Origin of the sequence: Burkholderia thailandensis E264, from assembly GCF_000012365.1 — a bacterium.
GTDB classification, from domain to species: domain Bacteria; phylum Pseudomonadota; class Gammaproteobacteria; order Burkholderiales; family Burkholderiaceae; genus Burkholderia; species Burkholderia thailandensis.
The window spans coordinates 508,849-739,534 of sequence record NC_007651.1 but is presented as its reverse complement, the minus strand read 5'-3'; the positions used below and the strand labels follow the sequence as shown (position 1 = coordinate 739,534).

182 protein-coding genes, 2 tRNA genes, 5 pseudogenes and 1 riboswitch (1 of these 190 cut by a window edge) are annotated in these 230,686 nt (G+C 68.2%); of the genes and pseudogenes, 104 read left to right on the top strand and 85 right to left on the bottom strand.

Features of this window, described 5'->3' with window-relative positions; translation table 11 throughout:
* The 4 genes from BTH_RS15465 to BTH_RS31130 form a co-directional block, all read left to right on the top strand.
* On the top strand, positions 1 to 1,190 hold the 3' portion of the coding sequence (locus tag BTH_RS15465) for a sensor histidine kinase (protein ID WP_009892804.1). It extends 364 nt beyond the left edge of the window; 1,190 of the gene's 1,554 nt are visible here — the last part of the coding sequence; its start codon lies off the left edge, out of view; the stop codon is at positions 1,188 to 1,190.
* A 222-nt stretch (positions 1,191 to 1,412) separates the two neighbouring features.
* Entirely contained in the window at positions 1,413 to 3,071 is a 1,659-nt protein-coding gene (locus BTH_RS15460) for an MFS transporter (RefSeq protein ID WP_009892806.1), read from the top strand.
* Between the two features lie 253 nt (positions 3,072 to 3,324).
* Positions 3,325 to 3,401, top strand: a tRNA-Met gene (locus BTH_RS15455).
* Positions 3,402 to 3,501: 100 nt separating this feature from the next.
* The gene (locus BTH_RS31130) at positions 3,502 to 5,565 is read left to right on the top strand and encodes a DUF6538 domain-containing protein (protein ID WP_009892808.1); all 2,064 of its coding nucleotides are present in this window, start codon (positions 3,502 to 3,504) and stop codon (positions 5,563 to 5,565) included.
* On the opposite strand, the pseudogene BTH_RS15440 reads toward BTH_RS31130, so the two are convergent.
* Both BTH_RS15440 and BTH_RS34800 read right to left on the bottom strand, forming a co-directional pair.
* Positions 5,519 to 5,833: pseudogene (locus BTH_RS15440) on the bottom strand (hypothetical protein); the annotation flags it as partial. The gene BTH_RS31130 and the pseudogene BTH_RS15440 sit on opposite strands and share 47 nt — an antisense overlap.
* Positions 5,834 to 5,986: 153 nt before the next feature.
* Positions 5,987 to 6,563, bottom strand: a pseudogene (locus tag BTH_RS34800) (sel1 repeat family protein).
* A 388-nt stretch (positions 6,564 to 6,951) separates the two neighbouring features.
* On the opposite strand from BTH_RS34800, the gene BTH_RS15425 reads away from it, so the two are divergent.
* The 3 genes from BTH_RS15425 to atsR are packed head-to-tail and all read left to right on the top strand — an operon-like array spanning position 6,952 to position 10,157.
* Positions 6,952 to 7,827, top strand: a complete 876-nt coding sequence (locus BTH_RS15425; RefSeq protein ID WP_009892813.1) for a helix-turn-helix domain-containing protein — start codon at positions 6,952 to 6,954, stop codon at positions 7,825 to 7,827.
* Positions 7,828 to 7,851: 24 nt separating this feature from the next.
* Positions 7,852 to 8,352 (top strand): molybdopterin-dependent oxidoreductase, encoded by a 501-nt coding sequence (locus BTH_RS15420; RefSeq protein ID WP_009908504.1) that lies wholly within the window; start codon positions 7,852 to 7,854, stop codon positions 8,350 to 8,352.
* Positions 8,349 to 10,157, top strand: a complete 1,809-nt coding sequence (atsR, locus tag BTH_RS15415) for a hybrid sensor histidine kinase/response regulator AtsR (protein WP_011401822.1) — start codon at positions 8,349 to 8,351, stop codon at positions 10,155 to 10,157. The genes BTH_RS15420 and atsR overlap by 4 nt, the downstream gene beginning before the upstream one ends.
* A 116-nt stretch (positions 10,158 to 10,273) precedes the next feature.
* Here the strand turns inward: atsR and BTH_RS15410 are convergent, their stop codons facing one another.
* The 3 genes from BTH_RS15410 to BTH_RS15400 all read right to left on the bottom strand — a co-directional run bounded on the left by BTH_RS15410 (position 10,274) and on the right by BTH_RS15400 (position 13,916).
* Positions 10,274 to 11,248, bottom strand: coding sequence for a LysR family transcriptional regulator (locus BTH_RS15410; RefSeq protein ID WP_009892817.1), 975 nt, complete (start codon positions 11,246 to 11,248; stop codon positions 10,274 to 10,276).
* A 71-nt stretch (positions 11,249 to 11,319) separates the two neighbouring features.
* Positions 11,320 to 11,526 (bottom strand): hypothetical protein, encoded by a 207-nt coding sequence (locus tag BTH_RS33635; protein WP_144411080.1) that lies wholly within the window; start codon positions 11,524 to 11,526, stop codon positions 11,320 to 11,322.
* Positions 11,523 to 13,916: a penicillin acylase family protein gene (locus BTH_RS15400; RefSeq protein ID WP_011401821.1), complete on the bottom strand. Its 2,394-nt coding sequence runs from the start codon at positions 13,914 to 13,916 to the stop codon at positions 11,523 to 11,525. The genes BTH_RS33635 and BTH_RS15400 overlap by 4 nt, the downstream gene beginning before the upstream one ends.
* A 982-nt stretch (positions 13,917 to 14,898) precedes the next feature.
* On the opposite strand from BTH_RS15400, the gene tssF reads away from it, so the two are divergent.
* Both tssF and BTH_RS15390 read left to right on the top strand, forming a co-directional pair.
* Positions 14,899 to 16,713, top strand: coding sequence for a type VI secretion system baseplate subunit TssF (gene tssF / locus BTH_RS15395; protein WP_025369591.1), 1,815 nt, complete (start codon positions 14,899 to 14,901; stop codon positions 16,711 to 16,713).
* A 576-nt stretch (positions 16,714 to 17,289) separates the two neighbouring features.
* Positions 17,290 to 20,382, top strand: a complete 3,093-nt coding sequence (locus tag BTH_RS15390) for a transglycosylase domain-containing protein (protein ID WP_009892830.1) — start codon at positions 17,290 to 17,292, stop codon at positions 20,380 to 20,382.
* A gap of 54 nt (positions 20,383 to 20,436) precedes the next feature.
* On the opposite strand, the gene BTH_RS15385 is transcribed toward BTH_RS15390, so the two are convergent.
* The 4 genes from BTH_RS15385 to BTH_RS15370 form a co-directional block, all read right to left on the bottom strand.
* Positions 20,437 to 21,135 carry a phosphoribosyltransferase gene (locus tag BTH_RS15385; protein WP_009892831.1) on the bottom strand — a complete coding sequence of 233 codons (699 nt, stop codon included), beginning with the start codon at positions 21,133 to 21,135 and terminating at the stop codon, positions 20,437 to 20,439.
* A 126-nt stretch (positions 21,136 to 21,261) separates the two neighbouring features.
* Positions 21,262 to 22,623, bottom strand: coding sequence for a nicotinate phosphoribosyltransferase (locus BTH_RS15380; protein ID WP_009892832.1), 1,362 nt, complete (start codon positions 22,621 to 22,623; stop codon positions 21,262 to 21,264).
* The gene (locus BTH_RS15375) at positions 22,620 to 23,297 is read right to left on the bottom strand and encodes a dienelactone hydrolase family protein (protein ID WP_009892834.1); all 678 of its coding nucleotides are present in this window, start codon (positions 23,295 to 23,297) and stop codon (positions 22,620 to 22,622) included. Before BTH_RS15375 ends, BTH_RS15380 begins: the two co-directional genes overlap by 4 nt.
* Before the next feature lie 25 nt (positions 23,298 to 23,322).
* Entirely contained in the window at positions 23,323 to 24,651 is a 1,329-nt protein-coding gene (locus tag BTH_RS15370; protein ID WP_009892835.1) for an erythromycin esterase family protein, read from the bottom strand.
* Between the two features lie 372 nt (positions 24,652 to 25,023).
* On the opposite strand from BTH_RS15370, the gene BTH_RS15365 reads away from it, so the two are divergent.
* The 3 genes from BTH_RS15365 to BTH_RS15355 all read left to right on the top strand — a co-directional run bounded on the left by BTH_RS15365 (position 25,024) and on the right by BTH_RS15355 (position 28,716).
* Complete coding sequence (locus tag BTH_RS15365; RefSeq protein ID WP_009892836.1) at positions 25,024 to 26,757, top strand: ABC transporter permease; 1,734 nt, start codon at positions 25,024 to 25,026, stop codon at positions 26,755 to 26,757.
* Between the two features lie 8 nt (positions 26,758 to 26,765).
* Positions 26,766 to 28,130 carry an ABC transporter ATP-binding protein gene (locus tag BTH_RS15360; protein WP_009892837.1) on the top strand — a complete coding sequence of 455 codons (1,365 nt, stop codon included), beginning with the start codon at positions 26,766 to 26,768 and terminating at the stop codon, positions 28,128 to 28,130.
* Positions 28,131 to 28,521: 391 nt separating this feature from the next.
* Complete coding sequence (locus BTH_RS15355; protein ID WP_009908497.1) at positions 28,522 to 28,716, top strand: hypothetical protein; 195 nt, start codon at positions 28,522 to 28,524, stop codon at positions 28,714 to 28,716.
* A gap of 297 nt (positions 28,717 to 29,013) precedes the next feature.
* Here the strand turns inward: BTH_RS15355 and mnmH are convergent, their stop codons facing one another.
* A complete protein-coding gene (gene mnmH, locus BTH_RS15350; RefSeq protein ID WP_009892839.1) occupies positions 29,014 to 30,093 on the bottom strand; it encodes a tRNA 2-selenouridine(34) synthase MnmH in 1,080 nt (359 codons plus the stop codon).
* Positions 30,094 to 30,642: 549 nt separating this feature from the next.
* Here mnmH and BTH_RS15340 point away from each other — a divergent pair.
* Both BTH_RS15340 and BTH_RS15335 read left to right on the top strand, forming a co-directional pair.
* Positions 30,643 to 32,403, top strand: coding sequence for a cholesterol oxidase substrate-binding domain-containing protein (locus BTH_RS15340; RefSeq protein WP_009892840.1), 1,761 nt, complete (start codon positions 30,643 to 30,645; stop codon positions 32,401 to 32,403).
* A 613-nt stretch (positions 32,404 to 33,016) separates the two neighbouring features.
* A complete protein-coding gene (locus BTH_RS15335; RefSeq protein WP_009892841.1) occupies positions 33,017 to 34,768 on the top strand; it encodes a methyl-accepting chemotaxis protein in 1,752 nt (583 codons plus the stop codon).
* A 168-nt stretch (positions 34,769 to 34,936) separates the two neighbouring features.
* On the opposite strand, the gene BTH_RS15330 is transcribed toward BTH_RS15335, so the two are convergent.
* Positions 34,937 to 35,530 (bottom strand): DUF4142 domain-containing protein, encoded by a 594-nt coding sequence (locus BTH_RS15330; RefSeq protein ID WP_009892842.1) that lies wholly within the window; start codon positions 35,528 to 35,530, stop codon positions 34,937 to 34,939.
* 225 nt (positions 35,531 to 35,755) lie between these two features.
* Between BTH_RS15330 and BTH_RS34510 the strand changes: the two genes are divergently transcribed.
* Genes BTH_RS34510 through BTH_RS15320 form a run of 3 tightly spaced genes read left to right on the top strand, consistent with a single transcriptional unit; the run spans position 35,756 to position 39,408 of the window.
* A complete protein-coding gene (locus BTH_RS34510) occupies positions 35,756 to 36,022 on the top strand; it encodes a hypothetical protein (RefSeq protein WP_223297022.1) in 267 nt (88 codons plus the stop codon).
* Positions 36,023 to 36,044: 22 nt separating this feature from the next.
* Positions 36,045 to 37,499: an HD domain-containing phosphohydrolase gene (locus tag BTH_RS15325; protein ID WP_009892844.1), complete on the top strand. Its 1,455-nt coding sequence runs from the start codon at positions 36,045 to 36,047 to the stop codon at positions 37,497 to 37,499.
* Between the two features lie 28 nt (positions 37,500 to 37,527).
* Positions 37,528 to 39,408 carry a histidine kinase gene (locus BTH_RS15320; protein ID WP_009892845.1) on the top strand — a complete coding sequence of 627 codons (1,881 nt, stop codon included), beginning with the start codon at positions 37,528 to 37,530 and terminating at the stop codon, positions 39,406 to 39,408.
* On the opposite strand, the gene BTH_RS15315 is transcribed toward BTH_RS15320, so the two are convergent.
* Both BTH_RS15315 and BTH_RS15310 read right to left on the bottom strand, forming a co-directional pair.
* Entirely contained in the window at positions 39,386 to 41,068 is a 1,683-nt protein-coding gene (locus tag BTH_RS15315; RefSeq protein ID WP_009892847.1) for a purple acid phosphatase family protein, read from the bottom strand. The genes BTH_RS15320 and BTH_RS15315 overlap by 23 nt on opposite strands.
* 127 nt (positions 41,069 to 41,195) lie before the next feature.
* Positions 41,196 to 41,542 (bottom strand): annotated as a pseudogene (locus tag BTH_RS15310) (GFA family protein).
* Positions 41,543 to 41,912: 370 nt separating this feature from the next.
* Here BTH_RS15310 and dgoD point away from each other — a divergent pair.
* Complete coding sequence (dgoD, locus tag BTH_RS15305; RefSeq protein ID WP_009892851.1) at positions 41,913 to 43,061, top strand: galactonate dehydratase; 1,149 nt, start codon at positions 41,913 to 41,915, stop codon at positions 43,059 to 43,061.
* A gap of 329 nt (positions 43,062 to 43,390) precedes the next feature.
* On the opposite strand, the gene BTH_RS15300 is transcribed toward dgoD, so the two are convergent.
* Positions 43,391 to 44,317, bottom strand: a complete 927-nt coding sequence (locus BTH_RS15300) for a CopD family protein (RefSeq protein ID WP_009892852.1) — start codon at positions 44,315 to 44,317, stop codon at positions 43,391 to 43,393.
* Between the two features lie 75 nt (positions 44,318 to 44,392).
* On the opposite strand from BTH_RS15300, the gene BTH_RS31105 reads away from it, so the two are divergent.
* From BTH_RS31105 to BTH_RS15280, 4 genes are all read left to right on the top strand, one after another.
* The gene (locus BTH_RS31105; RefSeq protein WP_223297023.1) at positions 44,393 to 44,641 is read left to right on the top strand and encodes a hypothetical protein; all 249 of its coding nucleotides are present in this window, start codon (positions 44,393 to 44,395) and stop codon (positions 44,639 to 44,641) included.
* Between the two features lie 99 nt (positions 44,642 to 44,740).
* Positions 44,741 to 45,502, top strand: a complete 762-nt coding sequence (locus tag BTH_RS15290) for a c-type cytochrome (protein WP_009892854.1) — start codon at positions 44,741 to 44,743, stop codon at positions 45,500 to 45,502.
* Between the two features lie 19 nt (positions 45,503 to 45,521).
* Positions 45,522 to 46,820, top strand: coding sequence for a c-type cytochrome (locus BTH_RS15285; RefSeq protein WP_009903018.1), 1,299 nt, complete (start codon positions 45,522 to 45,524; stop codon positions 46,818 to 46,820).
* Positions 46,821 to 46,946: 126 nt separating this feature from the next.
* Positions 46,947 to 48,395, top strand: coding sequence for a DEAD/DEAH box helicase (locus BTH_RS15280; RefSeq protein ID WP_009892858.1), 1,449 nt, complete (start codon positions 46,947 to 46,949; stop codon positions 48,393 to 48,395).
* 104 nt (positions 48,396 to 48,499) lie between these two features.
* On the opposite strand, the gene BTH_RS15275 is transcribed toward BTH_RS15280, so the two are convergent.
* From BTH_RS15275 to BTH_RS15265, 3 genes are all read right to left on the bottom strand, one after another.
* Positions 48,500 to 49,000, bottom strand: a complete 501-nt coding sequence (locus tag BTH_RS15275; protein ID WP_009892860.1) for a hypothetical protein — start codon at positions 48,998 to 49,000, stop codon at positions 48,500 to 48,502.
* A 69-nt stretch (positions 49,001 to 49,069) separates the two neighbouring features.
* Entirely contained in the window at positions 49,070 to 49,903 is an 834-nt protein-coding gene (locus BTH_RS15270) for a ferritin-like domain-containing protein (RefSeq protein WP_009892862.1), read from the bottom strand.
* Positions 49,904 to 50,208: 305 nt separating this feature from the next.
* On the bottom strand, positions 50,209 to 51,873 hold the full coding sequence (locus tag BTH_RS15265) for a gamma-glutamyltransferase family protein (protein ID WP_025404068.1): 1,665 nt from the start codon (positions 51,871 to 51,873) through the stop codon (positions 50,209 to 50,211).
* Positions 51,874 to 52,111: 238 nt separating this feature from the next.
* Here BTH_RS15265 and BTH_RS15260 point away from each other — a divergent pair, with 238 nt between their 5' ends.
* Entirely contained in the window at positions 52,112 to 52,891 is a 780-nt protein-coding gene (locus BTH_RS15260; protein WP_009892864.1) for a DeoR/GlpR family DNA-binding transcription regulator, read from the top strand.
* A 319-nt stretch (positions 52,892 to 53,210) separates the two neighbouring features.
* Positions 53,211 to 53,408, top strand: a complete 198-nt coding sequence (locus BTH_RS15255) for a phage tail assembly chaperone (protein ID WP_004189182.1) — start codon at positions 53,211 to 53,213, stop codon at positions 53,406 to 53,408.
* Between the two features lie 66 nt (positions 53,409 to 53,474).
* Here BTH_RS15255 and BTH_RS15250 read toward each other — a convergent pair whose 3' ends face one another.
* Positions 53,475 to 53,846: a hypothetical protein gene (locus BTH_RS15250; protein ID WP_009892870.1), complete on the bottom strand. Its 372-nt coding sequence runs from the start codon at positions 53,844 to 53,846 to the stop codon at positions 53,475 to 53,477.
* A gap of 167 nt (positions 53,847 to 54,013) precedes the next feature.
* Here BTH_RS15250 and glpD point away from each other — a divergent pair, with 167 nt between their 5' ends.
* From glpD to BTH_RS15225, 4 genes are all read left to right on the top strand, one after another.
* Positions 54,014 to 55,546: a glycerol-3-phosphate dehydrogenase gene (gene glpD / locus BTH_RS15245; protein WP_009892876.1), complete on the top strand. Its 1,533-nt coding sequence runs from the start codon at positions 54,014 to 54,016 to the stop codon at positions 55,544 to 55,546.
* A 51-nt stretch (positions 55,547 to 55,597) separates the two neighbouring features.
* Complete coding sequence (gene glpK / locus BTH_RS15240; RefSeq protein WP_009908484.1) at positions 55,598 to 57,154, top strand: glycerol kinase GlpK; 1,557 nt, start codon at positions 55,598 to 55,600, stop codon at positions 57,152 to 57,154.
* A gap of 113 nt (positions 57,155 to 57,267) precedes the next feature.
* Positions 57,268 to 57,984 (top strand): MIP/aquaporin family protein, encoded by a 717-nt coding sequence (locus BTH_RS15235; RefSeq protein WP_009892878.1) that lies wholly within the window; start codon positions 57,268 to 57,270, stop codon positions 57,982 to 57,984.
* Between the two features lie 428 nt (positions 57,985 to 58,412).
* Positions 58,413 to 59,099: an HAD family hydrolase gene (locus BTH_RS15225; protein ID WP_009892880.1), complete on the top strand. Its 687-nt coding sequence runs from the start codon at positions 58,413 to 58,415 to the stop codon at positions 59,097 to 59,099.
* 70 nt (positions 59,100 to 59,169) lie between these two features.
* Here the strand turns inward: BTH_RS15225 and ribB are convergent, their stop codons facing one another.
* From ribB to BTH_RS15210, 3 genes are all read right to left on the bottom strand, one after another.
* Complete coding sequence (gene ribB / locus BTH_RS15220) at positions 59,170 to 59,892, bottom strand: 3,4-dihydroxy-2-butanone-4-phosphate synthase (RefSeq protein WP_009892881.1); 723 nt, start codon at positions 59,890 to 59,892, stop codon at positions 59,170 to 59,172.
* A gap of 136 nt (positions 59,893 to 60,028) precedes the next feature.
* Positions 60,029 to 60,177, bottom strand: a riboswitch (FMN riboswitch).
* A gap of 123 nt (positions 60,178 to 60,300) precedes the next feature.
* Positions 60,301 to 60,960, bottom strand: coding sequence for a helix-turn-helix domain-containing protein (locus BTH_RS15215; protein ID WP_009892882.1), 660 nt, complete (start codon positions 60,958 to 60,960; stop codon positions 60,301 to 60,303).
* A gap of 133 nt (positions 60,961 to 61,093) precedes the next feature.
* Positions 61,094 to 62,266: an MFS transporter gene (locus tag BTH_RS15210; protein WP_009892883.1), complete on the bottom strand. Its 1,173-nt coding sequence runs from the start codon at positions 62,264 to 62,266 to the stop codon at positions 61,094 to 61,096.
* 145 nt (positions 62,267 to 62,411) lie between these two features.
* On the opposite strand from BTH_RS15210, the gene BTH_RS15205 reads away from it, so the two are divergent.
* The 12 genes from BTH_RS15205 to BTH_RS15150 all read left to right on the top strand — a co-directional run bounded on the left by BTH_RS15205 (position 62,412) and on the right by BTH_RS15150 (position 76,887).
* Complete coding sequence (locus BTH_RS15205; protein WP_009892885.1) at positions 62,412 to 63,344, top strand: LysR family transcriptional regulator; 933 nt, start codon at positions 62,412 to 62,414, stop codon at positions 63,342 to 63,344.
* 177 nt (positions 63,345 to 63,521) lie between these two features.
* Positions 63,522 to 64,895: a tRNA (N6-isopentenyl adenosine(37)-C2)-methylthiotransferase MiaB gene (gene miaB, locus BTH_RS15200; RefSeq protein WP_009892886.1), complete on the top strand. Its 1,374-nt coding sequence runs from the start codon at positions 63,522 to 63,524 to the stop codon at positions 64,893 to 64,895.
* A 23-nt stretch (positions 64,896 to 64,918) separates the two neighbouring features.
* On the top strand, positions 64,919 to 65,995 hold the full coding sequence (locus tag BTH_RS15195; RefSeq protein WP_009892887.1) for a PhoH family protein: 1,077 nt from the start codon (positions 64,919 to 64,921) through the stop codon (positions 65,993 to 65,995).
* Between the two features lie 581 nt (positions 65,996 to 66,576).
* On the top strand, positions 66,577 to 67,374 hold the full coding sequence (gene ybeY, locus BTH_RS15190; protein WP_009892889.1) for an rRNA maturation RNase YbeY: 798 nt from the start codon (positions 66,577 to 66,579) through the stop codon (positions 67,372 to 67,374).
* 38 nt (positions 67,375 to 67,412) lie between these two features.
* Positions 67,413 to 68,045 (top strand): gamma-glutamylcyclotransferase, encoded by a 633-nt coding sequence (locus BTH_RS15185; RefSeq protein WP_009892890.1) that lies wholly within the window; start codon positions 67,413 to 67,415, stop codon positions 68,043 to 68,045.
* A gap of 440 nt (positions 68,046 to 68,485) precedes the next feature.
* Positions 68,486 to 69,373: an HlyC/CorC family transporter gene (locus BTH_RS15180; RefSeq protein ID WP_009892892.1), complete on the top strand. Its 888-nt coding sequence runs from the start codon at positions 68,486 to 68,488 to the stop codon at positions 69,371 to 69,373.
* 41 nt (positions 69,374 to 69,414) lie between these two features.
* The gene (gene lnt / locus BTH_RS15175; protein WP_009892894.1) at positions 69,415 to 71,130 is read left to right on the top strand and encodes an apolipoprotein N-acyltransferase; all 1,716 of its coding nucleotides are present in this window, start codon (positions 69,415 to 69,417) and stop codon (positions 71,128 to 71,130) included.
* Between the two features lie 295 nt (positions 71,131 to 71,425).
* The gene (gene glyQ, locus BTH_RS15170) at positions 71,426 to 72,433 is read left to right on the top strand and encodes a glycine--tRNA ligase subunit alpha (protein ID WP_009892896.1); all 1,008 of its coding nucleotides are present in this window, start codon (positions 71,426 to 71,428) and stop codon (positions 72,431 to 72,433) included.
* Between the two features lie 16 nt (positions 72,434 to 72,449).
* The gene (glyS, locus tag BTH_RS15165) at positions 72,450 to 74,549 is read left to right on the top strand and encodes a glycine--tRNA ligase subunit beta (RefSeq protein WP_009892898.1); all 2,100 of its coding nucleotides are present in this window, start codon (positions 72,450 to 72,452) and stop codon (positions 74,547 to 74,549) included.
* Between the two features lie 17 nt (positions 74,550 to 74,566).
* Positions 74,567 to 75,130, top strand: coding sequence for a D-glycero-beta-D-manno-heptose 1,7-bisphosphate 7-phosphatase (gmhB, locus tag BTH_RS15160; protein WP_009892900.1), 564 nt, complete (start codon positions 74,567 to 74,569; stop codon positions 75,128 to 75,130).
* 42 nt (positions 75,131 to 75,172) lie between these two features.
* On the top strand, positions 75,173 to 75,952 hold the full coding sequence (locus tag BTH_RS15155; protein WP_009892901.1) for a lysophospholipid acyltransferase family protein: 780 nt from the start codon (positions 75,173 to 75,175) through the stop codon (positions 75,950 to 75,952).
* Between the two features lie 47 nt (positions 75,953 to 75,999).
* Positions 76,000 to 76,887, top strand: a complete 888-nt coding sequence (locus tag BTH_RS15150; RefSeq protein WP_009892903.1) for a M48 family metallopeptidase — start codon at positions 76,000 to 76,002, stop codon at positions 76,885 to 76,887.
* 169 nt (positions 76,888 to 77,056) lie between these two features.
* On the opposite strand, the gene gloA is transcribed toward BTH_RS15150, so the two are convergent.
* Positions 77,057 to 77,446 carry a lactoylglutathione lyase gene (gene gloA, locus BTH_RS15145; RefSeq protein WP_009892905.1) on the bottom strand — a complete coding sequence of 130 codons (390 nt, stop codon included), beginning with the start codon at positions 77,444 to 77,446 and terminating at the stop codon, positions 77,057 to 77,059.
* A gap of 354 nt (positions 77,447 to 77,800) precedes the next feature.
* On the opposite strand from gloA, the gene BTH_RS15140 reads away from it, so the two are divergent.
* Positions 77,801 to 78,739, top strand: coding sequence for a DMT family transporter (locus BTH_RS15140; RefSeq protein WP_009892907.1), 939 nt, complete (start codon positions 77,801 to 77,803; stop codon positions 78,737 to 78,739).
* 255 nt (positions 78,740 to 78,994) lie between these two features.
* Here BTH_RS15140 and rsmA read toward each other — a convergent pair whose 3' ends face one another.
* From rsmA to BTH_RS15120, 4 genes are all read right to left on the bottom strand, one after another.
* On the bottom strand, positions 78,995 to 79,822 hold the full coding sequence (gene rsmA / locus BTH_RS15135; RefSeq protein ID WP_009892908.1) for a 16S rRNA (adenine(1518)-N(6)/adenine(1519)-N(6))-dimethyltransferase RsmA: 828 nt from the start codon (positions 79,820 to 79,822) through the stop codon (positions 78,995 to 78,997).
* A gap of 31 nt (positions 79,823 to 79,853) precedes the next feature.
* The gene (pdxA, locus tag BTH_RS15130; RefSeq protein ID WP_009892909.1) at positions 79,854 to 80,903 is read right to left on the bottom strand and encodes a 4-hydroxythreonine-4-phosphate dehydrogenase PdxA; all 1,050 of its coding nucleotides are present in this window, start codon (positions 80,901 to 80,903) and stop codon (positions 79,854 to 79,856) included.
* 22 nt (positions 80,904 to 80,925) lie between these two features.
* Positions 80,926 to 82,272: a peptidylprolyl isomerase gene (locus BTH_RS15125; RefSeq protein WP_009892911.1), complete on the bottom strand. Its 1,347-nt coding sequence runs from the start codon at positions 82,270 to 82,272 to the stop codon at positions 80,926 to 80,928.
* Between the two features lie 66 nt (positions 82,273 to 82,338).
* Positions 82,339 to 84,702 (bottom strand): LPS-assembly protein LptD, encoded by a 2,364-nt coding sequence (locus BTH_RS15120; protein WP_009892916.1) that lies wholly within the window; start codon positions 84,700 to 84,702, stop codon positions 82,339 to 82,341.
* A gap of 212 nt (positions 84,703 to 84,914) precedes the next feature.
* On the opposite strand from BTH_RS15120, the gene BTH_RS15115 reads away from it, so the two are divergent.
* Together BTH_RS15115 and murU are read left to right on the top strand one after the other, a co-directional pair.
* Positions 84,915 to 85,949 carry an aminoglycoside phosphotransferase family protein gene (locus tag BTH_RS15115; protein ID WP_009892917.1) on the top strand — a complete coding sequence of 345 codons (1,035 nt, stop codon included), beginning with the start codon at positions 84,915 to 84,917 and terminating at the stop codon, positions 85,947 to 85,949.
* 9 nt (positions 85,950 to 85,958) lie between these two features.
* Positions 85,959 to 86,678 carry an N-acetylmuramate alpha-1-phosphate uridylyltransferase MurU gene (gene murU, locus BTH_RS15110; protein ID WP_009892918.1) on the top strand — a complete coding sequence of 240 codons (720 nt, stop codon included), beginning with the start codon at positions 85,959 to 85,961 and terminating at the stop codon, positions 86,676 to 86,678.
* A gap of 249 nt (positions 86,679 to 86,927) precedes the next feature.
* On the opposite strand, the gene BTH_RS15105 is transcribed toward murU, so the two are convergent.
* The gene (locus BTH_RS15105; RefSeq protein ID WP_009892920.1) at positions 86,928 to 88,799 is read right to left on the bottom strand and encodes an ABCB family ABC transporter ATP-binding protein/permease; all 1,872 of its coding nucleotides are present in this window, start codon (positions 88,797 to 88,799) and stop codon (positions 86,928 to 86,930) included.
* Between the two features lie 323 nt (positions 88,800 to 89,122).
* On the opposite strand from BTH_RS15105, the gene BTH_RS15100 reads away from it, so the two are divergent.
* On the top strand, positions 89,123 to 89,521 hold the full coding sequence (locus tag BTH_RS15100) for an acyl-CoA thioesterase (protein WP_009892921.1): 399 nt from the start codon (positions 89,123 to 89,125) through the stop codon (positions 89,519 to 89,521).
* A 78-nt stretch (positions 89,522 to 89,599) separates the two neighbouring features.
* On the opposite strand, the gene BTH_RS15095 is transcribed toward BTH_RS15100, so the two are convergent.
* Positions 89,600 to 90,079 (bottom strand): nitrate reductase associated protein, encoded by a 480-nt coding sequence (locus BTH_RS15095; protein ID WP_009892924.1) that lies wholly within the window; start codon positions 90,077 to 90,079, stop codon positions 89,600 to 89,602.
* A gap of 125 nt (positions 90,080 to 90,204) precedes the next feature.
* Here BTH_RS15095 and fdhD point away from each other — a divergent pair, with 125 nt between their 5' ends.
* Positions 90,205 to 91,029 carry a formate dehydrogenase accessory sulfurtransferase FdhD gene (fdhD, locus tag BTH_RS15090; RefSeq protein WP_009892925.1) on the top strand — a complete coding sequence of 275 codons (825 nt, stop codon included), beginning with the start codon at positions 90,205 to 90,207 and terminating at the stop codon, positions 91,027 to 91,029.
* A gap of 116 nt (positions 91,030 to 91,145) precedes the next feature.
* Here the strand turns inward: fdhD and BTH_RS15085 are convergent, their stop codons facing one another.
* The 18 genes from BTH_RS15085 to BTH_RS15000 form a co-directional block, all read right to left on the bottom strand.
* The gene (locus BTH_RS15085) at positions 91,146 to 91,910 is read right to left on the bottom strand and encodes an enoyl-CoA hydratase (protein ID WP_009892928.1); all 765 of its coding nucleotides are present in this window, start codon (positions 91,908 to 91,910) and stop codon (positions 91,146 to 91,148) included.
* A gap of 93 nt (positions 91,911 to 92,003) precedes the next feature.
* Positions 92,004 to 93,203 carry an acetyl-CoA C-acyltransferase gene (locus BTH_RS15080; RefSeq protein WP_009892929.1) on the bottom strand — a complete coding sequence of 400 codons (1,200 nt, stop codon included), beginning with the start codon at positions 93,201 to 93,203 and terminating at the stop codon, positions 92,004 to 92,006.
* A 127-nt stretch (positions 93,204 to 93,330) separates the two neighbouring features.
* Complete coding sequence (locus tag BTH_RS15075) at positions 93,331 to 95,766, bottom strand: 3-hydroxyacyl-CoA dehydrogenase/enoyl-CoA hydratase family protein (RefSeq protein ID WP_009892930.1); 2,436 nt, start codon at positions 95,764 to 95,766, stop codon at positions 93,331 to 93,333.
* Between the two features lie 113 nt (positions 95,767 to 95,879).
* The gene (locus BTH_RS15070) at positions 95,880 to 97,667 is read right to left on the bottom strand and encodes an acyl-CoA dehydrogenase C-terminal domain-containing protein (RefSeq protein WP_009892931.1); all 1,788 of its coding nucleotides are present in this window, start codon (positions 97,665 to 97,667) and stop codon (positions 95,880 to 95,882) included.
* A gap of 57 nt (positions 97,668 to 97,724) precedes the next feature.
* Positions 97,725 to 98,324: a TetR/AcrR family transcriptional regulator gene (locus BTH_RS15065; protein ID WP_004189774.1), complete on the bottom strand. Its 600-nt coding sequence runs from the start codon at positions 98,322 to 98,324 to the stop codon at positions 97,725 to 97,727.
* Positions 98,325 to 98,512: 188 nt separating this feature from the next.
* Positions 98,513 to 99,787 carry a cardiolipin synthase ClsB gene (clsB, locus tag BTH_RS15060; RefSeq protein ID WP_009892934.1) on the bottom strand — a complete coding sequence of 425 codons (1,275 nt, stop codon included), beginning with the start codon at positions 99,785 to 99,787 and terminating at the stop codon, positions 98,513 to 98,515.
* Entirely contained in the window at positions 99,784 to 100,260 is a 477-nt protein-coding gene (nudB, locus tag BTH_RS15055; protein ID WP_009892936.1) for a dihydroneopterin triphosphate diphosphatase, read from the bottom strand. Before nudB ends, clsB begins: the two co-directional genes overlap by 4 nt.
* A 208-nt stretch (positions 100,261 to 100,468) precedes the next feature.
* Positions 100,469 to 102,271, bottom strand: coding sequence for an aspartate--tRNA ligase (gene aspS / locus BTH_RS15050; RefSeq protein ID WP_009892937.1), 1,803 nt, complete (start codon positions 102,269 to 102,271; stop codon positions 100,469 to 100,471).
* 56 nt (positions 102,272 to 102,327) lie between these two features.
* Positions 102,328 to 102,978, bottom strand: a complete 651-nt coding sequence (locus tag BTH_RS15045; RefSeq protein WP_009892939.1) for a DUF502 domain-containing protein — start codon at positions 102,976 to 102,978, stop codon at positions 102,328 to 102,330.
* Between the two features lie 67 nt (positions 102,979 to 103,045).
* Positions 103,046 to 103,384, bottom strand: coding sequence for an FmdB family zinc ribbon protein (locus tag BTH_RS15040; protein WP_009892940.1), 339 nt, complete (start codon positions 103,382 to 103,384; stop codon positions 103,046 to 103,048).
* A 90-nt stretch (positions 103,385 to 103,474) separates the two neighbouring features.
* On the bottom strand, positions 103,475 to 104,245 hold the full coding sequence (locus BTH_RS15035) for a methyltransferase domain-containing protein (RefSeq protein WP_025404067.1): 771 nt from the start codon (positions 104,243 to 104,245) through the stop codon (positions 103,475 to 103,477).
* Between the two features lie 107 nt (positions 104,246 to 104,352).
* On the bottom strand, positions 104,353 to 105,930 hold the full coding sequence (gene ubiB / locus BTH_RS15030) for a ubiquinone biosynthesis regulatory protein kinase UbiB (protein ID WP_009892942.1): 1,578 nt from the start codon (positions 105,928 to 105,930) through the stop codon (positions 104,353 to 104,355).
* A 12-nt stretch (positions 105,931 to 105,942) separates the two neighbouring features.
* Positions 105,943 to 106,590, bottom strand: a complete 648-nt coding sequence (locus tag BTH_RS15025) for a ubiquinone biosynthesis accessory factor UbiJ (protein WP_009892943.1) — start codon at positions 106,588 to 106,590, stop codon at positions 105,943 to 105,945.
* A 107-nt stretch (positions 106,591 to 106,697) separates the two neighbouring features.
* Complete coding sequence (locus BTH_RS15020) at positions 106,698 to 107,672, bottom strand: Tim44 domain-containing protein (protein WP_009892944.1); 975 nt, start codon at positions 107,670 to 107,672, stop codon at positions 106,698 to 106,700.
* A gap of 90 nt (positions 107,673 to 107,762) precedes the next feature.
* Positions 107,763 to 108,494, bottom strand: coding sequence for a bifunctional demethylmenaquinone methyltransferase/2-methoxy-6-polyprenyl-1,4-benzoquinol methylase UbiE (ubiE, locus tag BTH_RS15015; protein ID WP_004189973.1), 732 nt, complete (start codon positions 108,492 to 108,494; stop codon positions 107,763 to 107,765).
* Between the two features lie 48 nt (positions 108,495 to 108,542).
* Positions 108,543 to 108,956 carry a gamma-butyrobetaine hydroxylase-like domain-containing protein gene (locus BTH_RS15010; RefSeq protein ID WP_009892946.1) on the bottom strand — a complete coding sequence of 138 codons (414 nt, stop codon included), beginning with the start codon at positions 108,954 to 108,956 and terminating at the stop codon, positions 108,543 to 108,545.
* Positions 108,953 to 109,396 (bottom strand): HIT family protein, encoded by a 444-nt coding sequence (locus tag BTH_RS15005; protein WP_009892947.1) that lies wholly within the window; start codon positions 109,394 to 109,396, stop codon positions 108,953 to 108,955. The genes BTH_RS15010 and BTH_RS15005 overlap by 4 nt, the downstream gene beginning before the upstream one ends.
* A 34-nt stretch (positions 109,397 to 109,430) precedes the next feature.
* Positions 109,431 to 113,459 carry a DUF3683 domain-containing protein gene (locus BTH_RS15000; protein ID WP_009892948.1) on the bottom strand — a complete coding sequence of 1,343 codons (4,029 nt, stop codon included), beginning with the start codon at positions 113,457 to 113,459 and terminating at the stop codon, positions 109,431 to 109,433.
* On the opposite strand from BTH_RS15000, the pseudogene BTH_RS35690 reads away from it, so the two are divergent.
* The 3 genes and pseudogenes from BTH_RS35690 to queF all read left to right on the top strand — a co-directional run bounded on the left by BTH_RS35690 (position 113,430) and on the right by queF (position 116,333).
* Positions 113,430 to 113,733: pseudogene (locus BTH_RS35690) on the top strand (hypothetical protein). The gene BTH_RS15000 and the pseudogene BTH_RS35690 overlap by 30 nt on opposite strands.
* A gap of 232 nt (positions 113,734 to 113,965) precedes the next feature.
* On the top strand, positions 113,966 to 115,489 hold the full coding sequence (gene ilvA / locus BTH_RS14995; RefSeq protein ID WP_009892949.1) for a threonine ammonia-lyase, biosynthetic: 1,524 nt from the start codon (positions 113,966 to 113,968) through the stop codon (positions 115,487 to 115,489).
* Positions 115,490 to 115,508: 19 nt separating this feature from the next.
* Positions 115,509 to 116,333: an NADPH-dependent 7-cyano-7-deazaguanine reductase QueF gene (gene queF, locus BTH_RS14990; protein WP_009892951.1), complete on the top strand. Its 825-nt coding sequence runs from the start codon at positions 115,509 to 115,511 to the stop codon at positions 116,331 to 116,333.
* A gap of 195 nt (positions 116,334 to 116,528) precedes the next feature.
* Here the strand turns inward: queF and BTH_RS14985 are convergent, their stop codons facing one another.
* The 3 genes from BTH_RS14985 to BTH_RS14975 all read right to left on the bottom strand — a co-directional run bounded on the left by BTH_RS14985 (position 116,529) and on the right by BTH_RS14975 (position 119,410).
* Entirely contained in the window at positions 116,529 to 116,915 is a 387-nt protein-coding gene (locus BTH_RS14985) for a RidA family protein (protein WP_004189219.1), read from the bottom strand.
* Between the two features lie 118 nt (positions 116,916 to 117,033).
* Complete coding sequence (locus BTH_RS14980) at positions 117,034 to 118,515, bottom strand: N-acyl-D-amino-acid deacylase family protein (protein ID WP_009892955.1); 1,482 nt, start codon at positions 118,513 to 118,515, stop codon at positions 117,034 to 117,036.
* A 1-nt stretch (position 118,516) separates the two neighbouring features.
* Positions 118,517 to 119,410 (bottom strand): MurR/RpiR family transcriptional regulator, encoded by an 894-nt coding sequence (locus BTH_RS14975; protein WP_009892957.1) that lies wholly within the window; start codon positions 119,408 to 119,410, stop codon positions 118,517 to 118,519.
* 137 nt (positions 119,411 to 119,547) lie between these two features.
* On the opposite strand from BTH_RS14975, the gene BTH_RS14970 reads away from it, so the two are divergent.
* Both BTH_RS14970 and BTH_RS14965 read left to right on the top strand, forming a co-directional pair.
* Positions 119,548 to 120,828: an amino acid deaminase gene (locus tag BTH_RS14970; RefSeq protein WP_009892958.1), complete on the top strand. Its 1,281-nt coding sequence runs from the start codon at positions 119,548 to 119,550 to the stop codon at positions 120,826 to 120,828.
* Between the two features lie 436 nt (positions 120,829 to 121,264).
* Complete coding sequence (locus BTH_RS14965) at positions 121,265 to 121,846, top strand: DJ-1/PfpI family protein (RefSeq protein WP_009892960.1); 582 nt, start codon at positions 121,265 to 121,267, stop codon at positions 121,844 to 121,846.
* An 85-nt stretch (positions 121,847 to 121,931) separates the two neighbouring features.
* On the opposite strand, the gene BTH_RS14960 is transcribed toward BTH_RS14965, so the two are convergent.
* Positions 121,932 to 122,366 carry a MarR family winged helix-turn-helix transcriptional regulator gene (locus tag BTH_RS14960; protein ID WP_009892961.1) on the bottom strand — a complete coding sequence of 145 codons (435 nt, stop codon included), beginning with the start codon at positions 122,364 to 122,366 and terminating at the stop codon, positions 121,932 to 121,934.
* 49 nt (positions 122,367 to 122,415) lie between these two features.
* The gene (locus tag BTH_RS14955; RefSeq protein WP_009892963.1) at positions 122,416 to 124,011 is read right to left on the bottom strand and encodes an MDR family MFS transporter; all 1,596 of its coding nucleotides are present in this window, start codon (positions 124,009 to 124,011) and stop codon (positions 122,416 to 122,418) included.
* A 106-nt stretch (positions 124,012 to 124,117) separates the two neighbouring features.
* Here BTH_RS14955 and BTH_RS14950 point away from each other — a divergent pair, with 106 nt between their 5' ends.
* A complete protein-coding gene (locus BTH_RS14950; RefSeq protein ID WP_009892964.1) occupies positions 124,118 to 125,056 on the top strand; it encodes an EcsC family protein in 939 nt (312 codons plus the stop codon).
* Here the strand turns inward: BTH_RS14950 and BTH_RS14945 are convergent.
* The 6 genes from BTH_RS14945 to BTH_RS14915 all read right to left on the bottom strand — a co-directional run bounded on the left by BTH_RS14945 (position 125,026) and on the right by BTH_RS14915 (position 132,541).
* Positions 125,026 to 125,991 carry an alpha/beta hydrolase gene (locus BTH_RS14945; RefSeq protein WP_009892965.1) on the bottom strand — a complete coding sequence of 322 codons (966 nt, stop codon included), beginning with the start codon at positions 125,989 to 125,991 and terminating at the stop codon, positions 125,026 to 125,028. The genes BTH_RS14950 and BTH_RS14945 overlap by 31 nt on opposite strands.
* A gap of 90 nt (positions 125,992 to 126,081) precedes the next feature.
* Positions 126,082 to 126,516, bottom strand: coding sequence for a CHRD domain-containing protein (locus BTH_RS14940; RefSeq protein ID WP_009892966.1), 435 nt, complete (start codon positions 126,514 to 126,516; stop codon positions 126,082 to 126,084).
* A 1,015-nt stretch (positions 126,517 to 127,531) separates the two neighbouring features.
* Positions 127,532 to 128,782 (bottom strand): glycosyltransferase family 4 protein, encoded by a 1,251-nt coding sequence (locus BTH_RS14930; RefSeq protein WP_009892968.1) that lies wholly within the window; start codon positions 128,780 to 128,782, stop codon positions 127,532 to 127,534.
* 170 nt (positions 128,783 to 128,952) lie between these two features.
* A complete protein-coding gene (locus BTH_RS14925; protein ID WP_009892972.1) occupies positions 128,953 to 130,242 on the bottom strand; it encodes a polysaccharide biosynthesis/export family protein in 1,290 nt (429 codons plus the stop codon).
* 71 nt (positions 130,243 to 130,313) lie between these two features.
* Positions 130,314 to 131,699, bottom strand: coding sequence for an undecaprenyl-phosphate glucose phosphotransferase (locus BTH_RS14920; protein WP_009892974.1), 1,386 nt, complete (start codon positions 131,697 to 131,699; stop codon positions 130,314 to 130,316).
* Positions 131,700 to 131,731: 32 nt separating this feature from the next.
* Positions 131,732 to 132,541, bottom strand: a complete 810-nt coding sequence (locus tag BTH_RS14915; protein WP_009892975.1) for a Crp/Fnr family transcriptional regulator — start codon at positions 132,539 to 132,541, stop codon at positions 131,732 to 131,734.
* Between the two features lie 920 nt (positions 132,542 to 133,461).
* Here BTH_RS14915 and BTH_RS14910 point away from each other — a divergent pair.
* From BTH_RS14910 to BTH_RS14880, 7 genes are all read left to right on the top strand, one after another.
* Positions 133,462 to 134,256, top strand: coding sequence for a Crp/Fnr family transcriptional regulator (locus BTH_RS14910; protein ID WP_009892978.1), 795 nt, complete (start codon positions 133,462 to 133,464; stop codon positions 134,254 to 134,256).
* A gap of 230 nt (positions 134,257 to 134,486) precedes the next feature.
* On the top strand, positions 134,487 to 134,738 hold the full coding sequence (locus BTH_RS14905; protein WP_009892980.1) for an acyl carrier protein: 252 nt from the start codon (positions 134,487 to 134,489) through the stop codon (positions 134,736 to 134,738).
* Positions 134,735 to 135,958 carry an acyl-CoA dehydrogenase family protein gene (locus BTH_RS14900; protein ID WP_009892981.1) on the top strand — a complete coding sequence of 408 codons (1,224 nt, stop codon included), beginning with the start codon at positions 134,735 to 134,737 and terminating at the stop codon, positions 135,956 to 135,958. The genes BTH_RS14905 and BTH_RS14900 overlap by 4 nt, the downstream gene beginning before the upstream one ends.
* A complete protein-coding gene (locus BTH_RS14895; RefSeq protein ID WP_009892982.1) occupies positions 135,955 to 136,929 on the top strand; it encodes an amino acid--[acyl-carrier-protein] ligase in 975 nt (324 codons plus the stop codon). The genes BTH_RS14900 and BTH_RS14895 overlap by 4 nt, the downstream gene beginning before the upstream one ends.
* A complete protein-coding gene (locus BTH_RS14890) occupies positions 136,926 to 138,014 on the top strand; it encodes a DUF1839 family protein (RefSeq protein WP_009892983.1) in 1,089 nt (362 codons plus the stop codon). Before BTH_RS14895 ends, BTH_RS14890 begins: the two co-directional genes overlap by 4 nt.
* Positions 138,011 to 140,530, top strand: a complete 2,520-nt coding sequence (locus tag BTH_RS14885) for a glycoside hydrolase family 2 protein (protein WP_009892984.1) — start codon at positions 138,011 to 138,013, stop codon at positions 140,528 to 140,530. Before BTH_RS14890 ends, BTH_RS14885 begins: the two co-directional genes overlap by 4 nt.
* Entirely contained in the window at positions 140,527 to 142,449 is a 1,923-nt protein-coding gene (locus BTH_RS14880; protein ID WP_009892985.1) for an alpha/beta hydrolase, read from the top strand. Before BTH_RS14885 ends, BTH_RS14880 begins: the two co-directional genes overlap by 4 nt.
* 49 nt (positions 142,450 to 142,498) lie before the next feature.
* Here the strand turns inward: BTH_RS14880 and BTH_RS14875 are convergent, their stop codons facing one another.
* The 3 genes from BTH_RS14875 to BTH_RS14865 form a co-directional block, all read right to left on the bottom strand.
* Complete coding sequence (locus BTH_RS14875; protein WP_009902884.1) at positions 142,499 to 143,887, bottom strand: sigma-54 dependent transcriptional regulator; 1,389 nt, start codon at positions 143,885 to 143,887, stop codon at positions 142,499 to 142,501.
* A gap of 757 nt (positions 143,888 to 144,644) precedes the next feature.
* Complete coding sequence (locus BTH_RS14870; RefSeq protein WP_011401799.1) at positions 144,645 to 145,358, bottom strand: phosphatase PAP2 family protein; 714 nt, start codon at positions 145,356 to 145,358, stop codon at positions 144,645 to 144,647.
* 27 nt (positions 145,359 to 145,385) lie between these two features.
* Positions 145,386 to 146,630, bottom strand: coding sequence for a glycosyltransferase family 4 protein (locus BTH_RS14865; protein ID WP_009892991.1), 1,245 nt, complete (start codon positions 146,628 to 146,630; stop codon positions 145,386 to 145,388).
* A 27-nt stretch (positions 146,631 to 146,657) separates the two neighbouring features.
* Between BTH_RS14865 and BTH_RS31060 the strand changes: the two are divergent.
* From BTH_RS31060 to BTH_RS14845, 5 genes and pseudogenes are all read left to right on the top strand, one after another.
* Positions 146,658 to 147,042: pseudogene (locus BTH_RS31060) on the top strand (hypothetical protein); the annotation flags it as partial.
* On the top strand, positions 147,009 to 147,647 hold the full coding sequence (locus tag BTH_RS14860) for a GNAT family N-acetyltransferase (RefSeq protein WP_009892992.1): 639 nt from the start codon (positions 147,009 to 147,011) through the stop codon (positions 147,645 to 147,647). The pseudogene BTH_RS31060 and the gene BTH_RS14860, both read left to right, overlap by 34 nt.
* Entirely contained in the window at positions 147,644 to 149,236 is a 1,593-nt protein-coding gene (locus BTH_RS14855; RefSeq protein WP_009892993.1) for a mannose-1-phosphate guanylyltransferase/mannose-6-phosphate isomerase, read from the top strand. The genes BTH_RS14860 and BTH_RS14855 overlap by 4 nt, the downstream gene beginning before the upstream one ends.
* Positions 149,237 to 149,269: 33 nt before the next feature.
* Positions 149,270 to 150,466, top strand: coding sequence for a glycosyltransferase (locus tag BTH_RS14850; protein ID WP_009892994.1), 1,197 nt, complete (start codon positions 149,270 to 149,272; stop codon positions 150,464 to 150,466).
* A gap of 76 nt (positions 150,467 to 150,542) precedes the next feature.
* Complete coding sequence (locus BTH_RS14845; protein WP_009892996.1) at positions 150,543 to 151,811, top strand: oligosaccharide flippase family protein; 1,269 nt, start codon at positions 150,543 to 150,545, stop codon at positions 151,809 to 151,811.
* Between the two features lie 84 nt (positions 151,812 to 151,895).
* Here the strand turns inward: BTH_RS14845 and BTH_RS14840 are convergent, their stop codons facing one another.
* From BTH_RS14840 to BTH_RS14805, 7 genes are all read right to left on the bottom strand, one after another.
* Positions 151,896 to 154,013, bottom strand: coding sequence for a putative bifunctional diguanylate cyclase/phosphodiesterase (locus BTH_RS14840; RefSeq protein ID WP_009892997.1), 2,118 nt, complete (start codon positions 154,011 to 154,013; stop codon positions 151,896 to 151,898).
* A 605-nt stretch (positions 154,014 to 154,618) separates the two neighbouring features.
* Positions 154,619 to 155,395 (bottom strand): class II aldolase/adducin family protein, encoded by a 777-nt coding sequence (locus tag BTH_RS14830; RefSeq protein ID WP_009893000.1) that lies wholly within the window; start codon positions 155,393 to 155,395, stop codon positions 154,619 to 154,621.
* Positions 155,396 to 155,478: 83 nt separating this feature from the next.
* A complete protein-coding gene (locus tag BTH_RS14825) occupies positions 155,479 to 157,749 on the bottom strand; it encodes a TOMM precursor leader peptide-binding protein (protein ID WP_009893001.1) in 2,271 nt (756 codons plus the stop codon).
* Positions 157,750 to 157,837: 88 nt separating this feature from the next.
* The gene (locus BTH_RS14820) at positions 157,838 to 158,200 is read right to left on the bottom strand and encodes a BMA_0021/BMA_0022 family TOMM bacteriocin (protein ID WP_009893002.1); all 363 of its coding nucleotides are present in this window, start codon (positions 158,198 to 158,200) and stop codon (positions 157,838 to 157,840) included.
* Position 158,201: 1 nt separating this feature from the next.
* Positions 158,202 to 158,564: a BMA_0021/BMA_0022 family TOMM bacteriocin gene (locus tag BTH_RS14815; protein ID WP_009893003.1), complete on the bottom strand. Its 363-nt coding sequence runs from the start codon at positions 158,562 to 158,564 to the stop codon at positions 158,202 to 158,204.
* Positions 158,561 to 162,622 carry a TOMM system kinase/cyclase fusion protein gene (locus BTH_RS14810; protein ID WP_011401796.1) on the bottom strand — a complete coding sequence of 1,354 codons (4,062 nt, stop codon included), beginning with the start codon at positions 162,620 to 162,622 and terminating at the stop codon, positions 158,561 to 158,563. The genes BTH_RS14815 and BTH_RS14810 overlap by 4 nt, the downstream gene beginning before the upstream one ends.
* A gap of 10 nt (positions 162,623 to 162,632) precedes the next feature.
* Positions 162,633 to 163,631: an FHA domain-containing protein gene (locus BTH_RS14805; protein ID WP_009893005.1), complete on the bottom strand. Its 999-nt coding sequence runs from the start codon at positions 163,629 to 163,631 to the stop codon at positions 162,633 to 162,635.
* Between the two features lie 268 nt (positions 163,632 to 163,899).
* Here BTH_RS14805 and BTH_RS14800 point away from each other — a divergent pair, with 268 nt between their 5' ends.
* The 10 genes from BTH_RS14800 to BTH_RS31035 all read left to right on the top strand — a co-directional run bounded on the left by BTH_RS14800 (position 163,900) and on the right by BTH_RS31035 (position 179,982).
* The gene (locus BTH_RS14800) at positions 163,900 to 164,253 is read left to right on the top strand and encodes a hypothetical protein (RefSeq protein ID WP_009893006.1); all 354 of its coding nucleotides are present in this window, start codon (positions 163,900 to 163,902) and stop codon (positions 164,251 to 164,253) included.
* A 469-nt stretch (positions 164,254 to 164,722) separates the two neighbouring features.
* Complete coding sequence (locus BTH_RS14795; RefSeq protein WP_011401794.1) at positions 164,723 to 165,097, top strand: hypothetical protein; 375 nt, start codon at positions 164,723 to 164,725, stop codon at positions 165,095 to 165,097.
* 290 nt (positions 165,098 to 165,387) lie between these two features.
* Positions 165,388 to 165,765: a hypothetical protein gene (locus tag BTH_RS14790; RefSeq protein ID WP_009893009.1), complete on the top strand. Its 378-nt coding sequence runs from the start codon at positions 165,388 to 165,390 to the stop codon at positions 165,763 to 165,765.
* A gap of 56 nt (positions 165,766 to 165,821) precedes the next feature.
* A complete protein-coding gene (locus BTH_RS14785; protein ID WP_009893010.1) occupies positions 165,822 to 166,163 on the top strand; it encodes a hypothetical protein in 342 nt (113 codons plus the stop codon).
* Between the two features lie 801 nt (positions 166,164 to 166,964).
* A complete protein-coding gene (locus tag BTH_RS35685) occupies positions 166,965 to 167,180 on the top strand; it encodes a hypothetical protein (protein WP_009902837.1) in 216 nt (71 codons plus the stop codon).
* Complete coding sequence (locus BTH_RS14780; protein WP_025404066.1) at positions 167,153 to 170,434, top strand: hypothetical protein; 3,282 nt, start codon at positions 167,153 to 167,155, stop codon at positions 170,432 to 170,434. Before BTH_RS35685 ends, BTH_RS14780 begins: the two co-directional genes overlap by 28 nt.
* Before the next feature lie 21 nt (positions 170,435 to 170,455).
* Positions 170,456 to 176,554 (top strand): toxin TcdB middle/N-terminal domain-containing protein, encoded by a 6,099-nt coding sequence (locus BTH_RS14775; protein ID WP_009893020.1) that lies wholly within the window; start codon positions 170,456 to 170,458, stop codon positions 176,552 to 176,554.
* Positions 176,555 to 176,818: 264 nt separating this feature from the next.
* Entirely contained in the window at positions 176,819 to 177,169 is a 351-nt protein-coding gene (locus BTH_RS14770) for a carboxymuconolactone decarboxylase family protein (protein ID WP_009893022.1), read from the top strand.
* A gap of 199 nt (positions 177,170 to 177,368) precedes the next feature.
* On the top strand, positions 177,369 to 178,139 hold the full coding sequence (locus tag BTH_RS33615; RefSeq protein WP_127446432.1) for a hypothetical protein: 771 nt from the start codon (positions 177,369 to 177,371) through the stop codon (positions 178,137 to 178,139).
* Between the two features lie 598 nt (positions 178,140 to 178,737).
* Entirely contained in the window at positions 178,738 to 179,982 is a 1,245-nt protein-coding gene (locus BTH_RS31035) for an IS256 family transposase (protein ID WP_025369608.1), read from the top strand.
* A gap of 15 nt (positions 179,983 to 179,997) precedes the next feature.
* Here the strand turns inward: BTH_RS31035 and BTH_RS33610 are convergent, their stop codons facing one another.
* Positions 179,998 to 180,465, bottom strand: coding sequence for a hypothetical protein (locus tag BTH_RS33610; protein ID WP_144245583.1), 468 nt, complete (start codon positions 180,463 to 180,465; stop codon positions 179,998 to 180,000).
* A gap of 157 nt (positions 180,466 to 180,622) precedes the next feature.
* Here BTH_RS33610 and BTH_RS14750 point away from each other — a divergent pair, with 157 nt between their 5' ends.
* The gene (locus BTH_RS14750; RefSeq protein WP_004522844.1) at positions 180,623 to 180,940 is read left to right on the top strand and encodes a hypothetical protein; all 318 of its coding nucleotides are present in this window, start codon (positions 180,623 to 180,625) and stop codon (positions 180,938 to 180,940) included.
* 172 nt (positions 180,941 to 181,112) lie between these two features.
* Complete coding sequence (locus BTH_RS14745) at positions 181,113 to 181,364, top strand: hypothetical protein (protein WP_009893028.1); 252 nt, start codon at positions 181,113 to 181,115, stop codon at positions 181,362 to 181,364.
* Between the two features lie 162 nt (positions 181,365 to 181,526).
* Here the strand turns inward: BTH_RS14745 and BTH_RS14740 are convergent, their stop codons facing one another.
* Complete coding sequence (locus BTH_RS14740) at positions 181,527 to 183,107, bottom strand: hypothetical protein (protein ID WP_009893029.1); 1,581 nt, start codon at positions 183,105 to 183,107, stop codon at positions 181,527 to 181,529.
* 312 nt (positions 183,108 to 183,419) lie between these two features.
* Between BTH_RS14740 and BTH_RS14735 the strand changes: the two genes are divergently transcribed.
* Complete coding sequence (locus BTH_RS14735) at positions 183,420 to 184,148, top strand: dienelactone hydrolase family protein (protein ID WP_009893030.1); 729 nt, start codon at positions 183,420 to 183,422, stop codon at positions 184,146 to 184,148.
* A 111-nt stretch (positions 184,149 to 184,259) separates the two neighbouring features.
* Here BTH_RS14735 and BTH_RS14730 read toward each other — a convergent pair whose 3' ends face one another.
* Positions 184,260 to 184,820, bottom strand: a complete 561-nt coding sequence (locus tag BTH_RS14730) for a single-stranded DNA-binding protein (protein ID WP_009893031.1) — start codon at positions 184,818 to 184,820, stop codon at positions 184,260 to 184,262.
* Positions 184,821 to 184,933: 113 nt separating this feature from the next.
* Entirely contained in the window at positions 184,934 to 186,121 is a 1,188-nt protein-coding gene (locus BTH_RS14725) for an MFS transporter (protein WP_025988549.1), read from the bottom strand.
* 211 nt (positions 186,122 to 186,332) lie between these two features.
* Here BTH_RS14725 and uvrA point away from each other — a divergent pair, with 211 nt between their 5' ends.
* Both uvrA and BTH_RS14715 read left to right on the top strand, forming a co-directional pair.
* Positions 186,333 to 189,200, top strand: coding sequence for an excinuclease ABC subunit UvrA (gene uvrA / locus BTH_RS14720; RefSeq protein WP_009893033.1), 2,868 nt, complete (start codon positions 186,333 to 186,335; stop codon positions 189,198 to 189,200).
* A gap of 178 nt (positions 189,201 to 189,378) precedes the next feature.
* A complete protein-coding gene (locus BTH_RS14715) occupies positions 189,379 to 190,464 on the top strand; it encodes an AI-2E family transporter (RefSeq protein ID WP_009893034.1) in 1,086 nt (361 codons plus the stop codon).
* A 239-nt stretch (positions 190,465 to 190,703) separates the two neighbouring features.
* Here BTH_RS14715 and purU read toward each other — a convergent pair whose 3' ends face one another.
* The 5 genes from purU to BTH_RS14690 all read right to left on the bottom strand — a co-directional run bounded on the left by purU (position 190,704) and on the right by BTH_RS14690 (position 195,888).
* Positions 190,704 to 191,585: a formyltetrahydrofolate deformylase gene (gene purU, locus BTH_RS14710; protein ID WP_009893035.1), complete on the bottom strand. Its 882-nt coding sequence runs from the start codon at positions 191,583 to 191,585 to the stop codon at positions 190,704 to 190,706.
* A 54-nt stretch (positions 191,586 to 191,639) separates the two neighbouring features.
* A complete protein-coding gene (locus BTH_RS14705; RefSeq protein WP_009893037.1) occupies positions 191,640 to 192,491 on the bottom strand; it encodes an NUDIX hydrolase in 852 nt (283 codons plus the stop codon).
* A gap of 10 nt (positions 192,492 to 192,501) precedes the next feature.
* Positions 192,502 to 193,116 carry a LysE family translocator gene (locus BTH_RS14700; protein ID WP_009893038.1) on the bottom strand — a complete coding sequence of 205 codons (615 nt, stop codon included), beginning with the start codon at positions 193,114 to 193,116 and terminating at the stop codon, positions 192,502 to 192,504.
* A gap of 111 nt (positions 193,117 to 193,227) precedes the next feature.
* Positions 193,228 to 193,794 (bottom strand): adenine phosphoribosyltransferase, encoded by a 567-nt coding sequence (locus BTH_RS14695; RefSeq protein ID WP_009893039.1) that lies wholly within the window; start codon positions 193,792 to 193,794, stop codon positions 193,228 to 193,230.
* 84 nt (positions 193,795 to 193,878) lie between these two features.
* Positions 193,879 to 195,888 (bottom strand): monovalent cation:proton antiporter family protein, encoded by a 2,010-nt coding sequence (locus BTH_RS14690; protein WP_009902790.1) that lies wholly within the window; start codon positions 195,886 to 195,888, stop codon positions 193,879 to 193,881.
* A 127-nt stretch (positions 195,889 to 196,015) separates the two neighbouring features.
* Between BTH_RS14690 and kdsD the strand changes: the two genes are divergently transcribed.
* From kdsD to BTH_RS14635, 11 genes are all read left to right on the top strand, one after another.
* A complete protein-coding gene (gene kdsD, locus BTH_RS14685; protein WP_009893041.1) occupies positions 196,016 to 196,999 on the top strand; it encodes an arabinose 5-phosphate isomerase KdsD in 984 nt (327 codons plus the stop codon).
* On the top strand, positions 196,999 to 197,538 hold the full coding sequence (locus tag BTH_RS14680) for a KdsC family phosphatase (RefSeq protein WP_009893042.1): 540 nt from the start codon (positions 196,999 to 197,001) through the stop codon (positions 197,536 to 197,538). The genes kdsD and BTH_RS14680 overlap by 1 nt, the downstream gene beginning before the upstream one ends.
* A 4-nt stretch (positions 197,539 to 197,542) precedes the next feature.
* Complete coding sequence (lptC, locus tag BTH_RS14675) at positions 197,543 to 198,157, top strand: LPS export ABC transporter periplasmic protein LptC (RefSeq protein ID WP_009893044.1); 615 nt, start codon at positions 197,543 to 197,545, stop codon at positions 198,155 to 198,157.
* Between the two features lie 18 nt (positions 198,158 to 198,175).
* Complete coding sequence (gene lptA / locus BTH_RS14670) at positions 198,176 to 198,841, top strand: lipopolysaccharide transport periplasmic protein LptA (protein ID WP_009893045.1); 666 nt, start codon at positions 198,176 to 198,178, stop codon at positions 198,839 to 198,841.
* On the top strand, positions 198,838 to 199,614 hold the full coding sequence (gene lptB, locus BTH_RS14665; protein ID WP_009893047.1) for an LPS export ABC transporter ATP-binding protein: 777 nt from the start codon (positions 198,838 to 198,840) through the stop codon (positions 199,612 to 199,614). The genes lptA and lptB overlap by 4 nt, the downstream gene beginning before the upstream one ends.
* A 170-nt stretch (positions 199,615 to 199,784) precedes the next feature.
* The gene (locus BTH_RS14660) at positions 199,785 to 201,293 is read left to right on the top strand and encodes an RNA polymerase factor sigma-54 (RefSeq protein ID WP_009893048.1); all 1,509 of its coding nucleotides are present in this window, start codon (positions 199,785 to 199,787) and stop codon (positions 201,291 to 201,293) included.
* Between the two features lie 149 nt (positions 201,294 to 201,442).
* Positions 201,443 to 201,802, top strand: coding sequence for a ribosome hibernation-promoting factor, HPF/YfiA family (gene hpf, locus BTH_RS14655; RefSeq protein WP_009893049.1), 360 nt, complete (start codon positions 201,443 to 201,445; stop codon positions 201,800 to 201,802).
* 232 nt (positions 201,803 to 202,034) lie between these two features.
* On the top strand, positions 202,035 to 202,544 hold the full coding sequence (locus BTH_RS14650; RefSeq protein ID WP_161654448.1) for a PTS sugar transporter subunit IIA: 510 nt from the start codon (positions 202,035 to 202,037) through the stop codon (positions 202,542 to 202,544).
* Between the two features lie 128 nt (positions 202,545 to 202,672).
* Positions 202,673 to 203,641 carry an HPr(Ser) kinase/phosphatase gene (gene hprK / locus BTH_RS14645; RefSeq protein ID WP_004195225.1) on the top strand — a complete coding sequence of 323 codons (969 nt, stop codon included), beginning with the start codon at positions 202,673 to 202,675 and terminating at the stop codon, positions 203,639 to 203,641.
* Positions 203,642 to 203,717: 76 nt separating this feature from the next.
* Positions 203,718 to 204,611: an RNase adapter RapZ gene (rapZ, locus tag BTH_RS14640; RefSeq protein ID WP_009893058.1), complete on the top strand. Its 894-nt coding sequence runs from the start codon at positions 203,718 to 203,720 to the stop codon at positions 204,609 to 204,611.
* 26 nt (positions 204,612 to 204,637) lie between these two features.
* Positions 204,638 to 205,270 (top strand): LON peptidase substrate-binding domain-containing protein, encoded by a 633-nt coding sequence (locus BTH_RS14635; RefSeq protein WP_009893059.1) that lies wholly within the window; start codon positions 204,638 to 204,640, stop codon positions 205,268 to 205,270.
* 358 nt (positions 205,271 to 205,628) lie between these two features.
* Here BTH_RS14635 and mutY read toward each other — a convergent pair whose 3' ends face one another.
* Together mutY and mutM are read right to left on the bottom strand one after the other, a co-directional pair.
* Positions 205,629 to 206,735: an A/G-specific adenine glycosylase gene (gene mutY / locus BTH_RS14630; RefSeq protein ID WP_009893061.1), complete on the bottom strand. Its 1,107-nt coding sequence runs from the start codon at positions 206,733 to 206,735 to the stop codon at positions 205,629 to 205,631.
* Positions 206,736 to 206,739: 4 nt separating this feature from the next.
* Positions 206,740 to 207,570, bottom strand: a complete 831-nt coding sequence (gene mutM / locus BTH_RS14625; RefSeq protein ID WP_009893062.1) for a bifunctional DNA-formamidopyrimidine glycosylase/DNA-(apurinic or apyrimidinic site) lyase — start codon at positions 207,568 to 207,570, stop codon at positions 206,740 to 206,742.
* Between the two features lie 88 nt (positions 207,571 to 207,658).
* On the opposite strand from mutM, the gene BTH_RS14620 reads away from it, so the two are divergent.
* From BTH_RS14620 to hisC, 8 genes are all read left to right on the top strand, one after another.
* Positions 207,659 to 209,479, top strand: coding sequence for a tetratricopeptide repeat protein (locus BTH_RS14620; RefSeq protein ID WP_011401785.1), 1,821 nt, complete (start codon positions 207,659 to 207,661; stop codon positions 209,477 to 209,479).
* Positions 209,476 to 210,108: a lipoprotein insertase outer membrane protein LolB gene (lolB, locus tag BTH_RS14615; protein ID WP_025369611.1), complete on the top strand. Its 633-nt coding sequence runs from the start codon at positions 209,476 to 209,478 to the stop codon at positions 210,106 to 210,108. Before BTH_RS14620 ends, lolB begins: the two co-directional genes overlap by 4 nt.
* Before the next feature lie 33 nt (positions 210,109 to 210,141).
* Entirely contained in the window at positions 210,142 to 211,023 is an 882-nt protein-coding gene (gene ispE / locus BTH_RS14610; protein WP_009908438.1) for a 4-(cytidine 5'-diphospho)-2-C-methyl-D-erythritol kinase, read from the top strand.
* A 53-nt stretch (positions 211,024 to 211,076) separates the two neighbouring features.
* A tRNA-Gln gene (locus BTH_RS14605) sits at positions 211,077 to 211,153 on the top strand.
* A gap of 46 nt (positions 211,154 to 211,199) precedes the next feature.
* Positions 211,200 to 212,156, top strand: a complete 957-nt coding sequence (locus BTH_RS14600) for a ribose-phosphate pyrophosphokinase (protein ID WP_009893070.1) — start codon at positions 211,200 to 211,202, stop codon at positions 212,154 to 212,156.
* Positions 212,157 to 212,319: 163 nt separating this feature from the next.
* Entirely contained in the window at positions 212,320 to 212,934 is a 615-nt protein-coding gene (locus tag BTH_RS14595) for a 50S ribosomal protein L25/general stress protein Ctc (protein WP_025369612.1), read from the top strand.
* A 113-nt stretch (positions 212,935 to 213,047) separates the two neighbouring features.
* Positions 213,048 to 213,653 (top strand): aminoacyl-tRNA hydrolase, encoded by a 606-nt coding sequence (gene pth, locus BTH_RS14590; RefSeq protein ID WP_009893073.1) that lies wholly within the window; start codon positions 213,048 to 213,050, stop codon positions 213,651 to 213,653.
* A gap of 73 nt (positions 213,654 to 213,726) precedes the next feature.
* Positions 213,727 to 214,794: a histidinol-phosphate transaminase gene (gene hisC, locus BTH_RS14585; protein WP_011401783.1), complete on the top strand. Its 1,068-nt coding sequence runs from the start codon at positions 213,727 to 213,729 to the stop codon at positions 214,792 to 214,794.
* Between the two features lie 133 nt (positions 214,795 to 214,927).
* On the opposite strand, the gene BTH_RS14580 is transcribed toward hisC, so the two are convergent.
* The 3 genes from BTH_RS14580 to rsmD all read right to left on the bottom strand — a co-directional run bounded on the left by BTH_RS14580 (position 214,928) and on the right by rsmD (position 216,491).
* The gene (locus tag BTH_RS14580; protein ID WP_009893077.1) at positions 214,928 to 215,191 is read right to left on the bottom strand and encodes a YfhL family 4Fe-4S dicluster ferredoxin; all 264 of its coding nucleotides are present in this window, start codon (positions 215,189 to 215,191) and stop codon (positions 214,928 to 214,930) included.
* Between the two features lie 64 nt (positions 215,192 to 215,255).
* A complete protein-coding gene (coaD, locus tag BTH_RS14575; protein ID WP_004195249.1) occupies positions 215,256 to 215,756 on the bottom strand; it encodes a pantetheine-phosphate adenylyltransferase in 501 nt (166 codons plus the stop codon).
* Positions 215,757 to 215,864: 108 nt separating this feature from the next.
* Positions 215,865 to 216,491 carry a 16S rRNA (guanine(966)-N(2))-methyltransferase RsmD gene (rsmD, locus tag BTH_RS14570; protein WP_019255510.1) on the bottom strand — a complete coding sequence of 209 codons (627 nt, stop codon included), beginning with the start codon at positions 216,489 to 216,491 and terminating at the stop codon, positions 215,865 to 215,867.
* 257 nt (positions 216,492 to 216,748) lie between these two features.
* On the opposite strand from rsmD, the gene ftsY reads away from it, so the two are divergent.
* Positions 216,749 to 218,050 (top strand): signal recognition particle-docking protein FtsY, encoded by a 1,302-nt coding sequence (ftsY, locus tag BTH_RS14560; protein ID WP_009893082.1) that lies wholly within the window; start codon positions 216,749 to 216,751, stop codon positions 218,048 to 218,050.
* 157 nt (positions 218,051 to 218,207) lie between these two features.
* Here the strand turns inward: ftsY and maiA are convergent, their stop codons facing one another.
* Complete coding sequence (gene maiA / locus BTH_RS14555; protein WP_009893084.1) at positions 218,208 to 218,852, bottom strand: maleylacetoacetate isomerase; 645 nt, start codon at positions 218,850 to 218,852, stop codon at positions 218,208 to 218,210.
* Positions 218,853 to 219,244: 392 nt separating this feature from the next.
* On the opposite strand from maiA, the gene nirB reads away from it, so the two are divergent.
* The 5 genes from nirB (at position 219,245) to BTH_RS14530 (ending at position 227,366) form a co-directional block, all read left to right on the top strand.
* Positions 219,245 to 221,689: a nitrite reductase large subunit NirB gene (nirB, locus tag BTH_RS14550; RefSeq protein WP_009893095.1), complete on the top strand. Its 2,445-nt coding sequence runs from the start codon at positions 219,245 to 219,247 to the stop codon at positions 221,687 to 221,689.
* A 75-nt stretch (positions 221,690 to 221,764) separates the two neighbouring features.
* On the top strand, positions 221,765 to 222,160 hold the full coding sequence (gene nirD, locus BTH_RS14545) for a nitrite reductase small subunit NirD (protein ID WP_009893098.1): 396 nt from the start codon (positions 221,765 to 221,767) through the stop codon (positions 222,158 to 222,160).
* Complete coding sequence (locus BTH_RS14540) at positions 222,157 to 225,012, top strand: nitrate reductase (protein ID WP_009893100.1); 2,856 nt, start codon at positions 222,157 to 222,159, stop codon at positions 225,010 to 225,012. Before nirD ends, BTH_RS14540 begins: the two co-directional genes overlap by 4 nt.
* Positions 225,009 to 225,989, top strand: a complete 981-nt coding sequence (gene ybiB, locus BTH_RS14535) for a DNA-binding protein YbiB (RefSeq protein WP_009893101.1) — start codon at positions 225,009 to 225,011, stop codon at positions 225,987 to 225,989. Before BTH_RS14540 ends, ybiB begins: the two co-directional genes overlap by 4 nt.
* A 561-nt stretch (positions 225,990 to 226,550) precedes the next feature.
* Positions 226,551 to 227,366 carry a GNAT family N-acetyltransferase gene (locus tag BTH_RS14530; RefSeq protein WP_009893103.1) on the top strand — a complete coding sequence of 272 codons (816 nt, stop codon included), beginning with the start codon at positions 226,551 to 226,553 and terminating at the stop codon, positions 227,364 to 227,366.
* A 293-nt stretch (positions 227,367 to 227,659) separates the two neighbouring features.
* On the opposite strand, the gene BTH_RS31010 is transcribed toward BTH_RS14530, so the two are convergent.
* A complete protein-coding gene (locus BTH_RS31010; protein WP_080511589.1) occupies positions 227,660 to 227,893 on the bottom strand; it encodes a hypothetical protein in 234 nt (77 codons plus the stop codon).
* On the opposite strand from BTH_RS31010, the gene leuA reads away from it, so the two are divergent.
* Complete coding sequence (leuA, locus tag BTH_RS14525; RefSeq protein WP_009893104.1) at positions 227,787 to 229,427, top strand: 2-isopropylmalate synthase; 1,641 nt, start codon at positions 227,787 to 227,789, stop codon at positions 229,425 to 229,427. The two genes, BTH_RS31010 and leuA, sit on opposite strands and share 107 nt — an antisense overlap.
* Before the next feature lie 252 nt (positions 229,428 to 229,679).
* Here leuA and BTH_RS14520 read toward each other — a convergent pair whose 3' ends face one another.
* Both BTH_RS14520 and BTH_RS14515 read right to left on the bottom strand, forming a co-directional pair.
* On the bottom strand, positions 229,680 to 230,066 hold the full coding sequence (locus BTH_RS14520) for a nuclear transport factor 2 family protein (RefSeq protein WP_009893106.1): 387 nt from the start codon (positions 230,064 to 230,066) through the stop codon (positions 229,680 to 229,682).
* A 41-nt stretch (positions 230,067 to 230,107) separates the two neighbouring features.
* Positions 230,108 to 230,677, bottom strand: coding sequence for an acyloxyacyl hydrolase (locus BTH_RS14515; protein ID WP_011401777.1), 570 nt, complete (start codon positions 230,675 to 230,677; stop codon positions 230,108 to 230,110).
* Positions 230,678 to 230,686: the final 9 nt, after the last annotated feature.

Sequence of the window (230,686 nt, the reverse complement as noted above, 5' to 3'; positions counted from 1 at the left end):
TCGACAACCTCTACTTCCAAGTGCTCGGCACGCGCGGCGAGCTCGTCGCGGGCGAAGCGGATCTGCCGCTGCCGCGCGACGACGACCGGCCGCCGCCCGGCGTCGTCGTATTCCGCGACGATCTGCTGCGCGGCAACGACGTGCGCGTCGCGTACACGAGCGTCGCGCTGCCGGGCGCGACGGGCTCGCAACCCGTTCTCGTGCAGGTCGGCGAGACGCTCGACAAGCGCAACGCGCTCGCCAACGACATCATCAAGGGCGTGATCCTGCCGCAGTTCGTGATCCTGCCGCTCGCGATCCTGCTCGTCTGGTTCGGGCTGTCGCGCGGGCTCGCGCCGCTCACCGCGCTGCAGGCGCATATCCGCGGCCGGCGCCCGGACGACCTGTCGCCCGTCGAGGCGCGCCGCGCGCCGCCCGAGATCGAGCCGCTCGTCACGTCGTTCAACGATCTGCTCGCGCGCCTCGAGCAGAACATCACGCTGCAAAAGCGCTTCATCGCCGACGCCGCACACCAGATGAAGACGCCGCTCGCCGGCTTGCGCACGCAGGCCGAATTCGCGCTGCGCCACGAGGTGCCGGACGACGTCGCGCGCTCGCTCGAGCAGATCGCGACGAGCTCCGGGCAGGCGGCGCGGCTCGTCACGCAACTGCTCGCGCTCGCGCGCGCGGAAAACCGCGCGACAGGGCTCACGTTCGAGCCCGTCGAGATCGCGTCGCTCGCGCGGCAGGCCGTGCGCGACTGGGTGCAGGCCGCGCTCGCGAAACAGATGGACCTCGGCTACGAAGGCCCGGACGCCGACGCCGCGCCGCTGCGCATCGACGGACATCCGGTGATGCTGCGCGAGATGCTCGGCAACCTGATCGACAACGCGATCCGCTACACACCGACGGGCGGCCGCATCACCGTGCGCGTGCGCGCCGATCACGCGGCGGGCGTCGTGCATCTCGAAGTCGAGGACACCGGCCCCGGCATTCCGGCGAACGAACGCGAGCGCGTCGTCGAGCGCTTCTACCGCATCCTCGGCCGCGAAGGCGACGGCAGCGGGCTCGGTCTTGCAATCGTTCGCGAGATCGTCGCGCAGCACGGCGGCACGCTGACGATCGACGACAACGTGTATCAGACGTCGCCGCGCCTCGCGGGCACGCTCGTGCGCGTGAGCGTCGGCTTACGGGAAGGGGCCCCGGAATAACCCTAGGCGAAGCCGCCGCCCGCCCCTCCCCATAGGCGCAAAACAGAAAATTGCCATCAAATTAAAAGACAAAGAAAGACGAAGATCGACATAACGCGCAAATTGACGATGCGCGATTTTGACGCGGCGAGTCAGTGCGCCGTAAGTTTGCCCTCCAATAATCGACTCGGAGCCGCCCTCCCGAGAGGGCGCGCGACCTCTATATCAAAATTGGAGACATTCATGGCAACGGTTGGCGGACAAATTGCGCACGCGCCGATGACGGGCGACGAAAAGCGCGTGATCTTCGCATCGTCGCTCGGCACCGTGTTCGAGTGGTACGACTTCTATCTGGCCGGCTCGCTGGCGGCCTACATCAGCAAGAGCTTCTTTTCCGGCGTCAATCCGACCGCGGCGTTCATCTTCACGCTGCTCGGCTTCGCGGCGGGCTTCGCGGTCCGGCCCTTCGGCGCGATCGTGTTCGGCCGCCTCGGCGACCTCGTCGGCCGCAAGCACACATTCCTCATCACGATCGTGATCATGGGGATCTCGACCTTCGTCGTGGGCTTCCTGCCGGGCTACGCATCGATCGGCATCGCCGCGCCCGTGATCTTCATCGCGATGCGGCTGATGCAGGGCCTCGCGCTCGGCGGCGAGTACGGCGGCGCGGCGACCTACGTCGCCGAGCACGCGCCCGCGCATCGCCGCGGCTTCTATACGTCGTGGATCCAGACGACCGCGACGCTCGGCCTGTTCCTGTCGCTGCTCGTGATCCTCGGCGTGCGCACCGCGATCGGCGAGGAAGCGTTCGGCAACTGGGGCTGGCGCGTGCCGTTCGTCGCGTCGATCCTGCTGCTCGCCGTGTCCGTGTGGATCCGCCTGCAACTGAACGAGTCGCCGGTGTTCCTGCGGATCAAGGCCGAGGGCAAGACGTCGAAGGCGCCGCTCACGGAAGCGTTCGGCCAATGGAAGAACCTGAAGATCGTGATCCTCGCGCTGATCGGGCTGACGGCCGGCCAGGCGGTTGTCTGGTACACGGGCCAGTTCTATGCGCTCTTCTTCCTCACGCAAACGCTGAAGGTCGACGGAGGAAGCGCGAACATCCTGATCGCGCTCGCCCTTTTGATCGGCACGCCGTTCTTCGTGTTCTTCGGCTCGCTGTCGGACAAGATCGGCCGCAAGCCGATCATCCTCGCCGGCTGCCTGATCGCCGCGCTCACCTACTTCCCGCTCTTCAAGGCGCTCACGCACTTCGCGAATCCGGCGCTCGAGGCGGCGACGCAAAAGGCGCCGATCACCGTGGTCGCCAATCCCGGCGAATGCTCGTTCCAGTTCAACCCGGTGGGCACGGCGAAATTCACGTCGTCCTGCGACATCGCGAAGAGCGCGCTCGCGAAATCGGGCCTCAATTACGAGAACGTCGCCGCGCCGGCGGGCACGCTCGCGCAGATCAAGATCGGCGACACGGTGATCGACACGTATGACGGCAAGGCGGCCGACGCGAAGGACAAGGCGAAGGCATTCGACAAGACGCTCGCGTCGACGCTGAAGACGGCCGGCTACCCGACCAAGGCCGATCCGGCGCAGCTCAACTGGCCGATGACGACGGCGATCCTCGCGATTCTCGTGATCTACGTGACGATGGTGTACGGGCCGATCGCGGCGATGCTGGTCGAGATGTTCCCGACGCGGATACGCTACACGTCGATGTCGCTGCCGTATCACATCGGCAACGGCTGGTTCGGCGGCTTCCTGCCGGCAACCGCGTTCGCGATCGTCGCGGCCAACGGCGACATCTACTCGGGGCTCTGGTATCCGATCGGCGTCGCGCTCATCACGTTCGTGATCGGGCTGCTGTTCGTGAAGGAAACCAAGGATTCGAATATTTACGCGCAGGATTGAGGACGGGCGGGGCGCGGCGGGCTGCGGCGCGAGTGATGCCTCGGAGGGAGGGACGTCTAGCCCGTCGACCGTTGGGCGACGGCCGGCGCCGGTTGGCGTCGGTTGGCCAAGCGGCTCGTCGATCGACAGCCGGCGCTTCGGGCGATGACTGGAGACGCACCCGCCCTCGCCGCGACGCCCTCCACTTTCTTGAAGGAATCGACAAAAAGGGCTTGACACATCCAGGATCGATCTCCATAATTCCCCTTCTGTTGGCGAATTAGCTCAGTCGGTTAGAGCGACGGAATCATAATCCGCAGGTCCGGGGTTCGAGTCCCTGATTCGCCACCAAATGCAAAAAGCCCTGTAAGTCCCTGGACTTGCAGGGCTTTTTCTATTCCCGGCTGGCGAAGCGACTTCAAAACTCGACTTCACGGGTTATTCGCCACCAATGCCGACCCCGCGCCTGGCCTCCCGGCTGCATCGCAGCCGCTATGGCGTCTTTCACTTCCGCTTTATCCTTCCCCCTGCTTTCGCCGCTATCTGCAACCGGCGCGAAATCTGGCACTCATTGCGGACACGCGACCCTGACAAAGCTAAACTTCTTGCCTACGTGCTGAATGCAAAAGTGAGTGCCCTGCTGATGAGCAAGCCCGATCCCGAACTGGTTAGGAAACTGCTGAACACCCCGGCAAGCGAGATCAAGAAGAACGCCCTTGACTTCACGCTCCACGGCGTGAAAGTCGGCGGCGTGCAAATCGAACGGATCGAACTCGATAACTCCACGCCCGAAGCGTTGGAACGGGATCAGGCTGCATTGAACGCGTTCATCGCAACGCACTCACCTACTCCCATTGCAGTCATCGACCCGGAAGAGGTCTCACGCCAAGCCGCCGAAGCCGCAAATCTTCGCCCGACATACTTGGCGTCGAAATCCCCTGAACTGGCCGAATGCGTCAGGCAGTATCTGACCGCCCACGTTGGACTTTCGCCCGCGAGCAGGAAAGACTACACAAACTGCCTGAACCGCTTTGCGGCTTGGGCCAGCGAAGTAACGCCGATCCAGATGCTGGACCGCAACGACCTGCGGCAATACTTTGAATACCTGTCCTGGCTGCCGACGAACTACGAAAAGCGCAAAGCCAAGGACTTCGGCGGAATGGATGCAAAGGAGTTCGTCAGGCGCGCGATAGATAGCGGCATTCGCCCCAGGGACGCCATCAGTGCTACGACGCAGAAGGTTCAGCAGGTAACGTTGAACGGCTTCTTTCAGTGGCTGATTGATACCGGGATTTACAAAGGCGACAACCCGGCCCGCGCCCTCGTCAAACTGACCAAACAGCAGCGCGAAAAGGAAGCGGCAGGCAGCGGCTATGAGCAGTTCACGCCGGAAGAGCTCGGGAAGATTTTCGATCCGGCCAACTTCCTGCCATTCGCCACGCGCCCAGAGGATTACTACTGCACCCAGTTGGGGCTATACACCGGGGCTCGGCTGGAAGAACTCTGCCAGTTGAGAGTTGACGACATTTTCAAGGAAGGCGGATTTACCTTCCTTCGCATTCGCCCCGATCATACGGGCGATGACGCGACTGAAACCCGCGTTAAGAACACCAACAGTGTGCGGAATATCCCACTCGCTAAGGCCGTGCTTGCGACATCTTTCTTGGAATGGGTTGAAGCGAGAAAATCAGTAGGGAAAATACGCCTTTTTGATCTGAACCGGGATCATATCGGCAAACATTCAAAGAACATATCCCGCAGGTTCGGCGAATATGGTCCCAGCGGATTTCCTCACTGGAGTTCCGCATTCAATTTGCGTTTATTCGCGCCGGCGACAAGACAGCGTGTCGCTCGACACTCATTCGGAAGATGTCGCACGGGAACAGCATCGCCGGACGCGGCCTTCATCACAGATGCGCCGTGGAAAACCGGCCGTCGACGACCCATCACATCGCGCGCCGAACCGGAATCGTTGCGTCAGGCATTCACCCTACCGACTCCTGCTCCCCAAAAATCAAAGCCCCTGGAATCGACCGATCACCAGGGGCTTCTCTCTTCACTACCCAGCCAGCCACTTGGCGCACCATCACCGCGCACAAGTCACCACCACCCAGCCGCCATCCATCGAAACGCCCGACCGCCATCACCGCCGCAATCAAGCGATCCGAGTCGAACAAGAAGCCCACGCTCGCCAGAGCCTGAATCCCTTGCCAAGCCGCGATCCCGGTCCCCGTTCCGGGCCCTCGGCTTGCGATGCCGGCCCCTTCGCCTTCGACCGTCGCCCGCGGTACGCCGCGGCCGACGCGGCGGCTTGCGCCGCACCTCTCCAATCGAAGACGAAAGACCTCGCGCACCGCCGCCGATCGTCGCCCGAAACGGGCGGGCCGGCGACACACTCGCCCCGCGTCAGTTGACCTGCAACAGCCCGCCGCGCCCGAGTCGGCCGCGGCGCGCTACCCCTCGTGCTATTTCGAGCCCGCGCGATACCCGCCGGAATTGCGCCGCGAGCCGGTGATCCGCATCAGCCGCGCATCGCTGTTCCGATTGCGGATCGACGTGATGACAAAGCAGTTCGACTGCTGCACGGCGAGACGCAGCGGCAAATCGAAGCTCGCTACCTTCGTCGCGCCGTCGAACCAGCCCCACCAGTCCGCATTGCGGCCGTCGTCGACCGAGATCGCGCCGAGCGGGGACACGACGCCTCCGCAAACCGCAAAAGAGGCGGCCGGCACCGTGGTGGCGGCCGGCTCGAGAATGAGCGGATGGGAGAAGACGGTCTTCATGCGGATATTGGCGTCGTTGGTCTTTATTTTCGGCGGATCTTTGTTTTCGATTTACGCGCTCCGTCCCCGTTCGCGCGAACCGCGTCAAGCCACTCCAGCAAAGCGCGCGATGAGTTGGTCTCCTGCGATCGCCCCGCTAACGCCGGCACCCGATCAATACCAATACCAGTCCGGCTGTCGCCGGACACCGAGGTACGGATAGCCCGGATGCCAGTAGCCGGACTAAACGTCACGCCTTGGCGTGCGTCATCTGTAATCATCTTCATCCGCGCTTGTCCGCGCGGGGCCTGCTTGAGCAGTTTCTTGGATTCCATGTCGCCGCGCCCCGCCGCGCTCGACCGCCACCTGTCGCCCTCGCGCGCGCCAGAGCCTTTCTCTTCGAAGCCGATCAGATAGAAGGCGCCAAGCGCGTTCTGCACCCGCAGGTTGCCGTGTTCGGCCGCCGCGCGCATCCGCGCGGACGCCTGACAGCCGTCTTGCGTCACGCCGTCGCCGCGGAAATGGCGCAGACCCAGGCCGCAAGCCGCCTTCGCGCTCCGTCTTCGCACGCTCCTTCCGCGCCGCGATCCGCAGCCCTTCCTGATCGACATCGTCGTTCTTCAGCTCATAGGACACCTGATTTTCAGGCCGACCGGAACAACCGTGACCGCCGCCGATCCGCGACCACGTCGCTCGTCGGCGGATTCTGCGCACAAGCGGCCAGCAACAGCAACAGCAACAGCAACAGCAACAGCAACGATACGCACAAACGGCAGCGCTTTTCGGCGCGACCTCGAGTCATTTCCGCACCGCAATTGAAATCGCTCGAATCCGCGCCAAGCCACTCCGCCTCACGCGGCAGGCACGACGCCGCCGTCATCGGGCGCTGATGCCGCCCAGCCTCTCTCAGGTTCCCTTTGTCGAATCGTTCGGCCCGATGCCCCGTTTCTTGTTTCGCATCGGCAGCCGGCATCGCCATGCATCGGGCGTCATCGGACATGACGCATCGAACAATGGTGACGCGAAACGTCATAATAATGCAGAAAATTGGCATGTCAAGCCAATCCATACGAAACAAATTTGCATATCGCGTCACATTTGTTATTCTTCCACCCAAAACCACCGAGGAGCGCACCGAGATGACTCAGCCCGATTCGGCCAACGCCGATTTGATCACCGCCACCAGAGTCCGGGATCTCCTCACTCGGACGGGCATTGCGCCGCGCAGTCACAACACGACGATCGCCAACATCCTCGGCCTGAGTTTCTCGGTCGTCACGCGCAAGATGAAAGGACAGATTCCATGGAATCTGTCGCAGCTTCAGGACATCGCGTCGTACTTCGGCGTACCGCCCGCGATCCTGCTCGACGACAAGGGCGTCCCGCCGAATCCGGCCGTCGACATGCGCGACGCGACGCTCGTCATCGAGACGCGGCGCTTCCGCTGCCGCGCGGCGATCTCGACAAAGGCGAGCAGCCAGGCGGATTCGGATTTCGTCGCGCACCAGTGGCAGGACAGCTGGGTCGTCTACGAGAAGAAACACGCGCCCGAGGGCCGCGCTTATCCGGTCGACGTGATCGAGTTGCGCTCGAGCGAAAGCAGCGCGTACGAAGTGCGGATCGCGGTGGTCGACGATTCGCCCGACGTCGCCGAAACGATCTGCGAATACTTCGCCGAAAAGGGCGTCGCCGCGATCGCGTATTACGACAGCGCTTCGTTTCGCAAAGCACTGGAGGTCGAGGACTTCGACGGCTACATTCTCGACTGGATGCTCGGCGCGGAAACCGCCGCCCATCTCGTGCGCGGCATCCGCGCGAGCGAAAATGCCGATGCGCCGATCTTTCTGCTGACCGGCAAGATCTCGACCGGCGAGGCGAGCGAAGACGAGATCGCGGACATCGTGTCGAGCTTCAATGCCCGCTGCGAGGAGAAGCCGGTCAGACTGCCGATCCTGTTCGCCGAGGTCGCGCGCGCGCTGAAGATCGCGTATCCGCCCAATGCGCAGGCGAGTTGAACCATCACGTTGCGAGGACAAACCATGCGAATTTCGACGAACTGGATGAAGAGCCTGATGCTGGCGCTGCTGCTCGGCGTCGCGCTCTCGTCTTACGCGGCCCCGTTCAAGTTCACCGTCGACGGCAACATCACGCAGACCAACCAGACAGGGCGCCGCACGTACGTCTTCTCCGAACAGGCGCTGATGGCGTTGCCGCAACATTCGATCACGACCTCCACGAGCTGGACGCCGAAGGCGACGTTCACCGGCCCGCGCCTGAGCGACATCCTGAAGACTGTCGGCGCGACCGGCACGCAAATCGAGTTTCATTGCATCGACGAATACACGTTCACGATTCCCGTCTCCGACGCCGACAAGTACGGCGTGATCCTCGCGCGGACGATGAACGGCAAGGTGCTCGACAACAACAACTACGGGCCGCTGTGGATCATGTATCCGCGCGACCAGTTCCCCGATGAGCTGAAGACGCCGATCAGCGAAGCGAAATTCGCATGGCAGATCATCGGACTCACGGTGAAATGAGCCGGGTCAAATGGCGAAACGAGAAGATCATCGTCGCCCTGGGGTCCTTGTGGATTCTGGGCTTCGCCGCTTGGGCGTTCCTGCTGTTCGACCTGCTCGGCACGTCCGTCAAGGAAGGCATTCTGGAAGGCCCGCGCGAGGGCGTGTTCTGGACTGCCGCGCAATACCGGAACTCGTTCAGCCGGTTCGAGCGGCAACTGATTCTCTACGCGACCCGCCAGGACCGCGACTTCGACAACGTGCTGCTTCAGCTCGACAGCCTCGAAGCGTCGTTCGGCTTCCTCGAGCGGCCGTCCGAAGTCTCGGCGTACTGGCTGAGCATTCCGAAGGCCCGTGACGACATCGCCGAGCTGTCCCGCTTCATGGCGACCCTGCGCCGCGACGTTCCGGCGCTGGGCGCGCGCGCGGGCGACTCGAGGCGCGTGCTGGAGGACGTCGCCCGGCACTGGCCCAAGGTGAACGCGCTCGCGAATTACTTTCGCGCGATCGAGATGGAACAGCGCGACTTCACGTTTCATCAACTGAAGGAAAAGCGGCGCGCGATCGTCATGCTGGGCGGCGTGCTCGGCGTCATTCTCGGCGCGCTGTTTCTGCTGCTGTTCTACACGATACGCACGCGCGGCAGTCTGCTCGAGCAGCAGCAGGCGGCGCTCGACGCGCAACGCAAGGCGTCCGATCGCGCATTCGAGATGATCGCCGCGAAGAACGCGTTCCTCGGCATGGTCAGCCACGAGCTGCGCACGCCGTTGCAGGCGATCTGCGGCTCGATCGAGGTGTTGCTCGCGCGGCCCCAGTCCGACGCGAACATGAAGACGATCAAGCGCCTGCAGAACTCGGCCGCGTCGCTCGAAGCGCAGGTGAAGGACCTGACCGACTACATCAAGCTCCGGTCGACGAACCGATCGGTTCAGTCGGACCCCGTCGAGATTGCGCCGCTGCTCGCCGACGTCCTCGATCCGTTGCGCGGCAGGATCCGCGACAAGCATTTGAACGCGTCGCTGCGCGTCGAGCCGCCCGATCTCGTCGTCAAATCGGATCGCAAGCTGATCCAGCAGATCGCGTCCAACCTCGTCGAAAACTCGATCAAATACACGAACAGTGGGACGATCGCGATCTCGGCGGAGCTGGCCGGCACGCCCAGCAATCGAACGATGCAAATCGCGGTGCGCGACACCGGCGTCGGCATCGCGAAGAATCTGCTGTCGAAGATCTTCGAGCCGTTCTTTCGCGTGAACGATCCCGGCGTTCGTCACGTCGACGGCATCGGAATGGGGCTCGCGGTCGTCCAGGAGCTCGTCGTCGCGCTGCGCGGGCACGTCGATGTTCGCAGCGTCGTCGGCGAGGGCAGCGAATTCGTCGTCACGCTGCCGGTCGAACTGCCCGGCAGCGCCGACGCGCCCGACGACGACGCGCCGCCGTCATTGCAAACGACGCATCGCGATCTGCACGCCCTCGTCGTCGACGACAACGAGAACGCGCGCGAGACGTTGGGCGCGATGCTGACGGCGCTCGGCATCCGGGCGGACCTGCGCGGCACCGGCAAGGAAGGCCTGCGGTGCTTCGGCGAATGCCAGCACGACATCGTCGTGCTCGATCTGGAATTGCCCGACATCAGCGGCTTCGAGGTGGCCGAGCAGATTCGCTGGGCGACATCGCCCGACGCGGCGAAGAAGACGACGATACTCGGCGTGAGCGCGTACGAATCGGCGATGCTCAAGGGCGATCACGCGGTCTTCGATGCATTCGTCCCCAAGCCGATTCACCTGGATACGCTCAACGGCATCGTGAGCCGGCTGCGCAGCTGAGAAGCGGGGCCGCGCCCGCCGTCGGGCGTCGGGCGGCGTTACCCGATTCGACACGCGTTCGACACGCCCGCGGCGACGCGTGCCGCACGCGTCCGCCGCCCGCCTGCCCCGCGCCGCTATGCCGCGACCTGCCCGCGCCGCGCCGGCTTCTCGCGCGCCGCGACGCCGCCGCGCCAGTCTTCGCCGCCTTCGAGCGCGGGCGTCGAATCGAACAGCTCGGCGATCCAGTCTGCGAACACGCGGACCTTCGCGGACAGGTGCCGGTTGTTCGGATAAACGATCGAGATCGGCTTCGGCTTCGGATTCAAGCCCGGCAGCACCTCTTTCAGCGTGCCGTCGAGCAGGTGCGGCAGCACCATGAAGAGCGTCGGCTGGATCATCCCGAAACCCTCGACGCCGCATGTCACGTAGGCATCCGAATCATTGACGGTCACGCCGCCCTCCATCCTGACCTCGACCGGCTTGCCGTCGATCACGAACACCCAAGGCACCGGCCGCGAACCGTGGCTCGCGCGAAAATTCACCGCATGATGCGCGGCCAGTTCCGCGATCTCCATGGGTTCGCCGAAGCGCTTCAGGTAGTCGGGCGACGCGCAGGTGACGCGCTTGAGCATCCCGATGCGCCGCGCGACCATCGAGGAATCCTCGAGCGGCCCGATGCGGATCATGCAGTCGATCCCCTCTTCGACCGGATCGACGGGGCGATCGGACAGCCCCAGATCGAGCACGACGTCCGGGTAGCGCTGGCGGAAGATCGGCAGCGCGGGAATCACGAGCCGCCGGCCGAGCGAGCTCGGCATGTGCACGCGCAGCGCGCCGCTCGGCTTGCGCTTGCCGACCTGAAAGCTCGCGTCCGTCTCCGCGATCTCGGTGATGATCTTGATGCAGTGCTCGTAGTACGCGGCGCCCTCCGGCGTCAGAGACAGCCGGCGCGTGGTCCGGTGCATCAGGCGCGCGCCGAGCAGCGCCTCGAGATTCTGGATGATCGTCGTCACCGACGCGCGCGGCATCCCGAGCGTCTCCGCGGCCCGCGTGAAGCTGTTCGCCTCCACCACGCGGGTGAAGACTTCCATTGCCTGAATGCGGTCCATGCCGTCCCCCTTCGAATCGCCAACAGGACAGAATAAAGCACGCGAGTACCCGGATTCAAGCCGCTTCGCGACTATTCGCTTTCGCCGAATAGTCCGGCGTTGCGCGCGCCGCGCGCCGCGCGCCGCGCGCCGGGCACCGGGCACCGGGCACCGATGCCGATGCCGATGCCGACGCCGATGCCGATGCCGATGCCGATGCCGATGCCGATGCCGATGCCGATGCCGACATTATCGAAATCGCCCGCGCGCACGCGCCGACCGTTCGCATCTCGAATCAACGCACGAATCGCAATGTGTGCTCGGTCGGCCCCGGCAGCAGCGGCAGCGGCTCGCCCTTCACCCATGCGCGATGCCCCGCGAGGAAGAACGGGCTGAGCGGATGCCCGCTCTGTCCGCCGGGCATGTTGAAGCGGCCTTGCGCCTCGCGCCCCGGCGCCACGACGATCCGCTCCGATTGCCCGAACTTCGGCGCGGCGACGCGCGGCATGTTCGCGTCGCCCGGCACCTGATCGGCCGGCGCGGACAGCCAGCGTCCGACAAACGGCACGCTGCGCGCGAACGGATGCGCGATCCGCAGCGTGTTGCGCTCGCCCCAGGTTGCGTCGGCGAGCGATGCGCCATCGGCGGTCAGCGCCTCGATCGTCCGGTCGATCGCCGCGAGCTGCACGTCGCGCCAGCTCGCGGCGTCCGCGGGCAGCCACGCGGCCGGCTGCTCGTCGAGCAGCCGCGCGATCACGGCGGGCCAGCGCGAATTCGCCAATGCGTAATCGGCGTCGTGCCGTTGCTGCTTCAGGCGCGCGTCGAGGCTGCCGAACAGCACGTCGTAGAGCCGGTACAGATAGCCGCGCACGAGCGTGTAGCCGACCGAGTCGACGCTCGCCCGCCCCGTCCAGCCGCTCGCGAGCAGCCGGCGGAACTCCGCGCGCGCCGGATGGCCGGCGAGCGCCGCTTCGTCGAGCACGCGCAGCGCCCGATCGCGCCAGAGCGACATGAACAGCGCGCGATCGTCGAGATCGAGCCCGTACGCAGCGCGCTCGTCGGTGCGCCCGAGCGCCGTCAGGCCGTCGCGCAACTGGCGCGCGCGTGCGCCGAGATCCGCGCCGCCGTCGCCGATCAGCCGGTATGCGTCGCCCGCGAGCTGCCGGTTGTTCGCGCTCCACAACTGGCCGCCGGCGGGATCGACGATGCGCGGATGCGCGTCGGGCGGCAACTCCGCCTGCCACGACGGCGCGCCTTTGCCGGGCGCGTCGGCCTCGACGCGCTTGCGCCGATCGGGCAGCGCGCCCGCGACCGTCCAGCCGATGCGCCCCGCGCTATCGCCGATCACGATGTTCTGCGCGGGCAGGCCCGCCGCCGCGGCGACGCCGAGCGCGTCGCCGACGCCCGTCGCATCGATCATCTTCGCGAAGGAGAGATTCGCCGCGCCGCTCGCCTGCGCGATCCAGTGCGACGCATAGACCTTGCCGCCGATGTCGAGCACCGGGCCCGCCGTCGTGTCGAGCACGGTCAGCGCGACGGGCGCCGCGCCGTGCACGCGTATCGTCTCGACGGTCGCGCGCGCGGTCTGCCATGCGCCACCGAGCTTGAAGCGGTTCGGATCGCGGGCGTCGCGCTCGAGCGGCAGCAGTTCGAGGCAATCCGCATAGCCGTTCGTGAAACCCCACGCGATGCGCCCATTGCTGCCGACGACGACGACGGGCAAGCCGGGCAGCGTCATCCCGACGACACGCACGGCCGGCCCCGCGCCGCCGCCGCCGAGCTTGAACATCGCGCGATACCAGATGTTCGGCAAGCCGAGCGACAGATGCATGTCGTTGCCGACGATCGCCGCACCGCTCGCCGTGCGGTTGCCCGCGAGCGCCCAGTTGTTGCTGCCAACCGACGATTGCGCGTCGATCGACACGCTGTCGATCGGCGCCGCGGGCCGCGCGTCGCGCAGCCAGGCCGGCGCGGTCGCGCTCACCGGCGCGCCGGGCGCGGCGATGCCAGGCGCATCGAGCGGCGCATCGAAGCGGCTCGACGGCGGCAGCAGAAACGCCAGCTGCCCGGGCGTCGAATGCGCTTGCAGCCAGCGCCGCGCGAACGCGCGCGACGCGAGCTTGCCTTGCAGGTCGAAGTACATCGCCCAGATCACGAGCAGCGAATCCTCGGGCTGCCAGCGCCGCGGCCGCATGCGCAGCAGCGCGTATTCGAACGGCCGCGCGCGCAGCGCGGCGAGCCCGTCGTTCACGCCCTGCGCGTAGCGCTGCAGCACGAGCAGATCGTCGGGCGGCAGATGCGCGACGACGGCGGCCGCGAGCGCGCGAAAACGGTACAGGCGATGGTCTCGATCGACGTCGAGCGCGACCGGCCCGAACAGCTCCGACAACTCGCCCGCGCCGCTTCGGCGCAGCATGTCCATCTGGAAGAACCGGTCCTGCGCATGCAGATAGCCGATCCCGTAAGCGGCGTCGAACCGGTCGCGCGCGGTGATCGTCGGCACGCCGAGCGCATCGCGCTCGGCCGTCATCGGCGCGCCGAGCATGGGCGCGCGAACGTCGCCGTCGAGCTGCGGCAGGCTCGCGCGCAGGTACGCGGCGGCGCCGGCGATCGCGATCAGCAGACCGAGCAGAGTCAGGGCCGACAGGATCTTCAGAGAGCGCCGCATGCGGTTCCGGGTCGAAGCCATGGTGTGCGCGAATCCGTGAGGTTGGGCCGGCGCGCCGCCGTCCGGCCTACTGGCGGCGTGCGGCGATCCGCCGGCAGGTGCGGCGGCGCGCGCCGCTCGGCTCGTGGGCATCGGCCGTTTCGAACCGCGAGATCGCCTCGCGTATCGTCTGCGCGACCCGCCCCCGAATATTCGGCAGCGGCGGCGCGTCCGTCAAGGCGTCGCCTGCGTTGACCGCGCGCCCGATCGCGCGTGCGCCCGCATTCGCCGGCAGGCGCGCGGGCGTCCGCGCCTGTCGCCTGTCGCCTGTCGCCTGTCGCCTGTCGCCTGTCGCCTGTCGCGCATATCGGCATTCAACATTCGCATCCGTTCCCGTACGCGCGCGAAAATCCGCCGATATTCGGCCGGCCCCGCCGGATATTCAATTCGATGGTCGACGCCCGCGCGCGTCGATACGGGCGGAATAACAAACGGTTGCGATAATTCGCGGTTGCGTCGAAAATCGCCGGACATGAATCCGGGCCCGACGGCGACGCCCCCGCAATCGCCGCGACGCCTGGTTTCGGACGTGAAAAAATCCCTTTCATGTCATGCGGTTGCACGATGACGCGGAATATTCGTCCTCGCCGCACGCCCACCCTGGTTTAATGAAGCGCGCGAAGCGCATGCCGGTTCGGGCGCGAAGCGGCAATAGCACGGCCATTCGGTACGAATCTCGATCATGACGGTGACGATTTTCTCGTTCGACGGGCCGCGATGCTTCGATACGATGCGCGCCGTTCGCATTTTGTATCGGCGCGCGGCCGATTATCTCGGCGGCGATTCCGCCGCCCCGCACGCAAGATGAACGACGCAACCTCATGCCGACGCCGACCGAATGCCGGACATGCCGCCGCGAACCGTCGCCCGCGCGATGCCGCCCGCCGCGGCGCGCACGCGAAGCGCGGATGACCGCGCGCCGCACGACCGCGCCAACCGGCTTCCCCGGGACCGTCTCTTTCCGATGAACGACCTCCTTCCCTACTACGAACGCGAGATCGCGATGCTGCGGCACTCGATGCGCGAATTCGCGATCCGCCATCCGAAGATCGCGACGCGCTTCGGCATCGCCGATGGGCAGACCGACGACATGCACGTCGAGCGCATGCTCCAGTCGTTCGCGCTCCTCGGCGCGCAGATCGGCGAGGCGCTCGACGACGAGTATCCGGAGTTCACCGAGGCGCTCGTCGAAACCGCGTGTCCCGACTATCTGCGCCCGTTTCCCGCATGCTCGATCGCGCAGTTCGACGCGGCTTCGCTGTTCAGCCAGTTGACGGAGGGCGTGACGATCGGGCGCGGCACCATGCTGGAAAGCCGCATCGGCGCGAATCGGTTCCGCACCGCATACGACGTCGCGCTCGCGCCCGTGTCGATCGTCGACGCGCGCTTTCGCCCGGCGTCGGCCGCGCCGCCCGCCGCGCGGATGCCGCCGTCGTCGACGGGCATCGTGTCGATCACGTTCGATGCGCTGACCGCGAAGCCGACGCTCGCGGCGCTGCGCGCGCGCGGCCTGCGCGCGCATCTGCACGGCGACGCGCCGCTCGTCGCCGCGCTCGCCGACACGCTGGCGATGCGCGCGCCTGCCGCGTTCATCGAGCTCGACGGCGACGGGCGCTGGAAGCCGCTGTCGAAGGCGCCGCTCGCGCCCGTCGGATTCGCCGCCGAGGACGCGTTGCTCGATCCCCCGCACGGCGCGCCGCCGTTCCGGCTGCTGATGGAATACTTCGCATTCCCGGCGAAATTCGATTTCGTCGACATCGACGTCGCGCGCATCGCGCGCGCGGCGGGCCCGTGCCGGCGCCTGTCGCTGCACTTGCCCGTGGTCGGCGTCGCGCCGGATTCGCAGCAAGCGCGGGCGCTCGGCACGCTCGCCGCGTCGAACCTGCGCCTGTTCTGCACGCCCATCGTCAATCTGTTCAGCCAGGACGCGATGCCGATCTCGCTGCGCGACGCCGCGGCCGCGTACCCCGTCGTGCCGCAGGCGCTGAAATCGAACGGCATCGAGGTGCGCTCGATCGACGCGGTGCGCATCGCGCGCGAAGGCGAGCCGCGCGCGAACGTCGACGTGACGCCGTACCGCTCGATGCTGCACGGGCAGCACGGCCGCAAGGAACCCGTCTACTGGCTCGCGGAGCGCGACCGCTTCGCGCACGGCGCGCAGCCGGCGGCACTCAGGCTCGTCGATGCCGGCGGCGCGCCCGTGCGGCCGCGCGCCGATCAGTTGAACGTCGAGCTGAGCTGCACGAACGGCGACTATCCGCAGACATTGCCGATCGGCGACGCCGACGGCGATCTGCTCAACGAGACGGACAATCTGCCGGGCCGCATCACGATGCTGCGCAAGCCGACGCAAACCCGCCGGTTTGCGCGCGACCACGGCGCGCTGTGGCGCATGATCGCGGCGATGACGCCGCACGCGCTGCTGCTGCAGCCGTCTGGGCTCGGCGCGCTGAAGGCGCTGCTTGTCCAGTACGCGACGCGCTCGTCGAGCGCGATGCCGCAAATCGACGCGATCGCGAATCTCGATCACAAGGTCGCCGTGCGGTGGATGGCCGTGAAGCCGATGCCGACGTTCGTGCGCGGCATCGAAGTCGCGCTGACGCTGAACGAAGCCGCTTTCGCCACGTGCAGCCTGAAGGCGTTCATCGACGTGATGGACGGCTTCTTCGCGCTGCATGCGCCGCCGAACGGTTTCATCCAGCTCGTCGCGTATGCGCGCGACACGGGCCGCGAGCTGCATCGATGCGAGCCGCGCAGCGCGATCGCGCAGCTCGTGTAGCGTCGCGGCCCGCGAGCCGGATGCGCGCGAGATGCTCGCCGGCGGCGCGGCATGCGATCGCCTGAATCGTCGGCGACGAGTTCACGCCGCCAGCGGCCGCAAGCGCCTAGCCGCCGCAGATCCGCGGATTCGGGATACCCCGGCTGCGGCAATCGGCGCCGGCGACGCACGCCGCCGGATCGCAGCGGTCCCGAGCGCGATCACACGGCCGCGCGAGCGTGCGCCCGTCCGAACGCGAACGTCGCAGATGCGGCACGCGCGTCATCGCGCGCCCGCGCGACGCGCCGGGAAAAACCAGGCGAACGGCAGCCGCCGTGACAGCCTCCCCCCGAGCAAACCAGCCGCACAAACGGCGCCACATCGCGCCCGGCCGTCCGAATCGCCGAATCGCGCGCGCCTCTCCCGGGCTCGGCCGCCCGGCGCGCCGCGAATCGCGCGAGAACGGAAACGTTTCCAGCAACCGCGGTTTTCGACTGTGGTTTTTCAGAGTCAACCCGTACAGTGACTTGCGCGATTCGGTACTAAACTTATCGAAATGGTCGCGGCGCGTGCCGCGGCCCGCCGGGAGACGCCGTCATGAATCGGCCGCTGATTCGGATTCCCTTTCGCCCGACCGGGACGCAATCGTTCTGGAAGGGATTCAAATGGTCGCTGATCGTGATCGTCGTGATCGCGCTTGCGATCGTCGCGCGCCTCGTCCAGATCGAAATCGAAACCTCCCGGCTGCAGGCGCGCTTCTTGTCTGAACTGACGCGCGACGTCGGCTACAGCGTCGACGAAGGCGCGAGCACGCGCATCCGCTTCCCCGACAGCGGCCCGTACGACCTGCGTCTCGGCTATGCGTTGCTGCCGTCCTTCCAGGCGCGGCTGCTGTCGCGCGGCTTCGTCGTCGAGTCGCAGGCGCGCGTGTCCGACCGGATGCTATCGCTCGCCGACGAGCACCTGTTCCTGCCGTATGACGAAAAGGACCAGGCCGGCCTGTCGATCGTCGATTCGAGCGGCTCGCCGCTCTTCGACGTCCGCTATCCGCATCACGCATACGGCGGCTTCGAGACGATCCCGCCGCTCGTCGTGCAGTCGCTCCTCTTCATCGAGGATCGCTACCTGCTCGACCCGAACCAGCCGAACCGCAATCCGGCGATCGACTGGGGCCGTTTCAGCCGCGCGCTCGTCGATCAGGGGCTGCGCTATGTGAACCGCCACCAGGCGACGCCCGGCGGCAGCACGCTCGCGACGCAGCTCGAGAAATTCCGTCACTCGCCCGACGGCCGCACCGCGACGCCGCCCGAGAAGCTCCGGCAGATCGCGTCGGCATCGGTGCGCGCGTATCTGAACGGTCCGCAGACGATGGCCGCGCGCCGCGAGATCGTCGTCCATTACCTGAACTCGGTGCCGCTCGCCGCGCGCGCGCGCGTGGGCGAAGTCACCGGCATCGGCGACGGCCTGACCGCGTGGTACGGGCGCGACTTCGACGAAGTGAACCGCCTGCTCGCCGCGCCGACGACGCCCGAGAACGTCGCCGCGCAGGGCGTCGCGTTCCGGCAGGTGCTGTCGCTGATGATCGCGCAGCGCGCGCCGTCGTTCTTCCTGAATCGCGGCTACCCGATGCTGCTGCGCCTCACCGACAGCTACCTGCGCCTGCTCGCGACGGGCGGCGTGATCACGCCGGCGCTGCGCGACGCGGCGCTTGCCGCGCACATCGAGCGCAGCCCGGCGCCCGCCGCCGCCGACGCGCGCTCGTTCGTCGCGCGCAAGGCGGTGACGTCCTCGCGCTCGCACCTGCTCGCCGCGCTCGGCATCGACAACGTCTATCAGCTCGACCGGCTCGACCTGCGCGCGACCGACACGCTGAACAACAAGGTGCAGCAGGCGGTCGCGGCGGGCCTCGCGCGCGCGGCGACGCCCGACGGCGCGCGCGAAGCGGGCCTCTACGGCTTCGAGATGCTGCGCTCGGGCGACGATCCGTCGAAGATCCAGTACAGCTTCACGCTGTACGAACGCCGCGACGGCGCGAACCTGCTGCGCGTGCAGACCGACAGCGTCGACCAGCCGTTCGACATCAACCAGGGCGCGCGCCTGAACCTCGGCTCGACCGCGAAGCTGCGCACGATCGTCACGTATCTGCAGATCGTCTCCGAATTGCACGCGCGCTACGCGAACCTGAGCGCGGCCGAGCTCGCGCGGGTGAAGCCCGATCCGACCGACGCGCTCACGCGCTGGGCGCTCGACTATCTCGCGCACACGCGGGACCGCTCGCTGCAGCCGATGCTCGCCGCGGCCGTGGAGCGCAAGTATTCCGCGAGCCCCGGGGAGACGTTCTACACGGGCGGCGGCGCGCAAAGCTTCACGAACTTCGACAAATCGGACAACGGCAAAATCCTGACCGTGCACGTCGCGTTCCAGAACTCGGTGAACCTCGTGTTCGTGCGGCTGATGCGCGACATCGTCCATTACGAGATGATCCGCACGAGCGGGCCGTCTTCGTCGTGGCTCGACGATCCCGCGCTGCGGCAACGCTATCTGCTGCGCTTCGTCGATTCCGAGAGCCGCGTGTACGTGAAGCGCTTCTACACGCAATACGCGGGCAAGCCCGGCGACGACGCGCTCGCCGCGATGCTCGGCAACGTGCGCAAATCGCCGCCGCGCGTCGCGACGGTGCTGCGCAGCGTCGCGCCCGAGCAGCCGCGCGCATGGTTCGACGCGAAAATGCGCGCGACGCTGCGCGGCACGCCGGCCGCCGCGAAGCTGTCGGACGACGCGCTCGACAAGCTCTACACGAAGTACGCGATCGAGCGCTTCAACCTGAACGACCGCGGCTACATCGCGGGCGTGCACCCGCTTGCGCTGTGGACGCTCGCGTATTTGCGCAAGCATCCGGACGCATCGCTCGACGACGTGCAGAAAGCAAGCCGCGACGCGCGCATCGCGTCGTATTCGTGGCTCTTCAAGACGCGCTATCACGCAACGCAGGACCGCCGCATCAGGCACATGGTCGAACTGCGCGCGTACGACGCGATCGGCGCGTCGTGGCGTGCGCTCGGCTATCCGTTCGAGCACCTGACGCCGTCGTACGCGGCGGCGATCGGCGCGTCGGGCGATCAGCCGGACGCACTCGCCAAGCTCGTCGGCCTGATCGCCAACGGCGGCGCGAAGGTGCCCAACGAGCGGATCTCGTCGCTCGATTTCGCGCACGGCACGCCGTACGAAACGCGCTTCGTTCGCGCGGCCGTGCAGCCGCAACCGCTGCTGTCGCCGGAGATCGCGAACCAGGTGCACGTGCTGCTCGGCGACGTCGTGCAGAAAGGCACGGGCCGCCGCCTCGCGCAGGGCATGACGTTCCCGGACGGCACGACGCTGCCCGTGTACGGCAAGACCGGCACGGGCGACCAGCGCTTCAACGTGTACGCGCGCGGCGCGCGCCTCATCGAATCGCGCAAGGTCAACCGCAGCGCGACGTTCGCGTTCTCGCTCGGCGACCGGTTCTTCGGCGTGCTGACCGCCTACGCGCACGAGCCGTACGCCGCCCGCTACGACTTCACGAGCGCGATGGCGGTGCAGTTGCTGAAGTCGCTCGCGCCGGCGCTGCAGCCGTTGATGATCGCGCCCGGCGCGCCGGGCGCGAACACGGACACGAACGGCGCGAGCGCGCAGGCGGCCGCCAACGGTTGAGCGTTCCGGCGCGGGCGCGCGCCGCGCCGATCGCCGCCCTCGATCGCCCCGTCTTCAATCCTCGGCCCCGGCTTGCGCCGGCGGCGCGTTCTTTCCGCCCGCCTGCGCCCACTCGCGCGCGCGCTCGAGCAGCGCGCACACCTCGTCGTCGCTCGTCTGATCGAAGTTGCGATAGAACTGGCCGATGCCCATCAGCCAATCCGGCCGCATCACGCAGACGATCGCGTCCGCCGCCGCCTTCACCTTCTGCGCGCTGCTCGGCGACGCGACGGGCACCGCCGCGACGAGCTTCGCCGGCTTGCGCGCACGCACCGCCTCGAGCGCGGCGAGCATCGTCGAGCCCGTCGCGATGCCGTCGTCGACGACGATCACGGTGCGCCCTTCGACCGCGGGCGGTGCGCGGCCGTCGCGATACGCGGCTTCGCGCCGGGCGAGCTCGCCGCGCTCGCGCTCGATCGTGTCGGCCAGCTCGCGGTCGGTCACGCGCATCGCGTGCAGCACCGATTGCTCGAGCAGCACGATGCCGCCCGCCGCGATCGCGCCCATCGCGAGTTCCGGATTGCCGGGCGCGCCGAGCTTCCTGACGATCAGCACGTCGAGCGGCGCGCGCAGCGCCTTCGCGACTTCGAACGCGACCGGCACGCCGCCGCGCGGCAGCGCGAGCACGACGACGTCGTCGCGGTGCGCATAATCGGCGAGATGCGCGGCGAGTTGCCTGCCCGCATCAACGCGATCGCGAAAATAATCGTCCATCACGCCTCCTTCGCCGCGGCGCGGACAACGGTCTCGCCCCTGCGGCCCGTTCGACTGCATACCGATGCATGCGGCGACCGGCGACGATTCGCGCCAATGCGCGTAGCGCGGCCCGCGCGCGCCGCGCTACGCGCGCGACGCATCGCCCGCCGCCGGCGAGTCGAGCCGTTGCGCGAGCGCCGTCAACGTGCCGGTCACGGCGACCGGATACTCGGCCGCGCGCGCGAGATCGCGCAACGCCGCGGGCAGCGCGTCGAGCTGCGCGCGCGCGTGCGCGCGGACGTCGGCAAGGCTCGGCGAGGGCGCGACGCGCTCGCCGGCGATCATCACCGGCGCGAGCAGCGCGACGCCCGGGCGCACATCGTCATGCAGCGCGAGACAATCGCCGTCGAGCAGGCCGTCGTCGCGATAGCGGCGGTACACCTGCTTGCGCCCGGGCCACGTTGCCTTGCCCTCCGAGCGCTTGCGGCGCGGCACGCCCGCGTATTCGGTCAGCTTGTACGCGCAGTCCGCATACGGCGCGTCCGCCGACGTGTTCATTCGCGTGCCCACGCCGAAGCCGTCGATCGGTGCGCCCTTGCCGATCAACTCGGCGAGCCTGTACTCGTCGAGATTGCCGCTCGCGAAGATCGTCACCCGGTCGAGCCCCGCGCGATCGAACATCGCGCGCACGCGCATCGCGTGCTGCGCGAGATCGCCGCTGTCGAGCCGCACGCCCTTCACTTCGACGCCTTCGCGCGCGAGCTTCCTCGCCACGTCGATGACCTTGCCCACGGCGGCCTCGGTGTCGTATGTGTCGACGAGCAGCATCGCGTTGCGCGGGAACGAGCGTGCGAAATGCTCGAACGCGAGCGATTCGTCGTCGTGCGCCTGCACATACGAATGCGCCATCGTGCCGTACGTCGGAATCCCGTAGCGCAAGCCGGCGAGCAGCGTCGCCGTGCCCGCGAAGCCCGCGACGTAGCTCGCTCGCGCCGACAGCAGCGCGGCCTCGGCGCCGTGCGCGCGGCGCAGCCCGAAATCGACGAGCGTCCTGCCGGGCGCCGCGAGCACCGCGCGCGCGGCCTTGCTCGCGACGATCGATTCGTAATGCAGCAGGTTCATCACGCGGCTCTCGATCAGTTGCGCCTCGCGCATCGGCGCGGTGACTTGCAGGATCGGCTCGTCGGCGAAGAACACCGTGCCTTCGCGCATCGCGCGCACCGAGCCCGTGAAGCGCAGCGATTCGAGCGATGCGAGAAAGCCGTCGCTGAAGAGCCCCGTGCTCGCGAGCGCCTCGATCTCGTCGGGCTCGAGCGCAAGCGCCGCCAGATAATCGAGCGCCTGCTCGAGCCCCGCCGCCATCAGGAAGTTTCGATGCGCGGGCAGCTTGCGCACGAAGAGCTCGAACGTCGCCGTGTCGTTCATCCCGCAATCGAAATACGACTGCAGCATCGTGAATTCGTACAGGTCGGCGAGCAGCGCGCCGTCGCGCACGGGCTTCGTCATCTTCGCGTCCCTTCGGGCGGCCGCCGGCCGTCGCCGAGATGCGCGACGAACCAGTCGGCCGCGACGCGCGCGACTTCGTCGAGCGTGCCCGGCTCCTCGAACAGGTGCGTCGCGCCCGGCACGACGACGAGCTTCGATTCGCCGATCAGCCAGCCGGCCGCGACGCGGTTCAGCCGGAGCACTTCGTCGTCGCGCTCGCCGACGATGAGCAGCGTCGGCACGCGCACGCGCGGCAGCGCGTCGCCCGCGAGATCGGGGCGCCCGCCGCGCGAGACGACCGCGCGCACGGCGCGGCCGCGCGCATTCGCCGCGATCAGCGCCGCCGCCGCGCCCGTGCTTGCACCGAACAGGCCGACGGGCAGCCCGCCGACATCCGGCCGCTCGCGCAGCCAGTCGAGCGCGCTGACGAGCCGGCGCGCGAGAAACGCGATCGCGAACCGGTACTCGGCCGTCACCGCGTCGCGCCGCTGCTCCTCGATCGTCAGCAAATCGAACAGGAGCGTCGCGAGCCCCGCACGCTGCAGCACCGCCGCGACTTCCTGATTGCGCGGGCTGAGCCGGCTGCTGCCGCTGCCGTGCGCGAACACGACGATGCCGGACGCACGTTCGGGCACCGCGAGCAGCCCGTTCAGCTCGACTTTTCCGATAGGTATCCGTACTTCCTGAATCTGCATTGCCTTCTCCACGTCCGCTTCGCCGTCACGGCGCGGACACCGGCTCCTCGCGCGGATGCCACGCGCCGGGCGGCGCGAGCGGTTCGAGCGGGCTCGTTTCGTCGAGATGGAACAGCGCGTCGAACTGTCCCGTGATCGACGACACGAAATAGTGGCTGCCGCGCTCCGTCTGCGGCAGATAGATCACGCCTATCGCGCGCTCGAGCAGCGCTTCGCCGAGCGGCTGCGCGACCGTCTCGCGCAGCGGCAGGAAGAAGCGGTCGAGCCCGGTCGCGTGAAACAGATGTTCGTAGCTGCCGGGCAGCGCGGGGCGCATCCATTTCTGCTCGACGTCGCCGTCCCAGTGCGACGCGGCCGACACGTGGCCCGTGTACGCGGTGAAGCCGATCGACAGTGCGCGCTCGCCGAGCGCCTCGCGCACGAGCTGGCCGAGCGTCCATTCGCCGCGCAGGTGCATCTCGGTTGCGCGCGCGTCGCCGACGTGCGAGTTGTGCGCCCACACGACCGCGCGCCCGGCGCCGCCGCCGCGCACGCGATGGCGGCGCAGCGCGAACAGCGTGTCGCGCATGTGCGCGTCGCGCAGATTCCACGTGTTCGCGCGCGATCCGAACATCGCGCGGTAATAGGCTTCCGCATTGACGACGACCTGCGCGTTGTGCTCCGCGAAGAATTGCGCATCGAGCACATCGAGCGCGTCGATGCCGTCGTGCGCGAGATACGCCGCTTCGCGCTCGCGCAATTGCCGCAGTTGCTCGAGCGCGCCGGCCGTCGCGGCGGGCCGCGCGCCGGAGGCGACCGCGTAGCCGTATGCGCTCGGCTCGCGCACGTGATCGAGCGCCGCGTAGCGCTGCCGCGCGAGCTCGGCCTGCCCGGGATCGACGTCGTCGAGATAGCGGATCACCGCGTCGGCGCAGCGATACAGGCTGTACAGGTCGAGCCCGTAGACGCCCGAGCGCGATTGCCGCGGCAGCGTCGCGTTGCGCTCGCGCAGCCATCCGACGAATTCGCGCATCGGGCGATTGCGCCACATCCATGCGGGAAAACGCGTAAAGTCCGCGAGCGCCGCATCCGCATCCGCGATCGCGGCGTCGCCCTGCACGTAGCGATTCACGCGCCACGCGTCGGGCCAGTCGCCCTCGATCGCAATGGTGTCGAAACCGCATTCGTCGACGAGGCGCGCGGTGATCCGCGCGCGCATCCGGTAGAACTCGTCGGTGCCGTGCGTCGATTCGCCGAGCAGCACCACGTCGGCATCGTCGGCCATGTCGATCAACGCATCGAAATCGGCCGCATCGCCGCGCAACCGGCGCGCGAGATCCCGCACGGCGAGAAAGGGCGTTTTCGCAGGATGCATGAATCGTCTCCTGACGACCGCCGCGGCGCCGCGCGTCGTTCGCGGCGTGCCGTCGCGCGACGCCGCGCAGGGCGGCTGACTGGTCATTGTCGACCGCGGCTTCGCCGAAACGTTGCGTTGTGTCAACGATCTCGGCCGCGGTCGCGCCGTCGCTCACGAACGGCGCGTCTCTTTCAATTTACGCGCTCCGCGCGGAAGTTGCAGTGCGAATAACCCGATCCGCACGCATGCGCGCGCTTCATTTCCGGCCTGTGCGGGACGGCGCCGCGCGCGGCGTAGAACGAACCGCGCTGCGACGCCTTTGACGCACGTCAAGCGCGCGCGCCGCGCCTTCGCCGACGATGGTGCGCGACCATTCGAACCGAGGTGGCCATGGAGCATCATGCCGACCTGCTGACCAGCGGGCGCTGGCGACTGCGCACGCTCGGATGGCGCGACGCGGTCGCGCTGCTGCTCGTGCTCGCGCTCATCGTCGTGCTCGGCTCCGGCGCGCGCCAGATGGCGCTGCCGCTCGGAGCCGCGCGGCCCGAGGCGATCTCGCTGTCGCCGCTCGCGCTGCCGGGCTACACGCTGCGCACCGTGCTGCGCATGCTCGCCGCGCTCGGCGCGTCGTTCGTGTTCACGTTCGCATACGCGAGCCTCGCCGCGAAAAGCCGCGCGGCGGAGGCCGTGCTGATCCCGCTTCTCGACGTGCTGCAGTCGGTGCCGATTCTCGGCTACCTGTCGTTCACCGTCGTGTTCTTCCTGTCGATCGCGCCCGGCAGCACGTTCGGCGCGGAGCTCGCGGCGATTTTCGCGATCTTCACGAGCCAGGCGTGGAACATGGCGTTCAGCTTCTATCAGTCGCTGCGCACGGTGCCGCGCGATCTCGACGAGGCGAGCCGCAGCCTGCGGCACACGGGCTGGCAGCGCTTCTGGCGGCTCGAGGTGCCGTTCGCGATGCCGGGCCTCGTGTGGAACGCGATGATGTCGATGTCGGGCGGCTGGTTCTTCGTCGTCGCGTCGGAGGCGATCTCCGTCGGCGATCTGCGCATCGCGCTGCCCGGCGTCGGCGCCTACGTCGCGCGCGCGATCGCCGAGCGCAACCTGGCCGCCATCGGCTTCGCGATCGCCGCGATGACGATCGCGATCGTGCTCTACGATCAGTTGCTGTTCAGGCCGATGGTCGCATGGGCGCACAAGTTCCGCTGCGATCAGACCGTGAGCGGCCCCGCGCCGCGCAGCTGGCTTCTGGATCTGCTGCATCGCGCGAGCCTGCCGCAACGCGTCGGCGCGCCGCTCGGCGCGATGCTGCATCGCGCGGCGCGCGCGCGCCTGTCGCTCGGCGTGCGCCTGTCGGCGCGCGAGCGCTCGCTGTCGCGGCGCGCCGGGCGCGTCGTCTGGTTTTCGCTATGCGCGGCGGGCGCCCTCTATGCCGGCGCCGCGCTCTTGCGAATCGCGGCGCCCGCGCTGTCGTGGTCCGACGTCGCCGACGTCGCGCGCAACGGCGCGCTCACGCTCGCGCGCGTGCTCGTGCTGATCGGCATCGCGACGGCCGTCTGGGTGCCGGCCGGCGTGCTGATCGGACTGCGGCCTCGCGCGACCGCCCTCGTGCAGCCCGTCGCGCAGTTCCTCGCCGCGTTCCCCGCGAACCTGCTGTTCCCGCTCGCGGTATTCGCGATCGTGCGCTTCAGGCTCGCGCCCGCGATCTGGCTCAGTCCGCTGATGATCCTCGGCACGCAGTGGTACATCCTGTTCAACGTGATCGCCGGCGCGAGCGCGTTTCCCGACGATCTGAAAGAAGCGGCGGCGAGCCTGCGCGTGCGCACGCCCACATGGTGGCGCGAGATCGTGCTGCCCGGCATCCTGCCGTACTACGTGACGGGCGCGATCACCGCGTCGGGCGGCGCATGGAACGCGAGCATCGTATCGGAGCTGGTCGGCTGGGGACCGACGACGCTCGACGCGTCCGGCCTCGGCGCGTACGTCGCTCGGACGACCGCGGCGGGCGACTATCCGCGGATCGCGCTCGGCGTCGCCGCGATGTCGCTGCTCGTGATCGCGATGAATCGTCTGATGTGGCGGCCGCTCTATGCGTTCGCCGAACGCCGCTCCCGTCTCGACTAGGTGACGCCATGTCCACGCCGACGCGCCCCGCCTCCGCCCAGCCTCCCGCCTTCGATAGCGACGCGCGCGACGCCCGCGCGCCCGTCGTCGCGCTGCACGGCGTCAGCATGTCGTTCGCGAAGCCGTCGGGCGCGGCGCTGCCCGTGCTCGCCGACATCGACCTGACGGTCCGCGAAGGCGAGATCCTCGGCCTGCTCGGCCGCTCGGGCTCCGGCAAGTCGACGCTGCTGCGCATCGCGGCGGGACTCGTGAAGCCGAGCAGCGGGCGCGTCGAATATCGCGGCGCGCCGCTCGAAGGCCCCGCGGCCGGCATTGGCGTGGTGTTCCAGACGTTCGCGCTCTATCCGTGGCTCACGGTCAGCGAGAACGTCGAGCTCGGGCTCGACGCGATTCGTGTGCCGCCGGACGAAGCGCGCGCACGCGTGATGTCCGCGATCGCGCTGATCGGGCTCGACGGGTTCGAATCCGCGTATCCGCGCGAGCTGTCGGGCGGCATGCGCCAGCGCGTCGGCTTCGCGCGCGCGCTCGTCGGCGATCCGTCGCTGCTCCTGATGGACGAACCGTTCTCCGCGCTCGACGTGCTGACGGCCGACACGCTGCGCACCGATTTTCTCGATCTTTGGCACGCGCGCCAGTTGCCGATCGACGCGGTGCTGATGGTCACGCACAACATCGAGGAAGCGGTGCTGATGTGCGACCGGATTCTCGTGCTCGGTGCGCACCCCGGCCACATCCTCGCGGAGGTGCCGATTCCGCTCGGCCATCCGCGCAACCGGCTCGATCCGGAACTGCAGCGCATCGTCGACGACATCTACGCCGCGCTCACGTCGCGCATCGCCGATGCGGTCGCCGCACGAAACGGCAAGCCTGGGGTTCCGGCGCAACGGCTGCCGAACGTGTCGAGCCACCGGCTCGACGGCTTCGTCGACGCGTTCGTCCGGCATGCGCGCGACGGCTGCGCGGAATTGCCGCGGCTCGCGTCCGCGCTCGCGATGCCGATCAACGATTTGCTGCCGCTCGCCGCCGCGCTGCATGTGCTCGAGTTCGCCGAGCTGCGCGACGGCGCGCTGCGACTCACGGCCGCGGGCCGCGTGTACGCGCAGGGCGACGCGGGCGAGCGCAAGCGCTTGTTTCGCGAGCATCTCGAGCACTTCGTTCCGCTCGCCGCGCACATCCGCCAGGTGCTCGACGAGCGCGCCGGCCATCAGGCGCCGCGCGAGCGCTTCGAGCTCGAACTGCTCGACCGGTTGAATCCGCTCGATGCGGCGAATACGCTGCGCGTCGCGATCGATTGGGGACGCTTCGCGGGCCTCTACGACTATGACGACGACGCGCGCGTGTTCCGCCGCGACGAGGACGACGCGCACGGCTAGCGCCCGTTCACGCCGTCGCTTCGCAGTCCGAGCGTTTTCCGGTCCGATTGAGTTCGATCAAACGGCGGCGCGGCGTTGCCCGTACAGTGATCGCGGTATCCCGTCACGCGCGTTGCGCCGGGCGAGCCGGCGTTTCCCGTGCCGCCCTGCGTGCGGCTTGCACGATATCGGTGCGAGCGCGACGGCCGCGCGTGCGTCTTGCGGATGCATCGAGTCATCCATCGGCCGCCCGGGTCGAGCGCGGCGCGGCCCGCACGGCGCGCGTCGGCACGACGCGCGTTCGTCCGACATCGACACGCGCGGCGCCGACGCATCCGCACGCGGCATCCGCGCGCCATCGATTCACACCGATGCGCGCGCCGGTGCCGCGCGATTCTTCCGGAGATCGATCATGGTTGCAGGTGTCGTGCTGTGGGTCGCCCTCGCGGTGCTCTTTCCGACCGTCGTCGTGCCGGCCGCCCAACATGCGGTCGAGCACACCCTCAAGAAGCAGGACGGGGGCGCATCGGCGCCGGACGCGCCCGGCGGCGGCGATACGCCTGGGCAGTCCGCGCCGCCCGGCGGCGGCGATTCGACCGAGCATTGACGAACGCGGCTGCGGCTGGACAGAGCCGGCGACAAGAACGCCGCGCGAGCGAACGCGGGCGCGCGAGCGCATTGCCCGGGCACGCGTCCCAAACGCCCGTCGAATATCGATGGTCAGGATCGCCGGGCGATCGTTCGATACTCGCGCGGGCGTCACGCGTCACGCGTCAACGCAACGATCGCTTACGAATTCGCGAAGCGACACGAAGCACGGCGGCCGCGACAACGATCGCCTCGCACGATGCAGCGCCCATCTCGAACCGCACGCACCGCGTGCCGCATTCGGGCGATGCGCCGATCAGGCCCGCTTGCCGCAGGCGCTCGCGCCCGCCGCATCGAGATGCGCGAGCAAAGCCCGCGCCTGCTCGACGACGTCGCGCGCGGTCGGCCGGAACGGGAAACGCTCGGCCTGCGGCAGGCGGGTGAAGTGCGCGCCGCTGCTGCGCGTATAGGCGGGGTCGTAGTGAACGTCGACGAGTTCCTCGAACAGCTCGCTGCGCCGCCCTTCGTCGAGCATCTCGTGCCACTTGCGTATCCGCGCATGCCCATGCAGCGGCACGAGCTTCTCGAGCTGGACCTTGAAGAACGCGGTCTGATCGAACAGATGCCCGTAGTCCTGCAACAACAGCTCGACGCGCTCTTCGCGCGCGGTCTCGACATTCACGCAATCCGCCGCGTGCATGCCGGTCAGCAGCGCGAGCGGCAGCGTGATCGCGCCGATGCGCCGGCTCTCCGCTTCGATGAACACCGGCCGTTCGCGATCGAAGCCGCGCAGCGCGCCGACGAGCGCCGTATCGAAGGCCTTCTGCGACGGCTGCTCGCCGCTCGGCAGCGCGCCGAGCAGCGAACCGCGGTGCGCGGCGAGCGCCTCGAGATCGAGCGTCTGCGCGCCCGCCTGCGCGAGCGCGTGCAGCAGCCGCGTCTTGCCGCTTCCCGTATGCCCCGCCAGCACGACATAGCGGAACGCGGCGGGCAGTTGGCCGAGCGCGTCGACAACCGAACGGCGATACGTCTTGTAGCCGCCGTCGAGCTGCCGCGCGCGCCAGCCGATCATGTTGAACCAGACCGTCATCGATCCGGAACGCTTGCCGCCGCGCCAGCAATAGATGAGCGGCCGCCAGTTGCGCGGACGGTCGGCGAACGTCGTGTCGAGATGCGCGGCGATGTTGCGCGCGACCATTGCCGCGCCGATGCGCGTCGCCTCGAACGGCGACACCTGCTTGTACATCGTGCCGACGATCACGCGCTCCTCGTTGCTGAGAACCGGCGCGTTCAGCGCGCCCGGAATGTGGTCCTCCGCGTATTCGAGCGGCGTGCGGACGTCGACGATCTCGTCGAAATCGTCGATCTGGTCGAGGGAAACAGGTTGGAGATTCAACGTATCGGGCGCGGCGGGGCCGCATCATCGCTGGCGGTGGAAGCGCGATTATCTCACGCGCGGCACGCCGCCCAACGCGGTCGAACGGGCACGGCCGCCGTGCAACGGCCGTTGAGCATCGGCGGAACACCGCTCGAGCGCGCGCCGTGCAGGCCGCACGGCTTCCGGCGCCGAGCGAAGCGCGCCGCGCGCGCATCGCCCGCGCATGCCGCGTCCTCTCCCGGAGAGCGCATGCCGCCGCAACACCGGCGGCATGCGCCTGTCGATTCACACCGGGCCGCGTTGATTCGTTTCGATTCACATTGATTCGGCGCGGCCGCTCCGCCTCGGCCACCTGTCTTTTTCCCCCGCACGGTCGACGCATCGATTCGCTTGACGCATGCGCGTTGCCACCTATCATCCAATGACTTTCGGTCGGCCGGCCACAATCTTCTCCAAAACAATCACGCGCTTCGAACAACAAGCACGCGGCTAAAGAGGGAAACGCATTTCGATTCACTGAAAAGTTTCACTCCGACATTGCGCAATCCATCAACTTTCGAAAAGCCCATGAAAAAGATCCTTGGAGATCCGGCTTCGCGCGTTCGCCGCCGCGCGTTTCTCGGCGACATCGCGCGCCTCGCCGGCGCTGGCGTCGTCGCCGGATGGACGCCGATTCGGCCGATTCCCGCCCATGCGCAACCCGCGGGCGCGGCGCCGCCGAATTTTCCCGCCGACATCCCGCTCCACAAGCAGGCGTTTCGCAACTGGAGCGGCGAGATCGCGGTAGCGGACCTGTGGACCGCCGTGCCCGCGACGCCCGCCGACGTCGTCGCGATCGTCAACTGGGCGGCCTCCAACGGTTATCGCGCACGGCCGCTCGGCCACATGCACAACTGGTCGCCGCTCACGGTCGCCGGCAACGGAGCGAGCGAGCGCACGATTCTCGTCGACACGACGACGCATCTGACCGCTGTGTCCGTCGACGCGTCGGCGACGCCCGCGCGCGTCGTCGCGCAAGCGGGCGTATCGCTCGACACGCTGCTCGCGACGCTCGAGCAGCACGGGCTCGGAATGGCGGCGGCGCCCGCGCCCGGCGACATCACGCTCGGCGGCGCGCTCGCAATTGGCGCGCACGGCACCGCGCTGCCGGCGGCGGACGAGACGCGCACGCCCGGGCATACGTACGGCTCGCTCAGCAATGCGGTGCTCGCGCTGACCGCGGTCGTCCACGACGCATCGTCGGGCCGCTACGCGCTTCGCACGTTCGATCGCACCGATCCGGACATCGGCCCGTTTCTCGCGCACGTCGGCCGCGCGTTCGTCGTCGAGGCGACGTTGCAGGTCGGCGCGAATCAGCGGCTGCAATGCGAGAGCTTCGTCGACATTCCGGCCTCCGAACTGTTCGCCCCGGCGGGTTCGCGGGGCCGAACCGTCGAATCGTTCGTGCGGCGCTCGGGGCGCATCGAGGCGATCTGGTTTCCGTTTACCGACTATCCGTGGCTGAAGGTATGGACCGTCCGGCCGACCCGGCCGTCCGGCGCGCGCGTCGTCGATCAGCCGTACAACTATCCGTTTTCCGATTCGATATCGCAGCATGTGTCCGATCTGGTGAGCCGCATCGTGCTGAACGGCGAAATCCAGCTGGCGCCGCTCTTCGGAAAAACGCAGTACACGATCACGTATCTCGGCCTGACAAACATCTTCGGGCCGCGGACGAATCTGTGGGGATGGTCGCGCTCGGTGCTGCACTACGTGCGGCCGACGACGCTGCGCGTGACCGCGAACGGCTATGCGGTGCTCACGCGCCGCGAGAACGTGCAGCGCGCGATCAACGAGTTCGTCGGCGCGTATCGGCAGCGGATCGCCGACTATCGCGCGGCGGGCCGCTATCCGGTGAACGGCCCCGTCGAGATCCGCGTGACGGGCGTCGATACGCCCGCCGACGTCGGGCCGGGCGCGGTGCCGCCGTCGCTGTCCGCGATCCGGCCGCGGCCCGACCATCCCGACTGGAACGCGGCGATCTGGTTCGACATCCTGACGATACCGGGCACGCCCGACGCGAACCGCTTCTATCGCGAGATCGAGCAGTGGATGCTGTCGAACTACAGCGGCGATTACGCGACCGTGCGGCCGGAATGGTCGAAGGGCTGGGGCTACGCGGACACCGCCGCATGGAGCGACGGCGCGATGCTCGGCACGACGATTCCGGATCTGTTCCGCCTGGGGCTGTCGCCGGCCGATAACTGGGACGCGGCGCTGCGCACGCTCGAGCGCTACGATCCGCGGCGCGTGTTTTCATCGCCGCTGCTCGACCGGCTGATGGGTTGATACGCCCGCCGCGCCGTTCGTCGCGCTCGCCCACCTTGGTGCGCGACGCGATGGCCGCGCGGGCGCGTCGCCGTTACGCGCGCGACGAACGGCGCGCGACATCGGCGGATGCGGCGCGTACCGTGCTCGCGCCGGCCTCGCCCGCGCGCATGCGCGCCCGGCAGCGAGCCTCTTGGTGGCGCGCACGCCGCGCTTCGCGCTGATCCCGACGGCGTCGTAACGCGGCGCAGGCTGCGGCTCGCCGCCGTGCGCGCCGCCCGTCTGCGTGATGACGAAGCTGCCCGGGGCCAATCACCGCAAACCACCGCCTCGCGGCCGGCGTCGTCACCGAGCAGATCGCGCTCGCCGCGATCGCAACGCTGCCCGCGCCTATGCCGAAACCGACGCCGACGCCGACGCCGACGCCCGGACAATTTGGAATCCGATAGTTTTATTTCGCCCTCGCGCCGATTCGCAAACGATTGCGCATGCGTTGACCCAGATCAAGCGGACGTCATGGATTCCACCGACTCAGCTCTCGCGAAATCGTCCGTAAACCCGTTCATGCTGCCGCATTGCGCATCCGCCGCGCCCGCGACACACGACGTTGCCGATCTTACGGAGAGAGACTTTCATGCGCGCCAATCTTCCAGTGACCCAGCGGGAATTCGACTTTCCCGACGATGCGACGCTGATGTCGACGACCGATCCCCAGAGCTACGTCACGTACGCAAACGCGGCGTTCATCCAGGTGAGCGGATTCGAGCGCGACGAAATCATCGGCGAGCCGCACAATTTCGTTCGTCATCCCGACATGCCGGCCGAGGCGTTCGCCGACATGTGGGCGACGCTGAAATCCGGCCGCTCGTGGACGGCGGTCATCAAGAACCGCCGCAAGAACGGCGATCACTACTGGGTGCGCGCGAACGCGACGCCCGTGATCCGCAACGGGCAGCTCGTCGGCTACATGTCGGTGCGCACGAAACCGTCGCGCGAGGAAATCGCGCAAGCAGACGCGCTCTATCGCGACTTGCGCGAGCACCGCGCGCGCGGCAGGAAGTTTCATCAGGGCCTCATCGTGCGCACCGGGCTCCTCGGCTGGATGTCGCTGCCGCAAACGATCAGCGCGCGCTGGCGCGTCCGCGCGGCGCTGCTCACGCTCCTCGCCGGCTCCGCATGGACGGCGTTCCTCTGCGGGCTGCACGGCGTGATGCTCGACGGCTTCGCCGCCACCGAAACGGTGTTGCTGCTGCTCGCGGAGTTCTGGCTCGCCGCGCAGATCACCGGGCCGCTGCAACGCGTGCTGAAGCAATCGCTCGCGGTCGCGGCGGGCCAGGCGGGCGACAACGTCCATCTGAATCGCGTCGACGAAATCGGCATGATCATGCGCGCGGTCAATCAGGCCGGGCTCAATCTGCGCTCGCTCGTCGATGACGTGAGCGAGCAGTTGTCCGGCCTGCAGAGCGCGAGCGGCAGGATCACCGCGGGCAACGACGATCTGAGCGGCCGCAGCGAGCAGGCGGCCGCGAGCCTCGAGGAAACCGCCGCGTCGATGGAACAGATGACGGCGACGGTGCGCAACAACGCGGATACCGCGACGCAGGCGAGCCAGCTCGCCGGCTCGACGAGCGAAGCGGCCGAGAAAGGCGACGCGGTGGTCGGCAAAGTGGTGGCCACGATGGGCGAGATCAGTGCGTCGAGCCGCAAGATCAGCGAGATCATCGGCGTGATCGACAGCATCGCGTTCCAGACGAACATCCTCGCGCTGAACGCGGCCGTCGAGGCGGCGCGGGCCGGCGAGCAAGGGCGCGGCTTCGCGGTCGTCGCGGCCGAAGTGCGCACGCTCGCGCAGCGCAGCGCGAACGCGGCGAAAGAGATCGCGGCGCTGATCCACGACAGCGCGCAGAAGACCGCGGCGGGCAGCGCACTCGTCGATCAGGCGGGCGAAGCGATGAACGATATCCGCTCGCAGGTCGCGCGGGTCGCGGGCCTGATCGGCGAGATCAGCTCGGCGACGCGCGAGCAGTCCGACGGGATCGGCCAGGTCAACGTCGCCGTGACGCAGTTGGACAAGATGACCCAGCAGAACGCCGCGCTCGTGCAGGAATCGGCGACGACCGCCGACGAGCTGAAACGCCGCACGCAGCGGCTCGTCGATGCGGTGGCCGTGTTTCGCCTGAACGGGCGCGCGCACGCGCGGCGCGACGATGCGCGTGCGCCTCGAGCCGCGCCGGAGCATGCGATGCGCGAGCGCGCGAGCGTCGCGCGGAACCAGCCCGCGATGCGCGCGGCGCCGGCTCCGTCTCCCGCGCTCGCGAGCGCATCGACGGCGAACGCCCCCGCCCGGACGACGGCGCACGCGGATATGGATTGGCAGACATTCTGAACGGCATGCGCCGCGCGTTGCGGCGTCGAGACGAAAACAGGCGGCGCTCGCGCACCGCCTGTTCGTTTGCGATCCCGCCCGCCGGATGCCCGGCGCGCGACCGCTCCGCCGGCTGCATTTACCGCGCGTGCCGCCGCGAGCGCGGCGACGCCCGGCGAGCCGCCGCCGTCACTTCGCGGCGTCGCCCGCCAGATGCTTGCGGCTCGCGAGCGCCTGAGCCAGTTGGTAATGCGCCTGGATCATCGGCAAGCCCTTGCGAGCGGCATTCTTCAACTGCTCATTGCGGCCGGACGCGATCTCGGCCTGAAACACCGACAACGTCTTGCGGTTGCCCTCGAGCGCGACCTGCTCGATGTATGCCTTGTCGAACGCATCGCCGCGCAGGTTCTTGATGCTGTCGAGCACGGCCGGGTCCGGATCGTTGTGCGGCACATCGACGCCGCGCGGGCTCGCCGCCCGCAGCGCCTGCGACAGCTTCTCGTTGTCGCCCGCGACGCGTTCGGCGAACGTCTTCACGGCGCGGTCGTTCGAGCGCGAATTCGCGATGCGCGCGGCGTCGCGCTGCGTCGACACGGCCTTCGTCGCATCGGTGACGAAGGCCTGATCGGCTTCATGCAGCCGCGTGCCGGCGTCGGCGGCGGCCTCGGGGCGCTGCTGCGCCGGCGCGGGCGCCGGTGCGCTCTGTGCGGATGCGGCGGCCGAGAAGGCGAACAGTGCGGCGGCACACGCGCCGGCGAGCGAAAAAGTAGAGCGGCGAGTCATACGTTCTCCTTAGGGTGAAAGTCATCAGCGGATCGACGATCGGGGTGGCGACGCTGCGGGCCGGGCACGGCGCGGCGAAGCGTGCGACGCCTTCGCCATGCGCGCACCCGCTGCGGACTCGGACGCGGCGCAACCCGTCGAGTGCATTCTAGGAGGCGCATCGAGACCGAGGTGCAACGACGGTGTCGATTGTGTAACGGGAGGTAAGACGAAAGGCGCGCGAGCATGCGCATCATGCTCGCAGGCATCGACGACGCGCTCGTCATGTTCGCGCGCGGCTCGGCATGCGCGCATCGCGCCCGCGTCCCTGCATCGATCACGCGCGCATCGATGCGCGCTTCCGAAACAGTCTGGCCGACTCTTTCGGCGCGCACACACCGTTCGCGCGCATCGCGGGCGCGGCGGGCACGCGCGCTAGGTAAATACGCTTACGCCCCATTTTTTTTGCTCAAGCGCGCGCGCCCGCGCGCCGATATCGCAGCTAGCCGATGACAAAAACTGAGACGGAGGCTTCGTGAACGGACCCGAGGAATCGACAACGCCCATCGCGCCGGATGCGCCGCCCCCCCGCGCGGCCGATGATGCGCGCTGCGACGGCGCCGCGCCGGCCGTCGCGGCGGGCGCCGACGGTGACGCGCCCGCCGTGCCCGTGATCCTGATCGTCGACGACGAGCCGAGCATCCTGTCCGCGCTCAAGCGCCTGCTGCGCACGGCGCGCTACCAGGTCGTGACGGCCGAGAGCGGCGCCGCGGCGCTCGACGTGCTCGCCGCCGGCGAAGCCGACCTCATCATCTCCGACATGCGGATGCCCGGCATGACGGGGGCCGAATTCCTCGCGCGCGCGCAGGCGCTCCATCCGGACACGATGCGCATCCTGCTGACGGGCTATTCCGAGATCGATGCGGTCGTGAGCGCGATCAACGAAGGCGGCGTGTATCGCTACCTGAACAAGCCGTGGGACGATCACGACCTGCTGCTGACGGTCAAGCAGGCGCTCGAGCAACGGCGTCTGCGCCAGCAGACCGCGCGCCTCTTCGCGCTCACGCAGCAGCAGAACGCGGAGCTCCTCGCATTCAGCACCGAACTCGAAGCGCAAGTGCATGCGCGCACCGAGGAGATCCGGCAGACCGTGATGTTCCTCGAGGACGCGCAGCGCGACCTGAAGCGCAATTTCATGACGATGATCCAGGTCGGCGCGAACATGATCGAGCTGCGCTGCGGCGTGATGGGCGGCGAATCGCGGCGCATCGGCGAACTCGCGAAGCGGCTCGCGCTCGCGTCCGACATGAGCGAGCTGCAGGCGCAGGATCTGCATTTCGCCGGGCTTCTGCACGGGATCGGCAAGCTGTCGCTGCCGGACGAGCTGCTGCGCAAATCGATCGACAGGATGAGCGCCGAAGAGAGCCGGCAGTTCCATCAGCATCCGCTGCGCGCGCAGATGGTGCTCACGCCGGTCGCGCAACTCAATCACGTCTCGCACATCATTCGCCATCAATACGAGCGCTTCAACGGGCGCGGCACGCCCGACGGCCTCGCGGGGGACGATATCCCGCTCGGCTCGCGCATCCTTGCGATCGCGCGCGACTACGAGGGATTGCAGCGCGGCGGCGTCGTCAATCAGCGTATGCAGCCCGAGCAGGCGATCGCGCTCATCAAGTCGCAGGCGGGCCTGCGCTACGACCCGGAGATCGTCGATCGCTTCGCCGCGCTCGTGAAGGACCTGGCGACGCTCGGCTGCAACACGCCGTATGCGCGGATCACGGGCGGCCAGTTGCTCGAAGGCATGCGGCTCGCCGACGATCTGCGCACGAGCCGCGGCGTGCTGCTGATGACCAAGGGCAGCGTCGTGTCCGCCCACCAGGTCGCGCTCGTGCGGCGCTACGAGGCGCAGGAGAGCACGCCGTTCACGATCCTGATCCAGACGATGCCGCTCGCCGAGGCGGCGGCGGCAGCCGGACACGAATGCTGACGCGCGCGCCGGCAAGCGCCAACGGCCCATGCATGGAACCTTCGATCTCCCGCTCGTCACGCTGTCGCTCGCGATCGCGACGCTCGCGTCGTATACGGCGCTCGACCTGAGCGCGCTCATCGCGCTTCTCGACCAGCCCCGGATGCGGCGCGCGTGGCTCGCGGGCGGCGCGGCCGCGATGGGCACGGGCATCTGGGCGATGCACTTCGTCGGCATGCTCGCGTTCTCGCTGCCGATCCCGCTCGGCTACGACTTCGGCTACACGTTCGCATCCCTCGCGATCGCGGTGATCGTGTCGTACTTCGCGCTCGACGCGCTCACGCGCGCCGCGCTCACGCGCGAGCGGCTCGCGATGGGCGGCGTGCTGATGGGGATCGGCATCGCGGGCATGCATTACACCGGCATGAGCGCGCTGCGGATGCAGCCCGCGATCGACTACGACTTCACGTTGTTCGTCGCATCGATCGCGATTGCGATCGGCGCGTCGACGACCGCGCTGTGGATCGCGCATCGCCTGAGCAACGAGAACGAGCCGCGCGTGCTCTCGAAGCGGATCGCCGCAGCGGGCGTGATGGGCATCGCGATCACCGGCATGCATTACACGGGGATGGCGGCCGCGCACTTCGCGGCGAACTCGGTGTGCGGCGCGGCGGGCGAGATCAGCGGCGCGTGGCTCGGCGCGACGATCGCGCTCTTCACCGTGACGATCCTGAGCGCGACGCTCGTCGTATCGCGCTTCGACGCGCGCACCGCGTTCCTGCGCGGCATGACCGACGCGCTCGAGGAACTCGTCGCGAAGCGCACGAGCGAGCTCGAAGGCGCGCTGCGGCAATACGAGCGCACGACGCACGTGCTGCAGCGCACGCGCAGGAAGATGGAGCAGGAGATCGACGAACGCAAGGCCGCGCAGGCGCGTCTCGAGCACGAGAAGGAGGAGCAGCGCCGCCTGATCCGGCGGCTCGAGGAAACGTACGTGCAACTGCTGCAATCGGAAAAGCTCGCGTCGATCGGCCAGCTCGCGGCGGGCGTCGCTCACGAGATCAACAACCCGATCGGCTTCGTCAACGCGAACCTGAACACGCTGAAGAGCTGGGTCGCAGGTCTCCTCGACGTGATCGCCGTGCAGGAAGCGCTGACGAGCACGCTCGGGCCCGATGCGCGCGCGCCGCTCGCCGCGGTGGCGCGCGACGTCGATCTCGATTACGTGCGCGGCGACATCATCGCGCTCATCGACGAATCGATCGACGGCGCGATGCGTGTGCGGCGCATCGTCTGCGACCTGCGCGATTTCTCGCGGCCGAGCGGCGACGCGTGGGCGTTCGCCGATCTGCACGCGAGCCTCGAGAGCACGCTGAACGTCGTCCACAACGAGCTCAAGTACAAGGCGGACGTCGTGCGCGAATACGGCCGCCTGCCGCTCGTCGAATGCAACGCCGCGCAGTTGAGCCAGGTGTTCATGAACCTGCTCGTGAACGCCGCGCAGTCGATCGGCACGCACGGCACGATCACGATTCGCACGACGTGCGACGCCGACACCGTGTCAATCTCGATCGCCGACACGGGCGCGGGCATTCCGGACGACGTGATCGGCAAGATCTTCGATCCGTTCTTCACGACGAAGCCGGTCGGCCAGGGCACGGGGCTCGGGCTGTCGATCTCGCACGGCATCGTCGAGCATCACGGCGGGCGCATCGACGTCGAGAGCCGCATCGGACGAGGCTCGACGTTTACGGTCACGCTGCCGATCCGGCGCAAGTCCGGCCCGGCCGCGCGGACGCAGACGAGCGACGAGGCGAGCGATGAGACTAGCGACGAGGCGAGCCGCGCGAGCGCCGTGCGCGCGGCGGCCCGCGCAATCGGGCGCGCCGCCGCGCCGGCGGCGCCGCTTACGCGCGGCGCGGCTTGCTGAGCACGATCGTCTCGAACAGCTCGTACTCGGCCGTCGGCTTCTGGTCGGCGCCCGGCGCGTGATAGTAGTTCACCGTGATCGTCGAGTGGCCGCCGTGCTCGCCCGGCTCGTAATCGAACACCGCGATCCCGTAGCCCGTGCCGGTGTCGCGCCGCGCCGACCAGATCGCGTCCTCCACGGCATCCGCGCCGCGGCGCACGAACGTGTTCGGCGCCGGGCCCGGCACCGGCCGGTTCGGCTTCGTGAACACGCGCGCCTGCGGCAGCCCGGTCGCCGGGTTCTCGCCGTACACGTCGAGCGGCGCGCTCGTGCCGCCGCCGCCGAGGATCATGTGGATCGTGCCGCGCGACGTGTCGAACTTGCCGTCGGCCGGGTCCGTCGTGACGACGGGGCGCGGCTGCAGCGTATCGACGACCTCGCCCGTCGCCGCGTCGACGCCCGCGCGATGATTGCACCCGCGCACCGGGAAGCTGCGCTCGTAGTCGTGATCGTGGCCGCACAGCACGAGGTCCACGCCGTAGCGGTCGAAAAGCGGCAGCCACGCTTCGCGAATGCCCTTGTCCGAGCCGTTGCCCGTCTTCGACGAACTGAGCGCGTCCTGATGCATCTGCACGACGATCCAGTCGATGTCGCGATCGTTCGACGCGCGGCGCAGCGTCTGCTCGAGCCAGCGCGTCTGCTCGCCGTGGCTGTAGCCGCGCACGTAGAGCGACGTGCCGGGGGCGATCGTCTCGTTGCCGGTGCTCGCCGCCGGCACGAGCGGGTTCGGCCCCGCGACGAACGCGGCCGCGTCCTGATAGACGACGTCGTCCGCGTCGAGCGACACGAACAGTACCGCGCCGACGCGAAAGCTGTACCAGCGGCCCGGAAAGCGCGTGCCGTTCTCGGGCAGCGTGTAGCGCGCGAGATACGAATCGAGGCCCTGCGCGCCGTTGTGGAACTCGATCTCGTGATTGCCGGGGCACGGCATCCACGGGCGGTTCGCGGCGGACGTCTGGTTGTTGTTGCCGAAGTCGCGCCACACGGCCGGCTGATGCGCGGGGTTCAGGTTCGCGTAGCAGAGATCGCCGTTCAGCAGGTGAAAGAGCGGCTGGAAGCGCTCGACCGCCTGCACCGCGAAGCGGCTCTGCGGCGACGACAGCACCCAGCCCGTGTTGGGCGTCGCGAGGTCGCCGTAGCTCGTCCAGCGAAACGCCGCGCGGCCGCGCGGCGCGGTCTCGAAGTGCGCGGCGAACGGTTGCGCCGCGTTGCCGTCGTTGTCGGCCGTGACCTCGTAGCGATAGCGCGCGCCCGGCTTCAGGCCGCGCAGCCGCGCGTGATACGTGAACACGACTTCGCCGTTCAGGCCGTCGGTGTACGTGCGCTGCACGCCGTGAGCGGTTCGCCACGCTTCGTTCGGCCCCGCGAAGCGCACGCGCGGGTTCGTCGCGGCCGCGAGCGAAGCCCACGACACGACGACTTCGTTCGCGTCGGCGTCGCCCCAGGTCAGATGAATCTGCTCGGGCGTGCCGTCGGGCGCGGCAGCGGCTGCGCGCGCCGCCGCGAGGCCGCTCGCGGCGGTCGCGAGCCCGGATACGCCGGCGAACTTGAGAAAGCCGCGGCGGGAGACGGCGCAAGGCTGCTCGGTCGGCGGCGCATCGGGGGCTGGCTTGTTCGACATGTTTCGTCCGGTTGTCGGTAGGTCTGCGGAAAGGAAACGACGCGAACGGCGTTCGCCGTGCGCGTCGGCGCCGACACCTTATGACGGGATGCGTGACGCGACGATGTCAGCGCAACGCGCGAAGCGCTCAGAGCGCGCGTCCGTCGAAATGCCGGACGCTCAGCGCGTCGAGATCGAGGCCGTCGACGCAGCGAAGGTTGACGGCCGCCATCGCGTTGCCTTCGGGTCCGTGCCTTCGGCGAACGGATGAATTCCGCAGGTCGGGCAGAACCGATGCCGGATCACGTGCTTGTTGAACAGATAGGTCGCCGCGTCCTCATCGGGCGTTTTCAGGCGGAATGCGTCGCGCGGCACGAACCACAGCAGCGAACCCTTGCGCACGCACATCGAGCAGTTGCACGCGCACGCCGCGTCGATCTCCCCTTCCACCTCGAACCTGACCTTGCCGCAATGGCAGCCACCGGTGTAAAGCATCGTCGCCTCCTTGGATCGGTTCCGGCGCGGCGGCGCGGCGGCGCCGCGCTCTGACGACCGGCCGGTGGCGTACGGTAACGCCCGGCCGGGCGAATCGCAACCGCCCGGGCGACGAGCCGCGAGCGACGGGCGACAAATCGCACCCGACCCGACTCGCGCGCCGCCGCGCTCACTATGTGCACAACGTCGCGATCGATACTACTTTCGCGCGACGCCGCTGTACGATTCACGCGTGATTCAAGCAGACAGCCCGCCGACGGTCTCGCAAAAGGCACAAGCCGTGCCGCGGCAGCCCACCGGTTCGGCCGCTGGCGCTGCGCGCAGCCCACCGAGATCCGAAGCAAATCGAAGATACAAGGAGACACCCGCCATGAAAATCACCCGCCTCGAAACCTTCATCGTGCCGCCTCGATGGCTGTTCCTGAAGATCGAGACCGACGCGGGCATCGTCGGCTGGGGCGAGCCGATCGTCGAAGGCCGCGCGCACACGGTCGAGGCGGCCGTGCACGAGCTCGCCGACTACCTCGTCGGCCAGGACCCGCTTCGCATCGAGGACCACTGGCAGGTGATGTACCGCGCGGGCTTCTACCGCGGCGGCCCGATCGCGATGAGCGCGATCGCGGGCATCGACCAGGCGCTCTGGGACATCAAGGGCAAGCATCACGGCGCGCCCGTCCATACCCTCCTCGGCGGCCCCGTGCGCGACCGGATCAAGGTGTATTCATGGATCGGCGGCGACCGGCCGAGCGACGTCGCGAACAACGCGCGCGCGGTCGTCGAGCGCGGCTTCCAGGCCGTGAAGATGAACGGCTCGGAGGAATTGCAGATCGTCGACACTTTCGACAAGGTCGACAAGGTGATCGCGAACGTCGCGGCGGTGCGCGACGCGGTGGGCCCTTACGTCGGCATCGGCGTCGATTTCCACGGCCGCGTGCACAAGCCGATGGCGAAAGTGCTCGCGAAGGAGCTCGATCCGTACAAGCTGATGTTCATCGAGGAGCCCGTGCTGTCGGAGAACGCCGAGGCGCTGCGCGACATCGCGAACCAAACGAGCACGCCGATCGCGCTCGGCGAACGGCTCTACTCGCGCTGGGACTTCAAGTACATCCTCGAAGGCGGCTACGTCGACATCGTGCAGCCCGATGCGTCGCACGCGGGCGGGATCACCGAGTGCCGCAAAATCGCGACGCTCGCGGAAAGCTACGACGTCGCGCTCGCGCTGCACTGCCCGCTCGGGCCGATCGCGCTCGCAGCGTGCCTGCAGCTCGATGCCGTCAGCTACAACGCGTTCATTCAGGAACAGAGCCTCGGCATCCACTACAACCAGGGCAGCGATCTGCTCGACTATCTCCGCAACCCCGAGGTGTTCCGCTACGCGGACGGCTTCGTCGCGATTCCGCAGGAGCCGGGGCTCGGCATCGACGTCGACGAGGAAAAAGTGCGGGAGATGGCGAAGACCGGGCACCGGTGGCGCAATCCGGTGTGGCGGCACGCGGACGGCAGCGTCGCCGAGTGGTGACGATGCGCGCGGCCGCGCGGGTAAGCGGCCGAGCCGCTGATCGGCTGATCGGCTGGGCAGCCGTGCGGCGAATCGGCCGATCAAGTCAGGTGTCGGCGGCCGGCCGCACGTCGCGCGGCCGATAGCGGATGCCCGCCCCGCGTTGCGACGATGAGCGCCGCTGCGATCGGCGCGCAGCCGGCCTCGACGTCCGCCTGTCGCCCCCGGCCTGTCGCCCCCCGGCATCCGGCCGGCATCCGCCGCCGCAACCCGTGCCGGGCCCGCCGCGCGCCGGCGGCACTCCGAGCCGCCGTCTCCGCACCGCCCGCGCTTCGGGCAAGCGTCGCGCGTCAGCCCGCCGCGATCGGCGCGGTAAACGACAGCACCGCCGCCGCGATGAACACGCCGATCATCGCGAGCGCCTCGAGATGCAGCACGTTGCGGAACGTGTGCGCATCCTCGGTCGACGCGGTGCGGCGCAGCCGCGGCAGCGCCGAGAAGCGGTTGAGCGCCGCGAGCACGAGCGCGAGCGTGACGAGCGCGAGCTTCAGCAGCAACACGCGCCCCCACGTGCTGCCGTCGAGCGCGACGAAATCGCCGCCCGTGCCGCGCAACGTGTTGAGCGCGCCCGTGACGACCACGAACGCAAGCGCCGCGATCGACGCGCCCGACAGCCGCTGCGCGATGCGGATCATCGCGCCGCGCGCGATCGACGAGCCGAGCGCCGGCAACACGGCCATCCCGCCCGCGATCACGAGCCCGCCCCAGGTGGCCGTCGCGGCGACGTGCACGGTTTGCACGCCGACCGCGGCCGAGAACGCGCCCGAATCGGCCGCATGTCCGAGCGAGGCCTTGCCCGCCGCGACGACGAGCGTCGCGAGCGCGAGCAGCGCGCCCGCGAGGGGGCCGCTCGGTCGCGCGAGCGCGACGGCGAACAGCAGCAGCGCGCCGCCGCACGCGACGGCCCACGCATGCCCGACGTGCGTTTGCTCGAGCACGAGCGGAATCGCGCCGAACGCGCCGCGCAGGCCCGCGCCGCTCATCGCCGCGGCCTGATAGACGAGCCAGCCAGCGTCGGCCAGGACGAGCACGGCCGCCGCGACGGCGAGCGAGCGCAGCGACTGGCGCCACGCGGGGTGCGACGGCGCGATCACACTCTTCGCGCCGTCGTTCGCGAGCCAAGCGCCGATGAGCGCGGACCCGACCGCGACCGCGAACGCGACATCGCCGAGCGCGGCGAGCGCCGCCTGGCCGAACCAGAGGCTGTCGAGCTTCATCGCGCACCGCCCGCGCCGCGCGCAGCGGATGCGGCCCCGACGCGCCGCGCGCGCAAGGCATGAAAGGATCGACCGTTGTTTTCAGGCAAACAGGAAAAAGAAGACTTCATCGACTCGCATGAAAGGATAGAAATCGGCGGCGGCGCATCGGTCAACCGCCCCGATGCCGCGCCCCCGGAAGTGTACGGGCTTCGCCGCCCGCTGCGCAGCTTGTCCGGCATTCGACGTGGTCCCGCGCGCCGTCCGCGCGTCATATTGTCGCAACCCGACCACGGCTTGGAACCGGGCCCTCCGCGTCAAATAGCCGCCATTACCCATCGATGATAGAATTCCGCGTCGCAGCAGCCCGGCTGCCTGCCCCTCGTTAGTTCTTGCCGTCATGCCGAGCCGATCGGAGCCCGGTCAGGTCCCCGACGAATAACAATGGAGTCCCGTGTGTCTTCTAGACGCCTTTTCCGTCCGCTGCTCGCCGTTCTGTTGATGGGCGCAGCGGGCCTGCTGAGCACTGCGCACGCGCAGAACAAGCCCACCGAGCCGGCCGCCGCGAAGGCGCCCCTGAAAGCGCCCGACACGATGGCGGAGCGCGTTCGCGGCTGTACGGCCTGTCACGGCACGCACGGGCAAGGCACCGACAACGATTACTTCCCGCGTCTGGCAGGCAAGCCGGCCGAGTACCTGTACAACCAGCTCGTGAACTTCCGCGACGGCCGCCGCAAGTACCCGCCGATGAACTATCTGCTCACGTACCTGAGCGACGATTACCTGCGCGAGATCGCCCAGCACTTCTCGGACGAGCGCCCGCCGTACCCGACGCCGACGACGACGACGGTGCCCGCCGCCGTCGTCGAACGCGGCAAGCAGCTCGCGCTGCACGGCGATCCGGCGCGCAAGCTGCCCGCGTGCGTCGCGTGCCACGGCACCGCGCTCACCGGCATGCAGCCCGCGATTCCCGGCCTCGTCGGCCTGCACAGCGACTATCTGAGCGCGCAGATCGGCGCGTGGCGTTCGGGCACGCGTCATGCGAAGGCGCCCGACTGCATGCACGAGGTCGCGAGCAAGCTGTCCGACGAGGACGTGACCGCCGTCACCGCGTGGCTCGCCGCGCAGCCGGCGCCCGCCAACCCCGTGCCGGCCCCGGCCCGTTCGATGAAGACTCCGCTCGCCTGCGGCAGCGAACCGCAATAAGGCAAGGGAGACAGACACAATGAAACGCAAGTCCCTGTTTGCACTCTCGGCTGTCGCGATCGTCGCGGCAGCGGCCCTCGTGCCCGTCCTGTGGCCGGGCAACGACACGCTGCACGGCAACGCCGCCGTCGCCGCGACGCCCGCCGACCAGGCAGCGCTCGTCAAGAAGGGCGAATACCTCGCGCGCGTCGGCGACTGTATCGCGTGCCACACCGTGCGCGGCGGCAAGCCGTTCGCGGGCGGCCTGCCGATGGCGACGCCGTTCGGCACGATGTACACGCCGAACATCACGCCGGACGATCAGGCCGGCATCGGCAAGTGGACGTCGGACGACTTCTACCGCGCGATGCACACGGGCCGATCGAAGGACGGCAGCCTGCTCTACCCGGGCTTCCCGTTCGCGAGCTACACGAAGGTCACGCGTGCGGATTCGGACGCGATCTACGCGTACCTGCGCTCGGTCGCCCCGGTCAGCACGCCGAGCCGCCCGCACGAGCTGCGCTTCCCGTTCAACAACCGCAACCTGCTGATCGGCTGGCGCACGCTGTTCTTCAAGGAAGGCGAGTACAAGCCGGACCCGACGAAGTCGGTCGAATGGAACCGCGGCGCGTACCTCGTCGAAGGCCTTGGCCATTGCTCGATGTGCCACACGTCGATCAACATGATGGGCGGCCCGGTGAGCTCGGCGGCCTTCGCGGGCGGCCTGATCCCGCTGCAGAACTGGTATGCGCCGTCGCTCACGAACGACAAGGAGCTCGGCTTGGGCGACTGGCACGTGCAGGAGCTCTCCGACCTGCTGCAGGCCGGCGTATCGCACAAGGGCGCGGTGTTCGGCCCGATGGCGGACGTCGTCCACAACAGCCTGCAGTACATGACAGACGAGGATACGCGCGCGATGTCGACTTACCTGAAGTCGATCCCGCAGAAGGCCGAAGCGCCGAAGAACATGCAGTACGAACCGTCGCCGCAGTTCGGCAACGCGCTCCTCGGGCAGGGCCAGAAGATCTACAAGGACAACTGCGCGACCTGTCACGGCGCGCAGGGCGAAGGCAAGCCGACCGCTTACCCGCCGCTCGCGCAGAACCGTTCGATCATGATGGAATCGGCCGTCAATCCGATCCGCATGGTGCTCAACGGCGGCTATCCGCCGAGCACGTTCAAGAATCCGCGTCCGTATGGGATGCCGCCGTTCGCGCAGTCGCTGTCGAACCAGGAAGTCGCGGCGGTCGTCACGTACATCCGGATGTCGTGGGGCAACAACGGTTCGCCGGTTTCACCGCAACAGGTGAGCGACCTGCGTTCCGCACCGCTCGACTAAGTATCGGGTGACGCTAACGGGGCGCGGCTGCGGGGAACCGCGGCCGCGCCCCTTTTGTTTTTCCGGTGACGTCCGTTTTTCGCACGGGCCGCGAGGACGCCGCCTTACCAATAATCAAGAGTATTTATGTCTTTCGCATCTCTCGGTCTCGCCGAACCGCTCGTGCGGGCCGTCAACGAGCTGGGCTATACGCAGCCCACGCCAATCCAGGCTCAGGCCATTCCCGCCGTACTGGGCGGCGGCGATCTTCTCGCCGGCGCGCAGACGGGCACCGGCAAGACCGCCGGCTTCACGCTGCCGATCCTGCAACGCCTGCACGCGTTCTACGCGGAAAACCGCGGCGCGCGCCGCGCGGTGCGCGCGCTCATCCTCACGCCGACGCGCGAGCTCGCCGCGCAAGTCGAGGAAAGCGTGCGCGCGTACAGCAAGTACGTGAAGCTGCGCTCGACCGTGATGTTCGGCGGCGTCAGCATCAATCCGCAGATCGACGCGTTGAAGCGCGGCGTCGACATCGTCGTCGCGACGCCGGGGCGCCTGCTCGATCACATGCAGCAGAAGACGATCGACGTATCGAGCCTCGACATCCTCGTGCTCGACGAAGCCGACCGGATGCTCGACATGGGCTTCATCCACGACATCAAGCGCGTGCTCGCGAAGCTGCCGGCGAAGCGCCAGAACCTGCTGTTCTCGGCCACCTTCTCCGACGAGATCAAGTCGCTCGCGGACAGCCTGCTCGATTCGCCCGCGCTGATCGAGGTCGCGCGCCGCAACACGACGGCCGAGACGATCGCGCAGAAGATCCACCCGGTCGATCGCGATCGCAAGCGCGAACTGCTCACGCATCTGATCCGCGAGCACAACTGGTTCCAGGTGCTCGTGTTCACGCGCACGAAGCACGGCGCGAACCGGCTGGCCGAGCAACTGACGAAGGACGGCATCAGCGCGATGGCGATCCACGGCAACAAGAGCCAGTCGGCGCGCACGCGCGCGCTGTCCGAGTTCAAGAACTGCACGCTGCAGGTGCTCGTCGCGACCGACATCGCCGCGCGCGGGATCGATATCGATCAATTGCCGCACGTCGTGAACTTCGATCTGCCGAACGTCCCCGAGGACTACGTGCACCGAATCGGCCGCACCGGCCGCGCGGGCGCGAACGGCGAGGCGGTGTCGCTCGTGTGCGTCGACGAAAAGCAGTTGCTGCGCGACATCGAACGGCTCATCAAGCGCGAGATTTCGCAGGAAGTGATCCCGGGCTTCGAGCCGGACCCGAACGCGAAGCCGGAGCCGATCCAGCGGCGCGGGCAGCGCGGCGGTAACGGCGGCGGCGCTAACGGCGGTAACGGCGGCGGTAGCGCAGGAAACGCCGGCCGCGGCAATCGCGCACCGCGCGCGGCGAGCCAGCCGCAGGCGCAGCAGGGTCAGCCCGCCGCGCGGCGAGACGGCGGCACGCAGGCAAAGGCCGCCAAGCCGCAGGCACGCGGCGGCGGACGGCCGGCGGGCAATGGCGCTTCGAACGGCGGCGGCGCGCATGCGAACCGCAACCGTTCGTCGCGCAGCGGCCAGCGCGGCCGCTGAGCGTCATCGCGCGTGGCGGGCCGCGCATCGAAGCGCTCCCGTCTCGTCGGGCTCACCCGATGCGTGCGCGCCCCTGCGTTCGGCGCGCGCACCGCGCGCGTGATTCAGCGCCTGAGCTGCGCGATCTGGCGCGCCCAGCGCGCGAGCACGGCAGGCGCATCGGCTTCGGCGAGCTCGAACACGATGCCGGCCGTCAGGCGCGCGTAACCGACCCGCTGCGCTTCACCGTCGACAAGCGTGGCCGTAAAGCGCGCGAGCCCGTCGTCGGTCGAATCGGACGAATCGACGTGCAGGCGCGCCTGATGGAATGCGTCGTCCGCGACGAACGCGAGCGTCGCATCGGGATGCACGGCGAGCGCGCGCGCGGCGCGAGACTGCGGCCATAGCGAAAAGCGCAGCGACCTCGAATCTGGCGCATACAGTTCGCCCGCGCTCAGCAGCGTCGTGCGCGGTTGCGGCGGCTCGACGCCGCGATCGACAACGACGAGCGACGCGGTGAAGCCCGCCTTGCGCGCGAGATCGTCACCGTCGAACAGCGCGAGCGCGGCGCGCGGCCACGCGTCGTACGTCGTCCGTTCGAGGGAGCGGCGGTCCGGATGGGTCACGGTGTTCTCTCCTGCTGCGCGTCGCGTCGAGCGAAACCCGCAGCATACCGCGCCCCGCGCCGCCGGCGTTCAGCGGAAGAACACGTGCTGCGTGAGCTTCGTCAACGGATAGTGAACGCCCGGCTGGATCTTCGCGGGCAAGTCGAGCGGCTTGAGCAGCATCTTCACGCACATGTCGGCGGAAAGATTGCGCCGCACGAGCGCGTTCACGCGCGCGGTGCGCTCGCGGCAATACGCGGAATCGCCCGCGCGGTCCGGATAGCGAATCGCGAACACGTGCCGCAGCGCGATCTCCGAATCCTCGTTCCTGATCTCGAGCACGCGCCGCATCAGCGCGCCCAGCACCGCGAGCCGGCCATTGCCCTCGACCTTGTTGTACTTCTTGAAGTAGCGGAAGAAGTGCTTGTAGTGCCGAACTTCGTCGGTGCGGATATTGTCGGTGATTTCCTTGAGCACGGGTTCGTCCGAGCACTCGTTGATCGCGCGATAGAGCGTCGCAGTGCCCGTCTCGACGACGCAGCGCGCGACCATCTCGAGCGCGCGCGTCTTCTCGAACGCTTCGAGCGAACAGGTTTTCGAATACTCGTCGAAGAAATCCGCGAATGCGAGATCCCAGTCGAACTCGGGCCACACGTGCGCGATATACGCCTTCAGCGCGCGGCCGTGCTGCAGTTCCTCGTGCTCCCATTCGGTGTTGAGCCACGCAGACACTTCGGGATCGTCGTCGAAGAATTGACTCAGATTGCTCGTGTAAAGATCGGAACCGCTCTCGATGAACGACGCCGCGCACAGCAGCAGCAACAGATCCTCGTTGGCCGCGGCGCGCTGGCGGTCGATGCGCGTCAGGTCGATGTCTTCGATGCGCCAGGGCATCTCGTGCGTGGTATCGGAATCAGCCAGCATGTTTCGCGCTCCCAAACGCTGCACGCATCCGGACGGATCGCACAGCGCACCAGGCTCGCGATCCCGCCGCATGCGGCGCGTTGAAATCGGTTATTCGACATGTCCGGCCATCTTAGCCGGACTTTTTCGATCGTGCTTCGAAACACTGACCTTAATCGGCAATCGCAGTTCCACGGCAATCATCACGCAATATTAGACGCGTAATTCGAAAAGGCGAACATCATCGAAAGCCACTTTTGAAATGCCTTTCGATATCGTTTCGCCCGCAACGAAACGCGCGCGCATTCCATGCGCGCCGGCGCACGTCAAAAACCCGCCGCGAGGCCGTCGCGCCGGCTGTCGCTCGCCGCGACATACCCGCGGTCGGGCTCGTCGCGATCGAGCCGCCAGATGAACTGGCCGGAGCCGAAATCCATGTAGGGATCGTCGATCGCCTGGATCGTATGGCCGCGCGCGGCAAGCGCATCGACGACGGACGCCCCGAGTGCCGCCTCGACGTCGAGCGTGAACGACCGGCTCACCTTCCAGCGCGGCGCATCGCACGCGGCCTGCGGCTGCTGGCCGTAGCCGAGCATCCGCACGATCGTCTGCAGATGGCCTTGCGGCTGCATGTCGCCGCCCATCACGCCGAAGCTCATCACCGCGTGCCGCGCGCCGCCTGCCTGCTGCGTGACGAACGCCGGGATGATCGTGTGGAACGGCCGCTTGCCGCCCTCGACGACGTTCGGCGACGTCGGGTCCATCGAGAACCCGCAGCCGCGGTTCTGCAGCGCGATCCCCATGCCCGGCACGACGAGGCCCGAGCCGAAGCCCATGTAGTTCGACTGGATGAAGCTCACCATCATGCCGCGCTCGTCAGCCGCCGACAGGTAGATCGTGCCGCCCGCGCGCGGCATGCCGAACGAGAAATGCGTCGCGCGCGTGACGTCGATCAACTTCGCGCGCGCGTCGAGGTACGCGTCGTCGAGCATCTGTGCCGGCGTGAGCGCCATCGCGCGAGGATCGGCGACGTAGCGATAGACGTCGGCGAACGCAAGCTTCATCGCCTCGATCTGCACGTGCTGCGCCTCCGCCGAATCGAGCGGCAGGTCGTCGAGACCGAAGCGCTCGACGATGCCGAGCGCGATCAGCGCGGCGATCCCCTGCCCGTTCGGCGGAATCTCGTGCACCGTGTAGCCGCGAAAGTCCTTGCCGATCGGCTCGACCCACTCGGGGCGATACGCGCGCAGGTCGTCGGCCGTCAACGCGCCGCCGCCGTCGCGGAAGAACCCGGCGATCGACTCGGCGATGCTGCCTTCGTAGAACGCGCGCGCGCCTTCGGCGGCGATCGTGCGCAGCGTCTTCGCGTGGCCCGGCAGCCGAACCAGTTCGCTCACCTCGGGCGCGCGGCCGCGCGGCATGAAGGTTTCCGCGAAACCCGGCTGGCCGTTCAGCTCGGGCACGGCGGCCGCCCACTTGTGCGCGACGACGGCGGCCACCGCATGCCCGCGCTCCGCGAGCTCGATCGCCGGCTCGAGCAGATCGGCGAACGGCAGCGATCCGAACTTCGCGTGCAGCGCCTCCCAGCCGGCGATCACGCCGGGCACCGTCACCGTGTCCCAGCCGCGCGTCGGCTGTCGCGCGAGGCCGTTGCCCGCGTCGCCGTGCCGGCGGCGGAAGTAGTCGACGCTCCATGCGGCGGGCGCGACGCCCGACGCGTTCAGGCCGTGCAGCTTCGCGCCGTCCCAGACGAGCGCGAACGCATCGCCGCCGAGGCCGCACGACACCGGCTCGACCACGGTGATCGCGGCCGCCGCGGCGATCGCCGCATCAACCGCATTGCCGCCCTTCCACAGCATCCTGAGCCCCGCCTGCGCGGCGAGCGGATGCGACGTCGACACGACGTTGCGCGCGAATACCGGCACGCGCGTCGTCAGATACGGATTGCGCCACGAGAACGGCACGCCGGAGATGTTCGAATGAAGAGTCATCGCAGGGACATGGTAAACAGGATCGAAACAGACATTCCAACGCGATTGCGCCCCCCCGGCAAATTCATTTGTCACATGAATCGATGCATGAACGACATGAATCGAGTCTAGCCCGAGATCGGCGCGCGTGCGCGGCGACGCGCGCCGCGTGCCGGGCGACTCCGCGCGAACAGCCCTTACAATGCGGATTTGCCGCCCCCGTTTCCCGTCCCACCGAGCCGAATCGACACCCGCGAACATGACACGAGACCCCCGCCTCACCCTCAATGCGCGTCAACAGGAATTGCTCGAATGGGTGCAGCGAGACGGCTTCGTCACTGTCGACGATCTCGCCGCCCATTTCAACGTAACGCCGCAGACGATCCGCCGCGACGTCAACTGGCTCGCCGACCTGAACCTGCTGCGCCGCTACCACGGCGGCGCGAGCCTGCCGACGAGCTCGGAGAACGTGTCGTACACCGCGCGCCAGCGGATGTTCCACGACGAAAAGCGCCGGATCGCGGCGCTCGCCGCGTCGCACATCCCCGATCAGGCGTCCCTGTTCATCAATCTCGGCACGACGACCGAAGAAGTCGCGCGCGCGCTGAACCGGCATCGCGGCCTGCGCGTGATCACGAACAACCTGAACGTCGCGAGCATGATGAGCGGCTATCCGGAATGCGAGGTGCTGATCACGGGCGGCATCGTGCGGCCTTGGGACAAGGGCATCGTCGGCGAGCTCGCGATCGACTTCATCCGCCAGTTCAGGGTCGACTACGCGATCATCGGCACGTCGTCGATCGAGAGCGACGGCACGCTGCGCGATTTCGACACGCGCGAGGTGCGCGTCGCCGAGGCGATCATCCAGCACGCGCGAACCGTCTATCTCGTCACCGACCATTCGAAGTTCGGCCGCCCGGCGCTCGTGCGGCAGGGGCATCTGAACCAGATCCACGCGCTCTTCACCGACAAGCCGCTGCCCGACGAGATGGCCGAAACGATCGCGCAGGCGGGCACACAGGTCTACGTCGCCGACTGAGCGGCCCGTGCGTGCTCGGCGTCGCGCGATGCTGCGTCGCACCCAGAACTTCAAGTGAAATCAAGGAATTGCCGCACCGGCGCAACCGCCTGACGATTTCCTTGATGTCAATCAGAAAATTATCGGGGTGCGATTTGTAGATGCCGGCGGGCTTGACTACACTCCAAATCCCCGGCGCGGTTGCGCGCGCTTCGTGCAACCGGGGCGACGCCAATAACGCCAAGGCCGGGACAGCGGCTTTTCCCCCCACGCCTTCCCTTGCTGGGTCACTCGACCGGACATTTGCGCCCGGGACAGTACGGTTGTCATGGAGAGAACGATGCTAAGTCCGCATGAATTCGCCACGCTGCTGCTTGTGAAGGATGCGCCCGATCAAGCCGACATGGACCGCGACGAACTCGACGCGTTGCTCGAGCGACAGCTCGTGAAGCTGGAAGCGCTCGGCTCCGGCAGGAAATACTGCGTCACCGAAATCGGCGACGCAGCCTTGCGATCAATCAAGCTCCGCTATTCGTGATGTGCCGGCGCGACGGGCGCGGCCAGTGCCAGGCAGCGCCCGTTCCGCCCACGCTTCTCCCGCCTTTCAACCGCCGCGCAGCGACGGGTCCACTGCCGCCCGCCAACTGAGCGCCCGTGCGCGCGCGTCGTTGAGATAGCTCACCCAGCGGCCACGCTCGGCCGGGTCGGTGCTCGTCCCGAGCGCCGCGCGATGTTGCGCGAGTTCGTTTTCGAACGCGCAGAAGCGCGCATCGGTCAGCTTGCCGTGGCGCTTCGCGACCCACGCATCGAACACCGCCGAATAGACGGCCTGCGCGTCCTCGCCGTAATCGCGCACGTCGCCGCAACTGCGCTGCAGGTCCGCGAACGAAGGCCCGCCCCAACCGCCGAACATCGCCGGCCCGCCCGCACATCCGGCCAGCAGCGCGAGCGCGCCGGCCGCGATCATCGTACGCATCTGCATCCCCTCGCTCGTTGGTCAGCCGCCAGTATCGTCCGGGAACGTGCGGCGCGCCACCCGACCCTCAAAAGCGAACTTTACTTTTTCGATTATGTTCGTTAAATTTCGAATGCGAACATTTCAGGTTCGCTCATTTTCTGTTATACGAACGTTAGGATCAGCGGGTGACTCAACAGAATCGTTACGATCTGCTCGTCGTCGGCGGCGGGATCAACGGCGCGGGCATCGCGCGCGACGCGGCCGGCCGGGGCCTGTCGGTGCTCCTTTGCGAACAGGACGACCTCGCGTCGCACACCTCCTCTTCGAGCACGAAGCTGATCCACGGCGGTCTGCGCTACCTCGAATACAAGGAATTCGGGCTCGTGCGCAAGGCATTGCAGGAGCGCGAGACGCTCCTGCGCGCGGCGCCGCACATCATCTGGCCGCTGCGCTTCGTGATGCCGCACATGCCGAACCTGCGCCCCGCGTGGCTCATCCGGATCGGCCTCTTCCTGTACGACCATCTCGCGAAGCGCGAGCTGCTGCCCGGCTCGCGCGGCATCGACATGCGCCGCCACCCGGCGGGCGCGCCGCTCGTCGATTCGATCAAGCGCGGCTTCGTCTACTCGGACGGCTGGGTCGACGACGCGCGGCTCGTCGTGCTGAACGCGCTCGACGCGCAGGAGCGCGGCGCGCGCATCCTCACGCGCACGAAGCTCGTGTCGGCCGAGCGCCGCGACGGGCAATGGCATGCGCGGCTGCAACGCGCCGACGGCTCGACGCTCGACGTGTGCGCCCGCGCGGTCGCGAACGCGGCGGGCCCGTGGGTCGGCGACGTGCTGCACGGCGCGCTCGGCCGCGGCGCACAGCACAGCGTGCGGCTCGTGAAGGGCAGCCACATCGTCACGCGGCGCCTGTTCGATCACGACCACGCATACATCTTCCAGAATCCGGACAAGCGGATCATCTTCGCGATTCCATACGAACGCGACTTCACGCTGATCGGCACGACCGACGTCGAATATCGCGACGATCCGTCGCGCGTCGCGATCGACCGCGACGAAACGCGCTACCTGTGCGAGTCGATCAATCGCTATTTCAAGCGTAAGATCTCGCCCGCCGACGTGTGCTGGACCTATTCCGGCGTGCGCCCGCTCCTCGAGGACGAGAACGCGGACAACCCATCCGCCGTCACGCGCGACTATCGCCTCGAGCTCGACGGCGGCGACGGCGCGCCGCTCTTGTCGGTGTTCGGCGGCAAGATCACGACGTTTCGCAAGCTCGCCGAAGAGGCGACCGACATGCTGGGCGGCGCGCTCGGCGCGTCGCGCGGCGCATGGACGGCGGGCGTGCCCCTGCCCGGCGGCGACATCGCCGATGCGCGTTTCGCGCCGTTCGCCGAAGCGTTCGCGAAACGTCACCCGTGGCTGCCCGCCGCGCTCGCGCGCCGCTATGCGCGCGCGTACGGCACGCGCGCCGAGCGCGTGATCGGCGGTGCGAAGTCGCTCGCCGAGCTCGGCGCCGAACTCGCGCCCGGCCTCTACGAAGCGGAATTGCGTTATCTGCGCGACGCCGAATGGGCGAGCTGCGCGGACGACGTACTGTGGCGGCGCTCGAAGCTCGGCCTGCATGTCGCGCCGGGCACGCTCGACGCCGTGACGGCCGCGCTCGACGCCTGGTTCGGCGCCGCGCGCGAGGCGGCGAGCGCCGCACACTGACCGGCGCGCACGACGCCGGCAACGACGAACGACGACAGGGAAACATCAGGAATGCGCCGCGCCCGCGGCGCCAATCACAACTACGTACGGATGGAGATGAGACAGATGCAGGATCAATACATCCTCGCGCTCGACCAGGGCACGACCAGCTCCCGCGCCATGCTGTTCGATCGACAAGGCAACATCGTGTCGATCGCGCAGAAGGAATTCGAGCAAATTTATCCGCGGCCGGGCTGGGTCGAGCACGATCCGCAGGAGATCTGGTCGACGCAGGCGGGCGTCGCGGCCGAGGCCGTCACGCGCGTCGGCCTGAACGGCACGTCGATCGCCGCGATCGGCATCACGAACCAGCGCGAGACGACGATCGTCTGGGATCGCGAGACGGGCCATCCAATCTACAACGCAATCGTCTGGCAGGATCGCCGCACCGCCGATTTCTGCGACCAGTTGAAAGCGCAGGGCCTGAGCGAGAAGGTGCGCGCGAAGACGGGGCTGCCGATCGATTCGTACTTCTCGGCCACCAAGATCCGCTGGATTCTCGACAACGTCGAAGGCGCGCGCGAGAAGGCGCGCCAGGGCAAGCTCGCGTTCGGCACGGTCGACAGCTGGCTCGTCTGGAACTTCACGAAGCACGAGCTGCACGTGACCGACGTGACGAACGCGTCGCGCACGATGCTCTTCAACATCCACACGCTCGACTGGGACGACGAACTGCTCGACGCGCTCGAGATCCCGCGCAGCATGCTGCCGCAAGTGCGCGCGTCGTCGGAGATCTACGGGCCGACGAAGACCACCGTGTTCGCCTCGAAGATTCCGCTCGCCGGCATCGCGGGCGACCAGCAGGCCGCCCTCTTCGGCCAGATGTGCACGAGCTCCGGCATGGTGAAGAACACCTACGGCACCGGCTGCTTCCTGATGATGAACACCGGCGAGACGCCGATCGAATCACAGAACAACCTCGTCACGACGATCGCATGGCAGGTCGACGGCAAGGTCAACTACGCGCTCGAAGGCAGCATCTTCATCGCGGGCGCGGTCGTGCAATGGCTGCGCGACGGGCTCGGGATCATCAAGAGCGCGTCGGAAATCGAAGCGCTCGCGGCGGGCGTGCCTCACACGGACGGCGTCTATCTCGTGCCCGCGTTCGCCGGCCTCGGCGCGCCGCACTGGAACGCGCGCGCGCGCGGATCGCTCTTCGGCGTCACGCGCGGCACGACGTCCGCGCACCTCGCGCGCGCGGCGCTCGATTCGATCGCGTATCAGTCGCTCGACGTGCTGAAGGCGATGGAAGCCGACTCGGGCATCCGGATCGGCGAGCTGCGCGTGGACGGCGGCGCAAGCGCGAACAATCTGCTGATGCAGTTCCAGGCGGATCTGCTCGGCGTCGACGCGGTGCGCCCGCGCGTCACCGAGACGACTGCGCTCGGCGCCGCGTATCTCGCGGGCCTTGCGATCGGCTACTGGAAGAACGTCGACGAGCTGCACAGCCAATGGCAGCTCGAGCGCCGCTTCGCGCCGTCGATGCAGCGCGAGCAGGTGAGCTCGTGCCTCTGCGGCTGGCAGCGCGCGGTGCGCGCGGCGAAGGCATGGGCAGACGACACGCAGTAAGCCCGTTCGTTCGGCATCCGTATCGATCTCATTTCAACGACACCATTCACAACAATCAGGCGGGCCGCGCGACGCAAGCCGCGAGCCCGCCATACCGGTAGAGAGACAACATCATGTCACCATACATCGCGGAGTTCATCGGCACGGCCCTCCTCGTGCTGCTCGGCAACGGCGCCGTCGCGAACGTCCTGCTCGCGAAGACCAAAGGCAAAGGCGCGGACCTCATCGTCATCGTGATGGGTTGGGCGATGGCGGTATTCGTCGCGGTCTACGTGACCGCATCGTTCTCCGGCGCGCACCTGAATCCGATCGTCACGATCAGCCTCGCGCTCGCCGGCAAGTTCGCCTGGGCGAAGGTGGGCGGCTACATCGCGGCGCAGATGCTGGGCGGCATGGCGGGCGCGCTCCTCGTGTGGCTTGCATATCGCCAGCACTTCGCGAAGGAAACCGATCCCGACCTGAAGCTCGCCGTGTTCTGCACGGCGCCCGCGATCCGCAGCGTCACGCACAACGTGCTGACGGAGGCGATCTGCACGTTCGTGCTGATCCTCGGCGTGCTGTATCTCGCGTCGCCGCAAGTCGGTCTCGGCGCGCTCGACGCGCTGCCCGTCGGCCTGCTCGTGCTCGGCATCGGCATCTCGCTCGGCGGCCCGACGGGCTACGCGATGAGCCCCGCGCGCGACCTGTCGCCGCGCATCATGCACGCGCTGCTGCCGATTCCCGGCAAGCGCGACAGCGACTGGCGCTACGCATGGGTGCCGGTGCTCGGGCCGCTCGTCGGCGGCGTGCTCGCGGCGAACCTGTACCTGTATCTGCATACGGCGCACTGAACACCGCGCGTCGAATCGCCGGCCGCACGCGGGCGGCGCTCTTCCCCCCCCTCTGCCGGCAGCGCACGAGGGGGGGTCGTTTTCGGCGCGCGTGCCGGCACGCCCATCGGACCCGTCGCGTCAATGCGCGTCGCCATCGCATCGCCGCGCTTCGACAAGGCGGCGATGCGCGGCCCGGCGCTTCGCGAGCGCAGACGCTCGCTCGGCGCGCGCCATGCGGCGTTCGCTTTCCGCGCGGAAATCACGCGCCGCGTCGCGCCAGTCGGCGTGAGCCCGCCGATGCGCCCGACCGTTCATTCGCATCGGCACGCGCACGGGATTCGCCCGCACCCCGCCACGCGACGCTGAGGCGGATGCGCGGCGCCGCGCCCGCCGCCGACAAAGCACGTATCATGGCGCTTCGTCGCCCCACCCTTTTTGTTGTCCTTATGCTCGACCACCTCATTTGCGACTGCGACGGCGTGCTCGTCGACAGCGAAGTGATCGCCGATCGCGTGCTGTTCGACACGCTGTCGGCCGCGTTCCCCGCAATCGATTTCACGGCAGACGCGAAAGCCGCGTTCGGCCAGCAAACGTCGCGCTTCCTCGCGGATCTCGAAGCGCGCCACGGCATCGCGATGCCGGAGGACTTCCTCGATACGATCGAGCACAACATCGAGACCGGGCTCGCGCAATGGCTCGCGCCGATCGCGGGCGTACGCGACGCACTGACGAAGATCGCCCTGCCCGCGGCCGTCGTGTCGAACAGCCGGCTCGCGCGCGTGCGCAACTCGCTCAAGCGCGCGGCGCTCACCGACGTATTCGGCGAGCGCGTGTTCAGCGCCGAACAGGTTGCACGGCCGAAGCCTTATCCGGACGTGTATCTGCACGCGGCGCGAACGCTTGGCGTCGAGCCGGCGCGCTGCATCGTCGTCGAAGACAGCGTATCGGGGCTGAACGCCGCGCGCGCGGCCGGCATGAAGACGATCGCGTTCGTCGGCGCGAGCCACATTCCCGGCGGCTATGAAGATGCGCTGCGCAAGATGGGCATCATGCGCATCATGCGCTCGATGGACGAGTTGCCCGCGCTCGTCAGCGCGGGCATGCGCGGCGAATTCGGCGACGTGCAGTCGTAGCCGGGCAAAGCCGCGTCGCGTGCGGCGCCGCTTGCACGCAGCACGCGGTCGCCCGGCGAACCGGAGTCGGTCAGGCGACGCCCTCGCAGCACGCGTCGCGCTCGCGCAACGACGCGAGCCGTTCGCGGAATTCGACGAGCTCCGCGATCGTCAGCATCGGCAGCCCGTGCTGCGCGGCGAAACGCTCGACGTCCGCGCCGCGCGTCATCGTGCCGTCCGGATTCATCAGCTCGCACAGCACGCCCGCGGGCTTCAGCCCGGCGAGGATCGCGAGATCGACGGTGCCCTCGGTATGGCCGCGCCGCGCGAGCACTCCGCCCGGCGCCGCGCGCAGCGGAAACACGTGGCCGGGGCGCACGATGTCGTGCGGCTGTGCGTCGTCGGCGATCGCCGCGCGAATCGTCGTCACGCGATCGGCGGCGGACACGCCCGTCGTCACGCCGGCGCGCGCCTCGATCGATACCGTGAACGCGGTGCCGTTCTTGCTCTCGTTCAATTGCGCCATCGGCGGCAGCGCGAGCGCGCGCACCTTTTCGTCCGTCAGGCACAGGCAGACGATGCCGCTGCACTCGCGGATCAGGAGCGCCATCGTCTCGTCGGTGAGCCGTTCGGCGGCAACGATCAGATCGGCTTCGTTCTCGCGGTCGTGGTCGTCCTGCAGCACGACCGCGCGCCCTTCGCGCAGCGCGGCGAGCGCGGCGGCGATGCGCGGCGGCACCGGTTCGACATCGAGCAATGGAAGATCGGAGAAAGCGTCGGCGGGCGCCGACTTCGAAGGCAACGGAAACGACATGATGTGAAACGCTCCTCGCGGAAAGAATGGGGCGAAAAACGTTTCAGGGCATAGCAAACAGACAGCGCGACGCCGCTTCCGCGCCGCGCGGACGACGCCGCGCGCCGCGGGCGAGACGGGGCGCACATGACCATCTGCACATCTTCTCTCATCCGGACTATGACCGTCGGCTCTGGCATCGGACCAGATCTGCTGACCCCGCGCATCGCGCGGGCGCTCGCGGGCTCGCCGGCAACATGCCGGCCTACCGCCGGTGGGGAATTTCGCCCCGCCCTGAAGACGCACTGATTGCCGGACAAACCGGCCGCTGAAGCATACAACAGCCGATCAATCGCCGCAGCGGGAACGCGACAAGACCCTACTGACGAATCCGTCTAAACCGCGCGGGGTGCGCGGCGAAATGCGGCGTCAAGCCGGCACGTGCCAGCGCGGCGGCACTTCGGCGTTCACCGTCACGCGAAACGCGCGCGCCTCGGTATCGCCCGGATTGCGCAGCGTGTACGGCTGATCGGCGTCGAACACGATCGCATCGCCCGTCGCGAGCAACTGGCGGCGATCGTGGATGCTGACTTCGAGCGTGCCTTCGCTGACGACGAGATTCACGCTCGTGCCGGGCGCGCGCGGCGCGCCCGGCTCGGTGTGCAGCGGCGCGATCCGCAACTCGTGGAACTCGGCGACCGCGGGCTCGCCTTCCGGATACAGCGCGCGCGCGGAAAAGCGTCCGTTCGAGCTGACGACGCGCACCGCGCGCTCGGCGCTCAAGTGCTCGAAGCCGTTGACCGCGTGACGGCGCAGGAACGCGGCAACCGACACCTTCAGCGCGGCCGCGACCTTGCAAAGCACCTTGATCGACGGCACGCTGCGCGCCGATTCGATCTGCGCGAGCATCGCGCGCGACACGCCGGAGAGCCGCGCGAGCGCATCGAGCGACAGCTGGCGTTCCGCGCGCAGCCGCGCGAGATTCACGCCGACGAGCCGCTCGAGCGCATCGAGCGACATATCGGCGTCGGCCGCCGCAGCGGCATCCTGTGAAGACACATCGCGCACGAGCGCCAACGGTGAATGCATGACGTTGCCTCCAGGGCCCGAGCGAGCCCAGCGGTTTCAGATGAGACAAAGACTAACATCCGCCACGGTGCCATCAAACAAAGTTATCTTCACACTGTTATCAGGATCGCAGAGGACAGCGTTTTGCGATGCGTCATTGCGCCGCTGCAGCCGCCCCCGGTGAGACGCGCGTATCGAGCCGTGCGGCGAGCACCGTGACCGCCAACGCGGCGAGCGTGACGACGGCCGCCACCCAAGGCAGTGCGTCGAGCGGCGCCCCGTGCGACAGCGCGACGCCGCCCAGCCACGCGCCGCCCGCATTGCCGACGTTGAACGCGCCGATGTTCAGCGTCGACGCGAGATTCGGCGCGTGCGCGGCCTTCTCGACGACACGCGACTGTAGCGGAGGAACCGTCGCAAAAGCAGCGATTCCCCACACGAACACAGTGATGGCCGCCGCGGCGGGCAGATGGCTCGTCTTCGCGAACACCGCCATCACGGCGATCAGGGCGACGAGAATCGCGAGCAGCGACGGCATCAGCGCACGATCCGCGAGACGGCCGCCGATCGCGTTGCCGATCGTGAGCCCGACGCCGAACAGCACGAGCACGAGCGACACCGCGTGCGGCGAGAAGCCCGTCACGTCCTCGAGGATCGGCGCGATGTACGTGAACACGACGAACACGCCGCCGAAGCCGAGCACCGTCATCGCGAGCGCGAGCCACACCTGCGGCTCCTTCAGCACGCGCAGCTCGCGGCCGAGCGCGGCGCGGCCCGCATCGCGCGGCTTCGGCACGAGCGCGGCGACGCCGGCGAGCGACGCGACGCCAAGCGCCGCGACGATCCAGAACGTCGCTCGCCAGCCGAGCGTCTGGCCGACGAAGGTGCCGAACGGCACGCCGAGCACGTTCGCGAGCGTGAGCCCGGTGAACATCAGCGCGATCGCGCTCGCGCGCTTGTCGACGCTCACGAGCGACGCGGCGACGACCGCGCCGATCCCGAAGAACGAGCCGTGCGCGAACGACGTGACGACACGCGCGAACATCAGCATCCCGTAGCTCTGCGCGAGCGCGCACAGCACGTTGCCTGCGATGAAGATCGCCATCAGCAGTTGCAGCGCGGCCTTGCGCGGCATCCGGCTCGTGAGCACGGCGAGCAGCGGCGCGCCCGCGGCGACGCCGAGCGCATAGCCGCTCACGAGGAGGCCCGCGGACGGCAGCGTGACGGCGAGATCGCGCGCGACGTCGGGCAGCAAGCCCATGATGACGAATTCGGTGGTGCCGATGGCGAACGCGCTGATCGCGAGCGCGAGTAACGGTAGAGGCATGGGACGCTCCGATGCGGGACGGATGCGGCGCGGCCCGTGCCGCACCGCATCAAAAGGTCAGACGAGCGCGCATTGTCCCGAATCCGAAGATTTTTGATAATTGGCGTAGCATTTGAATCATTTTCAAAAATTTTCTGAAAATCGCATGGATCGACTGGGCGACATCCGCTTGTTCGTCGAGGCAGCGGAGCTCGGCAGCCTGTCGGCCGCCGGGCGCAAGCTGAACCTCACGCCCGCCGCCGCGAGCGCGCGGCTCGCGAAGCTGGAGGCGCAGGTATCGACGCGCCTGTTCGAACGCTCGACGCGGCGGCTGCGGCTCACCGACGAGGGCCGCCTGTACCTGAACTGCTGCCGGCAAGCGCTGCAGGCGCTCGACGACGCGGACGCGATGCTGCAGGAAGGGCGCAACGTCGTGAGCGGCAAGGTGCGGCTGTCGTCCACCGCGGATTTCGGGCGCAATCAGCTGCTCGACTGGCTCGACGAATTCAACGCGCGCTATCCGGACGTGACGTTCTCGGTGACGGCGTCGGATTCGTCGTCGAATCTGTGGCAGGACGAGATCGATCTCGCGATCCGTTTCGCCGCGCCGCCCGACGGCGCGCTGATCGCGCGGCCGCTCGCGGCGAACCGGCGCGTGCTGTGCGCGTCGCCCGCGTTCGTCGACAAGTACGGCACGCCGAAGGACCCGCACGATCTGGCCCGCTTTCCATGCAACGTGATCACGGTCGCATCGGGACCGATCAACGTCTGGCGCTTCACGCGCGGCGGCGATACGCAGACCTACACGGTGCCGCTCGCGAACGCGCACGAGACGAACGACGGCGGCTTCACGCGCGAATGGACGATCCGCGGCCACGGAATCGCGCTGAAATCGATCTGGGACGTCGCCCGCGACGTTCGCGCGGGCCGGCTCAAGGTGCTGCTGCCCGAGTGGCGGCACCAGGACGCGCCGCTGCACGCGATCCATCACAGCAAGCGCTACATGGCGCCGCGCGTGCGGGTGCTGCTCGATTTTCTCGTCGAGCGCTTCGCGCAAGAGGAAAAGGCGCTCGAGGATCTGTTGAACGCGTGCCGGTAACGACGCTCGCGCGCGGCCGCCGCCCGCCGGGGCTCGAAAAGCTATAATGGAAGGCTTTCCCGGCGACATCTTCCCGTATGCGGCGCGTGCATCGCGCGGCTGGCGGCGCGCCGGTCCGTCCCCCTGATTCATTTTGAACGACGCCCCCAGGTCAACCACTGCGAACGGCGAATCCTCATGACCAAGAAAGTTTACGTAAAAACCTTCGGCTGCCAGATGAACGAGTACGACTCGGACAAGATGGTCGACGTGCTCAACGCCGCCGAAGGGCTGGAAAAGACCGACAGCCCGGAAGACGCGGACATCATCCTGTTCAACACCTGCTCGGTGCGCGAAAAGGCCCAGGAGAAGGTGTTCTCCGATCTCGGACGCGTGCGCGAGCTCAAGGAGGCGAAGCCGGATCTGCTGATCGGCGTCGGCGGCTGCGTCGCGAGCCAGGAAGGCGCGTCGATCGTCGCGCGCGCGCCGTACGTCGACCTCGTGTTCGGCCCGCAGACGCTGCACCGCCTGCCGCAGATGATCGACGCGCGCCGCGAAAGCGGCCGCGCGCAGGTCGACATCACGTTCCCCGAAATCGAGAAGTTCGACCACCTGCCGCCCGCGCGCGTCGAAGGCCCGAGCGCGTTCGTGTCGATCATGGAAGGCTGCTCGAAATACTGCAGCTACTGCGTCGTGCCGTACACGCGCGGCGACGAAGTCTCGCGCCCGCTCGACGACGTGCTGACCGAGATCGCGGGCCTCGCCGATCAGGGCGTGCGCGAAGTCACGCTGCTCGGCCAGAACGTGAACGCATACCGGGGCGCGCTGACGGCGGGCGCGCACGAGATCGCCGATTTCGCGACGCTCATCGAATACGTCGCCGACATCCCCGGCATCGAGCGGATCCGCTACACGACGTCGCATCCGAAGGAATTCACGCAGCGCCTGCTCGACGTGTACGCGAAGGTGCCGAAGCTCGTCGACCATCTGCACCTGCCCGTGCAGCACGGCTCGGACCGCATTCTGATGGCGATGAAGCGCGGCTACACGGTGCTCGAATACAAATCGCTGATCCGCAAGCTGCGCGCGATCCGCCCGAACCTGTCGCTGTCGACGGACATCATCGTGGGCTTCCCCGGCGAGACCGAGGCCGACTTCGACAAGACGATGGCGCTCGTTCACGAGATGAGCTACGACACGAGCTTCTCGTTCATCTACAGCCCGCGCCCCGGCACGCCGGCCGCGAACCTCGCCGACGACACGCCGCGCGAGGTCAAGCTCGAGCGCCTGCAACATCTGCAGGCGACGATCGAGGAGAACGTCGCGAGGATCAGCCAGTCGATGCTCGGCAAGGTCGAGCGAATCCTCGTCGAGGGGCCGTCGCGCAAGGACCCGAACGAGCTCGCAGGCCGCACCGAGAACAACCGGGTCGTGAATTTCCCCGCGCCGCTCACGGCGCACGCGCGCCTGATCGGCCAGATGATCGACGTGAAGATCAATCACGCGTATCCGCACTCGCTGCGCGGCGAGCTCGTGCTCGCGCACGACGACGCGAGCGCCGCCACGCACTGAAGCTACCGGAACCCGACGCCACTTTGAAAACTGCACAAGCACTGGAATTCACCGCGCCGCGCGACGACAACGCGCGCCTCGCGAACCTCTGCGGCCCGCTCGACGAAAATCTGCGGCAGATCGAACAGGCGCTCGACGTGACGCTGTCGCGCCGCGGCCACCGGATCGCAATTCGCGGCCGCGGCGCGCGAATCGCGCTCGCGGCGCTCGAGGACTTCTACAACCGCGCGCGCGATCCGCTGTCGGTCGACGACATCCAGCTCGCGCTCGTCGAGGCGCGCCATCCAGGCAACCCGCGGCGCAACGGCAACGGCAACGGTGACGGCAGCGGCCAGCCGGAAGTCGACGTGCGCTTTCGCGGCGATCCGGACCATCCGTTCGACGAGCCCGTCGTGCGCATCGGCGACGAGCCGCATGCCGACGAGGCGGCGCCGAAGCTCTACACGCGCCGCGCCGACCTGCGCGGCCGCACCCCCGCGCAGCGCGAATATCTGAAGCAGATCCTGTCTCACGACGTCACGTTCGGCGTCGGGCCGGCGGGCACCGGCAAGACGTATCTCGCGGTCGCGTGCGCGGTCGACGCGCTCGAGCGCGACCAGGTCAAGCGCATCGTGCTGACGCGCCCGGCCGTCGAGGCGGGCGAGCGGCTCGGCTTCCTGCCGGGCGACCTCGCGCAGAAGGTCGATCCGTACCTGCGGCCGCTGTACGACGCGCTGTACGACCTGCTCGGCTTCGACAAGACCGCGAAGATGTTCGAGCGGCAGATGATCGAGATCGCGCCGCTCGCGTACATGCGCGGCCGCACGCTGAACCACGCGTTCATCATCCTCGACGAGGCGCAGAACACGACGCCCGAGCAGATGAAGATGTTCCTCACGCGGATCGGCTTCGGCTCGAAGGCGGTCGTCACGGGCGACACGAGCCAGGTGGACCTGCCGCGCGGGCACAAGAGCGGGCTCGTCGAGGCGCAGCAGGTGCTGGGCGGCGTGCGCGGCATCGCGCTCACGCGCTTTACGAGCGCGGACGTGGTCCGGCATCCGCTCGTCGCGCGAATCGTCGAGGCTTACGACGAGTTCCACGCGCAGCACAAGGACGAGTAAGCCGCGCGGGCCGTCCGGGGGAAACGATCGGGCCGACGCGATCGATGCGCGCCGGCGGTCGCGCGATGCGGGCAACGGGCCGCGCACGCGGCGCGCGGCGTCCGCTTCGCGTCGTTCGGCGGCCTGGCTGCCCGGTCACTCGGCCGAATCGCCCGGTCCATCAATCCATCGGGCCGACGAGTCGCCTCGCTCGCGTGGACGTGCATCCGAGCGCCTGCGCAGTATCGATCGAAATCGCCCCCCTCGCGGCGCGCGGTCGGCGAAATACCGACCCTGCAGGCACCCCGCTCGCCGATTCCGCCCCGCTTCGGCAGCCACTGCGCTCCGTTCGCGCGCACCGGTTCGGCATCCGAGCGATGACGCGCGGCCGCGCGATCACGCGCACGTCGAACGAACCGTCGTCGCATGCGGGCCATGCATCGCCGAAGCCGCCCGCCAACCACCGTCCGGGCCGCCGCCCGACAAGTACCCCGAACCGCCGCGCGCCGGCCCCTCCCCCATCCGCGACGCCCCGCGAAACGCCCTCCGGGCGCTCGTCCGTTTGGTGTATCCTCAACCGCGTTCAAACCGACGTCAACGTGATGAAATCGTCCCGTTCCTCCAAGTCCGCACGCGCCGAAGCGGCGCAACCCGAGTTTCCCCGCCTGTCGCTGTTCGATGCGAAAGGCAAAGTCAAGACGGTCGAAGCACAGGCGCTGCGCGTCGACTTCGCCGACGGCCGCAGCCTGATGTTCGACCTGTCCGGCAGCTCGGGCGACGCGGCCGTCGCGATCGTCGCGCAGCACACGGACCCGTCGCTGCGCGCGACGATCGCGCTGCGCCCCGAGCACTATGACAGCGTGACGGTCGAAGCCGGCGCCGACGAGAACCCCGACTTCGCCCACGACGCGACGGACGATGCGGGCGAAGACGCGCCGAACCGCGAGCCCGAGCTCGACCTCGCGGTTCAGTACGGCGACGAGATCGGCGACGCGCAGCGCAGGTCGCTGCCCAAGCGCAAGGTGATCGCCGAATGGCTCGAGCCCGCGATCTTCTCCGACGCGCAGTTCACCGTGCGCTTCGTCGGCGCCGACGAGGGACGCACGCTCAACCACAGTTATCGGCACAAGGACTACGCGACGAACGTGCTCACCTTCGCGTACGGCGAGGAGCCGGACGGCGTCACGGTCGCGGATCTCGTGCTGTGCTGCCCCGTCGTCGAAAAGGAAGCGCGCGAACAGGGCAAGACGCTCGTCGCGCATTACGCGCATCTGCTCGTGCACGGCGCGCTGCACGCGCAGGGCTACGACCACGAGCGCGGCGAGGAGGACGCGGCCGAGATGGAAGCGCTCGAAATCGACATCCTCGCGAAGCTCGGCTTCCCGAATCCGTACCGCTGATTCGCGCCGCGCCGCACGACCCGCCCGACCCGCCCGCCGTGAGCCGCCCCGCCCCCGCCCGCTGCCCCTATCCTCCATCGCTCGGCGAAGCGCGCTACCTGAGCGACGACGAGCTCGCCGCGTCGCTCGACGCGACGCTCGCCGGCTGGGATCGCACGAGCGATCTATGGCTGTTCGGCTATGGCTCGCTCATCTGGAACCCGGGGATGCCGGCCGTCGAGGCGCTGCGCGGGAAAGTCCACGGCTACCACCGCGGGCTCTACCTGTGGTCGCGCGTGAACCGCGGCACGCCGGAGCAGCCGGGGCTCGTGCTCGCGCTCGACCGCGGCGGCTCGTGCACGGGACTCGCGTTCCGGCTCGCCGGCGGCACCGCGATGCCGCACCTCGAGGCGCTGTGGCGGCGCGAGATGGCGATGGGCTCGTACCGGCCCGCGTGGCTGCCGTGCGCGCTCGCGGGCGGCGAGCGGGTCAGCGCGCTCGCGTTCGTGATGCGGCGCGACGTGCCGACCTACACCGGCAAGCTGACCGACGACGTCGTGAAGGCCGTGTTCGGCTGCGCGAGCGGCCGCTACGGCACGACGCTCGACTACGTGAGCCGCACCGTCGCTGCGTTGCGCGACAGCGGAATGCCCGACCGCGCGCTCGAAGCGCTGCTCGCACGCTGCCGGTAGCCGCCGTCGGAGGCTGAAACCTTCGAAACCGGCGGCCGGCGGCGAACGCTTACGAGCGGCGCGACGGGCGGCCGTGCGCCGTGCGGCGCGCCGAACGCGCAGCATCGGATGCCGCCAAACGGCCAGCGCTTGCCGCCCAATGCCGCCGCACACCGCCTCTCGCACCACCTCGCGCCGGCTGCGCCGGCCCCGAGGCTCGGCTCCCCGCCAATCCGCCCGCCACGCGCGCCGCTTCGCATCCGCCGCTTTTTTCCGTCGCTGCCCGCACGGGTGTTTCTGCGCTACGATGAGAGCCACGCCCGCAGGCCGCGCCGCCCGGCCGGAATCGCGCGACACGCCGCTTCGGCACGCGCGCATCCGCCGACACGGACGCGCCACGACCTTGGTGTATCCTTGCCTATTCCGTGACAGCGCGCTCCCGATTCGCGGGGCGCACCACCATGAACGATTCGTATCCCAGTCGAAAATCCTCCGACAAACCGCATGAAAAGCGCTCGCTGCTCGAGCGCCTGACCGACTTCATCTCGCCCGAGCCCGACTCGCGGGCCGAGCTCCTCGAAATCCTCCAGGATGCGCACGAACGCAACCTGATCGACGCCGATTCGCTGTCGATGATCGAGGGCGTGTTCCAGGTATCCGACCTGTGCGCACGCGACATCATGGTGCCCCGCGCGCAGATGGACGCGCTCAACATCGCCGACAAGCCCGAGGATTTCATCCCGTTCGTGCTCGAGAAAGCGCACTCGCGGTATCCGGTATACGAAGACAACCGCGACAACGTGATCGGCGTGCTGCTCGCGAAGGATCTGCTGCGCTTCTACGCGGAAGAGGAATTCGACGTGCGCGGAATGCTGCGCCCCGCCGTCTTCATCCCCGAATCGAAGCGGCTGAACGTGCTGCTGCACGATTTCCGCGTGAACCGCAACCATCTCGCGATCGTCGTCGACGAATACGGCGGGGTCGCGGGCCTCATCACGATCGAGGACGTGCTCGAACAGATCGTCGGCGACATCGAGGACGAGTACGACTTCGACGAGGAAGCCGGCAACATCATCGCCGCGCCCGACGGCCGCTACCGCGTGCGCGCGCTGACCGAGATCGAGCAGTTCAACGAAACGTTCGGCACCGATTTCTCCGACGAGGAAGTCGACACGATCGGCGGCCTCATCACGCACCATTTCGGCCGCGTCCCGCATCGCGGCGAGAAAGTGCGCCTGGGCGACCTGCTGTTCGAGATCCAGCGCGGCGACGCCCGCCAGATCCACGTGCTGCTCGTGCGCCGCGCGCCGCTCGCCGGCCGGCGCAGCGGCTCGGCCGGCGAAGACTGACGCGCCGCCGCACTCCCCAACCCGTTCCTTCGACGCAACGCATGGCCGAACCGATCTCGACCCGCTCGCAATCGAGCGTCTCCCCAACGGCCGCCGGCCGTGCGCTGCCCATCTGGCACTATCCGTCCGCGCTCCTCGCGGGCGCGGCCAACACGCTGACCTTCGCGCCGACGCCGCATGGCGGCTGGCTGCAGCTCGCCGTATTCGCATGGCTATTCGCGCAGCTCACGCGCACGACGAGCTGGAAGCACGCGGCGGCCACGGGCGGCGCGTTCGGCTTCGGCAACTTCATCAGCGGCATCTGGTGGCTCTACATCAGCATGCACGTATACGGAGAGATGGCCGCGCCGCTCGCGGGCGGCGCGCTCGTCTTGTTCTGCCTGTACCTGTCGATCTATCCGGCGTTCTCGGCGGGGCTCTGGTCGTTCTGCGCGGGACATGCGCGAAACGGCAAGGCGGCCGACCCGCGCCCGTTCTCGCCGACCTGGCACGGCGCGTTCGCGTTCGCGAGCGCGTGGGCCGTCGGCGAATGGCTGCGCGGCACCGTGCTCACCGGCTTTCCGTGGCTCGCGAGCGGCTACGCGCAGGTCGACGGGCCGCTCGCCGGCTACGCGTCGATCGTCGGCGTCTACGGGATCGGCTGGGTGCTCGCGCTCATCGCGGCGCTCGGCGTGCAGGCGATCGCGCGCGCGCGCGAAGGCAGCAACGGTCTCGGCGGCGATCGCAACAACGGCGGCGGAAACGGCCGAACCGACGCGCCGGCCGGCGCCGTGCCGCTTGCATTGCGCTCGCCGCGCGTCGCCGCGCCGGCGCTCACGGCCGCCGCGCTCGTCGCGCTCGGCCCGCTGCTCGCACTCGTGCCGTGGACGGTGCCCGCGAACGCGCCGCTCACGGTGCGCCTGCTGCAGGGCAACGTGAAGCAGGACATCAAGTTCGAGGAAGCGGGCATCCAGGCGGCGATCGCGATGTACCAGAAGATGATCACCGAGAAACCCGCCGATCTCGTCGTCACGCCCGAGACCGCGATCGCGGTGCTGATCCAGGAACTGCCCGAGCCATTCGCGCGCGCGGTGCGCAATTTCAGCGACGCGACCGACACGGCGGTGCTGTTCGGCGCGGTGGGCGGCACCGTGACGAACGACGGACGGATCGTCGACTATACGAACAGCCTGTACGGCGTGACGCCGCATTCGCGCGACATCTACCGCTACGACAAGCACCATCTGGTGCCGTTCGGCGAGTTCATCCCCTGGGGCTTTCACTGGTTCGTCGACCTGATGAAGATGCCGCTCGGCGATTTCGCGCGCGGCGCGCCGGTCCAGCAGCCGTTCATCGTGCGCAATCAGCCGGTGATGGCCGACGTCTGCTACGAAGACATCTTCGGCGAGGAGATCGCGGCGACGATCCGCGACAACCCGGTGTCGCCCGGCGTGCTCGTCAACGTGACGAACCTCGCGTGGTTCGGCGACACGATCGCGCTCGACCAGCATCTGCAGATCGCGCGAATGCGCTCGCTGGAAACGGGCCGGCCGATGCTGCGCGCGACGAACACCGGGATGACGGCCGCGATCGACGCGCACGGCCGCGTGATCGGTCGGCTGAAGCCATTCACGATCGGCTCGCTCGACGTGCGGATCGAGGGCACCGCCGGGCGCACGCCGTACGTGACGAGCGGCAACGCGACGGTGCTCGCGATGTCGCTGCTGCTGCTCGCATTCGGCTTCGCATTCGGCCCGCGGCTGCGCCGCCGCAGCTGACGCCCGCTGCACGGGCCGCCCGCCGGCGGCGCGCATCAGCGCGCGGCGCTGCATTCTCGCGGCGCACGCGCCGCCGCACCGCATCCGGCGCCGGGGTGTTTTCCGGCGGTTTCCCCGCCCGCACGCGCGTATGGAGGCCTGCCCCACCCCGTTGCGACCGCACCCGCCCGCCGATCCGGTAAAATTACACGTTTCAGCACAGACCCAAGCCGCGCGCCGCGCGAGCTGCCGGCGCGGCGCTCACCGCCCCCGCCGTCTGCCCGAAGCGGAGCGCCCGGCGCCACGAAGGCCTCTCATGCTTACGTTTCAGCAAATCATCCTGACGCTCCAGTCCTATTGGGACAGGCAGGGTTGCGCCCTGCTCCAGCCGATCGACATGGAAGTCGGCGCCGGCACGTCGCACGTGCACACGTTCCTGCGCGCGATCGGCCCCGAGCCGTGGCGCGCCGCGTACGTGCAGCCGTCGCGCCGCCCGAAGGACGGCCGCTACGGCGAGAACCCGAACCGCCTGCAGCACTACTACCAGTACCAGGTGGTGCTCAAGCCCGCGCCGGAGAACATCCTCGATCTGTATCTCGGCTCGCTGGCAGCGCTCGGCTTCGACCTGAAGCAGAACGACGTGCGCTTCGTCGAGGACGACTGGGAAAACCCGACGCTCGGCGCATGGGGCCTCGGCTGGGAAGTGTGGCTGAACGGAATGGAAGTCACGCAGTTCACGTACTTCCAGCAGGTGGGCGGCCTCGACTGCAAGCCCGTGCTCGGCGAGATCACCTATGGCCTCGAGCGCCTCGCGATGTATCTGCAGAAGGTCGAGAACGTCTACGACCTGATCTGGACCGAGTGGGAGGAGCAGGGCCCGAACGGCCCCGAGATCCGCCGTCTGACGTACGGCGATGTCTACCACCAGAACGAAGTCGAGCAGTCGACGTACAACTTCGAGCAGGCGAACGTCGAGCTGCTCTTCACGTTCTTCAACAGCTACGAGGCCGAGGCGAAGCGGATGATCGAAGCGCAGCTCGCGCTGCCCGCATACGAACTCGTGCTGAAGGCCGGCCACACGTTCAACCTGCTCGACGCGCGCGGCGCGATCTCCGTGACCGAGCGCGCCGCGTACATCGGCCGCATCCGCGCGCTGTCGCGGCTCGTCGCGCAGGCGTACTACGATTCGCGCGAGAAGCTCGGCTTCCCGATGATCGGCAACCCGGTGCCGGGCGTGCCGGGCTTGACCACCGACGCGCAGGAGGCCGCGCAGCCCGCATGGGCCCCGCCGCTGAAAGCCGAACGCAAGATCGATCAGGACTGACGAGATTCTTCACACCATGACGCAAAACCATTCCGCATCCCTGCTCGTCGAACTGCTGACCGAAGAGCTGCCGCCGAAGGCGCTCGCGCGCCTCTCCGACGCGTTCGCCGAGGGCATCGCGCAGCGCCTCGCCGCGCGCGACCTGATCGAAGGCGAGCTCGCGTTCGAGCGCTACGCGACGCCGCGCCGCCTCGCGGTTGTCGTCCAGAACGTGCGTGCCGTCGCGCCGGAACGGCAGGTCCGCGAAAAAGTGCTGCCGGTATCGGTCGCGCTCGACGCGCAGGGCAAGCCGACCGCGCCGCTCGCGAAGAAGCTCGCGGCGCTCGGCCACCCGAACCTGTCGATCGCCGATCTCGAGCGCGCGCACGACGGCAAGGCCGAAGCGTTCTTCGTCAATTACGCGTCGCCCGGCGCGACGCTCGCCGAAGGCCTGCAGGCCGCGCTCGACGAAACGCTCGCGAAGCTGCCGATCCCGAAGGTGATGACCTATCAGCGCCCGGACGGCACCGACGTGCAGTTCGTGCGCCCCGTGCACCGCCTGAGCGCGCTGCACGACGATCGCATCGTGCCCGTCTGCGCGTTCGGCATCGACGCCGGCGACACGACGCTCGGCCACCGCTTCCTGTCCGACGGCCTCGTCGCGATCCAGCACGCGAACGCCTACGCGGACACGCTGCGCGACAAAGGCCGGGTGCTCGCGCACTTCGCGGGCCGCAAGGAAGCGATCCGCGCGCAGCTCGAAGCGAACGCGGGCGGCGACCAGGTCGTGATGCCCGAGGCGCTCCTCGACGAAGTGACGTCGCTCGTCGAGTGGCCGGTCGTCTATCCGTGCCGCTTCGAGGACGAATTCCTGCAGGTTCCGCAGGAATGCCTGATCCTCACGATGCAGACGAACCAGAAGTACTTCGCGCTCACCGACGCGGCAGGCAAGCTGCGCTCGCGCTTCCTGATCGTGTCGAACATCGAGACGAAGACGCCGGACGAGATCGTCGAGGGCAACGAGCGCGTCGTGCGCCCGCGTCTCGCCGACGCGAAGTTCTTCTTCGAGCAGGACAAGAAGAAGCCGCTCGCCGACCGCGTGCCGCTGCTGGCGAACGTCGTCTATCACAACAAGCTCGGCTCGCAGCTCGCGCGCATCGAGCGCCTCGAAACGCTCGCCGGCGAGATCGCGCCCGCGATCGGCGCCGACGCGACGGTCGCGATCCGCGCGGCCCGTCTCGCGAAGGCCGATCTGCTGACCGACATGGTCGGCGAGTTCCCCGAGCTGCAGGGCACGATGGGCACGTACTACGCGCGCCACGACGGCGAGGCGGAAGACGTCGCGATCGCGTGCAGCGAGCACTACCAGCCGCGCTTCTCCGGCGACGCGCTGCCGACGACGCCCGTGTCGACCGCGGTCGCGCTCGCCGACAAGCTCGAGACGATCGTCGGCATCTGGGGCATCGGCCTCGCGCCGACGGGCGAGAAGGACCCGTTCGCGCTGCGCCGGCACGCGCTCGGCGTGCTGCGCCTGCTGCTCGAAAAACAGCTGCCGCTCGATCTCGTCTGGCTGCTGCGCACCACGTACGAGCGTTTCGCGGCGGTGCCGGACGTCGCCGAATCGACCGACGCGATCCACGCGTTCTTCGTCGAGCGCCTGCGCGGCCTGTTGCGCGAGCGCGGCTACACGGCAGGCGAAGTCGACGCGGTGCTGAGCCTGAACCCGACGCGCCTCGACGACATCGTCGCGCGACTCGACGCGGTGCGCGAATTCACGCGCCTCGCGGAGGCTGAAGCGCTCGCGGCCGCGAACAAGCGGATCTCGAACATCCTGAAGAAGTCGGAAAGCGGCGCGAACGGCGCGGTGCAGCCGGCGCTCTTCGTCGAGGCGGCCGAAAAGGCGCTCGCCGAGCAGCTCGCCGAAGTCACGCCGCGCGTGCAGTCGCAGCTCGAGGCGCGCGCGTACACGGGCGCGCTGTCCGCGCTCGCCGCGCTGCGCGCGCCCGTCGACGCGTTCTTCGACGGCGTGATGGTCAACGCCGAGGACCCCGCGCTGCGCGCGAACCGGCTCGCGCTCCTGTCCGCGCTGCATCAGCAGATGAACTGCGTCGCGGACATCTCGAAGCTCGCCGCCTGAAGGCCCGGAGCCACGCGATGCCGACCAGTCCCAGCAAAAAGCTCGTCGTCCTCGACCGGGACGGCGTCATCAATGTCGATTCGGACGCTTTCGTCAAGTCGCCCGACGAATGGGTCGCGCTGCCGGGCAGCCTCGAGGCGATCGCGCGGCTCAATCACGCGGGCTACCGCGTCGTCGTCGCGACGAACCAGTCGGGCATCGGCCGCGGCCTGTTCGACATGGCGACGCTGAACGCGATGCATCTGAAGATGCATCGCGCGGCGGCCGCCGTCGGCGGGCGGATCGACGCGGTGTTCTTCTGCCCGCACACGGCCGATGACCATTGCGATTGCCGCAAGCCGATGCCCGGGATGATGAAGCTGATCGCCGAGCGCTTCGAGATCGATCCGGCGGACACGCCGGTCGTCGGCGATTCGCTGCGCGACCTGCAGGCGGGCGCGGCGCTCGGCTTTCGGCCGCATCTCGTGCTGACGGGCAAGGGCAAGAAGACGCTCGCCGCGGGCGGGCTGCCGGAAGGCACGCGCGTGCACGACGACCTGCGCGCGTTCGCGCTCGATTTCCTTTCCAAAGAACACGAGTGATGCCCACCCGCGCGCATCCTCCCTCACCGTAACGTCACGCCGATGCGCTTCGTCCGCTCCCTGCTGCTGCTCGTCTATTTCGTCGTCTACACGGTGCCGTACGCAACCGCGTGCTTCATCGCGTTCCCGTTCATGCGCCCGAACGCGCGCTACTGGATGGCGGTCGGCTGGTGCAAGTCGACGCTGTTCGTCGCGCGCTGGCTGAACGGCATCCGGTATCGCATCGAAGGCTACGAGAACCTGCCCGACGGCCCGGCCGTGCTGCTGCCGAAGCATCAGTCCGCGTGGGAAACGATCGCGCTGCCCGCGCTGATGCCGAAGCCGCTCTGCTACGTGTTCAAGCGCGAGCTGCTGTACGTGCCGTTCTTCGGCTGGGCGCTCGGGATGCTGCACATGGTCCACATCAATCGCAAGGACGGCAAGAACGCGTTCGACTCGGTGATCCGCCAGGGCCGCAAGCGGATGGCGGAAGGCGCGTGGGTCATCATGTTCCCCGAAGGCACGCGCACGCCGGTCGGCGGGCAGGGCAAGTACAAGACGGGCGGCGCGCGCTTCGCGGTGGGCGCGGGCGCGCCCGTCGTGCCGATCGCGCACAACGCGGGGCGCGTGTGGCCGCGCAACTCGTTCACGAAGTACCCCGGCACCGTCACGGTGTCGATCGGCAAGCCGATCGACACGCAAGGCCTCACCCCCGATCAACTGAACGAACGCGTCGAAAACTGGATCGAAGCGGAAATGCGCCGCATCGATCCGGACGCGTACCGGCACGAGCGCGACGGCGCACGCGGCGCCGTCCGAGCGTCCGACGCCGCGCGTTCCTGAAGTCAAGCGAGTTTCACCCATTGCGCACTGCCAAACGAAGCGAACTGATGCCGAAGCGTCCCAGGCCACGGCCGGCCGTCGTGGCTCTCGATCACCGCCAGCTCGACCTGCCGCTCTTCGACGGGCCGGCCGCCTCGCCGTCTCCCGCTTCCCCTTCCGCCGCACCGCCCGCCGCCCCCATCCCGCCCGCGACGCCGCCTGAAGCCGACCGCTCCCGCCGCCGCACGCTCGCGCTCGACGGCCGCGTGCTCGAATACAAGCTGAAGCGCTCCGCGCGCCGCACGATCGGCTTCGCGATCGACGGCAGCGGCCTCACGATCACCGCGCCGCGCTGGGTGACGCTCGCCGACATCGAGGCGGCGATCGCCGAGAAGCGCCGCTGGATCTTCAACAAGCTAGCCGAATGGCAAACGCGCGCCGAGCAGCGCGCGTTGCCGCAGATCGACTGGAAGGACGGCGCGCAGATTCCGTATCTCGGCAAGCCCGTCAGCATCGCGCTCGCGTCTACGAAGGGCGCGCTCAGCTTCGACGCGGCCGCCGCGACGCTCGAGCTCGGGCTGCCCGCGCACGCGAGCGATCAGCAGATCAAGGATCGCGTGCAGGGCTGGTTGCAGGGCGAAGCCAAGCGAATCTTCGGCGAGCGGCTCGCCGTGTATGCGGAAAAGCTCGGCGTCACGTATTCGATGTATGCGCTATCCTCGGCCGCGACGCGCTGGGGCAGTTGCTCGAGCGACGGCAAGATCCGCCTGAACTGGCGGCTCGTCCACTTTCCGATGTCGATCGTCGACTACGTCGTCGCACACGAGCTGTCGCATCTGCGCGAGATGAACCATAGCCCGGCGTTCTGGCAGACGGTCGAATCGATCTTCCCGGAATTCCGCGAGGCGCGGCATACGCTCAAGCATCATCCGCCGGAACTGCTGCCGGCGCTCTGAGCGGCGCGCGTCATGCCCGCCGCTCGGGGCCGAGAACGCGTGGCCGTGCTGTTGCGCCGCCGTGCCGTACAGCCCGGGAAGAATGGATTGGTGGAGAAAAAGACGTGGCGCGCGCACGCTTAAAGCGCATCGCGCGCCGAGACACGGCGGCGCCGCGGCGGGACAGCGCTCAGTGAGTCTTGCGCTGGATGAACTCGATCTTGTAGCCGTCCGGATCTTCGACGAACGCGATCACCGTCGTGCCGTGCTTCATCGGGCCCGCTTCGCGCGTGACCTTGCCGCCTTGCGCCTTGATCTGCTCGCACGCCTTGTACGCGTCCTCGACTTCGACGGCGAGATGGCCGAAGCCCGTGCCGAGCTCGTACGATTTCGTGTCCCAGTTGTGGGTGAGCTCGATGACCGTGTGGTCCTGCTCGTCGCCGTAGCCGACGAACGCGAGCGTGAACTTGCCGTCCGGATAGTCTTGGCGGCGCAGCAGTTTCATGCCGAGCAGTTCGGTGTAGAACTTGATCGAGCGGTCGAGATCGCCGACTCGCAGCATCGTGTGAAGCAAACGCATGATGGGTACTCCGTGGGGACTTGCTTGAACGTGCGAATGTACCAGACCCGCGCGATTCTCGCCGGGCGCCGCATCGCCCATCCGCGCAGCAGGGACGATGCGCGGCGCGCATGTCGATCGGTTAAGATCGGCGCGTCGGGCGCCGCGGCAACGCGGGCGCGCGTCGCCCGATACGCCCGCGACGAGTCCGCCGAGCGCGCGCCCCCGACGAATCGAACCACTCTTTCCGACGGCCAGGTCCGTCGGCCTGCGAACCGTGCGAATCTTCTTCCTGATCTGTCTAGAGCCGAGCTTGTCCGCCGGGCGCCCGGCCGCCTGCCCGTCCGCGGCTCGCGCCGCCTTCGGGAGCGTCCGATGAGCGCCGTCGCCGGCGCGCCGGCGCGTCCGTCGCTCGATCTGCGCGCGATCGGCGTGATGGTCCTGCTGTGCGCGATCTGGGGCTTTCAGCAAGTCGCGATCAAGAGCGCGACGCATGCGATTCCGCCGATGCTCCAGGCCGGGCTGCGCTCGGCGATCGCCGCGCTGGGCGTCTGGGCATGGGCGAGCGCACGCGGCACGCCCCTCTTTCGCGCGGACGGCACGTTCGCAGCCGGCATCGTCGCAGGCATCCTGTTCGCGGGCGAATTCGTCTGCCTGTTCTTCGGCCTCACGCTGACGAGCGCCGCGCGCATGGCCATCTTTCTGTACACCGCGCCGTGCTTCACCGCGCTCGGCCTGCACCTTTTCGCACCGGGCGAGAAGATGCGCCGCCCGCAATGGGCAGGCGTCGCGATCGCGTTCGCGGGCATCGCGGTCGCGTTCGCCGACGGCTTCGCGCGGCCGGCCGCGGGTCACGCATCGGCGCTCGTTGGACTCGCGGGCGACGCGCTCGGCGTGCTCGGCGGCGTGATGTGGGCGGCGACGACGGTCGTCGTGCGCTCGACGTCGCTGGCGCACGCGCGTGCGAGCCAGACCCTGTTCTATCAGTTGACCGTATCGTCGGCGGTGTTGCTCGGGCTCGCCGTCGTCACCCGCCAGACGGCATTCGCGAACGTGACGCCGCTCGCCGTCGCGAGCCTGGCCTATCAGGGCGTGATCGTCGCGTTCGCGAGCTATCTCGCATGGTATTGGCTGCTCACGCGCTACAGCGCGGCGCGGCTATCCGTGTTCACGTTTCTCGCGCCGCTCTTCGGCGTGAGCTTCGGCGTGCTGCTGCTCGGCGACGCGATCGGCCCGCGCTTCGTCGCGGCGGCGGCGCTCGTGCTCGCGGGCATCGCGCTCGTCAACGCGCCGCCGCGCGGCGCGCGCAAATAGGTCAAGCGGGAGGCGGCGGCGCGGGAAGCCGCAGACCGTGGCGGCACGCGCCAGCGGCTCGACGATGATGCCGCGTGAAAGAAGCGTGCTCGCACTCGGCGACGGCCGGTGGCGACGAAGCCGCGCGCATGCGCCCTCCCGGTTGCCGGCTGGCGGCGGTGCGCCGGAAGCGCGATACCGCGCCGAGCCGCCGCCCCGCCGGCTCGGCTGCGTATCGTCCGCGGCGGTGCGGTCCACAGCGGCCCGCAGCGATCCTCAGCGTCCCGCCCGCGCCGCGCACGCCGCCTGCGCGACGCGCACGTACTCGTCGACGCCGACGTCTTCCGCGCGGCGCGCGAGATCGAAGCCGAGCGCATCGAAATCGACGAGATCGCGATAGCCGCCGAGCGTGTTGCGCAGCATCTTGCGGCGCTGCGAGAACGCGGCCGTCACGACTTCGCCGAGCACCGCCGGATCGACGGCCGGCAGTTCGTGCGGCGCATGCGGGATCATCCGCACGATCGCCGAATCGACCTTCGGCGGCGGCTGGAACGACTCGGGCGGCACGTCGATCAGCTTGTCCATCACGTAGCGGTACTGGAGCATCACCGACAGCCGGCTGAACGCCTTCGTGCCCGGCTCGGCCACCATCCGCTCGACGACCTCGTTCTGCAGCATGAAGTGCTGGTCGATCACGACGGGCGCGAACGACATCAGATGGAACAGCAGCGGGCTCGAGATGTTGTACGGCAGGTTGCCGATGATCCGCAGCGACGGCTTCTCACCCGGCAGCGCGAGCGAGCCGAAGTCGAACGCGAGCGCATCGCCCTCGTGCAGCTCGAGCAGCTCGCCGAAGCGTTGCTTGAGGCGGCCGATCAGATCGCGGTCGAGTTCGACCGCGTGCAGCGGCGAATCGGGCGTCGCGAGCCGTGCGATCACGGGCCCCGTGAGCGCGCCGAGGCCCGGCCCGATCTCGACCATGCGCTCGCCGCGCTCGGGACGAATCGCCGCGACGATCGCGTCGATCACGCCGTGATCGACGAGAAAGTTCTGCCCGAAGCGCTTGCGCGCGAAATGCCCTTGGTGCTGTCTGCTGTTCGACATCGAAAAATAGAAAAACGGATGACGCGAAAACTCAACCCGCGCGCTGATGGCGCGCCATCGTCACGGCGGTGTCGATCGCGGCGACGAGGCTGCCCGGATCGGCGCGGCCCGTGCCGGCGAGATCGAGCGCGGTGCCGTGATCGACCGACGTGCGGATGATCGGCAGGCCGAGCGTGACGTTGATGCCTTCGCCGAACGTCGCGTACTTGAGGACCGGCAGCCCCTGATCGTGGAACATCGCAAGCACGCAATCCGCGTGCTCGAGGTGGCGCGGCTGGAACAGCGTGTCGGCCGGATAGGGGCCGCGCGCGTCGATGCCCGCCGCCCGCGCGCGTTCGAGCGCCGGCTCGATCACGTCGATTTCCTCGCGGCCGAGATAACCGTTCTCGCCCGCATGCGGATTGAGGCCCGTCACGAGGATGCGCGGCGCGGCGAGACCGAAGCGTTCGCGCAGGTCGCGATCGATGATCGACAGCGTGCCGACGAGGCCGTCGATCGTCAGCGCGGCCGCCACGTCCTTGAGCGGCAGGTGCGTCGTCGCGAGCGCGACGCGCAGCGGCCGCTCGCCCGTGCCCGCAAGCATCATCACGACGCGCGGCGTGTGCGTGCGCTCGGCGAGATATTCGGTATGGCCGGTAAACGGCACGCCGGCGTCGTTGATCGTGCTCTTTTGCAGCGGCGCGGTGACGATCGCGTCGTATTTGCCGGCGAGCGCGCCGTCGATCGCCGCATCGAGCAGCGCGAGCACGTAGCGCCCGTTCGCCGGATTCAGCTTGCCCGCTTCGGCCGGCGCGGCAAGCGCGCGATGAGCGACGGCGACGTGCGCGTTGGCGACGTGCGCATCTGCGACATGCGCGTCGGCAACATGCCCCGTCTCGCCGCCCGCCGTCACGCGCCCCCAGTCGACGCCGGCCGCGGCCGCGCGCCCGGCGATCAGGCCCGCGTCGCCGAGCACCGTGAAGTGCGCGTCCGGCCAGCGCGTCGCCGCATCGGCGAGCGCGCGCGCCGTCAGCTCGGGGCCGACGCCGGCCGGCTCGCCGGTCGTGATCGCGATGCGCAGCGGCTGCGGACGGGCGGACATGAATGCGCCTATGGGCTTGTGCTTACTGGCCGACGGGCAGCTTGATCTGCACGTACGACGAGTCGCGCAGCTCGCGCAGCCAGTCGGAATACGCCTGCTCGGCCTTGCGCTGGCCGATCGCCTGGCGCGCGATGTCCATCTGCTGCTGCACCGAGCCTTCCGCGTCGCGGCGGCCGAGCACCTGGATCAGGTGGTAGCCGTACTCCGTGCGCACCGGGTTGCTGACCTGGCCGTCCTGCAGCGCGTTCATCGCACGCTCGAATTCGGGCACCGTCTCGCCCGGGCTGATCCAGCCGAGATCGCCGCCTTGCGACGCCGAGCCGTCCTGCGAGTAGGTGCGCGCGAATTTCTCGAAATCGCCGCCCGCCTCGATCTGCCGGCGAATGTCGATCAGTTGCTGACGCGCCTGTGATTCCGACTTGCCTTCGCCGACGCGCAGCAGGATGTGGCGCACGTGCGTCTGCACGATCTTCGGCGACGCGGCCGGATTCTGGCTCGCGCGGCGGTCGACGAGACGCACGATCTCGAAGCCGTCCGGCACGCGGATCAGCGTCGGGTTGACCTCGCCGGGACGCAGCTTCGACACGGCGTCGACGACGTCGGAAGGCAGCGACGACGGCGCCTTGAAGCCGAGGTCGCCGCCCTTCTTCGCGTCGTCGGCTTCCGATTGACTCTTCGCAAGGCGCTCGAAATTGGTCCCCGACGCGAGCGCCTGCTGCAGCAGGCCTTCGGCCTTCTTCTGCGCGGCGTCGATATCGGCCTGCGGCGCGTTGGTCGGCGCCTTCACGAAGATGTGCTCGAGCCGCAGATCCTGCTGCGCGCCCGCATTCGGGCCGCGCTGGCTCGCGATGTAGCTCGCGACCTCGGCGTCCGACACCGTGATCTTGCTGTCGACCTCCTTCTCGCGCAGCTTCGAGAGCATCAGCTCGGTGCGCGCGTCGCGCACGAACAGATCCCACGGCACGCCCTGGGCCTCGATGCGCGCCTTGTACTGGTCGAGCGGCATCCCGTTCGCTTGCGCGAGGCGGCCGAGCGTCGCCTGCACGGTTGCGTTGTCGACGACGATGCCATCGTCCTTCGCCCGCTGGACCTGGATGCGCTCTAGCACCATCTGGTTCAGCACCTGTGCGCGCAACTGGTCCGTCGGCGGCACGGGCGCCTTCTGCTGCTGCAGGCGGCGCGCGATCAGGCCGACGCGCTGATCGAGCTCGCGCCCCGTGATCACGTCGTTGTTGACGACGGCGACCACCTCGTCGGCGAGCGACGCGCCCTGCGCGCGCAGCGCCTGCGCGGACGCCGACGGCGCGACCGTGATGAGCGACGCGACCAGACCGGCTGCGACAGCCGCGAAGCGAAGGGTTTTCTTCATTGCCACAGGTACTCCATTGAAAGCGGGCTGCGCGAACGCCGCTCGCCGCGAACGCCTCGTCGGCGGTTAATCGTAATTGCTGAAGCGCGACAGCGGCGCCGGCGCGGGCGGCAGCGGCGTGTACCCCTGCACGCCGGCCCGGAACGCCGTCACGAGGCCGTTGTCGATGCTCGTCAGACCCTTGAGCACGAGTTGCGCGAGCACGCGAGTCGACGAATTCTGCTGCCCCGACGTGTTCAGGCCGTTCGCGTACCGCTGGACGCCGACGCCGAACGCCCAGCAGTCGGCATCGTACTGGAAGCCGACGAGACCGTCGACAACCCGGCTGCTCGCGAGATCGTAGTTGAGACGGCCGACTGCGTAGAGCCGCCGCGTGAGCGGCCATTGCGCGGACATGAGGATCTGGTTGATCGGCTCGTTGCTGAGCGTCGGATTCTGCCGCGTGTAGCGGTAGCCGACATTGATCACGCGCCGCTCGCCCGGGCTGTAGCCGAAGCCGACGCTCGACTTCACGAGCTGGTTGTTGTCGACGTTGTACTGGAACGCCGTCTCCGACGCGAAGCCCGCGCCGAGCTTGACCGACGCGCCGAGGATCAGGTCCGAGTGCCGCGCGGTCGCGGGCGCCTCGGTCGGCAGGAGCGTCACGCGCTGGTCGGTGAAGTAGTACTGCTGCGCGATCACGAAGCGCGCGCGCTCGTCGCCCGTCGCCGGATTGATGAAGCGGGTCGTGAGCGCGGCCGTCAGACGGTTCGCGTCGGCGATCCGGTCGTTGCCGACGAACGTGTTCGGCGTGAAGATCTCCGCGAGCCCGAAGTCCGACACGGCCGTGTCGAACAGCGGCGCGTTCGACTGGTTCCGGTACGGCGTGTACACGTAGAACAGGCGCGGCTCCAGCGTCTGGATGTAGTCCTGGCCGAACAGGCGCACCGAGCGGTCGAACACGAGCCCGGTATCGAGGCTGAGTGTCGGGATCGAGTACGTGAAGCGCTTCGCCTGGTCGGGCACGCCGCCCGTCGTCGTCGTCAGGTCGTACGATGCGATGTGCAGCTGCGCCTTCGGCACGAAGAAGTAGCCGGGGCCGTACAGCCCGTACGACACGTACGGGTTGAACATCACGCGGTCGCCTTCCGGCTGGTCGGCCGTCGTGATCCTAAAGCGCGAATAATCGGCTTCCGCGCCGAAGTCGAAGCCGCCGACGTTGTACTTCGCGTACTTCACGTTCAACTGCGGCTCGCGGCCGTACGGCGCGACCGCCGGCGGCAGCGTCTGCCAGTGCTGGTAACGGCCGAGCACCGACCACGGCCCGTCGTTGTAGGTCAGGCCGGCTTCCTGCTGATACACCGTCTGGATCCCGTTGACGAACTGGTTCGTCGAGCCGAGCTCTTCGGGATACAGGTTGTCCGATACCTTGTTGTAATAGATGTAGCCGCCGAAACCGTTGCCGAAGTTCTGCTGGTGCTGCCAGAAGATCGCGTAGCGGTTGCGGTGCGCAATGCGGTCGTCGGGCAGATACTCGCCCGTCAGCGCGCCCGAATAGTTCGTCGACAGATAGCGGAACGTCGCCTGCGTGAAGATCCCGCGCTTCGAAATGATGTGCGGCGTGATCGTCAGGTCGCGGTTCGGCGCGATGTTGAAATAGTACGGCAGCGAGACCTCGATGCCGTTCGTCGAGCTGAACGGCGAGAACGTCGGCGGCAGGAAGCCGCTGCGCCGCTCGCCCGACAGCGGAAACGTGAGCCACGGGCTGCCGAAGAGCGGCACGCCCTGAAAGAACAGCACGCCGTTGCGCGCGACGCCCTCGTCCGCGCCCGTATCGAAATCGAACTCGCTACCCCTGATGTACCACGCCGGGTTCGTCGAGCACTGGCAGCCCGTGTACGTGCCGTTCGTGAACACCGAGCGTTCGCTGTCGAGGAGCTGGACGCGCTCGGCGCTGCCCGAGCCGCCCGTCGCCGTGAAATGGTACTTCGGCGTCGTCATGAAGCCCTGGTTCGCCTCGACCTTCAGATGCGCCTCGGGCCCCGAGAACGTCGTGCCGCCGTTGGCCACCGTGACCTTGCCGTACGCGTCGGCCATGTCGGTGTCCTGATCGTAGTGGATCGCATCCGCCTTGACGACCGCGTTGCCGCGGCGGATCTCGGCCGAACCCTTCGCGGCGAGGTCCTGATCGGCGGTGCCGCCCGTGTGGTCGGCGAGCACGAACGTCGCGGGCTTGCCGCCCTGCTTTTGCGGATGCTCGTCGAGCTGCGGCGCGAGGCGCAGGTCCCACGGCGAGCCGAACGTCTGCGGCTCGGCCGCGGCGCCGGACAACTGGGCCTGCGACACCGCCGGCACGAGGCCCGGTACGGCCAAAAGCGCGGCCGCGAGCCGTTTTCTGCGCGGCGCGGCATCGCAAGCTGGGACGAGCGGGAGTAACGTTTTACGCGGCATCTATCGTTCGGCGAATCGCCCCTGTCAAGCCCGGCCTCCACATGCCGCGCCCGCGCAATCGAACCGTGACTGCGGCTTCGCGCATACCGGGGGAAGCGGGCAAACGGACGGCGTGGCGGGCTGCGGGCCCGCGCCGGCGGGAATTGACACGGGACGCGTCAAAAAAGTCGTGGGGTATTATATGGCAAGACGTTCCCCCTCCCCGACTTTCAATGACGCAGCCCCCAGCCGATTCCCGTCTCGCCCGCCTCGCCGCCTGGCTCGCCACTTTCGCCGACCGCTACGCGCTCGACCTCGCGTCGCTTGCCCCGGCATCCGCCGACGCGAGCTTTCGCCGCTATTTCCGCGTCGCGAGCGCGGCCTCGCCGGGCGGCACGGCGATCGCCGTCGACGCGCCTCCGCCCGAGAAATGCCGCGAATTCGCGCAGATCGCGCAACTGCTCGACGCCGCGGGCGTCCACGTGCCGAGGGTGCTCGAGCACGACTTCGACGCGGGTTTCATGCTCGTCACCGATCTCGGCACGCGCTCGTACCTCTCGGCGCTCGATCCGGCGGCGCCCGCCGCCGCGCGGCCGCTGATGCGCGACGCGCTCGACGCGCTGATCCGCTGGCAGCTCGCGTCGCGCGAGGGCGTGCTGCCGCCGTTCGACGAGGCGTTCCTGCGCCGCGAGATGGAGCTGATGCCCGAATGGTACGTCGGCCGGCATCTCGGCAAGACGCTGCCCGCCGACGCGCGCGGCGCGCTCGAGCGCACGTTCGCGCTGCTGATCGCGAGCGCGAAGGCGCAGCCGCAGGGCTACATGCTGCGCGATTTCATGCCGCGCAACCTGATGCTCGCGGAGCCGAACCCCGGCGTGCTCGACTTCCAGGACGCCGTGTACGGGCCGCTCACGTATGACGTCGTGTCGCTCATGCGCGACGCGTTCATCAGCTGGGACGAGGAGTTCGAGCTCGACTGCTTCGCGTACTACTGGGAAAAGGCGAAGAAGGCGGGGCTGCCCGTCGAGGCGGATTTCGGCGAATTCTACCGGCAGCTCGAATGGATGGGCCTGCAGCGCCACATCAAGGTGCTCGGCCTGTTCGCGCGGATCAACTACCGCGATCACAAGCCGCACTATCTCGCCGACCTGCCGCGCTTTCTCGGCTACGCGCGCCGCGTCGCGCTGCGCTACCGGCCGCTCGCGCCGTTCGCCAGGCTCCTCGACGATCTCGAAGACAAGACGGCCGAAGTCGGCTACACGTTCTGAATCCGAACGATGACGCACACACTCGATACGGCGATGATCTTCGCCGCCGGGCGCGGCGAACGGATGCGCCCGCTCACCGACACGACGCCCAAGCCGCTCCTCGCGGCGGGCGGCAAGCCGCTGATCGTCTGGCAGATCGAGCGGCTCGCCGCGGCGGGCATCCGCACGATCGTCGTCAACCATGCGTGGCTCGGCGCGCAGATCGAGGCCGCGCTCGGCGACGGCTCGCGCTGGGGCGTGCGGCTCCTGTATTCCGCCGAGCGCGAAGCGCTCGAGACGGCGGGCGGAATCGCGCAGGCGCTGCCGCTCATCGAGGGCGGCGGCGGACCGAAGGTGTTCGTCGGCGTATCGGGCGACATCTACACCGGCTTCGACTATGCCGCGCTGTCGGCCCGCGCGAGCGCGCTCGCCGGCGCGCCCGAGCCCAGCATGCACCTCGTGATGGTGCCCAACCCGCCGTTTCATCCGGCGGGCGATTTCACGCTCGGCGACGACGGCCTGCTATCGCTCGACGGCGCGCCGCGCGCGACGTTCGGCAACATCGGGCTCTACGACACGCGGATGTTCCGCGATCTGCCGGCCGGGACACGCCGCGCGCTCACGCCCTATTACCGCGAGACGATCGCCGCGCGCCGCGCGACGGGCGAGCTCTACAGCGGCGCATGGGAGAACGTCGGCACGCCCGCGCAACTGGGCGAGCTCGACGCCGCGCTGAAGGCTGCTCGCTGAGAGCGTCGGTCCGGCAGCGCGCCGAGCGGGATCGTCGACGAATTTCAGGCCAATCCGGCGAGCGCGCGATCGTGCCGTTTCGTGCCGTTTCGTGCCGTTTCGTGCCGTTTCGTTTCGTGCCGCCGCGCACCGTTCCGCATCATTTCGCGCCCGTGCATGCCATTCCCGACGCAAGGACGCGGCGGCTGACCGGCCGGCCGATCCGTCAGCCAGCCGAAACGCGCGGCACCGCCGCCCGCCCCCGCTCCATCAAACCTCTTCCGCCGCCGCGCCGTCGGCCGCCGCGCGCTGCTGCTGAAGCGCCCACATCTGCGCGTACAGGCCGTCCGCGCGCAGCAGCTCGGCGTGCGTGCCGCGCTCGACGATGCGCCCGTGGTCCATCACGATGATCTGGTCCGCATGCACGACGGTCGACAGCCGGTGCGCGATCACGAGCGTCGTCCGGTGCCGCGCGATCTGCTCGAGCTCGTGCTGGATCGCCCGCTCGGAACGCGAATCGAGCGCCGACGTCGCCTCGTCGAACACGAGGATCGGCGGGTTCTTCAGGATCGTCCGCGCGATCGCGACGCGCTGCTTCTCGCCGCCCGACAGCTTGAGCCCGCGCTCGCCGACGGGCGTGTCATAGCCCTTCGGCAGACTCTCGATGAACGAGTGGATGTGCGCGGCGCGCGCGGCCGCGATCACCTCGTCGCGCGTCGCCGACGGCCGGCCGTACGCGATGTTGTAGTAGATCGAGTCGTTGAAGAGCACCGTGTCCTGCGGCACGATGCCGATCGACGCGCGCAGCGTTTCCTGCTTCACGTCGCGAATGTCCTGGCCGTCGATCGTGATCGCGCCGCCCGCCGCGCGATCGAGATCGTAGAAGCGGAACAGCAGGCGCGACAGCGTCGACTTGCCCGAGCCGCTGTGGCCGACGACCGCGGTCGTCGAGCCCGCTTCGATCGTGAAGTCGACGTCGTGCAGGATCTGCCGCGACGGCTCGTAGCTGAAGTTCACCCGCTCGAAACGCACTCGCGCGCCGTTCACCTTCAGCGCGCTCGCGCCGGGCGCGTCGTCGACTTCGCGCGCGGCCGACAGCAGTCCGAACATCCGGTCCATGTCGGTCAGGCTCTGCTTCAGCTCCCGATAGACGACGCCGAGGAAGTTCAGCGGAATGTACAGCTGCAGCATGAACGTGTTGATGAGCACGAGATCGCCGAGCGTGAGCTTGCCCGCGAGCACGCCCTGCGTCGCGCGCCACAGGATGAACACGAGCCCCGCGCCGATGATCGCCTGCTGGCCGAAGTTCAGGAACGACAGCGAATTCTGCGAGCGGATCGCCGCCTTCCGGTAGCGCTTCAGGTTCTCGTCGTAGCGCTGCGCTTCCCATTCCTCGTTGCCGAAGTACTTGACGGTCTCGTAGTTGATCAGCGAATCGATCGCGCGCGAGTTCGCCCGTGAATCGAGCTCGTTCATCGTGCGGCGGAAATGCGTGCGCCACTCGGTCACCTTCACGGTGAACGCGATGTACGCGACGAGCGCGGCGAACGTCACATACGCGTAATACGCTTCGTACTTGACGACGAAGAAGCCGAGCACGAGCCCCACTTCGACGAGCGTCGGCAGGATGCTGTACAGCGAATACGAGATCAATTGCTGGATGCCGCGCGTGCCGCGCTCGATGTCGCGCGACATGCCGCCCGTCTGCCGCTCGAGATGAAAGCGCAGCGACAGGCCATGCAGATGCTGGAACACCTGCAGCGCGAGCCGCCGCACCGCGCTTTCCGTCACCTTCGAGAACAGGATCTCGCGCAGCTCGGTGAAGAGCGACGTCGACAACCGCACGAGCGCATAGGCGATCACGAGCAGCCCGACGCCGCCCGCGAGCACGACGGCCGCCGACTGCTCGGCGCGGCCGAGCGCGGTCAGATGCTGGACGCTCGCGAGGCTGTCGACGATCCGTTTCATCACGACGGGCACGCCGAGGTTCGCGACCTTCGCGCCGATCAGGCACGCAAGCGCGAATGCGACGCGCAACTTGTAAGCGCTCAGGTACGGCAGCAGCGAGCGGATCGTCTGCCAGTCGTTGCGCGGCCCGGTCGCGATGGGCGCGGGCTCGGAGGAAGCGGGATAGCGGCGCATGGGGGAGTTCGTGGGTTCGCTTCGTCGGTGAAGGTGTGCGTATCGGGCCTGCTTGGCCGGCCGCCGACGCGGCGCGCATCGCACGCTACGCGGTGGCGGCGCGCGCGGCCACGCGGCGCCGCCCGTACGGTTCGGCCCACGCGGGCGCGCCGCATCTCCGGCGCGGCCTACGCGGCCCGGCCCCAATCCACACTTTCTCGTACAATTTCAGAACTTTGCATTGTCTCAGAAGCCGGTTCGCGCCGCTGCCCGCCGCCTCGCCGGCGACGGCCGCCGAATCCGCGCGGGCCGGCTGCCTTTCTTTCAAGATGGAAGCTTCAACCATGACCGATTCGCCCATGCAACTCCCGCAAAAACCGCCCGCGCTGCGCGTCGTCCCGCAACCGTCCGACGCGAACGTCCACGGCGACGTGTTCGGCGGCTGGATCATGGCGCAGGTCGACATCGCGGGCTCGATCCCGGCGAGCCGTCGCGCGAACGGTCGGGTCGCGACGGTCGCGGTCAATTCGTTCCTGTTCAAGCAGCCGGTGTTCGTCGGCGATCTGCTCAGCTTCTACGCGAGCATCGTGAAGACGGGCAACACGTCGGTGACGGTCGACGTCGAGGTCTACGCGCAGCGGATGAGCCTGATGAGCGAGATCGTGAAGGTGACCGAAGCGACGCTCACCTACGTCGCGACCGACGCCGACCGCCGCCCGCGCGCGCTGCCGCCGCTCGAATAAGCGCGGCGCACGCATCGCCGCCCGCCCGCACACGCGCGCCGCCCCACGAGGCGGCGCGCGCGGCTTCGTGCCGCCCGCTCAGTGCGCGGCGAGGCCGAACTCGCGCATCGCGGGGACGAAGTCGTGATTGAGCTTCGGCTTGCGCGAGAGCTTCGCGAGCACGTAGCGCTGAAACGGCGTGAGCTTCGCCCACTGCGCCCCGGACGGCGCCGGCAAGCCGGCGAGCCCGCTCTGCGCGACGAGCGCGTCCGGCACCGCTTCGGCGCTGCGCCACGCCGGATGCTCGTCCGGCTGGAACCAGGCCGGCTCGACGTTCGCATGCGTGCGCAGCATCTCGAACAGCGCGTGGTCGAAATTCGGCTCGATCACGACGTCTTCGTCGGCCGGAAAGCGCGCGAGCAGCCTGCGATCCTCGATCGGCAGCAACTGCCATTGCTCGAGCGAGATCCTCAGCCCGAAACGGTCGAGGTTGAAGCGGACGATCATCGGAATGTAGGTCAGATCCTCCGACGATTCGATTTCGAAATTGAACAGCAACGGCGCGTCGCTCAGTCCCATGTTTGCACTCACTTTGACGATTGCCGGCACGTTTGGCCCGTCTGGAGTATTTTAGAACCTTCGCGGGCGTCGAGCTTGCCGCCCGGCATCGCGCCCCGCTCGCCCGTCCCATCGAAGGAGCCCCCGTGAGTCTGTCCGAAACCGTCGAACCCAGCGGCATCGTCGAGCTCGCGGTGCGCAGACGGCGCGGCGACGCGCTCGAGCCGGCCGTCGACCGCGTCGGCCAGGAATGGCCGGTCGCGCTCGTATTCAACGGCATCTCGCACGCGGTGATGATGTGCACGCCGCGCGATCTGGAAGCGTTCGCGGTCGGCTTCGCGGTGTCCGAAGGCATCGTCGGGCGCGGCAGCGACGTGAAGGACATCGAGGTCGCGCTGCACGGCGACGCGCCGCTGCCGTACGCCGAAGTGCAACTGACGGTCGTCCAGCAGGCGTTCGCCGCGCTGAAGGAAAAGCGCCGCGCGCTCGCGGGGCGCACCGGCTGCGGCGTGTGCGGCATCGAAAGCATCGATCTGCTCGATCTCGTGCCCGAACGCGTGCCCGATGCCGGCTTTCTCGCGCGCATCGCGCCGGATGCGATCGCACGCGCGGCGCGCGAGCTTCCCGCGCACCAGGCGCTCACGCGGCAAACGGGCGGCCTGCACGCGGCCGCGTGGTGCGACGCGTCGGGCGCGATCGTCCATGCGTTCGAAGACATCGGCCGCCACAACGCGCTCGACAAGCTGATCGGCACGCTGACGCTCACGCGCGCCGACATGACGAACGGCTTCGTATTCTTGTCGAGCCGCGCGAGCTACGAACTCGTGCGCAAATCGGCGCGCGTCGGCATTCCGATGGTCGCGACGATCTCCGCGCCGTCGTCGCTCGCGATCGAGATCGCGCGGCAGGCGGGGCTGAGGCTCGTGAGTTTCTGCCGCGAGGCGGGCTACGTCGACTACGGCACCGCGTAGCGCGCCGCGTCGCGGCACGCGCGAAGGCGACGTGCGGCATGCCGCCGCGCCGGCATCCGCGCGCGCGATGCGGCCGGCACGAGCCGCCGCGCCGCATCGCACCGCCTCAATGGCGCTCAGTCGAACTGCCGGAAATCCGGCTTGCGCTTCTCGAAGAACGCGGTGATCGCCTCGCGCACTTCGGGCGAGCGCAGCATTCTGCCGAACTGATCGCCTTCCTCCGACATCCGCGCGGCGATTTCCGTGCCGGCCCCCTTCTTGAGGAACGCCTTCGTCGCGCGCAGCGACGACGCCGGCAGCGCGACGAGCTTCGCCGCTTGCCCGGCCGCGAACGCGTCGAGATCCGCGGCGGGCAGCACGCGGTTCACGAGGCCGATCCGGTGCGCCTCGAGCGCATCGAACGGTTCGCCGAGCAGCAGCTTTTCCGCAGCGACCTGATGGCCGGCAACGCGCGGCAGCAGCAGGCTCGACGCCGCCTCCGGGCACAGGCCGAGCTGCGCGAACGGCAGCGACAACTGCGCGGTGTCGGCCGCGTAGACGAGATCGCAGTGCAGCAACATCGTCACGCCGATGCCGACCGCGACGCCCGCGACCGCCGCGACGATCGGCTTCTGCGCGCTCGCGATCTGGCGCAGGAACTGGAACACGGGCGCGTTCTCGTCCTTCGGCGGCGCCTTCATGAAATCGTCGAGATCGTTGCCCGCGCTGAAATTGCCGTCGCTGCCGCGAATCAGGATCGCGCGCACCGATTTGTCGTCCTGAGCGGCCGCGAGCGCGTCGGCCATCGTCTGGTACATCGCCGCGGTGATCGCGTTCTTCTTCGACGGACGCGCAAGCGTGATCGTCAGCACGCCGCCCGCGTTATCGACCTGGATATCCATTTGAGCCGTCTCCATGGCTGTTTTCACTCGATCAAAAAAAACGGTGCGCGAGCTCGCCGCCCGCGCACCGTCGTCATGCGTCGCGCGCTCCGATCAGAGCCGCTCGATGATGCCCGCCGCGCCCATGCCGGTGCCGACGCACATCGTCACCATCCCGTACTTCAGGTTGCGGCGGCGCAGGCCGTGCACGACGGTCGCCGCGCGGATCGCGCCCGTCGCGCCGAGCGGGTGGCCGAGCGCGATCGCGCCGCCGAGCGGGTTGATCTTCGACGGATCGAGGCCGAGATCGCGGATCACCGCGAGCGATTGCGCGGCGAACGCCTCGTTCAGCTCGATCCAGTCGATGTCGTCCTGCTTGAGGCCCGCCGCCTTCAGCGCAGCCGGAATCGCTTCCTTCGGGCCGATGCCCATGATCTCCGGCGGCACGCCGCGCACGGCGAAACTGACGAAGCGCGCGAGCGGGGTCAGGTTGAATTGCTTGAGCACCTTCTCCGACACGACGAGCAGCGCGCCCGAGCCGTCCGACGTCTGCGAGCTGTTGCCCGCCGTCACCGAACCCTTGTTCGCGAACACCGTCTTCAGCTTCGCGAGCCCTTCGAGCGACGTCTCCGCGCGCGGGCCTTCGTCGAGCGCGATCTCGCGCGTCCTCGTTTCGATTTCGCCCGTCGCGAGATTCGGGAAGCGCTCGACGAGCGTGTACGGCGCGATCTCGTCGTTGAACTCGCCCGCCTGCTGCGCGGCGATCGCCTTGCGGTGCGACTCGACCGAGAACGCGTCCTGGTCTTCGCGGCTCACCTTCCACTGCTCGGCGACGCGCTCGGCGGTGAGGCCCATCCCATACGCGATGCCGAAATCTTCACTGCGATCGAAGATGTGCGGCGACATCGACGGCTTGTTGCCCATCATCGGCACCATGCTCATCGATTCGACGCCGGCCGCGAGGATCGCGTCCGATTCGCCGACGCGGATGCGGTCCGCCGCCATCGCAAGCGCGGTGACGCCCGACGCGCAGAAGCGGTTCACCGTCACGCCGCCGACCGTGTTCGGCAGGCCGGCGAGCAGCGCGCCCATCCGCGCGACGTTCAGGCCCTGCTCGGCCTCGGGGATCGCGCAGCCGACGATCGCATCCTCGATCAGCTTCGTGTCGAATCCCGGCACCTGCGCGATCGCCGACTTGATCGCGTGGACGAGCAGTTCGTCCGGGCGCGTGTTCTTGAATGCACCGCGGGGCGCCTTGCCGATCGGCGTGCGGCTTGCGGCGACGATGTATGCGTCTTGCAGTTGTTTGCTCATTTGAGACTCCTGTCGACCAGAGTTGGCGCCTCAGCGCTGACTCTGGTCCCATGCCCTTGGGCGGTCGATCGCAGTTAGCGCCGTGGCGCTGACTCTGCTCCCATGCAAAGTTGTCCGCTCGGCTCGATCAGTTGCGAACCGGCTTGCCGGTCTGCAACATGCCCATGATCCGTTCCTGCGTCTTCTGCGTGCCGAGCAGGTCGACGAACGCGCGACGCTCCAGGGCGAGCAGCCATTCCTCGTCGACCGTGCTGCCGGCCTCGACGTCGCCGCCGCAAACCGCTTCCGCGATCCGGCTCGCGATCAGGAAGTCGTGGTCGCTGATGAAGCGGCCGTCGCGCATGTTGACGAGCTGGGCCTTGATCGTCGCGATCGCGGAGCGGCCGGCCACCGGGATTTCCTTCGCCTTCAGCGGCGCGCGGTAGCCCGCCGCCGCGAGGCCGCGCGCTTCCTTCTTCGCGACGTCGAGCAGTTCGAACACGTTGAACACGATCGTGTCCGACGGCTTCACGTAGCCCATCGCGCGCGCTTCGTACGCGGACATCGACACCTTCGCCATCGCCGCGTTCTCGAACGGCTTGGTCAGGAACTTGAGCAGCTCGCTCGTCATGCCCGCCGCCGTCGCGGCTTCCGCCGCGCGCAGCGCCGCTTCCTTCAGGCCGCCGCCCGCCGGCACGAGGCCGACGCCGACCTCGACGAGGCCGATGTAGCTCTCGACGTGCACGACGCGCTTCGCGCTGTGCAGCATCAGCTCGCAGCCGCCGCCGAGCGCGAGGCCCGACACCGCCGCGACCACCGGCACGTTCGCGTACTTCACGCGCAGCATGCCTTGCTGGAACTTCTTCACGAACGGCTCGATGCCCTTCGCGCCGCCCATCATGAACGCGGGCATCGCCTCTTCGAGGTTCGCGCCGGCGGAGAACGGGCCGCCCGGGTTGCCGAGCTTGAGCGAGCTCGGCTGCCAGATCACGACCGCCTTGTAGTCCCTCTCGGCGAGCTCGATCGCCTGCGCGAGGCCGTCGATCACGCCCGGGCCGATCGTGTTCATCTTCGACTTGAACGACACGATCACGACGTCATCCTCGCCCGCGCGGTCGTCGACCCACGCGCGCACCGAGTCCGTCTCGAACAGCGTCTTGCCGAACGCCTTCGGGTCGCGGCCCGCTTCGCCGAACACGGGCGCGCGGAACACCTGCTTGTCGTAGACGGACAGCGCGGAGCGCGGCACGAAGCGCTTCGCCGCAGGCGACCACGAGCCCTCGGCCGCGTGCACGCCGCCCTGCTCGGCAACGGCGCCTTCGAGCACCCATGCGGGCAGCGGCACGGTGGCGAGCGACTTGCCGGCCGCGATGTCTTCCTGCACCCACTCGGCAACCTGCTTCCAGCCTGCCGCCTGCCAGTCCTCGAACGGGCCCTGGCTCCAGCCGAAGCCCCAGCGGATCGCGAGATCGACTTCGCGCGCGTTGTCGGCGATCGACTCGAGGTGGATCGCGATGTAGTGGAACACGTCGCGGAAGACCGACCACAGGAACTGCGCGTGCGGATGCTGCGTCTCGCGCAGCAGCTTCACGCGCTCGGCAAGCGGACGCTTCAGGATGCGGCCGACGGTTTCGTCCGCCTTCGCGCCGGAGTCGACATAGGCGCCCGTCTTCGCGTCGAGCACCTTGATCGCCTTGCCTTCCTTCTTGTAGAAGCCGCCGCCCGTCTTCTGGCCGAGCGCGCCCTGCTCGACGAGCTTCGCGAGCACGGCGGGCGTCTTGTAGACCGCGAAGAACGGATCGTCGGCGAGGTTGTCCTGCATCGTCTTGATCACGTGCGCCATCGTGTCGAGGCCGACCACGTCCGCCGTGCGGAACGTCGCGGATTTCGCGCGCCCGAGACGGCTGCCCGTCAGATCGTCGACTTCGTCGAAACGCAGGCCGAACTTCTCGGCTTCGACGATCACGGCGAGGATCGAGAAGATGCCGACGCGGTTCGCGATGAAGTTCGGCGTATCCTTCGCGCGCACGACGCCCTTGCCGACGACGCTCGTCAGGAACGTCTCGAGCTGGTCGAGGATCTGCGGCTGCGTGTGCGCGGTCGGGATCAGCTCGACCAGATGCATGTAGCGCGGCGGGTTGAAGAAGTGCACGCCGCAGAAGCGCGCCTTCAGCTCGTCGGAGAAGCCTTCGGACAGCGCCGTGATCGACAGGCCCGACGTGTTCGTCGCGAAAATCGCGTTCGGCGCGATGTGCGGCGCGACCTTCTTGTACAGATCGTGCTTCCAGTCCATGCGCTCGGCGATCGCCTCGATCACGAGGTCGCATTCGGCGAGCTTCGCGATGTCGTCCTCGTAGTTCGCGGCTTCGAGATACTTGGCGTCGTCCTTCACGCCGAACGGCGCGGGCGACAGCTTTTTCAGGTTCTCGATCGCCTTCAGCGCGATGCCGTTCTTCGGGCCTTCCTTGGCGGGCAGATCGAACAGCAGCACGGGCACGCGCGCGTTGATGAGATGCGCGGCGATCTGCGCGCCCATCACGCCGGCGCCCAGCACGGCGACCTTGCGAATGTTGAAATTGCTCACGGGACTCCTCCGGATTGAGCCGCGCGGCGCCGACCGTAAGGGCGCGCACGGCGTGTGAGTGCGAATAATCGGTCGTTCGGGCGGCGTGCGTCGCGCGCCGCCCGGCGGTCGCGTCAGAACAGCGCTTCGTCGACTTCCATCATCGTCTTCGCGCCGGCGCGCGCGAGACGGATCGACGCCGCCGTTTCGGGCAAGAGGCGCGCGAAGTAGAAGCGCGCGGTCGCGAGCTTCGATTTGTAGAAAGGATCGCCCGACGCTTCGTTGTCGAGTGCGATGCGCGCCATCCGCGCCCAGAAGTACGAGAACACCAGGTGACCGACGGTGCGCAGGTACGGCACGGCGGCGGCGCCCACTTCGTCCGGGTTCTGCATCGCCTTCATGCCGATTTCCATCGTCAGCTTCTGCACCTTCTCGCCGATGTCGGCGAGCGGCGTGATGAATTCGGACATTTCGGGCTTCACGCCTTCCGCCTCGGCAAACTCGGCGACGATCTTGCCGAACTTCTTCAGCTTCGCGCCCATGTCGCCCAGCACCTTGCGGCCGAGCAGGTCGAGCGCCTGAACCGAGTTGGTCCCTTCATAGATCATGTTGATCCGCGCGTCGCGCACGTACTGCTCCATGCCCCACTCGGAGATGAAGCCGTGACCGCCGTAGATCTGCATCGCGTGGTTCGTGCACTCGAACGCGTTGTCGGTCAGGAACGCCTTGATGATCGGCGTGAGAAGCGCGACGAGATCCTCGGCTTCCTTGCGCACCGCTTCGTCCGCGTGCGACAGCGCCTTGTCGATTTGCAGCGCCGACCAGTACGTGAACGCGCGCGCGCCTTCCGCGTAGGCCTTCTGCGTGAGCAGCATGCGGCGCACGTCCGGGTGGACGATGATCGGATCGGCCGGCTTGTCCGGCGCCTTCGGCCCCGTCAGCGAGCGCATCTGCAGGCGCTCCTTCGCATACGTGAGCGAGTTCTGGTACGCGACCTCGGTGAGGCCGAGCCCTTGCATGCCGACGCCGAGACGCGCGGCGTTCATCATCACGAACATCGCGTTCAGGCCCTTGTTCGGCTCGCCGATCATCCAGCCCTTCGCATTGTCGAGGTTCATCACGCAGGTCGCGTTGCCGTGGATGCCCATCTTGTGCTCGATCGAGCCGCACTTCACGCCGTTGCGCTCGCCCGGCTCGCCCGACGCGTCCGGGACGAACTTCGGCACGATGAACAGAGAGATGCCCTTCGTGCCCTTCGGCGCGTCCGGCAGGCGCGCGAGCACGAGGTGAACGATGTTCTTCGAGAAGTCGTGTTCGCCGCTCGAGATGAAGATCTTGGTGCCGCTGATCGAATACGAGCCGTCGCCGTTCGGCTCGGCCTTCGTGCGCAGGATGCCGAGATCGGTGCCGCAGTGCGGCTCGGTCAGGCACATCGTGCCCGTCCATTCGCCCGACACGAGCTTCGGCAGGTAGAGCTTCTGCAGCTCGGGCGCGCCATGCGCGTGCAGGCATTCGTACGCGCCGTGCGACAGGCCCGGATACATCGTCCATGCCTGGTTCGCCGAGTTCAGCATTTCATACAGCGCGTTGTTGACGAACGCGGGCAGGCCCTGGCCGCCGTAATCGGGATCGCAGCCGAGCGCGGGCCAGCCCGCGTCGATGTACTGCTGATACGCTTCCTTGAAGCCCGTCGGCGTCTTCACGACGCCGTCGCCGACATACGTGCAGCCCTCGCGGTCGCCGACCTGGTTGAGCGGGAAAAGCACCTCCGAGCAAAACTTGCCCGCTTCCTCGAGCACCTGGTTGATCGTGTCGGCGTCGAGATCAGCATGCTTGGGCATCTGCTTGACCTCGGCTTCGACGTTCAGAAGCTCGTGCAACACGAATTGCATGTCGCGCAACGGCGCGGCGTACTGTCCCATGACTCTCTCCAAGATAAGGCAATCGGCTCGAGCTCCCCGACGGCGGTCGTGCCGCCGCTATCGGCTCTCGCTCTGGTACGAAACAATCGTCTTTTCAAGCGCGGCCCACGTGAGGCGCACCGCATCCGGCTGATGCAAGAAGCGTGCGTCGTGGTGCAGGCCGAGCGTGAAGCTGTACAACTCGAAGAGCATCAGGTTCGGATCGGTGTCCGGGCGCAGATGCCCCTCCTCCTTCGCTTGCGAAATGGCGCGCAGCAGCGCGGCGCGCCACGCTTTCACGCTCGCGATCAACTGCTCGCGCACCGCGCTGTCCGGGCGATCGTCGTATTCGACGGCGCCGCTGATGTAGATGCATCCCGTCGTCACCTCCTGGATGCGCTTCTCGATCCAGCGCGCCAGCATCGCCCGCAGGCGCGGCAAACCGCGCGGCTCGCGCAGGCTCGGAAAGAACACCTCGTTCTCGAAACGATGGTGGTACTCTCGCACGACTTCGACCTGCAAATCGTCGCGCGACCCGAAGTGCGCGAACACGCCGCTCTTGCTCATCTGCATGCGCTCGGCCAATAGGCCGATCGTCAGACCCTCGAGCCCGTCACGGCTGGCAAGGTCCAATGCTGCTTCGAGTATCGCGGCACGCGTCTGTTCGCCTTTTCGCATAGCTTTTAGTAACCGTTCAGGGTGATCGAATAAAATCGAACGGCCGTACTATTATTGAGTGCGGCCGTCGGCGAAACAAGGAAATTATTAGAAATCGGTTTCTAACCGTCCCCGCTATTTTGCAGGGTCGCGCGCCTCTGGAGGAGGCCCTGTGCAGGCCGCGGCGCGCCGTATGTGTAAGCGAATGCTTAGTCGTATCCGCCGACCGTCAGCAGCTTCATCGCACCCCGGTACGCGTTGTACGCGAACCAGTTCAGAAACCGCTCGACGGCGGGCCGCGCCGCATAGAGCGCGGGGTCGATCTCTCGGCCGTCGGCGAACGCGACGGCGATCGCGTCGCGCAGCGCGGCCGTCTCCTCGCGATGGCGCACGAGCACGACGTTCGCCTCGTTGTTCAGCATCAGGCTGAGCGCATCCAGATTCGACGAGCCGACGGTCGCCCAGTGATCGTCGATCACCGCGACCTTGCCGTGCAGTATCGTCTTGTCGTATTCGGCGACGCGCACGCCCGAGCGCAGCAATGCATGATATAGGAACGGCACCGCCATATCGAGCGACGCGAACTCGTTGCGCCCGAGCAGTATGCGCACATCGACGCCGCGCCGCGCCGCGCCGGCGAGCGCGCGCCGCAGCTTGCGCCCCGGCATGAAGTACGGGTTGGCGAGCAGGATCGACTGGCGCGCGCGGCCGATCGCCGCGAGATACGCCTTCTCGATCGCGCGGCGATTCACGACGTTGTCGCGCGCGACGAACGCGACGCTCGGCTCGGTCACGACGCGCAGCGCGCCCGCCTTCACCCAGCGGTGGCTGCGCATCCAGCGGCGAAAGCGCCCGGCGAACGCCGTGCCGTCCGCGCCGTGCGGCACATACTCCGCATAGCGCTTATGGCCGGCCGCGATCCGGTGCCATTGCACTTCGAACGCGGCGCGCACGTCGGCAACGGCGGGCCCTTGCAGCTCGAGCGCGAAATCCCAGCGCGGATACGGCAGGCGCTCGCCGTTCTGCTCGAAATCGTCGACGATGTTGATGCCGCCGCAGAACGCGTAGGCGTCGTCGATCACCGCGAGCTTGCGGTGCGTGCGCGAGAAGCCGAAGCGGCCGAACAGATAGGGGTTGTAGATCCGGTGCTCGACGCCTGCGTCCGGCCATGTGCCGAAGAGCAGCAGGCGCTCGGTGCCGATCCCGTCGGTAATGACGCGCACGTGGACGCCGCGCGCGGCCGCGCGGACGAGCGCGTCCGATACCGCGCGGCCGACCGCGTCGTCGCAAAAGATATAGGTTTCGAGCGCGACGCGCTCGCGCGCGGCGTCGATCCGCTCGATCAGCGCGGGAAAAAACGCCGCGCCGCCGTCACAGAGGCGCACCGCGTTGCCGGACGTGAACGCGAGCCGCGACGCGGACCCGCGCTCCTGCAGAAACATCTGCCGCAGTTGCGCGAGACGGTGCCGGGCCTTGCCGCTCATGCGGCGCGCGACGCGAGGCGCTCGGGCAGTTGCAGGATCGCCTCGGCGTTCGACGGCGAGTAGCAGCGCGCGGCCGCTTCGCGGTAAGGCAGCCACTGATAGGCGGTGTGCTCGCGCGGCGACAGCGTCACGTCGACGCGCGCCGGCACTTCCAGGCTGAACCAGTGCTCGGTGTTGCGGGTGACGCCGGGCGCGTAGCGGTGCAGGTACTGCGGATAGATCGCGTACTCGATCGCGTGATGCCAGTCGACGAGCGCGGCAGGCGGAATGCCCGGGCTGCCGACGACGATGCCCGTTTCCTCCGCGACTTCGCGCGCGGCGACCTGCGCGATCGGCTCGTCGAGCGCGTCTTTCGAACCGGTCACGGACTGCCAGAAGTCGGGCTGATCGGCGCGCTTGATGACGAGCACGTCGAGCGCGGGCGTATGGATCACGACGAGAACGGATTCGGGGATTTTCGGCGGCTTCGTCATCGGGATGTCATCGGCGCCAGCCCGCCCGACGCGGCGGGCAGCGCGGCACCGTCAAAAAACCATGGGGCGACTGTACCGCAAAAAACGAAAAGGGCGCATCGCGCGCCCTTTTCCCGCGGTTCCTTTCTGCGCCGGCCGAAGCCGATCGTCGCGCCGGGCGCGAGCCGTGCCGGCATTCCGATTCGGCAGAGGCCGGCGCGCGGCCGCGTTACGCCTTCGGCTGCTCCGGCTGACGCAGGCGGATGTGCAGCTCGCGCAGCTGGCGCTCGTCGACGGGGCTCGGTGCCTGCGTGAGCAGACACTGCGCGCGCTGCGTCTTCGGGAACGCGATCACGTCGCGGATCGAATCGGCGCCCGCCATCATCGTGACGATGCGATCGAGGCCGAACGCGATGCCGCCGTGCGGCGGTGCACCGTATTGCAGCGCGTCGAGCAGGAAGCCGAACTTCGCCTGCGCCTCCTCCGGGCCGATCTTCAGCGCGCGGAACACCTTGCTCTGCACTTCCTCGCGGTGGATACGCACCGAGCCGCCGCCGATTTCCCAGCCGTTCAGCACCATGTCGTACGCCTTCGCGAGGCAGCGGCCCGGATCGGTCTCGAGATATTCGAGATGCTCGTCCTTCGGGCTCGTGAACGGATGGTGCGCCGCGACGTAGCGCGCTTCCTCGTCGTCGTACTCGAACATCGGAAAATCGACGACCCACAGCGGCTTCCAGCCCGACTCGACGAGGCCGTTCGCCTTGCCGAACTCCGAGTGGCCGATCTTCAGGCGCAGCGCGCCGAGGCTGTCGTTGACGACCTTCGCGCGGTCGGCCGCGAAGAAGACGATGTCGCCGTCTTGCGCGCCCGTGCGCTCGAGAATCGCCGCGATCGACGCGTCGTGCAGGTTCTTGACGATCGGGCTCTGCAGGCCGTCGCGGCCCTTCGCGCGCTCGTTGACCTTGATCCACGCGAGGCCCTTCGCGCCGTAGATGCGCACGAATTCGGTGTAGCCGTCGATATCGCCGCGCGTGAGCTCGGCGCCCTTCGGCACGCGCAGCGCCGCGACGCGGCCGTCCTTCGTATTGGCCGGCGTGCTGAACACCTTGAAATCGACGTCCTTCATCGCGTCGGTGAGCTCGGTGAACTCGAGCTTCACGCGCAGGTCGGGCTTGTCCGAGCCGAAGCGCGCCATCGCTTCCGAATACGGCATCACCGGGAATTTCGCGTCGAGCTCGACGTCGATCGTCGTCTTGAAGATATGACGGATCATGTCCTCGAACAGATCGCGAATTTCCTGCTCGCCGAGGAACGACGTCTCGCAGTCGATCTGCGTGAATTCCGGCTGGCGGTCCGCGCGCAGGTCCTCGTCGCGGAAGCACTTCGTGATCTGGTAGTAACGGTCGAAGTTCGCGACCATCAGCAACTGCTTGAACAGCTGCGGCGACTGCGGCAGCGCGAAGAACTGGCCCGCGTTCACGCGCGACGGCACGAGGTAGTCGCGCGCGCCTTCCGGCGTGCTCTTCGTCAGCATCGGCGTTTCGATGTCGATGAAACCCTGCTCGTCGAGATACTTGCGCGCCTCGATCGCGACGCGGTAGCGCAGGCGCAGGTTGTGCTGCATCTGCGGACGGCGCAGGTCGAGCACGCGGTGCGTGAGGCGCGTCGTTTCCGACAGGTTGTCGTCGTCGAGCTGGAACGGCGGTGTGACCGACGCGTTCAGCACGGTCAGCTCGTGGCACAGCACCTCGATCTTGCCGCTCTTCAGGCCGGCGTTGACCGTGCCTTCCGGACGGTTGCGCACAAGCCCCTTCACCTGCACGCAGAACTCGTTGCGCACGCCTTCGGCGGTCGCGAACATCTCCGCGCGATCCGGATCGCAGACCACCTGCACGAGGCCTTCACGATCGCGCAGGTCGATGAAGATCACACCGCCGTGATCGCGGCGGCGCTGCACCCAGCCGCACAGCGACACGGTTTGGCCCAGCAGGTGTTCGGTCACGAGACCGCAGTATTCAGTTCGCATCGACATGATGTTTGCTTTCTTTCGTAGTGGTCAACGGGAAGAGCCGCACTCTCTCCCGGGCATTACATCGGCGGCTCGACGGGACGGCGCGCCGGCGCGGCAACGGGCGCCGGGGGCGCGACGACGCCCATCGAGACGATGTACTTGAGCGCGGCGTCGACCGACATGTCGAGCTCGACGACCTCGCGTTTCGGCACCATCAGGAAGAAGCCGGACGTCGGATTCGGCGTCGTCGGCACGTAGACGCTCACGTGCTCTTCCTTCAGGTGATTGACCACGTCGCCGCCGGGCGTGCCGGTGAGGAACGCGATCGTATAGGAGCCGCGGCGCGGGTACTCGATCAGGAGCGCCTTGCGGAATGCGTTGCCGCTGCTCGACAGCAGCGTGTCCGACACCTGCTTCACGCTCGTGTAGATCGGCCCGACGACGGGAATGTGCCGCACGACCACGTTCCACCAGGTGACGAGCTTCTGGCCGATGAAATTCTGCGTCGCGAGCCCGACGACGAAGATGAACGCGAGCGTGAGCACCGCGCCGATCCCCGGCAGCCGGAAGCCGAACAGCTTCTCCGGCTGCCACGAAGCGGGCAGCAGAAGCAGCGTCTGATCCATCGTGCCGATGATGAGCCCGAGCACCCACAGCGTGATCGCGAGCGGGACGAGAACCAGGAGTCCGGTTAGAAACACCGATTTGAGGGTCGTCTTTTTCATCATCTGCCGTCGAAAAATCGCGCCGGTACGTCAAGCGCGGGATGCGCCGCCGACACGGGCGGTGCGGCGGTCAAGTGCTGCTCGCGGGCGCGGCGGCGGCAGGCGTGGACGCCGCCGGCGCGCTCGCCGTGCTGTCCGCGGCGGCGGGCGTCGCCGCCTTCTCGCCGCTCGCCTTCTCAGCGCTTGCCTTCTCGCCGCTCGCGGCGGGCGCGCTCGCGCCGCCCGAGCCGCCTCGGAAGTCGGTCACATACCAGCCCGAGCCCTTCAATTGGAACCCGGCCGCCGTGACCTGCTTGCGAAAAGCGTCCTTCCCGCATTCCGGACACTGCGACAGCGGCGCGTCGCTCATCTTCTGAAGCACATCTTTCGCGTAACCGCACGCTTCGCAACGATAGGCGTAGATCGGCATGGTATTTTCCCGCAGAAACGTATAAAAGGCTTGCAAAGCCTTGAATTATAGCCGAAAGGCGGGCGCGCTCCGGTGCCGCGCGCGGCACCGCTACGAGCGGCGCCACGCGAGCCAGCGCTCGCGTCCGGCGAACACCGGCAGCGAATCGGCAACGGGCTCGTCCTCGACGAGCTCGAAGTTCGGCGAAAGCAGCGCGTCGAGCTCCGCGCGCTCGATCCCGAACGGCGGCCCCTTTGGCGTCGCGCCAATGAAGAAGAAGCCGGCGAGGAAGCCGCCCGCCGGCAGCAGCTCGGCCACGCGCCGCGCGTAGTCGGCGCGGCGGCTCGTCGGAATCGCGCACAGGAACGCGCGCTCGTAGATCCACTGCGGGACGAACGGCGGCACGTACGCGAAGAAATCGGCCTGCTCGACGAGCGCGGCATCTGCACCCGATTCGCGGCGCGCGGCAGCGACCGCCTGGGCGGAGAAGTCGATCGCGCGCACGGGCCAGCCGGCGCGCGCGAGCCAACGCGCCTCGTACGCGCTGCCGCAGCCGGGAATCAGCACGGGGCATCGCGGATGCCGCGCGGCGAATGCGGCGAACGCGTCCGGCACGCGCGCGCTGTCCCACGGCGTCACGCCCCGCTCGAAGCGCTCGTCCCAGAACGACGCGTCGCCCGGATCGCGCGACGCGAAGTTCGCGGCCGACGGGGCGGGCGGCACGGAAGACGGGGCCAACGCGGCCCGTGCGGGCTGCACGTCCGCGGACGGCGGACTTGCCGGACTCGCCGGTTGCGCATCGCCCGCCGCCTGCACGGCCGCGTCACCTTTGTTCGCTTCGCTCGTCATGCCGTCGCTCCGCCTCGTAACCTTATCCTTCATTCACCCTTCGTCCGCAGGCTGCGCCGCCCGCCGAGCGCATCCGCCCGCCGATCCGCGCGTGCCTCGCGCGCCGTGTCGCACGCTCCGCCGCGAGCCCGGCCGCGGCCTCACCCACCGTACGCGATGACGATCAGCACCCGCGCGATCACCGCGCCCGCGCCGACCGCGAGCCCGAACACGAGCAGCGCCTGCAGCAGCCGGTTGGTCCGCCTCTGCTCGACGAGAATCTGCCGGATCAGGTCGTCGCTGATCGCGCGCGGCGCCTCATGATGCGAGAGGAGCGCCTGATGCACGAGGCGCGGCAGTTGCGGCAGCGTCTTGCTCCATTGCGGCGCCTCGACCTTGAAGCGCTCGTACCAGCCGCGCAGCCCGATCTGCTCGGCCATCCAGCGCTCGAGGTACGGTTTCGCGGTCTTCCACAGGTCGAGCTCGGGATCGAGCGAGCGGCCGAGCCCCTCGACGTTCAGCATCGTCTTCTGCAGGAGCACGAGCTGCGGCTGGATCTCGACGTTGAAGCGGCGCGACGTCGAGAACAGCCGCATCAGCACCTGGCCGAGCGAGATATCCTTCAGCGCGCGGTCGAAGTACGGCTCGCAAACCGCGCGGATCGCGCTTTCGAGCTCCTCGACGCGCGTGTCGGGCGGCACCCAGCCGGATTCGAGGTGCAGCGTCGCGACGCGGTGATAGTCGCGCTTGAAGAACGCGAGGAAGTTTTGCGCGAGGTAGTTCTTGTCGAAATCCGACAGCGCGCCGACGATCCCGAAGTCGAGCGCGATGTAGCGCCCGAAGTGCTTCGGATCGAGGCTCACCTGGATATTGCCCGGGTGCATGTCCGCGTGGAAGAAGCCGTCGCGGAACACTTGCGTGAAGAAGATCTCGACGCCTTCGCGCGCGAGCTTCGGAATGTCGACGCCCGCGGCGCGCAGCGTGTCCACCTGGCTGATCGGCACGCCCGTCATCCGCTCCATCACGAGCACGGAGGGCGTCGAGTAATCCCAGAACATTTCCGGCACGAGCAGCAGATCGAGCCCCGCGAAGTTGCGGCGCAACTGGCTGCCATTCGCCGCCTCGCGCATCAGGTCGAGCTCGTCGTGCAGGTACTTGTCGAATTCGGCGACGACCTCGCGCGGCTTGAGCCGCCGGCCATCCGCCCACAGGCGCTCGGCCCAGGTCGCGATGTCGCGCATCAGCGCGAGATCGGAATCGATAACGGGCAGCATGTTCGGCCGCAGCACCTTGACCGCGACCGCCTTGCCCTTGTGCTCGCCCTGCTTGAGCTTCGCGAAGTGCACCTGCGCGATCGACGCGCTCGCGACGGGCTCGCGCTCGAACTCGTCGAACAGCTCGTCGATGCGCGCGCCGAGCGACTTCTCGACGATCGCGATCGCAACGGCCGAATCGAACGGCGGCACCTGATCCTGCAGCTTCGCGAGCTCGTTCGCGAAATCGACGGGCAGCAGATCGCGCCGCGTCGACAGCACCTGGCCGAACTTCACGAAGATCGGCCCGAGGCTCTCTAGCGCGCGGCGCAGCCGCACCGCGGGCGGATCGGCGAAGCGCCGGCCGATCGTCGTGATGCGCAACAGGAACTTCACGCGAGGGTTTTCGATGCGCGACAGCATCACCTCGTCGAGGCCGAAGCGGATGACGGTAAAGACGATTTTGACGAAACGGAAAATGCGCATGCCTCGCGGCCCTCACTGCACGCGTCGCGAGCTGCCGCCCGCGCGCGCGTCGATTTTTTGCTCCAGTCGTTCGATCCGTTTCTCGACGCGCGCAAGCGCGTCGCGGGCCCGCGCGAGTTCGGCGTCGAAATCGGCGACCACGCTCTTGCGCACGACCTGCGGGTTTTCGTCGAGCCAATATTCGGCGATCGAATCGAGCACGTTGCGGCCCGTGCGGCGCGCGTGCGCGCCCGCCGAACGGACGACCGTCGCGATCCGGTGCGCGGCCGCGTCGCCGACGATCTTCGCGAGATCCTCCTCCGGCTCCCAGCGCAAGTGCTCGGCGAGCTTCGCGATCTGCGTCGCGAACTCCGCGTCGCCGTCGATCTTCACGTGCTTCATCACGGCCGCCTGCCCGCCTTGAAGGAACGCGGCCGCCGCGTCGAACGCGCCGCCGTCGCCGCCGCTCGACAGCGCGATCGACACGTCGAACTGACGCGCGTCGTGCGCCTCGACGGCGGCGAGATAGCCGTCCGGCTGCACGAGCAGTACGAGCGTCACGGGCTGGACTTCGAGCCGGGCGGTCTTGCCGGCATAGGGAATCAGACGATCGCGCGCCCAGGATTCGCGGGCGAGCAGGTGATTGACGGCGGCTGCAAAAGGCTTGGCGGCAAGGGTCATCTGGGTGGCAATGAAAAGCCCGCGCAGGCAGGGCGCCGGCGCGGGCTTCTATTGTAACGTCGGTTCGGGCGCGGCCTCGCGAGGCGCAACGCGCGGCACGACTTCCGTCAGTGCGTGCTCACCTGTTGAATGCCCGCGAGGAGCCACCCCTGGCTGCCCGACTTCGACAGATTCCACACCTCGTCGAACGGCTCGGCCGCCGCGCCCTGCGTCTCGCGGATCATGCCGTGGAAACGCACGCTCGCGAAGTGCTCGCCGCCGCGATCCTCCACCGCGAGCAGTTCGGCGTCGAGCCGCACGACGTCCGTCTGGTTCTCGCCCGCGCCGCGGCCGTCGAGGTCGATCTTCACTTCGGCGAACATCTCGGGCGTCGTGAACTCGCGGATGTCGGCGAGGTTGCCTTCGTCCCATGCGGCCTGCAGGCGCACGAAATAAACCTTCGCGTTGCGCAGGAACGCCTCGGTGTCGAAGCCCGCCGGCACCATAGGCGCCGCCGCGGGCGCCGCTGCCGTCGCCGCGCCGCCGAACACGCGCTGCGCTTCGCCCGCGTACGTGCTGCCCGAGCCCGCGAATGCGTCGTTGGGCGCCGCCTGGCGCCAGGCGCCCGCGTCCTGGTTGTAGCCGCCGTGATCGCGGTTCAGCGACGGCTGACCGCCCGCGTACGCCGGCTGCTGCTGCGCGCCGCGCCGGTTCATGAACTTGCGCACGAGCCAGATGCCCGCCATCGCGAGCAGCGCGATCACGATGACGTTCGCCATCATGCTGGCGAACGCGCCGCCGAGACCCAGGTGCGACAGCAGCGCCGCGATGCCGAGGCCGGCCGCGAGACCGGCGATCGGGCCGAGCCAGCGCGAGCGGTTCGGCTGCGCGGCGGGCGCCGGCTGCTGGCGCGGCGCCTGCGCGGGCGCAGCCTGCTGCATCGGCTGTTGCGCGGGCGGCGTCGCCTGGCGCTGCTGCAGCGTCTGCGACTGGCGGCCGACGCTGCGCCCGCCGCCCATGCGCTTCGCTTCGGCGTCGAGCGACGCAAACGTGCCGGCGGCGAGGAGGCCAACCATCATGAACGTGCCGATTCGCCGCGCCAACGACTTCGGCTCTCTACTGCGGTTGAACGACGAACGTGATGCGAACATCCTGGCCTCCGAGCTGAAAGGAAAATGTATGGATGGAACCCCTTAATACTTGGTTCCTACGTGTAAAGCTACCACGCCACCTGACAAATTGTAATATTTGACGGCGTCTAGCCCCGCTTGTTCCATCATCGTCTTCAGCGTTTCCTGATCCGGGTGCATCCGGATAGATTCGGCAAGATACCGATAACTGTCGGCATCTTTCGCGAACTTGTCACCAAGCCACGGTAATACTTTGAAAGAATAGACGTCGTACGCTTTCTTCAGCGGCTCCCAGACTTTCGAGAATTCGAGCACCATCACGCGGCCGCCCGGCTTCGCGACACGGCGCATCTCGGCGAGCGCCGAATCCTTGTGCGTCATGTTGCGCAAGCCGAACGCGACGGTGACGACGTCGAAATAGTTGTCCGGGAACGGCAGCTTCTCCGCGTCGCAAAGCAGCGACGGCGTGACGACGCCCTTGTCGAGCAGGCGGTCGCGGCCGACGCGCAGCATCGACTCGTTGATGTCGGTGTGCCAGACTTCGCCCGTCGGCCCCGCCGCCTTCGCGAACGCCTTCGTCAGATCGCCCGTGCCGGCCGCGATGTCGAGCACCTTGCCGCCCGGGCGCACGTTCGCCTGCGCGATCGTGAACGCCTTCCACGCACGGTGCAGGCCCGCCGACATCAGGTCGTTCATCAGATCGTAGTTGCTCGCGACCGAGTGAAACACCCCCGCGACCTTCTTCGCTTTTTCGTTTTCCTCGACGGTCTCGAAGCCGAAGTGGGTTTTGCTCATCGCGTTGATCCTCTATCAATGGCAAACGGCGCCGCCCGGCGCCGTCGTTCAGTGGTGGTGGCCTCGCGGCAGCGAGTCCGCCGGCATCGGCGCGTCTCGCTCGACGCCCGCCGCCTTCAATTTGTCGAAATATTCGCGCCAGAGCGCGTCCTGCCGGGTCGCGAGCTCGTGCAGCAGCTCCCACGAGTAGATGCCCGTCGAATGGCCGTCCGAGAACGTCGGCTTGAGCGCGTAGTTGCCGACCGGCTCGAGCGCCGTGATCGTCACGTCGCGCTTGCCCGTCTGCAGCGTCTCCTGGCCCGGACCGTGGCCGCGCACCTCGGCCGACGGCGAATAGACGCGCATCAGTTCGAACGGCACGCGATAGCTCTCGCCGCTCGGATACTGCAGCTCGAGCACGCGCGACACCGCATGCACGACGATGCCGGACGGCACGGGCGCCGCCGCCGCTTGCCCGCTCATGCGCGACCTCCGCTCACCGCCAGCTCGATTTCCTCGTGCACCGCGTTGTGCAGGAGCGTCGCCTGCGCGGCGCGCAGCCGCAGCAGCGCGTCGGACACCGACCGCTGGCGCGGCGCCCAGATCGGCTGCGGGAAGTGCGCATCGTTCGAGAAGCGCGGAATCACGTGCCAGTGCACGTGCGGCACCTGGTTACCCAGGCTCGCGAGGTTCACCTTCGCCGGCTGCATCACGCGCCGCACCGCCTTCTCGACCGCATAGACGATCCGCATCAGATGCGCGCGCTCGGCCTCGTCGAGATCGGAAAACTCGGCGACGTGCGCATGCCAGATCACCCGGCAGAAGCCCGGGTAATCGGTTTCGGTCGTCGCGAGGACGACGCGCACCGCGTCGTCCTTCCAGAGCACTTCGCCGCCGTCTTCACGGCAGAATACGCAATCCATCGTCAATTCCTTCACTGGTGGAACGTTCGTCACCTTACACCAGCACGCGCTCGATCCCGCCGTTGTTCGCGCGCGCGACGTAGTCGGCCATCCAGTTTTCGCCGAGCATGTGACGCGCGATCTCGACGACGATGTAGTCGGCCTCGATGCCCGCGTCCTCGTTGTAGCGCGACAGCCCCTGCAGGCACGCGGGGCAGCTCGTCAGGATCTTCACGTCGGATGCGCCCGCGGCCGCACCGTCCGAGCCGCTCGCCCCGTTGCCCGACACCACCGGAATGTTACGCAATTTGGCGGCGCCCTTCTTGATCTCTTCCTCCTTTCGGAAGCGGACCTGAGTCGAGATGTCCGGGCGCGCGACGGCGAGTGTGCCCGATTCGCCGCAGCAGCGATCGTTCTTCTCGATCTTGTAGCCGTCGTTGTGTGCGCCCATCAGATCGTTGACGAGCTTGACCGGGTCCATCGTCTTGATCGGCGTGTGGCACGGATCGTGATACATGTAGCGCGTGCCCGTCACGCCGTCGAGCTTCAGTCCCTTTTCGAGCAGGAACTCGTGGATGTCGATGATCCGGCAACCCGGGAAGATCTTGTCGAATTCGTAGCCGGCGAGCTGGTCGTAGCAGGTGCCGCACGACACGACCACCGTCTTGATGTCGAGGTAGTTCAGCGTGTTCGCGACGCGGTGGAACAGCACGCGATTGTCGGTGACGATCTGCTCGGCGCGGTCGTACTGACCCGAGCCGCGCTGCGGATAGCCGCAGCAGAGATAGCCCGGCGGCAGCACGGTCTGCACGCCCGCTTCCCACAGCATCGCCTGCGTCGCGAGCCCGACCTGCGAGAACAGGCGCTCGGAGCCGCAGCCGGGGAAGTAGAACACCGCCTCCGAATCGACGGTCGTCGTCTTCGGGTTGCGGATGATCGGCACGATCTTGTTGTCCTCGATGTCGAGCAGCGCGCGCGCCGTCTTCTTCGGCAGGTTGCCCGGCATCTTCTTGTTGACGAAGTGGATCACCTGCTCGACGGCGGGCCGCTTGCCGGTGGTCGACGGCGGGTGCGCGGTCTGCTTCTGCGCGACCTTCTTCAGCATGTCGTTCGCGAAGCGCTGCGCCTTGTAGCCCAAGCCCATCATCACCGCGCGCGTCGCGTTGATCGTCTGCGGGTTCGTCGCGTTCAGGAAGAACATGCCGGCCGCGCTGCCCGGGTTGAACTTCTTCTTGCCCATCTTGCGCAGCAGGTTGCGCATGTTCATCGTCACGTCGCCGAAGTCGATCTTCACCGGGCACGGCGTCGCGCACTTGTGGCAGACGGTGCAGTGATCGGCGACGTCGTTGAATTCGTCCCAGTGCTTGATCGACACGCCGCGGCGCGTCTGCTCTTCGTACAGGAACGCCTCGACGAGCAGCGACGTCGCGAGGATCTTGTTGCGCGGGCTGTACAGCAGGTTCGCGCGCGGCACGTGCGTCGCGCACACCGGCTTGCACTTGCCGCAGCGCAGGCAGTCCTTCACCGATTCGGCGATCGCGCCGATGTCGGACTGCTGCATGATGAGCGACTCGTAGCCCATCAGGCCGAAGCTCGGCGTGTACGCGTTGCGCAGATCCGCGCCTTCGAGCAGCTTGCCCTTGTTGAAGCGGCCCTGCGGATCGACGCACTGCTTGTATGCGCGGAATTCGGCGATCTCTTCGTCGGTCAGGAACTCGAGCTTCGTGATGCCGATGCCGTGCTCGCCGGAGATCACGCCGTCGAGCGAGCGCGCGAGCTTCATGATCCGCGCGACCGCCGCGTGCGCGTCCTGCAGCATCGCGTAGTTGTCGGAGTTCACCGGGATGTTCGTGTGCACGTTGCCGTCGCCCGCGTGCATGTGCAGCGCGACGAACACGCGGCCGCGCAGCACCCGCTTGTGGATCGCCTGCGCCTCGTCGAGGATCGGCTTGAACGCGCCGCCGTTGAAGATCTGCCGCAACTGGGCGCGAATCTCCTGCTTCCACGACACGCGCACCGTGCGGTCCTGCGTCACGTGGAAGACGGCCGCGTCCGGCTGCGCGTCGACCCGATCCGCGAATTTCTCCGCGAGCGCCTCATAACCGAGCGTGACGAGATAGTGCTGCGCCTCGCGCAGCGGCATGTCGAGCTTCTCGCGCAGGAATTCCCAACGCGCGCGCACGCGCTTGAGCAGGTCGAGCGCCTGCTGCACGCGGTCCTCGAGCAGCTCGGCGCTCGGAATCTCGCTCGCGTCGTCGCTCTTGCCGAGCGGCAGGTCGCCCGCGGTGAAGAACGCCTCGAGCGCGTCGACGAGCTGCAGCTTGTTCTTGATCGACAGCTCGATGTTGATCCGCTCGATGCCATCCGTGTACTCGCCCATCCGGTTCAGCGGAATGACGACGTCCTCGTTGATCTTGAACGCGTTCGTGTGCTTCGCGATCGCGGCGGTGCGGCTGCGGTCGAGCCAGAAGCGCTTGCGCGCTTCCGCGCTGACCGCGACGAAGCCCTCGCCGCTCTTGCCGTTGGCCATGCGCACGACTTCCGATGTCGCGTGCGCGACCGCATCGGCGTCGTCGCCGACGACGTCGCCGATCAGCACCATCTTCGGGAACGCCTGGCGCTTGCTCTTCGTCGCGTAGCCGACCGCGCGCAGATAGCGCTCATCGAGGTGCTCGAGGCCCGCGAGGATCGCGCCGCCCCGCTTCGACGTCTCGAACAGGTAATCCTTGATCTCGACGATGCTCGGAATCGCCTCGCGCGCCTGGCCGAAGAATTCGAGGCAGACGGTGCGCGTGTGCGCGGGCATCTTGTGCAGCACCCAGCGCGCGGACGTGATGAGCCCGTCGCAGCCCTCCTTCTGCACGCCCGGCAGGCCCGCGAGGAACTTGTCGGTGACGTCCTTGCCGAGGCCTTCCTTGCGGAAGCGCCGGCCCTCGATGTCGAGCGTCTCGGTGCGCAGCAGCCTCTCGCCCGGCGCGCGCGCGCCGTCGAACCACTTGAGCTCGAAACGCGCGACGGGGATATCGTGAATCTTGCCGAGATTGTGCTCGACGCGCGTGACTTCGAGCCAGTTGCCTTCCGGATCGACCATCCGCCACCACGCGAGATTGTCGAGCGCGGTGCCCCACAGCACCGCCTTCTTGCCGCCCGCGTTCATCGCGATGTTGCCGCCGATGCACGATGCGTCGAGCGACGTCGGATCGACCGCGAACACGTAGCCCGCCGCCTCGGCCGCCTCGGTCACGCGGCGCGTGACGACGCCCGCGCCGGAGAAGATCGTCGGCACCTTGTGCGCGACGCCCGGCAGCTCGGTCAACTCGACGGCGCCCAACTGCTCGAGCTTTTCGGTGTTGATGACGGCCGAGAACGGCGTGAGCGGCACCGCGCCGCCCGTGTAGCCCGTGCCGCCGCCGCGCGGGATCACGGTCAGGCCGAGCTCGAAGCACGCCTTCACGAGGCTCGCGATCTCCGCCTCGGTATCGGGCGTCAGCACGACGAACGGATACTCGACGCGCCAGTCGGTCGCGTCCGTCACGTGCGACACGCGCGCGAGGCCGTCGAAGCGGATGTTGTCCTTCTGCGTGCAGCGGCCGAGCACCTTCGTCGCGCGGCGGCGCAGCTCCGCCATCTTTTCGAACTCCTGCGCGAACGCGTCGACCGCGCGCTGCGCGGCCGCGGCGAGCATCTCGACGCGCGCGGCGCGCTCGCGGCCCGCCGTATCGCCATGCTCGGACAGATCGGCGCGGCGGCGCTTCTCGATCTCGGACAAGCGATGGTTCAGCGCCTCGATCAGCAGCGCGCGGCGCTTCGGATTGTCGAGCAGGTCATCCTGCAGATACGGATTGCGGCGCACCACCCAGACGTCGCCCAGCACCTCGTACAGCATCCGCGCCGAGCGGCCCGTGCGGCGCTCGCCGCGCAGTTCGTCGAGCGCGGCCCACGCTTCGTCGCCGAGCAGGCGGATCACGATCTCGCGATCGGAGAACGACGTGTAGTTGTAGGGAATTTCGCGCAGGCGCGGAGCGGGGTCGGCGGCGACGGCGGCTGCCGCGCCGTGCGGATCGAAAACTTGCGGTGCGTTCATGTTCGGACGATTCGGAGGCCGGCGCGCGGCGAAGGGGCGCGGTACCGGCAAGCGCGTGGCGCGCGATTTTTGGGGAAATCTTCTGTTACCAGGCGCGCGGAGGCCTGGCGGCGCTCGGTACCGTCACCACGATCGCGCGCAGCGCGCGTGCCGTTGCGCCGCGGGACACGCTGCGCGCGGCGACGGCTTCAAAAGGACGATCCGAGACTGCCTTTGCATCTTCCGATCCTTGATTCAAAACGAAATTCTAACCCAGGTTGGACGAACGCGTTAATCGTCGGCGCGGCAATCGAATGGCTCGTCAAGGCGGCCGCGGCCCCCGGGCGGCGGGCGTTTGCGACGGATCATGCGACGCGGCGCGCCTGTCTTTCAGTCTGCCGACAGCGCGCGGCACGCGCCCGATTCGCCGTCCGGACGGTCGGTAGCCGTTCGGCCGAGGCCGAAACGGCGAGGGTTGGCGCTATCATTGCCTTTTTCCGCCGCATCCACGCCCTTCTCGCCCTCTCATGGCTTCCCACGATTATCTGAAGAAAATCCTGACCGCCCGGGTATACGACGTCGCGCTCGAAACCGAACTCGAGCGCGCGCGCAACCTGTCCGCGCGGCTCGACAACGCCGTCTACCTGAAGCGCGAGGACAACCAGCCGGTGTTCTCGTTCAAGCTGCGCGGCGCGTACAACAAGATGGCGCACATCCCCGCCGACGCGCTCGCGCGCGGCGTGATCACCGCGTCGGCGGGCAACCACGCGCAAGGCGTCGCGTTCTCGGCCGCGCGGATGAACGTGAAGGCGGTGATCGTCGTGCCGGTGACGACGCCGCAGCTGAAGGTGGACGCGGTGCGCGCGCACGGCGGGCCGACCGTCGAGGTGATCCAGGCGGGCGAATCGTACAGCGACGCGTACGCGCACGCGGTGAAGGTGCAGGCCGAGCGCGGCCTCACGTTCGTTCATCCGTTCGACGATCCGTACGTGATCGCGGGCCAGGGCACGGTCGCGATGGAAATCCTGCGCCAGCATCAGGGGCCGATTCACGCGATCTTCGTGCCGATCGGCGGCGGCGGGCTCGCGGCGGGCGTCGCCGCGTACGTGAAGGCGGTGCGCCCCGAGATCAAGGTGATCGGCGTGCAGACCGACGATTCGTGCGCGATGAAGCAATCGCTCGCGGCGGGCAAGCGCGTCGAGCTCGCCGAGGTCGGCCTCTTCTCGGACGGCACGGCGGTCAAGCTCGTCGGCGAGGAGACGTTCCGCCTCTGCGCGGCGTATCTCGACGACGTCGTGACCGTCGACACCGACGCGCTTTGCGCGGCGATCAAGGACGTGTTCCAGGACACGCGCAGCGTGCTCGAGCCGGCCGGCTCGCTCGCCGTCGCGGGCGCGAAGCGGTATGCGGAGCGCGCGGGCATCGAGGGCGAGACGCTCGTCGCGATCACGTCCGGCGCGAACATGAACTTCGACCGGATGCGCTTCGTCGCCGAGCGCGCCGAGGTGGGCGAGGCGCGCGAGGCGGTGTTCGCGGTGACGATCCCCGAGGAGCGCGGCAGCTTCAGGCGCTTCTGCTCGCTCGTCGGCGAGCGCAACGTGACCGAGTTCAACTACCGGATCGCCGATGCGCAATCGGCGCACATCTTCGTCGGGGTGCAGATCCGGCGGCGCGACGAAACGGACGAAATCGCGCGCAACTTCGCCGCGCACGGCTTCACGACCGTCGATCTGTCGGGCGACGAGCTGTCGAAGCAGCACATCCGCTACATGGTGGGCGGCCGCTCGCCGCTCGCGCACGACGAGCGGCTGTTCCGCTTCGAATTTCCCGAGCGGCCGGGCGCGCTGATGAAGTTCCTGTCGTCGATGGCGCCCGACTGGAACATCAGCCTGTTTCACTACCGGAACCAGGGGGCCGATTACAGCTCGATCCTCGTCGGCCTGCAGGTACCGCAGGCGGACCACGCGGCGTTCGACCGCTTTCTCGCGGCGCTCGGCTATCCGTTCTGGGAAGAAAGCGTCAATCCGGCGTATCGTCTCTTCCTGTCGTAATCCGTCCATTCCATCCGATATGAACCCCGAACACTCCCCGCTCGGCAAGACGACCGTCTACGCGAACCAGTACGACGCGTCGCTGCTGTTTCCGATTCCGCGCGCGGGCGCGCGCGAGCAGATCGGCATCGGCGCGCCGCTGCCGTTCTTCGGCACCGACATCTGGAACGCGTACGAACTGTCGTGGCTCAATGCGCGCGGCAAGCCGCAAGTGGCGATCGCGACGTTCTACGTGCCCGCCGAATCGCCCAACATCGTCGAATCAAAATCGTTCAAGCTGTATCTCGGCTCGTTCGCGCAGACCGCGTTCGAATCGATCGACGCGGTGCGCGACGCGCTCAAGCGCGACGTGTCGGCCGCGTGCGGCGCGAGCGTGACCGTACGGCTCGCGACGCCCGCCGAATTCCGCAAGCTGCAGATGGACGAGCTCGACGGGCTGTCGCTCGATCGCCTCGATCTCGACGCCGACGTCTACGAGACCGATCCGTCGTTCCTCACCGCATCGCACGACGAGGCGCCCGTCGAGGAGACGCTCGTCACCGATCTGCTGAAGTCAAACTGCCCGGTGACGGGCCAGCCCGACTGGGGCAGCGTGCAGATCCACTACGTCGGCGCGCCGATCGATCACGCGGGCCTGCTGCGCTACATCATCTCGTTTCGCAACCACACGGGCTTTCACGAGCAGTGCGTCGAGCGGATCTTCATCGACATCCTGCGCGCGTGCAAGCCGGTGAAGCTCGCGGTCTACGCACGCTACACGCGCCGCGGCGGGCTCGACATCAATCCGTTCCGCACGAACTACAACCAGCCGATGCCGGACAACGCGCGCACCGCGCGGCAGTGACGCAGGCGGCGCGCGCCGTTGCCGGTCGTCACCTCGCGCCCGCGCGCCGACTGCCGGTTGCCGCGCAACGCGGAAATAGCGGCGAGCGCCGCGCGATTCGCCGCGCCGCGCTTTCCAAGAAAAAACGGGGCCCCGCCGGGACCCCGTCTTTCGCTCAGCCGCCTAATGAACGCGGCGCGCCCGCCGCGCGCCGCATCACTTCGCCGGCGCCTTGTAGGCGATGCAGTCGACTTCGACCTTGCAGTCGATCACCATGCTCGACTGCACGCACGCGCGGGCGGGCGGGTGCTCGCCGAAGTACGAGATGAAGACCTTGTTGAACGATGCGAAATCGCGCGCGTCGTCGAGCCACACGCCGCAGCGCACGACGTGCTCGAGGCCGTAGCCGGCTTCCTTCAGGATCGCGATCACGTTCTCGATCGCCTGCTTCGACTGCGTGACGATCCCGCCCTCGACGACCTCGCCGTTCACCATCGGCGTCTGGCCGGACACGTACAGCCACCCGTCCGCCTCGACCGCCCGCGCGAACGGCATCACCTGCCCGCCCGTGCCCTTTGCTTCGCCCACGCCATATCGCTTCATCGTTTCACTCCTTCGTTTCGTTTGACAACGCGCGCCGCCCGCGCGATGCGCGACGTTCGGTCGCCGGCCCACGCGCATCCGTTCGATCGCGCGCGCCGAATCCTTCAATCGGGCACGCTCAGAACGCGTCGTGCGCCGTCGCCGCGGCGCGCTCGCCGCGCGCGACGAAGCGGCCCGCGCGCTCGCCCGTCGGCACGCCGTTGCAATACGACAGCACGCCGTTCACCCACACCGCCTCGATCCCGTGCGCGGGCTGCTGCGGCTGCTCGAACGTCGCCGCATCGCGCACGCGGTCCGCATCGAACAGCACGAGGTCCGCGTGATAGCCGACCCGCACTTCGCCGCGCTGCGCAAGCCCGAAGCGCCGCGCGGACAGCGACGTCATCTTGCGCACCGCCTCCTCGAGCGAAATCAGCTGTTCGTCGCGCGCGTAGTAGCCGAGCACGCGCGGGAATGCGCCCCAAAGGCGCGGATGCGGCAGCGGATCGTTCGGCAGGCCGTCGGAGCCGACCATCGTTGCCGGGTGCGACAGGATCCGGCGCACGTCGTCCTCCGACATGTTGTGATACACGGCGCCCGCCGGCTGCAGCCGGCGGGCCGCCTCCTGTTCGGACACGCGCCACTCGGCCGCGATCGTCTTCAGCAGCTTGCCCGCCATTTCCGGATGCGGGTCGGACCACGTGATCGTGATGTCGATGTCGCCCGTCGCCTGCTTGATGTCGAGCGTCGACGAACTGCGGCTGTACGGATAGCAGTCGCAGCCCACGGGCTGGATGCGCCGCGCGCGTTCGAGCGACGCCAGCACTTCGCCGCTGCGCCCCCAGTTCGACGGCCCCGCGCACTTCAGATGCGAGATCACGACGGGCACGCGCGCATGCCGGCCGACGCGGTAGGCCTCGTCCATCGCGTCGAGGATCGCGTCGAACTCGGTGCGCATGTGCGTCGTGTAGACGGCGCCCGCTTTTGCGAGCGGCTCGGCGAGCGCCATCACTTCCTCGGTGGGCGCGGCGAACGCCGAGCCGTACGCGAGGCCGCTGGAAAGACCGAGCGCGCCGTGCGCGAGCGCCTCTTCGAGCTGCGCGCGCATCGCGGCGATTTCCGTGTCGGTCGCCGCGCGATCGAGCCTGTCCATCTGGTTGTTGCGCAGCGCGGTGTGGCCGACGAGCGCCGCGACGTTGACGGCCGGCTTCGCCGCGCCGAGCGCGTCGACGTAGGCCGCGAACGTCGGATAGCGGAACGCCGCGCGCGTGCCGAGCAGGTTCATCGGATCGGGCGGGTCGCCGTTCAGCGCGACGGGCGACGCGCTGATGCCGCAATTGCCGACGATCACCGTCGTCACGCCCTGCGAGATCTTCGGCAGCATCTGCGGCGCGTCGATCACGTGCGTATCGTCATGCGTGTGCACGTCGACGAAGCCGGGCGCGAGCGCGCGGCCGTCCGCCTCGACCACCTGCTCCGCGAGCCAGTTCGTCAGGTTGCCGATCGCGACGATGCGGTCACCGCGAATCGCCACGTCGCGCTCGACGCTCGGCGCGCCCGTGCCGTCGTACAACTGCGCGCCGACGATCAGCGTATCGGCCGCTTCGGGATGCGAGTGCATGTCAGTCTCCTAACGGTTGGCGGTCGCCGCCGCCGCGGTGCATGTCGAGCGCGTGCTTCATCCGGCGCAGCAGCTCGCGGCAGTCGTCGCCCAGGCGCAGCGCGACTTCGGTGACGAGCACGTCGAGCGCCATCAGCATCGCGTAGCGCGATGCCGACGGCTTGAAGATGAAATCGGTTTCGAACGCGACGACGGGAATCAGATGATCGGCGAGCTGCGCGAGCGGCGACGCGGGCGCGGTGAGCGCGACGAGCGTCGCGCCGTAGCGCTTCGCGAGCGCGCAGCTTTCGAGCTGCTCCGGGATGCGCCCCGACACCGACAGCGCGACGACCACGCAGCCGGGCGCCGCGGTGGTGGCGACCATCCGCTGCAGCAATGCGTCCTGGTAGGTCGCGACCGGCCGGCCGAAGCGCACGAGGCGAAAGCGCAGCTCGTCGGCGAGCGCGGTCGAGCCGCCGCCCTGCCCGTACACGTAGATCATGTTCGCGGCGGCGAGCGCGGCGGCGGGCGCGTCGAACGACGTCTGGCGCAGCAGCCGATGGTTGTGCTCGAGCGCGACCTGCACGTCTCCGTATACGCGCGAAACGGGCGTCTCGTCGCACTGCGCATCGGCCGCGGCCGGGGTCAGAAAGCGCTGGCCGACCGCGGCCGCCTGCGCGAGCCGCAGCTTGAGCTCGCGCACGTCGCGGCAGCCCACCGCCTTCGCGAAGCGCGTGACGGTGGCCACGCTCACGTCCGCGTGCGCGGCGAGCGCGCCGATGCTCGCGTGCGCGGCCTGAGTCAGATCGCCGAGGATCAGCGCCGCGACCTTGCGCTCCGCGTCGCGCAACTCGGGCGCGCACTCGGCGATCCGGGCGACGATGTCGAAGGCGGGCTGCTCGGCGGACGGCGTCATGAGGCGGGGCTCGGTCGATGGGGACGGCCGGTGCGAACCGGCGTGTTAATAAATAACATTACCGCAGCGATGCTACTTTCTGTACTATCGCGAAGTCAACTTCGCATCGATACATATGGACGATGGAGTGAGATAAGATGAAAGTTACAAACTATCAGGAAGCGACGATCGACCCGTTCGGCAAGGGGCTCGGCAACGTGCCGAGCGCGAGCGTGCCGTTGTCGGACGCGGGCCGGCTCGAATGGAACCTGCTCGCCGAGGACGTGAGCCTGCCCGCCGCCGTGCTGTACGCGGACCGGATCGAGCACAACCTGAAGTGGATGCAGGCGTTCGTCGCCGAATACGGCGTGAAGCTCGCGCCGCATGGCAAGACGACGATGGCGCCGCAGCTGTTCCGCCGTCAGCTCGAAACGGGCGCGTGGGGCATCACGCTCGCGACCGCGCATCAGACGCGCGCCGCGTATCACGGCGGCGTGCGGCGCGTGCTGCTCGCGAACCAGCTCGTCGGCCGGCACAACATGGCGATGATCGCCGAGTTGCTGACCGACCCCGATTTCGAATTCTTCTGCCTCGTCGATTCGGTCGACGGCGTCGAGCAGCTCGCGCGCTTTTTCGGCGCGGCGGGCAAGCCGCTCAACGTGTTGCTCGAGCTCGGCGTGCCGGGCGGGCGCACCGGCGTGCGCGACGACGCGCAGCGCGACGCGGTGCTCGCCGCGATCGCGCACCACCCGGACGTGCTGAAGCTCGCCGGCATCGAGCTGTACGAAGGCGTGCTGAAGGAGGAAGGCGAGATCCGCGCGTTCCTGCGGCGCGCGGTCAAGCTCGTGCACGAACTCGCGTCGGCCGGCCGCTTCGCGCGCGCGCCGGCGCTGCTGTCGGGCGCGGGCTCCGCGTGGTACGACGTCGTCGCCGACGAATTCGCGCAGGCGGCCGCGGCCGGCGTGATCGACGTCGTGCTGCGCCCCGGCTGCTACCTGACGCACGACGTCGGCATCTACAAGAAAGCGCAGACGGACATCTTCGCGCGCAACCCGATCGCGCGGAAGATGGGCGAGGGCCTGTTGCCGGCGCTGCAGCTGTGGGCGTACGTGCAGTCGATTCCCGAACCCGAGCGCGCGATCATCGCGCTCGGCAAGCGCGATTCCGCGTTCGACGCGGGCCTGCCGGAACCGGCGCGCCACTTCCGTCCGGGCGCGGGCGGCCTGCCGCGCGACATCGCGCCGGGCGAGGGCTGGGAAGTGACCGGGCTGATGGATCAGCACGCGTACCTGAAGATTCCGGCGGGCGCGGACCTGAAAGTCGGCGACATGGTGTCGTTCGACATCTCGCACCCGTGCCTCACATTCGACAAGTGGCGCCAGTTGCTCGTCGTCGATCCGCAGTATCGCGTGACCGAAGTGATCGAAACGTACTTCTGACGTCGGCGGCGCGGGCGGTCGGGCGCACGAGCGGCGGTCGATCGCGCGGACGCGGCGCGGCACGGCGGCGCGGCAATGCACGCCGCCCGCGCTCGGCGCACCGCACCGCATCCGCGCCCGCGCCCTCCGCCTCCTCCGCCGCTGGCGACGCCCGTGCTCCGCATCGAAGACACGCCGGGCGTCCGCGCACCGCGCGCATCGCGCCATCCCGCCCGCTACGGCCCCTCATCCGGGCATCTCGACGCCGCCGCGAACGGCCGCCTCGAGAATCCGCTCCGCTTTCGACCCAGCCGCGCGCGTACGCGCCGCGCATGTGCACCGTAAGCTCGCGCTCCGTCACACCCGCTTCACGCCTGCGTCATCAGCATCTTGGCCGCCCGGAGTACACTGCCCGTTCGTCCTGGATCATCCGGTATCGTTCAACAGGAGAGCAGCCATGGCAGCAAGGAAGATTCTGTTTCTGACCGGCGATTTCGCCGAAGACTACGAGACGATGGTGCCGTTCCAGGCACTCCTCGCGATCGGCCATCACGTCGATGCGGTATGCCCCGGCAAGCGTGCGGGCGACAAGGTGAAGACGGCGATTCACGATTTCGAAGGCGACCAGACCTACACCGAAAAGCCCGGCCACCAGTTCACGCTGAACGCGACGTTCGACGACGTCGACGCGACAGGCTACGACGCGCTCGCGATCGCGGGCGGCCGTGCGCCCGAGTATCTGCGCCTCGACCCGAAAGTGATCGCGCTCGTGCGCGCGTTCGCCGAGGCGAAGAAACCGATTGCGGCAATCTGCCACGCCGCGCAGTTGCTCGCGGCGGCCGACGTGATTCGCGGCAAGCGGATCTCGGCGTACCCGGCGTGCGCGCCCGAAGTGCGGCTCGCGGGCGGCGAGTATGCGGATATTCCGGTCGACGCGGCCGTCACCGACGCGCCGTTCGTCACCGCGCCCGCGTGGCCCGCGCATCCCGCGTGGCTGTCGCAATTTCTCGCGCTGCTGGGCACCCGCATCGAGCTCTGAGAACCGGCGCGCGCGGCCGCGGCCCGCCGCGGCCCGCGCGGCGCGTCGAACCCGCGCCGCGCGCGCGGCATCCTTCACTTCGCGCTCACTTCGCGCCGACTTCGGCGACGCGCGCCTCCAGCATCGTCAACGCGCCGGACAGCGCACTGAGCACGTCGTCCGGCAGCGACGCCATCGTGTCGTGCAGGAACGCGTTGCGGCGCGGCAGGCACGCCTCGAACGCCGCGCGGCCGGCCTGCGTGAGTCTCACGTTCGTCACGCGGTTGTCGCGCGCGTCGGCTTCGCGATCGATCCAGCCGAGCGTCTCGAGCGTCTTCAACTGGCGCGTGAGCGCGCCCGGATCGACGCGCAGCAGCTCGACCAACCGCTTCTGCGACGACGCGCCGCCGTGCTGCTCGAGCGCGACCATGATGCGCCAGCGCGGCAGCGGCTGGCCGACGTGCGCCTCGAACGCGGACATGAACGCGCGGTACGTGCGTCCGAACTGCTGCAAGATCGCGATGCGGTCCTGTTCTTCCATGCGCTGACTGCGGCTCCGGTATGCGTGAATGATGTGGCGAAGCGCGCGCTCACTCGGCGACGACGCTCGGCTCGAGCTTGCGGCGCAGTTCGACGGGCGGCACGCGGCGGCATTGCCACACCGCCGCGAGCGCGACGAGCGTGCCGAGAGCGATGCCGATATGGATCGCGCCGACGAGCGATTCGCGCGCCGCTTCGAGCAAATGGGCGCCATGATGCCCCGCGCGCACGAGTTCGTCCACCACGCGCGACTGCGCGGCGCGGTCGATCAGCACCTGCGGATCGGCAAGACGCGCCTGCCAGCGCAGCGCGCCGTCCGCGGCGAGCGCGTCGCGCACGCCGCTCGCGTAGCGCTGGTTGATGAGCGTGCCGGTGAGCGCCGCGCCCGCCATCCCGCCCACCATGCGCAGCGACTGAAGCAGCGCGGTCGCGATCCCGAGATGCTCGCGGCCTGCCGTCTGCTGCGCGAACACGGTCAGATTCGGCAACACGAAGCCGAGCCCGACGCCGCCCGCCACCATCAGCGCCATCAGCGCCCAGCCGGGCGTCGCATGCGTCGACGCGACGACGCCCGCGCACGCGAGCGCGAACAGCAGGAAACCCGCGTACAGCATCGCGTTCGGGTGGCGGATCCGCGTGATCACACGGCCGTTCATGATGCTGCCGATCGTGATGAACACGACGAGCGGCGTGATGACGACGCCCGCCTGCTGCGGCGACATCCCGAAGCCGCCCTGGAACAGCAGCGGCGCGTAGAAGAGCAGCGAGAACATCGCGAAGCCGGCGAGGATCGCGAGGATGAAGAGCGTCGACAGCGCGCGGTTCGAGAACATGTCGAACGGCAGAATCGGCTGCGCGCAGCGCTGCTCCCAGCGCCACAGCGCGACGCCGCTCGCGAGCGCGACGACGAGGAGCAGCGTCGACCAGCCGCCGATGCCGTACTTCGGCAGCCATTCGACGAAGAGCTGCATCGCGCCGAGCGTCGCGGCGATCAGGAGCGCCCCCGGCCAGTCGAGCCGCATCTTGGCCGTATGCTCGACGTGCCGCATGTGCGGCAGATAGCGCCAGACGAAGACGAGCGACAGCAGGCCGACCGGCAGATTCACGTAGAACACCGAGCGCCAGCCGTAATTCTGCGTGAGCACGCCGCCGAGCGACGGCCCGACCGCGTTCGCGATCCCGAACGCCGAGCTCATCAGCACCTGCCAGCGCAACCGCACGACCGAATCGGGAAAGAGGTCCGGAATGCACGCGAACGCGGTGCCGACGAGCATCCCGCCGCCGATTCCCTGCAATCCGCGTGCGAGCACGAGCGACAGCATGTCGTGCGCCATCCCGCACAGCACCGACGCGCCCGTGAACACGATAAGCGACGCGATCACGAACGGCTTGCGCCCGTAGTAATCGCCGAGCCGCCCGAAAATCGGCACGGTGATCACCGATGCGAGCAGATACGACGTCGCGACCCACGCGTACAGGTCGAAGCCGCGCAGTTCGGCGACGATCGTCGGCAGTGCGGTGCCGACGACGGTCTGGTCGAGCGCGACGAGCATCGTGACGAAGGAGATGCCGAGCATCGCGAGCAGCGACTCGCGAAACGGAAGGACTTGCCCGCTCGAATGGTGGGCGGCGGTATGGACTGCCATCTTTTGTTCGCGCAACTTTTGATGCGTCAACGAATCGAAGATTCTATCACGCATCAGGTAATCTAGCCGGCGCCCCCATGCGATGCGCGCGCCGCGAAGGAGTCAGATGGAACCGCTCACACTTGTTGCCGGGCCGACGCTGTCGGCCGACGATCTGGACACGCTGCGGCGCGCGAAGCTCGCGCTCGAGAGCCCGTCGCTGACGATCAAGCTGACGAGCGTCGTCGGCGCGCCGGTCGAGAAAATGATCGGCAAGCTGCCCGGCTTCGCGACCGACAAGATCAACGACGCGACGCAGCTCGCGCTGCGCAAGTGCCTGCACATCGCGCTACGCACGCTCGGCAAGTCGGGCGGCGTGGCGAGCGAAGGCGAGACGCCGAGCAAGCCGAGCAACCTGCTGCACAAGCTCGCCGTCGCGACGACGGGCGCGGCGGGCGGCGCGTTCGGCCTATTCGCGCTGCCCGTCGAGCTGCCCGTCACGACGACGCTGATGTTCCGGTCGATCTGCGACATCGCGCGCAGCGAGGGCGAGGATCTGTCGAGCGCCGAGGCGCAATTGCAATGCCTCGCCGTGCTCGGAATGGGCGGCGGCTTCGGCCCGCTGCCGGGCGCGGGCACGCGCGGCAAGCCGAGCGGCAAGGCCGACGGCGAGCCGCGCGGGCGCGAACCGCACGGCGAGCGCGACAAGGTGGAGGAAGACGCCGACATCGGCTATTTCGTGCTGCGCGGCGCGCTCGCGCAGGCGGTGTCGAAGGCGTCGTCGGAAATCGCGTCGAAGGGTTTCGCCACGCACGGCTCGACCGCGCTGCTGCGCCTCGTGCAGTCGATCGCGTCGCGCTTCTCGGTGCAGGTGACCGAGCAGATCGCCGCGAAATCGATCCCGGCGATCGGCGCCGTGCTCGGCGCGATGGTCAACACGCTCTTCATCGACCATTTCCAGCAGGCCGCGCACGGACACTTCGCGGTGCGCCGGCTCGAGCGCAAGTACGGGCAGACGGCCGTGAAGGCCGCGTATCAGGCGATCGACGCGTCGGCCGTGCGCTGAGTCGCGCGCTCGACCGCGATGCGCCGCACGAACGCGGCCGCCCGCTCGAGCGCACGCGCCGATTCGGGCACGAACGGCACGTAGATCTGCCATACGTGCGGCATCTGCGGCCATATCTCCAGTTCGACGTGCACGCCCGCCGCTCGCGCCTTGTCGGCGACGCGCCGCGAATCGTCGAGCAGCACCTCGGTGCTGCCCGCCTGGATGAAAAGCGGCGGCAATCCCGTGAAATCCGCATACAGCGGCGACGCATGCGGATGCGTGCCCGGCGTGTCGCCGAGATACAGGCGCGCCGCGCGGCCGAGCGCCGCGCCCGCGAACATCGGATCGAGCCCGTCGTGCGTGCGCAGCGTATCGCCCGTCGCGGCGAGATCGGTCCACGGCGAGAACAGCACCGCGCCCGCCGGCAGCGGGTCGCCCGCGTCGCGCAGCGCGACGAGCGCGGCGAGCGCGAGGCCGCCGCCCGCCGAATCGCCGCCGAACACGATCGACTCCGGCGGCGTGCCGGCGGACACGAGTTGCCGGTACGCGGCGAGCGCGTCGTCGAGCGCGGCCGGAAACGGATGCTCGGGTGCGAGCCGGTAGTCGAGCGAGAACGAGCGCACGCCCGCGTGCCGCGTCAGCGCGAACACGAGCGGGCGGTGCGTCTGAGGCGAGCAGAAGTAATAACCGCCGCCGTGGAAATACAGCAGCATCCGGCCATGCTTCGCGCGAACGGGCACGGCGTCCGTGCGCTCGAGCCATTCGCCGCGCAGCGGCGCGTCGCCGGCGCCGTAGCGCTCGCGCAGCCGCCAGCCGGCGGGCGGGCGGCGCGGCACGCGCATCCGCAGCTTCGTCAGCCGCCGCGCGCGAGCCGGGTCGATCACGGGGCGCAGCGTCTCAGGACGAAACTGCCGGCGCAGCAGCCAGCACGCGACTTTGCTCTGCCAACTCATCGAACGCACTCCGAACCGGTAAATGTGACGATACTACGTGCGTTCCGGCGCGCGTCCGTCGATCGGGTCCTCTAAATCCGGCGGCGCGGCTCAGTTCGCCGGCCGCACCTGGCCGCGAATCTCGCCGGCCGGATGCGCTTTCGTATGCACGTTGAAATACCACTTGCCCGCCATCAGGTCGCCCACCTGTTCGTCCGTCAGCGCCTTCTCGCCGGTGATCGGGCTCGCGAGCGCGTCCTTCGGGATCGGCACTTGCACGCCCGCGTTCTGGCCGACGGGCGCCGGGCCGTGGAAATGCGCGGCGGTCGCGGGCCCCGTCAGGTCGCGGTATGTCGCGTGCCAGCGCAGCATGCGGGTGGCCGTGTCGTAGGTCGCGTCGAGCGCGCCCGATCCCTTGCTCGTCGTCGGCGGCACTTCGCTCGACGGCTGCAGGTTCGCGACGAGCTTCACCGTCTCCGCCCGCGCGACGCCGGCCGCGAGCACGCACGCGAGCACCCCGATGCCTACCTTGCGCAATGTCAACATGAATCCTCCTTGCGATCGCCGTACAGGTTGCACGAACGGGCATGCCGTCCGCTCGACATCCGATGGTAGACGATCTTGCCCGCGTCATGCCCGACACGACGCGTCACACCCGTTCGCCGCGCGGCGGCGCGCCGCGCCGCATCCGCCGGCCGTTGCACGGATGCCGGCATACGGCAAGCCACAACCCAGAATAGAGCTTTGCACGAAACCCTCTGAATCCGCATCCGGCGTTTCGCTACACTGCTTGCACACAGTTGCTTGTTTCCTTCCGTCCGAAGGAATATCTGCGAGTTTGGAAGCGGCCTTCGGGCCGCTCTTTTTTTGCTCGCCACGCCGCGCGTGCGTCCGGCGGCTGCGGAACAGGTGACGGGGGCCCGACGGCTATGCGGTCTTGCCCGGACGTCCCGCGCGAAGCAACGCCGCCCGCCCGACTTTCATCGCATGCGCGATCCCGCGGCTTCGTCGCATCGCGCGCGAACGATTCATCGTTTCCGTTGCGCGATGACCGGGATCAGCCCCGCCGCGCGCACGCCGCGACGCGTCTCATCGATTGACGAGACCATCGGCCCGTTCGGATCGAAACAATGCGAAAGGTCGTGCCGCTCCTCTGTCCGCCCTCCCCGTTTCTTCGCATCGCGCCATCCCGCCGGCTGCCGCCCGGAAGTGCGCACTGTGTGTCCGCGCTTGCGGCGACGCAGGCGCACGCGCAGGAATTCACGCTGTTCGGCGGCTCGCTCACCGGCGGCGGCGGGCACGGCTACGCGTGGACATTCGACTTTCAGGAAGGGGGCGGCCGATACGCGGCCGTGGGCTTCACGTGGTACGAGGAGGGACACATTCCGAACGGCCATCGCGACCGAAGGCCGCAGCTATTCGAACTCGCACGCCGGGGCATGCCGATGCGCGTGCGCGCCGTGTACTGCAGGCCGCATCGCTGGCTCGCGCGGATCACGCGGAATCGCGTCATCACGCGCGACCATCGCGATGCCGACGCGATTCAGGCCGGGGCGCGGCGTCAGTCGAGCGCGCGCAGCACGCCGATCAACTGTTTCGCGGCGACGTCCCAGCGATACCGCGACGCGTGCTTGCGCCCTTTCTCGCGCATCTCGCGCCGCAGTTCGGCGTCGCCCATCAGGCGCGCGATCGTCGCCGCGATGTCGTTCGCATCGTGCGCGTCGCAATACAGCGCGGCGTCGCCGCACGCTTCGGGCAGCGACGCCTCGCGCGACGCGATCACCGGGCACCCGCAATACATCGCCTCGAGCGGGGGCAGGCCGAATCCTTCGTATAGCGAAGGAAAGACGAAGCAGCCGGCGTTCTCGTAGAGCGCCTTCAACTCGCCGTCGCTGACGTACCCGGCCCATGTGACGTTGCGCGCGCTCGCGCGCTCGCCGAGCGCCGATGCACCGAAGATCTTCACATTGCTGCCGCCCGCGATCACGAACCTGAGCTCGGGACGCATGCGCTCGAGCCGTGCGATCGCGTCGAGCGTCCGGACGAGATTCTTGCCGGGCGCGAGCGAGCCGACGATCAGCACGTAGCCGTCGTAGGCGAGGCCGAGCCGCTCGAGCACCGAGGATTCGCTCGCGATGCGGCCGAAATGATCGACGCCGGACACGATCGTCGAGACGTCCGTCGGCGCGACGCCAAGACGCGCGACGATGCGCTCCTTCGAGAAGCGCGACACCGTCAGGATGTGCCGCGCGCGGCGCTTGAGCACCCAGAACGCGAAGCGATACCAAAGCCTGAACCTGAGCGAATAGCCCTGCGGAAAGTCGAGCACGGCGACGTCGTGAATCATCACGACCTGATCGCGCTTGAAGAGCGGCCCGACGTTGCACAGGCTCACGAGCGTCTGCCCGCGAGTCGCGAACGGCAGCGCGAGCTGCTCCCACAACGCGCCGCGCAGGCGCGGCACGACGCGCCGCGCGACCGCCGGCGGCAACGCGTCGCTCGCGTGATCGCGCGGCACGACGAGCGTCGGGTTACGCTCGCCCGGCAGCAGGCGCGCGAGCGCCGACGTGAATTCGTGCGCGACGCGCTGCACGCCCGTCAGACGCTGCGACGTGAACTTTCCGTTGATCGCGACGGGCTTCGGCAACGCCGCCATGCCCACGCCCAGGCACTCGCCGGCGAACGCGGCGCGCGGCGGCGCATCGCGCAGCGCGCCTGCCGCATGCGACGCGCTCGTCGTCGTTACATCGGCATCCTGATGATCTTGCCGCGCACGCGGCGAAGGCTGGGATAACGGGGAAGACAGGTTCATGGCGGCAGCAGCGGCTTGACGGCACCCGGTTGACAGGCGCATCCGCGACGTCCGCGGATGCGCGCTTTATGCATTCCAGTGTCGCCATTGCGACGCGCGCGGTCTGTGCGCTCCGTCGCACAACGCGGCGTGCGGCGCGCGAATGCCGCCGTGCGCCGCGATCGCGCACATCATCGGCCGCGGCTCACCGACCAGATCAGATAGAACGATTCGGCGGTCGGCAGGATCTGCGCGAGCATCCGGTTGAAGCGCGCGGCGGGCGCCGTGCCGACGTACACGACGTCGAGCGGCTTCATGTCGAACTCGGTCGCGAGCATCAGCGCGTCCACCTGCGTCATGTCGAGGCGGAACACTTCGGGCCGGTTGTGCTCAGGCGCGTAGTTGACCTTCTTCAGGCCCTCCTGCAACCCGCTCTGCACGCCCGGCGCCTGCGCGAGCGGCGGGTCCGGATGACGGATCACGATCACCTGGCGCGGATTCGCCCCCATCGGATCGATGCTGCCCGCCGCACTCAGCGCATCCGCGAGCGAAAGCTGCCCCTTGTTCATGTAGACCGTCTGCGGCTTCGGCACCTCGCCCATCACGAACACGCGGTTCTGCGTGCGGTCGGGCACATGGACGATGTCGTTCGCCTGCAGCACGATGTTCTGGCGCAGATCGCCGCGATTCAGGATGCGGTTCACGTCGATCGTCATCACCTGATCGCCGCGCGTGACGAGCACGCGCTGCAGATCCGCATCCGGATTGCCGCCGCCCGCGCGATTGATCGCGTCGACGACGCGCAGATGCGAGCCCGTCAACGACAACTGCCCCGGGTTCTTCACGTCGCCCGTCACCTGCACGCGCTGGCTTCGGTACTGCATCACGCGCACGTCGATCTGAGGATTCCTGATCTGCTTGTCGAGACGCCGCGCGAGCAGCGCGGCGATCCGCACGGGGCTCATTCCCTCGACGCGCACGCGGCCGAGCGTCGGGAAGAAGATCGTGCCGTTGGCGGCGACGCGCTGGCCCGGCGAGTCGACCTCGCCCTGCCCGTTCGTGCCGAACGCGCTGACCTGTTGCGGCAACACGCCGCCCAGGCCGCCCGACGCCTGCAGCGTACCGATGTCGGCGAGCGGCGACGTATCGGCGCCCGTGCCGTTTCCTGCGCCGCGCGTGAGCTCGGGGTGGTCCCATACGATGATGCCGAGCACGTCGTCCGGGCCGACGCGATAGTCGGCGGGCGCGGCGGGCAGGCTCTGCGCGATTCCCGCTTCCTTCGCGCGCGTATCGGCCTCGTCGGCCTGCTTGAGCGTATAGACGAGCTGCGGTGTGATCAGCTTGACGTCGTACACCGTCGAATCCGTCGGCGCGCTCAGATTGTCGTTCATGCGGCTCGAATCGAGCGCCGGTCCCGGGGCCAGCGCACAGCCCGACAAGGCGAGCGCCGCGGCGCTCGCCCATGCTAGGGGCTTGAACATCTTGTCGTTTCTCCTTGGTAGCGTGGTCGTCGAAGCGGATTGCGGCGCGTTCGCAGCGAACGCGCGCCGGCTCAGAACGCGTTGCGGCCGACGAATCCCTTGACGAGCGTGATCAGGATGATCTTGATGTCGAACCAGAAGGTCCAGTTCTGCATGTAGAAAAGATCGAACTTCACGCGCGCGGCCATCTTCTCGACCTTGCGCGTCTCGCCTCGATAACCGTTCACCTGCGCCCAGCCGGTGATGCCGGGACGCACGCGATAGCGGTACATGTAGCCGTCGACGAGTTCCTTGTAGATGTCGTCGTGCTCGATCGCGTGCGGACGCGGACCGACGACGGACATCTGGCCGAACAGCACGTTGAAGAACTGCGGCAGCTCGTCGAGCGACGTGCGGCGCAGGAACGCGCCGACCTTCGTGATCCGCGAATCGTTGCGCGACGCCTGGCGCACGACGCCCGCTTCCTCGGCATGCACGCGCATCGTGCGGAATTTCAGAATCTCGAACTCGCGGCCGTCGACGCCCTTGCGCTTTTGCCGGAACAGCACGGGCCCCGGCGACGAGAACTTCACCGCGAGCGCGAGCGCCGCGAGAATCGGCGACAACGGAATCAGCACCGCGAGCGCGAACAGGCGATCGAAGATGAATTTCGGCCAGAGCTGCGGGATCGACAGCGGGCTCGTCGCGAGATTGATCGCGGGCATGCCGACGACCTGCGTGACCGACCGGTTGAAGAACGTGATCCCGCGCACGTCGGGCAGGAAGCGCAGGTTCACGAAATCGTGGCGAAACTCGCGCACGATCCGCTGGATCTGACGCTCGTGCGACAGCGGCAGCGCAAGCCAGATCTCGTTGATCGCGCGCGCGCGCACGCGGCGCTTCAGCTCGCGCAGATCGGCGACGACGGGCACGCCGCCCACGCGCCGCTCGGCGGCATCGGCCGAGCTCACGCTGTCGTCGAACACGCATGCGACCTCGTAGCCGTGCGACGGCGACGCGCGCAGTTGCTCGAGCACCGCACGGCCGTAGACTTCGGAGCCGACGATCGCGACCGCGCGCGGCTTCGCGCCCGTGCGGCGCAGGCCGTTGAGCACGCCGTGGATCGACGCCTTGCCGAGCAGCAACACCGCGCCCGACATCAGCATCGTCCGGCCGAGCCACGCGAGCGACACGTCGGCGTCGCCCTGCAGCAGCAGCATGAAAGCCGCGGCGATCGCCGCGACGCCGAGCCAGCCGAGCAGCACGCGCGACAGCGTGCGATACGACATCTGCTCGCGCGCGCCGTCATAAACGCCGATGGCGGGAAAGACCAGCAGCGTCAGCGCGCACAGCAGCGCGATGACCGTGCGCTGCTCGTCGGACACGTCGAGGATGCCGCCGTCGTACAGCATCTGCGCGAGCAGCGCGCCCGCCGCGACCAGCACCACATCGAGCAATTTGTTCAATAGTCCCAACATTACCGAATCTCCGCGTTCCGTGTTCCGTCGTCTCAAGCGGCCGAGCGCACCGCGCCGTGATAGCCGGCGACGCGCAGCGGCCGGCCTTCCGCCGGAATCGGTTGCGGTGCATGCGCATCGCGCCGCGCCTCGAGGATGAGCCGGTTGAATTCGCCGCGAATCACGCCGTAGCACTCGCACGCGCGCGCTTCGAGGCCTTCGCGATCGAGCACCGTGATGTGGCCGCGGCGCTGGCGGATGAGCCCCGCCTCCTGCAGCTTGCCCGCCGCCTCGGTAATGCCCTCGCGCCGCACGCCGAGCATGTTGGCGATCGTCTGCTGGGTGACCGCGAGCTCGTCGCCTTCGACGCGGTCGTGCGCGAGCAGCAGCCAGCGGCTCAACTGCTCGCTGACGGAGTGGTGACGATTGCAAAGCGCGCCGCGCGCGATCTGCGTCATCGCGGCTTGCCAATAGCGCAGCATCAACTGGAAGGTGTCGAGCGAGCGGTCGAACTCGCGACGGAACACCTGCGTCGACACGCGATACGCGTAGCCGCCGCTTCGCACTTCGATGCGGCCCGACGCGCCGCCGCAGCCGTAGTCGGCGAGCGTCGACACGCCAACCACGCCTTCGTTGCCGACCGCGGCGACTTCGACCATCGCGCCGTCCTCCATCAGATACAGCACGGACATCATCGCGGTGGTCGGGAAATACAGATGGCGCATCGGCTCGTCGGTTTCGCAGAGCAACTGAGCGCTCTTGATCTTGACGAGCTCGAGATGCGGCGCGAGCGCGCGAAGGCTGTCATCGGCGAGCGAGCCCAACAGGGCGTTGGCGTGAAACCCATTGTTCTGATGAAGCATGTTCGTGTCCCGGTTTGTCGGCGCCGCTCGACTGCGGCGCAGGATTCCGTTTCGCAAGACACGGTCACAGCAAGAATCGATGTTCCTCGGAATCGTGTCGGCGGCCCTTCTGGTCGTCCTCTTACACACTGACGCACCACCCTCTTGGCTTGGGGTGAAAACCCTTAAGCGATTAACGTGCCAATTGGTACGGTTCCTTAATATGTAAAGGCATTGGCCGGACAATTCCTATCTAAATATTTATCCATCACCCGAAAGCGTCTCATTCGCGGACACTTTGATACAGATCGAGCGACAGCAGGTGTCTCATCTGACAGTTTCGTAATCTTTACATCGCCGATGCCGCTTAGTGCTTAGCCCTTCACGCACAACGATTGGCGCACCTTTACAGACGCCGATGGAATGATATGACCATTTCATCTCAATAAAACGAATGTTCGCAGCGGTTCTTTGAAAACTGTCTCAAACGTGAGTCAGCGAGCGGCGGAGACACTCTGTCATCCACCCAACACAACGCACTTAAACCATTGATTAAAAAGAATTTAACAAAAACACAAAAACCTGACCCGATGGCTCATTCGTCAGAAGGAAAAAATTTCCGCCAGCCCCTCAAGAATCGGAAATAGATACCGAAAAGCGAGTACGGGAACATTAAAAACCGTAAAGCCGATTATTCTTTTGCAGACATTTAAATGATCGCGAAAAATTCTCGGAAAATTCCTAAATGTCAAAATTTGTGAAATGCGCTTCCTGCGCAAACCTCAAAAAATCCGCCGTGATAATCTGAAATAGAGTTTTCAACGTCAAGTCGAATTAACAAATAAAAATCGTACCTGTCTAGCCAGGCAGGTTCGGTTGCGCGCGGCGCCGCTCGGGTGCGGCGCCGCTGCTCCGGATCGCCGATCCGGGAAGGACAAGCCGTGACCTACCGCGAATACAAAGAACCGGCGACCAGGGCCGGGGGCATCATCGAACTGCCGCACCGCACCGACGCGAACCGCTTCCTCGCATCGCTCGGCATCGCCGAGCGCGCGACGCTCGCAAGCCACCTGCAACTCGTGCACGTGAAGTCCGGCCAGGTGCTGTGCGAACCGGGCATGCCGCTCGAGCATGTGTACCTGCCCGTTACGACCGTGATCTCGATCCAGTACGCGTCGTCCGACGGCATGACGCTCGAGATCGCGGAGATCGGCAACGAGGGGATCGTGAGCCCGCAGCTCGTCGGCACCGACGGCGCGACGCCGTGCCGCGTGATCACGTGCCGCGACGGCTTCTCGTACCGGCTCAGCGCGCGGGTGCTGTCGAACCTGCTCGAGGAATCGGCGCAGATGCGTCAGGCGATCTTTCGCTGCACGCATCTGCTGATGGCGCAGGCGAAGCAGATTTCGTTCTGCAGCCGCCATCACGTGCTGAAGAACCAGCTTTGCCGCTGGTTCCTGCTCGCGTACGACCGCTCGCGCAGCGTCGAGATCCAGGTCACGCACAGCATGCTCGCGCAGATGCTCGGCGTGCGCCGCGAAACCGTCACGGACGCGGCCGGCGACATCCAGAAGATGGGGTTGATCCGCCAGTACCGCAGCTCGATCATCCTCGTCGATCTGCCGGGGCTCGATGCGCAATCGTGCGGATGCCACACGATCATCCGTGAAGAAATGAAGAAGATCCTGTCCGCGCCGACGAGCGCGTCCGGCGCGCTCACCGAACTGCGCAGCTGACCTCTCGCGCGTCGCTCGCCGCGGCGCGCCTCGCGCGCCCCCCCTGCGTGACACCGCTTGCTCATGCGCGGTGTGCGGCGGGACGCCGTGCGCGCGGCGCACGATATCGTTGGTTAGGTGCCGAACAGAACCGCCGCATACCCGATGGTCTACTAGCTGCTACACGCCACGCGGGCGTCTTGTGTCTCGCCCGCAGGTACGGGGACCCTCATCCAAGCCGGAGCCGCCAGATGAAAAACGAACTGAGAACAATCATCAAGGACGTCGCGCATCTCGAAGCGTCGATCGATCACATCGCTGACAGCGACGACCTGTACGAAGCAGGTCTGTCTTCGCTGAACACGATCCAACTGATGCTCGCCATCGAGAAGCGCTTCAACATCGAGATTCCGGACGAAATGCTGACCCGCCAGTTGTTCCAGAGCATCGACTCGCTCGCTGGGGCCGTTACGCAACTGCAGCGTGCCGAGCAGTCCGCATGAAGCGCTTCGACGCCGAAACCGGTAACGCGCGCGTTACCGCCGTCGAATCCGTGTTCGCCGACGATCACGTGCTGAACGAAGCCGCCCGCCGCGTCGCGCAGGTGGCCGCGCGCTTCGCCGACGCGGTCGACCGCGACGCGCGCTTTCCGACCGAAGCGGTCGACGCCATGCGCGAAGAGCGCCTGCTCGGCGCGCTCGTGCCGCTCGAGCTGGGCGGCCGCGGCGCATCGCTCGCGGCCGTGGCCTCCGCATGCGGGATCATCGGCCAGGCATGCTCGTCGGCCGCGATGATCTACGCGATGCACCAGACCCAAGTCGCGAGCATCGTCGATCATGCGCTGTCGAGCGACTGGCATCGCCGCTTCGCCGAGCAGCTCGCCGAGCGCGAATGGCTGCTCGCGTCCGCGACGTCCGAGGAGGAAGTCGGCGGCAATCTTCGCAACAGCCGCTGCGCGATCGAAGCGGACGGGAACATGTTCACGCTCGCGAAGCTCGCGCCGACGATCTCGTACGGCGCGCAAGCCGACGCGATCCTCGTGACCGCGCGGCGCGACCGCGAGGCGCCCGCCGCCGAGCAGGTGCTCGTCACGCTGCTGAAGGAGAACGCGACGCTCACGCGCCGCAGCGGCTGGGACACGTTCGGCATGCGCGGCACCTGCAGCGAAGGCTTCGCGCTCGATGCGCGCGGCTCCTGCGACCAGATCTTTCCGGTGCCGTTCGCGCAGATCGCCGAGCGCACCATGGTGCCGACGTCGCACATTCTGTGGGCCGCCGTATGGACGGGCATCGCGAACGACGCGTTCCTGCGCGCGCACCAGTTCTTCCGCGCGCAGATGCAAAAGCAAGGCGGCGCGCTGCCGCCGTCCGGCCGCCGGATCGCGGATGCGCTCGCGCTGCTGCAGGCGATGCAGGCGCGCATCGACGGCGCGCTGCGCCTGCACGAGCACGGCGCGTCGCGCTCGTGGTCCGCGGCGATGGCGCAGGCGGCCGAGATCAACACGCTGAAAACCTACGTGTCGACGACGGCGCTCGAAGTGGTCAAGCACGCGACGATGATCTGCGGGATGGCGTCGTACAAGAACGGCACGCCGTATACGCTCGGCCGCCACATCCGCGACCTGCATTCGGCGCCGCTGATGATCAGCAACGATCGCATCGAGGCGAACACGGCCAACCTGCTGCTCGCGCTGCGCCCCGCCACGCTTGAGAGAGAGATTTGAACGATATGACCCATCCTTCCGTGCGCGCGGCCGACGCGGCCCACGCGCCCCTCGATCGCGACGGCGTGAACAAGCTGCGCGACGAGCTCGTCGAAGCGGGGCTGTTGATTTCGACGGGCATCCAGGGCCTGTTCGGCCGCAGCGAGAAGTTCGAGCGCGTCGTCGACGCGCTCGACGCGTACATCACGCGCCTCGGCGCCGACCAGCACGCGGAAGTGCTGCGCTTTCCGCCGGCGATGAGCCGCCCCGAATTCGAGCGCAGCGAATATCTGAAGAGCTTCCCGCAGCTCGCGGGCACCGTGCACAGCTTCTGCGGCAACGAGCACGATCATCAGCGCGTGCTGCAATGCCTCGATCGCGGCGACGACTGGACCGAGAGCCAGAAGCCCACCTACGTCGTGATGACGCCCGCCGCCTGCTATCCCGTCTATCCGGTTGTCGCGCAGCGCGGCGCGCTGCCCGTCGACGGACGGATCGTCGACGCATTCTCGTACTGCTTCCGGCACGAGCCGTCGCTCGACCCGACGCGCATGCAACTGTTCAGGATGCGCGAATACATCCGCATCGGCACACCCGAGCAGATCCTCGCGTTCCGCCAGGACTGGATCGAGCGCGGCACCCGGATGATCGACGCGCTGCACTTGCCCAACAGCATCGACCTCGCGAACGATCCGTTCTTCGGCCGCGGCGGCAAGATCGTCGCGAGCAGCCAGCGCGACCAGAACCTGAAATTCGAGCTCCTGATTCCGATCGAATACGACGGCCGCCTGACCGCGTGCCTGAGCTTCAACTACCACATGGACCACTTCGGCCTGCTGTGGGGCATCAAGACCGCGAATGCCGCGGTCGCGCACACGGGCTGCGTCGGCTTCGGCCTCGAACGCCTGACGCTCGGTCTCTTCAGGCATCACGGCCTCGATCCGGACACCTGGCCGCAGGCGGTACGCGACGTACTGTGGGGACATCGATGAGCAGCATCCTGCTCGACGCGCCGGCAAACGGCGCGTCGCTCGAAGAGATCTTCACCGACATCCGGCATCGCGCGCGGCATTACCGGCCGCACGCGCTGCACGGGCCGCAGATGGTCTGGAAGCAGACGAACTGCTACGTCGACCTGTGGATCGAGGTGCTCGGCTGGTGGGGGCTCAACCCTTATGCGGCGCTGCCGTTTACGATCACGCTCGACTTCGAGGGCGATCAGTTCTCGTTCTTCAAGTTTCCGTTCGAGGATCTCGAGACGCTGTACGGGATCGTCGTGCAGGAGCACGCGATCTTCGAGCCGGTCGACATGCACGTCGAGCACCAGGTCGCACGCGGCAACCTGATGCTCGTCGAAGTCGACGCGTGGTATCTGCCCGACACGCGCGGCAACAGCTACCAGTCCGAGCACACGAAGACGACGATCGGCATCGACGCGATCGATCGCGAACGCCGCCGCGTCGGCTACTTTCACAACAGCGGCTACTACCTCGCCGAAGGCGTCGATTACGACGGACTGTTCGGCAAGCATGCGCCGGCGCACCTCGCGCCGTACGTCGAATGCGCGAAGCGGCGGTTCAAGCCGCTCGAGGAACGCGAGCTGTGCGACGCGTCGCTCGCGCTGCTCGCGCGCCATCTGAAGCGCCGGCCCGCGTCGAATCCGATCGCCGCGTTTCGCGAGCAGCTCGCGCGCGACGCGAAGAGAATCGCGTCGCAGCCGATCTCGTACTTCCACGCGTATTCGTTCAACACGCTGCGCCAGCTCGGCGCGAACTTCGAGCTGTTCGGCCGCTATCTGCGCTGGCTCGAAGCGAGCGGCTGCGGCGGCCAGATCGACGCGCTCGTCGCCGCATGCGACACGATCGCATCCGAATCGATGGTGCTCGAATTCCGCCTCGCGCGCGCAAGCGCTCGCGGCAAGGAAGAGCGCGGCGAAAGCAGTCTCGACATTCTCGAGCGCGCGTATGCGTCGCTCGTCGACGGCGTCGCTCGCATCACGCCGCCCGGCAATGCCGAGCCGAATCCGCCGTTCGGCACGTTGTACGCGCCGCCGAGGCCCGTCGCCGCGGCCCGATGAAATCCGCGTTGGATCGCGTGGCGCGCGGCGCTGCCCAATGGACGTTGATCGCGACGCCCGCCGGCGCGATCGCGCGGCCGAGCGAACTCGGCGACGCCGGCTGGTGCGCCGCGAGCGTGCCCGGCACCGTCGCGCAGGCGCTCGCCGCCGCGCGACGCTTCGATCCTTCGCATCCGTATCCGCTCGGCGATAGCGACTATTGGTATCGAACGACGCTGCACGGCGCGGGCCCGCGCATCGTCCGCCTGAACGGCCTCGCGACGATCGCCGAGGTCTGGCTCGACGACACGCTGCTGCTCTGCTCGGACAACATGTACGTCTCGCACGACGTCGCCGTGACGCTCCGCGGCGCGAATCGCCTCGCGATCTGCTTTCGCTCGCTCGACCGGCATCTCGCCGCGCATCCGCCGCGCGGCCGCGCGCGCTGGCGCACGCGCCTCGTCGACACGCCCGCGCTGCGCGGCGTGCGCGCGACGTTCCTCGGCCGGATGCCGGGCTGGTTTCCGGCGATCGAGCCGATCGGGCCGTGGCGCCCGATCGACCTCGTGAATCCGGCCGGCGCGCCGACGATCGTGCGCGACACCCTGCGCGCGACGCTGGACGGCGGCGACGGCGTGCTCGACGCGACGCTCGAATTCGCCGCGCCGCTGCCGAGCGCGACGCGCGCGCGACTCGTTTGCGGCGCGCATGCGGCAACGCTCGAAGCAACCGGTCCGCGCACCGCGCGCGCGACGCTCAGGGTCCCGAACGTCACGCCGTGGTGGCCGCATACGCACGGCGAGCCCGCGTTGTACGACGTCGGCGTCGAAGTTGGCGGCGCGACGATTCCGCTCGCGAAAACCGGCTTTCGCACGCTCGCCGTCGAACGCGGCGACGACGGCCGGGGCTTCGCGCTGTCGATCAACGGCACGCCGTTCTTCGCGCGCGGCGCGTGCTGGACGAGCGCCGACCCGGTCGGCCTGAACGCCGAACCGGCCGCCTACCGCCGCGCGCTTTCGCTCGCGCGCGACGCCGGCTGCAACATGATCCGCGTCGGCGGCACGATGACCTACGAAGCCGACGCGTTCTACGCGCTCTGCGACGAGCTCGGCCTGCTCGTCTGGCAGGACTTCATGCTCGCGAACTTCGACTACCCGTCGGGCGACCCGCGCTTCGCCGAATCGCTGAAGCGCGAAGCCGAACAGTTCCTCGGCCTGCACGCGGCGCGCCCGTCGATCGCCGTGCTGTGCGGCGGCAGCGAAATCGCGCAGCAGGCGGCGATGGTCGGGCTCGCGCCCGACGAACGCCGCGTGCCCGCCACCGAACAGTTGCTCGCCGAACTGTGCGCCGCGCATCGGCCCGATGCGGTCTACGTCAGCGATTCGCCGCACGGCGGCGTGCTGCCGTTCGCGCCGCGCGAAGGTCTCACGCATTACTACGGCGTCGGCGCGTATCTGCGGCCGCCCGAGGACGCCCGTCGTGCCGGCGTGCGCTTCGCGAGCGAGTGCCTTGCATTCGCGAACGTGCCGTGCGACGAGACGCTCGCGTCGATCGGCTCGCCCGCCGCGCACGAGCCCGCCTGGAAACGCGCGGTGCCGCGCGATCCGGGCGCGCCGTGGGATTTCGACGACGTGCGCGATCATTACCTGCGCACGCTGTACGGCGTCGAGCCAGCGCGCCTGCGCGGCTTCGATCCCGCCCGCTATCTGACGCTCTCGCGCGCGATCGTCGCCGATCTCGTCGGGGAGACGCTCGCCGAATGGCGGCGCGTCGGCTCGACGTGCGCGGGCGCGCTCGTCTGGCAGTTCCAGGACGTGATGCCGGGCGCAGGCTGGGGCCTCGTCGACGCGCACGGCCGGCCGAAATCCGCGTGGCACGCGTTCAGGCGCGTATCGCAGCCGCGGCAGATCCTGCTAACCGACGAGGGGCTCAACGGCCTCGACGTGCACGTGCTCAACGATACGCCGGCGCCGCTCGACGCCCGCATCGAGCTCGTCGCGCTGCGCGATGGCAAGACGCCGATCGCGCGCGCGAGCCGCGCGTTGCGCGTCGGCGCCCACGCAGGCGAATGCGTGAATTCCGCCGACCTGCTCGGCCGATTCTTCGATTTCACGTATGCGTACCGCTTCGGCCCGCGCGAGCACGACGTCGTGATCGCATCGCTGTACGCGGCCGACGGCACGCTGCTGTCGCAGGCGTTCCACTTCCCCGAGCGCACCGCGCCGACCGTGTTCGAGCGCGGCGACATCGGCCTCGAAGCGAGCGCCGCGTATCGAGACGGCCGCTGGCACCTCGACGTGCAAACGCGCACGTTCGCGCGCTACGTGCATGTGTGCGCCCCCGGCTTGCTGCCCGACATCGACTGGTTTCATCTCGCGCCGGGTGCCGCCGCGCGCATCGTGCTCGCCGCCGCTCCTCATTCCCCCGCTTACGACAACAGCCCGCCCGACGCGTGCGCGCCTCGCCCAGCGCCGCCCGCGATCGAAGTGCGCGCACTCAATTCCAACAAGACCATTCGCCCGAGGATAGAAAATTGAGACCAGTCCGATTCGACGATTGCCTGGGATGGCTGCACGAGGGGCGCACGCGACGCGGCGTCGTGATCTGCGAAGCGCTCGGGCACGAGGCGCTGTGGACGCACAAGGTGGTCCGCACGCTCGCCGAGCGTCTCGCCGGCGACGGCATGTGGGTGCTGCGCTTTCATTACCCGTGCGCCGGCGATTCGGCGGGCGACGATCTCGCGCCGGGGCGGCTGCCCGCGAGCGTCGCGAGCGTGCGGCGCGCGACGCTCGCGCTGCGCGAGCACGCGCCCGTCGATAGCGTCACGCTCGTCGGCCTGCGCGCGGGCGCCGCGTTCGCGATGCTCGCGCTCGCGGGCGAAGACGCGCCCGAAGTCGATGCATTCGTCGCGCTCGCGCCCGTCGTGCGCGGGCGCGCCTATCTGCGCGAGCTGTCGATCGTGCAGAAGCGCTGGCTGGACACCACGCCGCCCGCGATTCGCGAGCAGCACCACGAAGAGCCGTGGCTGAACATCCTCGGCCATCGCTACCCAGGCGATTTCGTCGCCGATCTGAAGAAGGTCGATCTGAGCGATGCGGTCGCGAACGCGGCCACGCCGCCGTGCGCGGCGCTACTCGTCGACACCGACTACGGCGACAGTCCCGCGCTGCACGACGCGCTCACGGCGCGCGGCGTGCCGACGGACATCGAGCCGTTCCCGGAATGGCCGAACGCGTTGCAGGAAGGCGCGCGCTCGCGCGTGCCGCTTGCGGCGATCGAATCGGTCGCGCGCTGGATCGGCCGTCGCGAACGGAAGGCGGCGGCGGAGCCGATTGCGGTCGACCGCGGCGCGCATTCGGCCGTCGCGCGCGCGGCCGGCGAGGCGATCCCTCCGGCGCGCGCGTCGGCCGGCAATCGCGCCGCACGCGTGCCGCAAGCGCCGCCGCCCGTCGCATTCGCATTCGACGGCATCACCGAGACGCTCGTCCACGTCGGCGCGAAGCGGCTCGTCGGCACGCTGTGCGAGCCCGTCGTGCCCGCGCGCGCCGGCACGCCGTGCCTGCTGATCGCGAACACGGCGGCCAATCCGCGGAGCGCGGACGGCCGCATCGGCGTGCGGCTCGCGCGCACGCTCGCGCGGCGCGGCGTCGCATCGCTGCGAATCGACATCGAAGGTATCGGCGACAGCGGCGCGCGTGCGCCCGACGATCAAGCCGACGTGCTGTACTCCGATCCCGCGATCGCGGACGTCGCCGCGGCCGCCGACTGGCTCGGCGCGCATTGCCGGCGCCCGGTCGTCGCGTTCGGCGTGTGCTCGGGCGCGTTCGCCGCGCTGCACGCGGCCGCGCGCGCGCATGCGGCCGCGGGCGTGATCGCGGTCAACCTGCCGCGCTTCATCTGGCCGCGGGGGCTCACGATCGACGAAGCGCGCAAGCAGCAGACGAACTCCGCGCGCGGCTATCTCGCATCGATGCGCGACTGGAGCAAATGGCGCCGCCTGCTGCGCGAGGGCCGCGATCTGCGCCCGGTGCTGAGCGCGCTGCGGCGCCAGTTGACATCGCGCCTGAGCGAGCCGGCGGCACGTCTCGCGGAGCGCCTCGGCCACCGTCCGAAACCCGACACGCCGCGCGGCCTGATCAGAACGCTCGCCGAGCGGAACGTGCGCACGATGCTCGTGTATGGCGAGTTCGATCCCGGCGTCGACGAGCTGAGCCGTTACTTCGGCTCGCCGCGCCGTGCATTCAGGCGTTCGCCGCTCGTGAGCGTGGCGATGATCCGTCTGCTCGACCACTCGGTGTACGGCGCGTCGGCGGCCGACATGATCATCGAGCTCTGCATCGATACGTTGACGCGGTGGAACGACAAGACCCGCGGATCGCAGCCGCGGCAGCGGCCGGCCGGCGCGCGGCGCGGGACGGCGCACGCGGCCTCCGCCGATGCCGCCGCGTCGTCCTGACGGCGGCGCTCGCGCGGGCGCGCCGCTTTCGCCGCGGCGCGCCCGCGTGTCAGTTGGTGGACGAGGCGACGCTGCGCGGACGCTCGATGCCGTACGCTTCCATCCATCGATACAGCGTCGCGCGCGAGATGCCGAGTTCGCGCGCGGTGCCCGCGAGACGCCCGCGATTGCGCAGCAGCGCGAGCTCGATCACTTCCCGCTCGATCGATTTGCGGATCGCGGCGACCGACAGCGGCGCGACCTCGATGCAGTGGCCGAGCTCGAGATCGTGCGCGGTGATGAGCCGGCCTTCCGCCATCACGAGCGCGCGGCGCACGCGATTGATGAGCTCGCGCACGTTGCCCGGCCAGTCGTGCTTGTAGAGCGCCGAAATCGCATCGGTGGAGAAGCCGCGCACGCGATGGCGCGCGTCGGCGCGAAAGCGCTCGAGCATGTGCCGTGCGAGCAGCTCGATGTCCTTGCCGCGCGCGCGCAGCGGCGGTTGATCGACACGCAGCACGCACAGCCGGTGATACAGATCCGCACGGAAGCGCCCTTCGTTCATCGCGCCGCGCAGATCGACGTGCGTCGCCGACACGATGCGCACGTCGACGGGCACCGGATCGCTGCTGCCCAGCCGGTGGATCGTGCGCTCCTGCAGGAAGCGCAGCAGGCTCGCCTGGCTTTCGAGCGGCAGATCGCCGATTTCGTCGAGCAACAGCGTGCCGCCGTTCGCCGATTCGACATGGCCGATCTTGCGCGCGCTCGCGCCGGTGAACGCGCCGCGCTCGTAGCCGAACAGTTCGGACTGCAGCAGATGCGGCGGAATCGCGCCGCAGTTGACCGCGACGAACGGGCCCGCGCGGCGTGCGGAATGCTGGTGGATCGCGGCCGCGGTGAGTTCCTTGCCGGTGCCTGTCTCGCCCGACACGAGCACGGGCGCATCGGTGCGCGCGATCCGGCGCACCGCGTCGAACAGTTGCAGCATCGCATCGCAAGTGCCGATCATCCCCTGATCGGCGGACGCGATGGGCGCCGTGCTCGGCGCGAACAGGCACTCCATCCCGTACGCGTGGCCGACCGCATCCGCGATCCGCTGATGCGACGCAGGCAGCGTGATGTAGTCGAAACAGTAATCGCGCAGCAGCGCGCGCACGTTCGGCACGTTCGCCTGATGCGCCTCGACGAGCGCGACCCACGCGACGTTGCGCAGCGACGCGCATACGGCCGCGACCGCGTTCATCTCGTCGATCGACACGGCGCTCAGATCGAGAATGCCGCCCGTGACCTCGCCCGCCGTCGTGCGCACCTGGTTCGCGCTCGTGACGACGCAGATCTTCCAGTCGCGGCGCGCGAGTTCCTTGCGCAGCAGCGTCGATGGCTGATGCGTCCAGTAAATCAACGGTCGCTGTCGGATGGATCCCCGGGAGAGCCCCCCGATGATCGCGCTAGTCGTCATTGGTGCCTCCGATCATGAACTGACTGTGTGACTCGACGAATGCGTGTACGGCGAAAGCCGACGATCGTCTGCCTACCGGCAATGCAGTGCGGGATGGGAGGGTGTCGCGCCCCGCCCGTACACGACGCCGGGACGCACCCGTTCGTTTCGTTCGGGAGCGCACGTCAGATGCCTCATTGGTCTCTGATTGATGGTTAGATTTCGCAAAGAAAGCGGCAACGTATCGTATCGGCCGCGCATTCACATATGCGGCGCGCCGCGAGATCGGCAAGCAGCCTCGGACAAGCGACTCAAGGTACGCCCCGACAGCCGCGACACGCGTCGAATCGCCCGCGTCGCCGGGCTCGTTGAACTCGTCCGGTCAGGTTTCGCGGCTCGCCGCGCAACCCATTTCACCTCGCTCTCTCAGGATGGCTTTACTGCGTTTGCTGCGTCGCGCTCAAGAAGCGGACTGTCGAAGTTACTCTACCATTCGCGCTCTTTTGCAATCGAATTCCCATCCGTGATTTGACCATCGTTGACCATTTATTGGGCAACCGTCACGGCCCGAATCGGACACTTTCACCCGCTTCGCTCATTGTCGCGCAGCCGCGCCGTAATGTTTGTGTATGAATGAAACAAATTCCTCCGAATTGGCCGGCTTCCGCCCGGCATTATTGAGATAAGACGCGTGTGCGACCCCGAGGGCCGTCTACATCGAATACTTGCGTCGACGTCAAAGCGGTTTGTCTACATCGCCTGAACGAAGCGCTCGGGTTCAGCGCGCGTCTTCAAGCCAGACTCGGCTCCATTCCGCGATCTTCGGCGCCGCGTGCGAGATCCACGCGCTCACGGGCACGCTGCGCCCGTAGCACGACACGGCGATCGTGCACGCCACCGCGACGAACATGACCGTCGATCGCGAGACGCGCGCCGTGCGCCGCGCGGCAACCGCATCGGCGCCCGCGTGCCGATATACAACGTCGATGCCATGTTCACGCAGCGGCGTCGGAATATTCCGAGCCGCATGCGTGCCGCCCGCATGCACGCCGGCGATGCCGCGCGCCCATCTCGCCGTCGACACCGCGACAGCCGCGCCGAGCAGCCAGCCCGACACGATCTCGGACCACGAATGAAAGCCGAGCAGCACGCGCGAGAGGCCGATCGCGAACGCGAACGCAAGGCCCGCCGAGATCGCGCGCCGCACATGCGCGTCGCGCACGCATATCGCCGCGACGAGCGGATACACCGCCGCGCCGAGCATCGTGTGACCGCTCACGCCGGTGAAACGCCATGCGGCGATGCCGATTCCCCAGCCCGCGTAGACGAACTTCGTCATCGCGACCACGCCGACCGCGCAAGCGAAACCGAACGCCAACACGAGCGCGGCGCGGCGGCGGCCCGTCGCCGCGAGCCAGCTCAATACCGCGAAAGCAAGCGGCGCGGTGAGTATCGGATCGCCGAAATTGGTCAGCAAAAAGAGTAATCGCATCACGTCAGATCGCAGAGACGCTCGCGCTCAGATGCGCGCGAGCGTTCCGTTCCGGGAAGCGTCAAGCGGCGACGCCGCCGAATCGCGCTCGACGGATGCGGCGCCCGCCGCGACGCGCGATGCGAGCGGCCCGCCTTGCATCGTCTCGCTCAACTCCGCCTGCAACGCGGCGTAGCCCTCGAGCACGAAGCGCGAGAACGCCGAGCGAAACCGTGCGGCGCTGAAACGCTCCGCATTCGCGCGACACGCATGCGGATCGAACGTGCCCGCCGGCATCGCCTCGAACCGTTCGATCGCGTCGATCAGCGCATCGCAGGTCTGCTTCGCATAGAAGAGGCCCGTCGGCGCCGCGCCCGCCGCACGCACCGATTCGCACACGCCGCCCTTGCCATACGCGATCACGGGCGTGCCGCATGCCTGCGCCTCGACGGGCGAGATGCCGAAGTCCTCTTCCGCGGCGAATACGAACGCCTTCGCGCGCTGCAGATGATCGTGCAGCACGTCGAACGGCTGGTAGCCGAGCAGCGTGACGTTCGGGCCCGCGAGCGCGCGGATCTTCGCGGCCTCCGGCCCGTCGCCGATCACGACGAGCCGGCGCGACGGCATGTGCGAAAACGCCTCGACGATCAGATCGATCCGCTTGTACGGCACGAGACGCGACGCCGTCAGGTAGAAGTCGTCCTTCGTGTCGCGCAGCGCGAGATGGTCGACGTCGACAGGCGGATAGATGACCGTCGCATCGCGCCGATACGTCTTGCGAATGCGACGCGCGACGAAGCGCGAATTCGCCGCGAGCAAATCGACGCCGTTCGCGGAACGCGCATCCCAATTGCGAATGTAATGCAGCAGCGCGCGCGCAAGCGCCGATTTCAGGCCGCGCGCGAGCCCCGCCTCGTTCAGGTACTGATGCTGCAGATCCCACGCGTAACGCACGGGCGAATGCACGTAGCTCGCGTGCAATTGATCCGGGCCGTTCAGCACGCCCTTCGCGACCGCGTACGAACTCGACAGGATCAGGTCGTAGCCGGACAGATCGAACTGCTCGATCGCGAGCGGAAAGAGCGGCAGATAGCTGCGGTACTTGCTGCGCGCGAACGGCAATTTCTGGATGAACGACGTATGCACCGGCCGGCCACGCAGGCAAGAGCGGTCGTCGAGAAAATCGACGAGGCTGTAGATGTCGGCTTGCGGAAAACAGTCGATCATCTGCGCGAGCACACGCTCCGCGCCGCCATGCACCACCAGCCAGTCGTGAACGATTGCTACCTTCAAACAGGAAGTCCTTTTGATGTGCGCTGAGGCGCGTCGGATCGAACGCGGGTTGCGTCGTCAGCGAGCGGCGCGGGTGGCACGCAAGGCGCGTCGTCATCGCATGGCGGCCATTATCCGAACAAGCGCGCACGCCCTATGTGCGCAAGCGCACATTACGCAAGGATCGACTTCGCGGCTCGTGTGCGCTGCACACATCGGTGGTGCGCCGCACGCCGCGCTTCGCTCGTCACGCGCACGGTACGCTTTCGAACAGAACGGCGCGGGGTCCGCTCGTATCTTTGCGACCACTGGCCGCATCGCACACATCTCTCATGTCGCGGCGCACAAAACTCGCGCCGCACAACGCGGCGCGCGGCCCGGAAACGAGGAATCTCCATCATGGACTGGACATGCTGCGAATTCAGGCATCTGAGTTCGAACGAGCTTTACATGATCCTTCGCGCACGCAATGCAGTCCTCGTCGTCGAGGAAGCGCACACGCATCTCGACATCGACGGCAAGGACGAATGCGCGATTCACGTGTTCGCCACCGACAAGCGCGGCGAGCAGCCGGCGATCGCCGCTTACGCGCGCCTGCTGCCCGGTGACGACATCGACCCCGAAACGATGATCGACAAGATCCTGACGAGCGCCGCGCATCGCGACGATCGCACGATCGACGCGCTGATCGAGCACGTGCTGGCGGCCGCGCACGCGCGCTGGCCGGATGCGCCGGTGCGCGTGCAGGCGCCCGCGCAACGCGAAGACTTCTATAACCGCTTCGGCTTCCGCAAGGTAGACGGGCCGTATCTCGAGCACGGCGCGCCGTACGTGGGCATGCTGCGCGCGGCGAGCAGCCCGTCGAAGGCCGTGCGCGATCTGCTCGATCGCGTCGGCACCGCGACGAGCGCAAGCGTGAGCGCCGTCGCCTCGGCCGCGGCGCGCAAGACGCGCAAGGCCAATGCCGAATCCACCACCGAAGACGAGCGCTACGCGTTCGCCGGCCGACTGCCGGCCGACTCCGGAATGAACCGATGATCGATCTCGCCACGAACACCCCTTCCGCCGCGCCTCGCGACGCCGTGCCGCGCATCCTGCCCGTGATTCTCGCGGGCGGCTCCGGCACGCGCCTCTGGCCGCTGTCTCGCGAGCACCATCCGAAGCAGCTGATCGACCTGATCGCGGACGAATCGCCGCTGTCCGCCACGGCGCGCCGCCTCACCGGCATCTCGAACGCCGAGCTCGCCGACACGCTGCTGCTCGTCTGCGGCGAGCAGCATCGCTTCACGAGCGCCGCGCAAGTGAGCGCGCGCGGCCTGCGCGCACGCATCCTGCTCGAGCCGGCCGCGCGCAACACGGCGCCCGCGCTCACGCTCGCCGCGCTCGAAGCGCTCGCGCATCACGGCGACCCCGTGCTCGCGGCGATGCCCGCCGATCACGCGGTGTCCGATACGCGTGCGTTCCAGGACACGGTCGCGCAAGCGGCGCGCTACGCGCAGGACGGCGCGATCGTCACGCTCGGCGTGCTGCCGCGCCGCGCGGAAACGGGCTACGGCTACATCAAGGTCGGCGCGCCGCTCGCGGATTCGAACGGCGTCGAGGGCGGCCACGCGATCGACAGCTTCGTCGAGAAGCCGCATCAGGAACTCGCGCAGCAATACCTGCAATCCGGCGACTACTGGTGGAACAGCGGCATCTTCGTCGTGCGCGCGTCGACATGGCTCGCGGCGATCCGCGCGCTGCAGCCGGACATGTACGCGGCCTGCGAAGCGGCGTGGCGCGACGGCACGGATGAGGGCCAGTTCTTCAAGGCCGACGCGCAACGATTCGCCGCATGCCCGTGCGACTCGATCGACTACGCGGTGATGGAGCGCCTGACGGGCGCACGCGCGCTCGGCATCCCGGGCGTGATCGTGCCGCTCGCGGCCGGCTGGTCCGACGTCGGCTCGTGGGACGCGATCTGGGAACTACTGCCGAAGGACGAAGCGGGCAACGTCGCGCGCGGCGAGGTGCTGTTCGAAGGCACCGAGGACAGCTTCGCGCGCTCCGAAGGCCGGCTCGTCGCCTGCGTCGGGCTCAAGGACGTGGTGGTCGTCGAGACGCCCGACGCCGTGCTCGTCGCGAACAAGCATCGCGTGCAGGACGTGAAGACCGTCGTCGCGCGCCTGAAGTCCGGCCAGCGCGAGCAGGTGCGCGATCACCGCAAGGTGCAGCGCCCGTGGGGCTACTACGATTCGATCGATCGCGGCGAGCGCTTCCAGGTGAAGCGGATCGTCGTCGATCCGGGCAAGCAGTTGTCGCTGCAGATGCACTATCACCGCGCCGAGCACTGGATCGTCGTGCGCGGCACCGCGAAGGTCACGCGCGGCGACGAGACGTTCCTGCTGAGCGAGAACGAATCGACGTACATCGCGGTCGGCGCGGTTCACCGCCTGGAGAACCCGGGCAAGATTCCGCTCGAGATCATCGAGGTTCAATCGGGCGACTATCTCGGCGAAGACGACATCGTTCGCTTCGACGACCGTTACGGCCGCGCGAGCGCGCAACCGGCGCCCGATGCGGCGAAGCCGGCCGATGCCGAGCCCGCGCCATCCGCCGAGCCCGCACGCGCGCTCGGCGGGCACTGAGAAGCGCGGGCCGATCCGCCCGCGCCGTTTCGCATGAAAGTACTCGTCATCAACGATTTCGCCCGCAAGGGCGGCGCCGAAGAGGTCTACCGGACATCGGTCGACGTCCTGCGCGCGCAACCGGGCGTCGAAGTCGCGACGTTCGACGAGAGCGCGTTCGAAGGGGCGTCGAGCGGCGCGGCGCGCGCATGGAACGCGCCCGCCGCGCGCGCGCTCGCGGCCGTGCTCGAACGCGAGGCGCCGCAGCGCGTGCTCGTGCACAACTATCACAACCTGCTGTCGCCTTCCGTCGTGCCGGCGATCGCGCGCTACAAGCGACGCACCGGCTGTCGCGCGTACCTCACCTGCCACGACTACCATCTCGTCTTCTACAACCCGAACCTGCTGACCTATCCGCGCGGACGCGCGACGCCGCTGCCGCTCGACGCGCTCGCGCGCGGCGCGCGGCTCTTCCAGCGCTCGAGCCCGCGCGGCGCGCTGCACGACGCGATCAAGAAGCTGCACTGGCACGCAGTCGACGCGCTCGTGCAACCCGCCGACGCGTTCGATCTGCTGCTCTGCCCGAGCCCGTACATGCGCGACGCGCTCGCGCGGCGCGGCATCGCGCGCACCGCGCTGCTACACAATCCGGTCAGCACCGCGCTCGCGCCGCGCGAGCCGAAATGCGCGGAGCGCGAGCGGCTCGATCTCGCGTTCGTCGGCCGCATCGATCCGGAAAAGGGGCTCGACGAATTTCTCGAACTCGCGCGCGCGTCGCGCTTCGAGCGCATCGCGAGCGTGACCGTGTACGGCGACGGCGGCCAGCGCGCGATGCTCGAACGCAAGTACGCGGATCTGATCGCGGCGGGCCAGTTGCGCTTTGCCGGCCGCCTCGATCACGCGCAGCTTTTCGTTGCGCTGCGCGAGCACGACGCGCTCGTGCTGCCGTCGGTATGGGCGGAAAACGCGCCGCTCGTGATCGTCGAGGCGGCGATGATCGGTTTGCCCGTGCTCGTTCACGATGTCGGCAGCCTGTCGAGCTTCGGCGACGAGATCGGCAACAAGATCCGCTACGCGCGCAACGAAGCGAGCCTCGCGCGCGCGCTCGACGCGTTGCGCGCGCATCTGCGCGATCCGCGGCGCCGTTACGACTGGTCGCTCTACACGCGGCGGCATTACGCCGAACGCCTGGCCGCGCTGCTGCAACTGAACGCCGGCAAAGCCCGGGAACTCGCGCCGCAATGCGATTGATCGATCCGCTTCACCTCGCCGCGCGCGCCACGAGCGCGCGCGGCACGATGTCGCCCATGCGACGCGAAGGCCACGCATGACGACCGTCCGCAAGAACTTCCTGCTGCTGATGACGCTGCAGATCTCGACCTATGTCGTGCCGCTCGTCACGCTGCCGCTCCTCACGCGCGTGCTCGGTCCCGAAGCGTACGGTCAGCTGTCGTTCGTGCTCGCCGTCATCACGTACTTCATCAATTTCACGAACTACAGCTTCGATCTGACCGCGACGCCGCGCGTCGCGCTCGCGCACGACGATCTCGCCGCGCGCTCGCGGATCTTCTGGGCGACCTTCGCCGCGCAGGCCGCGATCACGGTGGCCGGCTTCGCGATCCTGCTCGCGCTCACGTTCGCGATCGACCGGTTCGCGATCGACCGCACGCTGCTCGTGATCGGCTTCGGCATGACGGTGGGCGCCGCGCTCACGCCCGGCTGGTATTTCCAGGGCATCCAGAAGCTGCGCATCTACAGCATGACGCTGTTCGCGTGCCGCGCGCTCAGCGTGCCGGCGATGTACCTGTTCGTGCGCTCGCCCGCCGACCTGATCGACGCGGTCGCGATCAACGCGGCCGTGCCGCTCGTGTGCGGCGTGCTCGTGTTCGGCTATCTGATCGTGCGGCGCGAAGTGGCGTTCGTGCGCATCGGCGCGGCCGATGTCGCCTCATCGCTCAAGGGCGGCTGGCAAGTGTTTCTCGCATCGACTTCGGTTGCGTTCTACGCGTCGACGAACACCGTGCTGCTCGGCTTCGTGTCGGGCAACGTGGCGGCGGGCTACTTCGCCGCGGGCGACAAGCTGATCCGCTCGGCCATCAGCCTGCTGCAGCCGCTGAAGGCGGCCGCGTATCCGCACGTCAGCTATCTGATGCATCACGCGCGCGAGGACGCGATGTCGTTTCTGCGCAAGCTGCTCGTCGTGCAGGGCGCAATGGTGCTCACGATCTCGCTGGCAATTTTCGCGCTGGCGCCGCTCGCCGTGCACATTCTGTACGGCCCGACCTATGAGCCGACGGTCGGCGTGCTGCGCTGCATGGCGTTCATTCCGTTCATGGCCGGCATGACCGATCTGTTCGGCGTGCAGACGATGCTGCCGCTCGGCATGAAGAGCGCATTCAGCCGCGTGCTGATTTCGTCCGGCGTGCTGAACGTCGCGCTGCTGCCGCTGCTCGCGAAGTTCTTCGCCGAGCAGGGCGCGGCCGCCGCCGTGCTGATCGCGGAGACCGCGGTCGCCGCGACGCTCGCGTACGTGCTGTATCGCAAGCGCGTGTCGATCTTCGCGCGGCCGGCGGCGCGCCCCGCTCCGCGCGGATAGACGGCTCGCGGCTCGTGACGCGACAAAGCGATCGGGCGCCGGGCATTCGGCACGCGAGAGGCGCCCGCGCCGCCGGGCGCGGCGCTACGAACGCGCCGCCTCGCGCCACGGCACGGGCCGCCCGATGTAATAGCCCTGCGCATAATCGACGCCGAGCGCGGCGAGCTTTTGCAGCGTCGCGGCGCTATCGACGTACTCGGCGATCGTCTTGCAATTCATCGCATGCCCGATGTCGTTGATCGACGCGACGATGTCGAGGCTCGCTGCGTCGTTCGCGATGCCCGTCACGAAGCTGCCGTCGATCTTCAGGTACTCGACGGGCAGTTGCTTCAGATAACTGAGCGACGCCATCCCCGAGCCGAAATCGTCGAGCGCGAACCGGCAGCCGAGCGCCTTGAGCTCATGCATGAATCGCAGCGCGCCGGCGAGGTTCGCGATCGCGGCCGTCTCGGTGATCTCGAAGCAGATCAGCGCGGGCGCGACGCGCGTCCGTGCGAACTGCTCGAGCACGTAATCGAGAAAGCGCTCGTCGCCGATCGAGATTCCCGACAGATTGATCGCGTATTCGCTGAAGCGCCGGCTGCGCGCGCGAGCGAGCGCGTCGAACACCGTGCGCACGACCCAGCGGTCGATGTCCGTCACGAGCCCGTAGCGTTCGGCCGCGCGAATGAAATGCCCCGGCGGCGCGACGCCCTCGCGCTCGCCGAGCGCGCCCATCCGCAGCAGCAGCTCGCCCCGCCTCGCGCGCGGCGGGCGGCTCGCGCCTTGCGTCGCCGTATCGACGATCGGCTGCACGTACAGGCAGAAATCGTCGCATTCGAGCGCCTGCCTCACGCGCGCGCACCACGACACGTCATTGATATGGTGCGCGAGCTCGTGGTCGTGCGGATCGGCCAGTTGCACGCGGTTGCGCCCGCGCGCCTTCGCGAAGTCGCACGCGATGCCGGCAAGGCGCACCGCATCCTCGACGCGCGGCACGCGGTCCGGCGCGCCGAGCAACGCGACGCCGACGCTCGCCGTCACCGAGAACGGCTGGCCCTCCCAGACGAACACGAAACCGTCGACGCTCGCGCGCAGGCGCTCGGCCGCGCACGCGGCCGACGCTTCGTCGCCCGCGTCGAGCAGCACGCAGAATTCGTCGCCGCCGAGCCGCGCGACGACGTCGGTCGACGCCGCGCACGCCACGAGGCGCGCGGCGAGCGCGGCGAGCATCGCGTCGCCCGCCGCGTAGCCGCACGTGTCGTTGACGATCCGAAAGCAGTCGAGATCGATGAACAGCAGCGCGACCGGCCCGCGCACGTTGGCCGCGAGCGCGAAATCGACGCGGCGTTCGAACTCGGCGCGATTCGGCAGGCCGGTGAGCGGATCGTGCGTCGTCTGCCGCGCCAGGCGGCGCACGAGATCGTGCTCGGCCGCGAGACTCTTCAGCACGAGCACGCGGCCGCTGCCGCATGCGCGCCGCGCGTGCCCGGACGGCGGCGCGATCGACGACGCGGTGGCGCGCACGGCGATCGCGCCGCCGTCGGCGCGGTACAGCGTCGCGTCGCAACTGCCGCCATCCTCGAGACCGCCGAGCGGCGCGTCGCACGAGGCGGCCGAACCGGACGAAGCGCACGCATCGGACCAATCGAACACGTCGGACGGGCCGCCCGCCTCGGCGCCCGCGCGCGCGAGGCGCAGCGTCGACACGAGCGGGCGGCCGCGACAATCGTCGGCGAGCATGCCGATCAACTGCTCCGCCGCCGGATTCAAGCATTCGACTCGCCCCGCCCGCCCGGTGAAGATCACGCCGTCGCCGACGGCGACGAGCGCCGCGCGCGCTCGCGCTTCGCTCATCGCGAGCGCGCCCTCCGCCTCGCCGAGGCGAAGCGCGAGCCGTCTGATCCGGAACACGGGCAGCAGCGCAAGCGCGAGCATGCCGAGCAGGCTCAAAGCGAGCGCGATGGCGGCCGGCTCGCGAAACGTCGAATCGATCATGTCCAGGTACGGTTGCGATTGTGGGAGCGCCGCGGCGCCCGCTTCGGGCGATCGCGGCATCGGGTTCGGCGCAACGTCGACGCCGGGGCCGCGCGCCTCGCCCCGCGCCGGATGCGCGGCGGCGGCCGTGTACGCGCGAGCGGGTTCGAACCGCCATGCACGCGGCGCATCCGACGCGTTCGCACCCGCCGTGCACGTCGCATCGTGCGCGCGCCGCTCGCGCATGCCGATCGCGCCGAACACGCGCTCGATCGCGTCGGCGCGCGGCCGGGCACGACGCCGTGCAGCTCGGCGGACAGCAGCGCCGCGCCGAGCAAGGCCGCCGTCAGCGCGATCGCGACGGCCGGGCGCACGGACCGGACGCACCGCGCGTTCGGTCCGCGAGACGGTCGACTGGGGACGGAAGCCATCGATGCATCGCCGAAAACGGCAAGTCGCGTTCATTTCGAGCGCGCATTCGATTAATCGGTCCTAAATTCGGATGCCGAATCGATTTCGATTGCGCCCATTCAACTCGATACGATCATCCACGACATCGCAATGCGAGTGTGTGGGCTGGATGACGCAATTCATTTCGAATTGCGCACGCCAGAACCGGCGTGCTCCCTTCCCGCCATCGCATATCGGGCCTGGCGCTCAACCCGGCGTCGAATGAAAGTGATTCGCCAGGGCACCACCTCGCTTGCGCCATAAGATAATCGAACGAAAGCGAAATTCGAAATATAAACCATCAAATTTCAATTCCGAATGCGGACGCGCCGGATCAATTGATTCTTAATATTTGAAGTCAATCCGGCGACCGATTTTGATCGGAACAATCGCCGCCGCATTCAGCTCCGGTAACCCGGATCGACCCGGTCGACGATCCGCTGCAGCGCGTCGAACGCATCCTGCCCCGCGCCGTAGCGCGGATCGAGGTTCAGCGAATCGCGCGCGCACGCCTCCAGGATCGGCGCGTCGATCTCGAGCGGCTCGCCGAGCGCCTGCGTCGCGACCTGCACTTCGCACGCGCGATGAAGCAGCCACATCAACGAGAACGCGTGCGCGAGCGTGCGGCCGATCGCGACGGGCCCATGATTGCGCAGCAGCAGCACCGGACGCCCCGCCGCGCTGTCGACGATCCGCCGGCCTTCGTCCGGCCGCACGGTGATGCCCTCGAAATCGTGATGCGCGACGCGCCCATGCAGTTGCGCCGCATAGAAATTGGAGTACGACAGCCCGCGCCGCGACGCGCACACGGCCATCGTCGGCGTCGTGTGCACGTGCATCACGCAGTGCGCGTCGGGCAGCGCCAGGTGAATCGCCGCATGAAACGTGAAGCCGGCCGGATTGATCGGCCAGTCGGAGTGGCCGACCGGGCGCCCTTCGACGTCGACCTTCACGAGATTCGATGCGCACACCTCGCGGTAATGCAGCCCGAACGGGTTGATCAGGAAATGCGTGTCTTCGCCCGGCACGCGCAGCGAGATGTGGTTGTAGATCAGCTCGCTCCAGCCGAGGTGATCGAAGATCCGGTACGCGGCCGCCAGCCGGACGCGCGCCTGCCACTCCGCGTCGGCAAAGCGCGGCGGGCGGGCAAACGGTTGATTCGGCGCTTGAATCGTCACGTGCGCTCCTCGTCGAATGATATCGATGCGCGCGCCGCACGCATCGAACGCGCGGCGCTCGCAAGCCCGGCAACTGGCCTGCGCTACAGGAACAGCAGCGCGCGATTGAGCTCGTCCTCGTCGCGCGGCCGCTCGCACCAGCGCTCGGCAACCGGCACCGAATACAGCCGCGGCGCGCCGAAGCGCGGCCAGAAGTGACACAGGCCCGGCGCGATCACCTGCACGACCGGCAGGCCGATGTCGGGCCGCGTCTTGTCGACGACGAGCGTATCGATGCCCGCCGCGGACAAGCGCGCGACGCCATTCTCGATGTCGCCCTTCAGATCGCACGCGCCGTGCGACGCCCGCGACGGCCCGCGCGTCGGCGGCAGCGCGGGATCGGGATGGAGGAACGCGTCGTCCGGCAGCTTGTCGGCGTCCCACGGCGGCGGCGCCGACGCGCCGACGTCGAGCAGTTGGTTCACTTCGGTGAGCGCGCGCTGCAACGCGATCCGGCTGTCGAGATGACAGCCGAAGCCGATCGAGAAACGCCCTGTCGCCGTTTCGCGCGCGAGCGCGACGAATACCGGCATGCGCAGGTCGTGCGTGATGTCGAGCGCCCACAGGCGCCAGCCGAGCGACGCATAGTCGGCGACGAGCGCATCGAAGTACGGATCGCCGAAGCTCTCGATGTCGACGGCCGGCCGGCGCAGCATGTTGTACCACCAGATCGCGACGGCATCGCGCTCGACGAGTTCGAGCAGGCCCTGCAGGATCGCCTCCTCGATGCACGCGCCCGCCGCGCAGCCGTTCGGGTTGTGCACGCAATAGGCGGCGCCGCTCGCGGCCGGCGTTTCCGCATAGCAGTAGGCAAGCGGCACGAGCCGCCGCGCGCCCGTCGCGATCGACCATGCGGGCGTCCAGTCGATCACGCTGTCGCGCGTGAAGCGCTGCGGCACCTGCTTGCGCGGATCGTCGGTCGTCGCGTTGTGGCGCTCGCGCCGCTCGAACTGGCGATCGCTGTATTGCTGCAGCGCGTTGACGTCGATCGGGCCGCCACCCGGCGGCGCGTGCGCGGACAGCTCCGCGAGGCTGCCGCGCAGCGTCGCCTCGTCGCCCTGATGAACGCCGCTGAAGCGTTCGAGCGCCTCGGCGAGCGCGCTCGCGCGCGCCTGCGCGTCGCTCGCGCCCTTGCCCGAGCACAGCTTGTCGAAACGGTTCTCGCGCGGCGCGCTCGGCGGACACACCAGGTAGCCGGCGACGTAGACGTGCCGCAGGCCGGCGTTGCGCCCGGGCATCGGATGCAGATAGGCGATCGGGCCGCTCACCGGGGAAATCAGATGTCCGTAGCGTTTGACGAGCTCGGCGGCGGCGAGTGTCCGATAGCCGCCCTCGCGGCGCGCGCCCGCATCCGCCGATGCGAGCGTCACCGGGCGCTCGGCCTGCTCGCGCATCCATCGCGCGTTGCCGCAGCGCGGACATTGCGGCCGCCTGACGACGCGATGCGCGGCGGTGGCGAGCGTGTCGACACGCAGCGACACGATGTGCGCGCTCGCATGGCGGCGGCGCTGCGCGTTCACCGCGATCTGCTCGACGAACGACGCGACGACGGCCGCGACGGCGGCTTCGCTCGCACGGCTATGCGCGCCCGGCAAGCGGGCCGCGTCGCTGCCGTGCAGGCGCGCGAGCAGCGTCTCGACCGGGCGGTTCAGCGCGGTCCAGTAGCGCACGCATTCGATGCAGGGCGGCGCGTCGGCGCCCGCCTCCTCCGTCGAGGCCGATGCCGACCGCGCGCCGGCCGGCGGGCCGAGCAGCGGGCCCAGCAGCGGCTCCACGCGATCGGGAACGACGACGAGCAGTGCGTCGCCGCGCGCCGCCGCGCGTTCGGCGGCGTCGATCAATTCGGCGCGCTCGTAGCCGTCCGCGAGCGCGACCGTCAGCGGCGCGTCGGGCGCGACGCCGATGCCGCACGCGGCGAATGCGTCGAGCTGCGCGCGCGGGTCCACGCCGAACGCGTCGACGGCGACCGCGAGGCGCGACGCGATGTCGCTCGCCGCATCGCCGTCGACGCCCGTGCGCTCATAGAAGCCGATCGCCGCGTCGCGCTCGCCGGGCGCGTCGGCGCGCACGTAACCGCGCCGCACCAGGTGATCGAGCGCGGCGAGCACCTCCCATTGAGAAAACCGCGCGGCGAGCGCCGCGAACGTCTGCGCGATCGTCAGGCGATCGCGCATGCACGCGGCGAGCGCGGGAAACACGTCGCCCGGCAACACCGAGCGTCTGAATTCGTCCACCACATACAACGCGCCGGAGCCGGTGTCGCGCACCAGCAGATGCGGCTTGAAACGCAGCACGCGCGAGAAGTCGTCGAGCATCGCCCACCCGTACGGGATACCGCGATCGAAAAGCGCGGTCCGCGCGCGAAATGCGCCGGGCCGCGCCGCAGGTCGCCGTGTGAACGGCTCAGCAGCAGGTGAAGAGGTAGGCGGGCCCGGCGTCGTTGTACGCGGCGAGCGCGATGGCTTCTTCAGCGAGGTTCGCGGGTTGCGCCGGAATGCCGACGCTCAACGAATTGACAGGCAGATACCAGCGCTGCTTTTCGGCATTCCAGCCATAGGCAGGCTCGTTCGCGGGCGCTTCGACGATCTTGAGATTCAGTATCCACGGGCAGCGATAGTCGAGATAGCGTTCGAGCGCGTCGTGCGGATCGGCGAGCAGCTTGCGCTTGAACTCCTCGTTCTCCCACGCCAGCGCGATCGCGCGAAGGTAGATTTCCTGGAACTCGAGCAGCGATTGCTGGGTGGGGACGGCGTTGTTGTCGGCCATGTCAGATCTCCTTGCGGTCCGGTCCGAACAGACTGATGTGCTTCGCGTTGTACGCGGCGAGCGCGGCGGCGCACTGCTCCGGCTTCGGCGCCGGCGGCAGCACGAGCTCGAGGCCGTTGATTTCGTTCGTCGTCCAGCCGCCGTTCACGAGCGGCGTCCACGTCGCGCTCTGCTTGTGCACCTTCAGATGCATCTTCATCGGGAACCGGTAGTCGAAACGCTTGTGCAGCGTTTCGACGGGATGCTCGACCAGATCGTCGAGAAACGCTTTGTCGTGCCACGCAACCGCGATCGCCTGCACGATCACCGCGCGGTATTCGAGAAACTGGTCGTACGTCGGCATGCTTGGGCTTCGGTCTGTCATCGCTCTTCTCCAATGGTTGAGCGGAGTCCTCGGTGCAGCTCGCGCAGCTCCGTCTGCGCTTTCTTCGCGATTCGAGCCATGCCGCCCTGCCGTGCGACCGCGGCGGCCCGCGCGCACAGCGCATCGATTTCGTCGGCCGCGCGGCGGCCGTACGCATCGCGCACGCAATGCGCCTTCTTGAGCAGCAGTTCCGCGACGTAATAGCGCTCGTCCATCGCTTCGGCAAGCGCGACGCATTCGTCGAGCGTCGCGATCGCGGCGTGCGCGTCGCCGCGCTCCGCATCGATATCGGCGACGACCGACGCGTAATACGTGAGGCCCAGCAGGCATCCCGACTCGCGCAGCGCATCGACGTTCGCGCGCGCCGCGTCGCGATCGCCGTCGCACCACGCGCGCACGACGGCCGCGTAGCGTTCGACCGCGTTGAGCCCGTAGCAGCGCGACAGCCCCAGCGCCGCGTCCGCCGTCGCGCGCGCGCCGTCCCTGTCGCCCGCGCATTGCTGCATCCGCGCGAGATACATCATCGTCACGCCGATCGTGGGCAGATGATCGCTGCAGGTCGCGAGATGCACCGCATCGCGCGCGAGCGCGAGCGTGCCCGGGACGTCGTCGTCGATGCCCCAGAGCACGCTCGCGCGCGCGGACAGCGCCCACGCGCGCGTGTCGAGGCCGAACGTGCGCCGATGATCGCCGTCGCGGCGCGGGTCGTACGCGGCGAGCGCCGCGTCGAATGCGTCGAGCGCGAGCGTGTAATGGCCGTCGATCCAGAGCGCCATGCCGCGCAGCGTATCGGCCGCGACGCGCAGATCCTCGCGCGCCGACGCGTGCGCGAGCGCCGAGAGCTGCGCGCCGGTGCGCCGCACCGCTTCGCGATCGCCGGCGACGTGGTGATACACGGCGACCGTCCACAACGCGCTCACGGCCGCCTTCGCGTCGCTCAGCTCGCCGACGCGCGACAGCACGCGGTCGGTATGCTCGCGCACGCGCGGATCGCCCCAGCCGTCGCGCGCCATCTGCGCGTGCGCGAGCGTCAGGTCGACCGAAACCGCGTCCTCCTGCTGCCCCGGGTAGTCGCAATGCAGCAGCCAGCCGCGCACCGCGCCCGCGTAGCGGATCGCGTCGTCGTGCAACGCGCGCGCGAGCGCGTGGCGCGCGGCCTCGATGCCGTGCGGCACCGCGTCGGCGAACGCGTGCGCGCGCGCGAAATGGTCGGCGATGCTCGCCGAAAGCGCCGCGGGATCGCCGTCCGCTCCGCGCGCGAGCAGCGCCCGCGCGACGCGCCGGTGATGCTCGCGGCGCATCGCGGCCGGCATCGATTCGTACGCGGCCTCGCGCAGCAGCGCGTGGCGAAACACGTACGTCGCGCCGCCGATCCGGTGCTGCGCGTACAGCACGCGGCCTTCGAGCAGCCGCCGCAACCGGTCGTCAAGTTCCGCGCCCGCGTGCGGCGAGGCTTCGGCGAGCAGCCGCGCATCGACTTCGAGGCCGATCGTCGCGGCGAGCTGCACGGTGTCGAGTGCGCCGTCCGCACGTTCGAGCGCGAGCTCGAGCGTCTCGCGCAAGCTGCCCGGCAGCGGACATCGTCCGGCTTCCGCGAGGTCCGGCAGGCGCCCGCTCGCGGTCGGCGCGACGCCGCCTTCGGCGAGCGCGCGGATCGTTTCCTCGACGTACAGCGGCACGCCGCCCGTGCGCTTCACGAGGAAGTCGAGCGCCGCGCGGTCCGCGACCGCGCCGGGCATCAGCGACACGATCAGATTGCGCGTCGCGGCGGCCGACAGGCGGCGCAGCATCAGCCGCTCGGTGCCGCGCCGCCACCGCTCGAGCTGCTCCGGCCGCGACGTCAGCACGACGCACACCGCCGCGCATGCCGGATGACGCACGAGCGCGTCGAGAAAATCGCCTGTCGCGCTGTCGCACCATTGCACGTCGTCGACGATCAGCAGCACGGGAGCGCGGCCGCCGAGCGAGCCGAGCAACTGGCACAGCACGTCGAAGAGCGCCTGCTGCTGCCGCGCGCCCGACCAGCGCAGCGTGTGCGCGCCGCCCGGCAGGCCGAGCCACGCGGCAAGCGTCGCGCGCGCGGACGCCCGATCGCCGTCGAACGCTTCGAGCATCCGGTCGAGCGCGTGCGGATCGCCCGCATCGAGCTGCCAGCGCGCGCGCACGAAACGCAGGATCGGAAAGAGCGCATGGTTCGTCTGCTCGGGCAGGCACACGCACGCGGCGCACGCGCCGCGCTGCGCGCGCACCGTCTCGCGCAACGCATGCACGAGCCGCGACTTGCCGATGCCCGGCTCGCCGACGACGAGCGTCGCGCGCCGCTGCGCGCGCGTGCCGCCCGCCGCCGCGCGCACCGCGTCGCGCCATGCGCGCGCAAGCGCCGCCTGCTCGCGGTCACGGCCGACGATGGGCGCAGCGTCGCCGAGCTCCAGCGATTCGAACGGCCCGCGCTCGTAGCGCTCGCCGAGCAGCTCGCGCACCGGCTGCGGCGCGGCGCCGGGTGCGGCGAACACGAGCGGCGTCGCCGCGGCGTCGACGTGGCGCTCGAGCGCGCGCGCCGCCTCGTCGCTCAGCAGGATGCCGCCCGGCGGCGCGATGCGCTGCAGCCCGACCGCCGCGCTCGCGATCGCGCCGCCCGACGCGCCGCGCGCGTTCGCAAGCGCGGTGCCGACGTGAATCGCGCCCGCGATCTCGATCCTCCACGCCGGCGCGCTCGCACCGGCGCCGGGCGAGCACGGCGCGTCCGCCGGCTGCCCCGCATGCCGCGTCATTTCGAGCGCCGCGCGGCACGCGCGCTGCGCGGGACGATCGATGCCTTCCGGGTAGCCGAAATAGACCAGCAGCGTGTCGCCGAGCGCGCCCGCGACGTGGCCGCCGTAGCGCACCGCGATGTCCGAGCAGCGCGTGAGCCACTGCGCGTGGAATGCGTCGAGCGCCTCCTCGGCCGCTGCCGCATCGTCCGGCTGCGCGCCGGTCGCGACGACCGTAACGCGGCAGCATAGCGCCGTGACCTGCCGACGGCCGACGGGCGCGTCGGGTGCGATCGTCCTGCCCGGTTCGCGATACGCGACGCCCGGCTCCGCCTGCGCGCGCCGCCCGTAGCGCAGGCCACCGACGAGCGCCGGAAAGTGGATCGCGCGAAACCGGTTCGCGAGCGCCTGCGCGGACTCCGCGCGCAGCCGCGGGTCCTTGTTCAGCGCATCGCGCAGCACGTCGCCAAGCGGATGCGCGGCGATCGCGGGCGGCAGCGCGACGTCGACGGGGCTCAGATGCTGATACAGCACGTCCGCGACGCTCGCGCCCTGCATCACCGGATGCCCGGTCAGGCACTCGATCACCATCAGGCCCCACGCGTAGAAATCGCTTTTCGCGGTCGGCGGCTCGCCGCGCAACTGCTCCGGCGCGCAATACTGCGGCGAGCCGAGCACCTCGGTCGTCGCGGTGAGCGTCAGTTCGTCGGCCGCGCGCGCATCGGGCAGCAGCGCGCCGATTCCGAAATCGAGGATCTTCGCGCACGGCTCGCCGTCGAGCGTCGTCACCATCACGTTCTGCGGCTTCAGGTCGCGATGCACGACGCCGTTCGCATGCGCGTGCGCGAGACCGTCCAGCACCTGCGCCATCAGCGCGCCCGTCGCCTCGGCGGGCAGCGCGCCGTCGGCCGCGAGCCGCGCGCGCAGCGTGCGGCCCGCGACGTGCTCGAACACGGCGAACAGCAGGCCGTCCGGCGTCTCGCCGCTGTCGAGCAGCGCGACGACATGCGGATGCGACAGCCGCGCGCACAGCGCCATCTCGCGCCGAAAGCGCGCGCGCAGCCGGGTGCGCTCGCGCGCGCCGCGCGGCGCGTCCTCGAGCAGCAGCTTGATCGCGACGCGCTGCGACGTGTCGAGCCGGATCGCCTCGTGCACGCGGCCCGCGCCGCCTTCGCCGATCACCCCGCCCAGCCGGTAGCGATGCTCGCCTTGCAGTTCGTCGCCTTCGCCAGGCAGCGGCGGCACAAGCCCGCGCGGCGAACGGCGATGGCCGGCGCGCGCGCGTTCATCCAGAACAGGAGCGGACATGTAGCGCCGCTCAGCCGAGCGCGACGGGCGACACGAACGTCGCCGCGCCGCGCGCGAGCGGATCGGGCAGCGGCGCCGAAGCGCCGGCCTCGGCCGACTCGCATTCGAGCCGATCGCCGCGCACGACGCGGAATGCCAGCGCACCGAAGCGCACGCCGCCGCGGCGGCGCTCGACGAGTTCGGCGGAGCCGGGAGACAGGAGCGGCAGGAACTGCGTGCGGGCGCGATGGATCTGCACGTTGACGTGCGATTCGTCGAGGCCGAGCATCCGCGCGAGCACGTCGAGTTCGATCCAGCCCCGCGAAGCCGCGTCGTAGCCCGCTTGCGCATCGGCGAAGCGCGCGCGCGCGAGCGTCACGAGACAATAGTGATGGGCGCGCGCGCCGAGATCGACCGCGCCGCCGCGCGTATGCAGCGTCGCCGTCACATGCTCCTCGTCGCGGCTCACCGTGAAGTCGACGCGCTGCGGCAGCGTCGCCGCCTGCGCCGCGCGCGGCAGCGCGGCCGTCACGTTGCGATGGGCAAGCACCAGTTGCCACGCGAATTCGCCGCAGGTCACCGCGTCGCCGTCGTGCAGCACGCGTGCGGGCGTCGTGTCGTCGCAGAGCCAGTCGCCCTGCGCGGAGCGGCTGACGGTGAACGCGGCGCCCGGCAGCGCCTGCGCGCGATCGAGCGCGATCGGCTGCGCGGGCGAGCGCAGCGGCCATAGCATGTCGACGGGCTCGCCCAACTCGCGCGCGCGCCAGCGAACGGAACCCGCGCTGCCGAACTGGAGCAGATCGCCGTCGCGCAGCACCACGCACTCGCCCTCGCCGACGAATCGCCCGGACACGAACGTGCCGTTTCGCCCGTGATCGTGCAGTTCCCAGCGCCCCGCCGTCCAGCAGATGCTGGCGTGAATGCGCGATACGTACGGATCGGAGATGACCGTGTCGCAACGCTGCGGATCGCGACCCAATACGTGGCGCGCGCGCAGCAAACTGGTTTCCCCGGAAAAGCCGTTTTCCAATAACGCCATTTCGTCGACCCGCGTGAAAAATGCACGGCGCCCGGCGGCGCCCCAAAAAGGACGTCGTGCGCGTTTTATGTCAATGATTGACGGTCGAAATCAGATTCTGTTGAATCATAGGCAAGCGCCGCATCGCCGACAAGGCGTAATTGGTTGTAATGGATTTTGACGATCGTCTCGCCTAGTTTTATTTCACCGGCAGAACTTTATGCCGGTCACGATTCAATATTCCGAAAATGTTACGGATATCTAGCATTTGGAGACCGTCATGGGATTCTATGGACCCGAGCCGTTCGAGAAAGCGACCGCCACCTATGTGTGGCTGGGCCTGCGCGTACCCGGCGCGCTCATCGTCGAGGTCGAGGGCAACGCGCCGCGCTTCACGACCGGCATTCAACTGGTACGCGATCCGCGCTTCGTCGGCGGACTGAAGATCGATGTGATGGGCTGGACGGGACCGCTGTCGAGCGGCACGCAGCCGTACCGGGTGCGACATACGTTCCAGGGCGTATTTCACCCGACGATCGTCGTGCACGGCAGCAACAAGACCGAGGTCGTCGAGGTCAAGCAGATCCCGCACGAAGAAGCCGACGCATTCCTGCAGGCGCTCGACGCCGCGTGAACGCGACGCGCCGGCCGAATCGCAGCCGGCCGGCGCGCGAAGCATTCCGAATCGTTTGCACGACAACTGAAGACGAATTCCGTCTAAACCAGAAAATCGTCGAACAACAACAAGCGAACGAAAGCGCCCGGCGTCCGGAAACGGATTGCCGGGTCTTTTTTTATCGCGTACCCGGCCGTAAGAACGCCACCCGGGAATATTGCGCCCGAATATCGAGATAAGCCCGGGAACGGCGCTTCGCCGCGACGGCATTAAATGCGCTTCGATCCCGACACCGCAATACGCGAATGCCGGTCGCGCCGAACCATCGTCGACTGTCACATTCGGCAATATCCGAACGGCACGTAATCCGATGTAATGGAATTCCCTGATTCGGCAACATAAATTCCATTTGCCGACACGCCCCGTGGCGGCAATGACGCTTCCTCCATTTTCGATCGCTACAAAGCTGTGATCTCTGGAGATCAACATGAGTTCGGATATTGTTGAATCCCGTATCGTGCTGGTGCCCGTTACCCGCGCGTACGCCACGTATACGTCCTTCAGCCTGCATCTGCTCGGCACCTTCCACGTGTACGCGGAAGGTGAAAAGCCGCTGAACATTCGCAATCCTCATCTGACGCCGCAAATGTGGTATCCGCCGGGCGGCCTCTCCGTGGTGGGCGTCGTGGGGCGGCCGCGCCTCGGGCCGATCACCCCCTACAGGACGCCCGTGTATTCGTACCAGGGGCAGTATCAGGACACGATCTACGTCCAAGGCGCCAACGGCATCGTCACCGTCAAGGTCCGGCTGCTCAAGGACGAAGAAGCGGAGACCTTCCTGGACACGCTCGACGCCGCGTAGACGAGCGAAGGCCGCCCGCGATCGCGGCTTCTCGCGCGATCCGGGCATTCGCGGCCGATCAAATCGGGGGGCGGAGAACGCCCCCCCTTTCCGTTGCGAACGCCGAACGTATTGCGCGCAACGTCGCCCCTCGAACGGCGTGCCGGCGAATGACTGTCGCCGACGTAATCGCCTGTAATGGATTTCGCCCCACCGCCGCCATATTGTTCGTCTCACCAGCGCCGCCCCAAGCCGCCAACGACGCTGCCATCGACTGATGACGCTGCGCCCAGCAGCGCGCGGAGACCAACATGAGTTCGTCGGACATCATCCAGCCACGCCTGGTCCTCGTCTCGATCGCGAGCGCGACGGCCGCGTACACGGCGTTGAGCCCGCACGTGCCGGGGTTCCTGCACATCGTCGCGGAAGGCGAGGCGCCGCTTCACGTCGGCAACATCCATCTCGCGCACGATCCCGGGTTCATCGGCGGGATGCTGCTCGAGGTCGTGGGCATCGCGGGACGCCCGTCGCCGACGGTGAAGAAGTACCGGACGCCGGCCTGCTCGTTCGAGAGCCGGTATCACAAGGAGATCTTCATTCGCGGCGCGAACGGCATCATTCCCGTCAAGGTCGGGCTGTTTCGCCACGAGGCCACGCACACGGCCGAGGCGGCGCTCGACGCCGAGTGAGCGCGCGAGCGCCGCCCGTGCGCTCCGATTTCCCGACGACGACACCGAGAACAGGCATGAACCAGGAACTGCTCACGCACATTCGGGCCGACCAGCTCGACGGCAGCATTTTCGACGCGTCGTGCCACGCGGTGACGATCGGCCCAGTCACGGTGGAATTCCGCACCAGCGCGGAGCCCCCTTCCGCGACGGCCGAGCTGTACATCTCGCGGCAACTGGTCGGCGGCTGCACCGTGAACGCCGCGCATCCGAGCGGCAAGTGCGGCGGCTCCGTCGGCAAGCTGAAGGCTGAAGTCGATCTGACGCTCGACGTGCCGGGCGGGAAGCTCGACTACAAGCTGACTGTCTGCGCGCCGATCATTGGAGGCACGAGCAAGAGCGGCACGCTCAGCCTGTGACCGTCGAGCGAGGGCCGGCTGACCGCGAGCCGGCCGCCGCGGCGATCTGCGGCGGCGGCGAGCGAAGCACGCGCGACGGACATCGGCTTCGGCGAATCGCGCGCCGTCGATTCGAAACGGCGCCCGGCGGACCGCGCATTGCCCGGCCGGAACAAAAACGCGTTCGGTAGCACCTTGGCGTCGTTTCGCGATAACACAGATATTCCCGAGCGGGTGCGACGGAATCGACAGAACAACAAGCGCGCAAACGAGGACCCGGCGGCCCGGCGAGGGCCGCCGGGTTTTGTTTTTTTCGAGGCCGCGACGCCCGTGGCGAATCGACGATCGCACCGGGTCCGCCATCGCGCATTCACGCGCGCCGGCGCGCCGCGAACGCCTTCAGGCATGCGGCGGCCACACGCTTGCGCGATGCCGAGGGATGCGTCTCATTTCGCTCGCCGTTTTTAATTAATTAGCGAAGCCAATCAAATCGTCCGTCAACGAATCGAACCGCCCGATCAATGCGAATGCGCCGCTTTTTCAAAGGCGAATTGACTTGGCCGAATATCGGCCTAAAGTAGAGCAAGCCGCGTTCCGGCAAGCTCACGAAGTCAGAAAGAAAGCGCTTGCTCGCGGCGCGCGGCATACGCCGCGACGGGGATCTTCACGCATCCGCACCTGAACGGGACACGTCGCGATCCGACCGCCGGCGTTTTGTCTTTTCGGATAAGTCTGGACATTTCGACGATCGAATTGATCTGACAATACGATATAGAGACAGCGAATCACTTAAAGCGACGACGTGCGCGCCTATACGCGGGCATGGCGTCCTATTGTCTCGACACGCCGGTTTTCGATTTCGCATTGCCTCGGCGGAAGCGGCGCGCACCGCTCGATGCCGTCATCGCTGTTCGCGCGAACGGAGTTGCAACAGTGAACCAGGTGCATGGCCGGCCGACCGCCATCCGGCGCTCGCGCGCGGCCGCACGCCATTGCCGGGGGGCGCCACGATGCTTTCGCTCACACAGCGTGTATTGACCTACAGCTTCATCGACCGTCCGCCCGTCAATCCGCGCGCGATCGGCACGTCGAGCGCGGACGCCGCGCTGCTCACGCAGATCGACGCGCTGCTCGCGTCGGCCGCCGCGTCGTTCAAGGCCCGCGCGTACGACGCCGCGCTCGACGATTACTTCGCCTGCGAATCGCTGATCTACTCGCAGCTCGATCCGCAATGGGACCCCGATCTCGGCGGCAGGTTGCGCTCGCGGCTGCCGCGCGACGCCGCGCTGTTCGATTCGCTGCTGTCCGCGACGTCGCAATGGCTGAACGTGCTGTCGGTGCCGGCGCCCGCGAGCCCGGTGCGGCCCGCGACGCCGCCGCCCGCGCAAGCGCTCGCCGGCGTCGCCGCGCTGCACGGCGCGGGGCTCACGCCCGTCAGCGCGAATCCGGCCGCGACCGCGCAGGCGCTGTCGGACATGCAGCTCGCGTCGCTCTACACTGCGCAGGGCAACAGCGCCGCGAGCAGCGCGGCCGCCGCGCGCGCGAAAACGCTCGACGCCTCCGTCGCCGGCGCATTCTCGCCGCCGCAGATGCCGAATCCGACCATGCTGCCGGGCGCGAATCCAACCGTCGCGGCGTCGGCTTCGCCTGGCGCGGCGCAGGCGTTCCATCCGGCGGCGATCGGCATGATGCCGCCGCGCGGCATCGATCTCGCGCCCGCCGCGCTCACGCCGATCAAGATCCTGCCGATACCGAAACTGCCGATCACGCTGCTTGCGCAAAAGCAGGTCGGTCTCCTCACGGGCAGCGGCGCGCAAACCGCGGTCAGGACGATCCAGTGGGCGGCGAGCGGCACGCCGGACATCGCGTCGATCAAGACGATCCTCTACGCGCCGCATGCGAGCGCCACCGCGCTGCCCGACGCGCTGACGAACGCGAACAGTCTGTGGGAGCGCGCGGTGCTGCTTCCGCACGACTACTTCTACACGATCCCGCTCGCGATCGCGCAGTGCTACCAGGCGCTCGGCGACTACGCGAACGCCGAGACCTCCTACCTGCAGGCGGCGGGCTACGCGTACATCAACACGACGACGGAAGGCCCGTACGTCTGGGCCGCACTCGCGGGACTCTATCGCGCATGGGGCGACAGCCTGTATCTGCAGGGCGACCGCGCGGGCGCGACGAGCGCCTACGGCAAGGTCGTCACGCCGGGCAGCCCGGCCGCGCCCGCGACGGCGCTCTATCAGACCGCGGGCCTCGCGGTCGCTGCAAAGCGCGCGACCGCGCTGCTACCGCAGCTCGCGACGCTCGCGCAAACCGGCACGGGCGGCGTGTCGGCGGACGACGTCGCCATCGCGACCGTGCTCCTCGAGGTCTACGCGAAGCTCGTGCAGATCGGCGCGGGGCTCGACTATTGGGGCAACTACGCGGCGGCCGTGCCGATCTGGTCGTTCAGCTACCTGCAGCAGGTGGCGATCAATTTCGCGCAGCTCGCGCAGCAGGCGGAGAACCAGGTCATCAACTTCTGGAACCAGGCCGACCAGGCGACGCTTACCCGCACCGAGCTCGCGAACCAGGTTTCGCAGGCGAACGGCCAGATCGACGCCGCGCAGCAACAGCTCGCCGTCGCGCAAGCGCAGGCGCACGCGTATCAGGCGGGCGTCACGGTCGCGCAGACGCGCGCGACGAACGCCGCGAAGAATGCTCAGGAGTACGGCGCGCTCAACAGCCAGGTGATCGTCATCCAGGCGACGGGCCAGCAGGTGTCGGGCGGCGACGACGGCGACTACAACGGCGTGAGCGCGATGGCGAATCAATACCTGTCGGGGCAGCGGATCTCCGGCGATTCGGCGACCGTCGCGGCCGCGACCAATCTCGCCGCGAACCGCCTGAGCCAGCAGTTCCAGATCGACAGCATGAACCGGACGACGGCCGAAATGCAGCAGGCGCTCGCGCAGGCGCAGGCGCAGCTCGCCGCGGCGAACGCGCAGGTGAGCGCGGCGGGCGCGAATCTCGCGGTCGCGCAGCTCAACGCGCAGGCAGCCGCGCAAACGCTCGGCGTGTTCGACGCGGACACGTTCACGCCGCAAGTCTGGAAGGCGATGGGCAACTTCATCCAGCAGATCTACGAGCGCTACATGAACATGGCGCTGCGCGCGGCGAAGCTGATGCAGCAGGCGTACAACTTCGAGAACGACGTAAGCGTGTCGTTCATCAAGGCGTCGTACCAGGGCGTCGTCAACGGGCTGCTTGCCGCGGACGCGCTGATGGCCGACATCCAGTCGTTCACCGACGACCTCGTCAACGCGAAGCGCGGCAAGAAGCAATACCTGAAGCAATCGATCTCGCTCGCGAGCCGCTACGGCTATCTGTTCGAGACGCAGTTGCGCAAGACGGGCACGATGACGTTCGAGACGACGCTCGACGATTTCGACTCCGCCTACCCCGGCACCTACCAGGGCCGCATCCGGCGCGTGCTCGTGTCGGTGCAGGGCATCGTGCCGCCGACGGGCATCTCCGGCACGCTCGGCAACGAGGGCATCTCGTTCTACCGGCTGCCCGCCGACGTCGCCACGCCCGCCGCGCCGAGCAAGGTGCGCGTGCAGAGCGCGGAGACGCAAGTCATTTCGGATTACGATCCGGTGCAGGACGCCGTGCTCGCGCCGCCGCCCGACAACCAGACGGGCATCTTCGAAGGCGCGGGCGTGGCGAGCAGCTGGACGCTCAGCCTGCCGCCCGCGCTCAACGACATCAACTACGGCACGCTGACCGACGTCGTGCTGACGTTCATCTACGAAGCGCGCTTCGACCCGCGCCTCGTGCAGCCCGTGCTCGCGCAGCTCGCGAGCCGGCCAGGCTTCTACAACCGCGAGCGTTCGATTCCGCTCGCGTGGCTGTATCCGGACCTGTTCTACGGCTTCGTGTCGACGGGCGAGCTCACGCTCAACCTGTCCGCCGCGGATTTTCCGATCGATCAGACCGGGCCGTCCGTCACCGCGGTAAGCCTGCTCGTCGCGATGAAGCCGGGCGCGTCCGCGTCGAACGTCACGATCGCGCTCGCCGCGCCCGGCAAGGGCGCGCTGTCCGGCACGACCGACGCGACGGGCGCGATCTCGTCGCAGGGCGCGGCCAGCGCGTGGGCGGGCGCCATCGGCGGCTCCGCGCTCGGCGACTGGACGCTCGCGCTCAGCGCCGCCGCGAATCCGTCGCTTGCGCCGGGCGGCAAGCTCGATCTGTCGTCGCTCATCAATCTCGTGCTCGTCATCGACTATGCATTCAAGCCGCGCGGCTGAATTCCGACCAGGAGGCGAACCGTGGCCAAGACAAGCGGTACCGCCGACGAGATCCTGAACCTGCCTTCGGGCGGCGGATCGGTCGGCGGCGATGGCGGCGACTTCAGCGTCGATCTGAATACCGGCACCGCGACGCTGAAATTCGATCTGACGGTGCCGGCCGGCCCGAACGGCATCACGCCGCCGCACACGCTGCAGTATTCGGCGGGCGCGGGCGACGGAGCGTTCGGCCTCGGCTGGTCGCTCGGGCTGATGACGATCCGCCGCAGGATCACGCCGGCGACGGGCGCGGCCGAGCCCGCGCCGCCCGGCGCGTGCACGCTCGTCGGCGTCGGCGAGCTCGTCGACATGGGCGCGCGCCGCTTTCGTCCGATCGTCGACGCGACGGGACTGCTGATCGAGTTCACGGGCGCGTCATGGACGGCCACCGACAAGACCGACACGCAGTACACGCTCGGCACGAGCGCGAACGCGCAGATCGGCGACGGCGGCGCGCTGCCCGCCGCGTGGCTCGTCGATCGCTGCGCCGACAGCGCCGGCAACGCGATCGCGTACACGTGGCTCGCCGTCGGCGGCGCCCGCGTGCCGCAGACGATCGCGTGGGGCACGCATCGGCTCGTCTTCGCGTACGAGGACCGGCCCGACACGATCGTCGATGGCAGCTACGGCGCGCCCGTCACGCTGGACAAGCGCTGCAGCCGCATCGAGCTGCACGCGACGACGGAAACGCCAAGCCTCGTGCGCAGCTGGACACTGCTGTACGACGACGACAACGGCCGCGGCCGCTCGCTGCTCGCGACGATCCGCGAGCAGGGCCACGCGGCCGACGGCTCGGTTCTCGCCGCGCCCGATCGCACGTTCGCGTATTCGCGGCCCGGCGCGCCCGCGCTCGTGCCGGTGACGGGCTGGACGACGCCGCTGTCGGACCCGGACACCGATCTCGTCGACCTGAACGGCGACGGGCTGCCCGACATCGTGCATCTCGGCAACGGCATGCCGACGATGCATCCGAACCTCGGCGGCGGGCAGTTCGGCGCGCCGCGCCCGCTCGCGCGCACCGCCGCGCCGCTGCGGCTGTCCGCGCCGTCGGTCGCGTTCGCGGACATGTCGGGCAACGGCAGCGTCGACGTGCTCGTGCTCGACGAGCCGTTCTCCGGCTACTACCCGCTGTCCGCGCCGGGCGGCTCGGCGCCCGCGGGCTTCGGCCGGCCGATCGTGTTCGAGCGCGCGCCCGCCGTCTCGCCGAGCGACGTGCGGCTGCGCTTCGTCGATCTGAACGGCGACGGCGTCACCGACATCCTGCTCGACACCGGCCGCGGCTGGCTGATCTACCTGCGCGACGGCCCGGCGACATGGTCCGACGCGCCGCGCGTGCTGCCGCCCGCGCGCACGCCGCCCGTGTCGCTCGCCGATCCGCACGTGCATCTCGCCGACATGACGGGCGACGGGCTGATGGACATCGTGCGCGTGACGGGCGGCGGGCTCACGTACTGGCCCGCGCGCGCGGACGGCGGCTGGGACGCGGCGATCGCGATGACGCCGTCGCCCGCGTTCGCGCGCGATTTCGATCCGCACCGGCTCGCGCTGTACGACGTCGACGGCGACGGCTGCGCGGATCTCGTCTACGTCGGCCTGCAATCCGTCACGGTGTGGCGCAACGTCGGCGCGACGCGGCTCGCCGCGCCCGTCGCGATCCCCGGCACGCCCATCGCGCTGCCGGGCAGCTACCGGGTCGTCGATCTGCTCGGCTCGGGCACGGCGGGCGTGCATTTCCAGCTGCCGTCGATCGCGGGCGCTTCGCGCCAGACCTATCTCGATCTCGGCGGCGGCGTGAAGCCGTACCTGCTGACCGATCTCGCGCACGGCGACGCGCAGAGCACGCACATCGGCTACCGCACGAGCACCGAGTACGCGCGCGACGACGCGCAGGCCGGCGCGCCGTGGCGAACCTATCACCCGTTTCCGATCCAGTGCGTCGCGCGCACCGACCAGACCGACCACGGCACCGGCGCGACGACGTCGACCCGCTACGCGTATCACGACGCGCGCTACGATCCCGCGACGCGCACGTTCCTCGGCTTCGGCCGCGTCGACAGCGAGCAGTTGGGCGACGCGTCGTGCCCGACGCTGCGCGTCGAGACGACGTTCCATCTCGGGCTCGATCCGGCCGATCCGGCCCGCCCGCTCGCGGGCGACGAGGCGCTGAAGCTCGGCGCGCTGCGCCGCAAGCCGCTCGTCACCGCCACGTACGGGCTCGACGGCTCGCCGCTCGAGCGCCACCCCTATTCGATCACGCGGCACGCATACGACGCGCTGCTCGTCGCGTCGGCGGCGGGCAACGGCAAGCGGATCGCGGTGCCGTACTGCACGACGTCGACCGAGGAGCGCTGGGAACGCCAGAGCGCCGCCGTATCGACGCGCACCGTCGACTATCTCGCGATCACGAGCGAAGGCGACGTCACGTCGCAACGCACCCGAGCGCAGCGCGCCGGCGTCGCCGCGCCCGACCAGGACGTGACGACGACGACGACGCTCGCCACAGGCGGCAAGAACCTGAGACTGCCGGCGCGCATCACGCAATCCGCGCCCGACGGAAGCATCGTGTCCGAATCGGTCTGCTTCTACGATGGCGACGCGTTCGCAGGATTGCCCGAAGGCCAGGCGGCGCGCGGGCTCGTCACGCGCATCGAGGACCGCGTGTTCGACGACGCGTTCGCCGCGTCGATCTGGGGCGAGAACCTGCCCGATCTCACCCGATACGGCTACCACCGGCTGCCGGGCGACGCGGCCGGCTGGTGGAAAACGCGGCGCGCGCACGAACGCGGCTCGAACGCGACCGGCCCGACGCTCGCGACGAAAGGCCCGCTCGGCGCGCTGCAGACGCTGCAATACGACGCGAGCGGCCAGCGCGTCGTCAAGGTGATCGACGCGCTCGGCAACGCGGTGTCGGCGACGACGGACGCGCGCGTGTTCCAGACCGCCTCGCTCACCGACGCGAACGGCCATCTGACGACCGACGCGTTCGACGCGCTCGGCCGCGTCGTCGCGACGATCGGCCCGCTCGACACGCCGGCGCTGCCGACGATCGCGTTCACGTACGCGACGGGCGCGATCTCGACGGTGACGAGCGCGACGCGCAGCGCACATGGCGGCAACGACACCGTGTGCGCCGTCACGTGGATCGACGGCACCGGCAACGTGCTCGGCAAGGGCACGCCCGCCGCCGGGCCCGGCGAGTGGACCGTCACGAACGCGGTGCGGCGCAACGCGCGCGGCCTCGTCGCCGCATCGTTCCTGCCGTACGCGGCGACGGGCGGCAACTGGCAGCCGCCGTCCGCCGGCACCGGCGCGACGACGTCGACCTACGACGCGCTCGGCCGGCTCGTGCAGCTCACGCGGCCGGACGGGCTCGTCGTCACGAGCCGCCGCGAAGGCGGCACGGTGATCACCAGCGAAACCTGGCCGGGCGGCGCGGCCGTCGACATCGAGCGGCAGGAGTACGACGCCGCGGGCCAGCTCGTGTCGGTCTCGCGCAACGCGGGCGATCACTGGGTCGAGCAGCGCTACGCGTACGCGCCGTCGGGCAAGGTACGCGACGTGACGCTGCCGGGCGGCGCGCACGTCGCGTTCGCGCTGGACCTGCTCGGCCGCGTGTTCGCGCAGCAAAGCCCCGACACGGGCCGCACCGTGTTCCTCCTCGACGCATCGGACAATCAGCGCGCGCGCACGAACGCGGCTGGCCAGATCGTGCGCACCGAAGTCGACGCGATGAACCGCGTGACGAACGTGTATCACGACGCGGAGCCGACGCCGCGCGTGCGCTACGAATACGCCGACGCGAACGGCGCGCCGCCCGCCGACGGCATCGTCGCGAATCGCTTCACGCGCGTGTGGCGCATCACCGACGAGCTCGGCGCGATCGTCTTCGAATACGACGAGGCGGGACGCAGGACGGCAACCACGCGCACCGTCGCGAGCACCGCGCAAAGCTTCGTCACGCGGCGCGCGTACGATGCGCTCGGCCGCCTCGCGAGCGCGACGCTGCCCGCGACCGCGCCGGGCGGCGCGGGCCGCACGGTCGTCTACGGCTACGCGGCCGACGGCCGGCTCGTCAGCGCATCGGGCGTCGTGAAGCGCGCCGCCTACGATCTGTTCGGACGCCTGACGTCGATCGACTACGCGAACGGCGCATCGACGCTGATCGACTACGCGGCGAACGCGGGCGGCATCGCGCGCGTGCGCGTGCTCGACGCATCGCGCAACGTGCTGCGCGACACGACGCTCACGCGCGGCGACGGCCTCGTCACGACGCTCGCGAGCGCGAACGCCGCGGACGACAGCGTCGACTTCGGCTACGACGCGCTGCGCCGGCTGACGAGCGCGAACTACCGGCAAGGCGCGTCGCCCGCCGATGCGCATGGCTGGACTTTCGACGATGCGTTCAACGCGACGGCCGTCACCGACGCGGGCGCGCTGACGTACGAGCCGGGCACGCACCGGCTCGCGTCGGTCGGCGGCGCGGCGACCGCGTTCGACGCGGCCGGCCGGATGACGACGGGCCGCTTCGGCGCGGCGACGTTCGACGCGGCCGATCACCTGAGCGGCGTCACGCTGCCGGACGCGACGCAAATCGCGCACACATACGACTACCAGGGCCGCCGCGTGCGCTCGACGCAGAACGGCGCGCAGACGTATTTCAGTCCGACCGAAGACGTCGAATTCCAGGGCGGCACGGCGATCGTGTGGATCACGTTCGGCCGGCAGCGAATCGCGGCCGACATCGGCGGCGCGCTGACGTTCGTGCATCCGAACGCGCTCGGCGTGATGGATCTCATCACCGATTCGGGCGGCGCGTACGGCACGCGCGTGCGGCAGACACCGTTCGGCTACGCGCGCCCGGCCGACGGCGCGGCGCCGGCGGGCGGCGTCGCGGCGGTGGCGCTCGCGCTCGGCGCGGCGGACGCGACAGGCCTCGTGTGCCACGGCCTGCGATGGTACGACCCGCGCGTCGGCCAGTTCATCAGCCCGGACCCCGTCGTGACGAGCGTCTACACGGTCGGCGCGTGGAATCCGTACGTGTACTGCCTCGGCAATCCGATCCTGCTCGCGGACCCGAACGGCTGCAGCTTCCTGAGCGTGCTCGAGATCATCGGCGTCGCGATCCTCGCGGCGGCCTGCGTCGTCGGCGCGATTTTCACGGGCGGCGCGACGCTCGTCGCGCTCGGCGTGCTGTCCGCGAACATCGGCGGGTGGCTGCTTGCGGGCGTCGCGCTCGGCAGCCTCGGCGGCGCGATCGCGGGCGAGCTCGCCGCGCAGAAGGCGGGCGGCAACCTGTGGGCGGGCGCGTTCCTCGGCGCATTTCTCGGCGGCGCGACGTCGCTGATCGGCGGCGCGCTCGGCGGCGCGGCCGCGGCCGGCATCGACACGCTGATCGGCGGCACGAAGACATTCCTGTCGTTCGTCGCGGCGGGCGCGATCCAGGGCACGCTCGCGGGCGCGGGCACGGGGCTCGCGATCGGGTACGCGGGCGGCAAGGGCAACGCCGAATCGATGCTGATCGCGATGGCGAAGGGCGCCGCATGGGGCGCGGTGCTCGGCACGCTGCTCGGCGCGGGCATCGGCGCGATCGCGGGCACGGGCATCAGCGGCGCGGCGAAGCCGGACAACTTCCTGAACATCGGCGCGTTCGGCCAGAAGTTCGCGGATTTCACGAGCACCTCGACGGCGATCAACTCGGCCGACAACGCGGCGGGCGTGACCGAATCGCTCACGCAACTGTCGATGCCGAACGGCTTCAACGCGGGCAACATGCTCGGCCTGCTGCCCAACCTCGTGACGACGAACGAACAGGCGGCCGGCTGGTTCTCGATACCGATCGGCTGGCTCGGGCCGGGCGTGCTGAACGACGCGGGATTCGCGGGTCTCGTCGATACGTCGATGGCGCTCGATCAGGCGGGATTCAGCTACGCGCACCAGATCTCGCTGCTGCTCGGCGCGGCGCCCTACTTCATCGACTATGCGGCGACGATGGCGCAGATCGTCGACGCGAGCGGCGTGAACAACTTCGAGATGGCGTTCAACAACGCGTTCGGGTCGGGAAGCCCGAGCAATACCGGGTGAGGATTGCGGCAGATCAAATCGTCGCCGACAGGCTTTCTTATGCTCGAGGGCGAGTGCGATCCGTTAGCGGTAAATGCGTTTCGATCTCGCGCGGCATTGCGCGGCCTCACGCGAAAGATCGGACGAAACGTGCGCGCCGGCGTGGGCGCTTGCGGGCAAAGGCGTTGCCGTTTCAATGCGCCGATGCGATTGCGCGTCGAACGGGATGGTTGGGCGCGGGCTAACGGTGTCGCTTCGTTCAAAGTGCGTAATCGGAGAAACACTATGGCCCTGCCGCAAAGCTATCGGGAATTGACAGGCGAAGTCGCGACGCAAATGCGCGCGCTTCGCAAGACGCAACCGGATTTGATGTCGGCGTTCGCCGCGCTCGCCGCCGCAGGCACGAAAGAAGGCGCGCTCGGGAAAAAGACGCGCGAGCTCGTCGCGCTCGGCATCGCGATCGCATCACGCTGCGACGATTGCATCGGGTTCCACGTGCAGACGCTCGTGAAACTCGGGACGACCCGGGCGGAATTCGAGGATTTGTTGGCGACGGCGGTTTATATGGGAGGCGGGCCTTCGATGATGTATGCGGCGCATGCGTTGAAGGCGTTTGAGGAGTTTGGGGGGGAGTGACGGTGATCGGCCAAAACCGGCCATAGCGACTACGAGAGCCAACGACGGCTGAGCACCGATTTTGAGTCAGTCACAATGCAGTAACGGACTTGCTTGCTACAAGCCTTGCAGGACTCAAGCAGCGTCGGTGATCGATGATTGCTTCTGTCTTATGCTAACGTCTATGGTGCCCGGGTCGACTGAACTCTGAACAGCAACAATGAAGAACAACGACGCCGTTTCCCTCAATCGCCGGTTTCGACGCGCCACCGAGAGTGACGAGCGGCCATTCCGCGGATTATTCGGTAGTGACTTCAAGCTGTACCCATCCTGGCGCGATCTACTGGAGATGCGCCGCGTGGTTATCCTCGCCGAGGCGGGTAGCGGCAAATCGACCGAGTTCCAGACTCAATGTACCGCGCTCAAAGCAGCCAACAAATTCGCCTTCACGGCAAGCGTCCATGACGTCGCGCGTGCCGGACTGGAGGGCGGGCTCGTGCCCGGGGACCGTGCTCGTCTTGCGGCGTGGAAGGCGGACGAGACGGCTGAGTGCTGGCTGTTTATCGATTCCGTCGACGAGGCGCGCGACCAAGGTGTCTATTTCGACGCAGCCGCCCGTACCCTCGCTGATTCCATCGCCGGCTACGAAGAGCGCACGCATATCTATATCTCCAGCCGCTTCACCGACTGGGACGCGACCGCCGACCGTGCATCGATGGAAAAGTGGCTGGCGATGCCCGATCCGCCACCGCCATTGGCACCCGGTTTCGAGCAGGAAGTGCGCGACACGCTACACAACAAGGAAAAACCGGTGCCGGTCGATCCGGCGGACCCGATCGCAGTGCTGGTGCTAGAGCCGCTTGAGCGCGACCAGGTTAGGCGCTTCGCCGACGGCAGCGGGATCGGCAGCGCTGATGGACCGGCTCGAATATGCCGATCCGTCGCTTGGCCGGCTAATCGTTCCCGACCTTATCGATCAGCTCGCCGATAATCCTGAAATCGACGCGGTGATGCTGGAAAAGGTCGCGTCGGTGCTGCTGCGCGCCATGCCGTTCACCGCCGACGGGTTTCACAAGACCATCGCCAGCCGCGTGACCGACACACATGATCCCGTCTCCGCCGGCTACTATCTGCTCATATTGTTCGGGCTCGAGGGAGACACAGCAGTCGACGCGCTACGCGCGACGATGATTAGACTCGATCCGCCCGGAAAGGCCGCGCTGTGCCGCACCTTGCTGCCCCGTCTGGTCGGGAGCCGGTTCAATCGCGAGGTCACCTCCCCGACCACGCTCTCGGTTACCCGGCTCGAACAGCTACTCATCATGGCGTTCGAAGGCGTGCGGCCAAGCGAGGTTGTCGAACGCGCCAACGGGGTTGTCTATTCGCCGGACCTTCGCGACAAAGCGCAGGACGCGCGCGACATGATCTTCGATCGGCTGCTCAAGATTCCCGGCGAAGCCACCCACGCAGCCTTGAAGCGGCTAGAGCAGATTCCTGAATTCCCGATCCGGCCGAAATGGATGCGCGTCCACGCGCTCCGCCGCACCGAGGCCGACGCCGTCCTGCCGCCGTGGGCACCCGAGGACGTGATGACGTTTGAACGCACCTCCGATCGTCCTCCGACAACCACGAGCGATCTTCAGCTCCTCGCACGTCGGCGGATCGAAGTTATCCAGCACGACCTCATCCACGGCAAGTTCGCGCAGGGCGATACGCTGAAACTCCTTCCTCACGAGAATTCGGTCCAGCGCTGGATCGCGACGCAGCTCGAGGCGCGCCAGAAGGAAGCCTATAACCACCGCAACGGCACCAGCGCCAAGACGGTCCTGACGCCCAACGGCGAACTGAAGCTGGATATTCCGCGCGATCGACAGGCGACGTTTGAGCCGCAGTTGGTTGGCAAGTACCAACGCCGGCTGCCAGGCTTCGACGACCACGTGATCAGCATGTATGCGCGCGGCATGAGCGTTCGCGAGATTCAGGGCCATCTGCTGGAACTGTACGGGTTGCAGGTGTCGCCCGACCTGATTTCGACGGTCACCGACGAGGTGCTGGCCGACGTCGAACAGTGGCAGCAGCGCCCGCTCGAGGCCATGTATCCGATTGTGTACTTCGACGCGCTGCGGCTGAAGATCCGCGACGAAGGCACGGTCAAGAACAAGGCGGTCTATCTGGCGCTGGGCATCCGCGCCGACGGCCGCAAGGAAGTACTGGGTTTGTGGATCGAGCAAACCGAAGGCGCCAAGTTCTGGCTGAAGGTCTTCAACGAGCTGAAGAACCGCGGCTTGCACGACATCCTGATCGCGGTGGTCGATGGGTTGCGCGGCTTCCCCGAAGCGATCGAGGCGGTCTATCCGGCCGCCCAAATCCAGACCTGCATCGTGCATCTGATCCGCAATTCGCTGAATCTGGCGAGCTGGAAGGATCGCAAGCCGCTGGCTGCCGCGATCAAGCCGATCTACCAGGCCGCCACGGCCGAGGCGGCGGCAGCGGCGCTCGACGCCTTTGCGCAGAGCGAGTGGGGCCGCAAATTCCCTACCGTCGCGGCCATGTGGCAGCGCCAATGGGAACAGGTGATTCCCTTCTTTGCCTATCCGCCGGAGGTGCGTCGAATCGTATATACGACAAACGCTATCGAGAGCATGCACATGCAGTTGCGCAAGATCGTCAAGAACCGCGGCCACTTCCCGAGCGACGAAGCCGCCAGCAAACTGCTGTATCTGGCCTTGCGCAACATCGAAAAGGATTGGAAGATGCCGCCTATCACTTGGCGGCAAGCAGTTAATCAGTTCGCCATTCTGTTCGGCGAGCGATTCACCTCCGCCATCAACTGAGACCTTTAACCGGCCTCAGCACACGAAATTCCTGACACGTCCAAAGAGGGTTGGCTGCTCGAGGACGGCAAAACCTTCATCCCGTATGAAACGGTCCTCACGCGCCTGCGCGAGCTCGCTCGCACAATCCGCGAGCAATCCGCGATGGGCCCCCAGCCGATCGTCGAGACCTTCAACGTCTCCCAGGTCGTCGCGCCGGGCGAGAAGAAGCGGGCGACACGCGCCAAACGAAGCGCTTCGAAAAGCATTTGATTTGTTCCCGCGGGAGATTTTCATGCCCACCCCGGCCGCGATTTGCCATTCGAATCTCATACCTCGATTTCTGCTTTCTGCAGGGGTGCGCCGAAAGCCGCCGATCTGCACCCGGCCATTCTTCGTCATATTGCGCTTCTGGTCAGGCAATCGCGCGATATCGGCTCCTTGACCGTACCCGCCGTTCGGCACATCGCGTCGCAACGGCCGAAGAGGGTCGATAGCAGCCAATCCTCCATAACGAACAAACTCTGGCGAAGCCGCTTTGCCCCGCTCAAGTTGAAGAGGCTCGCAAACAACGCCCCCAACCCGACAACCATCAACCTCCCCTATCCCCTCCCCCCAGCCACAGCGCTACACTAAAGCCGCCAAAGCCGGAGAACACATCATGATTGCTCCCGACCCTGAAAGCACCTTCCGCGGCTTGCCGTTGACGCCCGAGCAGAACGCTGAAGTCATGCATTACATCAAGGTCCGAACGCAGCGCGGCCTGCCGTGGGACACGCCGGAACTGGAGGCGATGATTCGCGACATGATGCTGCCGCCCGAAGACGAGGCCGCCGATTCCGATTTCCTGTCGGACGAAGCGCGGGCCGTCGCCGAACGCGCGATGTCGTCGGTCGAAGACGAGATGGACCCGATCGAGGCGCGCGAGGAATGGCGAGCGGCGATGGAAGCGGAAAACATGAAGGGCCTGCGTCGATAACGCCCTTCCCGCTTCGCGCAATCATCGTGCAGCGCACGCAGCCACGCGAGACAGGCAAACCGCCGTCATTCGGCGGCCGGCGCAAACGAGCACGCGCCGCCGGCGATGGCTTCACCGCCGCGATACGCGCAAACACACGCTCATCAAACACCGCACGCACGGGAGCGCAATCATGCGATTGATCGAACCGAACGAACACGACGGATATCTCGCGGCGCTGCACGGCCGCGGACTGTCGGGGAGTGACTTCACCCTTCGCGAGACGGACACGACGGATCCGAAGGGCGACGAGAACATCGGCCAGACCGGCTTCGTCACGATCACCCGACGCTCGACGCACGCAACGCGGGAATATCCGCTCGGCGATGCAAGCGACTGGCTCCAGCATTTCAGGAAAGATCTCGAAGCCGGCGCGTTCGATTGACCACACGGGCGAACGTCACGGCCGGCTCGCGTCGCGCCAGCGACCGCGAACCGAACGCACCGAAAGCGCCGAACGCATCGCCCCAAACGCCGCCATCGCCGGCCTCGCCCGAACGGTCGACGCCGGCGACGGATCGATCGACCGAACGCCCGTGACGGCAGCTCAGACTTTCGCGAGCGGCAGCGTGCAACTCGCCGCGCCGCCGCTCAACGTGCAGGCTGGAACCGAAAGCGGCGCCTTCGACCATCCCACCAGCACGCCCGTCGGCTTCGCGGGCAACGGCGAATGCTCGTTGGTCGTGCGCACGCAGTTTCCCGACACGCATTCGATCGCCCCCGTCGCCGCCGCAACCGGATGGGTCCAGCCGGCGGCATGATGCGCATCGACGAAGCCCTGACGCGGATGTTCGTACTTGTTGTCTCGCCCGAACGAATAGACGAGCCGCAAATAACCGCTCGCGGCGGGCGGCACCGGAACCGATCCCTTCTTCAGGTCCGCGCCGTGATGCGGCGCGACGAGCGCGATCACGTTCGTCGGCTTGAAAGTCGAAGGAAAATGCTTGTACTCGCAGTCGCCGGGCAGCAGCCAGCTTCGGGGGCGATCGGCGGAGCGGCGCGCCTTTGGCTGCACTGAACTCACCTGCATGATGATGCCGCCGTTGTTCGGATCTCGCGCGGTGCCGCGCGTGAGCGTCAGCAGATGCCCGCTCGCCGTCGTGGCCTGCAACCGCCGGCCGGCCGGCGACGCGCTGAATACGTGAACGCTGCCACCCGCCGCCCAGATCGCCGTCACCAGCGCCTTGTGCCGCGTCGCGAGCGAGTAGTCGGGCACGATCCAGTCCATCTGTTCGGCACTCGGGCAGCCGGGCGCCGTCGGCAACGAAACGCCGCCCAGGTGATCGTCGTGCCAGTGCGAAAGGACGATGACCGGTTCGTCCGTGAAGCAGAAGCGAACGTTCGTCGGCGCCGTGTGGCGCTGCGACTGCAACGGCATGCCCAGATCGAAATAGAGCGTCGGAAACACGCCGTGCCGAACCACCCCATGAAGGTCCCGCCCGCGTATCCCGCCCAGCAGCGCATTGGCATTCGCCTGCCCGACGTCGTAGACGCCCAGATACGTCGCCCGCACGTCGCGCACGAGCGGCTTCAGGCTCGCGCTCGTCAGCGCCGGGCTGCCCGCCAGCGTGCCGAGCGCCGTCAACCCGGCCGCACGTGCGGCCGGCGCGAGCGCGGCGAAGCAGCAAACCCGCAGCCCCTCGTCGGCGATGCCGCGATGGAGCAAGCCGAACATCGCCCCCGCCCGCGCGTCGGCTTCGCGCAACACCGTCAGTTCATACCAGCGCCGGCGAAACGCCGCCAGGATTTCGCCGTGAGCGTCGTTCGCCATCGCTTCCCGCGTCAAACCGAGACGCTTGCGCCATTCGCGTGCGTCGAACGGCACGCTCACCTCGAGCACATACAACGGCGCCGCGCGGAACGGGTCGTCCGCTTCGCCGTCCCGCGCGGCGGCGAACCAGCGCTTCCACGCAGCGTGCATGCGGTGCCGACGCCCGAGATCGAACAGCGGATTGTCGGCTCTCGCCTGATCGTCGAGCCAGTCGGCGTCGATCAGATCGAAGCGGAGCGCCGCTTGCCGATCGGGCGCATCCGCATGAGGCAGGTGAATGTTGTCGAGCCGTGCGTACGCCCGCGCCGGAACCGGTACTTCCTGCCATTCGCGCTGCGTGCCGAAAAATGGATTCATCGAATTGCCCCGCTCTTCTTGTTATTGCGTTGTTTTGTCCGCGCCGTGGAATGTGCGCGACGCGCCTTCGCTTCTTCCCCGTCGCGCGCCCGCCTGCGATGAACCCGGTCAGCGGCGCAGCGCAGGGACAAGTTCAAGTATGTGGGAAACGGAACGTTTCGGGAATTTGCGATGATCTCGAAAGCAAAGGCTGCCTGAACGCGTCGTCGATCGTCACGGTTGCTCGGTAGCGGCCTCGGAACGGAGCGGCTCCGAATTCTCGTAACATCCGTCGACGCCACCTCTCACTACCGCCCCAGGAGAAGTCCGACGATGGAGACACGCGCGATAGCCTACGATTGCGAAGGCGCCAAGCTGACGGGATATTTCGCCGACGGCGCGCCGAACACGAAGAAGCCCGCGATTTTGGTCGCGCACGAGGCTTTCGGGATCAACGAGCATATACGTGCAAGAACAAGGCGCCTGGCCGAACTGGGCTACGCCGCGCTCGCCCTCGATATGTACGGCGCCGAGGGATTCTCGATGCAGGAAGCAATAAGCCGGCATATCGAATTGATGTCCGCGCCGGGCCTCATGCACGCTCGCGCGAGCGCGGCGCTCTCGGCCCTGATGGAACAGCCGGGCGTGGACCGGGAGCGGATCGCCGCGATCGGCTTTTGCCAAGGCGGCATCAGCGCGCTCGAACTCGCGCGAGGCGGCGCACCCGTTCGCTGCGCGGTCGGCTTTCATCCCGGCTTGATGCGTCCGGCGGGCAGTCAGGATCAACCGATCCGCGCCAAGGTCCTGATGATGATCGGCGACCAGGACCCCGACGTGCCTGCGGACGACAGGGCCGCGTTCGCGGCGGAAATGCAGAGAAAGCGGGTGGACTGGCAGCTTCATCTCTTCGGCGGCGTCGGGCATGCGTACACGAACCCCGACGCCGACGGATGGAACAAACCCGGCTACGGCTACAGCCCCGCCGCGGATCGGCGGGCATGGACGATGATGCTCGCGCTGTTCGACGAAGTGTTCGGCGCGGCCGCCGTCGGCAAGGCGTGAACGCCGGCGCTTTAAAGCGCGGCCGGGTTCGCGTCGTCCGTTCGCGCGACGGAGAAATGAAAAACCCCGCGCAAGGGCGGGGTTGATTGCTGCATGCTGCGCTTGCGCGGCTCAGAACGGAATATCGTCATCCATCTCGTCGAATCCGCCGCCCGCCGGCGCGCTCGGCCGGCTCGCGCCGCCACCGCCACCGCCACCGCCGCTGCGCGCGCCCGCGCCGCCGCCGCCCGACGCACGGCCACCGCCACCACCGCCGCGCTCCATGTCGCGGCCGCCGCCGTAACCGCCGCCGCCACCGTAGCCGCCGTCGTCACCGCCGCCACCGCCGCCCGAACCGCCGCGGCCGCCGAGCATCTGCATCTGGTCGGCGACGATTTCGGTCGAGTAACGGTCCTGGCCGTCCTGGCCTTGCCACTTGCGCGTGCGAATCCGGCCTTCGATGTACACCGACGAGCCCTTCTTCAGATACTCGCTGACGATCTCGGCAAGGCGCCCGAAGAACGCGACGCGGTGCCATTCGGTCATTTCCTTGAATTCGCCGGACGCCTTGTCCTTGTAGCGGTCGGTCGTCGCGAGGCGGATGTTCGCCACCGCGTCGCCGCTCGGCAGATAACGCACTTCGGGATCGGCGCCGAGATTGCCGACGAGAATGACCTTGTTGACGGATGCCATGTGTTTCTCCAGTTGATTCAATGCCAAACAGCGCGGCAAAACCGTTCAGGGCTTCATCGGCCCGGCATGTGCCGGACCGGAGCACGCCGCGCGCTTCGAAGGGCGTTCGCGTGTCAGGCTTTGCGCGGCGGCTGTTTCATGCCGGCCGCGATTATAAGCCACACGGCTACGAGCGCCGAGCACGCGAAGAACACCGTGTCCGGGCCGCCGTGCTTCAGCAGCACGCCGCCCACGACGCCGCCGAGCGCGAGCCCGATCGATTGCGTCGTGTTGTACACGCCCGTGGCCGCGCCCTTGCGCGAACCGGGCGCGAGCTTCGACACGAGCGACGGCTGCGACGCCTCCAGAATGTTGAAGCCCAGGAAGTAGATGAACAGGATTGCCGCGACAATCAATATCGTATGCGTTGCCATGCCGAGCAAAAGCTGGCCGATCAGGATAGCCGCAATTCCGCCCAACAGCACGGGCTTCATCTTGCCCTGTTTTTCCGCGACGATGATCGCCGGCACCATCATCACGAACGCGAGCCCCATCACCGGCAGATAGACCTGCCAGTGCGACGCGACGGGCAGCCCGCCGTCGACGAGCAGGCGCGGCACGACGAGGAACAATGCTGTCTGCGTCGCGTGCAGCACGAGCACGCCGAAGTTCAGCCGCAGCAGCTCGACGTTGTGCAGCACCTCGGCGAACGGCGCGGGCACGTGCACGGGCCGCGGCGCATCCGGCACGACCCACAGCACGACGCCGATCGCGACAACCGACAACGCGCCGACGATCGCGAAGAGCCCGCTCATCCCAACCCAGTGGAACACGATCGGCGCGCCGACGATCGCGACCGCGAACGACACGCCGATCGAGCCGCCCACCATCGCCATCGCCTTGGTCCGGTTGTGCTCGGACGTCAAATCGGCGATGAACGCGAGCACCGCCGACGATACCGCCCCCATTCCCTGGATGACCCGGCCGACGATGATCCACGTGATGTCGTGCGCGAACGCCGCGACGAAGCTGCCGAGCGCGAAGATCAAGAGCCCCGCCGCGATCACCGGCTTGCGCCCGAACTTGTCCGACGCCCAGCCGTAGAAGATGTAAAGAAGCGATTGCGTGACGCCGTAAGCGCCGAGCGCGATGCCGACGAGCACGACATTGTCGCCGCCGGGAATCGTCTTCGCGTAGACGGAGAACACCGGCATGATCATGAACAGGCCGAGCATGCGCAGCGCGAAGATCGCCGCGAGCGACGTGGTCGCGCGCAGCTCGGGCGCGCTCATGCGAGTGGAGGTAGCGGACGGATTGGACATCGGGCGTGTGTTCGAATGAATCGGTGGTCCGCCCGCCGCCGGGCGGCGGATGATCCGGGCCGGCCGCCTGCCGCCGCGCGCCGCCCTGCTGCGGCCCGGGCGTCGCGAAAGCCCGCTGCCGGGGGCGCGGGAATTGGTTGGGAGCCTGAAACGACGGACTCGAAAAGTCGTTATAGTAGCAGGTTTGGTTCTCTCGTCTTCCGCCGGGTTCATGGAACAAATTCGTATCCGTGGGGCGCGCACCCACAACCTGAAGAACGTCAATCTCGACCTTCCGCGGCACAAGCTGATCGTGATTACCGGGCTGTCCGGCTCGGGCAAATCGTCGCTCGCGTTCGACACGCTGTACGCCGAAGGGCAGCGGCGCTACGTCGAAAGCCTGTCGGCGTACGCGCGCCAGTTCCTGCAGTTGATGGAGAAACCGGACGTCGACCTGATCGAGGGCCTGTCGCCCGCGATCTCGATCGAGCAGAAGGCGACGTCGCACAATCCGCGCTCGACGGTCGGCACCGTCACCGAAATCCACGACTACCTGCGGCTTTTGTACGCACGGGTCGGCACGCCGTACTGCCCGGATCACGAAATTCCGCTCGAGGCGCAAAGCGTGTCGCAGATGGTCGACGCGGCGCTCGCGCTGCCGGAGGAAACCAAGCTGATGATCCTCGCGCCCGTCGTCGCGAACCGCAAGGGCGAGCACGCGGAGCTGTTCGACGAGATGCAGGCGCAGGGCTTCGTGCGCTTTCGCGTGCGCTCGGGCGGCGGCGCGGCGAACGAAGGCGTCGCGAAGATCTACGAAGTCGATTCGCTGCCGAAGCTCAAGAAGAACGACAAGCACACGATCGACGTCGTCGTCGATCGCCTGAAGGTGCGCGCGGACATGAAGCAGCGGCTCGCCGAATCGTTCGAGACCGCGCTGCGCCTCGCCGATGGCCGCGCGATCGCGCTCGAGATGGATACGGACCGCGAACACCTGTTCAGCTCGAAGTTCGCGTGCCCGGTGTGCTCGTACTCGCTGCAGGAACTCGAGCCGCGCCTGTTCTCGTTCAACAACCCGATGGGCGCGTGCCCGGAATGCGACGGCCTCGGCCAGATCACGTTCTTCGATCCGAAGCGGGTCGTCGCGCACCCGTCGCTGTCGCTCGCCGCGGGCGCGGTGAAGGGCTGGGACCGGCGCAACCAGTTCTACTTCCAGATGCTGCAAAGCCTCGCGGCGTTCTACGATTTCGATATCGACACCGCGTTCGAGGATCTGCCCGAGAAGATCAGGAAGATCCTGCTGTACGGCTCCGGCAAGCAGACGATCCCGTTCTCGTACATCAACGAGCGCGGCCGCACGACGATCCGCGAGCACGTGTTCGAAGGGATCATCCCGAATCTCGAGCGCCGCTACCGCGAGACCGATTCGGCCGCCGTGCGCGAGGAGCTCGCGAAGTACCAGAACAACCAGCCGTGCCCGTCGTGCGACGGCACGCGCCTGCGCCGCGAGGCGCGCTTCGTGCGCGTCGGCCAGGGCGACTACGCGCGCGCGATCTACGAAGTGAGCGGCTGGCCGCTGCGCGACGCGCTCGGCTACTTCGACGGCTTGACGCTCGACGGCGCGAAGCGCGAGATCGCCGACAAGGTGATCAAGGAAATCGTCGCGCGGCTCACGTTCCTGAACAACGTCGGTCTCGACTACCTGTCGCTCGAGCGCAGCGCCGAGACGCTGTCGGGCGGCGAGGCGCAGCGCATCCGGCTCGCGTCGCAGATCGGCTCGGGCCTGACCGGCGTGATGTACGTGCTCGACGAGCCGTCGATCGGCCTGCACCAGCGCGACAACGATCGCCTGATCGGCACGCTCAAGCACCTGCGCGACCTCGGCAACTCGGTGATCGTCGTCGAGCACGACGAAGACATGATCCGCACGGCCGATTACGTCGTCGACATGGGCCCCGGCGCGGGCGAGCACGGCGGCGTGGTCGTCGCCGAAGGCACGCCGAAGCAGGTCCAGGCGAACGGCGATTCGCTCACGGGCCAGTATCTCGTCGGCAAGCGCACGATCGAATATCCGGACGAGCGGATCTCGCCCGATGCGCAGCGGATGCTGCGCATCGTCGACGCGCACGGCAACAACCTGAAGCACGTCGATCTCGATCTGCCGGTCGGCCTCTTGACCTGCATCACCGGCGTGTCGGGCTCCGGCAAGTCGACGCTCATCAACGACACGCTGTACAACGCGGTCGCGCGCCACCTGTACGGCTCGGCGACGGAACCCGCGCCGCACGAATCGATCGAGGGCCTCGAGCACTTCGACAAAGTCATCAACGTCGATCAATCGCCGATCGGCCGCACGCCGCGCTCGAATCCGGCCACCTACACGGGCCTGTTCACGCCGATCCGCGAGCTGTTCGCGGGCGTGCCCGCGTCGAAGGAGCGCGGCTACGATCCCGGCCGCTTCTCGTTCAACGTGAAGGGCGGGCGCTGCGAATCGTGCCAGGGCGACGGCGTGCTGAAGGTCGAGATGCACTTCCTGCCGGACGTCTACGTGCCGTGCGACGTGTGCCACGGCAAGCGCTACAACCGCGAGACGCTCGAGGTGCAGTACAAGGGCAAGAACATCAGCGAGGTGCTCGACATGACGGTCGAGCACGCGTACGAGTTCTTCAACGCGGTGCCCGTCGTCGCGCGCAAGCTGAAGACGCTGCTCGACGTCGGCCTGGGATACATCCGCCTCGGCCAGTCGGCGACGACGCTCTCGGGCGGCGAGGCGCAGCGCGTGAAGCTGTCGCTGGAGCTGTCCAAGCGCGACACGGGCCGCACGCTCTACATCCTCGACGAACCGACGACCGGCCTGCACTTCCACGACATCGCGCTCTTGCTCGAGGTGATCCACCGGCTGCGCGACCAGGGCAACACGGTCGTGATCATCGAGCACAACCTCGACGTGATCAAGACGGCCGACTGGGTGATCGACCTCGGGCCGGAAGGCGGCGCGGGTGGCGGCCAGATCATCGCGCAGGGCACGCCCGAGCAGGTCGCGAAAACGAAGGCGAGCTTCACCGGCAAGTACCTCGCGCCGCTCCTCAAGCGCAAAAAGTAAGTGGAATGCGGCCGCCCGGGCGAACGCGGGCGGCCGCCGCGGCCGATACGACGCCAAATTCTTCCTTACAACATCCTAATATTTCGGTCGATAATCGTTGCTATACTCGCGGCGATACAAGGTTACGCCCGCTTACGGCCACAAGCGCGCCGAGTAGCCTCCGAATACAGGGATAGTCATGGAGAAGCAATCTGAGCCGACGCGCGAGCCGCAAACGCGGGAACCGCACTTGCGCAGCGTCCGGCTGACGAGCGATTTCAGCCTGCCGAAGCTTTCGGCGATCGAGATCGGCAGCTACCTCCTCGCCCTCTTCGGCCTGTGGCTCGTCCTGCACCTGAAGCTGCTCGGCGGCCTCCTCGCCGGCCTCCTCGTCTATCAGCTCGTCCACATGATCGCGCCCGCGATCGAGCGCCACATGTCGAGCCAGCGCGCGCGCTGGGTCGCGGTCGTGCTGCTGTCGGCCGCGATCGTCGGCGGCCTCGCGGGCCTCACGATCGCGGTCATCGAGCATTTCGAGCATACGGTGCCGAACGCGCAGAACCTGCTCGGCCAGGTGATGCAGATCGTCGATCAGGCGCGCACGCGCACGCCCGAGTGGATCTCGAACCTGCTGCCCGTCGACGCCGAGCAGATGCGCGCGAAGGCGACCGGCCTGATGAACAAGCACATGGATCAGTTGCAGCAAGGCGGCAAGAGCGTCGCGCGCGGCTTCGGGCACGTGCTGTTCGGAATGATCATCGGCGCGATGATCGCGATCGGCGTCGATCGCCACAAGCTGCGCCAGCCGCTGTCGACCGCGCTCGTCGCGCGGATCTCGCGCTTCTCCGATTCGTTCCGCCGGATCGTGTTCGCGCAGATCAAGATCTCGGCGCTCAATGCGTTCTTCACGGCGCTTTACCTGCTCGTCGCGCTGCCGATCTTCCATCAGCGGCTGCCGCTGTCGAAGACGCTCGTGCTCGTCACGTTCATCGCGGGCCTGTTGCCCGTCGTCGGCAATTTGATCTCGAACACGCTGATCGTCGCGGTGTCGCTGTCGGTCAGCATGGGCACCGCGATCGCGTCGCTCGTGTTCCTCGTCGTGATCCACAAGCTCGAATACTTCCTGAATGCGAAGATCATCGGCGGCCAGATCGAATCGCGCGCGTGGGAGCTGCTGCTCGCGATGCTCGTGATGGAGGCCGCGTTCGGCGTGCCCGGCGTGATCGCCGCGCCGATTTTCTACGCATACGTGAAGCGCGAGCTGATCTACCTGCGGCTCATCTGAGCGGCACGCGCCGCGCGGCCGTTTCGGCGATGCACGCCAAGCATTGCGCCGCCTGCGCGATCGCGCGTTCGCACGTGCATCCTCGCGAACGCGCCGTTGCCAACCCCAAAAGAGAAGGCCGCGTCCGTCATCGGACGCGGCCTTCCTTTTGCCGTCGCGCGGCCGCATGCGCGGCCAGCCGCCAGCCATGCGCGTCGCGAGCCGGCCCGGCCAGCCGACGGAAAACGCGCGCGGCCGGCTTAGCGAAACACCACCGTCTTCGTGCCGTTCAGCACGATCCTGTGCTCGACGTGCCACTTGACCGCACGCGCGAGCGTCACGCATTCGACATCGCGGCCCACGGCCGTCAGCTCGTCCGGCGTCATGCTGTGATCGACGCGCTCGACTTCCTGCTCGATGATCGGGCCTTCGTCGAGGTCGGTCGTCACATAGTGCGCGGTCGCGCCGATCAGCTTCACGCCGCGGTCGAACGCCTGATAGTACGGCTTCGCACCCTTGAAGCTCGGCAGGAACGAGTGATGGATGTTGATCGCGCGCCCCGCGAGCCGCTCGCACATGTTCGGCGACAGGATCTGCATGTAGCGCGCGAGCACGACGAGATCGGCCGCATGCTCGTCGATCACCTCGAGCACGCGCGCTTCCTGCGCGGCCTTCGCGTCGGCCGACGCGCCCGCGGCGAGCGGGAAGTGGTGGAACGGAATGTCGTAGCTCGCGGCGAGCTGATAGAAGTCCTTGTGATTCGACACGATCGCCGGGATCTCGATCGGCAACTGGCCCGTGCGGTAGCGGAACAGCAGGTCGTTCAGGCAATGGCCGATCTTCGACACGAGGATCACGACGCGCGGCTTCACCGACGCGTCGTGCAGTTCCCAGCGCATCGCGAACTGCTCGGCGAGCGGCGCGAACTCCGCGCGCAGGCCGTCGAGCGCGGCCGCGGCATCGGCGGCGCCCGCCTGCTCGAAATGCACGCGCATGAAGAATTCGCCGGTGCGGCTGTCGCCGAACTGCGCCGAATCGAGGATGTTGCTGCCGCGCTCTAGCAAAAAGCCGGAGACCGCGTGAACGATGCCGCGCCGGTCCGGGCACGACAGTTTCAGGATAAAGCTGTGATCGGCCGACATGACCGCTACTCCCTTTTCAAATCTTCCGAACAATGCAATGCGTTCGCGTCGCGCTCAGCCAAGCGGCGGCGGCACGAACAGCGCGTCGATTCCCCGCGCGTCGTCGGGCGAAATCGCGCGGTGGCGCAACAGGCTGTCGAGCATCGCGAGACTCGCGTCGACGGTGGCTTCGCCCGCGCGCAGCCATGCGACGATCTCGTCGACGCCGGCGAGCAGGTGCTCGGCGACTTCGCCGTCCTGATTGTGTGGCGCGAAATCGCGCGGCAGCGGCAGATCGTAGACGAAGATCTGCTCGGCCTGCGTGCCTTCCGGCAACGAGCACAGCACGTGCGCGACGCGGCCGGGAATCGCGCGCGCGGCGAGCTCGGCCGGAATGCCCGCTTCTTCCCAGCATTCCTTCGCGATCGTGTCCTCGATTCCGAGCCCCCAACCGATACCGCCCGCGACGACGTTGTCGAGCATGCCCGGATCGGTAGCCTTCGTCGCGCTGCGGCGGCCGAGCCACATCGCGAGCGGCGCCGCAGGCGCATATTCTACGACGCCGTTCAGATGCACCGCGTACGTCATCGTACCGAAGAAGCGCGACGCGGCCCGCTCGATGTACGCGAGCGGCGGGTCGTCGAAGCGGTTGCGGATCGCGTAGATCTCGTCGCGCCAGCCGACGATCGCGCCTTCGGCCGCGAGCGCGCCGATCGGGCTCGCGAGCGCCATGCTGCGCGCATCGACGCTGTCGTAGCGCGCGGCGAGCTCGACGCGCCCCGCCGGAAACTCGAACACGTCGGGCCAGCGCGCGAGGCGCGCGACGTCGCCGCGGCGCAGCCAGCCCACCTGCCGGCCCGCGATCCAGAACGGCACGTGCGCGGCCGGTTCGAAGCGCCGCGCGGCGGCGATGCACGCAAACGTCATCGCGCCCTCCTCAGTCCTTCAGCGCGACGCGCAGGCCGAGCGCGACGAACGTCGCGCCCGCGAGGCGGTCGAGCCACACGCCGGCGCGCGGCCGGCGCTTGAGCCACACGCCGATCGCGCCCGCGCCGACGCCGAACACCGAGAACACCAGGGCCGTCTGCGCCATGAAGAGCGCGCCCAGTTCGAGCATCTGCAGCGCGACGGGCTGCGCGCCGTGCGGATCGACGAACTGCGGCAGGAACACGACGAAGAACAGCGTCACCTTCGGATTGAGCAGATTGCCGATCACGCTCTGGCGGAAGATCGTCGACAGCGGCTGCGGCGCGCGCTCGTGCGCGGTCGCGAGGCCCTTGCTGCGCAGCGCCTTGATGCCGATCCAGATCAGATACGCGCCGCCCGCGAGCTTGAGCAGATGGAACGCGACGGGCGACGAGCGCAGCAGCGCGGCCACGCCGAACGCGGCGAGCGTCGTATGGAACAGCACGCCCGACGCGAAGCCGAGCGCCGCGACGATGCCCGCCGCGCGGCCTTGCGAGATGCCGCGCGCGAGCACCTGCAGGTTGTCGGGGCCGGGCGCGACGGTGATCGCGATCGACGTCGCGAGAAACAGCATGAAGTTCGGCATCGTGAGCTCGCTTGAATCGGTGGACATCGGTGAACGAACGGGCCGCGCTCGGGCAAGCGCGGGATGAAACCGGCGCCGGGGATGTCCGGCGTGCGGGGCGGCGCGCCGCGCTCAGTGTCCGGCGAATTCGGTGACCGTATAGAGCGACAGGCCGGCCCCGCGCAGCAGCGCCGAGCCGCCGAGATCCGGCAAATCGACGATCGCCGCGCCTTCCACGACGACGGCGCCCAGCCGATCGAGCAGGTTCTTGCCCGCCATCATCGTGCCGCCCGTCGCGATCAGGTCGTCGACGATCACCACACGGTCGCCCGGCTTGCACGCGTCTTCGTGGATCTCGACGGTCGCGGTGCCGTATTCGAGCGCGTACGATTCGCGCTGCGTCTTGTACGGCAGCTTGCCGACCTTGCGGATCGGCACGAAGCCGACGGACAGCTCGTACGCGACGATGGGCGCGATGATGAAGCCGCGCGCGTCGAGGCCCGCGATGTAGTCGAGCTTCGCGTCGACATAGCGCTCGACGAACAGGTCGACGAGCACGCGCATCGCCTTCGCGCTTTGCAGGAGCGGCGTGATGTCGCGGAACATCACGCCCGGCTGCGGCCAGTTCGGCACCGTGCGGATGCGGCTGTGAATGAACTCGACGGGATCGAGCTGCGCGTCCGACGATGTGGACATCATGAAACTCTCCGAAAAAAACGGCGCCGGATGCCCGCACCGTTCGTCGATCGCTCGACGACTCAAAAAATCGGCGGCCGCGCGGCGTCACGCCGCCGCGGTCGATCCGCCTTCGCGGCGATGCCGCGACAGCCGCTCCTCCGCTTCCGCGAGCGCCTCGGGCAGCCCGCGCAGCACGACGATGTCGCTCGCGCGCAGCTTCGTCTCGGGGTCGGGTTCGACGCCGCGAATCCCGTGCCGGCGAATCGCCGTCACCTCGATGCCAAGGGCGAAAAGCCCCAGCTCGGCGAGCGAGCGGCCGACCGCGTCCGCGCGCGCGTCGACGGGCACCGATTGTAGCCGCACCTGCTCGTGGTCGTCGTCGTCCGCGTCGTCGGCGCCGCGGAAGTAGCCGCGCAGCAGGCTGTAGCGCTCGTCGCGCATTTCCTCGACGCGCCGCACGACGCGCCGCATCGGCACCCCCATCAGCACGAGCGTGTGCGACGCGAGCATCAGGCTGCCTTCGACGATCTCCGGAATCACTTCGGTCGCGCCCGCGGCGAGCAGCTTCTCGAGATCGGCGTCGTCGACTGTGCGCACGATCGCGGGCAGCGTCGGCTCGAGCTCGTGCACGTTGTGCAGCACGCGCAGCGCGGACGGCGTGTTCGCGTACGTGACGGCCACGGCCGCCGCGCGATGGATGCCCGCCGCGAGCAGCGATTCGCGGCGCGCGGCGTCGCCGAACACGACCGATTCGCCCGCCGCGGCGGCGGCCGTCACGCGGTCCGGGTCGAGGTCGAGCGCGACGTACGCGATCCCCTCCTGCTCGAGCATCCGCGCGAGGTTCTGCCCGGCGCGGCCGTAGCCGCAGACGATCACGTGGCCCTTCTGCTTGATGCTCTGCGTCGCGATCCGCGTCATCTGCAGCGACTGCTGCATCCATTCCGCGGCGGACAGCCGCATCACGATCCGGTCCGCGTTCTGGATCAGGAACGGCGCGGCGAGCATCGACAGCAGCATCGACGCGAGGATCGACTGCAACAGCGTCGCGTCGACGAGATGCCGGTCGAGAATCAGGTTCAGCAGCACGAAGCCGAATTCGCCCGCCTGCGCGAGCCCGAGCCCCGTGCGCATCGCGACGCCGGGCGTCGCGCCGAACGCGCGCGCGAGGCCCGTGATCATCACGCTCTTGAGCAGCACCTGGCCGACGAAGAACGCGAGCACGAGAAACGGATGCCGCCAGATCACGCTCGGATCGAGCAGCATGCCGGTCGTCACGAAGAACAGGCCGAGCAGCACGTCGCGAAACGGCTTGATGTCCTCCTCCACCTGATGCCGGTACGGCGTCTCGGAGATCAGCATCCCGGCGATGAACGCGCCGAGCGCGAGCGACAGGCCGAAGCGGTCGGTGATGAACGCGGCGCCGAGCGTGACGAGCAGCAGGTTCAGCACGAACAGCTCCTGCGAGCGCCGCCGCGCGACGACGTTCAGCCAGCGCGTCATGAAACGCTGGCCGACGATCAGGAGCAGCGCGAGCGCGACGACGATCTTCACGGCCGCGAACCCGAGCGACAACGCGAGATCCCTCGACGATTCGCCGCCGAACGCGGCGATCACGATGAGCAGCGGCACGACGGCAAGATCCTGGAACAGCAGCACGCCGAAGATGTTGCGGCCGTGCTCGGTCTCGATCTCGAGCCGCTCGGCGAGCATCTTCGAGACGATCGCGGTGGACGACATCGCGAGCGCGCCGCCGAGCGCGACGCTGCCTTCCCACGTGATGTGCATCCAGCGCTCGAAGAGCGCGCCCAGCACGAGCGCGATCGCGATCGTGCCGAGCACCTGCGCGAGCCCGAGCCCGAACACGAGCCGGCGCATCGCGCGCAGCTTCGACAGCGAGAACTCGAGGCCGATCGAGAACATCAGGAACACGACGCCGAACTCGGCGAGATGCTCGGCGCGCTCCAGGTCGGCGGCAAAGCCGAGCGCATGCGGGCCGACCACGATGCCGACCGTCAGATAGCCGAGCATCGGCGGCAGGTTCAGCGAACGGAACACGACGACGCCCGCCACCGAGGCAAGCAGCAGCAGAAGCGTCATTTCGAGCGGGGAAATCACGGGCGAAGCGTCCTCGTTCGTCGACGGCGCCGCAATGACGGACGCCGGGTTGGGCCGGGAGACTACTCGGAAAATTGGGCGCAAGGGGCCCGGCGCGGCGAACAAACGCCTTTGCTATACTCCGCGCATGATAGCGAAAATCAATGATGATCGGGCGCTCGCGCTCGCCCGCGACGTGCTCGACATCGAGGCGAGTGCCGTGCGCGCGCTCGCCGACCAGCTCGACGGCGAGTTCGTCGCCGCGGTCGGGCTGCTCTTGGAGTGCCGCGGACGCGTCGTCGTGTCCGGCATCGGCAAATCGGGGCACATCGCCCGCAAGATCGCCGCGACGCTCGCCAGCACCGGCACCCCCGCGTTTTTCGTTCATCCGGCCGAAGCCAGCCACGGCGACCTCGGCATGGTCACGAAGGACGACGTGTTCGTCGCGATCTCGAACTCCGGCGAATCGGAAGAGCTCGTCGCGATCCTGCCGCTCATCAAGCGGCTCGGCGCGAAGCTGATCGCGATGACGGGCCGCCCGGCGTCGAGCCTCGCGACGCTGTCCGACGTCCATCTGAACGCGGGCGTCGCGAAGGAAGCCTGCCCGCTGAACCTCGCGCCGACGGCGAGCACGACGGCCGCGCTCGCGCTCGGCGACGCGCTCGCCGTCGCGGTGCTCGACGCGCGCGGCTTCGGCTCCGACGATTTCGCGCGCTCGCACCCCGGCGGCGCGCTCGGCCGGCGCCTGCTCACGTACGTGCGCGACGTGATGCGCACGGGCGACGAAGTGCCCGCCGTGCCGCTCGGCGCGACGCTCTCCGACGCCCTCTTCCAGATCACAGCGAAGCGCATGGGCATGACGGCCGTCGTCGACGACGCGGGCCGCGTGGCCGGCATCTTCACCGACGGCGACCTGCGCCGCGTGCTCGAGCGCGACGGCGATTTCCGCCGGCTGCCGATCGTCGACGTGATGACGCGCAATCCGCGCACGATCGCGCCGGATCATCTCGCCGTCGAGGCGGTGGAACTGATGGAGCGCCACCGGATCAACCAGATGCTCGTCGTCGACGAGCATGGCGCGCTGATCGGCGCGCTCAACATGCACGATCTGTTCTCGAAGAAGGTGATTTGATGTCCGCGTCCCCTGTCACGGCGGCCGAGCGCGCGAGCCGCGTAAAGCTGATGATTTTCGACGTCGACGGCGTGCTGACCGACGGCGGCCTCCATTTCACCGCGGCGGGCGACGCGATGAAGTCGTTCAACACGCTCGACGGCCACGGCGTGAAGCTCCTCGGCGAAGCGGGCATCGCGACCGCGATCATCACCGGCCGCCGCTCGGAAGCGGTCGCCGCGCGCGCGAAGGAAATGCGCGTCGCGCACCTGCACCAGGGCGCCGAGAACAAGCTCGCCGTGTTCGGCGAGCTGCTGCGCACGCTCGGCCTCGAGCCCGGCGAGTGCGGCTACATGGGCGACGACTGGCCCGATCTCGCGGTGATGCTGCGTTGCGGCTTCGCGGCCGCGCCGGCGAACGCGCATCCGGACGTGATCGCGCGCGCGCACTGGGTCGCCGAGGCCCGCGGCGGCCAGGGCGCGGTGCGCGAAGTGTGCGACGCGATCCTGCGCGCGCAGCGCCGCTACGACGCGCTGCTCGCGGCCGCCTGCGGAGCCTGAGCGGATGGACGGCAAATTCCGGTTGACCTCGATGATCCCGCTCGCCGCGATGGCGGCGCTCGCGGGCGGCACGTACTGGCTGCTGCAGGCGACGCTGCCGCCGCCCGGCGAGGCGCTCGTGCGGCCGAAATCGCACACGCCCGACTACTTCGCGGACAATTTCTCCGTCACCGAGCTCGACCAGACGGGCTCGACCCAGTACCGGCTGACGGCCGCGGGCCTCGTCCACTACGAGGATGACGAGACGAGCGATCTGACGCAGCCGGCGCTGCGCGCCTTCCAGCCCGGCAAGCCGACCGTGACGGCCACCGCGAAACGCGGCACCGTGAACGGCGACGTGTCGATCGTCGATTTGTATGACGATGCGCGGATCCTGCGCGCGGCGGGCGCGGGCGACCCGCCGATGCAGGCGGATTCCCAGCATTTCCGGGTGCTGGTCAATGACGATGTGATCGAGACCGAAAAGCCGGTTAAACTTCAGCGCGGCCTGTCGATCGCGAACGCCGCCGCCGGGATGAAGTACAACAACGTCACCCGGGTCATCGAACTTTACGGCAACGTGCGCGGCACGATCGCCGCTTCCGACACGTCCGGCGGCGCTGCTGGCCAACCCAAGTAACTCACCACGCGGGACTGCATGAACGAATCGTTCCCCTGTTTATTTCCGAGCGGCGCACGCCGCGCCGTGCGCGCGATGGTCGCGGCGGCGCTCGTCGCGGCGCCGCTCGCGGGCGTCGCGCCCGCAGCTCACGCCGAAAAGGCCGATCGCGACAAGCCGATCAACGTCGAGGCGGACAACCTGACCTATGACGACCTGAAGCAGGTCACGGTCGCGACGGGCAACGTCGTCATCACGAAGGGCACGATCCTGATCAAGGGCGATCGCGTCGAAGTGCGCCAGGACCCGCAGGGCTACCAGTACGCGACGGCGACGGCCTCCGGCAAGAAACACGCGTCGTTCCGCCAGAAGCGCGAAGGCCTCGACGAATACATCGACGGCGATGCCGAGCGCATCGACTACGACGGCAAGCAGGATCTGACCACCCTCACGACGAACGCGACGGTGCGCCGCCTGCAGGGCCAGTCGACCGTGGCCGACACGGTCCACGGCAGCGTGATCACGTACGACGGCCAGCGCGACTTCTACACGGCGCGCGGCGGCAAGGACGTCGCCGGCCCGGGCAATCCGGGCGGCCGCGTGCGCGCGATGCTCACGCCGAAGAACGGCGGCCCGGCGCCGCTGTCCGGCAGCCCCGCGCAGCTCGCGCCGTCGAACAACATTCAGGGAGCCCCGAACCCGTGAACGCGCTCCCCAATCGCCAACCGGCCGGCACGTCGAGCTCGCTCGTCGTGCGCAACCTGAAGAAGCGCTATGGCTCGCGCACCGTCGTCAAGGACGTGTCGCTCGACGTGAAAAGCGGCGAGGTCGTCGGCCTGCTCGGTCCGAACGGCGCGGGCAAGACGACGTCGTTCTACATGATCGTCGGCCTCGTGCCGCTCGACGCGGGCGACATCTCGCTGAACGGCAGCCCGATCAGCCTGATGCCGATCCACAAGCGCGCGTCGCTCGGCCTGTCGTACCTGCCGCAGGAAGCGTCGGTGTTCCGCAAGCTGACCGTCGAGCAGAATGTGCGCGCGGTGCTCGAGCTGCAGCACGACGACAACGGCAAGCGGCTGGCGAAGAGCGAGATCGGCGCGCGCACGGAGGCGCTCCTCGAGGAGCTGCAGATCGCGCACCTGCGCGAGAACCCGGCGCTGTCGCTGTCGGGCGGCGAACGCCGCCGCGTCGAGATCGCGCGCGCGCTCGCGAGCAACCCGAGCTTCATCCTGCTCGACGAGCCGTTCGCGGGCGTCGATCCGATCGCGGTGCTCGAAATCCAGAAGATCGTGAAATTCCTGAAGCAGCGCAACATCGGCGTGCTGATCACCGATCACAACGTGCGCGAGACGCTCGGCATCTGCGATCACGCTTACATCATCAGCGACGGCTCGGTGCTCGCATCCGGCGCGCCGAAGGAAATCATCGAAAACGAAAGCGTGCGGCGCGTCTACCTCGGCGAGCACTTCCGCATGTAGGCGGCGCGGGACACGATCCCGCCGCCGCCTCCTTTCCCCGGCGCGATCCGCGCCGCCTCACCGCACGCCCGGTTCGCGCCGCGCGTGCGCGCCCCGCGCGCCGAGCGTCATCCCGAATGCCTCAACGCGCCGCCCTCGTGGCAAACTTCCGGTATGACTTCCCTTTTGCCATGAAAGCCAGTCTCCAACTTCGCCTGTCGCAGCATCTCGCGCTCACGCCCCAGCTTCAGCAATCGATCCGGCTGCTGCAGTTGTCGACGCTCGAACTGCAGCAGGAAGTCGCAACGGCGATCGCGCAGAACCCGCTGCTCGAGAACGACGACGACTGGATCGCGAGCCCCCTGCGCGTCGCGGCCGACGGCTCGGTGATCGCGCAGACGCCCGCGTCGTCCTCGCCCGAGCCGATGTCCGGCGCGTCGAACGGCACGACTGCGACGAATGAGCGCACCGAGCGCGACGAAACCGCCGGCGTCGACGAATACGACGGCTATTCGGCCGACGGCGGCGACGCGAGCCAGTGGAATCTCGACGACTTCGGCCGCTCCCCCGCCGCATCCGACGACGACGATCTGCCGCCGATGCAGATCCACGAAACCTCGACGTCGCTGCGCGATCATCTGATGGCGCAGTTGCGCGTCACGCAGGCGAGCCCGCGCGATCGCGCGCTCGTCACGTTCCTGATCGAATCGCTCGACGACGACGGCTACCTGAGCGCGTCGCTCGACGAAGTGCTCGCCGATCTGCCGGCGGAGCTCGAAGTCGACGTCGACGAACTGAACGCGGCGCTCGCGCTCGTGCACAGCTTCGATCCGGCGGGCGTCGGCGCGCGGTCCGCGTCCGAATGCCTGAAGCTGCAGTTGCTGCGGCTGGATCCGTCCCCGACGCGCACGCTCGCGCTCGATATCGTGTCGCAGCATCTCGAACTGCTTGCCGCGCGCGATTTCACGCGCCTGCGCAAGCAACTGAAGGCGACCGACGACGAGCTGCGCGACGCGCACGCGCTGATCCGCTCGCTCGAGCCGTTTCCCGGCGCGGCGTACGGCAAGGCCGAAGCCGATTACGTGGTGCCCGACATCATCGTGAAGAAGGCCGGCCAGAGCTGGCAGGCGGAACTCAATCCGGAAGTGGTGCCGAAGCTGCGTATCAACCATCTTTACGCGAACATCCTGCGCAACAGCCGGGGCGATCCGAGCGCGGGATCGCTGAAGCAGCAGCTTCAGGAAGCGCGCTGGCTGATCAAGAATATTCAGCAGCGGTTCGAGACGATCCTGCGGGTCGCGCAGGCGATTGTCGAACGTCAGAAGAATTTCTTCGCGCACGGCGAAATTGCGATGCGCCCCTTGGTTTTGCGGGAAATAGCTGATACGCTGGGCCTACACGAGTCGACTGTCTCCCGTGTGACAACCGGCAAGTACATGCTGACTCCGTTCGGCACACTTGAATTTAAGTACTTCTTCGGGTCGCACGTATCGACAGACACCGGAGGTGCCGCGTCGTCGACAGCGATCCGCGCCCTCATCAAACAACTGATAGGAGCCGAAGACCCCAAATCCCCTCTTTCGGACAGTCGCATAGCCGAGCTGCTAGCGGAACAAGGGTTCGTGGTCGCGCGCCGCACGGTTGCCAAATATCGCGAAGCCCTCAAGATCCCGGCGGTGAATCTGCGCAAGTCTCTGTAGCCCGTCGCCACGCGGCGGGCGTTTTCCGGCCGCCGCATCGTCGACGGCAAAGCCGGCCGACCGATGCCCGCTCACCGCGAGCATCGGCAACGAAATCGGCAGGCATGCCGCCTCTATGCGGAAGGTGGTCATTAGCTTGGAGAAGCACTATGAACCTGAAGATCAGTGGACACCATCTCGAAGTCACGCCTGCTATCCGCGAATACGTGATCACCAAGCTCGACAGGGTGCTACGCCATAGCGATCAGGTCATCGATGGCGCTGTGATCCTCACGGTCGACAATCACAAAGAGAAGGACAAGCGGCAAAAGGCGGAAATCACGCTGCATCTGAAGGGTAAGGATATCTTCGTCGAAAGCGCGAACGGCGATTTGTACGCGGCGATCGACCTGCTGATCGACAAGCTCGACCGCCAGGTGGTCAAGCACATGGAGCGTCTGCAGACGCACGCGCACGAGCCGATCAAGCATCAGCAGACCGCCGAACAGATCGAACTTCCGCCGCAATGATCGCGGCGCGACAGCGCCAGCCGAACCGCCCGCCTCGACGGGCGGTTTTTTATTGTGCAAATCGCCTCGGCGCGACGCGGATGCGCCGCGCGCCGCGCGATTCCCGACAGTTGTCGCGGTGCGCGGCGCCGTCTGCAGTGCTCTATAATGTTTCGGTTATTATCGGGGGCGACGAGCCGGTTTGCCGCGCTTCACAGGTTTCCGTCGCCTAACGCCGTCCTTTTTGACCGACATGGAAAATCAGTCCGCCGCGAGGAGACCCCAGGCCGCCCCTACGCCTGCCAACATGAATCGCCTAGCCAAAATCCTGCCTTTGGAGAACGTCGTCATCGGCCTCTCCGTCACCAGCAAGAAACGCGTCTTCGAACAAGCCGGCCTGATCTTCGAGAATCAGAACGGCATCGCCCGCAGCACCGTCACCGACAATCTGTTCGCACGCGAGCGTCTCGGTTCGACGGGCCTCGGCGAAGGCGTTGCCATTCCGCATGGCCGGATCAAGGGACTCAAGCACCCGCTCGCCGCATTCGTGCGGCTCGCCGAGCCGATCCCGTTCGAGGCGCCGGACGGCCAGCCCGTGTCGCTGCTGATCTTCCTGCTCGTGCCCGAGCAGGCGACGCAGGCGCACCTCGAAATCCTTTCCGAAATCGCCCAGTTGCTGTCCGATCGCGACACGCGCGAGCGCCTGCATACCGAGCCGGATCGCGACGAGTTGCATCGACTCCTGACTCAGTGGCAACCTTAAGCTGATCGGGGCGGTTCGTTCCCCATTGCGTCGCGGCCCGCGCCGCCGAGCCGAGCCGCCCGCCGCCGGGCCGGCGCCGCAACCGCCGTTGCAGCGTCAGGGCGCCGGCTCCTTGGAGTGACGGACTCATGGATACGTCCAGCATCAACGCCCAGAGCATCTTCGACGACAACGCAGCCATGCTGAAGCTCAGCTGGCTGACGGGGCATGAAGGCTGGGAACGCGGTTTTTCCGCCGATACGGTCGCGAACGCGACGTCGAGCGCCGACCTCGTCGGCCACCTGAACCTGATCCACCCGAACCGGATCCAGGTGCTCGGCGAAGCCGAAATCGACTACTACCAGCGCCAGACCGACGAAGACCGCTCGCGCCACATGGCCGAACTGATCGCGCTCGAGCCGCCGTTTCTCGTCGTCGCGGGCGGCGCCGCCGCGCCGCCCGAGCTCGTCCTGCGCTGCACGCGCTCGTCGACGCCGCTGTTCACGACGCCGATGTCGGCCGCCGCTGTGATCGACAGCCTGCGCCTGTACATGTCGCGCATCCTCGCGCCGCGCGCGACGCTGCACGGCGTGTTCCTCGACATCCTCGGCATGGGCGTGCTGCTGACGGGCGATTCGGGCCTCGGCAAGAGCGAGCTCGGCCTCGAGCTGATCAGCCGCGGCCACGGGCTTGTCGCCGACGACGCGGTCGACTTCGTCCGACTTGGCCCCGATTTCGTCGAGGGGCGCTGCCCGCCGCTTCTGCAGAACCTGCTCGAAGTGCGCGGCCTGGGCCTCCTCGACATCAAGACGATCTTCGGCGAAACCGCGGTGCGCCGGAAGATGAAGCTCAAGCTGATCGTCCAGCTCGTGCGCCGGCCCGACGGCGAGTTCCAGCGGCTGCCGCTCGAAAGCCAGACGGTCGACGTGCTCGGCCTGCCGATCAGCAAGGTGACGATCCAGGTCGCGGCGGGCCGCAACCTCGCGGTGCTCGTCGAGGCGGCGGTGCGCAACACGATCCTGCAGCTGCGCGGCATCGACACGCTGCGCGACTTCATGGACCGCCAGCGCCTCGCGATGCAGGACCCGGACAGCCAGTTCCCCGGCAAGCTCGTGTAACCCGCGCCGGCTTCGCGCGTGCCACGCTCGCGCAACGAGCCGGTGCTATGATGAAACGTCAGGATTTCCTCTTTCCATGCGCATTGTCCTCATCACCGGCATCTCCGGCTCCGGCAAGTCCGTCGCACTGAACGCGCTCGAGGATGCGGGCTACTATTGCGTCGACAACCTGCCGCCGCACGTGCTGCCCGAACTCGCCCGCCACCTCGCGAACGAAGGCCAGAACCGGCTCGCCGTCGCGATCGACGCGCGCTCGAGCGCGTCGCTCGACGAGATGCCGGGCCTCATCCGCGCGCTGTCGCGCGAGCACGACGTGCGCGTGCTGTTCCTGAACGCGAGCACGCAGTCGCTGATCCAGCGCTTCTCCGAGACGCGCCGCCGCCATCCGCTGTCGGGCTCGCCGTCGCACGACGCGGACGTCGGCCTTCTCGTATCGCTCGAAGAGGCGATCGAGCGCGAGCGCGACCTCGTCGCGCCGCTCGCCGAATTCGGCCATCAGATCGACACGAGCAATCTGCGCGCGAACGTGCTGCGCACGTGGGTCAAGCGCTTCATCGAGCAGAAGAACGACGATCTCGTGCTGATGTTCGAATCGTTCGGCTTCAAACGCGGCGTGCCGCTCGACGCCGATTTCATGTTCGACGTCCGCGCGCTGCCGAACCCGTATTACGACCACGAGCTGCGGCCGCTCACCGGGCTCGACCAGCCGGTCGTCGCGTTTCTCGACGCGCTGCCCGTCGTCCATCAGATGCTCGGCGACATCGAGTCGTTTCTCATCAAGTGGCTGCCGCATTTCCGCGAGGACAACCGCAGCTACCTGACGGTCGCGATCGGCTGCACGGGCGGCCAGCACCGGTCGGTGTTCCTCGCGGAGACGCTCGCCGCGCGTCTGTCGCGGCAGGCCAACGTGATCGTGCGGCATCGTGACGCGCCCGTCGCCGTGGACGCGTCGTCGCGGCTCGTGACCTAGCGCCGCTCACCTCTTCCGGGCCCGCCATGTCCTCTCTGTCGACCACGCTCATCGATTTGCCGCTCTTCCCGCTGCACACGGTGCTGTTCCCTGGAGGGCTGCTGCCGCTGAAAGTCTTCGAGGCGCGCTATCTGGACATGGCGCGCTCGTGCATGCGCGACGAAGCGCCGTTCGGCGTGTGCCTGCTGAAGAGCGGCCCTGAAGTCGCTCAGGAAGGCGAAGTATCGGTACCCGAGACGATCGGCTGCATGGCGCGGATCGTCGAATGCGATACCGGTGAATTCGGCATGCTGTTCCTGCGCACGATCGGCACGCAACGCTTCGAGCTGCTGTCGCATCGAGTCGAGGCGAACGGCCTGCTCGTCGGCATCGCGGAGCCGATGCAGGACGACATTCCGCTCGAAGGCGACGACGCGCTCGCGCAGTTCGGCGCATGCGCGGAGGCGCTCGAACGGATCGTCGAAGTGCTGCGCAAATCCGACGCCGAACTGCCGTTCGCGGAGCCTTTCCGCTTCGACGACCCGACGTGGGTATCGAACCGGCTCGCCGAAGTGTTGCCGCTCGATCTGCGCGCGCGGCAGAAGCTGATGGAATTCCCCGATGTCGGCGCGCGAATCGACGCGGTTCATCGGGAATTGAACCGCCACGGGTGGTTGTAGGCGCGCGGCGCCGCGGCGATTGTCGAGGCTCGCGGCAAGGCGGTCGACTGCGTGCGAGGTTCCCGGCGCATGCGTCGGACATCGGATGCCGAGTCCGGAGCGCCGAATCTTGAGTTCCGGATCGCGAACATCGAGCCGCGCTCGGCGCTGAAGCGCGAGCGGCGCGATCCGCGCGTCCGCGCCCGATGTTCCGGGCAATCGCCCCGGACAGAGCCACATCGCGGAAACCGGTCGACCGCTATCCGCCGTCCCTTTCCGCGCGCCGCCGCTAAACGCCGCACGCGCTCGCGGCGCGCCGTGCCGCACATGCGGCGCCATCCGCTTGCGTCCCCGCGCCCGCGTGCCGCGCCTGCCGCACTTACAGCAACGCCCCGCTCAACCCGTCGAGCAATTTGCGCACGGGCGCGGGCACGCCGTACGCATCGAGCTTGTCGAGCGAAACCCATGCGGTCTCGTCGTCGGCCGCCGGCGACACGCCGCCCGCCGCGCCGTCGAGATCGGCGAGCCGCGGCTCGATCTCGAGCTTGAAGTGCGTGAACGTATGCGTGAGCGACGCGAGCGGCACGAGCGACACGCCGCCGAATTCGCGCGCGCGCCGCGCGAGCGCCATGTCGCCGTCCGCTTCGGGCAGGCTCCACAGGCCGCCCCAGATGCCCGCGGGCGGGCGCCGCTGCAACAGCACCGCGTCGCCGTCGCGCAGCACGAGCATCCACGTGCGGCGCGTCGGCACCGCCTTCTTCGGGCGCGCGGCGGGCAATTCGCGCTGCCGGCCGCTGCGCTCGGCGACGCAATCGCCCGCGAACGGGCAGCGCGCGCAATCGGGCTTGCCGCGCACGCAAAGCGTCGCGCCGAGGTCCATCAGCCCCTGCGTGTACGCGGTGACGTCGGCCTGCCCGGCCGCGTCGGGCAACAACGCCTCGGCGAGCGCCCACATCTCGTTCTCGACGCGCTTCTCGCCAGGGAAGCCTTCGACGCCGAACACGCGCGCGAGCACCCGCTTCACGTTGCCGTCGAGGATCGTCGCGCGCGCGCCGAACGCGAACGACGCGATCGCCGCGGCAGTCGACCGGCCGATGCCCGGCAGCTCGGCGAGCGCTTCCGGCGCCGCCGGAAACGCGCCGCCGTGCCGCTCGACGACCGCCTGCGCGCAGCGGTGCAGGTTGCGCGCGCGCGAGTAGTAGCCGAGCCCGGCCCAGAGCGCCATCACGTCGTCGATCGGCGCCGCCGCGAGCGCGGCGACGTCCGGATAGCGCTCGAGAAAGCGCACGTAGTACGGCACGACGGTCGACACCTGCGTCTGCTGCAGCATGATCTCCGACAGCCAGATCCGGTACGGATCGCGGGTGTTCTGCCACGGCAGGTCGTGGCGGCCGTGCTTGCGCTGCCACGCGATCAGCGTCGGCGCGAAGGCCGCGTGAAGCGGCGTGATGACGGGCGGCGCGGAAGGAATGCGAGGCGGTTTCAAGTTCTTAACGCTGACAGTTTGGACAGTAATAGGTGGATCGCTGACCCTGAACGATCTGGCGGATCGGCGCGCCGCAAACGCGGCACGGCTCGCCCGCGCGATCGTAAACGAAGCAGTCGAGCTGGAAATAGCCGCTCTCGCCGTTGCTGCCGACGAAGTCGCGCAGCGTGCTGCCGCCGCGCTCGATCGCGTCGGCGAGCGTCGCGCGCACCGCGTCGGCGAGCCGCTCGTAGCGCGGCAGCGATACCCGCCCCGCCGCCGTGGTCGGCCGGATGCCCGCGCGAAAGAGGCTCTCGGACGCATAGATGTTGCCGACGCCGACGACGATGTCGCCCGCGAGCAGCGCCTGCTTGACGGACACCGTGCGCCCGCGCGTGCGCTTGAAGAGGAGCGCGCCCGAGAACGCGGCCGAGAACGGCTCGACGCCCAGGCTCGCGAGAAGCGGATGCGCACGCACGTCGCCCGCGTCGCGCGGATGCCAGAGCACCGCGCCGAAGCGGCGCGGATCGCGAAAGCGCAGCACGAATTCGTCGAAAACCCAGTCGACGTGATCGTGCTTGGCCGGCGCGGGCGGCGGCGCGTCGTTCGGCAGCACGCGCAGCGTGCCCGTCATGCCGAGATGGACGATGAACCATCCGGCGTCGACTTCGAACAGCAGGTACTTGCCGCGCCGCTCGACGCCCAGCACCTCGCGCGACCTGAGCATCTCGGCGAAATCCGCGGGCACGGGCCAGCGCAGCATGGCGGTGCGCACGTCGACGCGCTCGACGCGCCGCCCGGCGACGAACGGCTCGATGCCTCGGCGCGTAACCTCGACTTCCGGCAACTCTGGCATGGTTTACGGGTCTCTATCTGGCTAATGGCGATGGTGCGCGTATTGTAGCGAGCGCGTTACAATCGGCTGAAACATTGAACGGATTTCCATGACCTTGCCCTCGAAGCTGTCCCAGAAGCGCCTTGCCGCCGCGCGCGGCCCGCGCGCCGTTCCGGTGCGCCGCGCGATCGGCGCCGCGCTCGTCGCGGCGTGGGCGCTCGCCGCGTTTCCCGCTCACGCGCAAAACGACGCAGGCGACGACGCCCCTCAGACCGCGTTCGCGTCGATGCTGCCGGAAGAGCAGAAGGATCTGCCGAACGTCGCGCTGACGAGCCAGATCGTCTACCAGGTGCTCGCGGCCGAGGTCGCGCTGCAACGCAATCTTCCGGCGCCCGCGTACCAGACCTATCTCGCGCTCGCGCGCGACACGCGCGACCCGCGGATGGCCCAGCGGGCAACCGAGATTGCGCTCGCCGCGCAGAGCCCGGCGGACGCGCTGACGGCCGCGAATCTGTGGCGCGAATATTCGCCGGACTCGCAGCGCGCCGCGCAGGTCGACGCCGCGCTCCTCGTGCTCGGCGGCAAGCCGGCCGAGGCGCAGCCGATGCTCGCGCAGGAGCTCGCGCGCGCGACGGGCGACAATCGCGGCCAGGCGATCATCGCGCTGCAGGCGCTGCTCGCGCGCGGGCCGAACCGCGTCGGCGGCCTGACGGTGCTCCAGGATCTGCTGAAGAACGACATGAACCGGCCGGAGGCGCGGCTCGCGATCGCGCGCCAGCAACTCGCGACCGACGACAAGGACGGCGCGACGCAATCGCTGAAGGAAGCGCTGCGCATCAAGCCCGATTATCTGCCGGCGGCGCTGATGCTGTCGCAGATGGGTCCGGGCGAGCGCGCGGCCGGGATTGCGTCGTTCGAGAAGTTCGTCCAGCAGAATCCGAAGTCGCGCGACGGCCGCCTCGCGCTCGCGCAACTGTATCTCGCCGACGATCGCCTCGACGACGCGCAGAAGCAGTTCGACGCGATGCGCCGCAACGATTCGAGCGACCCGACGCCGCTGATGGCGATCGCGCTCATCAAGATCCAGCAGAAGCACCTCGACGACGCGACCACGTACCTCAAGCAATACGTGAAGGTCGCGCAGAAGAAGCCGGGGGCGGACGTCGGCCAGGCGTACGTGTATCTCGCGCAGATCGCGCTCGACCAGAACAACGAGGCGCTCGCCGCGCAATGGCTCGACAAGGTCGACGAATCGAGCCAGCAATACGTGCCCGCGCAGGTCACGCGCGCGCAGCTGCTGCAAAAGCAGGGCAAGACCGACGAAGCGCGCAAGCTGCTCGCGAACCTGCAGGTGTCCGATCCGCACGACGCCGCGGTGATCGCGCGCACCGACGCTTCGATCCTCTTCGCGTCGAGGCGCTACAAGGAGGCCGCGGACCGGCTCGCGCAGGCGGTCGAGGATTTCCCGGACGATCCCGACCTGCGCTACGACTACGCGATGGCGTGCGAGAAGATCGGCCAATACACGACGATGGAGCAGCAGTTGCGCCTGCTGATGCGCGCGCAGCCGGACAATCCGCAGGCCTACAACGCGCTCGGCTATTCGCTCGCCGATCGCAACCTGCGCCTGCAGGAAGCAAGCAAGCTGATCGAGAAGGCGAACTCGCTCGCACCGAACGACGCGTTCATCATGGACAGCCTCGGCTGGGTCAAGTACCGCCTCGGCGACACGGCGGGCGCGGCGACGATCCTCAAACGCGCTTACGACCTGCAGCCGAACGCGGAAATCGGCGCGCATCTCGGCGAAGTGCTGTGGAAAAGCGGCTCGCGCGACGAAGCGCGCGCCGCATGGCGCGCCGCGCAGAAGCTCGAGCCCGATAACGACACGCTCGTGCAGACGCTCAAGCGCTTTCAGGTGAACGGACTGTGATGACGATGCCGCGCTTTGCCTGGCCGCATGCGCGCACCGCGCGCCGCGTCGCCTTCGCAGCCGCAGCCGCAGCCGCCGTCGCGCTCGCCGGCTGCGCGACGCAGCCGCAGCGCGCGCCCATCGCCGCGCCGAGCGCGCTGCAGACCGAGCAGAATCGCGCGTACACAGGCCGCTTCGCGGTCCAGTACCACGATCAGCTCGGCAATCCGCGCAACGTCTACGGCAATTTCGATTGGCAGGAGCAAGGCACGAACGTGTCGCTCGAGCTGCGCAGCCCGCTCGGCCAGACGCTCGCGATCGTGAAGTCGGCGCCGGACGGCGCGTCGCTCGAACTGCCGAACCGTCAACCGCAATTCGCGCCCGACGTCGGCGAGCTGATGCAGCGCTCGCTTGGCTTCGCACTGCCCCTCGACGGCCTGCGCTACTGGCTGCTGCCGACGCCGTCGCCCGCGACGCCCGCGACGACGGTGCGCGATCCGCAGGACGGCGCGCGAATCAAGGAGATCCGCCAGGACGGCTGGACCATCGATTACGTCGCGTACGCCGATGCGCCCGCCGCCGCCGTGAAACGCGTCAACCTGGTGCGGCAGACGCCGCCCCTCGACATCAAGCTTGTGCTCGACCGCTGAGCACGCGCCTGCGCCCGATCAAATTTCCTCAGCATGACCGATACGACCCGCTCGCTGCGCGACTGCCTCGCCCCGGCGAAACTGAACCTGTTCCTGCACATCACGGGCCGTCGTCCGGACGGCTATCACGAGCTGCAAAGCGTGTTCCAGCTGCTCGACTGGGGCGACCGGCTGCACTTCACGCTGCGCGACGACGGCAAGGTGTCGCGCAAGACCGACGTGCCGGGCGTACCCGAGGAAACCGACCTCATCGTGCGCGCGGCGTCGCTGCTGAAAGCGCACACGGGCACGGCGGCGGGCGTCGACATCGAGATCGACAAGCGACTGCCGATGGGCGCGGGCCTCGGCGGAGGCAGCTCGGATGCGGCGACGACGTTGCTCGCGCTCAACCGCCTCTGGAAGCTCGACTTGCCGCGCGCCACGCTGCAATCGCTCGCGGTGAAGCTCGGCGCCGACGTGCCGTTCTTCGTCTTCGGAAAAAATGCGTTCGCAGAGGGTATCGGAGAAGCGCTGCAAGCTGTAGAATTGCCGACTCGCTGGTTTCTGGTTGTGACACCGCGGGTTCACGTTCCGACCGCAGCGATTTTTTCCGAAAAATCGTTGACAAGAGATTCGAAACCCATCACAATTACGGACTTTCTTGCACAGCAAGACTGCAACACGGGATGGCCTGACAGTTTCGGTCGGAATGACATGCAGCCGGTTGTGACAAGCAAGTACGCGGAAGTTGCAAAGGTGGTCGGATGGTTTTATAATCTGACCCCCGCGCGGATGACCGGCTCCGGAGCTAGCGTGTTTGCAGCGTTCAAGAGCAAGGCGGAGGCAGGAGCGGCGCAAGCCCAACTGCCGGCCGGCTGGGACAGCGCAGTTGCCGAGAGCTTGGGTGAGCATCCACTCTTCGCTTTCGCGTCATAAAGTTTTGCGCCATCGGATGGCCTACACTTCCGGTGGAGCTCAAAGTTAAGTGTAGGGGAGTCGCCAAGTTGGTCAAGGCACCGGATTTTGATTCCGGCATGCGAGGGTTCGAGTCCTTCCTCCCCTGCCAAAATTTCTTTCCCGCATTTCCCGCCTAAGCCCGAAGCAGGTGCACGATGAGCAGCCATGACGGCCTGATGGTTTTTACTGGCAACGCCAATCCCGCGCTTGCTCAGGAAGTCGTCAAAATTCTTGGTATTCCCCTCGGCAAAGCGATGGTCAGCCGTTTCTCCGACGGCGAAATCCAGGTCGAAATCCAGGAAAACGTGCGCGGCAAGGACGTCTTCGTCCTGCAATCGACGTGTGCGCCGACGAACGACAACCTGATGGAACTGATGATCATGGTCGATGCGCTCAAGCGCGCATCCGCAGGCCGGATCACCGCCGCCATCCCCTACTTCGGCTACGCGCGTCAGGATCGCCGTCCGCGTTCGGCACGCGTCGCGATCTCCGCGAAGGTCATCGCGAACATGCTGGAAATCGCCGGCGTCGAGCGGATCATCACGATGGATCTGCACGCCGACCAGATTCAAGGCTTCTTCGACATCCCCGTCGACAACATCTACGCGACGCCGATCCTGTTGGGCGACCTGCGCAAGCAGAGCTACCCGGATCTGCTCGTCGTGTCGCCGGACGTCGGCGGCGTCGTGCGCGCCCGCGCGCTCGCGAAGCAGCTCAATTGCGATCTCGCGATCATCGACAAGCGCCGCCCGAAGGCGAACGTCGCCGAAGTGATGAACATCATCGGTGAAGTCGAAGGCCGCACCTGCGTGATCATGGACGACATGGTCGATACGGCGGGCACGCTCTGCAAGGCCGCGCAAGTGCTGAAGGAGCGCGGCGCGAAGCAGGTGTTCGCATACGCGACGCACCCGGTTCTGTCGGGCGGCGCGGCCGACCGGATCGCCGCTTCGGCGCTCGACGAGCTCGTCGTCACCGACACGATCCCGCTGTCCGCCGAATCGCTCGCGTGCGCGAAGATCCGCGCGCTGTCGAGCGCGGGGCTCCTTGCCGAGACGTTCTCGCGCATCCGCCGCGGCGATTCGGTGATGTCGCTGTTCGCGGAATCGTAAAGCGATCCGCAGCCAAACGGTTTAGCGCAAAAAGCGAAGCGACGAGCTTCGCTTTTTGCACAATCGGCCGGGACCGACGAACCCCCGGCCATCGATCGGGGGCCTCATGCTGTCGCGGGGCCCCGTTTTACTGCCTGGTCGCGGGCAGCACATGGAGAATCACATGAAAGTCGTCGCTTTCGAGCGCCAACAGCAAGGTACGGGTGCGAGCCGCCGCCTGCGCAACGCCGGTAAGACCACGGGCATCGTGTACGGTGGTGAAGCCGCCCCGCAAATGATCGAGCTCGATCACAACGCTCTGTGGCACGCGCTGAAGAAGGAAGCCTTCCACTCGTCGATCCTCGATCTCGAAGTGGCCGGCAAGTCGCAACGCGTCCTGCTGCGTGACGTGCAATACCACCCGTTCCGTCAACTCGTGCTGCACGTGGACTTCCAGCGCATCGATCCGAAGAAGAAGCTGCACACGAAGGTGCCGCTGCACTTCCTGAACGCGGAATCGAGCCCGGCCGTGAAGCTGTCGAGCGCGGTCGTGTCGCACGTCGTGACGGAAATCGAAGTCGAGTGCCTGCCGGCCGATCTGCCGGAATTCCTCGAAGTCGATCTGTCGAAGATCGAAGCGGGCCAGTCGCTGCACGCGAAGGACATCGTGCTGCCGAACGGCGTCGCGCTGACCCCGCACGTCGACGCGGAAAACCCGGTGGTCGCCTCGGCGACGATCCCGGCTGGCGCCGTGTCGGAAGAAGCGGCCGCGGGCGAAGGCGAAACGCCGGCTGCCTAAGCGCCCTTCGAACCGTTTCGCACGACGGTCGACGAGACCCGCCGCGGCTTGCCCGGCGGGTTTTTTCATTCTTGCCGCCCGCGAGGGCGAATCCTGACGGGCAAGCGTTCATCATGATCAAACTGATCGTCGGCCTCGGCAATCCCGGGGCGGAATACACGGCGACGCGCCACAACGCAGGCTTCTGGCTCGTCGACCAGCTCGCGCGCGAAGCCGGCGCGACGCTGCGCGACGAGCGGCGCTTCCACGGCTTCTATGCGAAAGCGCGCCTCTACGGCGAGGAAGTGCATCTGCTCGAGCCGCAGACGTACATGAACCGCTCCGGCCAATCGGTCGTCGCGCTCGCGCATTTCTTCAAGATCCTGCCGAACGAAATCCTCGTCGCGCACGACGAGCTCGACCTGCCGCCCGGCGCGGTCAAGCTGAAGCTCGGCGGCGGCAGCGGCGGCCACAACGGCCTGAAGGACATCTCCGCGCATCTGTCTTCGCAGCAGTACTGGCGGCTGCGGATCGGCATCGGCCATCCGCGCGACATGATTCCGGAAAGCGCGCGCGCGGGCGCGAAGCCCGACGTCGCGAACTTCGTGCTGAAGCCGCCGCGCAAGGAAGAGCAGGACGTGATCGACGCCGCGATCGAGCGCGCGCTCGCCGTGATGCCCGCCGTCGTCAAGGGCGAGACCGAGCGCGCGATGATGCAGCTGCATCGCAACGGCGCGTAAGCGCGCGCCTTCCCGCCCTCGCCGCCGCGCGCATCGGTTAAGCTCATCGTTTTACCGCATCGGGAGCCACGTGGTGAGCCGTTACTGGAGCGACATCGTCCATCAACTCGAGCCGTACGTGCCGGGCGAGCAGCCGGCGCTCGCGCATCCCGTCAAGCTGAACACGAACGAGAACCCGTATCCGCCGTCGCCGCGCGCGCTCGACGCGATTCGGCATGAGCTCGGCGCCACGGGCGAGGCGCTGCGCCGCTATCCCGACCCCGTCGCGCGCAAGCTGCGCGAGACGGTCGCCGCCCATCACGGAATCGCGCCCGAGCAGGTGTTCGCCGGCAACGGCTCCGACGAAGTGCTCGCGCATGCGTTCCAGGCGCTCCTGCAGCACGACAGGCCGCTGCGCTTCCCGGACATCACGTACAGCTTCTACCCGACCTACGCACGGCTCTATCGCGTCGCATACGAGACGGTGCCGCTCGCCGACGATTTCTCGATCGTCGTCGACGACTATCTCGACGACGCCGGCTGCGTGCTGTTCCCGAATCCGAACGCGCCGACGGGCCGTGCGCTGCCGCTTGCCGACATCGAGCGGATCGTCGCCGCGAATCCGAGCTCGGTCGTCGTGATCGACGAGGCGTATGTCGACTTCGGCGCGGAGTCGGCCGTGTCGCTGATCTCGCGCTACCCGAACCTGCTCGTCGTGCATACCGCGTCGAAGGCGCGCTCGCTCGCGGGCATGCGCGTCGGCTTCGCGTTCGGCGACGCCGCGCTGATCGATGCGCTCACACGCGTGAAGGACAGCTTCAACTCGTACCCGCTCGACCGTCTCGCGCAGGTGGCGACGCAGGCGTCGTACGAGGACGACGCGTGGTTCGAAGCGACACGCAAGCAGGTGATCGCGAGCCGCGAGCGGCTTGTCGCCGCGCTCGCCGCGCTCGGCTTCGACGTCGTGCCGTCGGCCGCGAATTTCGTGTTCGCGCGCCATCCTCGCCACGATGCGGCGACGCTTGCCGCACGACTGAAGCTACGGGAAATTTTCGTGCGGCACTTCAAGCTGCCGCGAATCGACCAGCATTTGCGCATCACGGTCGGCACCGACGCAGAATGCGACGCGCTCGTCGCCGCGCTGCGCGAATTGCTCGCGTAACGGGCAGCTCGCGCGGTCGACGCGCGAGCCAAAGCGATGTGAGGAAAATACGGCGGGCGGCGAATCGGGCGGCGAATCGGCCGCCGTCACCGCGCGCGGGCGGAGGGCGACGACGGAGCCGCCGCGCGGCGCGTCACGCGCCGTCCTTCTCCGCCGCGATCAGCGCGCGATACTTCGCCATCAACTGATCCTTCGTCTCGGGACGGCCCGGATCCTGCGGGATGCACTCGACCGGACACACCTGCTGGCACTGCGGCTCGTCGAAATGGCCGACGCACTCGGTGCACTTGTTCGGATCGATCACGTAGATTTCCGGGCCCATCGAAATCGCGCCGTTCGGGCACTCGGGCTCGCACACGTCGCAATTGATGCACTCGTCGGTAATCATCAAAGCCATACTGGTCTCACTTCCGCCGGCGCGCGGCCGGCCGCTTCGGGCCGCCTGCCGCGCGCTCGAGCGCTCACGCGGACGGCCCCTGGGCCATCGCGGCCACCTTCTCCGTCAGCCATTTCTCGACCGACGGGAACACGAACTTGCTGACGTCGCCGCCCAGCTGCGCGATCTCGCGCACGATCGTGCCCGAGATGAACTGGTACTGGTCCGACGGCGTCATGAACATCGTCTCGACGTCGGGCAGCAGGTAGCGGTTCATCCCCGCCATCTGGAACTCGTACTCGAAATCCGACACCGCGCGCAGGCCGCGCACGATCACGCGCGCGTCGTTCGCACGCACGAAATCCTTCAAGAGGCCGGTAAAGCCCATCACCTTCACGTTCGGGTAATGGCCCAGCACCTCGTTCGCAATCTTCAGACGTTCCTCGAGCGAGAAAAACGGCTTCTTCGCACGGCTGTCTGCAACGCCGACGACCAGCGTATCAAAAATGCTCGACGCTCGCCGCACGAGATCCTCGTGGCCTCGCGTCAGCGGATCGAACGTACCCGGGTACACGGCGACTACCATGTCGCTCCTCCTGTCATCGAGCAATTGGGGTCACGGCCATGCGCATCGCGCGCGGCCGCCGACATGGACGCACGTCGCGACTGCGCGGCGCCTCGTTTGGAACGCGCATTATTCATCATTTTCGCGTTGCAGCAAATGATAGTGGACGGCGCCCGCCTTGCCGTGTCGCACAACCCGCCAGCCGGCAAGCGACGCGTGCCCGCACGGATCGAGCGGCGCGCCCGCCTCGACGTACAGATGGCCGCCCGGCGCGACGAGATTCGGCGCGAGCTCCAGCGCGCGCGCGAACGCGGCCGCGTCGCCGAACGGCGGATCGACGAACACGACGTCGAACGAGCGCGGCGCGAGGCCCGCCGCGATGCGCAGCGCATCGGCCTCCGCGATCTCGATCGCGCGCGCGGCGAGCTTGTCCTTCAGCGCGCGCAACTGCTGGGCGGCGCGCGGATGGCGCTCGACCATCACGACGCTCGCCGCGCCGCGCGACGCCGCCTCGAAGCCGAGCGCGCCGCTGCCGGCGAACAGATCGAGGCAGCGCCGCCCTTCGAGATCCTGGCCAAGCCAGTTGAAGAGCGTCTCGCGCACGCGGTCGGGCGTCGGGCGCAGGCCGTCCAGGTCGAGCACCGGAAGCGGCGTGCGCTTCCAGTCGCCGCCGATGATGCGGATCGTGTGCGGCTTGCCGCGGCCGGCCACTGGGGCTCGCTGCGCCTGCGGCCGCGCCGGAGAGGAACGGGACATACGAGAGAATTCGATTCGGAAGCGTTGGTAACGGAATGAACCGGCTGAAACGGCGCGACGCACCGCGATGACGCGCACGTTACCACAAGCGAAGCGCCCGCCATGCCGCCGCCGCACGGCGAAGCGCGAGCGCCTGATAAAATGCCGGGTTTGCAGCGCGCGAGCCCGCCGCACGCACGCCGCCGGGCTCCGGCACCGAGCGCGGCCGGTGCATCCGGCGCCGCGCGCCGTCTCCCGCCTCTTCCGCAAGCGAAACCATGTTCAGCTTCTTCAAACGATTCAAGAAAGCGCCCGACGCCGCACCGGCCGAGCCGCAGCAAGCGCCCGACGCGCCGCAGGACGCGGCCGGCGAGTCGGCCGCGCCCGAGGCCGCGTCCAAGGCCGCGCGAGTCGACGCGCCCGCTGCGCCGGTCTCGCGCGGCGAGTACAGCGAAGCGCCGGCTACCGAACGGCCCCGTTCCGACGCGCCGGCCCCCGTTCGCGCGACACCGCCCGTCTCCCCCGCAGCAGCGACGCCGGAATCGCCGGCCGGGCAGCCGTCCGCCGCCGAAGCGGCGCGCGCGCCGTCCGTCGTGATGACGGTGACGCCGGCCGCCAACGGCCGCAACGGCGTCGTCGAGACGGTCGAGATCGTGCCGCCGCCCGCGCCCGAGCCGGCCGCGAAGAAATCGTGGATCGCGCGGCTGAAGTCCGGCCTCGCGAAGACGAGCTCGAGCATCACGAACGTGTTCGTGAACACGAAGATCGACGACGCGCTCTACGAGGAGCTCGAGACGGCGCTGCTGATGTCCGACGCCGGCGTCGACGCGACCGAGCATCTGCTCGGCGCGCTGCGCGAGAAGGTGCGCACGGGCCGCCTCACCGATCCGCAACAGGTGAAGGACGCGCTGCGCGGCCTGCTCGTCGAGTTGCTGACGCCGCTCGAGCAGTCGCTCGTGCTCGGCCGCGCGCAGCCGCTCGTGATGATGATCGCGGGCGTGAACGGCGCGGGCAAGACGACGAGCATCGGCAAGCTCGCGAAGCATCTGCAGAGCTTCGATCAATCGGTGCTGCTCGCCGCCGGCGACACGTTCCGCGCGGCCGCGCGCGAGCAGCTCGCGATCTGGGGCGAGCGCAACAACGTGACCGTCGTCCAGCAGGAAAGCGGCGATCCGGCCGCGGTGATTTTCGATGCGGTCAGCGCCGCGCGCGCGCGCAACATCGACGTGATGATGGCCGACACCGCGGGCCGCCTGCCGACGCAGCTGCATCTGATGGAAGAGCTCCGGAAGGTGAAGCGCGTGATCGGCAAGGCGCACGACGGCGCGCCGCACGAAGTGCTGCTCGTGATCGACGCGAACACCGGCCAGAACGCGCTCGCGCAGGTGAAGGCCTTCGACGACGCGCTCGGCCTCACGGGCCTCATCGTCACGAAGCTCGACGGCACCGCGAAGGGCGGCATCCTCGCCGCGATCGCGCGCCAGCGGCCGATTCCGGTGTACTTCATCGGCGTCGGCGAGAAGGTCGAGGATCTGCAGCCGTTCAGCGCGGAGGAATTCGCGGACGCGCTGCTCGGATAAGCCGAGCGGCCGATTCTCCCGGCGGGGCGCTACCGTCCCGCAACGAAACGGGCGCCTTGCGCGAACCGCGCGTCAAACGCCGGACTCGATGTCCGGCCGTCGACGGCGCGGCTCGGCAAGGCGCCCGTTCTTCATCCGCGCGCGGCCGACGCAGCGCTCACTCGGCGTCCGGCTGCGCGGCGGGCGCGGCCGCCTTGAACGCGTCGATCGTCATCGCATGATCGTGGATGCGCTGAATCGTCGGAAACCGCTCGAGGCCGATCGAGAAGCGCTTCGCGTTGAACACCTGCGGCACGATGCACAGATCGGCGAGCGTCGGCGTATCGCCGAAGCACAGCTTGCCCGTGCGCGGATCGCTCGACAGACGCGCCTCGAGCGACTTGAAGCCGTCCTCGATCCAGTGGCGGTACCACGCGTCCTTCGCGTCGTCGTCGACCTGCAGCGTGTGCTTCAGGTACTTCAGCACGCGCAGGTTGTTGAGCGGATGGATCTCGCAGGCAATCTGCAGCGCGATCGCGCGCACGTACGCGCGATCGACGGGCGCCTTCGGCAACAACGGCACGGCCGGATACGCTTCATCGAGGTATTCGACGATCGCGAGCGACTGCTGCAACGGCGAATCGCCGTCGATGAGCGTCGGCACGAGCGCATCGGGGTTGAGCGCGCGGTAGTCGTCCGTCAACTGCTGGCCGCCGTCGCGCAGCAGATGCACGGGCACGTAGTCGAACGGCAGCTTCTTCAGATGCAGCGCGATGCGCACGCGAAATGCCGCCGAACTGCGGAAATAGCTATATAGCTTCATCGGTGTCCCTCATTGTCTCGATCGTCGATCTTCTCGCCGGCGTTCGGGCGCGACGGCAGACGCGCGCCCCGAAGCCGGCAGGCGGGCGTCCGAGCGCTTCGTCGCGCCGAACGCCGCGGCAACGGCCGAAAGTGTAACGCGGCGCGCGCGCCGCCGGTTCGCCCGGCCGATCCGGCGGCACTTTGCTGGTGCGCGATTGCTGCAATGCACGCTTCGCGTGCGAAACGGCGCGCCTGCCGTGCGCACACGCACCACGCGCACGCGCGCGATTCTCGCCCGCCCCCCGCCGGCCTTTTAAACAGCGGCCAAATAAAAAGTGGCATGGCAATTGCTGTTTTCCGCCCATCGAACACGGGCCCCACACGACAAGCGGCCCAGTCAGGAGATCCCCGATGCGGAAGATGAAGCTGGTGATGGTCGGCAACGGCATGGCCGGAGTGCGCACGCTCGAAGAATTGCTCAAGCTCGCGCCGGATCTGTACGACGTGACGGTGTTCGGCGCCGAACCGCATCCGAACTACAACCGGATCCTGCTATCCCCCGTGCTCGCGGGCGAGCAGACGCTCGAGCAGATCGTGCTCAACGATTATGCGTGGTACGAATCGCACGGCATCACGCTCCACGTCGGCAAGAAGATCGTGAAGATCGATCGCGTGAAGCGCGTCGTGATCGCCGACGACGGCACCGAGGCCGCGTACGACCGGCTGCTGCTCGCAACCGGCTCGAATCCGTTCATGCTGCCGATTCCGGGCGCGGATCTCGACGGCGTGCTCGGCTATCGCGACATCGCGGACACGCAGGCGATGATCGACGCCGCCGCGCGGCACACGCACGCGGTCGTGATCGGCGGCGGCCTGCTCGGCCTCGAGGCGGCGAACGGCCTGAAGCTGCGCGGGATGGACGTGACCGTCGCGCACCTCGCGCCGACGCTGCTCGAGCGCCAGCTCGACGCGAAGGCGGGCGGCCTGTTGCGCGCGTCGCTCGAGGCGCGCGGGCTGACCTTTCTGATGCCGAAGGAAACGCAGGCGCTCGTCGGCGACGAGAACGGCCGCGTGCGCGCGGTGCGCTTCAAGGACGGCGACACATGCAAGGCCGACCTCGTCGTGATGGCGGTCGGCATCCGCCCGAACACCGCGCTCGCCGAAAGCGCGGGCCTCTATTGCAACCGCGGGATCGTCGTCAACGACACGATGCAAACCTACGATCCGCGCATCTACGCGGTCGGCGAATGCGTGAGCCATCGCGGCATCGCGTACGGCCTCGTCGCGCCCCTCTTCGAGCAGGCGAAGGTCGCGGCGAACCATCTCGCGCAATTCGGCATCGGCCGCTACGCGGGCTCGGTGACGTCGACGAAGCTCAAGGTCACGGGCATCGACCTGTTCTCCGCGGGCGACTTCCTCGGCGGCGGCGACACCGAGGACATCACGCTGTCCGATCCGATCGCGGGCGTCTACAAGAAGCTCGTGATCAAGGACGACAAGATCGTCGGCGCGTGCCTGTACGGCGATACGGCAGACGGCGCGTGGTACTTCAAGCTGCTGCGCGAGGGCCGCAACATCGCCGACATCCGCGAGACGCTGATGTTCGGCGAGACGAGCCTGGGCGACACTGGCCACAGCGGCGCGACGCGCGCGACGGCGATGGCCGACGACGCCGAGGTGTGCGGCTGCAACGGCGTGTGCAAGGGCACGATCGTCGCGGCGATCAAGGAGAAAGGCCTCTTCACGCTCGACGACGTGCGCAAGCACACGAAGGCGTCCGCATCGTGCGGCTCGTGCACGGGCCTCGTCGAGCAGATCCTGATGTCGACGGTGGGCGGCGACTACTCGGCGTCGCCGAAGGCGAAGCCCATATGCGGCTGCACCGATCATACGCATGCCGAGGTGCGCATGGCGATTCGCGAGCACAAGCTGCTGTCGGTGCCGGACGCGATGCGCTTTCTCGAATGGCGCACGCCGAACGGCTGCGCGAGCTGCCGCCCGGCGCTCAACTACTACTGCATCAGCACGTGGCCGCACGACGCGAAGGACGATCCGCAGTCGCGCTTCATCAACGAGCGCGCGCACGCGAACATCCAGAAGGACGGCACGTATTCGGTCGTGCCGCGGATGTGGGGCGGCGTGACGAGCGCCGACGAACTGCGCCGCATCGCCGACGTCGTCGACAAATACGCGATCCCCACCGTCAAGGTGACGGGCGGCCAGCGCATCGACCTGCTCGGCGTGAAGAAAGAGGACCTGCCCGGCGTGTGGCGCGATCTCGGCATGCCGAGCGGCCATGCGTACGCGAAAGCGCTGCGCACGGTGAAGACCTGCGTCGGCTCCGAATGGTGCCGCTTCGGCACGCAGGATTCGACGCTGATGGGCCAGCAGCTCGAGCGCGCGCTGTGGCGGATGTACGCGCCGCACAAGGTGAAGCTCGCTGTGTCCGGCTGCCCGCGCAACTGCGCGGAATCGGGGATCAAGGATGTCGGCGTGATCGGCGTGGATTCGGGCTGGGAGCTTTACGTCGGCGGCAACGGCGGCATCAAGACCGAGGTCGCGCAGTTCTTCTGCAAGGTGAAGACGCACGAGGAAGTGCTCGAATATGCAGGCGCGTTCCTGCAGCTGTATCGCGAGGAAGGCTGGTATCTCGAGCGCACCGTGCACTACCTCGAGCGCGTCGGCCTCGACCACGTGAAGGCGCGCGTGCTCGACGACGCCGAGAACCGCCGCGCGCTGTGGGAACGGCTGCAGTTCGCGCTGAAGGACGAGCCGGACCCGTGGCGCGACACGCAGGACGCGAAGGTCGACCTGCGCCAGTTCATCCCGATCGCCGTCGCGCCCGCCGATGCGTGATGCCGATGCGCGATGCGTGACGCGTCGCGCATCGCGCCGCCCGCGCGCCCCGTCAATCACCCAGGAATCCGAATCATGTCCGCCACGCAACCCGAATGGATCGCCGTCTGCCGACTGGACGACATCCCGCCGCTCGGCGCGCGCGTTCTCACGCGCGCGGCCGGCACGCCGATCGCCCTCTTTCGCACCGCGAGCGACGCGGTGTTCGCGCTCCTCGATCGCTGCCCGCACAAGGGCGGCCCGCTGTCGCAGGGCATCGTTCACGGCGAGCAGGTCACGTGTCCGCTGCACGGCTTGAATGTCGCGTTCTCGAGCGGCTGCGCGCTGCCGCCCGACGAAGGCTGCACGAGCGTCTTCAGCGTGAGGCGCGAAGGCGACACGGTGCTGCTCGAGCGCACCGAGCTCGCGACGCTCGGCGTCGACGACGCGCCGCAGCCGGCCCCGCTCGCATCGCCGGGCGCCGCCGCATGACGCTCGACACGCTCGCGCAGCCCATCGCGCAACCCACGCCCGGCGCCGTGCGCGAAACGCGCTCGACGTGCTGCTATTGCGGCGTCGGCTGCGGCGTCGTGATCGAAACCCGGCGCGACGCGAACGGCCGCGACGCGATCGTCGGCGTGCGCGGCGATTCCGATCATCCGGCGAACTTCGGACGCCTGTGCTCGAAAGGCGGCACGCTGCATCTGACGGCCACGCCCGAGCGCTACGCGCAGACGCGCGCGACGCATCCGGAGCTGCGCGCCTCGCGCGACGCGGCGCGCACGCGCGTGTCGTGGGACGACGCGCTCGACCACGTCGCGCAGCGCCTCGCGCGCATCGTCGAGCGGCACGGGCCCGACGCGGTCGGCTTCTACATCTCCGGCCAGTTGCTGACCGAGGACTACTACGTGTTCAACAAGCTCGCGAAGGGGCTCGTCGGCACGAACAACATCGATTCGAACTCGCGGCTCTGCATGAGCTCGGCCGTCGTCGGCTACAAGAAGACGCTCGGCGCCGACGCGCCGCCGTGCAGCTACGAGGATCTCGATCACGCGGGCACCGTGCTGATCGCGGGCGCGAATCCCGCGTACGCGCATCCGATCCTGTACCGGCGGCTGGAGGCGGCGCGCGCGCGCAATCCGCGGATGAAGGTGATCGTCGCCGATCCGCGCCGCACCGATTCGGCGAGCGACGCGACGCTGCATCTCGCGCTGCAGCCCGGCACCGACACGATGCTGTTCAACGCGATGCTGCACGTGCTGATCTGGGACGGCGCGCTCGATTCCGCGTTCATCGACGCGCACACGCAAGGCTTCGACGCGCTGCGCGACGCGGTGCGTGACGCGACGCCCGCCGCGGCCGCGCAGGTGTGCGGGCTGCGCGCGGACGACATCGTGCAGGCCGCGCGCTGGTTCGGCGCGGGGCCGTCGCTGTCGCTGTACTGCCAGGGACTCAATCAATCGGCGAGCGGCACGGCGAAGAACGTCGCGCTGATCAACCTGCATCTCGCGACGGGCCAGATCGGCAAGCCCGGCGCGGGGCCGTTCTCGCTGACGGGCCAACCGAACGCGATGGGCGGCCGCGAGGTGGGCGGCATGGCCACGCTCGCATCCGCGCACCGCGATCTTGCGAACCCGGCCGAGCGCGCGGAGATCGCGCGCCTCTGGGGCGTGCCGGGCCTGCCGGCGCAGCCGGGCTTGACCGCTGTCGAGATGTTCGAGCAGCTCGCCGCGGGCGCGCTGAAGGCGATCTGGATCGTCTGCACGAACCCCGCGCATTCGATTCCGAACCAGGCGCTCGCGCGCGCGGGGCTCGAGCGCGCCGAATTCGTCGTATTGCAGGACGCGTACGCGCACACGGGCACCGCGCCGTACGCGGACGTGCTGCTGCCCGCGGCGACGTGGGGCGAGAAGGACGGCACGGTGACGAACTCCGAGCGGCGGATCTCGCGCGTGCGCGCGGCGACGCAGCCGTACGGCGACGCGCGCGCCGACTGGCGGATCGCGGCGGACGTCGGCCGCCGGCTCGAAGCGCGGCTCGCGCCCGGCCGCCCGACGCTCTTTCCGTACGAGGACGCCGAAGCGATATGGAAGGAGCACCGCGCGACGACGGTCGGCCGCGATTGCGACATCGGCGGGCTGTCGTGGCCGCTCCTCGCGCGCGACGGCCCGCAGCAATGGCCGTTTCCGGCCGGCGCGGCGCAGGGCTTCGCGCGCCTGTACGCCGACGGGCGCTTTCCGACCGCCGACGGCCGCGCGCGCTTCGTGCCGACGCCGTATCAGCCGGTCGCCGAGGCCGTCGACGCGCGCTACCGCTTCGCGCTGACGACGGGCCGCCTGCGCGATCAATGGCACGGCGGCAGCCGCACGGGCACGGTCGCGAAACTGTTCGCTCACGCGCCGCAGCCGTGCGTCGAGCTCGATCCCGGCGATTGCGCGCGGCTCGAGCTCGGCGCGCACGATTTCGTCCATCTGACGTCGCGGCGCGGCAGCGCGCTGCTGCCCGCGCGCGCCGACGACGCGGTCGCGCCCGGCCAGGCGTTCGCGCCGATGCACTGGGGCGACGAATACGTATCGGGCGTCGCGGGCAACCGCGCGGCGATGGGCATCAACGCGCTGACGACGCCGGCGCGCGATCCGTACTCGCAGCAGCCGGAGCTCAAGCATGCGGCGATCAAGCTGCTGAAGGCCGATCTGCCGTGGCGCTGGCTGATCGCCGCGCGCGTGCCGGCCGGCGACGTGCTCGCGCGCCAGCGCGCCGCGCGCGCGTTCTTCGCACGCTTTCCGTATGCGAGCTGCGTGCCGTTCGGCACCGACGCGTACGCGGGGCTCGCATGGCGCGTCGCCGCGTACGAGCCCGCGCCCGCCGAGCTGCAGCGCGAGATCGAGGCGCTCTTCGAGCTGCCCGCGCAGGCGGCCGACGTGATGAGCTACGGCGACGCGCGGCGCGGCACCGGCCGGCGCGTGCGGATCGTCGACGGCGCGCTCGTCGCGTTCTCCGTCGCCGGCGCGGCCGGCGCGACCGAGGACAGCGCGGCCGTGCTGCGCGAGTACGTCGACAGCGGCGCGAGCGTCGGCGCACTCGGCCGCCTGCTGCTGTTCGCCGGCCGCGTGCCGCTGCAGACGGCGCCCGCGCGCGGCCGCACGATCTGCAACTGCGTCGGCGTGAGCGAGCGGGAGATCGGCGCGGTGCTGGCGGCCGACGCACCGTCGGCGGCGCCCGGCGAGCGGCTCGCGAACTTGCAAGAACGGCTCAAATGCGGTACTCAGTGTGGTTCCTGCATACCCGAGCTGCGCCGCCTGATCGCCGAAACCGCGACGGCCGCGGCCCCTTCCCCTCGATGACCGAATCCGACGCCAACGCCGCCCAGCAGCCCGACCGCTTTTCATGCGCCCGCTTGATCAAGGAAATCGGGCGCGGACCCAACGGCGCGCGCGCGCTGCCGTACGACGACGCGTTCGCGCTCTTCCGCGCGATGCTCGACGCTCGCGTGTCCGACGTCGAGCTGGGCGCGGTGCTGATCGCATACCGGCTCAAGGGCGAGACGGCCGCCGAACTCGCGGCGATGCTCGCCGCCGCGAACGCGTCGTTCGAGCCGCTGCACGTGCAGGACTCGATGTTCCGCACCGTGTCGATCCCGAGCTACAACGGCGCGCGCAAGCAGCCGAACCTCGTGCCGCTCCTCGCGCTGCTGCTCGCGCGCGAAGGCGTGCCGGTGCTCGTGCACGGCGTGGCGGAAGATCCGGGCCGCGTGACGAGCGCGGAGATTTTCACCGAGCTCGCGCTTGCGCCCGGCGAAACGCACGACGAGATCGAGGACACGCTCGCCGAGCGCCGCGTCGCGTTCGCGCCGATCGACGTGCTCGCGCCAAAGCTCGCGCGGCTGATCGCGCTGCGGCGCGTGCTCGGCGTACGCAATTCGACGCACACGATCGTCAAGCTGCTGCAGCCGTTCGAGCCCGCCGGGCTGCGGCTCGTCAACTACACGCATCCGCCGTACCGCGACAGCCTCGTCGAGCTGTTTCGCGACCATCCGGCGGCGGCGGCGGGCGGCGCGCTGCTCGCGCGCGGCACCGAAGGCGAGGCCGTCGCCGACACGCGCCGCCAGGTTCAGGTCGATTGGCTGCACGACGGGCGCTGCGAGACGGTCGTCGAACCAGTGCGCTCGTCGCCGGACGCGCCGCCCGTCGAGCTGCCCGCGTCGCGCGACGCCGCGACGACGGCCGCATGGACCGATGCCGTGATGCGCGGCGAGATTCCGATTCCGGACGCGATCGCGATGCAGGTCGACACGATCGTGCGGCTCGCGCGGATCGTGTAACCGCTTGGCCGCGTGACCGCGATGCGTCGCTGAGGCGCGCTGCGGCGCGGGCGAGGTCATCGCTCGGATCGTCGTTCATGCGCGGGCGCCGAATGCCGGCGAACGCACTGGCGAGCGCCCGCATCGCTCGCCCGGCACGCGCCGCGGCATGCGCGGCCGCGACGCAGGGCGACGGAATCGGTCTCCCGATCCGCCGATTCACCATCGGCCGATCAGCCGATCCGGCGCGCCATCCGCACGCCCCCGCGCCCGCGCGGCGCGCCTGCCCGGCCGATGCGCCGCGGCGTCAGCCGCGCGCGGCCTCCCGATTGCGCTCGCCGCCCGACGCCCGTAAACGCCGACGCTCGCGCAATGCGCGTATACTTTTTCGCTGTCGGCCGACCTCGTCGGCCGACGCATCCGCGGCGAACGAACCCGGCGCACACCGCGCACGGCACGCGAAGACGACGCTCGCCGCCGGCCGCCGAGCGGGCTATCCGAGAGCCGCCCGCTCGCCGGCTGCCTCGACATCCTTCTGCTTCGAACCCAGATCCCATGATTCCAAACCAACCGAGAGAATCGATGCAGCAGATCGCCGTCCTGCTGGACGGCATGATCAAGAAGAACGCGTACCTGCCCCGCCGGATCGGCGGGACGATGCGCGTGGACGAACAACCGGGCTATGCGATCGTCGACAGCGGCCTGCCGACCGACACGTTCAACCTCGTGATCGGCACGTCGGGCGGCGCGCCGGACGCGGCGTCGATCGCGCGCATCGCGGCCCGCTTCAACGACGCCGGACTGCCGGCCGCCTGGTGGACGTGCAGCGAGCTCACCGACGCCGCATTCGCGCGCGCGCTCGGCGAATCCGGCTTCGTCGCGGACGAAACGAGCGTCGGCATGCTGGCCGAGCTGGACGCGCTGCCGCCCGTCGGCTATCCGCGCGGCTTCAGCGTGCGGCAGATCAATGCGCAGCATGACGTCGCGCGCTTCGGCGCGCTGATCGGCGCGCTGTTCGATCCGCCCGACGCGTTCGTCGACGCGTTCTACGCGCGCGTCGCCGCGCTCGATCTCGACGCCGCCGAGCCACTCAAGCTGTTCGTCGGCGAACTCGACGGCCACGCGGTGAGCACGACCGCGCTGTACGTCGACGCGGACACGGCGCACGTATTCGACGTCAGCACGTCGGCCGGGAAGCGCAAGCAGGGCCTCGCGTCGGCGATCATGCACTGCGCGCTCGCGCACGCGAAGGAGCGCCTCGGCGCGACGCGGGCGGCGCTGCAGGCGTCGCCGGACGGCCTGAACGTCTATCGGCGGCTCGGCTTTCGGGCGGTCTGCGAGTTCCAGGTGTATTCGAACCGCGCCGCGGTATCGCCGCGAAACGAGGACGGCCGCTAACACGCGCCGACGCCCGCCGGGCGGACGGCGGACCGCGGCCGGCGGACGCCGCGCCGCCGGTCGAATGCCCCGACGATTGACAGCCGCGGACGACTTCGCATAGAGTTGACGTCATGCGTTCCTTCCAGAACACCCTCCGAATTACCTCCGGCCGCCTAGCGCGGCCGCTATCGCTACGACTAGCGTAAAGCTGTCGTGGCGCCGCGCCGTCCCGGCGCGGTCCCTCCCCTAGCAGTTCCTCGCAGTTTCTTTCTCGCAGTTTTTTACAACCCGTAGTCGTCAGCTTTCGTTCGTCAATCCGACGGGCGAACCGCGAAGATTCCGCGCCGTCGTGCCATCGGGCATGCACGCGCGCAGGCAGCGCCCACCGGCGCGTCATGCCGTCCGTCTTCGCTCGCGACTTGACCGCCCGAGGCAAAGATGAAGCGCAACCCCGCCGAGAAATACCGACCGTTCGAACCCGTTCGCATCAACGGACGCCGATGGCCGAGCCGCACGATCGAGCGCGCGCCGATCTGGATGAGCACCGATCTGCGCGACGGCAACCAGTCGTTGATCGAGCCGATGACGATCGAGCAGAAGCTCGAATTCTTCGAGATGCTCGTCGCGATCGGCTTCAAGGAAATCGAAGTCGGTTTTCCGTCGGCGTCGCAAACCGACTTCGATTTCGTGCGCAAGCTGATCGTCGAGAAGCGCATCCCCGACGACGTGACGATCGAAGTGCTCGTGCAGTCGCGCGAAGACCTGATCGCGCACACGTTCGACGCGCTCGAAGGCGCGCCGCGCGCGATCGTCCATCTGTACAACGCGATCTGCCCGTCGTTCCGCCGGATCGTGTTCGGGATGTCGAAGGACGACGTGAAGGCGCTCGCCGTCGACGGCACGCGAATCATCAAGGAGCACGCGCAGGCGCGCCCCGGCACGCACTGGACGTTCCAGTACTCGCCCGAGACGTTCAGCATGACCGAGCTGCCGTTCGCGCGCGAAGTCTGCGACGCGGTCGCGCAGACGTGGCGGCCGACGCGCGATCACAAGATGATCGTGAACCTGCCCGCCACCGTCGAGGCCGCGACGCCGAACGTGTTCGCCGACCAGATCGAATGGATGGACCGCAACCTCGGCTACCGCGACAGCATCGTGCTGTCGGTGCACCCGCACAACGATCGCGGCACCGCGGTCGCGGCGGCCGAGCTGGCGCTGCTCGCGGGCGCGGACCGCATCGAAGGATGCCTGTTCGGCAACGGCGAGCGCACGGGCAACGTCGATCTCGTCACGCTCGCGCTGAACCTGTACACGCAAGGGATCGATCCGGGCCTCGATTTCTCCGACATCGACGCGGTGCGCCGCGTCGTCGAACGCTGCAACCGGATTCCCGTGCATCCGCGCCATCCGTACGCGGGCGATCTCGTGTTCACCGCGTTCTCCGGCTCGCATCAGGACGCGATCCGCAAGGGCCTCGCGCAGCAGCGGCCCGACGCGATCTGGGAGGTGCCGTACCTGCCGATCGACCCCGCCGACCTCGGCCGCAGCTACGACGCCGTGATCCGCGTGAACAGCCAGTCCGGCAAGGGCGGCGCGACGTACCTGCTCGAGCGCGGGATGGGCTTCTCGCCGCCGCGTCGCGTGCAGATCGAATTCAGCCACGCGGTGCAGGCGCTCGCCGACGCGTCCGGCGAGGAAGTGACGGCAGACGCCATTTGCGCGCTCTTCACGCGCGAATATCTGCAGACGATGGGCCCGGCCGCGCGCGCGGGCGCGTCGGCGAGCTGGCATGACCGCGAAGTCGCGCTCGCGCACGCCGAAGACGCGCCGAGCGCGGCGCGGCAGGCCGCGGCCGCATTCGCCGCGGCGGCGGGCGTCGCGATCGACGTCACGTCGTGCGAGGTCGAGCGCACCGCGAACGGCGACACCGTCGTGTTCGTCGGCGCGAAAGTCGGCGACGCCGCGCTGCGCCACGGCGCGGGCGTGCATCGCGATCCGGCCGCGGCCGCGACGGACGCGGTCGCGAGCGCGATCAACCGCTCGGCCTGGAGCCGCGACAAGCGGCGCGCCGCGGCCTGACGCGGCGAATTCGACGACAGACGCAAGACACACGCGCGGCGCACGCCGCCGCGCAACGGCCGGTGCGACGCGCGATCCGCGGCGCGCCGGCGAGAAACCGGGCGGCTCACGAAGCCGCGCGGCGGCAAAGGGCCCCGACGAGGGGCCGGCAAGACGGTCGGAAAAATGGCCGAAACGGCGGGCGGCGGCATACGGCCCCAGCGGGCGAAGGCGTGCTTCGTGCTGACGGTCCCGTTCGCGGCGGCGGCGGCCCTAACTTTCGGTCGCGCAGCGCGTCGCCTGCCATGCGAGGAGGCGCCAGCGGCCGCTCTCGTGCGTCTGAACCGCCGTGTACGCGATCTGGAACACGAGGCCGCCGTTGTTCGTCTCCATCTCGATCAGCGCGCGCCCCGCGACGACATAGGTGGCGTCCCCGACAGGCAGCACATCCTGCGACTGGATCTCGATCTGCCGGTAGCGGCGGCGTCCCGCGGCGATCGCATCGATGAACTGCTGCTTGGTCTCGCGCTTGCCGTTGGTGTGCACGTAGCAGACCTTGTCGGACAGCAACGCGTCGAGCGCCTCGCCGTCGCCGTCGACCATCGCCCGAAACCGGTCGCGCTCGAGCGCGCGAATCGCATCGATCCCCTTCGCCACCATTGCCATGCTCCTCGACTGCATGCGCGCGTCCGGCGCGCCGATCAGAAGTTGTATTGCACGTAGAGCTGGCTGAAATTTATACCAGGATTCGGGTCTTTGATACCCGCGTTCGATACATGCTGGAAACGCAAACCCGCTTGATACTGCTGACGATTGCCGAATTGCGCGCCGACGCCGACCATGTCGGCGAACTGGAACGACGTCGACATCGAGTAATTCTCCGATATCGTCGGATGCGACAGGAAGCGCACGCCGGCGCCCACCTCGATGAACGGCCGCACGTAGCCCGCGCTCTTGATGAACCGGATGATCGGCGTCGCGCCGACTTCCCAGATGCTGTCGTTGATCGCGCGGTCGCCCGTATAGCGCCAGTACGACAGGTGTCCTTCGGCGACGAACGCAAAATGCCAGCCGCCGATTTCCCACCAGGTCCAGCCCGGGTCCCAGGCAACGGCGATGTCGCCCTTCTTCATGTCGTGATCGGCCACGCCGCCGCCGAGCTGCAGGCCCCAACGATCCGCAAACGCACTGCCGGAAGCGCCGACTAGCGCCAGGGCCAGCGCGGTCTTCGCAATGGCCCGCCCCACCCGACCGCCGTTCTTATCGTTCATCTCGTACTC

Excerpts from the sequence above, each read along its gene's own strand:
- BTH_RS15330 (WP_009892842.1), bottom strand. The coding sequence starts at position 35,530 with ATGACTCGCCGCTCTACTTTTTCGCTCGCCGGCGCGTGTGCCGCCGCA.
- BTH_RS14785 (WP_009893010.1), top strand. The coding sequence starts at position 165,822 with ATGAACCAGGAACTGCTCACGCACATTCGGGCCGACCAGCTCGACGGC.
- glpK (WP_009908484.1), top strand. The coding sequence starts at position 55,598 with ATGCGCCGCGCCCGCGGCGCCAATCACAACTACGTACGGATGGAGATG.
- clsB (WP_009892934.1), bottom strand. The coding sequence starts at position 99,787 with ATGAGCGGCAAGGCCCGGCACCGTCTCGCGCAACTGCGGCAGATGTTT.
- BTH_RS14810 (WP_011401796.1), bottom strand. The coding sequence starts at position 162,622 with ATGTCCGCTCCTGTTCTGGATGAACGCGCGCGCGCCGGCCATCGCCGT.
- BTH_RS14705 (WP_009893037.1), bottom strand. The coding sequence starts at position 192,491 with ATGACGTTTGCGTGCATCGCCGCCGCGCGGCGCTTCGAACCGGCCGCG.
- BTH_RS15155 (WP_009892901.1), top strand. The coding sequence starts at position 75,173 with ATGCGCTTCGTCCGCTCCCTGCTGCTGCTCGTCTATTTCGTCGTCTAC.
- BTH_RS14580 (WP_009893077.1), bottom strand. The coding sequence starts at position 215,191 with ATGGCTTTGATGATTACCGACGAGTGCATCAATTGCGACGTGTGCGAG.
- BTH_RS14885 (WP_009892984.1), top strand. The coding sequence starts at position 138,011 with ATGAAATCCGCGTTGGATCGCGTGGCGCGCGGCGCTGCCCAATGGACG.
- BTH_RS15340 (WP_009892840.1), top strand. The coding sequence starts at position 30,643 with ATGAAAAAGATCCTTGGAGATCCGGCTTCGCGCGTTCGCCGCCGCGCG.
- BTH_RS15040 (WP_009892940.1), bottom strand. The coding sequence starts at position 103,384 with ATGCCGATCTACGCCTATCGTTGCGAAGCGTGCGGTTACGCGAAAGAT.
- ubiB (WP_009892942.1), bottom strand. The coding sequence starts at position 105,930 with ATGCGCATTTTCCGTTTCGTCAAAATCGTCTTTACCGTCATCCGCTTC.
- BTH_RS35685 (WP_009902837.1), top strand. The coding sequence starts at position 166,965 with ATGGCGTCCTATTGTCTCGACACGCCGGTTTTCGATTTCGCATTGCCT.
- BTH_RS14735 (WP_009893030.1), top strand. The coding sequence starts at position 183,420 with ATGGAGACACGCGCGATAGCCTACGATTGCGAAGGCGCCAAGCTGACG.
- BTH_RS14940 (WP_009892966.1), bottom strand. The coding sequence starts at position 126,516 with ATGTTGACATTGCGCAAGGTAGGCATCGGGGTGCTCGCGTGCGTGCTC.
- BTH_RS15365 (WP_009892836.1), top strand. The coding sequence starts at position 25,024 with ATGGAGCATCATGCCGACCTGCTGACCAGCGGGCGCTGGCGACTGCGC.
- ubiE (WP_004189973.1), bottom strand. The coding sequence starts at position 108,494 with ATGAGCAAAACCCACTTCGGCTTCGAGACCGTCGAGGAAAACGAAAAA.
- lptA (WP_009893045.1), top strand. The coding sequence starts at position 198,176 with ATGAACGAATCGTTCCCCTGTTTATTTCCGAGCGGCGCACGCCGCGCC.
- BTH_RS15375 (WP_009892834.1), bottom strand. The coding sequence starts at position 23,297 with ATGCAGATTCAGGAAGTACGGATACCTATCGGAAAAGTCGAGCTGAAC.
- BTH_RS15285 (WP_009903018.1), top strand. The coding sequence starts at position 45,522 with ATGAAACGCAAGTCCCTGTTTGCACTCTCGGCTGTCGCGATCGTCGCG.
- hprK (WP_004195225.1), top strand. The coding sequence starts at position 202,673 with ATGGATACGTCCAGCATCAACGCCCAGAGCATCTTCGACGACAACGCA.
- BTH_RS15290 (WP_009892854.1), top strand. The coding sequence starts at position 44,741 with ATGGAGTCCCGTGTGTCTTCTAGACGCCTTTTCCGTCCGCTGCTCGCC.
- BTH_RS15125 (WP_009892911.1), bottom strand. The coding sequence starts at position 82,272 with ATGAAGAAAACCCTTCGCTTCGCGGCTGTCGCAGCCGGTCTGGTCGCG.
- BTH_RS15120 (WP_009892916.1), bottom strand. The coding sequence starts at position 84,702 with ATGCCGCGTAAAACGTTACTCCCGCTCGTCCCAGCTTGCGATGCCGCG.
- BTH_RS15215 (WP_009892882.1), bottom strand. The coding sequence starts at position 60,960 with ATGCATTCACCGTTGGCGCTCGTGCGCGATGTGTCTTCACAGGATGCC.
- BTH_RS15250 (WP_009892870.1), bottom strand. The coding sequence starts at position 53,846 with ATGCGTACGATGATCGCGGCCGGCGCGCTCGCGCTGCTGGCCGGATGT.
- BTH_RS15390 (WP_009892830.1), top strand. The coding sequence starts at position 17,290 with ATGAATCGGCCGCTGATTCGGATTCCCTTTCGCCCGACCGGGACGCAA.
- glyS (WP_009892898.1), top strand. The coding sequence starts at position 72,450 with ATGACGCAAAACCATTCCGCATCCCTGCTCGTCGAACTGCTGACCGAA.
- BTH_RS14905 (WP_009892980.1), top strand. The coding sequence starts at position 134,487 with ATGAAAAACGAACTGAGAACAATCATCAAGGACGTCGCGCATCTCGAA.
- BTH_RS14700 (WP_009893038.1), bottom strand. The coding sequence starts at position 193,116 with ATGCCGAACTTCATGCTGTTTCTCGCGACGTCGATCGCGATCACCGTC.
- nirB (WP_009893095.1), top strand. The coding sequence starts at position 219,245 with ATGCGGAAGATGAAGCTGGTGATGGTCGGCAACGGCATGGCCGGAGTG.
- BTH_RS14790 (WP_009893009.1), top strand. The coding sequence starts at position 165,388 with ATGAGTTCGTCGGACATCATCCAGCCACGCCTGGTCCTCGTCTCGATC.
- BTH_RS14960 (WP_009892961.1), bottom strand. The coding sequence starts at position 122,366 with ATGGAAGAACAGGACCGCATCGCGATCTTGCAGCAGTTCGGACGCACG.
- BTH_RS15080 (WP_009892929.1), bottom strand. The coding sequence starts at position 93,203 with ATGAGCAAACAACTGCAAGACGCATACATCGTCGCCGCAAGCCGCACG.
- BTH_RS14945 (WP_009892965.1), bottom strand. The coding sequence starts at position 125,991 with ATGAGTTGGCAGAGCAAAGTCGCGTGCTGGCTGCTGCGCCGGCAGTTT.
- murU (WP_009892918.1), top strand. The coding sequence starts at position 85,959 with ATGACGCACACACTCGATACGGCGATGATCTTCGCCGCCGGGCGCGGC.
- uvrA (WP_009893033.1), top strand. The coding sequence starts at position 186,333 with ATGGAACAAATTCGTATCCGTGGGGCGCGCACCCACAACCTGAAGAAC.
- BTH_RS15000 (WP_009892948.1), bottom strand. The coding sequence starts at position 113,459 with ATGAACGCACCGCAAGTTTTCGATCCGCACGGCGCGGCAGCCGCCGTC.
- BTH_RS14795 (WP_011401794.1), top strand. The coding sequence starts at position 164,723 with ATGAGTTCGGATATTGTTGAATCCCGTATCGTGCTGGTGCCCGTTACC.
- BTH_RS14820 (WP_009893002.1), bottom strand. The coding sequence starts at position 158,200 with ATGGCCGACAACAACGCCGTCCCCACCCAGCAATCGCTGCTCGAGTTC.
- BTH_RS14965 (WP_009892960.1), top strand. The coding sequence starts at position 121,265 with ATGGCAGCAAGGAAGATTCTGTTTCTGACCGGCGATTTCGCCGAAGAC.
- ybeY (WP_009892889.1), top strand. The coding sequence starts at position 66,577 with ATGAAATCGTCCCGTTCCTCCAAGTCCGCACGCGCCGAAGCGGCGCAA.
- BTH_RS14850 (WP_009892994.1), top strand. The coding sequence starts at position 149,270 with ATGAAAGTACTCGTCATCAACGATTTCGCCCGCAAGGGCGGCGCCGAA.
- aspS (WP_009892937.1), bottom strand. The coding sequence starts at position 102,271 with ATGTCGATGCGAACTGAATACTGCGGTCTCGTGACCGAACACCTGCTG.
- BTH_RS15355 (WP_009908497.1), top strand. The coding sequence starts at position 28,522 with ATGGTTGCAGGTGTCGTGCTGTGGGTCGCCCTCGCGGTGCTCTTTCCG.
- atsR (WP_011401822.1), top strand. The coding sequence starts at position 8,349 with ATGAGCCGGGTCAAATGGCGAAACGAGAAGATCATCGTCGCCCTGGGG.
- BTH_RS15205 (WP_009892885.1), top strand. The coding sequence starts at position 62,412 with ATGGATCGACTGGGCGACATCCGCTTGTTCGTCGAGGCAGCGGAGCTC.
- BTH_RS15235 (WP_009892878.1), top strand. The coding sequence starts at position 57,268 with ATGTCACCATACATCGCGGAGTTCATCGGCACGGCCCTCCTCGTGCTG.
- BTH_RS14975 (WP_009892957.1), bottom strand. The coding sequence starts at position 119,410 with ATGACGCCGTCCGCCGAGCAGCCCGCCTTCGACATCGTCGCCCGGATC.
- rapZ (WP_009893058.1), top strand. The coding sequence starts at position 203,718 with ATGCGCATTGTCCTCATCACCGGCATCTCCGGCTCCGGCAAGTCCGTC.
- BTH_RS15400 (WP_011401821.1), bottom strand. The coding sequence starts at position 13,916 with ATGGCTTCGACCCGGAACCGCATGCGGCGCTCTCTGAAGATCCTGTCG.
- BTH_RS15360 (WP_009892837.1), top strand. The coding sequence starts at position 26,766 with ATGTCCACGCCGACGCGCCCCGCCTCCGCCCAGCCTCCCGCCTTCGAT.
- BTH_RS34510 (WP_223297022.1), top strand. The coding sequence starts at position 35,756 with ATGCGCATCATGCTCGCAGGCATCGACGACGCGCTCGTCATGTTCGCG.
- BTH_RS15115 (WP_009892917.1), top strand. The coding sequence starts at position 84,915 with ATGACGCAGCCCCCAGCCGATTCCCGTCTCGCCCGCCTCGCCGCCTGG.
- mutM (WP_009893062.1), bottom strand. The coding sequence starts at position 207,570 with ATGCCAGAGTTGCCGGAAGTCGAGGTTACGCGCCGAGGCATCGAGCCG.
- BTH_RS15070 (WP_009892931.1), bottom strand. The coding sequence starts at position 97,667 with ATGGGACAGTACGCCGCGCCGTTGCGCGACATGCAATTCGTGTTGCAC.
- BTH_RS15335 (WP_009892841.1), top strand. The coding sequence starts at position 33,017 with ATGCGCGCCAATCTTCCAGTGACCCAGCGGGAATTCGACTTTCCCGAC.
- BTH_RS14680 (WP_009893042.1), top strand. The coding sequence starts at position 196,999 with ATGTCCGCGTCCCCTGTCACGGCGGCCGAGCGCGCGAGCCGCGTAAAG.
- BTH_RS14900 (WP_009892981.1), top strand. The coding sequence starts at position 134,735 with ATGAAGCGCTTCGACGCCGAAACCGGTAACGCGCGCGTTACCGCCGTC.
- ftsY (WP_009893082.1), top strand. The coding sequence starts at position 216,749 with ATGTTCAGCTTCTTCAAACGATTCAAGAAAGCGCCCGACGCCGCACCG.
- BTH_RS31130 (WP_009892808.1), top strand. The coding sequence starts at position 3,502 with ATGCCGACCCCGCGCCTGGCCTCCCGGCTGCATCGCAGCCGCTATGGC.
- BTH_RS14750 (WP_004522844.1), top strand. The coding sequence starts at position 180,623 with ATGATTGCTCCCGACCCTGAAAGCACCTTCCGCGGCTTGCCGTTGACG.
- BTH_RS15260 (WP_009892864.1), top strand. The coding sequence starts at position 52,112 with ATGACACGAGACCCCCGCCTCACCCTCAATGCGCGTCAACAGGAATTG.
- BTH_RS15100 (WP_009892921.1), top strand. The coding sequence starts at position 89,123 with ATGACCGATTCGCCCATGCAACTCCCGCAAAAACCGCCCGCGCTGCGC.
- BTH_RS14515 (WP_011401777.1), bottom strand. The coding sequence starts at position 230,677 with ATGAACGATAAGAACGGCGGTCGGGTGGGGCGGGCCATTGCGAAGACC.
- BTH_RS15085 (WP_009892928.1), bottom strand. The coding sequence starts at position 91,910 with ATGGATATCCAGGTCGATAACGCGGGCGGCGTGCTGACGATCACGCTT.
- BTH_RS15025 (WP_009892943.1), bottom strand. The coding sequence starts at position 106,590 with ATGACCCTTGCCGCCAAGCCTTTTGCAGCCGCCGTCAATCACCTGCTC.
- BTH_RS14740 (WP_009893029.1), bottom strand. The coding sequence starts at position 183,107 with ATGAATCCATTTTTCGGCACGCAGCGCGAATGGCAGGAAGTACCGGTT.
- BTH_RS14890 (WP_009892983.1), top strand. The coding sequence starts at position 136,926 with ATGAGCAGCATCCTGCTCGACGCGCCGGCAAACGGCGCGTCGCTCGAA.
- nudB (WP_009892936.1), bottom strand. The coding sequence starts at position 100,260 with ATGACGAAGCCGCCGAAAATCCCCGAATCCGTTCTCGTCGTGATCCAT.
- BTH_RS14950 (WP_009892964.1), top strand. The coding sequence starts at position 124,118 with ATGGAACCGCTCACACTTGTTGCCGGGCCGACGCTGTCGGCCGACGAT.
- nirD (WP_009893098.1), top strand. The coding sequence starts at position 221,765 with ATGTCCGCCACGCAACCCGAATGGATCGCCGTCTGCCGACTGGACGAC.
- BTH_RS14860 (WP_009892992.1), top strand. The coding sequence starts at position 147,009 with ATGGACTGGACATGCTGCGAATTCAGGCATCTGAGTTCGAACGAGCTT.
- tssF (WP_025369591.1), top strand. The coding sequence starts at position 14,899 with ATGAACGACCTCCTTCCCTACTACGAACGCGAGATCGCGATGCTGCGG.
- BTH_RS14695 (WP_009893039.1), bottom strand. The coding sequence starts at position 193,794 with ATGATGTCCACATCGTCGGACGCGCAGCTCGATCCCGTCGAGTTCATT.
- BTH_RS15300 (WP_009892852.1), bottom strand. The coding sequence starts at position 44,317 with ATGAAGCTCGACAGCCTCTGGTTCGGCCAGGCGGCGCTCGCCGCGCTC.
- kdsD (WP_009893041.1), top strand. The coding sequence starts at position 196,016 with ATGATAGCGAAAATCAATGATGATCGGGCGCTCGCGCTCGCCCGCGAC.
- miaB (WP_009892886.1), top strand. The coding sequence starts at position 63,522 with ATGACCAAGAAAGTTTACGTAAAAACCTTCGGCTGCCAGATGAACGAG.
- BTH_RS14530 (WP_009893103.1), top strand. The coding sequence starts at position 226,551 with ATGCAGCAGATCGCCGTCCTGCTGGACGGCATGATCAAGAAGAACGCG.
- BTH_RS15255 (WP_004189182.1), top strand. The coding sequence starts at position 53,211 with ATGCTAAGTCCGCATGAATTCGCCACGCTGCTGCTTGTGAAGGATGCG.
- ribB (WP_009892881.1), bottom strand. The coding sequence starts at position 59,892 with ATGTCGTTTCCGTTGCCTTCGAAGTCGGCGCCCGCCGACGCTTTCTCC.
- BTH_RS14800 (WP_009893006.1), top strand. The coding sequence starts at position 163,900 with ATGGGATTCTATGGACCCGAGCCGTTCGAGAAAGCGACCGCCACCTAT.
- BTH_RS14815 (WP_009893003.1), bottom strand. The coding sequence starts at position 158,564 with ATGACAGACCGAAGCCCAAGCATGCCGACGTACGACCAGTTTCTCGAA.
- BTH_RS14875 (WP_009902884.1), bottom strand. The coding sequence starts at position 143,887 with ATGACGACTAGCGCGATCATCGGGGGGCTCTCCCGGGGATCCATCCGA.
- BTH_RS14745 (WP_009893028.1), top strand. The coding sequence starts at position 181,113 with ATGCGATTGATCGAACCGAACGAACACGACGGATATCTCGCGGCGCTG.
- BTH_RS31035 (WP_025369608.1), top strand. The coding sequence starts at position 178,738 with ATGACGTTTGAACGCACCTCCGATCGTCCTCCGACAACCACGAGCGAT.
- purU (WP_009893035.1), bottom strand. The coding sequence starts at position 191,585 with ATGTCGGCCGATCACAGCTTTATCCTGAAACTGTCGTGCCCGGACCGG.
- BTH_RS15065 (WP_004189774.1), bottom strand. The coding sequence starts at position 98,324 with ATGCGAAAAGGCGAACAGACGCGTGCCGCGATACTCGAAGCAGCATTG.
- gloA (WP_009892905.1), bottom strand. The coding sequence starts at position 77,446 with ATGCGTTTGCTTCACACGATGCTGCGAGTCGGCGATCTCGACCGCTCG.
- BTH_RS15410 (WP_009892817.1), bottom strand. The coding sequence starts at position 11,248 with ATGGACCGCATTCAGGCAATGGAAGTCTTCACCCGCGTGGTGGAGGCG.
- lnt (WP_009892894.1), top strand. The coding sequence starts at position 69,415 with ATGGCCGAACCGATCTCGACCCGCTCGCAATCGAGCGTCTCCCCAACG.
- BTH_RS15370 (WP_009892835.1), bottom strand. The coding sequence starts at position 24,651 with ATGCATCCTGCGAAAACGCCCTTTCTCGCCGTGCGGGATCTCGCGCGC.
- BTH_RS14600 (WP_009893070.1), top strand. The coding sequence starts at position 211,200 with ATGAGCAGCCATGACGGCCTGATGGTTTTTACTGGCAACGCCAATCCC.
- BTH_RS15140 (WP_009892907.1), top strand. The coding sequence starts at position 77,801 with ATGAGCGCCGTCGCCGGCGCGCCGGCGCGTCCGTCGCTCGATCTGCGC.
- BTH_RS14730 (WP_009893031.1), bottom strand. The coding sequence starts at position 184,820 with ATGGCATCCGTCAACAAGGTCATTCTCGTCGGCAATCTCGGCGCCGAT.
- BTH_RS14985 (WP_004189219.1), bottom strand. The coding sequence starts at position 116,915 with ATGAAGCGATATGGCGTGGGCGAAGCAAAGGGCACGGGCGGGCAGGTG.
- BTH_RS15005 (WP_009892947.1), bottom strand. The coding sequence starts at position 109,396 with ATGGATTGCGTATTCTGCCGTGAAGACGGCGGCGAAGTGCTCTGGAAG.
- gmhB (WP_009892900.1), top strand. The coding sequence starts at position 74,567 with ATGCCGACCAGTCCCAGCAAAAAGCTCGTCGTCCTCGACCGGGACGGC.
- BTH_RS15035 (WP_025404067.1), bottom strand. The coding sequence starts at position 104,245 with ATGAAGGATAAGGTTACGAGGCGGAGCGACGGCATGACGAGCGAAGCG.
- BTH_RS14925 (WP_009892972.1), bottom strand. The coding sequence starts at position 130,242 with ATGTTCAAGCCCCTAGCATGGGCGAGCGCCGCGGCGCTCGCCTTGTCG.
- maiA (WP_009893084.1), bottom strand. The coding sequence starts at position 218,852 with ATGAAGCTATATAGCTATTTCCGCAGTTCGGCGGCATTTCGCGTGCGC.
- BTH_RS14825 (WP_009893001.1), bottom strand. The coding sequence starts at position 157,749 with ATGCTCGACGACTTCTCGCGCGTGCTGCGTTTCAAGCCGCATCTGCTG.
- BTH_RS14620 (WP_011401785.1), top strand. The coding sequence starts at position 207,659 with ATGACCTTGCCCTCGAAGCTGTCCCAGAAGCGCCTTGCCGCCGCGCGC.
- BTH_RS14870 (WP_011401799.1), bottom strand. The coding sequence starts at position 145,358 with ATGCGATTACTCTTTTTGCTGACCAATTTCGGCGATCCGATACTCACC.
- rsmD (WP_019255510.1), bottom strand. The coding sequence starts at position 216,491 with ATGTCCCGTTCCTCTCCGGCGCGGCCGCAGGCGCAGCGAGCCCCAGTG.
- BTH_RS15320 (WP_009892845.1), top strand. The coding sequence starts at position 37,528 with ATGCATGGAACCTTCGATCTCCCGCTCGTCACGCTGTCGCTCGCGATC.
- BTH_RS14660 (WP_009893048.1), top strand. The coding sequence starts at position 199,785 with ATGAAAGCCAGTCTCCAACTTCGCCTGTCGCAGCATCTCGCGCTCACG.
- BTH_RS14725 (WP_025988549.1), bottom strand. The coding sequence starts at position 186,121 with ATGTCCAATCCGTCCGCTACCTCCACTCGCATGAGCGCGCCCGAGCTG.
- BTH_RS14635 (WP_009893059.1), top strand. The coding sequence starts at position 204,638 with ATGTCCTCTCTGTCGACCACGCTCATCGATTTGCCGCTCTTCCCGCTG.
- BTH_RS14715 (WP_009893034.1), top strand. The coding sequence starts at position 189,379 with ATGGAGAAGCAATCTGAGCCGACGCGCGAGCCGCAAACGCGGGAACCG.
- BTH_RS15460 (WP_009892806.1), top strand. The coding sequence starts at position 1,413 with ATGGCAACGGTTGGCGGACAAATTGCGCACGCGCCGATGACGGGCGAC.
- BTH_RS14845 (WP_009892996.1), top strand. The coding sequence starts at position 150,543 with ATGACGACCGTCCGCAAGAACTTCCTGCTGCTGATGACGCTGCAGATC.
- leuA (WP_009893104.1), top strand. The coding sequence starts at position 227,787 with ATGAAGCGCAACCCCGCCGAGAAATACCGACCGTTCGAACCCGTTCGC.
- ispE (WP_009908438.1), top strand. The coding sequence starts at position 210,142 with ATGACCGATACGACCCGCTCGCTGCGCGACTGCCTCGCCCCGGCGAAA.
- BTH_RS14650 (WP_161654448.1), top strand. The coding sequence starts at position 202,035 with ATGGAAAATCAGTCCGCCGCGAGGAGACCCCAGGCCGCCCCTACGCCT.
- BTH_RS14520 (WP_009893106.1), bottom strand. The coding sequence starts at position 230,066 with ATGGTGGCGAAGGGGATCGATGCGATTCGCGCGCTCGAGCGCGACCGG.
- BTH_RS14955 (WP_009892963.1), bottom strand. The coding sequence starts at position 124,011 with ATGGCAGTCCATACCGCCGCCCACCATTCGAGCGGGCAAGTCCTTCCG.
- BTH_RS15420 (WP_009908504.1), top strand. The coding sequence starts at position 7,852 with ATGCGAATTTCGACGAACTGGATGAAGAGCCTGATGCTGGCGCTGCTG.
- BTH_RS14855 (WP_009892993.1), top strand. The coding sequence starts at position 147,644 with ATGATCGATCTCGCCACGAACACCCCTTCCGCCGCGCCTCGCGACGCC.
- BTH_RS15270 (WP_009892862.1), bottom strand. The coding sequence starts at position 49,903 with ATGCTGGCTGATTCCGATACCACGCACGAGATGCCCTGGCGCATCGAA.
- BTH_RS15210 (WP_009892883.1), bottom strand. The coding sequence starts at position 62,266 with ATGCCTCTACCGTTACTCGCGCTCGCGATCAGCGCGTTCGCCATCGGC.
- hpf (WP_009893049.1), top strand. The coding sequence starts at position 201,443 with ATGAACCTGAAGATCAGTGGACACCATCTCGAAGTCACGCCTGCTATC.
- rsmA (WP_009892908.1), bottom strand. The coding sequence starts at position 79,822 with ATGTCGAACAGCAGACAGCACCAAGGGCATTTCGCGCGCAAGCGCTTC.
- BTH_RS33615 (WP_127446432.1), top strand. The coding sequence starts at position 177,369 with ATGAAGAACAACGACGCCGTTTCCCTCAATCGCCGGTTTCGACGCGCC.
- BTH_RS15105 (WP_009892920.1), bottom strand. The coding sequence starts at position 88,799 with ATGCGCCGCTATCCCGCTTCCTCCGAGCCCGCGCCCATCGCGACCGGG.
- dgoD (WP_009892851.1), top strand. The coding sequence starts at position 41,913 with ATGAAAATCACCCGCCTCGAAACCTTCATCGTGCCGCCTCGATGGCTG.
- BTH_RS15010 (WP_009892946.1), bottom strand. The coding sequence starts at position 108,956 with ATGAGCGGGCAAGCGGCGGCGGCGCCCGTGCCGTCCGGCATCGTCGTG.
- BTH_RS14930 (WP_009892968.1), bottom strand. The coding sequence starts at position 128,782 with ATGAACCTGTCTTCCCCGTTATCCCAGCCTTCGCCGCGTGCGCGGCAA.
- BTH_RS15265 (WP_025404068.1), bottom strand. The coding sequence starts at position 51,873 with ATGACTCTTCATTCGAACATCTCCGGCGTGCCGTTCTCGTGGCGCAAT.
- queF (WP_009892951.1), top strand. The coding sequence starts at position 115,509 with ATGAACCCCGAACACTCCCCGCTCGGCAAGACGACCGTCTACGCGAAC.
- BTH_RS15150 (WP_009892903.1), top strand. The coding sequence starts at position 76,000 with ATGCCGAAGCGTCCCAGGCCACGGCCGGCCGTCGTGGCTCTCGATCAC.
- BTH_RS14980 (WP_009892955.1), bottom strand. The coding sequence starts at position 118,515 with ATGCACTCGCATCCCGAAGCGGCCGATACGCTGATCGTCGGCGCGCAG.
- BTH_RS15425 (WP_009892813.1), top strand. The coding sequence starts at position 6,952 with ATGACTCAGCCCGATTCGGCCAACGCCGATTTGATCACCGCCACCAGA.
- coaD (WP_004195249.1), bottom strand. The coding sequence starts at position 215,756 with ATGGTAGTCGCCGTGTACCCGGGTACGTTCGATCCGCTGACGCGAGGC.
- BTH_RS14920 (WP_009892974.1), bottom strand. The coding sequence starts at position 131,699 with ATGTTGGGACTATTGAACAAATTGCTCGATGTGGTGCTGGTCGCGGCG.
- BTH_RS15380 (WP_009892832.1), bottom strand. The coding sequence starts at position 22,623 with ATGACGAAGCCCGTGCGCGACGGCGCGCTGCTCGCCGACCTGTACGAA.
- glyQ (WP_009892896.1), top strand. The coding sequence starts at position 71,426 with ATGCTTACGTTTCAGCAAATCATCCTGACGCTCCAGTCCTATTGGGAC.
- BTH_RS14780 (WP_025404066.1), top strand. The coding sequence starts at position 167,153 with ATGCTTTCGCTCACACAGCGTGTATTGACCTACAGCTTCATCGACCGT.
- pth (WP_009893073.1), top strand. The coding sequence starts at position 213,048 with ATGATCAAACTGATCGTCGGCCTCGGCAATCCCGGGGCGGAATACACG.
- BTH_RS15225 (WP_009892880.1), top strand. The coding sequence starts at position 58,413 with ATGCTCGACCACCTCATTTGCGACTGCGACGGCGTGCTCGTCGACAGC.
- lptC (WP_009893044.1), top strand. The coding sequence starts at position 197,543 with ATGGACGGCAAATTCCGGTTGACCTCGATGATCCCGCTCGCCGCGATG.
- BTH_RS15385 (WP_009892831.1), bottom strand. The coding sequence starts at position 21,135 with ATGGACGATTATTTTCGCGATCGCGTTGATGCGGGCAGGCAACTCGCC.
- BTH_RS15045 (WP_009892939.1), bottom strand. The coding sequence starts at position 102,978 with ATGATGAAAAAGACGACCCTCAAATCGGTGTTTCTAACCGGACTCCTG.
- BTH_RS14970 (WP_009892958.1), top strand. The coding sequence starts at position 119,548 with ATGAAAGTTACAAACTATCAGGAAGCGACGATCGACCCGTTCGGCAAG.
- BTH_RS14915 (WP_009892975.1), bottom strand. The coding sequence starts at position 132,541 with ATGCTTCATCAGAACAATGGGTTTCACGCCAACGCCCTGTTGGGCTCG.
- BTH_RS15095 (WP_009892924.1), bottom strand. The coding sequence starts at position 90,079 with ATGGGACTGAGCGACGCGCCGTTGCTGTTCAATTTCGAAATCGAATCG.
- BTH_RS15180 (WP_009892892.1), top strand. The coding sequence starts at position 68,486 with ATGAACGATTCGTATCCCAGTCGAAAATCCTCCGACAAACCGCATGAA.
- BTH_RS14770 (WP_009893022.1), top strand. The coding sequence starts at position 176,819 with ATGGCCCTGCCGCAAAGCTATCGGGAATTGACAGGCGAAGTCGCGACG.
- BTH_RS14540 (WP_009893100.1), top strand. The coding sequence starts at position 222,157 with ATGACGCTCGACACGCTCGCGCAGCCCATCGCGCAACCCACGCCCGGC.
- ilvA (WP_009892949.1), top strand. The coding sequence starts at position 113,966 with ATGGCTTCCCACGATTATCTGAAGAAAATCCTGACCGCCCGGGTATAC.
- pdxA (WP_009892909.1), bottom strand. The coding sequence starts at position 80,903 with ATGTCCGCCCGTCCGCAGCCGCTGCGCATCGCGATCACGACCGGCGAG.
- BTH_RS14595 (WP_025369612.1), top strand. The coding sequence starts at position 212,320 with ATGAAAGTCGTCGCTTTCGAGCGCCAACAGCAAGGTACGGGTGCGAGC.
- BTH_RS15280 (WP_009892858.1), top strand. The coding sequence starts at position 46,947 with ATGTCTTTCGCATCTCTCGGTCTCGCCGAACCGCTCGTGCGGGCCGTC.
- BTH_RS14840 (WP_009892997.1), bottom strand. The coding sequence starts at position 154,013 with ATGCGCGAGCGGCGCGCGCACGATGCGACGTGCACGGCGGGTGCGAAC.
- BTH_RS15315 (WP_009892847.1), bottom strand. The coding sequence starts at position 41,068 with ATGTCGAACAAGCCAGCCCCCGATGCGCCGCCGACCGAGCAGCCTTGC.
- ybiB (WP_009893101.1), top strand. The coding sequence starts at position 225,009 with ATGACCGAATCCGACGCCAACGCCGCCCAGCAGCCCGACCGCTTTTCA.